This is a genomic window from Methylobacterium thuringiense, assembly GCF_022179645.1.
GTDB classification, from domain to species: domain Bacteria; phylum Pseudomonadota; class Alphaproteobacteria; order Rhizobiales; family Beijerinckiaceae; genus Methylobacterium; species Methylobacterium thuringiense.
In genome coordinates this window covers 228727-455666 of sequence record NZ_BPRA01000001.1, presented here as the reverse complement: position 1 = coordinate 455666, position 226940 = coordinate 228727, and the positions used below count along the sequence as shown (strand labels likewise).

General features: G+C 66.3%; 205 protein-coding genes, 2 tRNA genes, 3 pseudogenes and 1 riboswitch. Of the genes and pseudogenes, 100 read left to right on the top strand and 110 right to left on the bottom strand.

The annotated features are described in order from the left end of the window. Window positions 1-159 precede the first annotated feature (159 nt). Entirely contained in the window at window positions 160-1014 is an 855-nt protein-coding gene (locus tag MFF07_RS01975; RefSeq protein WP_238230512.1) for a DUF429 domain-containing protein, read from the bottom strand. 37 nt (window positions 1015-1051) lie between these two features. Then, window positions 1052-1933, bottom strand: a complete 882-nt coding sequence (locus MFF07_RS01970; RefSeq protein ID WP_238230510.1) for a DUF4357 domain-containing protein — start codon at window positions 1931-1933, stop codon at window positions 1052-1054. Window positions 1934-2034: 101 nt separating this feature from the next. Here MFF07_RS01970 and MFF07_RS22600 point away from each other — a divergent pair, with 101 nt between their 5' ends. Next, on the top strand, window positions 2035-2448 hold the full coding sequence (locus MFF07_RS22600) for a type I restriction-modification enzyme R subunit C-terminal domain-containing protein (RefSeq protein ID WP_306424619.1): 414 nt from the start codon (window positions 2035-2037) through the stop codon (window positions 2446-2448). Between the two features lie 587 nt (window positions 2449-3035). On the opposite strand, the gene MFF07_RS01960 is transcribed toward MFF07_RS22600, so the two are convergent. The 3 genes from MFF07_RS01960 to MFF07_RS01950 all read right to left on the bottom strand — a co-directional run bounded on the left by MFF07_RS01960 (window position 3036) and on the right by MFF07_RS01950 (window position 5454). Beyond that, window positions 3036-3647, bottom strand: a complete 612-nt coding sequence (locus MFF07_RS01960; protein WP_238230508.1) for a hypothetical protein — start codon at window positions 3645-3647, stop codon at window positions 3036-3038. A 206-nt stretch (window positions 3648-3853) separates the two neighbouring features. Next, on the bottom strand, window positions 3854-4237 hold the full coding sequence (locus tag MFF07_RS01955; protein ID WP_238230506.1) for a hypothetical protein: 384 nt from the start codon (window positions 4235-4237) through the stop codon (window positions 3854-3856). Window positions 4238-4527: 290 nt separating this feature from the next. Continuing rightward, complete coding sequence (locus MFF07_RS01950) at window positions 4528-5454, bottom strand: site-specific integrase (RefSeq protein WP_306424617.1); 927 nt, start codon at window positions 5452-5454, stop codon at window positions 4528-4530. An 818-nt stretch (window positions 5455-6272) separates the two neighbouring features. On the opposite strand from MFF07_RS01950, the gene MFF07_RS01945 reads away from it, so the two are divergent. Both MFF07_RS01945 and MFF07_RS01940 read left to right on the top strand, forming a co-directional pair. Further along, a complete protein-coding gene (locus MFF07_RS01945) occupies window positions 6273-6650 on the top strand; it encodes a restriction endonuclease (protein WP_238230502.1) in 378 nt (125 codons plus the stop codon). Window positions 6651-6799: 149 nt separating this feature from the next. Continuing rightward, a complete protein-coding gene (locus MFF07_RS01940; RefSeq protein WP_238230500.1) occupies window positions 6800-7498 on the top strand; it encodes a DUF3750 domain-containing protein in 699 nt (232 codons plus the stop codon). Window positions 7499-7576: 78 nt separating this feature from the next. Here MFF07_RS01940 and MFF07_RS01935 read toward each other — a convergent pair whose 3' ends face one another. Both MFF07_RS01935 and MFF07_RS01930 read right to left on the bottom strand, forming a co-directional pair. Continuing rightward, complete coding sequence (locus MFF07_RS01935) at window positions 7577-8956, bottom strand: MDR family MFS transporter (protein ID WP_505744259.1); 1380 nt, start codon at window positions 8954-8956, stop codon at window positions 7577-7579. A gap of 183 nt (window positions 8957-9139) precedes the next feature. Continuing rightward, window positions 9140-9424, bottom strand: coding sequence for a Rossmann-fold NAD(P)-binding domain-containing protein (locus MFF07_RS01930; protein ID WP_238230498.1), 285 nt, complete (start codon window positions 9422-9424; stop codon window positions 9140-9142). Window positions 9425-9617: 193 nt separating this feature from the next. Between MFF07_RS01930 and MFF07_RS01925 the strand changes: the two genes are divergently transcribed. Further along, entirely contained in the window at window positions 9618-10706 is a 1089-nt protein-coding gene (locus MFF07_RS01925; RefSeq protein ID WP_238230496.1) for a hypothetical protein, read from the top strand. Between the two features lie 121 nt (window positions 10707-10827). Here MFF07_RS01925 and recD2 read toward each other — a convergent pair whose 3' ends face one another. After that, window positions 10828-13032: an SF1B family DNA helicase RecD2 gene (gene recD2, locus MFF07_RS01920; protein WP_238230493.1), complete on the bottom strand. Its 2205-nt coding sequence runs from the start codon at window positions 13030-13032 to the stop codon at window positions 10828-10830. A gap of 240 nt (window positions 13033-13272) precedes the next feature. Between recD2 and MFF07_RS01915 the strand changes: the two genes are divergently transcribed. Then, window positions 13273-14619: an alpha-amylase family glycosyl hydrolase gene (locus MFF07_RS01915; protein WP_306424618.1), complete on the top strand. Its 1347-nt coding sequence runs from the start codon at window positions 13273-13275 to the stop codon at window positions 14617-14619. 548 nt (window positions 14620-15167) lie between these two features. Here the strand turns inward: MFF07_RS01915 and MFF07_RS01910 are convergent. The 3 genes from MFF07_RS01910 to MFF07_RS01900 all read right to left on the bottom strand — a co-directional run bounded on the left by MFF07_RS01910 (window position 15168) and on the right by MFF07_RS01900 (window position 17749). Beyond that, complete coding sequence (locus tag MFF07_RS01910; RefSeq protein WP_238230489.1) at window positions 15168-16790, bottom strand: pilus assembly protein TadG-related protein; 1623 nt, start codon at window positions 16788-16790, stop codon at window positions 15168-15170. Next, complete coding sequence (locus tag MFF07_RS01905; RefSeq protein WP_238230488.1) at window positions 16790-17224, bottom strand: TadE/TadG family type IV pilus assembly protein; 435 nt, start codon at window positions 17222-17224, stop codon at window positions 16790-16792. The genes MFF07_RS01910 and MFF07_RS01905 overlap by 1 nt, the downstream gene beginning before the upstream one ends. 114 nt (window positions 17225-17338) lie before the next feature. After that, on the bottom strand, window positions 17339-17749 hold the full coding sequence (locus tag MFF07_RS01900; RefSeq protein ID WP_238230533.1) for a thiol-disulfide oxidoreductase DCC family protein: 411 nt from the start codon (window positions 17747-17749) through the stop codon (window positions 17339-17341). A 534-nt stretch (window positions 17750-18283) separates the two neighbouring features. Between MFF07_RS01900 and MFF07_RS01895 the strand changes: the two genes are divergently transcribed. Beyond that, window positions 18284-23125, top strand: a complete 4842-nt coding sequence (locus MFF07_RS01895; protein ID WP_238230486.1) for an NAD-glutamate dehydrogenase — start codon at window positions 18284-18286, stop codon at window positions 23123-23125. A gap of 11 nt (window positions 23126-23136) precedes the next feature. On the opposite strand, the gene MFF07_RS01890 is transcribed toward MFF07_RS01895, so the two are convergent. Continuing rightward, the gene (locus MFF07_RS01890) at window positions 23137-24048 is read right to left on the bottom strand and encodes a collagen-like domain-containing protein (RefSeq protein WP_238230483.1); all 912 of its coding nucleotides are present in this window, start codon (window positions 24046-24048) and stop codon (window positions 23137-23139) included. A gap of 540 nt (window positions 24049-24588) precedes the next feature. Between MFF07_RS01890 and MFF07_RS01885 the strand changes: the two genes are divergently transcribed. Beyond that, entirely contained in the window at window positions 24589-24825 is a 237-nt protein-coding gene (locus MFF07_RS01885; RefSeq protein ID WP_147817972.1) for a DUF6894 family protein, read from the top strand. A 31-nt stretch (window positions 24826-24856) separates the two neighbouring features. Here MFF07_RS01885 and MFF07_RS01880 read toward each other — a convergent pair whose 3' ends face one another. Then, window positions 24857-24997, bottom strand: a complete 141-nt coding sequence (locus tag MFF07_RS01880; RefSeq protein WP_187272577.1) for a hypothetical protein — start codon at window positions 24995-24997, stop codon at window positions 24857-24859. Window positions 24998-25246: 249 nt separating this feature from the next. Here MFF07_RS01880 and MFF07_RS01875 point away from each other — a divergent pair, with 249 nt between their 5' ends. Then, entirely contained in the window at window positions 25247-25492 is a 246-nt protein-coding gene (locus MFF07_RS01875) for a hypothetical protein (RefSeq protein WP_147817973.1), read from the top strand. A 386-nt stretch (window positions 25493-25878) separates the two neighbouring features. On the opposite strand, the gene MFF07_RS01870 is transcribed toward MFF07_RS01875, so the two are convergent. The 3 genes from MFF07_RS01870 to MFF07_RS01860 all read right to left on the bottom strand — a co-directional run bounded on the left by MFF07_RS01870 (window position 25879) and on the right by MFF07_RS01860 (window position 27252). Beyond that, window positions 25879-26052, bottom strand: coding sequence for a hypothetical protein (locus MFF07_RS01870; RefSeq protein WP_238230481.1), 174 nt, complete (start codon window positions 26050-26052; stop codon window positions 25879-25881). A 151-nt stretch (window positions 26053-26203) separates the two neighbouring features. After that, on the bottom strand, window positions 26204-26596 hold the full coding sequence (locus MFF07_RS01865) for an acyl-CoA thioesterase (protein ID WP_147817974.1): 393 nt from the start codon (window positions 26594-26596) through the stop codon (window positions 26204-26206). A gap of 83 nt (window positions 26597-26679) precedes the next feature. Then, entirely contained in the window at window positions 26680-27252 is a 573-nt protein-coding gene (locus MFF07_RS01860) for a polysaccharide biosynthesis/export family protein (protein WP_147817975.1), read from the bottom strand. A 186-nt stretch (window positions 27253-27438) separates the two neighbouring features. Here MFF07_RS01860 and MFF07_RS01855 point away from each other — a divergent pair, with 186 nt between their 5' ends. Beyond that, a complete protein-coding gene (locus tag MFF07_RS01855; RefSeq protein ID WP_147817976.1) occupies window positions 27439-29748 on the top strand; it encodes a GumC family protein in 2310 nt (769 codons plus the stop codon). A 4-nt stretch (window positions 29749-29752) separates the two neighbouring features. On the opposite strand, the gene MFF07_RS01850 is transcribed toward MFF07_RS01855, so the two are convergent. Further along, window positions 29753-30961 carry a GNAT family N-acetyltransferase gene (locus MFF07_RS01850; protein WP_147817977.1) on the bottom strand — a complete coding sequence of 403 codons (1209 nt, stop codon included), beginning with the start codon at window positions 30959-30961 and terminating at the stop codon, window positions 29753-29755. Between the two features lie 193 nt (window positions 30962-31154). On the opposite strand from MFF07_RS01850, the gene MFF07_RS01845 reads away from it, so the two are divergent. Beyond that, window positions 31155-32225 (top strand): polysaccharide deacetylase family protein, encoded by a 1071-nt coding sequence (locus MFF07_RS01845; protein WP_147817978.1) that lies wholly within the window; start codon window positions 31155-31157, stop codon window positions 32223-32225. A 7-nt stretch (window positions 32226-32232) separates the two neighbouring features. Here MFF07_RS01845 and MFF07_RS01840 read toward each other — a convergent pair whose 3' ends face one another. Continuing rightward, entirely contained in the window at window positions 32233-32631 is a 399-nt protein-coding gene (locus MFF07_RS01840) for a hypothetical protein (protein ID WP_147817979.1), read from the bottom strand. A gap of 77 nt (window positions 32632-32708) precedes the next feature. Then, a complete protein-coding gene (locus MFF07_RS01835; RefSeq protein WP_147817980.1) occupies window positions 32709-32921 on the bottom strand; it encodes a DUF2842 domain-containing protein in 213 nt (70 codons plus the stop codon). Between the two features lie 194 nt (window positions 32922-33115). On the opposite strand from MFF07_RS01835, the gene MFF07_RS01830 reads away from it, so the two are divergent. From MFF07_RS01830 to trhA, 3 genes are all read left to right on the top strand, one after another. Further along, window positions 33116-34261, top strand: a complete 1146-nt coding sequence (locus MFF07_RS01830) for a COX15/CtaA family protein (protein ID WP_147817981.1) — start codon at window positions 33116-33118, stop codon at window positions 34259-34261. A 32-nt stretch (window positions 34262-34293) separates the two neighbouring features. Then, the gene (locus tag MFF07_RS01825) at window positions 34294-35316 is read left to right on the top strand and encodes a glycosyltransferase family 61 protein (RefSeq protein WP_147817982.1); all 1023 of its coding nucleotides are present in this window, start codon (window positions 34294-34296) and stop codon (window positions 35314-35316) included. Between the two features lie 252 nt (window positions 35317-35568). Next, entirely contained in the window at window positions 35569-36249 is a 681-nt protein-coding gene (gene trhA, locus MFF07_RS01820; RefSeq protein ID WP_147817983.1) for a PAQR family membrane homeostasis protein TrhA, read from the top strand. A gap of 5 nt (window positions 36250-36254) precedes the next feature. On the opposite strand, the gene MFF07_RS01815 is transcribed toward trhA, so the two are convergent. Continuing rightward, window positions 36255-36587 carry a hypothetical protein gene (locus MFF07_RS01815; RefSeq protein WP_147817984.1) on the bottom strand — a complete coding sequence of 111 codons (333 nt, stop codon included), beginning with the start codon at window positions 36585-36587 and terminating at the stop codon, window positions 36255-36257. Window positions 36588-36909: 322 nt separating this feature from the next. After that, a complete protein-coding gene (locus MFF07_RS01810) occupies window positions 36910-37158 on the bottom strand; it encodes a hypothetical protein (protein ID WP_147817985.1) in 249 nt (82 codons plus the stop codon). Window positions 37159-37467: 309 nt separating this feature from the next. On the opposite strand from MFF07_RS01810, the gene MFF07_RS01805 reads away from it, so the two are divergent. Then, complete coding sequence (locus MFF07_RS01805; protein WP_147817986.1) at window positions 37468-37689, top strand: hypothetical protein; 222 nt, start codon at window positions 37468-37470, stop codon at window positions 37687-37689. Between the two features lie 31 nt (window positions 37690-37720). After that, window positions 37721-38281 carry a hypothetical protein gene (locus tag MFF07_RS01800; protein WP_147817987.1) on the top strand — a complete coding sequence of 187 codons (561 nt, stop codon included), beginning with the start codon at window positions 37721-37723 and terminating at the stop codon, window positions 38279-38281. A gap of 34 nt (window positions 38282-38315) precedes the next feature. On the opposite strand, the gene MFF07_RS01795 is transcribed toward MFF07_RS01800, so the two are convergent. The 4 genes from MFF07_RS01795 to MFF07_RS01780 all read right to left on the bottom strand — a co-directional run bounded on the left by MFF07_RS01795 (window position 38316) and on the right by MFF07_RS01780 (window position 45304). After that, a complete protein-coding gene (locus MFF07_RS01795; RefSeq protein ID WP_373322218.1) occupies window positions 38316-39374 on the bottom strand; it encodes a hypothetical protein in 1059 nt (352 codons plus the stop codon). 43 nt (window positions 39375-39417) lie between these two features. After that, on the bottom strand, window positions 39418-42441 hold the full coding sequence (locus MFF07_RS01790; protein ID WP_147817988.1) for a penicillin-binding protein 1A: 3024 nt from the start codon (window positions 42439-42441) through the stop codon (window positions 39418-39420). A gap of 121 nt (window positions 42442-42562) precedes the next feature. Further along, window positions 42563-44866: a TonB-dependent receptor family protein gene (locus MFF07_RS01785; RefSeq protein ID WP_147817989.1), complete on the bottom strand. Its 2304-nt coding sequence runs from the start codon at window positions 44864-44866 to the stop codon at window positions 42563-42565. A 69-nt stretch (window positions 44867-44935) separates the two neighbouring features. Continuing rightward, complete coding sequence (locus tag MFF07_RS01780; RefSeq protein WP_187272579.1) at window positions 44936-45304, bottom strand: DUF2946 family protein; 369 nt, start codon at window positions 45302-45304, stop codon at window positions 44936-44938. A 237-nt stretch (window positions 45305-45541) separates the two neighbouring features. Here MFF07_RS01780 and MFF07_RS01775 point away from each other — a divergent pair, with 237 nt between their 5' ends. Together MFF07_RS01775 and gyrB are read left to right on the top strand one after the other, a co-directional pair. Continuing rightward, window positions 45542-46189 carry an MBL fold metallo-hydrolase gene (locus tag MFF07_RS01775; RefSeq protein WP_147817991.1) on the top strand — a complete coding sequence of 216 codons (648 nt, stop codon included), beginning with the start codon at window positions 45542-45544 and terminating at the stop codon, window positions 46187-46189. 311 nt (window positions 46190-46500) lie between these two features. Further along, window positions 46501-48948: a DNA topoisomerase (ATP-hydrolyzing) subunit B gene (gyrB, locus tag MFF07_RS01770; protein WP_147817992.1), complete on the top strand. Its 2448-nt coding sequence runs from the start codon at window positions 46501-46503 to the stop codon at window positions 48946-48948. A gap of 42 nt (window positions 48949-48990) precedes the next feature. Here gyrB and MFF07_RS01765 read toward each other — a convergent pair whose 3' ends face one another. From MFF07_RS01765 to tsaD, 3 genes are all read right to left on the bottom strand, one after another. Continuing rightward, window positions 48991-49995: an NAD(P)H-dependent glycerol-3-phosphate dehydrogenase gene (locus MFF07_RS01765; protein WP_147817993.1), complete on the bottom strand. Its 1005-nt coding sequence runs from the start codon at window positions 49993-49995 to the stop codon at window positions 48991-48993. 165 nt (window positions 49996-50160) lie between these two features. Beyond that, entirely contained in the window at window positions 50161-52398 is a 2238-nt protein-coding gene (locus tag MFF07_RS01760) for a mechanosensitive ion channel domain-containing protein (RefSeq protein WP_147817994.1), read from the bottom strand. Window positions 52399-52691: 293 nt separating this feature from the next. Then, a complete protein-coding gene (gene tsaD / locus MFF07_RS01755; protein ID WP_238230478.1) occupies window positions 52692-53741 on the bottom strand; it encodes a tRNA (adenosine(37)-N6)-threonylcarbamoyltransferase complex transferase subunit TsaD in 1050 nt (349 codons plus the stop codon). A gap of 157 nt (window positions 53742-53898) precedes the next feature. Here tsaD and MFF07_RS01750 point away from each other — a divergent pair, with 157 nt between their 5' ends. After that, a complete protein-coding gene (locus tag MFF07_RS01750; protein ID WP_238230476.1) occupies window positions 53899-54603 on the top strand; it encodes a uroporphyrinogen-III synthase in 705 nt (234 codons plus the stop codon). A gap of 74 nt (window positions 54604-54677) precedes the next feature. Here MFF07_RS01750 and MFF07_RS01745 read toward each other — a convergent pair whose 3' ends face one another. Beyond that, the gene (locus MFF07_RS01745) at window positions 54678-55364 is read right to left on the bottom strand and encodes a hypothetical protein (protein ID WP_147821781.1); all 687 of its coding nucleotides are present in this window, start codon (window positions 55362-55364) and stop codon (window positions 54678-54680) included. 22 nt (window positions 55365-55386) lie between these two features. On the opposite strand from MFF07_RS01745, the gene MFF07_RS01740 reads away from it, so the two are divergent. The 3 genes from MFF07_RS01740 (at window position 55387) to MFF07_RS01730 (ending at window position 59889) form a co-directional block, all read left to right on the top strand. Then, entirely contained in the window at window positions 55387-56988 is a 1602-nt protein-coding gene (locus MFF07_RS01740; RefSeq protein ID WP_238230475.1) for a hypothetical protein, read from the top strand. Between the two features lie 168 nt (window positions 56989-57156). After that, window positions 57157-58689, top strand: coding sequence for a heme biosynthesis protein HemY (locus tag MFF07_RS01735; RefSeq protein WP_238230473.1), 1533 nt, complete (start codon window positions 57157-57159; stop codon window positions 58687-58689). 96 nt (window positions 58690-58785) lie between these two features. Then, entirely contained in the window at window positions 58786-59889 is a 1104-nt protein-coding gene (locus MFF07_RS01730; protein WP_147814276.1) for a hypothetical protein, read from the top strand. 59 nt (window positions 59890-59948) lie between these two features. Here the strand turns inward: MFF07_RS01730 and MFF07_RS01725 are convergent, their stop codons facing one another. The 3 genes from MFF07_RS01725 to MFF07_RS01715 all read right to left on the bottom strand — a co-directional run bounded on the left by MFF07_RS01725 (window position 59949) and on the right by MFF07_RS01715 (window position 62989). Next, window positions 59949-60287: a DUF1491 family protein gene (locus tag MFF07_RS01725; protein WP_147814278.1), complete on the bottom strand. Its 339-nt coding sequence runs from the start codon at window positions 60285-60287 to the stop codon at window positions 59949-59951. Between the two features lie 49 nt (window positions 60288-60336). Continuing rightward, window positions 60337-61038, bottom strand: a complete 702-nt coding sequence (locus MFF07_RS01720; RefSeq protein ID WP_147814280.1) for a peptidoglycan-binding domain-containing protein — start codon at window positions 61036-61038, stop codon at window positions 60337-60339. Window positions 61039-61099: 61 nt separating this feature from the next. After that, entirely contained in the window at window positions 61100-62989 is a 1890-nt protein-coding gene (locus MFF07_RS01715; RefSeq protein WP_238230471.1) for a sensor histidine kinase, read from the bottom strand. Between the two features lie 364 nt (window positions 62990-63353). Between MFF07_RS01715 and MFF07_RS01710 the strand changes: the two genes are divergently transcribed. Then, window positions 63354-63638, top strand: a complete 285-nt coding sequence (locus MFF07_RS01710) for a hypothetical protein (protein WP_147814284.1) — start codon at window positions 63354-63356, stop codon at window positions 63636-63638. 19 nt (window positions 63639-63657) lie between these two features. On the opposite strand, the gene dgcA is transcribed toward MFF07_RS01710, so the two are convergent. Together dgcA and dgcN are read right to left on the bottom strand one after the other, a co-directional pair. Continuing rightward, on the bottom strand, window positions 63658-64641 hold the full coding sequence (gene dgcA, locus MFF07_RS01705) for an N-acetyl-D-Glu racemase DgcA (protein ID WP_238230469.1): 984 nt from the start codon (window positions 64639-64641) through the stop codon (window positions 63658-63660). 3 nt (window positions 64642-64644) lie between these two features. Then, window positions 64645-65661 carry an N-acetyltransferase DgcN gene (gene dgcN, locus MFF07_RS01700; RefSeq protein WP_147814288.1) on the bottom strand — a complete coding sequence of 339 codons (1017 nt, stop codon included), beginning with the start codon at window positions 65659-65661 and terminating at the stop codon, window positions 64645-64647. A 316-nt stretch (window positions 65662-65977) separates the two neighbouring features. Between dgcN and hslV the strand changes: the two genes are divergently transcribed. The 3 genes from hslV to hslU all read left to right on the top strand — a co-directional run bounded on the left by hslV (window position 65978) and on the right by hslU (window position 69376). Continuing rightward, on the top strand, window positions 65978-66508 hold the full coding sequence (hslV, locus tag MFF07_RS01695) for an ATP-dependent protease subunit HslV (RefSeq protein ID WP_147814290.1): 531 nt from the start codon (window positions 65978-65980) through the stop codon (window positions 66506-66508). 47 nt (window positions 66509-66555) lie between these two features. Further along, complete coding sequence (locus MFF07_RS01690; RefSeq protein WP_238230468.1) at window positions 66556-67614, top strand: hypothetical protein; 1059 nt, start codon at window positions 66556-66558, stop codon at window positions 67612-67614. A gap of 448 nt (window positions 67615-68062) precedes the next feature. Beyond that, on the top strand, window positions 68063-69376 hold the full coding sequence (gene hslU / locus MFF07_RS01685; protein WP_147814292.1) for an ATP-dependent protease ATPase subunit HslU: 1314 nt from the start codon (window positions 68063-68065) through the stop codon (window positions 69374-69376). 158 nt (window positions 69377-69534) lie between these two features. Here hslU and MFF07_RS01680 read toward each other — a convergent pair whose 3' ends face one another. The 4 genes from MFF07_RS01680 to MFF07_RS01665 all read right to left on the bottom strand — a co-directional run bounded on the left by MFF07_RS01680 (window position 69535) and on the right by MFF07_RS01665 (window position 72902). Continuing rightward, on the bottom strand, window positions 69535-70596 hold the full coding sequence (locus tag MFF07_RS01680) for an MBL fold metallo-hydrolase (RefSeq protein ID WP_238230465.1): 1062 nt from the start codon (window positions 70594-70596) through the stop codon (window positions 69535-69537). Between the two features lie 57 nt (window positions 70597-70653). After that, complete coding sequence (locus MFF07_RS01675; protein ID WP_238230464.1) at window positions 70654-70863, bottom strand: hypothetical protein; 210 nt, start codon at window positions 70861-70863, stop codon at window positions 70654-70656. A gap of 103 nt (window positions 70864-70966) precedes the next feature. After that, complete coding sequence (locus MFF07_RS01670) at window positions 70967-72061, bottom strand: Rieske 2Fe-2S domain-containing protein (protein ID WP_147814296.1); 1095 nt, start codon at window positions 72059-72061, stop codon at window positions 70967-70969. 382 nt (window positions 72062-72443) lie between these two features. Then, window positions 72444-72902, bottom strand: coding sequence for a hypothetical protein (locus MFF07_RS01665; protein WP_147814298.1), 459 nt, complete (start codon window positions 72900-72902; stop codon window positions 72444-72446). A gap of 274 nt (window positions 72903-73176) precedes the next feature. Here MFF07_RS01665 and MFF07_RS01660 point away from each other — a divergent pair, with 274 nt between their 5' ends. The 5 genes from MFF07_RS01660 (at window position 73177) to rimM (ending at window position 76486) form a co-directional block, all read left to right on the top strand. Beyond that, window positions 73177-73398, top strand: a complete 222-nt coding sequence (locus MFF07_RS01660) for a glutathione S-transferase (RefSeq protein ID WP_147814300.1) — start codon at window positions 73177-73179, stop codon at window positions 73396-73398. A 14-nt stretch (window positions 73399-73412) separates the two neighbouring features. Next, window positions 73413-74978 carry a signal recognition particle protein gene (gene ffh, locus MFF07_RS01655; protein ID WP_147814302.1) on the top strand — a complete coding sequence of 522 codons (1566 nt, stop codon included), beginning with the start codon at window positions 73413-73415 and terminating at the stop codon, window positions 74976-74978. After that, on the top strand, window positions 74975-75310 hold the full coding sequence (locus MFF07_RS01650; protein ID WP_147814304.1) for a chorismate mutase: 336 nt from the start codon (window positions 74975-74977) through the stop codon (window positions 75308-75310). Before ffh ends, MFF07_RS01650 begins: the two co-directional genes overlap by 4 nt. Beyond that, window positions 75310-75672 carry a 30S ribosomal protein S16 gene (gene rpsP / locus MFF07_RS01645; protein ID WP_238230462.1) on the top strand — a complete coding sequence of 121 codons (363 nt, stop codon included), beginning with the start codon at window positions 75310-75312 and terminating at the stop codon, window positions 75670-75672. Before MFF07_RS01650 ends, rpsP begins: the two co-directional genes overlap by 1 nt. Window positions 75673-75880: 208 nt before the next feature. After that, window positions 75881-76486, top strand: a complete 606-nt coding sequence (gene rimM, locus MFF07_RS01640) for a ribosome maturation factor RimM (protein ID WP_373322217.1) — start codon at window positions 75881-75883, stop codon at window positions 76484-76486. Window positions 76487-76498: 12 nt separating this feature from the next. On the opposite strand, the gene MFF07_RS01635 is transcribed toward rimM, so the two are convergent. Both MFF07_RS01635 and MFF07_RS01630 read right to left on the bottom strand, forming a co-directional pair. Further along, window positions 76499-77293, bottom strand: coding sequence for a bestrophin-like domain (locus tag MFF07_RS01635; protein WP_147814310.1), 795 nt, complete (start codon window positions 77291-77293; stop codon window positions 76499-76501). Between the two features lie 65 nt (window positions 77294-77358). Then, complete coding sequence (locus MFF07_RS01630; RefSeq protein ID WP_147814465.1) at window positions 77359-78114, bottom strand: class I SAM-dependent methyltransferase; 756 nt, start codon at window positions 78112-78114, stop codon at window positions 77359-77361. A gap of 86 nt (window positions 78115-78200) precedes the next feature. On the opposite strand from MFF07_RS01630, the gene trmD reads away from it, so the two are divergent. The 4 genes from trmD to MFF07_RS01610 all read left to right on the top strand — a co-directional run bounded on the left by trmD (window position 78201) and on the right by MFF07_RS01610 (window position 82721). Further along, a complete protein-coding gene (gene trmD, locus MFF07_RS01625) occupies window positions 78201-78908 on the top strand; it encodes a tRNA (guanosine(37)-N1)-methyltransferase TrmD (RefSeq protein WP_147814467.1) in 708 nt (235 codons plus the stop codon). 251 nt (window positions 78909-79159) lie between these two features. Next, on the top strand, window positions 79160-80332 hold the full coding sequence (locus MFF07_RS01620) for a phosphoserine transaminase (protein WP_147814312.1): 1173 nt from the start codon (window positions 79160-79162) through the stop codon (window positions 80330-80332). Between the two features lie 171 nt (window positions 80333-80503). Beyond that, the gene (serA, locus tag MFF07_RS01615; RefSeq protein WP_147814314.1) at window positions 80504-82096 is read left to right on the top strand and encodes a phosphoglycerate dehydrogenase; all 1593 of its coding nucleotides are present in this window, start codon (window positions 80504-80506) and stop codon (window positions 82094-82096) included. A 250-nt stretch (window positions 82097-82346) separates the two neighbouring features. Next, window positions 82347-82721, top strand: a complete 375-nt coding sequence (locus MFF07_RS01610; RefSeq protein ID WP_306424616.1) for a DUF1902 domain-containing protein — start codon at window positions 82347-82349, stop codon at window positions 82719-82721. A gap of 27 nt (window positions 82722-82748) precedes the next feature. On the opposite strand, the gene MFF07_RS01605 is transcribed toward MFF07_RS01610, so the two are convergent. Next, complete coding sequence (locus MFF07_RS01605; RefSeq protein ID WP_147814316.1) at window positions 82749-83063, bottom strand: DUF2853 family protein; 315 nt, start codon at window positions 83061-83063, stop codon at window positions 82749-82751. A 179-nt stretch (window positions 83064-83242) separates the two neighbouring features. Here MFF07_RS01605 and mtnA point away from each other — a divergent pair, with 179 nt between their 5' ends. The 9 genes from mtnA to flbD all read left to right on the top strand — a co-directional run bounded on the left by mtnA (window position 83243) and on the right by flbD (window position 92316). Then, the gene (gene mtnA / locus MFF07_RS01600; RefSeq protein ID WP_147814318.1) at window positions 83243-84340 is read left to right on the top strand and encodes an S-methyl-5-thioribose-1-phosphate isomerase; all 1098 of its coding nucleotides are present in this window, start codon (window positions 83243-83245) and stop codon (window positions 84338-84340) included. Window positions 84341-84686: 346 nt separating this feature from the next. After that, window positions 84687-85973 carry a flagellar hook-length control protein FliK gene (locus tag MFF07_RS01595; protein WP_147814320.1) on the top strand — a complete coding sequence of 429 codons (1287 nt, stop codon included), beginning with the start codon at window positions 84687-84689 and terminating at the stop codon, window positions 85971-85973. A 12-nt stretch (window positions 85974-85985) separates the two neighbouring features. Beyond that, on the top strand, window positions 85986-86651 hold the full coding sequence (locus MFF07_RS01590) for a flagellar hook assembly protein FlgD (RefSeq protein WP_147814322.1): 666 nt from the start codon (window positions 85986-85988) through the stop codon (window positions 86649-86651). A 118-nt stretch (window positions 86652-86769) separates the two neighbouring features. Next, window positions 86770-87045 (top strand): CtrA inhibitor SciP, encoded by a 276-nt coding sequence (gene sciP, locus MFF07_RS01585; protein ID WP_147045024.1) that lies wholly within the window; start codon window positions 86770-86772, stop codon window positions 87043-87045. 189 nt (window positions 87046-87234) lie between these two features. Next, a complete protein-coding gene (fliF, locus tag MFF07_RS01580; protein ID WP_147814324.1) occupies window positions 87235-88848 on the top strand; it encodes a flagellar basal-body MS-ring/collar protein FliF in 1614 nt (537 codons plus the stop codon). Between the two features lie 39 nt (window positions 88849-88887). Then, the gene (gene fliG / locus MFF07_RS01575; RefSeq protein WP_147814327.1) at window positions 88888-89940 is read left to right on the top strand and encodes a flagellar motor switch protein FliG; all 1053 of its coding nucleotides are present in this window, start codon (window positions 88888-88890) and stop codon (window positions 89938-89940) included. Then, window positions 89937-90545, top strand: coding sequence for a FliH/SctL family protein (locus MFF07_RS01570; protein WP_147814329.1), 609 nt, complete (start codon window positions 89937-89939; stop codon window positions 90543-90545). Before fliG ends, MFF07_RS01570 begins: the two co-directional genes overlap by 4 nt. A 12-nt stretch (window positions 90546-90557) precedes the next feature. Then, window positions 90558-90905: a flagellar motor switch protein FliN gene (gene fliN / locus MFF07_RS01565; protein WP_147814330.1), complete on the top strand. Its 348-nt coding sequence runs from the start codon at window positions 90558-90560 to the stop codon at window positions 90903-90905. A gap of 46 nt (window positions 90906-90951) precedes the next feature. After that, entirely contained in the window at window positions 90952-92316 is a 1365-nt protein-coding gene (gene flbD, locus MFF07_RS01560) for a sigma-54-dependent transcriptional regulator FlbD (RefSeq protein ID WP_147814332.1), read from the top strand. Between the two features lie 9 nt (window positions 92317-92325). Here flbD and MFF07_RS01555 read toward each other — a convergent pair whose 3' ends face one another. Beyond that, window positions 92326-92610: a hypothetical protein gene (locus tag MFF07_RS01555; protein ID WP_147814334.1), complete on the bottom strand. Its 285-nt coding sequence runs from the start codon at window positions 92608-92610 to the stop codon at window positions 92326-92328. A 134-nt stretch (window positions 92611-92744) separates the two neighbouring features. Continuing rightward, a complete protein-coding gene (locus tag MFF07_RS01550; protein ID WP_147814336.1) occupies window positions 92745-94082 on the bottom strand; it encodes a KpsE/RkpR family capsule polysaccharide export protein in 1338 nt (445 codons plus the stop codon). Between the two features lie 248 nt (window positions 94083-94330). Here MFF07_RS01550 and MFF07_RS01545 point away from each other — a divergent pair, with 248 nt between their 5' ends. Beyond that, a complete protein-coding gene (locus tag MFF07_RS01545; RefSeq protein WP_187272415.1) occupies window positions 94331-94699 on the top strand; it encodes a (2Fe-2S) ferredoxin domain-containing protein in 369 nt (122 codons plus the stop codon). An 11-nt stretch (window positions 94700-94710) separates the two neighbouring features. Then, complete coding sequence (locus MFF07_RS01540) at window positions 94711-95781, top strand: lysylphosphatidylglycerol synthase domain-containing protein (protein ID WP_147814470.1); 1071 nt, start codon at window positions 94711-94713, stop codon at window positions 95779-95781. A 22-nt stretch (window positions 95782-95803) separates the two neighbouring features. Here MFF07_RS01540 and MFF07_RS01535 read toward each other — a convergent pair whose 3' ends face one another. From MFF07_RS01535 to MFF07_RS01480, 12 genes are all read right to left on the bottom strand, one after another. Continuing rightward, window positions 95804-96385: a biliverdin-producing heme oxygenase gene (locus tag MFF07_RS01535; protein WP_147814338.1), complete on the bottom strand. Its 582-nt coding sequence runs from the start codon at window positions 96383-96385 to the stop codon at window positions 95804-95806. Then, window positions 96382-99000 carry a histidine kinase dimerization/phosphoacceptor domain -containing protein gene (locus MFF07_RS01530; protein ID WP_147814340.1) on the bottom strand — a complete coding sequence of 873 codons (2619 nt, stop codon included), beginning with the start codon at window positions 98998-99000 and terminating at the stop codon, window positions 96382-96384. The genes MFF07_RS01535 and MFF07_RS01530 overlap by 4 nt, the downstream gene beginning before the upstream one ends. A 96-nt stretch (window positions 99001-99096) precedes the next feature. Further along, window positions 99097-100479 carry a dihydrolipoyl dehydrogenase gene (locus MFF07_RS01525; RefSeq protein WP_238230531.1) on the bottom strand — a complete coding sequence of 461 codons (1383 nt, stop codon included), beginning with the start codon at window positions 100477-100479 and terminating at the stop codon, window positions 99097-99099. Between the two features lie 5 nt (window positions 100480-100484). Continuing rightward, on the bottom strand, window positions 100485-101291 hold the full coding sequence (locus MFF07_RS01520) for an SDR family NAD(P)-dependent oxidoreductase (protein ID WP_147814342.1): 807 nt from the start codon (window positions 101289-101291) through the stop codon (window positions 100485-100487). Between the two features lie 195 nt (window positions 101292-101486). After that, window positions 101487-102269: an ethanolamine ammonia-lyase subunit EutC gene (gene eutC, locus MFF07_RS01515; protein WP_147814344.1), complete on the bottom strand. Its 783-nt coding sequence runs from the start codon at window positions 102267-102269 to the stop codon at window positions 101487-101489. Continuing rightward, window positions 102266-103648, bottom strand: coding sequence for an ethanolamine ammonia-lyase subunit EutB (locus MFF07_RS01510; RefSeq protein ID WP_238230460.1), 1383 nt, complete (start codon window positions 103646-103648; stop codon window positions 102266-102268). Before MFF07_RS01510 ends, eutC begins: the two co-directional genes overlap by 4 nt. A gap of 59 nt (window positions 103649-103707) precedes the next feature. Further along, the gene (locus tag MFF07_RS01505; RefSeq protein ID WP_147814348.1) at window positions 103708-104568 is read right to left on the bottom strand and encodes a transglutaminase-like domain-containing protein; all 861 of its coding nucleotides are present in this window, start codon (window positions 104566-104568) and stop codon (window positions 103708-103710) included. Window positions 104569-104653: 85 nt separating this feature from the next. After that, on the bottom strand, window positions 104654-105256 hold the full coding sequence (locus tag MFF07_RS01500) for a LutC/YkgG family protein (protein ID WP_147814350.1): 603 nt from the start codon (window positions 105254-105256) through the stop codon (window positions 104654-104656). Further along, entirely contained in the window at window positions 105253-106818 is a 1566-nt protein-coding gene (locus MFF07_RS01495) for a lactate utilization protein B (RefSeq protein ID WP_147814352.1), read from the bottom strand. The genes MFF07_RS01500 and MFF07_RS01495 overlap by 4 nt, the downstream gene beginning before the upstream one ends. Then, a complete protein-coding gene (locus tag MFF07_RS01490; RefSeq protein WP_147814354.1) occupies window positions 106815-107558 on the bottom strand; it encodes a (Fe-S)-binding protein in 744 nt (247 codons plus the stop codon). The genes MFF07_RS01495 and MFF07_RS01490 overlap by 4 nt, the downstream gene beginning before the upstream one ends. A 126-nt stretch (window positions 107559-107684) precedes the next feature. Further along, window positions 107685-109445, bottom strand: a complete 1761-nt coding sequence (poxB, locus tag MFF07_RS01485; RefSeq protein ID WP_147814356.1) for a ubiquinone-dependent pyruvate dehydrogenase — start codon at window positions 109443-109445, stop codon at window positions 107685-107687. 82 nt (window positions 109446-109527) lie between these two features. Then, window positions 109528-110127 carry a cysteine hydrolase family protein gene (locus MFF07_RS01480; RefSeq protein ID WP_147814358.1) on the bottom strand — a complete coding sequence of 200 codons (600 nt, stop codon included), beginning with the start codon at window positions 110125-110127 and terminating at the stop codon, window positions 109528-109530. A 205-nt stretch (window positions 110128-110332) separates the two neighbouring features. On the opposite strand from MFF07_RS01480, the gene MFF07_RS01475 reads away from it, so the two are divergent. From MFF07_RS01475 to MFF07_RS01450, 6 genes are all read left to right on the top strand, one after another. Further along, window positions 110333-111226: a class I SAM-dependent methyltransferase gene (locus MFF07_RS01475; RefSeq protein WP_147814360.1), complete on the top strand. Its 894-nt coding sequence runs from the start codon at window positions 110333-110335 to the stop codon at window positions 111224-111226. A gap of 332 nt (window positions 111227-111558) precedes the next feature. Further along, window positions 111559-114882, top strand: a complete 3324-nt coding sequence (locus MFF07_RS01470; RefSeq protein ID WP_238230459.1) for a glycosyltransferase family 2 protein — start codon at window positions 111559-111561, stop codon at window positions 114880-114882. Beyond that, window positions 114882-116315: an O-antigen ligase family protein gene (locus MFF07_RS01465; protein ID WP_147814362.1), complete on the top strand. Its 1434-nt coding sequence runs from the start codon at window positions 114882-114884 to the stop codon at window positions 116313-116315. Before MFF07_RS01470 ends, MFF07_RS01465 begins: the two co-directional genes overlap by 1 nt. Further along, entirely contained in the window at window positions 116312-117100 is a 789-nt protein-coding gene (locus MFF07_RS01460; protein WP_147814364.1) for a polysaccharide deacetylase family protein, read from the top strand. The genes MFF07_RS01465 and MFF07_RS01460 overlap by 4 nt, the downstream gene beginning before the upstream one ends. Continuing rightward, window positions 117097-118383: a glycosyltransferase family 4 protein gene (locus tag MFF07_RS01455; protein ID WP_238230458.1), complete on the top strand. Its 1287-nt coding sequence runs from the start codon at window positions 117097-117099 to the stop codon at window positions 118381-118383. The genes MFF07_RS01460 and MFF07_RS01455 overlap by 4 nt, the downstream gene beginning before the upstream one ends. Window positions 118384-118492: 109 nt before the next feature. After that, a complete protein-coding gene (locus tag MFF07_RS01450; RefSeq protein WP_238230457.1) occupies window positions 118493-119710 on the top strand; it encodes a glycosyltransferase family 4 protein in 1218 nt (405 codons plus the stop codon). Window positions 119711-119813: 103 nt separating this feature from the next. Here MFF07_RS01450 and MFF07_RS01445 read toward each other — a convergent pair whose 3' ends face one another. Beyond that, window positions 119814-121037: a GNAT family N-acetyltransferase gene (locus MFF07_RS01445; RefSeq protein ID WP_238230456.1), complete on the bottom strand. Its 1224-nt coding sequence runs from the start codon at window positions 121035-121037 to the stop codon at window positions 119814-119816. Between the two features lie 342 nt (window positions 121038-121379). On the opposite strand from MFF07_RS01445, the gene MFF07_RS01440 reads away from it, so the two are divergent. Further along, window positions 121380-122756 (top strand): tyrosine-type recombinase/integrase, encoded by a 1377-nt coding sequence (locus MFF07_RS01440; protein WP_238230455.1) that lies wholly within the window; start codon window positions 121380-121382, stop codon window positions 122754-122756. A 40-nt stretch (window positions 122757-122796) separates the two neighbouring features. Here MFF07_RS01440 and MFF07_RS01435 read toward each other — a convergent pair whose 3' ends face one another. Continuing rightward, window positions 122797-123084 carry a hypothetical protein gene (locus MFF07_RS01435; protein WP_238230453.1) on the bottom strand — a complete coding sequence of 96 codons (288 nt, stop codon included), beginning with the start codon at window positions 123082-123084 and terminating at the stop codon, window positions 122797-122799. A gap of 506 nt (window positions 123085-123590) precedes the next feature. Between MFF07_RS01435 and MFF07_RS01430 the strand changes: the two genes are divergently transcribed. Then, window positions 123591-123752, top strand: a complete 162-nt coding sequence (locus tag MFF07_RS01430; protein WP_238230450.1) for a hypothetical protein — start codon at window positions 123591-123593, stop codon at window positions 123750-123752. A 227-nt stretch (window positions 123753-123979) separates the two neighbouring features. Here MFF07_RS01430 and MFF07_RS01425 read toward each other — a convergent pair whose 3' ends face one another. The 3 genes from MFF07_RS01425 to MFF07_RS01415 all read right to left on the bottom strand — a co-directional run bounded on the left by MFF07_RS01425 (window position 123980) and on the right by MFF07_RS01415 (window position 126541). Then, window positions 123980-124450, bottom strand: coding sequence for a HEPN domain-containing protein (locus MFF07_RS01425; protein WP_238230448.1), 471 nt, complete (start codon window positions 124448-124450; stop codon window positions 123980-123982). 1 nt (window position 124451) lies between these two features. Further along, a complete protein-coding gene (locus MFF07_RS01420; RefSeq protein ID WP_238230446.1) occupies window positions 124452-125639 on the bottom strand; it encodes a DUF262 domain-containing protein in 1188 nt (395 codons plus the stop codon). A gap of 497 nt (window positions 125640-126136) precedes the next feature. Next, window positions 126137-126541: a hypothetical protein gene (locus MFF07_RS01415; RefSeq protein WP_238230444.1), complete on the bottom strand. Its 405-nt coding sequence runs from the start codon at window positions 126539-126541 to the stop codon at window positions 126137-126139. 144 nt (window positions 126542-126685) lie between these two features. On the opposite strand from MFF07_RS01415, the gene MFF07_RS01410 reads away from it, so the two are divergent. After that, window positions 126686-127906: an MBL fold metallo-hydrolase gene (locus MFF07_RS01410; protein ID WP_238230442.1), complete on the top strand. Its 1221-nt coding sequence runs from the start codon at window positions 126686-126688 to the stop codon at window positions 127904-127906. Window positions 127907-128070: 164 nt separating this feature from the next. Continuing rightward, window positions 128071-128721: a hypothetical protein gene (locus MFF07_RS01405; RefSeq protein WP_238230440.1), complete on the top strand. Its 651-nt coding sequence runs from the start codon at window positions 128071-128073 to the stop codon at window positions 128719-128721. Between the two features lie 187 nt (window positions 128722-128908). Here MFF07_RS01405 and MFF07_RS01400 read toward each other — a convergent pair whose 3' ends face one another. Continuing rightward, complete coding sequence (locus tag MFF07_RS01400; RefSeq protein WP_238230438.1) at window positions 128909-130180, bottom strand: hypothetical protein; 1272 nt, start codon at window positions 130178-130180, stop codon at window positions 128909-128911. A gap of 87 nt (window positions 130181-130267) precedes the next feature. Here MFF07_RS01400 and MFF07_RS01395 point away from each other — a divergent pair, with 87 nt between their 5' ends. The 5 genes and pseudogenes from MFF07_RS01395 to tnpC (MFF07_RS01375) all read left to right on the top strand — a co-directional run bounded on the left by MFF07_RS01395 (window position 130268) and on the right by tnpC (MFF07_RS01375) (window position 135336). Then, window positions 130268-130813 (top strand): recombinase family protein, encoded by a 546-nt coding sequence (locus MFF07_RS01395; RefSeq protein ID WP_238230436.1) that lies wholly within the window; start codon window positions 130268-130270, stop codon window positions 130811-130813. Between the two features lie 199 nt (window positions 130814-131012). After that, window positions 131013-131666, top strand: coding sequence for a hypothetical protein (locus MFF07_RS01390; protein WP_238230434.1), 654 nt, complete (start codon window positions 131013-131015; stop codon window positions 131664-131666). Window positions 131667-131824: 158 nt separating this feature from the next. Further along, window positions 131825-133114: pseudogene (tnpC, locus tag MFF07_RS01385) on the top strand (IS66 family transposase). A 33-nt stretch (window positions 133115-133147) separates the two neighbouring features. Further along, window positions 133148-133960, top strand: coding sequence for an SRPBCC family protein (locus MFF07_RS01380; RefSeq protein ID WP_238230433.1), 813 nt, complete (start codon window positions 133148-133150; stop codon window positions 133958-133960). 48 nt (window positions 133961-134008) lie between these two features. Beyond that, window positions 134009-135336, top strand: a pseudogene (gene tnpC, locus MFF07_RS01375) (IS66 family transposase). 65 nt (window positions 135337-135401) lie between these two features. Here tnpC (MFF07_RS01375) and MFF07_RS01370 read toward each other — a convergent pair. Together MFF07_RS01370 and MFF07_RS01365 are read right to left on the bottom strand one after the other, a co-directional pair. Continuing rightward, window positions 135402-136004, bottom strand: a complete 603-nt coding sequence (locus MFF07_RS01370) for a hypothetical protein (RefSeq protein ID WP_238230431.1) — start codon at window positions 136002-136004, stop codon at window positions 135402-135404. A gap of 1489 nt (window positions 136005-137493) precedes the next feature. After that, a complete protein-coding gene (locus MFF07_RS01365; RefSeq protein ID WP_238230429.1) occupies window positions 137494-138126 on the bottom strand; it encodes a hypothetical protein in 633 nt (210 codons plus the stop codon). Between the two features lie 224 nt (window positions 138127-138350). On the opposite strand from MFF07_RS01365, the gene MFF07_RS01360 reads away from it, so the two are divergent. Beyond that, window positions 138351-138572, top strand: a complete 222-nt coding sequence (locus MFF07_RS01360; RefSeq protein WP_238230428.1) for a hypothetical protein — start codon at window positions 138351-138353, stop codon at window positions 138570-138572. A gap of 97 nt (window positions 138573-138669) precedes the next feature. On the opposite strand, the gene MFF07_RS01355 is transcribed toward MFF07_RS01360, so the two are convergent. From MFF07_RS01355 to MFF07_RS01325, 7 genes are all read right to left on the bottom strand, one after another. Continuing rightward, complete coding sequence (locus MFF07_RS01355) at window positions 138670-139797, bottom strand: SPL family radical SAM protein (RefSeq protein ID WP_373322215.1); 1128 nt, start codon at window positions 139795-139797, stop codon at window positions 138670-138672. A gap of 110 nt (window positions 139798-139907) precedes the next feature. Further along, window positions 139908-140957: a hypothetical protein gene (locus tag MFF07_RS01350; protein WP_238230427.1), complete on the bottom strand. Its 1050-nt coding sequence runs from the start codon at window positions 140955-140957 to the stop codon at window positions 139908-139910. 181 nt (window positions 140958-141138) lie between these two features. Beyond that, window positions 141139-142380, bottom strand: coding sequence for an alpha/beta fold hydrolase (locus MFF07_RS01345; protein ID WP_238230425.1), 1242 nt, complete (start codon window positions 142378-142380; stop codon window positions 141139-141141). Between the two features lie 516 nt (window positions 142381-142896). Beyond that, window positions 142897-143301, bottom strand: coding sequence for a carcinine hydrolase/isopenicillin-N N-acyltransferase family protein (locus MFF07_RS01340; protein ID WP_238230424.1), 405 nt, complete (start codon window positions 143299-143301; stop codon window positions 142897-142899). Window positions 143302-143664: 363 nt separating this feature from the next. Then, window positions 143665-144243: a hypothetical protein gene (locus MFF07_RS01335; RefSeq protein ID WP_238230422.1), complete on the bottom strand. Its 579-nt coding sequence runs from the start codon at window positions 144241-144243 to the stop codon at window positions 143665-143667. Between the two features lie 419 nt (window positions 144244-144662). Next, entirely contained in the window at window positions 144663-144917 is a 255-nt protein-coding gene (locus MFF07_RS01330; protein WP_238230420.1) for a hypothetical protein, read from the bottom strand. Window positions 144918-145560: 643 nt separating this feature from the next. Then, window positions 145561-146601, bottom strand: a complete 1041-nt coding sequence (locus tag MFF07_RS01325; RefSeq protein ID WP_238230418.1) for a hypothetical protein — start codon at window positions 146599-146601, stop codon at window positions 145561-145563. 295 nt (window positions 146602-146896) lie between these two features. Here MFF07_RS01325 and MFF07_RS01320 point away from each other — a divergent pair, with 295 nt between their 5' ends. Continuing rightward, on the top strand, window positions 146897-147196 hold the full coding sequence (locus MFF07_RS01320; RefSeq protein WP_238230416.1) for a helix-turn-helix transcriptional regulator: 300 nt from the start codon (window positions 146897-146899) through the stop codon (window positions 147194-147196). 266 nt (window positions 147197-147462) lie between these two features. Here MFF07_RS01320 and MFF07_RS01315 read toward each other — a convergent pair. After that, a tRNA-Thr gene (locus tag MFF07_RS01315) sits at window positions 147463-147537 on the bottom strand. A 263-nt stretch (window positions 147538-147800) separates the two neighbouring features. Between MFF07_RS01315 and rpsT the strand changes: the two genes are divergently transcribed. The 13 genes from rpsT to MFF07_RS01250 all read left to right on the top strand — a co-directional run bounded on the left by rpsT (window position 147801) and on the right by MFF07_RS01250 (window position 163360). Beyond that, window positions 147801-148067 carry a 30S ribosomal protein S20 gene (gene rpsT / locus MFF07_RS01310; RefSeq protein ID WP_147814370.1) on the top strand — a complete coding sequence of 89 codons (267 nt, stop codon included), beginning with the start codon at window positions 147801-147803 and terminating at the stop codon, window positions 148065-148067. A 591-nt stretch (window positions 148068-148658) separates the two neighbouring features. Then, complete coding sequence (gene dnaA / locus MFF07_RS01305) at window positions 148659-150173, top strand: chromosomal replication initiator protein DnaA (protein ID WP_147814372.1); 1515 nt, start codon at window positions 148659-148661, stop codon at window positions 150171-150173. A gap of 239 nt (window positions 150174-150412) precedes the next feature. Continuing rightward, window positions 150413-151438 carry a hypothetical protein gene (locus MFF07_RS01300; RefSeq protein ID WP_147814374.1) on the top strand — a complete coding sequence of 342 codons (1026 nt, stop codon included), beginning with the start codon at window positions 150413-150415 and terminating at the stop codon, window positions 151436-151438. A 165-nt stretch (window positions 151439-151603) separates the two neighbouring features. Continuing rightward, the gene (gene dnaN / locus MFF07_RS01295) at window positions 151604-152725 is read left to right on the top strand and encodes a DNA polymerase III subunit beta (RefSeq protein WP_147814376.1); all 1122 of its coding nucleotides are present in this window, start codon (window positions 151604-151606) and stop codon (window positions 152723-152725) included. A gap of 43 nt (window positions 152726-152768) precedes the next feature. Further along, window positions 152769-153902 carry a DNA replication/repair protein RecF gene (recF, locus tag MFF07_RS01290; protein WP_147814378.1) on the top strand — a complete coding sequence of 378 codons (1134 nt, stop codon included), beginning with the start codon at window positions 152769-152771 and terminating at the stop codon, window positions 153900-153902. A 138-nt stretch (window positions 153903-154040) separates the two neighbouring features. After that, window positions 154041-154784 (top strand): Stf0 family sulfotransferase, encoded by a 744-nt coding sequence (locus MFF07_RS01285; protein ID WP_147814380.1) that lies wholly within the window; start codon window positions 154041-154043, stop codon window positions 154782-154784. 13 nt (window positions 154785-154797) lie between these two features. After that, complete coding sequence (locus MFF07_RS01280) at window positions 154798-155574, top strand: Stf0 family sulfotransferase (RefSeq protein WP_187272416.1); 777 nt, start codon at window positions 154798-154800, stop codon at window positions 155572-155574. Window positions 155575-156044: 470 nt separating this feature from the next. Beyond that, entirely contained in the window at window positions 156045-157901 is a 1857-nt protein-coding gene (gene recQ, locus MFF07_RS01275) for a DNA helicase RecQ (RefSeq protein ID WP_147814384.1), read from the top strand. Between the two features lie 198 nt (window positions 157902-158099). Then, complete coding sequence (locus tag MFF07_RS01270) at window positions 158100-159290, top strand: hydrolase (RefSeq protein WP_147814386.1); 1191 nt, start codon at window positions 158100-158102, stop codon at window positions 159288-159290. 161 nt (window positions 159291-159451) lie between these two features. Next, window positions 159452-161677 carry a phosphoribosylformylglycinamidine synthase subunit PurL gene (purL, locus tag MFF07_RS01265; RefSeq protein WP_147814388.1) on the top strand — a complete coding sequence of 742 codons (2226 nt, stop codon included), beginning with the start codon at window positions 159452-159454 and terminating at the stop codon, window positions 161675-161677. Between the two features lie 32 nt (window positions 161678-161709). Next, window positions 161710-161946: a BolA family protein gene (locus MFF07_RS01260; RefSeq protein WP_147814390.1), complete on the top strand. Its 237-nt coding sequence runs from the start codon at window positions 161710-161712 to the stop codon at window positions 161944-161946. A 39-nt stretch (window positions 161947-161985) separates the two neighbouring features. Then, complete coding sequence (gene grxD, locus MFF07_RS01255; protein WP_147814392.1) at window positions 161986-162327, top strand: Grx4 family monothiol glutaredoxin; 342 nt, start codon at window positions 161986-161988, stop codon at window positions 162325-162327. 130 nt (window positions 162328-162457) lie between these two features. After that, window positions 162458-163360, top strand: a complete 903-nt coding sequence (locus tag MFF07_RS01250) for an NAD(P)/FAD-dependent oxidoreductase (protein WP_147814394.1) — start codon at window positions 162458-162460, stop codon at window positions 163358-163360. A gap of 4 nt (window positions 163361-163364) precedes the next feature. On the opposite strand, the gene MFF07_RS01245 is transcribed toward MFF07_RS01250, so the two are convergent. Continuing rightward, the gene (locus tag MFF07_RS01245; RefSeq protein ID WP_147814396.1) at window positions 163365-163739 is read right to left on the bottom strand and encodes a DUF2794 domain-containing protein; all 375 of its coding nucleotides are present in this window, start codon (window positions 163737-163739) and stop codon (window positions 163365-163367) included. A 427-nt stretch (window positions 163740-164166) separates the two neighbouring features. On the opposite strand from MFF07_RS01245, the gene bluB reads away from it, so the two are divergent. From bluB to MFF07_RS01230, 3 genes are all read left to right on the top strand, one after another. Continuing rightward, entirely contained in the window at window positions 164167-164802 is a 636-nt protein-coding gene (bluB, locus tag MFF07_RS01240; protein WP_147814398.1) for a 5,6-dimethylbenzimidazole synthase, read from the top strand. A gap of 178 nt (window positions 164803-164980) precedes the next feature. Next, window positions 164981-165496: a L,D-transpeptidase gene (locus MFF07_RS01235; protein ID WP_147814476.1), complete on the top strand. Its 516-nt coding sequence runs from the start codon at window positions 164981-164983 to the stop codon at window positions 165494-165496. A 273-nt stretch (window positions 165497-165769) separates the two neighbouring features. Next, the gene (locus MFF07_RS01230; RefSeq protein WP_147814400.1) at window positions 165770-166285 is read left to right on the top strand and encodes a L,D-transpeptidase; all 516 of its coding nucleotides are present in this window, start codon (window positions 165770-165772) and stop codon (window positions 166283-166285) included. Window positions 166286-166388: 103 nt separating this feature from the next. Here the strand turns inward: MFF07_RS01230 and MFF07_RS22650 are convergent. Both MFF07_RS22650 and MFF07_RS01225 read right to left on the bottom strand, forming a co-directional pair. Beyond that, window positions 166389-166661: pseudogene (locus tag MFF07_RS22650) on the bottom strand (cupin domain-containing protein); the annotation flags it as partial. Window positions 166662-166727: 66 nt separating this feature from the next. After that, on the bottom strand, window positions 166728-166982 hold the full coding sequence (locus MFF07_RS01225) for a DUF1674 domain-containing protein (protein WP_238230411.1): 255 nt from the start codon (window positions 166980-166982) through the stop codon (window positions 166728-166730). Window positions 166983-167064: 82 nt separating this feature from the next. Between MFF07_RS01225 and MFF07_RS01220 the strand changes: the two genes are divergently transcribed. The 4 genes from MFF07_RS01220 (at window position 167065) to MFF07_RS01205 (ending at window position 172936) form a co-directional block, all read left to right on the top strand. Continuing rightward, a complete protein-coding gene (locus MFF07_RS01220) occupies window positions 167065-168441 on the top strand; it encodes an RsmB/NOP family class I SAM-dependent RNA methyltransferase (RefSeq protein WP_238230409.1) in 1377 nt (458 codons plus the stop codon). A 146-nt stretch (window positions 168442-168587) separates the two neighbouring features. Next, window positions 168588-170324 (top strand): heparinase II/III family protein, encoded by a 1737-nt coding sequence (locus MFF07_RS01215; protein ID WP_238230408.1) that lies wholly within the window; start codon window positions 168588-168590, stop codon window positions 170322-170324. Window positions 170325-170421: 97 nt separating this feature from the next. Continuing rightward, window positions 170422-172020, top strand: a complete 1599-nt coding sequence (gene purH / locus MFF07_RS01210) for a bifunctional phosphoribosylaminoimidazolecarboxamide formyltransferase/IMP cyclohydrolase (RefSeq protein WP_147814406.1) — start codon at window positions 170422-170424, stop codon at window positions 172018-172020. A gap of 124 nt (window positions 172021-172144) precedes the next feature. Continuing rightward, window positions 172145-172936: a glycosyltransferase family 2 protein gene (locus tag MFF07_RS01205; protein ID WP_187272417.1), complete on the top strand. Its 792-nt coding sequence runs from the start codon at window positions 172145-172147 to the stop codon at window positions 172934-172936. 259 nt (window positions 172937-173195) lie between these two features. Here the strand turns inward: MFF07_RS01205 and MFF07_RS01200 are convergent, their stop codons facing one another. The 4 genes from MFF07_RS01200 to MFF07_RS01185 form a co-directional block, all read right to left on the bottom strand. Next, window positions 173196-174896, bottom strand: coding sequence for a cation acetate symporter (locus MFF07_RS01200; protein WP_147814410.1), 1701 nt, complete (start codon window positions 174894-174896; stop codon window positions 173196-173198). After that, window positions 174893-175264, bottom strand: coding sequence for a DUF485 domain-containing protein (locus MFF07_RS01195; protein ID WP_147814412.1), 372 nt, complete (start codon window positions 175262-175264; stop codon window positions 174893-174895). Before MFF07_RS01195 ends, MFF07_RS01200 begins: the two co-directional genes overlap by 4 nt. A gap of 162 nt (window positions 175265-175426) precedes the next feature. Then, complete coding sequence (acs, locus tag MFF07_RS01190) at window positions 175427-177376, bottom strand: acetate--CoA ligase (RefSeq protein ID WP_147814414.1); 1950 nt, start codon at window positions 177374-177376, stop codon at window positions 175427-175429. A 201-nt stretch (window positions 177377-177577) separates the two neighbouring features. Continuing rightward, window positions 177578-180280 carry a PAS domain-containing sensor histidine kinase gene (locus MFF07_RS01185; protein ID WP_238230407.1) on the bottom strand — a complete coding sequence of 901 codons (2703 nt, stop codon included), beginning with the start codon at window positions 180278-180280 and terminating at the stop codon, window positions 177578-177580. 215 nt (window positions 180281-180495) lie between these two features. On the opposite strand from MFF07_RS01185, the gene MFF07_RS01180 reads away from it, so the two are divergent. Together MFF07_RS01180 and MFF07_RS01175 are read left to right on the top strand one after the other, a co-directional pair. Continuing rightward, complete coding sequence (locus MFF07_RS01180; RefSeq protein WP_147814418.1) at window positions 180496-180984, top strand: phasin; 489 nt, start codon at window positions 180496-180498, stop codon at window positions 180982-180984. Between the two features lie 218 nt (window positions 180985-181202). Then, a complete protein-coding gene (locus MFF07_RS01175) occupies window positions 181203-181532 on the top strand; it encodes a hypothetical protein (RefSeq protein WP_238230406.1) in 330 nt (109 codons plus the stop codon). Between the two features lie 195 nt (window positions 181533-181727). Here the strand turns inward: MFF07_RS01175 and MFF07_RS01170 are convergent, their stop codons facing one another. The 11 genes from MFF07_RS01170 to hisB all read right to left on the bottom strand — a co-directional run bounded on the left by MFF07_RS01170 (window position 181728) and on the right by hisB (window position 190398). After that, window positions 181728-182402, bottom strand: a complete 675-nt coding sequence (locus tag MFF07_RS01170) for a L,D-transpeptidase (protein WP_238230405.1) — start codon at window positions 182400-182402, stop codon at window positions 181728-181730. 114 nt (window positions 182403-182516) lie between these two features. Then, a complete protein-coding gene (locus MFF07_RS01165) occupies window positions 182517-183338 on the bottom strand; it encodes a transglutaminase-like domain-containing protein (RefSeq protein WP_147814424.1) in 822 nt (273 codons plus the stop codon). 191 nt (window positions 183339-183529) lie between these two features. Beyond that, entirely contained in the window at window positions 183530-184039 is a 510-nt protein-coding gene (locus MFF07_RS01160; protein WP_147814426.1) for a response regulator, read from the bottom strand. A 198-nt stretch (window positions 184040-184237) separates the two neighbouring features. After that, a complete protein-coding gene (locus tag MFF07_RS01155; protein WP_147814428.1) occupies window positions 184238-185371 on the bottom strand; it encodes a transglycosylase SLT domain-containing protein in 1134 nt (377 codons plus the stop codon). A gap of 243 nt (window positions 185372-185614) precedes the next feature. Next, window positions 185615-186628, bottom strand: coding sequence for a type I pantothenate kinase (coaA, locus tag MFF07_RS01150; RefSeq protein WP_147814430.1), 1014 nt, complete (start codon window positions 186626-186628; stop codon window positions 185615-185617). Next, a complete protein-coding gene (locus tag MFF07_RS01145) occupies window positions 186625-186948 on the bottom strand; it encodes a phosphoribosyl-ATP diphosphatase (RefSeq protein WP_238230404.1) in 324 nt (107 codons plus the stop codon). The genes coaA and MFF07_RS01145 overlap by 4 nt, the downstream gene beginning before the upstream one ends. A gap of 108 nt (window positions 186949-187056) precedes the next feature. Further along, complete coding sequence (hisF, locus tag MFF07_RS01140; RefSeq protein WP_147814434.1) at window positions 187057-187833, bottom strand: imidazole glycerol phosphate synthase subunit HisF; 777 nt, start codon at window positions 187831-187833, stop codon at window positions 187057-187059. A gap of 24 nt (window positions 187834-187857) precedes the next feature. Further along, window positions 187858-188595, bottom strand: a complete 738-nt coding sequence (gene hisA / locus MFF07_RS01135) for a 1-(5-phosphoribosyl)-5-[(5-phosphoribosylamino)methylideneamino]imidazole-4-carboxamide isomerase (protein ID WP_147814436.1) — start codon at window positions 188593-188595, stop codon at window positions 187858-187860. A gap of 56 nt (window positions 188596-188651) precedes the next feature. Further along, a complete protein-coding gene (hisH, locus tag MFF07_RS01130) occupies window positions 188652-189314 on the bottom strand; it encodes an imidazole glycerol phosphate synthase subunit HisH (protein WP_147814438.1) in 663 nt (220 codons plus the stop codon). Then, window positions 189311-189787, bottom strand: coding sequence for a DUF2628 domain-containing protein (locus MFF07_RS01125; protein WP_238230528.1), 477 nt, complete (start codon window positions 189785-189787; stop codon window positions 189311-189313). Before MFF07_RS01125 ends, hisH begins: the two co-directional genes overlap by 4 nt. Before the next feature lie 23 nt (window positions 189788-189810). Then, window positions 189811-190398 (bottom strand): imidazoleglycerol-phosphate dehydratase HisB, encoded by a 588-nt coding sequence (hisB, locus tag MFF07_RS01120; protein ID WP_147814440.1) that lies wholly within the window; start codon window positions 190396-190398, stop codon window positions 189811-189813. Window positions 190399-190615: 217 nt separating this feature from the next. Between hisB and MFF07_RS01115 the strand changes: the two genes are divergently transcribed. Beyond that, window positions 190616-191533 (top strand): metallophosphoesterase, encoded by a 918-nt coding sequence (locus MFF07_RS01115; RefSeq protein WP_147814442.1) that lies wholly within the window; start codon window positions 190616-190618, stop codon window positions 191531-191533. Here MFF07_RS01115 and MFF07_RS01110 read toward each other — a convergent pair. The 6 genes from MFF07_RS01110 to MFF07_RS01085 form a co-directional block, all read right to left on the bottom strand. Continuing rightward, window positions 191530-192405 carry an S-methyl-5'-thioadenosine phosphorylase gene (locus MFF07_RS01110; protein WP_147814445.1) on the bottom strand — a complete coding sequence of 292 codons (876 nt, stop codon included), beginning with the start codon at window positions 192403-192405 and terminating at the stop codon, window positions 191530-191532. The genes MFF07_RS01115 and MFF07_RS01110 overlap by 4 nt on opposite strands. Window positions 192406-192527: 122 nt before the next feature. Continuing rightward, the gene (locus MFF07_RS01105) at window positions 192528-193421 is read right to left on the bottom strand and encodes a cytochrome c1 (protein WP_147814447.1); all 894 of its coding nucleotides are present in this window, start codon (window positions 193419-193421) and stop codon (window positions 192528-192530) included. A 16-nt stretch (window positions 193422-193437) separates the two neighbouring features. Further along, the gene (locus MFF07_RS01100) at window positions 193438-194760 is read right to left on the bottom strand and encodes a cytochrome b (protein ID WP_238230403.1); all 1323 of its coding nucleotides are present in this window, start codon (window positions 194758-194760) and stop codon (window positions 193438-193440) included. A gap of 46 nt (window positions 194761-194806) precedes the next feature. Beyond that, window positions 194807-195379, bottom strand: a complete 573-nt coding sequence (petA, locus tag MFF07_RS01095) for a ubiquinol-cytochrome c reductase iron-sulfur subunit (RefSeq protein ID WP_147814449.1) — start codon at window positions 195377-195379, stop codon at window positions 194807-194809. Between the two features lie 262 nt (window positions 195380-195641). Next, a complete protein-coding gene (locus MFF07_RS01090; protein WP_147814450.1) occupies window positions 195642-197048 on the bottom strand; it encodes a malonyl-CoA decarboxylase in 1407 nt (468 codons plus the stop codon). Window positions 197049-197184: 136 nt separating this feature from the next. Next, complete coding sequence (locus MFF07_RS01085; RefSeq protein ID WP_147814452.1) at window positions 197185-197391, bottom strand: hypothetical protein; 207 nt, start codon at window positions 197389-197391, stop codon at window positions 197185-197187. A 318-nt stretch (window positions 197392-197709) separates the two neighbouring features. Here MFF07_RS01085 and MFF07_RS01080 point away from each other — a divergent pair, with 318 nt between their 5' ends. After that, entirely contained in the window at window positions 197710-198891 is a 1182-nt protein-coding gene (locus MFF07_RS01080) for an MFS transporter (protein WP_238230402.1), read from the top strand. 51 nt (window positions 198892-198942) lie between these two features. Here the strand turns inward: MFF07_RS01080 and cobD are convergent, their stop codons facing one another. Continuing rightward, window positions 198943-199980 carry a threonine-phosphate decarboxylase CobD gene (gene cobD / locus MFF07_RS01075; RefSeq protein ID WP_147814456.1) on the bottom strand — a complete coding sequence of 346 codons (1038 nt, stop codon included), beginning with the start codon at window positions 199978-199980 and terminating at the stop codon, window positions 198943-198945. 4 nt (window positions 199981-199984) lie between these two features. Here cobD and cbiB point away from each other — a divergent pair, with 4 nt between their 5' ends. Continuing rightward, on the top strand, window positions 199985-200977 hold the full coding sequence (gene cbiB / locus MFF07_RS01070; protein ID WP_238230401.1) for an adenosylcobinamide-phosphate synthase CbiB: 993 nt from the start codon (window positions 199985-199987) through the stop codon (window positions 200975-200977). 12 nt (window positions 200978-200989) lie between these two features. On the opposite strand, the gene MFF07_RS01065 is transcribed toward cbiB, so the two are convergent. The 6 genes from MFF07_RS01065 to MFF07_RS01040 all read right to left on the bottom strand — a co-directional run bounded on the left by MFF07_RS01065 (window position 200990) and on the right by MFF07_RS01040 (window position 206148). Further along, window positions 200990-201460 (bottom strand): YfjT/YkfB family phage-associated protein, encoded by a 471-nt coding sequence (locus tag MFF07_RS01065; protein ID WP_238230400.1) that lies wholly within the window; start codon window positions 201458-201460, stop codon window positions 200990-200992. 131 nt (window positions 201461-201591) lie between these two features. After that, complete coding sequence (locus tag MFF07_RS01060) at window positions 201592-203082, bottom strand: cobyric acid synthase (protein ID WP_187272451.1); 1491 nt, start codon at window positions 203080-203082, stop codon at window positions 201592-201594. Between the two features lie 209 nt (window positions 203083-203291). Further along, window positions 203292-203717, bottom strand: a complete 426-nt coding sequence (locus MFF07_RS01055; RefSeq protein ID WP_238230398.1) for a hypothetical protein — start codon at window positions 203715-203717, stop codon at window positions 203292-203294. Window positions 203718-204127: 410 nt separating this feature from the next. Further along, window positions 204128-204730 carry a cob(I)yrinic acid a,c-diamide adenosyltransferase gene (gene cobO, locus MFF07_RS01050; RefSeq protein ID WP_147816151.1) on the bottom strand — a complete coding sequence of 201 codons (603 nt, stop codon included), beginning with the start codon at window positions 204728-204730 and terminating at the stop codon, window positions 204128-204130. Further along, window positions 204727-205269, bottom strand: a complete 543-nt coding sequence (gene cobU, locus MFF07_RS01045) for a bifunctional adenosylcobinamide kinase/adenosylcobinamide-phosphate guanylyltransferase (RefSeq protein ID WP_238230396.1) — start codon at window positions 205267-205269, stop codon at window positions 204727-204729. The genes cobO and cobU overlap by 4 nt, the downstream gene beginning before the upstream one ends. Before the next feature lie 60 nt (window positions 205270-205329). Next, entirely contained in the window at window positions 205330-206148 is an 819-nt protein-coding gene (locus MFF07_RS01040) for a transporter (RefSeq protein ID WP_238230394.1), read from the bottom strand. 359 nt (window positions 206149-206507) lie between these two features. Next, window positions 206508-206699: riboswitch (cobalamin riboswitch) on the top strand. A 32-nt stretch (window positions 206700-206731) separates the two neighbouring features. Here MFF07_RS01040 and MFF07_RS01035 point away from each other — a divergent pair. The 10 genes from MFF07_RS01035 to cobJ all read left to right on the top strand — a co-directional run bounded on the left by MFF07_RS01035 (window position 206732) and on the right by cobJ (window position 217191). Beyond that, on the top strand, window positions 206732-206911 hold the full coding sequence (locus tag MFF07_RS01035; RefSeq protein WP_187272448.1) for a CbtB domain-containing protein: 180 nt from the start codon (window positions 206732-206734) through the stop codon (window positions 206909-206911). Window positions 206912-207038: 127 nt separating this feature from the next. Then, on the top strand, window positions 207039-207791 hold the full coding sequence (locus MFF07_RS01030) for a CbtA family protein (RefSeq protein WP_147816149.1): 753 nt from the start codon (window positions 207039-207041) through the stop codon (window positions 207789-207791). After that, window positions 207784-208170 carry a DUF1636 family protein gene (locus tag MFF07_RS01025; protein WP_147816147.1) on the top strand — a complete coding sequence of 129 codons (387 nt, stop codon included), beginning with the start codon at window positions 207784-207786 and terminating at the stop codon, window positions 208168-208170. Before MFF07_RS01030 ends, MFF07_RS01025 begins: the two co-directional genes overlap by 8 nt. Next, window positions 208167-209201: a cobalamin biosynthesis protein CobW gene (cobW, locus tag MFF07_RS01020; RefSeq protein ID WP_147816146.1), complete on the top strand. Its 1035-nt coding sequence runs from the start codon at window positions 208167-208169 to the stop codon at window positions 209199-209201. Before MFF07_RS01025 ends, cobW begins: the two co-directional genes overlap by 4 nt. A 46-nt stretch (window positions 209202-209247) precedes the next feature. Beyond that, complete coding sequence (locus MFF07_RS01015) at window positions 209248-209859, top strand: Uma2 family endonuclease (RefSeq protein ID WP_147816144.1); 612 nt, start codon at window positions 209248-209250, stop codon at window positions 209857-209859. A 10-nt stretch (window positions 209860-209869) separates the two neighbouring features. Beyond that, complete coding sequence (gene cobN, locus MFF07_RS01010; RefSeq protein ID WP_238230392.1) at window positions 209870-213343, top strand: cobaltochelatase subunit CobN; 3474 nt, start codon at window positions 209870-209872, stop codon at window positions 213341-213343. Next, on the top strand, window positions 213340-214995 hold the full coding sequence (locus tag MFF07_RS01005) for a ferredoxin-like domain-containing protein (RefSeq protein ID WP_238230390.1): 1656 nt from the start codon (window positions 213340-213342) through the stop codon (window positions 214993-214995). The genes cobN and MFF07_RS01005 overlap by 4 nt, the downstream gene beginning before the upstream one ends. A 20-nt stretch (window positions 214996-215015) precedes the next feature. Next, a complete protein-coding gene (locus MFF07_RS01000) occupies window positions 215016-215648 on the top strand; it encodes a precorrin-8X methylmutase (protein ID WP_147816140.1) in 633 nt (210 codons plus the stop codon). After that, window positions 215648-216436: a precorrin-2 C(20)-methyltransferase gene (locus MFF07_RS00995; RefSeq protein ID WP_147816138.1), complete on the top strand. Its 789-nt coding sequence runs from the start codon at window positions 215648-215650 to the stop codon at window positions 216434-216436. Before MFF07_RS01000 ends, MFF07_RS00995 begins: the two co-directional genes overlap by 1 nt. After that, the gene (cobJ, locus tag MFF07_RS00990) at window positions 216433-217191 is read left to right on the top strand and encodes a precorrin-3B C(17)-methyltransferase (protein WP_147816137.1); all 759 of its coding nucleotides are present in this window, start codon (window positions 216433-216435) and stop codon (window positions 217189-217191) included. Before MFF07_RS00995 ends, cobJ begins: the two co-directional genes overlap by 4 nt. A 139-nt stretch (window positions 217192-217330) precedes the next feature. Here cobJ and MFF07_RS00985 read toward each other — a convergent pair whose 3' ends face one another. Further along, window positions 217331-218116, bottom strand: a complete 786-nt coding sequence (locus MFF07_RS00985; protein ID WP_238230388.1) for a cobalt-precorrin-6A reductase — start codon at window positions 218114-218116, stop codon at window positions 217331-217333. A gap of 528 nt (window positions 218117-218644) precedes the next feature. Further along, the gene (locus MFF07_RS00980) at window positions 218645-218833 is read right to left on the bottom strand and encodes a hypothetical protein (RefSeq protein ID WP_147816133.1); all 189 of its coding nucleotides are present in this window, start codon (window positions 218831-218833) and stop codon (window positions 218645-218647) included. Window positions 218834-218984: 151 nt separating this feature from the next. Here MFF07_RS00980 and MFF07_RS00975 point away from each other — a divergent pair, with 151 nt between their 5' ends. Both MFF07_RS00975 and MFF07_RS00970 read left to right on the top strand, forming a co-directional pair. Beyond that, window positions 218985-220148 (top strand): dimethylmenaquinone methyltransferase, encoded by a 1164-nt coding sequence (locus MFF07_RS00975; protein WP_147816131.1) that lies wholly within the window; start codon window positions 218985-218987, stop codon window positions 220146-220148. Window positions 220149-220352: 204 nt separating this feature from the next. Next, a tRNA-Sec gene (locus MFF07_RS00970) sits at window positions 220353-220445 on the top strand. Between the two features lie 50 nt (window positions 220446-220495). Here MFF07_RS00970 and MFF07_RS00965 read toward each other — a convergent pair. Next, window positions 220496-221371 (bottom strand): cell envelope integrity EipB family protein, encoded by an 876-nt coding sequence (locus tag MFF07_RS00965; RefSeq protein ID WP_147816129.1) that lies wholly within the window; start codon window positions 221369-221371, stop codon window positions 220496-220498. A gap of 579 nt (window positions 221372-221950) precedes the next feature. Here MFF07_RS00965 and MFF07_RS00960 point away from each other — a divergent pair. After that, a complete protein-coding gene (locus MFF07_RS00960) occupies window positions 221951-222493 on the top strand; it encodes a GcrA family cell cycle regulator (protein WP_147816127.1) in 543 nt (180 codons plus the stop codon). Between the two features lie 199 nt (window positions 222494-222692). Here the strand turns inward: MFF07_RS00960 and phoB are convergent, their stop codons facing one another. Genes phoB through pstC form a run of 5 tightly spaced genes read right to left on the bottom strand, consistent with a single transcriptional unit; the run spans window position 222693 to window position 226937 of the window. Beyond that, window positions 222693-223391 carry a phosphate regulon transcriptional regulator PhoB gene (gene phoB / locus MFF07_RS00955; RefSeq protein WP_147816125.1) on the bottom strand — a complete coding sequence of 233 codons (699 nt, stop codon included), beginning with the start codon at window positions 223389-223391 and terminating at the stop codon, window positions 222693-222695. Window positions 223392-223424: 33 nt separating this feature from the next. Then, the gene (gene phoU / locus MFF07_RS00950; RefSeq protein WP_147816123.1) at window positions 223425-224138 is read right to left on the bottom strand and encodes a phosphate signaling complex protein PhoU; all 714 of its coding nucleotides are present in this window, start codon (window positions 224136-224138) and stop codon (window positions 223425-223427) included. Between the two features lie 44 nt (window positions 224139-224182). Then, window positions 224183-224998, bottom strand: coding sequence for a phosphate ABC transporter ATP-binding protein PstB (gene pstB / locus MFF07_RS00945; protein ID WP_147816121.1), 816 nt, complete (start codon window positions 224996-224998; stop codon window positions 224183-224185). Between the two features lie 39 nt (window positions 224999-225037). Further along, window positions 225038-225943, bottom strand: a complete 906-nt coding sequence (gene pstA / locus MFF07_RS00940; protein ID WP_147816119.1) for a phosphate ABC transporter permease PstA — start codon at window positions 225941-225943, stop codon at window positions 225038-225040. A 19-nt stretch (window positions 225944-225962) separates the two neighbouring features. Further along, window positions 225963-226937, bottom strand: a complete 975-nt coding sequence (gene pstC / locus MFF07_RS00935) for a phosphate ABC transporter permease subunit PstC (RefSeq protein WP_147816117.1) — start codon at window positions 226935-226937, stop codon at window positions 225963-225965. Between the last annotated feature and the right edge of the window lie 3 nt (window positions 226938-226940).

Here is a 226940-nt window from a genome sequence, read left to right as displayed (position 1 = left end):
CCGTGCGGTCGAAGGTATGATGGCGAAGGCTCCGCAGGCAAAGGTCACGCGTTCGAATCGTGTCGGCTGCGCGAGGGCTGCTCGCGTGGAGCGGGATCAGGGGCGCGGCGTAGGGCCGGCGCGTGGTGTGTGCCGCTGCTGCGCCGGCATTTCGCGATCTCATTCCGGGGCAGTCTGTTCGAGGTCCACGTCGATGGGCACGCCAGATCTCTCCGCTGCGACCTCAAGCCGAACTCGAACGTCCGCGCTCGCGGGTGCGATCATGTAGCCGGCCGTTCGGTCGCCGATCATGATCGACGTCATGCGTGGCGCTGTGTGCCAGTGAAGGCCGATCAGGGCACAGAGAACAGCGTCGAGCCGATCTTGATCCGCCTTGCGCGGGGTGGCGATCGTCGAGACATTGTCGGCCCACGCCGTCAGCCCGATCACTTGCTCAGCTACCGCGATGCAGCGCACCGCGGCGATGACAGACTGCCAGCCTCCGATTGTAAAAGTTTTTCGCCGAGCCGGGTTGTAGCGCGGCCCGAGGAGGCGGCCGTAGAAGAGCGGATCGAGCGACGGCAGTGCCAAGGCTGGAAACACCTCCATGAGGAACAGCCCCTCCAAGGCGCCACGTGCCGCTTCGGGGTCTTCCGTAGCGCCCAGGCGTGCCTTGAAGCGCCAGACCGGAGCGGAGTCGTCGAACATCCCGATCTTGGACCGGTTGGCCGGCTGCACGCCGCCTCCGAGCCACGAGATCAGCGAGGCCGCCACACGATCTACCGGCCGCAGGCTGGTGAGATTGGGGACGATCGTGGGCTGATCGAGCGCAACGATCCGCAGTGTGCTGAAGGCCTCCTCGGCCGCGATGATAGTGAGCGCCGCGTCAAAGGAGACGAGGGTCGGCGGAACGAGCGTGCGCCGGCCGTCGGTGCTGATGCGAATCACGCAGATCGCGCCCGGCGCCTTCGGGCTGTCGGTCCAGGCCGAGTCGAAGCCGATAATGCTGGTCGGGACGGCTACTCGATCAATCATGACCCTGCCCGGTCGAGTCCCAGAAAACTCTTACCGCTCATCGCTCGCGAAGGACGTCGCCGAGCCGCTTCCGGTCCGTTGTCCGGCTCCAGTCCCCATGCCCAGTTGAACTGCGCCCCTTTACAAGCGCGGAAGCCGGCGACGGGCTCGTGAAGGCGATGTCCTTGATGAGCCGCAGGCAACCATCTTGCGGCACGAGCGCGCTCTCGGCGATCAGCTGGGCCCGTAGCTTGCCAACGTTCGCTGGCAGGCTGTCTGTAGCGGTCGCGCTGATTAGCGATCCAGCCCGTAACACGTAGCCGTCGCCGACCATGTCGAGGTGGGCTTTGTGAGTCTCGCTACGTGGCTGCGCACTCGTGGAGAAGGACTGCACTACCGGGTCGGCGGCGAGCGCGGGCAGCGGCTCCGGTGCTTCTATAGATACCGCACCCGGCTCCTCGAAGAACGCAAAACCGAGGGCCTCTAGAACGTAGATCATGTTCCCGAGGAACGTGCCCATGCTGGCGGTCTCGGCCTCGGGCAGCTTGGAGCCGGTCGGCGTCGAGCGGTTGGCGAGTTGCACTTTGCCTTCGTTCCGGCTCAGCAGCTCCCAGACCTCACGCTCCAGCCACTTCACGTGGGCGCGGGTCAGGTTGTCGTCTTTGTTGGTGAAGACGACGAAGCTGTCGAAGGGGATGGGGAACGGCGACGTGGCGTAGCGCTGGACGAAGTCGTCGCTCTCGCCGACGTAGACCTCCGGCAGGTCGTCGCTGGCTGCGCTTTGAATCAACAGGTAGATGCAGGAACGTGACAGCTCTTCACGGGCGAGAGCTTTCTTGAAATAGGAGCGTCGGCCCATCACCGCCATACCCCACCAGTTGTCGAGCTCGACCGTGCGCAGCGATCGTGGGTCGTCGCCGGTTATGAACAGCTTGATCAAGCGTCCAGTGACGCGAACTGCCGCCATTAATTTCCCCACCCGCCCAGTGCGCGATCCGATGTAGCGGAACGGCCGGACCGCCGGTGTCGCGTTAGAGCAACCTGAAGCGCAAATCGCCCGTCATTTCGCCTACGCCACGGCAAGGCGCTTACGGCAACCGATCTCGTCGAGCTGGAGAAGATGTTGGTCGAGGCCGGGATAGGGGATGCCGAGGCCATCGAGCAGGCACGCAAGGCCAGCGCTGGCTTCGGGCGCTTGTCGGACTGGACCGGCAGGCCGTCAATGACGCCTTCGCCGAGTTCCTCGGTGGTGGAACGGTAACGCGAGAGCAGATCGAGTTCATTGGCCTCGTCGTCGACCACCTGACCGCGCAGGGCGTGATGGAGCCGGGCCTGCTTTACGAGAGCCCGTTCACGGACGTGGCACCCCAGGGACCGGAGCAGGTCTTCGACGGCGTCAGGACGACGCGGCTCTTCGAGGTGATCGAGGAGATTAACTGGAGCGCGGTGGCGTAGGCGACCAAAATGGTCCGCTCCACAATTTGGCGATAGATACCTCCCTTGGGCCTACGCGTAAGGTGTTGGCCGACAGGGGCGGGGTAACGCCATCGTATATAGTCTCTAAAATCGACGAGGATCGCCGCTGGCGGCTTCTGAGTGCGAGCGTGAGGTTTGGGCGCCCGAGAAATCTATCGCCGCCGTAGGTCTTGTAAATGTATTTTTTAGGACAGAGCTGGTCTGCATCCGGCGAGAATTTGGGAGCCGGAATGAATTACAGGGAGAGCGACTTGTGGAACCGAACCTCCATCCACAAAAGACTCCCGTGCTTTCCCTGCCGATGCAGTAGTGAGTGTGCGAAGCCTACGAGCGATCTGAAGATCTTCGTTTCGCGGCCGCGTATCATCATCCGGTCCATCAGACGAAGGGCACTGGGGCGCGAAGCGGCCCATGTGCCACGAGCGGAGCGAGTTCTGCTGATATAAGTTCATACACTTATAGACACTTACATATTATGGAAAATCCCGGCGGCTCGCGAAGTCTGAAATCTGATATAGATCAGATCCTTAGCCCGCGAGGGTCACGAGTGGACCGCTTCGGCAGGGTCACGCGGTGGCTGCTGCTTGATAGCGGTCCCGCTTGTGGGCCAACCAGACGCCCGGATGTTCATCGAGGCGCTCGATGATCTTCCGCCGGCTGCGAGCCTGATCCTTATTGCAGGGCTTCCCCGTCAGCTGTGAGAACTCGGCTGCGCGCTCCGCATCGGTAGCAACACTCAGTTTTGCGTTGAGCGCCGCGAGGGCCGAAGCGATCCAGAAATTCGTCAATTCATCAGACCGCCCGACGAGTTGTTCAAGAAGCTTGTCACCGCGCCGATACTTTATCGCCCGATCAAGGGCCTTCAACCGCGTCCGGCCCTCAGCTTCGATAGCGGTTTGAGGTGCCACACGCTTGGCAGCCCTGAGTTCGCGTGCGCGCTCGTTTTCGGTTTCGCGTCTGATCGCCTTCTGACGCTGCAGCCACCGGTCGTAGCTGGCCACGAACATCAGCGAGCCCTGATGCTTACCTGTGCGTAAAAACGAAATTATCTGCTTCAGCGGCTTTCCCGACCAACGCTCCGAAATTTCCACCTCCCGTTCAGAGGGCCATAAGTGCATGTCAAGAAGATCAAGATCCTCGACATTTTCAATATTTTCGCCCATTGCCGCCTTAAGCATTTTGTTCTCTCCGATAAGCTGATTGCGCTCTATAAAGTTACATGTGGAATTAATATCAATAATATAACTTATAAAATAGCCTTCTCATATCGGGTAATAGCTATTAATACCGCCCTACACAGGGGGGTATACCAATAATATTTGCTTTCGGCACGGCGTCCGTTAGCCTCATTTCGATGACGCCGTGCCGAATATATTTTTATATTTCAAATATTCTGCTGAAAGGCGGCCGCTCCGGCACGAGAATTCTGAAAATACAGCGCAGTTGCCTGCCGCGATAATGGAGCCACTTCAATAGCCTTCGGCCAAATCTTGGCCTGCTTGCGGAAGCTGTTCTTATTCCGCAACCGATAGACAGCTAAAGTTCCGGTGCTATCTGCCAAATAAGCATAGTGAATCTTCTTATACTCAACAATGCGTGAGAGGTATGGGCAAGGAAACCTAGTTCCGCCCTGGCGATGATACGCAATGCGAGCGCGGCGCATCATCTCTAACTTCCAGGTTGCCTCGATGTCCTTGAGAACCTGAGCAAAATTGTTCTTTGCCTGCTCAAAATAGCCGACATCGGGGGTGTTGATCGTGGGTGACATGGTATCTCCAGCTGCCTGAATGTTCGTGGCTGGAGTCATATAGCGGTCAGCGAGCGGCATTTATGGAGAGAAACGCACGCCCATGTGGGCCGACTTCCGAACTGGCTCCGATCAGTGTGTGGCTGCGTCGAATTGGGGGAACATCGAAAGAGTTTGAGCGTCGCGCGGGCAGCCTTTGGAACCAACCGCCAAGGAGAGTCCTCAGCTGTTGGTGAGCCCATCAGGCAATCCCTACACGCTGCTCCGGTCCTTCTAGGACTTCCATGCTGTGGCGGGAGGGCCACATCGGCTCAGTCGAGACGCGCTGCGAGGTCGGCAGCCCTCAAGTGTGTGTATCGCTGAAGCATGCGTAGCTCCCGGTGGCCCGAGATCGACGCGACCTCGACGACGTTGAAGCCCTTCTCGAAGAGCCGAGACACTGCTTCGTGTCGAAGATCATGCAAGTGGAGATCAGATAGCCCCACACGTCGCGTCAGACGCTCCCAGGCGAGTCTGACGGCGTTCGGGGCAGTGGAAAACACGGTCGCGCTCTCGCCCGTCCTGAGGCTCCTGAGCGTGTCCACGGCGCGGGTGGACAGTGGCACGTCGCGGCATGTTCCGTTCTTCGTCAGGGGCAGGTGCGCGACGCGACGGTCGAGGTCCACATGCTCCCACTGAAGACTCAGCAGCTCGCCTCGGCGCATACCGGTCTCCACAGCAAGCACGATCAGCGGGCGCAGATAGGGGGTGCGCCCCTTGTCGGCGGCAGCGAGCAGTAGCTGCTCCTCGTCGCCCTCGAGGCGGCGGGTGCGGCCCTTCGGCGGCGATGGTCGGCGCACGAGCTTGCACGGGTTCGTCGTGAGGTGGATGTCCCATTCTCGCCGAGCGGTGTCGATGGCGTGGCTGATCGTGTTCAGCTCTCGGATGATGGTCGCGGGCGCTACCGTCTTGAGGCGTTCATCCCGGTAGGCTGCAAGATCCGAGGTGGACAACAGCGTCATCGTCCGGTGGCAGATCGGTCGACGCAAGATGGCGTTGATCCGTGCGATCTCCGTCACGGCACTGCGCTTCTTCGGGGAGACGTCATCGCGGTAGCGGGTCAGGATCTGCGCGAGGGTGGCTTTCTCAGCCGGGCGCATGTCGGGGAGCGCGCCGTTGCGGTCGAGCTCCGCCTCGAGGCTGCGCGCCCAGCGCTCGGCATCGCTCTTAGCGTCGAAGGACTTGCTTCTGGGCTGCATACCCTTGCGGCGGACGGCAGCCTGCCAGCGGCCCCGAAGTTTTCTAATTGTCGCCATTGAGGCTGCGCGTCCCGTGTGAGCGCTGCATCAAAGGACGCCGCATCAGGCCCATCAAGGACTTTTCCGGACGTTGCTGGGAGCGGTAAAAAAACCAGCGAGATGTGCATCTGATCGAGCGGACAAGGCTGAAGCTGCATGTTCAGCGACAGCACAAGAATTCAACGGCTCTGCGGACCAATTCCGAATTGATCTAACGTATCACCGCGCTGCCAAGACCTATGTCGGCCTAACGACATCACCCGCGCCGCAGGCATCGATTTGTTCAAGCGACGTTCGTTCGTGAGCGCGTTCCTCTCTGTGAGACGTCTGCTCTGACGCTCTGTCGATTCGATCGCTCTCTGTGACGCTCTAATGCAATTTCGATGATCTCGCTGCCGAAGACTCGTTTCGATCGGTGTCTCTTGAGGGTCTTTTTCGGGCTCGATCGCTCGGTTCGCATTGATGAGACATTTTCCGCAAAACGGATTCGCATTGGCTGGTCGTATGGACAACGGTGAGACATCCAGGTGACATCGGAGGACATCTGACCGTCCGGATGTCTCATCATCGATAGTTCGCATTACCGTTCATAGAGACATCCATAAGACATCGCTTGGCTTGGATCGTCGCCGATTTGGGGGTCGCTGGCATCGGGTCTTGCAGACCATCTCGCAGTTTGGCGGCTGTGATACTGAGGATCACGGGCAGCCAGCTTGGTTCGGGAGCTACTCTGGACGTTCGGGGTTGCCTCCGGAGCGGTTCGGGAGGCAAGAAACATCGTGGTGGGACGGCGGAGCCTGCGCTGGCGCGACGACGATCCGGACAGGCAGGGTCCCAAGCCTGAGAATGTGCCGGTATGCCCGCTCTGTGAGCGACCGATCCCGCGTCACGCCCGACAGAGCCTCCATCATCTCACGCCGAAGATGAAGGGAGGCACGCACGGCGCAACCGTGCAGCTCCATCAAATCTGCCACTCTGCGATCCACGCCCGCTACACCGAAGCTGAGATCGCCCGTAGGCTAGCCGATGTCGAAGCCCTGCGGGCCGATCCTGACATCGCTCGATTTCTTGAATGGGTGCGGGACAAGCCCGACGATTTTTACGTGCCGACACGGCGGACACGCGAGCGGCGCGGGAATGGGAAAGTCCGGCGTTGAGCCTGATCTGACGTGGCTCTCCATCGGGGAGGGGCATGACGACGTCGCAGGCATTGCCGAACCTCGGTCGGTGCACCCAAATCTGAACGTCTCGACCCGCCTCGCATAAGACCCACGTGATCCGAATCGTTCTCCTCGTTTTCGTCGTCGTGTTCCTCGCGCCGATCGCCGTATCGGCCGCCCTCTACTACCTCAGGAACGACATCGCCGATTGGCGCTCGGCCGATCGATCCAGTGCAGGCTTGCTGCCGCCCGCAGCGCGCCATCCCGAAGCCGTCGTTCGCGTGTTCTCGGCGCGAACGGTAAGCTGGCGCGGCATCGTCGCGAGCCACAGCTGGATCGTCGTGAAGGGTGCCGGGGATCGTGCCTACCGACGGTTCGACTATACGGCCTGGGGCATGCCGATCTGGGTCGACCGCTTCGTTCCGGACGGGCGCTGGTTCGGCAGTGTGCCGGAGGTCATCTTCTCGGCTGACGGGCCGGAAGCGGAACGGATGCTGCCTCGCATTCGGGCCACCATCGCCGGCTACCGCTACGCCAAGATCGGCGATTACCGCCTGTGGCCCGGGCCGAACTCCAACACCTTCGTGGCGGCGGTCATGAGCTCCGTTCCAGAGATGCGGGCGAACCTGCCGGCGACGGCGATTGGTAAGGACTTCCCCTACGACGGTCGTTGGATCGGGTCGACGCCGTCCGGCACCGGGTTTCAGATCAATCTTGGGGGATACCTGGGGCTTACAGCCGGCTGGGTGGAGGGATTCGAATTCAACGTCCTTGGCGCGGTCGCCGGGTTGGATATCCGCCGTCCCGGCCTCAAGCTTCCCGGGCTTGGTCGCATCGGCATCTGACAAGAAACGTCGAGCTTAAGGACATCCCGCAGATCCTGATTGGCTAAGGCGCGATTGCGCTACGCTGATCAGCTACGCTCAAAGTGAGGACTGCAGGGGACGCTCTTCCATCGCAGCGAGAAAGCCGAGGGCCAGAAGGAGGCCGACGCTCGCTGCCAGAAATACCCAGCGAAAGGCTCCGGCGAGGAGGGCGGCGTTCGTGCCGTGTATCAGGCTCCCGATGTCGTGCCCCGCCCCGACGTCGCCTCCCATTGTGCTGCCAAGCACGATCGTGCCGAAGACGGCGACGATCAGCGCGCCCCCCAGCGACCTGAAGAAGTTCATCGCTGCGGTGGCGATACCGAGCTGATGACGCTCCACGGTGTTCTGGATGGCGATGGTCGAGAGCGGCAGAACCGTGCCGATACCGATGGACAGGAGCACGAACAGCCCTTCCATGAGCCAGAGCGGCAGCCTGTCCCCTTGAGCCGCGATGATCATGCAGCAGGCGAGGCTCGTCGCCATCATCGCGAGGGGCGCGCGCTTGTAGTGCTTGAAATACATCATCGATCGACTCGACAGCGTGGCGCCGATCACCGTGCCGACCATGAGCGGCACCATCGCCAGGCCGGACCAGCTCGGGTTGAGCCCGATCACGCCCTCGAGGAAGATCGGCACGTAGATCGTGAGGCCGATCAGCGTCCCCATCGCAAAGCAGGCGCTGAGCGTGGCACTGTAGACCACCTGGTCCTTCAAGACGTCCAGGGGGATCAGCGGCTCCGAGACCGTGAGCAGGCGCACCACGAAGCCGGCGCTGATGAGCGCGGACACCACAAGCAATCCCAGGACGGGCGCCGAAACCCAGGGATAGCGCACGCCGCCCCAGTTCAAGGTTAGCATCAGACCGCTCGATCCCAGCACGAGCAGAATAGCTCCCAGGTAGTCCAGCCGGTGTTGACGTTCGTTGCGGGGCAGAAGCTTGAGCTTCGAATTGGTGAGAAGGTAGGCGATGACGCCGATCGGCAGGTTGATCCAGAAAATCACGGACCAATGCAGGTGCTGGGCAAGGAAGCCGCCAAGCAGGGGACCGGCGAGCGACGAGACCACGAAGACGCTCGCCACATAGACCTGATAGCGCGCCCGCTCCTTCGGCGAGAGAATGTCGGCCAGGATGGTCTGGGCCAGGGCGATCAGGCCACCGCCGCCGGCGCCCTGGAGGCCTCGAGCCAGCGCCAGAGTCACCATCGTCGGGGCAAGCGCGCAGGCTAGCGAACCGATGCTGAAGATCGCGATGGCGATCAGCAGCATGACGCGTCGCCCGTGGATGTCGCTCAGCTTGCCGTAGAGGGGCGTCACGGCCGTCGACGCCAGCAGATAGGCGGTCACGATCCAGGGCAGGTTCTCCGCATCGCCGAGTTCCCGCCCGATGGTCGGCATGGCCGTGGCGACGATCGTCTGGTCGAGGGCCGCGAGCAGCATCGCCGCGACGAGATCGAACAGGATCGAACGGATCTCGGCCGGGCTCAGGCTGACCCGCGGCGGTAGGCTTTAGGGGGGCGTTCAAACGCAATGAACCTCAAGCTGGGTCACAACACGGTTAGGAGCGCGGATGCCGCGTAGCAGTAGGTTCAGCTACTCCTCTATGTGAGCGTCATCACCTCATCACCACGGAACAGTCTGGCCCTCGTAGTCGAGGAAGATGCAGCCCGACTGACCGAGATGTCCTTCCAGGACCGCGACGACGCCGCGAGCGCTGGTCTCGACGTCGAGCGTCGCCCGTCGGCCACCGAGATCCGTGCGGACCCATCCGGGATGCATCAGCACGACACCCCACTGCGCTTTCGCGTGCTGGCCCACGAACGAGCGGGCAAGGGTGTTGAGAGCCGCCTTGCTCGCCCGGTAGCCGCCCCAACCGCCGCCGCGGTTCAGCGAGACCGAGCCGAGCATGGATGTTAGTGGAAGACCTCGCCGGTGCTTAACATTATGTTACATTCGAGCTAGGAATTCAGCAGCGAACAGCTAGAGTGAAGCGAGAGCGGCATGAAAAGAGCAAGCGTGCTATCTATCTAATTGCTCTTGATATGCCTTAAGATCTGGTAAAATAGTTTTTTGTAATAAAATACGGGGCGTGAGTCGATAAATGGCTTCCTCAGATATTATAGATATAGCTAAATCGCTTACACCAGTAATGATTGGTGATGATATTGGAAAGATTCTGATTTTAATCGGAATTGGACTCATTGTATTAGGAGGCTTTGCGGCATTTAAGGCTATCAACTCGCCACCAGTAGAAACAACTGTGCTTAAAAAGGTTTTACTTTTTTCTTCCTGCGCTTTTGGGTTTTTGTTTTTAATATCTGGATCAAGTTTGTCATTATTTCAAAATTACTTTGAACAAAAATACGTCAAGAAAGTTGTGCCTGCCGATATTGCATTTGATAGAATGAAAAAGAATGCGCGAGTGCGTTGGCTTATTCGCTTAATACCTCATAGAGAGACTGATACTAGTCTCTCTATTAAAAATTTGACCCACTTAGGTAAGCCAGAGCAAAAATTTGCATTCGTGGCAGATTACGACGAACTGAGAGGCAGGACAGCGGAAGAGGCAGTCAGAATGTCAGGCCTCACATTTAGAGCAAGAGATAATGTCTCCGCAGTAATATTTCCAATAGATGGGCGTGATATAATTCCAGTCAATGCACGCGGTCTATTACAAGCAATTTATGCTGTCGAGAAGGATCGACCAGATTTAGGAAACTTCAATATAAAAGATCGACTAAATGAAAGCGATTTTAATGCTCTAGGTTTAGATCGAGAAGCTCAGGATCCTGATACTTGGAGTTGGGATGCTTATGGTAAATACTATGGCTCTTACTGTGCAGTTGTGCAAAGATTCAGATGCTCTGATAGAACGAAGCGTCTTTCATATGTAGGTGAGATTAGTGAAGACTGGCATCCTCTTGGCTTTGCTAGAAAGCGTCCGTTTGATGTAGGATACTCATGTGAGAGAACATCAGAAATCTGTGGCATCAGTGATTGGGAGAAGGCGCATGAAAAACTCATAGGAAGCTTTGGTGCAAGAGTATTTCTTATCGAAAATCTTGAGATTGATAAAACAAGAAGTAGAATACTTATTGATTTTGACAACCCTGAGACGCAGAAAATACCATATCTGTATTTAGATGAAAATGAATCAACCTCTGACCGAAAACAAGCTACCGGCAACTAAAATCATGTTACTAGATAATCATTTATTCATACTATTATGTTTTAAGTTATAAATTAATATTATTTACTGATCTGATTAATTGAAATTGGAGATGACACTAATTAGGGTTGTGATTCAGCTATCAATGAATATTGGACAACCATTCTCGAAGCTTCGTCCAGCGGCGCTTCGCGCTGCTACTTCGAACGGCCATGCCGATCGCCTTGCGCTGGCCGATCAGCACGACAAGCTGCTTGCCGCGCGTGACGCCGGTGTAGAGCAGGTTCCTCGCCAGCATGTTGAAATGCTGCGTCACGATCGGGATCACCACGGCGGGATATTCCGATCCCTGGCTCTTATGGATCGTCGTAGCGAAGGCCGGCACTAGCGTATCGAGTTCACCGTAGGGGTAGACGACCTCTCGTCCATCGAAGGTGACGACCACGGCACCTTCCTCCTCGTCGATGCGTGCCACCATGCCGAGATCGCCGTTGAAGACGTCCCGGTCGTAGTCGTTCTGGGTCTCCATAACCCGGTCGCCAGGGGCGAAGCGCCAGCCGAAGCGTTCAATCTGTTGGGCCGGGTTCGGGTTCAGCACGCGCTGGAGCTCGTGGTTGAGGTTCCGCGAGCCGAGAGAACCACGCAGCATCGGTGTCAGCACCTGCACGTCACGGGTCGGATCGAGCCCGAAGGAGCGCGGGATGCGCTTGGTCACCACCTCGATCAACTTGGCGACGCCGACGTCCGGATCATCGATCTCGATTAGGTAGAAGTCGGCCTTCTCGCCAGGCTGCGGCCGCTCCGGCATCTGACCCTGGTTGATGCGATGGGCGTTGACGATGATCCGGCTCTCGGCCGCCTGCCGGAACACTTCGGTCAGCCGCGCCACCGGCACACGCCCTGAGGCGATGACATCGGCCAGGACCTGGCCTGGGCCCACCGAGGGGAGCTGATCGACATCGCCGACGAGCAGAAGCCCTGCGCCCTCCGGCACGGCCTTCAGCAGGGCGTTCATCAGCGGCACGTCGATCATCGAGCACTCGTCGAGCACGAGCAGGTCGCAATCGAGTGGGTTCTCCTCGTTGCGCGAGAACCCGCCGCGCTTCGGGTCGATCTCCAGCAGCCGGTGAATGGTCTTGGCTTCGAGCCGGGTTTGCTCCGTCATCCGCTTGGCAGCGCGACCCGTGGGGGCAGCGAGCAGAACCTTCACGCCTTTGGCTGTGAGAATGCGCAGGAGCGAGTCCAGAGTGCTGGTTTTGCCGACACCGGGTCCGCCGGTGATCACGCAGAGCTTCGAGGTCAGCATCAGGCGGATGGCCTCGCCCTGCGAAGGCGAGAGCGTCTTGCTCGTCTTGGCCTCGACCCACGGGCGGGCCCGCTCGAGGTCGATGCTGGGCCACGGTGGTGAACCGCGAGCCCGGGTGATGAGACGCTCGGCAATCGCCCGCTCGGCCGCGTGCAGGCCCTTCAGGAAGACGCATGGCTTATTGTCGACCGTGTCGGCGATGACCTCCTCGCCACGGGCAAGCTCGGCGGTGACGGCGGTGCGGACGAGACCGACATCAACCTCGAGGAGCTTTTGGGCGAGCACGACAAGTCGCTCGATCGGCAGGCCGCAATGCCCTTCGTCCATGGCCGTCTGGAGCGCGAACGAGACGCCGGCCCGGAGCCGCTGCGGCGCCTCCTTCACCAGTCCCAGACGCATCGCAATCGCGTCCGCCGTGCGAAACCCGATGCCGCGGATGTCGCGCGCGAGCCGGTAGGGGTCGTCGGTCATGACGGCGATCGAGTCATGGCCGTAGGTCTTGAAGATCCGAACCGCCCGCGCCGTGCCGACGCCGTGCGCATGCAGGAAAATCATGATCTCCCTGACTGCCTTCTGCTCGGCCCAACCGGAGACGATGCGGGCGGCGCGGGTCGGACCGATGCCGGAGACTTCCTTCAAGCGTTCGGGATCGGCCTCGATGATCTCGAAGGTGGCTTCGCCAAACAGCGCTACGATGCGCTTGGCCATGGCCGGCCCGATGCCGCGCATGTAGCCCGAGGCCAGGTAGCGCTCGATGCCCTCGACCCCGGTCGGCGGCGTGGCCTTGAGCGTGTCGGCCTTGAACTGAAGCCCATGTTGCCGGTCGGTGAACCAGATCCCTGTCGCCGTGATCCACTCGCCGGCGCCAATCGCTGGGGCATGGCCGATCACAGGCACGAGATCGCGTTTGCCGCGCGCCTGGACCTTGAGGACGCAGAAACCTGTCTCGGCGTTGTGGAACGTGACGCGCTCGATCGTGCCGGCGAGTGTTTCAAGAGGTGCGTTCCGGTCGTAAGACTTCGGCACCGTGCTGCTGCTCACATTCTGCGCTCGACCAGTTGGTCAAGATAACATGGCTGCAGGCGAAGTTCGCCCCGATCAGCCAGTAGCTCGCGAGCTTCGAGGACGAGTGCCTCCGGGCTTGTGCGTGGCAAAGATTTGCACTGGGTGCGAACCTCAATGCGTGTCCGAATGCCGTCCAAGCCCCTCAACGAACTCGTGAAGGGCGAACAACGGTAGGGTGGGCACTAGGAACCCGCGAGCTGGGTTCACTTGCAACTTGTGAAACAAGGCGATGCCGTGCCGGACTGGGTTGAACATACGATTTGGTGGCAGGTCTTCCCGCTCGGCTTCGTCGGGGCCGAGCCCGAGCTCGTAGATGGTGCGCCCGTCCTGCATCGTCTGGAGCACCTGCAGGCATGGCTCGACTACGCCCTCGAACTCGGCGCCACAGGTCTGGCGCTCGGGCCCGTCTTCGCTGCTTCGACCCATGGCTACGACACGATCGACCCCTTTCGGGTTGATCCCCGCCTCGGCGACGAGGCGGATCTCATCTCCTTGATCGAGGCCGCCCAAGCGCGAGGCCTGCGCGTGCTCCTCGACGGCGTCTTCAACCATGTCGGACGCGACCATCCCGCATTCCTGGAGGTTCTTCGGCAAGGGTCGCACGCCGCTAGAGCCTCTTGGTTCAAGCTGTCCTGGCCCCGTGGCAGCGACCCGGGTGCGGAGCCGGACTACGCCTGCTTCGAGGGACATCTGCAGCTCGTGACGCTCAATCACGACGAACCCGCCGTGGCAGACTACGTCGTCTCCGTCATGACGCATTGGCTCGCCCTGGGGGTGGATGGCTGGCGCCTCGATGCGGCCTACGCCGTGCCCCGGCACTTCTGGTGCAACGTCCTGGCGCGCGTGCGATCGGTGCACCCGGATGCCTACATCGTCGGCGAGGTCATCCACGGCGATTATGCCGCCATCGTGCGTGACACCGGCATGAATACGGTGACTCAGTATGAACTCTGGAAAGCGACCTGGAGCGCACTCAACGACCGCAACCTGTTCGAGCTGGCCCATGCGCTCGACCGCCACAACGGCTTCCTCGCCACCTTCGCGCCGCTCACCTTCGTGGGTAACCATGACGTCACGCGGATTGCGAGCCGCCTTACGGATGAGCGCCACCTCCCCCATGCCCTCGCGATCCTGCTCGTCTGCGGCGGGACGCCCTCGATCTATGCGGGCGATGAGCAGGCCTTCCGGGGATTGAAGGAGGATCGCATTGGCGGGGACGATGCGATCCGACCGATTTTTCCGGAAACGCCCGCCGGACTCGCACCCTACGGCTGGCCGGTCTACCGCCTGCACCAGTCGCTGATCGCCCTGCGTCGTCGTCATTCCTGGCTGCACCATGCTCGCACGCGGACGCTTCACCTGACGAACGAACAGCTCGTGCTCGCGGTGAGTGACGGATCGCGGCACCTTCTCCTCGCCCTGAACCTCGCTGAGGACGCTGTGCTCCTCCCAGTGCCAGATGCCCGCTCTGTCGAAGCCGGGGAGGCTGTTGTCGTGAAAGCAGAAATGCAGGATGCGGTGGTAAGTCTCGAACCACATAACTGGGTCGTCTTAAGCGTCTAAAGGCACAGGCATTCGTAGCGGCCCTTGACGCCGAGTGGGATTACGATCTCGTTGGTATCCGCCCGCAGGCCCACCGAGGAAAACTGATCAACGTCGCCAACAAGTGGAATTCCTCTCGGTTCTAGTAAGGTGATCAGCAAAGGCACAAATATCATCAAGCGCTAGTTGCCGCTGCAATGTATGTGAACGAAGGCCGCAGGCCGATCGCCTGTGTAGGGCTCCAGTTCGCCAAGGGTCGGTCGGATTAGCGCTCGGCAACAGAAGGCAAAGCCTAGGCGAACTTCACCTTTTTCTAGGACTTCGCGATTTCGCGAAGCGTAATCAGCGCGGTCGGACCATAGACTGAGAGCGAACTAGCAGTCGTGCCAGGGTTGGCCGAAGCCGAAGCCGAAGCCGAAGCCGAAGCGACAGCCGATGGGCGACCTCGGTTACAGGCAGAAGCGGCCTAAGCCCGATCATCTACACATCAATATTTGAAATGTTAGAGAAAATTCAATTTCAAGGGCGTAAGCCGGATTGTGGTCGACCCAGTTTTTAATGCGCTGGGTTTATTGCATGAGCACCGCTCGATCGCAGCGCATGCCGTCAACCGTTACGTCGGCACGCCCAAGGCGCAGACCAAGAGTCTGTAAGACAGCATCCAGTATGCTGTCCACCGCTGGCGCCACAGCCGAAAGTGTCGTGGTCAAAAGGGGTTTCAGAGCACCGCCGAGAAGATCCAGACCGTTCAGATCTATCTGCAAATTTTGGATCAAACTTCCTGTCAGACTACCCACAAACCCGGATGCAGATGCTGTTTGCGCACGGCCTTGAGAAATGTCTGCGTCGGTAAAGGTAAGCACCTGCTCAGAACTTTTTCCCAGACTGATTTGCGACACACCTGTGAGCGCCAGAAGTGGGAGGCGTGCGAGAACAGCAGGTAAGCTAAGATCAGGTGGTGAGCCGCCAGAAACGATGGCTGAGCGCGAAACGCTGGCTATGGCCGCCTGTCCCAACGCCGGCTGAACCGCAATGGTCGCACTTCGGCCGCCAAATCCCCCACAAGCCGCCTTGGTCAACCGCGCCGAGGCGGAGCCCAGGTCCAGGTAGAGTGGTAGGGTGACTTGGCCGAGACTGAGAGGCGCTTTGACCTGTGTTTCGATCAGTAGTCGCACTTGCGCAGAATAAACTATTACTCCCGAGCTGTTGATGCTGATCCAGCCAGAATGCTGGATACGCTCTCCAACACTGAGCGTCAGGGTTGTTTGAGCGATACCGGGAACACTTAGGCCGAGATCCACCGTAATCTGGTTCTTGCCGCCGCCGAGCCATGCGATACCACTCAAGAGGTTGGCTGCGTTCACACCTGGACCTTTTCCAGATGTGCCTACCGAGACCTGCCCGAGTTCGCCAAGTTGAACCAAATTGCCCAGATTTATTTTTGTTCGAGCCGCATCACTCGATGAGCCCAAAGCAGAGAGAGCCGGTCCCGCGACGGGGGTAACCGCGCCAAGAGCCTTTAAAAGATCTCTAACTGGAACTGACTGTTCCAGAATATCAGCATAAGTTTCCCCGCCCATGTCTAACTGAATTCGAAGCGCGTTAAGGAATTTAAAAGCGTCTATATTTACGCTAGCGAGGGATGTATAGTCTGCTGCCCGCAGCGCAACTTGTGCGCCGAGAAGCTTTCCTAAAATCGTATTGGCAATCCCTCCATCTAGAGAAGCTACGCCAGTTCCGAGATTGTAACTGACGAAGCTTGCCTGAGCAGCTGTGGCCTCAGCTTTCACATCGGCGGTGGGACGCCCAGTCAGGACACGTCCGAAAAACAGGTTGACTTGGCTTCCGACGGTAACCTGGACGCTGTTAACTGCAGTGGATGCTGCTATGAAGCGGTTGCCGGCATCAATCGTGCGGTCAGCCGTGTAACGTCCTAAGACGACACGGAGTCGATCAATAGGAAACCGATTATCTATCAAGGTCTGTTGGCTAATTTTAAAAGCGTTGCTGAGGTCTTGCGCTGCACTAAGCGCAGCGAGATCAGCAGCAGATTGGGCACGCCGTTTCTCATGATAGAGTAGGCTGAGATCAACCCCGAATGCTGCCGTGCCTAAGAGGACAGTGATGCTGAGTGCTGCGATGATACTAAATACTCCGCGATCGTCGTTCAGCCAGCGACCCAATAGGGCCATCAGTAGCCTCCATTCCGGTAGCTCGCAGATCGCTTCAGCATATCTGGTGTAACAACGAACGCGCGAGCCAGATTAGCAAGTCCGCTAGCCTGAATATTATAAGTTAAACTCACAGTCCAAAGAGATGAATCGGTTGAGCTCGATCCCGTAGCGATCGTAAGCGCATCGATACGTATAAGCTGCGAACCGCTTAACAAAGATTGAATACGACTACGGGCAAGACTATCTCGCTCAGTATCCGTCATGCCAGCAATAGACGCACGTGCTGCTTCCTGTGCGGTATGTTGTAAGCTGCTTCCAATGCCAATGATTAGTCCGTAGAAAATCACCCCAAAAAGTATGACGAAAAACACAGGCACAATCAAAGCAAACTCTACCGCAGTTGCGCCGGAGTTTTGCCTTTTTAGATTCGGCAATACATTAAATAACTTCATAGATTTTTCTTGAAGCTTAGATCGACTATATAATACTGCTCAATGATGATTTACGAGTGCTTAACGAATGAATGTGTTAAGTAGAAATGTCTTTTTCAGGAACGGCAAAAATCATTAGTTGCGTCGTCGATTGCGGACAAGAAGCCTTGTCAGAGTTGGCCGCAGCCGGAGTGACAAACGGTAAGCCACCTCGGCTACAGGGAGAAGTGGCCTCAGCCCGAACACTTTTATGTCGATGAAAGGACTGAGCCAACGCCAGCCCGGAAGAGCACGCCACAGTCTCGCAAAGGCAGCTGCACCGGAGACGAGTTGCCCATCTGGATCCCGCACATGGAAGCGCCGACGAGCTAGGTCCTGATCCAGATCAGGACCCAGCGAAACGGGCCTCGCTTCGTCTCCGACGTCCAAGAATGAGATATTTTCAGCCCCCGCGCATTGCTGGTAGTGGCCGATCTCAGCCCGGCAGAGCGGACAAGCCCCGTCGTAGTAGACGGTCAGTTCGGGCTGTAGCTCTGCTCGGCTCATGGGGATCGCTTCAGGTTGTTGGCGAACGTCAAATGGAAGCGCGACGCGGCGCGTGCTGCCATTCGAACAAGCGACCGGAGTCGACGAGAGTTCGACCTGTGACGCCATGAACCACAGTCCGCCCGGGCTGGGCTGATTCTTCGTGCGCCGCACGGTCAAGGCCGCGAGCGAGGATGCCTTTCCGCTGCCGGCCCCTGCATGACGATCAGGAAGACCGGCCCCAGCCCGATGCGGCCCAATTGCGCCGCGAACGCGCCTTTGACGGTGCGAGTGTGTCGGCGTTGCGCGTAAGATATTGAAGGATATGGAAGCACTTATGAGGCTGGAGAGCCTTGGCTGTCACCTTCGGAGGGCAACGCTCTATCCAGCTGAGCTACGGGTGCTGACCGTGTGCGTTGAGTAGCCCAAGCCGTCGGCGGGTGCAACGGCGTCGCGCGAAGCTCCTGCGGTACGCTGTCGTCGGGGCGTCGCATCCTGTTGATCGGGTGGCGGGACGCGCCGACGTTCGTGCGCGAGTCGGCGAGGACCTGCGAAATGACCCTGGACGCGGCAGCGGTGCTCACCTCCGCTGAGGATATCGCGGCGCGCGAGGCGCTGATCGCGAGCGCGGCAGCGCTCGCCGGTCGGGATCCGGAAGCCGGAGGCCTCGTGCGCGACCTGTTCGGGCGCGTGCCGGCCGAGGATCTCGTGCGCTACTCGGCCGAGGCGCTCGGTGCGCTGGCAGCCGCTGCCCACGAACATCTTGCCGCTCCTCGCCGGCCGGGCGCCGCGGCCGATGCGCGGCTCGTCGACGTGACGGTGGAGCGGGATGGCCGGGCGCGGGACCTCACCGTGCTCGAAGTCGTCAACGACAACCGCGCCTTCCTGCTCGATTCGACGCTGGCCGAGCTCAACGGCCAGGGATTCATGCCGCTGCTCGTGGCGCACCCGATCCTCGGGGTCGAGCGCGATGCCGGCGGCGCCCTCCTCCGGGTCGTCGGCGAGACGACGGCCGAGGCGCAGGGCGATGGGGCTCGCGAAAGCTTCATCCACATCCACCTCGATCGGCTCGACGATGCCGAGGCCCGAACGCGCCTCACCGCAGATCTCGACCGCGTCTACGCCGACGTGGCGGTGGTGACGGACGATCACGGCACCATGCTCGGCCTGCTCGACCGGCTGCTCGACGGATTTCGCGATGTGCAACCGCAGCTGCCCGAGGGCGAGGTGCGCGAGGCGGCCGCCTTTCTCGACTGGCTGCGCGACGGGCACTTCACGCCGCTCGGCATGCGCGCACATGTCCTCGACGGCGCAAGCGCGCCGGATTTCGCCGGCACCGCACTCGGCCTGCTGCGCGATCCGGAGGTGCAGGTCCTGCGCCTCGGGCGCAGCTTCGTCGATATGACGCCCGAGATTGCCGCCTTCCTCGACGAGCCGCAGGCGATCATCGTCACCAAGGCGAGCCGCCGCTCGCGGGTGCATCGGGCGGTCCATCTCGATTACATCGCGGTGAAGCTTTTCGCCGATCACGGCGAGCCTGTTGGTGAACTGCGCATCGTCGGCCTGTTTGCCGCCAGCGCCTACAGCAGCCCTGCCCGGACGATCCCCTATCTGCGCCGCAAGGTGGCGGAGGTCGCCGCCCGCGCCGGGCTCGATCCCACCAGCCATGCCGGCCGCACCCTGATCGACGTACTGGAGACCTATCCGCGCGACGACCTGTTCCAGATCGATGGAGAGCGGCTGCACCGCTTCGCCCTGGCGATCCTGAACCTCGCCGACCGGCCGCGTGTGCGCGTGCTGTCGCGGCCCGACCGGTTCGGGCGGTTCGTGTCGCTGCTCGTCTACGTGCCGAAGGACCGGTACGACGCCGGCGTGCGCGCCCGCATCGGCGCCTACCTCGCGGACAGCTTCGGCGGGCGGCTGTCGGCCTCCTATCCAGAATTTTCCGAGGGGCCGCTGGCGCGCATCCACGTCATCGTCGGCCTCGTCGAGAAGATTACGCAGGACCGAGAATCCGCGACCCTCGAAGAGGGCATCTCGGCCATCGTCCGGACCTGGGGCGACGGACTGCGCGAGGCCCTGGCGGAGGCGATGCCGGATCCCGGCGCCCGTTCGCTGGCCGGCCGCTACACCGAGGCCTTCTCCGTCGGCTACCGCGAAAACTTCGATCCGCGCGTCGCCGTCGCAGACGTCGCGGTGCTGGAGCGGCTCTCGGAGGCCGATCCCCGCGCGGCCGAACTCGGCCGGCGCGACACCGATCCGGCCTCCCAGGTCAGGTTGAAGGTGTTTTCGCGCGGAGCGGCGCTGCCGTTGTCCGACCGGGTGCCGGCGCTGGAACATCTCGGCTTCCGCGTGATCGACGAGCGCACCTATCGGGTGCTGCTGCCTGACGGGCAGATCCGGGTCTGGCTGCACGACATGCTGCTGGAGCGCGCCAGCGGCGCGGCGGTCGACCTCGAACGGCTGGAGAAGCCGCTGGAGGCCGCGCTGCTCGCCCTCTCGGAGCGCCGGGCGGAATCCGACGGCTACAATCGCCTCGTGCTCGAAGCGGGGCTCGATTGGCGCGAGGCCGCGCTGATGCGGGCGCTCGGGCACTACCTGCGCCAGCTCCGCATCCGCTACGGGCAGGACTATCTCGCCGCGACGCTGAGCCGGCACGCGGCCTTGTCCGCGAAGATCGTCGCGCTGTTCCGTGCCCGCTTCGACCCCGCCGTCGAAGGCGACCGCGAGGCGGCGCAAAGTACGATCCGCGAAGAGATCGAGGCGGGGCTGGCCGACGTCACCAGTCTCGACGACGACCGCATCCTGCGCCGGTTCGTCAACCTGATCGAGGCGGCCGTCCGCACCAACTTCTATCAGCGGACTGTTGCGGGCGGTCTGCGCGAGACGATTTCATTCAAGTTCGCCTGCGCCAAGGTCACGGCGATGCCGCTGCCGCGGCCGTTCTTCGAGATCTTCGTGTATTCGCCCCGCGTCGAGGGCGTGCATCTGCGCTTCGGCTACGTCGCCCGCGGCGGCCTGCGCTGGTCGGACCGGCCCGAGGACTTTCGGACGGAAATCCTCGGCCTGGTGAAGGCGCAGCAGGTCAAGAACGCGGTGATCGTGCCCGTCGGCGCCAAGGGCGGCTTCTTCCCGAAGCAGCTTCCGCCGGCCTCGGACCGTGCCGCCTGGCTCGTCGAGGGCACCGAGAGCTACCGCATCTTCATCCGCACGCTGCTCGAACTCACCGACAACATCGTCGAAGGCGGCATCGTGCCCCCGGCCGACACCGTGCGTCACGACGGCGACGACGCCTATCTCGTGGTGGCGGCCGACAAGAGCACCGCCACGTTCTCCGACATCGCCAACGCCCTGTCGCAGCAGCGCGGCCACTGGCTCGGCGACGCCTTCGCCTCGGGCGGCAGTCAGGGCTACGACCACAAGGTCATGGGCATCACCGCCCGTGGCGCCTGGGAGGCGGTGAAGCGCCACTTCCAGGAGATCGACGTCGACGTGCAACGCGACCCGGTGAGCGTCGTCGGCGTCGGCGACATGTCGGGTGACGTCTTCGGCAACGGCATGCTGCTCTCGACGAGCCTCAGACTCGTCGCCGCCTTCGATCACCGCGACATCTTCCTCGATCCGACCCCCGACGCCGCCCTGAGCCATGCCGAGCGCAAGCGCCTGTTCGCTCTGCCCCGCTCGTCCTGGGCGGATTACGACAAGTCTCTTATCTCGGCCGGCGGCGGCGTGTTTTCGCGATCCGCGAAAAGCATCGCGCTCTCGCCCGAGATCCGGGATGTCCTCGGCTTCGACAGGGTGGAAGCCGCCCCGGCCGAGGTGATCCAGGCGATCCTCAAGGCGCCCGTCGACCTCCTCTGGCTCGGCGGCATCGGTACCTATGTCCGCGCCGGGACCGAGACCGAGGAAGAGGCCGGCGACAAGGCCAACGATGCGGTGCGCATCGCCGGCACCATGCTGCGCGCCAAGGTGGTCGGCGAAGGCGCCAATCTCGGCCTGACCCAGCGCGGTCGCATCGAGGCGGCGCGGGCCGGCGTGCGGCTGAACACCGACGCCATCGACAACTCCGCCGGCGTCAACACCTCCGACGTCGAGGTGAACATCAAGATCGCGCTGATGACGCCCGAGCGCGACGGCCGCCTCGGGCCGGACGCACGCAATGCGTTGCTGGTCGCGATGACCGACGACGTCGCCGCGCTGGTGTTGCGCAACAATCAGCTCCAGACGCTCGCCCTTTCCCTGGCGCTGCGCAGGGGGGCCGGCGAGACCGGCTTCTCCATGCGGGTGATGCAGGCGCTGGAGGCTGACGGCCGGCTCGACCGGGCCGTGGAGTACTTGCCCGACGACGCCACGCTTAACGACCGCCTGCGCCGCGGCGAGGGTCTGACCCGGCCGGAATATGCGGTGCTGCTGGCCTACGCCAAGCTCGCGCTGCACGACGCGATCCTCGAGAGCGCGGTGCCCGACGACCCGTATTTCGACCGCGAACTGCAGCGCTACTTCCCCGCCGCGCTCAAGGCGCAGTTCCCCGACGCGGTGAGAGGCCACCGCCTGCGCCGCGAGATCGTCTCGACGGCGCTCGCCAACATCATCGTCAACCGCGGCGGCCCGGCCCTCGTCACCCGGCTGATCGACGAGACCGGCGCGGACGCCGCCACCATCGCCAAAGCCTACGCCGTCACCCGTGACGCCTTCGGACTGCTGGAGTTGAACCTCGCCATCGACCGGCTCTGCGGCGCCCTCCCCGGCCAGGACCAGCTCGGCCTCTACGCCGAGGTGCAGGATCTGCTCGCCAATCGCATCACCTGGTTCATCCGCAACCTCGATCTCTCGGGCGGCCTCTCGCCGATCGTCGCGCGCTACCGCGAGGGCGTCAGCGCCGTGCTGGAAGCCCTGCCCCGCGTGATCGATGCGGACGCCGCGCAGGAGATCGAGGCGAAGCGCGCCGACCTCGTCGCCCGCGGCATGGACGAGGAACCGGCGCGCCGGCTGGCCTCGCTCAAGGCGCTGATCTCGGCCCCCGACATCGTGCGGGTGGCCGAGACCGACGGCCATTCGGTGCCGGAGATCGCGGCCACGCATTTCGCCATCGAGCACGCCTTCCGCCTCGACGCCCTCGTCGCCGAGACCCGGCGGGTTCCTGTCGCCGACACCTTCGACCGTGTCGCCCTGGAGCGTGCCGTCGCCGGCATCTCCACAGCCCATCGCAGCCTGACGGCCGAGGTCATGGGCGGCATCGGCTCCGGCCCGGAGGCCCTGGACGCCTGGGTCGCCTCCCGTGGACCTGCGCTGACCCGGATCCGCGGCGCGATCGACGCCATCGCGTCGTCGGGCCTGACCGTGTCGAAGGCGGTGGTGGCCTCGAGCCTGCTCGCGGATCTCGCCCGCCGCCCGTGACGGTGGCTGCGCTACCGCACGATATCCGGGTCGGGATCCGGCTCGGGCGGGGGGCGGCGCGAACTGCGTGAGCCGGTCTCCGACTCGGCCTTCGGGGCGCGGGCCGGCGTTTTCGGCGGCGCGGTGGCACCGGCAGAGCCGGCAGGCCCGCGCGGCCCGGCAGGGCCGGCCTTGCCGGCGGGGCCTGCCGGCCCCGCAGGACCCGTGGAGCCCGGCCTGCCGGGCGGGCCGGGGGGGCCCGCCTCCCCGGCGGCCCCCGGTGGACCCGCCGGCCCTGCCGGCCCTTCGGGACCGACCGCTCCCGGCTCGCCTTTCTCGCCCGCCGGTCCTGCCGGACCGGCAAGCCCCGGCTCTCCCTTCTCGCCGGGCGCGCCATCGGCGCCCTTCATGCCATCGCTTCCGGGACGCCCATCCGCGCCCGGAGATCCGGCGGCGCCGGCATCGCCCCGCGCGCCCTGCGGTCCCGCCGGGCCGGCCTCCCCCGCCGGACCTGGTGTTCCCGGCTCTCCGGCAGGCCCCGGCGGACCCGCCTCCCCGCTCGGTCCTGGCATGCCGGGTGGCCCCGGTATGATCGAGGTGACCGTCGCGCCGATCGGCCCGGGCAGCCCCGGAGGGCCCTGCTGGCCGCATTCGGCGACGACGGCGCGGCGTTCCTGGCGCTCGGTGCGCAGGGTGACGATGCAGGTCGCGGGGTGATGGATGATCCGGAACTCGAACTGCCCCTTGCCGTCGGTGCGCCGCGCGAAACCGCCGTCGAGGGTGATCTCGATGTCGGGCTCGTCCGCCGACCCGAGCACCCAGAGTTCGCCTGCGGTGATCTTCGCAGCCTGGACCTGGATCTCGGCGCGTGCCGGCGTGCAGGCGAGCCCGATGGCCAGGAACAGACCCGAGGCGGCGGCCTTGAGCGATCGGTCGACCAGCATGGGGTTCTCGGTGGTTTTCGCGAAGGCCAGCTTGGCGCTTTCCCGCCGCGACCGGAAGCCACTTCGGGGCTCTGCGCACCGTTGCTTTCGGACCCCGTTCCGGGGCCGCAAGGTGGCGCGGATTTCATGCTCCCCGGCCTGATCACGGTATGCATCGTGCCGCATTCCAGGAAGCCTAGTCTTGCCCCATTGGGAACAGCGACATTCGCCCGGAGGTGTCGCGGAGTACGACGGTCGATGGCGTGGACTTTGTGCCCGCGATCGTGTTCCTGTTCTGCAACATGTAGTTGTTGCTACGTCTAGCCGGCCCGCGGCGCGTCCTTCGACAGACCGAGTTCCCGCTGTAGGGCGAATCCTGCTCGACGGAATGGTCCGACATCGTCCCGATCTGCTTCATGCGAGGCGGATCGACTGAAAAACCGCCAAAAACCGTCATGGCGAGGACTCGCGTTTTTCAGTGGGATGCGCGATCTTGTCACGTCCTCATCGATTACGTACGTAATATGATCGTGGGTACAATTCCCACATGAGCTCGAGCCAGTGCCGCGCTACTTCATCGACCTTCACACCGGAACCGAGCATGTGCGCGATACAGAGGGGTTCGACCTGCCCGATATCGACGCCGTGCGGCACAAGCTCCTGCGCATCATGACGACGATCGTCCGGGACCTTTCCGCCGATCTCGACCGCGAGGACTTCGTGGCCGCGGTGCGTGACGAGGCCGGCGCCTTCGTCATGCGCTCGCGCCTGACCCTGACGATGGAAGATGCCGAGTAGCGTCGTCGCGGCTCGCTGCGAGGTACCGCGCCTATTCGGCCTGCGTCCACGGCACGACGAGGGCCGCCACGATGATCGCGATCGCGGCAAAGCCCCAGGGGCCGGTCGTCGGAAGGCTTCCGATGATCGCGACCAACACCATCAGGAGCAGCACGGCGACGACAGGATACATGACGACAGAATCCTGGGCCGTTCTCGCCGGCCCGCTCCCGTTTGTCTCGAAACACTCGAGGCAGTCCGGCGGCGATACCGGCGGTTTGCGTCGAGTCCGTGGCGACGACAGCTGTCGGGGCCTACGGCCGCCCGCCATCACCCCATATCGACGCGACCGTTGCTTTGGGGGAACAGCCTTACCCCGTTGCGCATTTCGCCGGCATGGGCCACGGCAAACGCCGACGGGCGAGCGCGGGCGGGGAGGACGATGAAGCGACTTGAAGAGCTCAAGAGCGACGAGGCGTTTCGTCAATCGGTCATGGCGGTGAAGGGCGCGGCCAGCACCTTGAGCGGCCGGGCCATGACCCAGGCCGAGGCCGAATTCCTGGTGAGCATGGCGCTGGCCACCTTCGCCAATGCCGGCGGCCTCACCGAACAGAGCCTGAGCAAGCTCGCCCGCTTCGCCGGCAGGATCGGCCCGAACGAGAGCGTCGAAAGCCTCGTCAAGCACTGATGCCAGCGGCCTTGGACCGAGATCGGTCGAAGGCATCCGCCGCACGAGCAGCAGTGCGCGTTCGCGCGTGCCAACGGGTGAGTGCAGGATACTCGAAGCCAACCGGCCGTAGGTATGGGTCTGATACCGTTTTCGTTCGATCGGATCGGTATGCGGCAGGGCCCTCCCCCCCCCTTTGGGGGAGGTGGCCGTGAAGCGGACGGAGGGGGCGCGGTATTGCCGGCATAGGTCCGGTGCTGCCCACTCCACCGCGCTGCGCGCGGTCCCCCTCGTCCAGGGGGCGAGGACAGGGACGGCAACCGCTTCAATCAACCAGAAACGGTATGACCGACCCTCAACGGTCGACGGACCCTTGCCGATGGACAGGCGGACCGCCGGGGGCCGCCTCAATGCCGATCGCTGCCCGTCCCGTTCTTTGGCGTCGTCTTGCCGTACCGCGCGTTGTACGCGTCGAGCCGCTTCAGCCGATCCGCGTTTTGCCTTCCGAGCCTGTCGCTCGTGTCCGAGAGGCTGCCGCACAGCGCGGCATAGGCCTTCTTGATTGCCTGAAACGGATTCATGATGCTCTCGTGCCGTGAAGGCGCGACAGGGCCTCGGTCATGGGCCGAGCGTCAACCGCGTCGCGATGCGGCATCGTTACGATGAGCGGTCCGGCGCGTCTCTCGCGACGTCTTCAGGCCGCACACCTTTGCGCGCCGACGAGCAGTGGACCTACGTCGCGATCGGCCTCGGCCTGCCCTCGTCGTCTATGGAGACGAAGATGAAGGTGGCCGCGGTGACCTTTTCGCGGACCTGCGTGCGGAAGCGGCGGGCCCAGGCCTCGACCGCGATGGTCATGGAGGTGCGGCCGACGCGGCTGATCTGCGTGTAGACGCAGAGCACGTCGCCGACACGCACGGGGCGGATGAAGGTCATCGCGTCGACGGCGACCGTGACGACTCGGCCCTGGGCCCGGTCGACCCCGGCAATGCCGCCGGCCTGGTCCATCTGCGACATGACCCAGCCGCCGAAGATGTCGCCGTTGGCGTTCGTGTCGGCGGGCATGGCGATGGTCCGCACGGTCAGCTCGCCTTTCGGTTCGGCCTCCGCAACCGCCTCATCCATCTGAGCTTTCCCCCGATTCGCGATTGCGGACGACTATGCGCCGCGCGCTCGGTGGGGTCCAGTTCGAAGGCGGTCGTGCGCTCTTAGAAGAAGCGCTCCTTGATGACGATGGTGTCGCCGGGCCGCACGGCGTAGCTCATCGGCACGATGCCGTTGACGAGACCGCCCTGGCCCTCGCGCGTCAGCACCGCGTAGTCGCGCGCCGCCCGAGGCCCGAAGCCGGCGGCGATGGCCACGGCCGTCTCGACGGTCATGCCGTTGACGTACTGGTACTGGCCCGAGGTCGTGACCTCGCCGAGGATGTAGAACGGCCGGTAGGCGTCGATCTCCACCGTGACGTGCGGCTCGCGCAGGAATCCGTTGGAGAGCTTGCTTTCGATGGCCTTCGCCGCCTGCGCCGTGGTCTGCCCGCCCACCTGAATGGTGCCGATCAGCGGCATGGCCACGCGGCCCGCCCCGTCCACGGCGTAGATGTTCGAGAGGTTGTCCTGGCCGAACACGATGATGCGCAGCTTGTCGCCCGCCGACAACGTGTAGCGCGCCGCGATCGAGCCGGTGCCGGTGGCATCGAGCTCGTTCGTGCGGAAGTTCGGACGCAGGCAGCCCCCGAGCGCCAACGTCGACGAGAGTGCCAGGATGAGAGCACGCCGGTTCATGAAACACGCCGTCGTAATGAAGTGACCGACCTCGCTGTACGTCGATATGGTTAAGGAAAGCTGACGTCCTGCATCCGCACACAAGCGCGGAACCGTACTTTAACCGTCAATAAACCATGGCCGGTCTTACTGGTGGAGAAGGCCCATCAGCCTGCCGAAGTCTTGCTTCGCGTAAAGACGATTGCCATGCCTCGCCGCACCTCGACCATCGACCCCTCGCCGCAGCTGTCGTACCCGCCATCTGCGCGGGACGGGCTGACGCTGTCGCAGGTGTTTCCGCTTCTCCGGCGGGCGTGGGCCTGGATCCTGATTCCGACGCTGCTGGTCGCGGTCGGCGCCGGCGTGTTCGTGCAGGTGGTCGCGCCCCGCTACACGGCCGAGGCCAAGATCCTTCTCGAGAGCCGCGACCCGTCCTTCGCCCGCACCACGACCGAGCGCGGCGAGCCGGCGCAGCCGATCGACGAGCAGGCGGTGGCGAGCCAGGTCCAGGTCGTGATGTCCCGCGACCTCGCCCGCGAGGCGGTCCGCCGGCTGAACCTCGTCGGCAATCCCGAATTCGATACGACGGTCGGCGAGGCCGGCCTGGTCCGCAGCCTCCTGATGATGGCCGGCCTCGGCAGGTCCAGCCTCGACGCCAAGCCCGAGGACCGCGTCCTCGAGACCTATTTCGAGCGGCTGTTGGTCTATCCAGCCGGCAAGTCGCGCATCCTGCAGGTCGAGTTCCGAGCGGGCGATCCCGAACTCGCCGCCAAGGCTGCCAACACGATCTCCGAACTCTACATCGCCTCGCTGGAAGCCGCGAAGGTCGACACGGCCCGCTACGCCTCGACCTGGCTCGGCACCAACATCGACGGTCTGCGCGCCCGCGTCGCCGAGGCCGAGGCGAAGGTCGACGCCTACCGCGTCAAGCACGGACTGATCGGGTCCGGCGCCGCCGGCTCCTCCCTGGGCGGCCAGCAGCTCGGCGAGCTGTCGAGCCAGCTCAGTCAGGCCCGCACCGTCAAGGCCGACCTGTCCGGCCGGGTGAAGATCCTCAAGGAGATGATCAAGGAGGGCCGCGCCTTCGAGATCCCCGACGTCGCCAACAACGACCTGATCCGCCGCACGGTCGAGAGCCGCATGACTCTGCGTGCGCAGCTCGCGCTGGAGCTGCGCACGCTGCTGCCGGCACATCCGCGGATCAAGGAGCTGACGGCGCAGGTCGACGACCTCGACAAGCAGATCAAGGCTGCCGCCGAGCGCATCGTGCGCACCCTGGAGAACGACGCCAAGATCGCCAGCGCCCGCGTCGACAGCCTGCAGGCGACGGTCCAGGGCCAGAGCGACGTGGTCGCCAAGGACAATTCCAGCGAGATCCAGCTCCGCGCCATGGAACGCGAGGCCAAGGTCCAGCGCGAGCAGCTCGAATCCTATCTCTCGCGCTACCGCGAGGCCTCGGCGCGCGATGCCGAGAGCGCCACGCCCGCCGACGCGCGCATCGTCTCGCGGGCCATGGTGCCCGAGCTTCCCTCCTTCCCGAAGAAGGTCCCGGTCGTCGGGTTCAGTACGGCGCTGGCCTTCATGTTGTCCGTCGCCGCAATCCTCGGCCGCCATCTGCTGGCGACGCCGGAGCCGCTCGACCGCCGCGACGGCGCCGACCGGTCCGAGCCTGTACCCTCCGCGCGCATGGAGCCCCTGGCCGAGCGCATCGACTATCCGGAGCCGCTGCCGCCCGAGCAGCCGCCGCTGCGCGAGCCGCCCCACTTCGCGCCGGCTCATTTCGCGCCGGCCTATGCCGGCTTCGAGACGATGGTCACCGCGAATGCGACCCTGCCGCGGCTCGTTGCCGACAGCGGTAGCTCCCGCATGCCCGCCACGGCCGACGCCACGCCGAAGGCGGAACCCGGCCCCCTTGCTCACGAGGACGACCGCTTCGCGCTCCAGGCCCTGATCGACCGGCTCGGGACGGTGGCCGGCCAGGGCGGACGCTGCGTGCTCGTGGTCGAGACGACGGACCATGCCGCCGGGACCGACGGTCTCGCCGCCGGCCTCGTCCGCGTGCTCGCCGCCCAGGCGCCGACGCTCAGAGTCGACGTGAGCGGCAAGGCCACCGACCGCGGCGCTCCCGGCCTGACCGATCTCGTCGCTGGCGAGGCCGCGTTCCTCGACGTGATCCATCCGGTCGCCGGCTCGCGCCACCACGTCATCGGTGCGGGCCTCGCCGACCGCGCCGTCCTGCTCGACGAGCCGCATGGCCTCGCGATCGGCCTCAACGCCATGGCGCAGGCCTATGACTGGGTGATCTGCCGCCTCGCGATCACGGGCGAGCCGTCCGACGACCTGCTCACGGCGCTGTCGGCCTGCATGGATTCGGTGGTCATCGCCTCCGATGCCGAGCCGGACGATTCCGGGCTCGTTGCGCTCTACGCCCTCGCCACCGAGGCCGGCGCCGGTCAGGTGCTCGTCGCCCGCGATCCGGCGGCGGAGCCGGAGATGCAGCTTCGCCTCTCGGCCTGAACGATCAGGCCCGCCGCATCGCGCGCAGGCGGGTCGCCGCCCGCCACAGCCGCGGCGAGCGCTTGATCCGGCGCTTCAGGCCCGAGGCCGCATTCGCCGCGAGGGTGAAGAGGTGCCCGCGCAGGGTCACCGGGATCAGCACCTCCACGAGTTCGATCGTCTCGTCGCAGATGCTGGCCTTGTAGCGTGCCTCGCCCACGCCGAGGTCGAAGGCCCGGCGGCCGGCGCCGGTCTGCTGGCCGACCAGGTGATGCAGCAGCAGGTCGCCGGGGCTGAAGCGGCCGATCTCGGGATCGGAGTCGAACGAAGTCCACATCCCGCTGAAGCGGTCGCCGTTCACCGCGCCGCCGAAGGTCGCGAGAATCCGGCCGGTCTTCGTCGCGCTCAGGGCGTGAAGTTCGATGGCCGGACGGGCGTCGCCGCCGGCCGTGGCTTTAAGGCTCGTAGCATCGGCAATGAAGCGCCGCACGCCTTCGTCCGCGTAGGGGTCCGCGATGCCCATCGTGGCGAAGCGGGTGCGTTTCTGCGCGTGGAACGCCTTGAGAATCGCCGCGATGGAATCGGGCGTCGTGGCGGTGCCGTAAGCGACCGGCCCATGCGCTTCGACGAGCTTGCGCTCCTTGGCGCGCAGCTTCTTGCGGGCGTCGGCGCTGAAGGCGCGCTTCACGGTCGCCTCCGGGTCCGGGCCGAGCATCAGGCCGTAGGCGTCGCTGGCGCAGGGCCTGCCCCCGGCGCCGAGCGGGTTGGCGATGCCGTCCCAGAAGCGGGGCTGGTGATCGAGCGCGTAGGCGTCGATGCCCGCCGCGCGTCCGGCGCGCACGAGCGCGGCCTCAAGTTCCTCGGCCGACAGCCCCGCCGCCTGGCGCGAGGCGTAGAGCGGCATGTGGTAGTTCGCGTGCTTGGCCCCGATCACGCGGGCGACCGCGAGCCCGCGCATCCGCGAGACCTGCAGCGGCAGCAGCGCCAGCGGCCGGCCGGCCGCATCGCGCAGCACCATGATCCGCAGGGACTCCGCCGCCTGCGTCCCGGCGACGTAGGCCGCGACCCAGTCGAAGCGCTGATAGGGCGTCGCCACCGCGTCCGGCGCGGTTTCCAGGCCGCGCCAGAGGGTTTCGGCGCTCGCGAGATCGCGAAACACCTCGACCTTCAGCTGTCCGCGCATGCGGTCACGGATCATGTCCGCACCCGTGAGATCCTGTGCGAGACTCGCCATCGACCCGCCTCGAACCGCCGGCCAGACGCCGCTCCCGTTCGGATCGGGAATAGCCTGCGAGACCTGAACCGCCGATTGAGGAGACCCGGCCCGTGCTTCGCCGCCGCTGACGATCTCGGCGGATGGGTAACGAAAGCTTTTTCCCTCGGCCGCTATCCTCGCCTTCGGACGCATCCGTCTGCGGGGCTCATCGATGCTGTCGTCGTGCAACCGCCATCGGCTGTTCAGGGCGGCCTTCTCCGCCGTCGCCCTGACCGGGGCCGACCGTTGGCTCGCGCCGGCCGCCCGCGGCCGCGGCCTCATCCTGACCTTCCACCACGTCCGCCCGGAGCCGCCGGCGGCCTATGCGCCGAACGGGCTGCTCGCGATCACGCCGGACTTCCTCGACCGGACGCTCACGCTGCTGAAGGCGCGCGGCTTCGACCTGATCGGCCTCGACGCCGTGCCGGACCGTCTGAGCGCCCGCGATGCTAGGGCGCCGTTCGCCGTCCTGACCTTCGACGACGGCTATCGCGACAACGTCGAGTTCGCAGCGCCCGTGCTCGCCCGCCACCGCGCACCCTGGACGCTGTTCGTCACCAGCGATTTCGCGGAGGGACGCGGACGCCTGTGGTGGATCGAGCTGGAACGCGCCGTCGCGCGGCTCGACCGCGTGCGGCTGACGGCCGGCGACACGGGCGCAATCGCCCTCGACCTGCCGGCGCGGGACGCGGAGGAGAAGTCGGCGGCGTTCGAGGCCGTCTACCGCATCCTGCGTGCGGGGCCGGAGGCGCGGCTGCTCTCGGTGATCGCCGGGCTATGCACCGAAGCCGGATTCGCACCGGGCCGGATCGCCGAGGAGCTCTGCCTGTCCTGGCACGCGCTGCGCGCCCTCGCCGCCGACCCGGCGGTGACGATCGGCGCGCATACGCTGAGCCACCCGATGCTCGCGAAGCACGAACTGGACGTCGCCCGGCTTGAGATCGCCGGAAGCCGCACGCGGATCGCCACGGAACTCGGCCGCGAGATCCGCCACCTCTCCTATCCCGTCGGCGATCCGGCCTCCGCCGGCCGGCGCGAATTCGCCATCGCCGAAGGCCTCGGCTTCGCGACCGCCGTGACGACGCGGCCGGGCCATCTTTTCGCCGGGCATGCGGGGCATCTGCAGGCGCTGCCGCGGGTCTCGGTGAACGGCCTACACCAGACCGAAGCCGCGCTCGCGAGCCTGATCTCCGGCGTGCCGTTCCTGGCCTGGAACCGCGGCCGCCGCCTCAACGTCGCCTGACGTGGCTCTAGCGACGGCGGCGATGCCGCCGGCTGTGGCTCGATCCGCCCACGTCGAAGCTCGCGCTCTGGCGTCCGCCGGACCTCACGTAGCGGCCGCGCCGGCCGCGGCGCGGGCTCTCGTCGATCACGGGCTCCTCCAGCGCCGGCATGCCTGCGATGGCCGACGGCGTGGGCGGCGGCACGATCACGGGACTGCCGCCGCCGCCGGATCCATCGCCGCCGGCGACGTTCTTGGCCGCCGGGCCGAACATCGCGAGGCACTGGTTATAGGCGAGATCGTTCTTCAGCCGTTCGCATTCCCCGACCGAGCGGGGCGTGCCCTGGGCACAGGCGGCGGAAGCCAGCAGCGACAGAAGGCCGGCGGCGCTGAGAACGCGGATCGTCGATGTGGGCAGGCGTGGCATCGGGCGCAGTCGGCTCCGCGGCGTTGCGAGCGAGGATCGCGGCCTTCTGCGGGGGGAGTGCGGCGAAAAAAGGAGGATCAGGCAGGATCGTCCGGGCGCTCCATCCAGCGGATCAGCGGCATCAGCGGGAAGATCCAGGCGATGCCGAGGATCGAGTAGAGCAGCGTCTGCACCAGGGCCGGCGTCTCGGCGATGCGACTGTCGGCGAGCGCCATCGCCAGCGGCGCGTAGACGATCACGAAGGCCAGGATCGCGAAGGTCCCGACCAGGGAGCGGGTACGGCGGCGCATGAGGGTGTCCGAAGGCGAGGTCTCGAAGGCTCGATGTGGAGGCCACGCGTAAGCCGCCCATCCCCGGCTTGCAACGGACGCGATGTCCCTGCGGCGGCGACCGGCGTTGCCCGGTGGCCCCCGCCCGGCCTAAAGCACCGCGATGCGCCGGATCCTCCGGTGCGCCTCGATCCGAACGCCGCCGCCGAGCCCGCATGCCGTCCTCCCCTGCCCTGCCCGCCGGGACGCTTCCTCCGAAGGCCGCGGTTCGCCCGTACCGCCGCGCGGTACGGATCTGGCTCTACCTGCTGGCTTTCCTCGTCGTGGTGATGGTGGCGCTGGGTGGTGCGACCCGGCTGACGGGCTCGGGCCTGTCGATCACCGAATGGCGGCCGGTCACCGGCGCGGTCCCTCCGCTCTCGGCCGCCGACTGGGCGATGGAGTTCGAAAAATACCGCGGCACGCCGCAATACCGCATCCTCAACGAGGGCATGGGGATCGACTCCTTCAAGACGCTCTATTGGTGGGAATGGGGACACCGGCTGCTCGGACGGCTGCTCGGGCTCGCGTTCTTCCTGCCGCTGATCGTGTTCTGGGCGCGCGGCGCCCTCGACCGGCGCCTCGGTCTCGGCCTCGTGGCGCTCGGCGTCGTCGGCGCGTTCCAGGGGGCGATCGGCTGGATCATGGTCGCCTCGGGGCTGCAGCCCGGCATGACGGCGGTGGCGCCGCTGAAGCTCGCCCTGCACCTGACCACCGCGAGCGTGATCCTCGCCGGCCTGGTCTGGCTCGCGGCGGGCACCCGCGAGGGCGCGCTGACCCCCGCCCCGGCCCGCATCCGTGCGGGTGCCGTCGTCGTCATGCTGCTGGTACTCGTCCAGATCGGGCTCGGCGGTCTCGTCGCCGGCTCCCATGCGGGGCTCGCCTACAACACCTGGCCGACGATGAACGGCGATCTCGTGCCGCCGTTCGACGGCCTGTTCGCGGCGACGCCCTGGATCGAGAACTTCGTCGACAACGTCACGCTGGTGCAGTTCAACCATAGGCTCGTCGCGTATTGCTTGGTTCTCGTGGCGCTGCTCCATGCGCTCGACGCAAGGTTGAGCGATCCGGGGAGCGGCGCGGCGCGGCGCGCCACCGGCGTGGCCGTGCTGACGCTCGGCCAGATGGGGCTCGGCATCGCCACGCTGCTGCTGGCCGTCCCGCTCTGGGCGGCGCTGGCGCATCAGGTCTTCGCGATGGCGGTGCTGACCATGGCAACCGCCCATGCCCGGCTCAGCCGTGGCTCGGCCGGGGCGGCTACGACGATCCAGGCCCCGACGGTGCCGTTCGGCTTCGAGCAGCTGGCCGGCCGCGGTGCCTGAGGCGCGGCCGCCGGATCGGCCAAGCCGCTGCGATGGCTAGCAGATTCTTTCGCTGCAGCAGCCTCTGGGGTACGGCCGACTGGATCGCGGAGGATCCCGCCCGGCAGCATCTGCCCGAGGCGACCTATCGGCCGTGGTCGGCCGAGGCGCCGTGGGGCCTCTTTCCCGGCGCCGAGCCTGCTCCGCGAGAGGCGGCTGATGACGGTCCGTTCCTCTATGTCGGGCCGCTCGCGACGCATTACGGGCATTTCCTGATCAACACCCTGCCGCGGCTCTGGCCCCTGGTCTCCTGGCAGGGCCCCCTGCCCCGGATCCTCTGCCATGTCTCCGGCCCTCGGCAGGCCTTGGAGGAGCTGGCCTTCCTTCGTGCGATCCTGTGCCAGCTCGGGATAGACACGGCGGACGTCGTGTCGTTCGACAGGCCGCAGACCGTGCGCGACGTCGTGGTGCCCGAGCCGGCCCTGCGCGAACAGGCGGCGGTGCACGCGGTGTTCGCCGAGCTTTGCCGCACGATCGGCCGGCCGCTCTGGCGGGACGTGGCGGTCGATGCCGTGACGCGGCCGCTCTACCTGTCGAAGACGCGGCTGCGCGCGGGGGTGGCGCATGTGACTAACGAGGAGGCGATCGTCGCGGAACTGGAGCGCCGCGGCGTCGAGATCGCGTTTCCCGAGACGCTCGGCTTCGCCGAACAGGTGCGCCTGCTGAGCGGACGGCAGATCGTGATGGGAACGCTCGGCTCGGCCTTCCACACCTCGGCCTTCGCGGCGCCGGGCCGCCGCCTCGTCGGCCTGAACTGGCAGATCGCCGTCAACGCCAACTTCGCCCTGCTCGACCGCGTGAACGGGGCGCAGGCCCGGTATTACCACCCGCACGGCACCCTCTACGAGGAGGCCCCCGGCTGGCAGGTGGCCTGGACGGTGGCCGACCCGCGCGGCGTGGCCGAAGCGCTCCTGCGGCGGGCCGAGTGGCTCGATCGCGACGAACCGGACGACGCAGGCGTTCTCGCCGAGATGAGGCGCCGGGCGCTGAGACCGTTCCGTCGGCGCGGACCCTGACATCCCGCTTCGGGACATGCGGGCGGCACGGTCCATGCAGGATCGGCAACGATCGTGCTTCAGAAATGGACACTGATCAGGCTCAAGTCTCGCGGTGCACTAGACTGCATTGGTTCTTGCCGCGCCGCACAAATGTCTTGAGGTGACTACGCGTTCGAGTTTTGCCGGCCAAGAGTGGATCTCGGTATTTCCGCCATGGAACGACTTTGGCAGCCCAAGACTTATTGTCCAACGATCGATGAGGAGCCGCGGATGTTCCTGGCGGAAGATGGAAGGCCGCTCGCGCTGACCTGGCACTACACCCGCGAGGAGCTTCTCGCGGACGGGGCCGTGCATCTCATCGGGGTTGCGCTCGGCATCGCCGGGGCCGTCGCGCTCGTGGCGACGGCAACCTTCGCCCATCTCGGCTGGATGGAGCGGGCCTCGGTCCTGATCTACGCCGCGGCCCTCGTCTCGATGCTCGGTATTTCTGCCGCCTACAACATGTGGCCGGTCTCGCGCCGCAAGTGGATCCTGCGCCGGTTCGACCATGCCCTGATCTACCTGATGATCGCTGGCACCTACACGCCGCTCGTCGTCCTGGTCGGAAGCGGGCCCGTCGCCTGGGGCCTGCTGGCCGTGATCTGGACGATCGCCGCGATCGGCATCGCGCTCAAGCTGCTGATGCCGGGCCGCTGGGATCGCGTCTCGATCGCGCTCTACCTCATGCTCGGATGGAGCGGCGTGCTCGCCTACGAGTCGACCATCGCCGGCCTCTCGCCAGCGGCGATGTGGATGCTGGCCATCGGTGGCCTGCTCTATTCCTTCGGCGTGGTCTTCCACGTCTGGCGGAGCCTGCCCTTCCAGAACGCGATCTGGCACAGCTTCGTGCTGGCGGCCGCAGCCTGCCATTACGGCACGGTCATCACGAGCGTGATGGCTGCCGGCAACTGATCCGGTCAGGCCGATTCGAGGATCTGGCCGCCGGATACCCCCTCGGCGCCCGCTGCCCGGACGATGTCGCGGCAATATCGGCGCAGGGTCGGATCGCTGATCGCGAGAAACGCACGGGTCAGGTCGGCGATCTCCTCGGCGGATGCCGCGTCCGGCGGCGCGGAAGGGGAGCTCTCCTCGAAGAAGATCGCGACGGGCACGCCGAGTGTCAGCGCAAGACGTTCGAGAACCCGCATGGAGCGACCCACTTCACCTGAGTCGTCGCAAATGGGAAAGTGATTTTCAAGCAGATTTTGGTCCGTTTCGAAGGATTCGTTCGATACCGATGATGTCGTCATGGCCAGATGACTCCTGTCCCGGCGAGGTCGGCAGCATTTCATCCGCCGCTTACTTGCGATTCGTATTACGGATCGGCAAGATTGTTTGGCAAGCCGTCGGACTGCGTATGACCATTGCGGCAGGGTATGGACGAAACCAATCGCGGACACGTGCCGACGGTCTGCCGCGTATCCCCGCACGAGCCGGGGAGGATAAAAACAGCCGTCCGGACGAGCGCGTCGGCGTCAGAGCGTTTTCCGGCCAAGTAGGATACCGTTCGGTCGGACGGAAGCGCGGCAAGAAGAGACCTCGGATCGGATACCGTTCTGAGGGGCTAGAAGGTCAGGCCGGCGCGGCTTCGCTGCCCTCGCCGAGGCAGTCAAGTGCGCGTTCGAGAGCGCTGACGGCGTCGAGCAGATTCTGGACGGTCCGTTCCACCTCGACGGTCGGCCGGCCCATCAGCGCGGCGCGCTGGGCCAGATCCTCGACGCCGTCGAGGGCCGCGAACAGGTCGTCGGCGACCGAGACCACGTCGCAGCGGGCGCGCAGGGCGGTCGGCGCGGGACGGCGGAAGGGGACGACGTTGCTCATGGGCAGATTCTTCGCGAATTCGCCCCGGTTGCGCCATCCGTAGGCCGGCTTCCTCCACACGATTGCCGTGGTGTCATGGCCTCTGGGGCCGTCTTCCGTGCGGCGTGGTAATCCCGCAGTGTCCGCCCGACATCAGATCCAAGCGAAAGCGTTAGGGGATGATAGAGGGTTGCTTGACCGGAGCCGCTCGGGGCCGCACGTCAATGCCGGTGCAATCGGGTTCGCCGGACCGCAAATCCAAGGCTCACCCTTGCACGGCACCGGCATGACGGCCAGCGACCTGCAGAACTTGTTAACGGGAATCCACCGATGCGCCTGACCTTCCTCGCCGTTGCCGCCGCGCTCTCGGTCTGCACGCTCGCCGGCTGCAGCAGCTCGGGTTCCGGCCCCAGCGGCAGCGGCCTGGCCGAGAGCTTCAACATGGACAACTATCGCAGGTCGAGCGACACCAACGGCACCCAGACTCGCCCCGACGTGAACCGCCAGTTCACGCAGCCCTCAATCCCGTCGATCGTGAATCGCGGCAACTGAGCGCCGCGGCGCGGCTCGAACGGAGCACCGGATGAGCGTGTTTCCGATCGAGGAGGGCACGGGCGGTGCCGGGACCGGCTCCTATCTGCGCGGCCTGCTGACCCTGTCGAACGGCGAGATGCGCGGCGTCGAGGCCATCGCCCGGCTGACGCCGCGCGACGACGATGCGCCCAGGAGCGCGGCTTCGCAGCGCCTTCCGAGCTTTCTCGATACCGTGCGCAACGTCCTGCCGGCCGCCGCCCGTCTCCCGATGCCGGCCCGTCTCGCGGTCTCGACCGTGCGGGCCGGGCTCGGCGTGATCGAGGAAGGCTTCGCGCCGGCGGGGACCGCCCCGGTTTCCGTCGAGATCGCGTTCGGCGATGGAACCTCCCTCGTCGCGCGGATGGCGCCGGCCCTGATCGCCGCTCTTCGTCGCGACCGGGAGATCGCGCTCGGCGTCGTCGCCCGGGCCGGCCGCGCCGACATCGCCCCGCCGGCAGCGCCGCCGGACGACGGCGCGACGACCGAAGCGCTCACCTCGATCTTCCGCTACGAAAAGCGCAACGGCCGCCTGCGCCGTGTGGCCGAGCCGGATCCGTCCGCGAAGGATTGATCGACGGGGCTGCCGCGATCGTCCCCGTCACGGTTCAGTTCTTCGCCACCGCCTCGGCGAAGGCGCTCAGCCGGTTGCGCGCGTAGGTCGGCAGACCGGCGCTGATCGAGGTGCCGGTGTTGAACGACGAATTACCCATCAGCACCTGGACCGGCAGCAGGTTCTTCAGCACCGGCACGCGGGCATATTCCTGCTTGCGGTCGAGAACGTCCGCTTTCACCGCGAGCGCCATGTAGGTGGTGATCACCGACTTGCCCGGATCGTTCGGGGCCGGCTGCACCACGGCCAGGAACTTGCCGAAGCGCAGGATCTGGTTGACCCAGAAGATCGTCTGTTCGAGGCCGCCCGCCACCGGCGTGTCGATCCGCGTGAGCGTGCCAAGTCCCGCCGCCTCCCCGGGCGACAGCAGCCGCAGCTCGCTCTGGAACGAGACGAATTCGGCGACCTTCTTGGTTGAGCCGAGTTCGAGCTTGTTGGCGAGCTTCACCCCGAGCGGCAGCTTGCCTTCGAGGTCGTAGCGCGATTCCAGGCAGACCGTGTTCGCGGCCTCGCACCAGGGCCGGTCGGGGCGCTTGGCGAAGGCGGCGAGCGGGTCCTTGGTCGGCGTCACCTCCGCCGGGCTCAGCGCCTTGTGCCGGATCGCGCCGTCCATCTTCGAGACGAAATCGAGGGTCGCGTAGCGCGACAGGTCGATGGCGCCCGGGGGCTTGGGGACTACGAAACGGCCCTCGGCCACGTAGACCTTCAGGGTCTCGTGGCGCTGCTTCGTGACGCCGTTGAGGGTCACGCTGTAGTCGGGCTCGACATAACCGGGATAGGGCGAGAGCGCTGCCGCCTCGGCCGGCCGGGTCTTGAGCCAGTCGGCATAGGCGACGAGCCCGCTCTCGGGATTGGCCGAGGCCTTTTCCCGGTAGTCCGTGAACAGGATCGTGCCGGGCTTGAGCGTGGCGACGTCCGCCGGCTCCAGGCTCGCGACATCCTTCACGTTGGCGGCCGTCGCGGCAGGCGGCTGCAGCTTGACGCCGTCCTGGGCCGCGGCGGGCTCCGTCATCACGAGGGCGACGAGAAGGGTCGCCGAAAGCGGTTTCAGCACGTCGGATCCTCGAGCTGTGAAGAAGTACGGTTCGGCGTCGGCGTCAGTAGCGCGGGTCTTCGCCGAACAGATAGTCCGGGTCGCGACGGCGCGGGCGCTGGACGGCTTCGCCGTCATCCCCGAACGGCGAGGGCTGCGCCTGTCCGTAGCGGCTGCGGCCGGGCCAGTTCGGGTAGGGGTCGTAGCGCTGCGTGCGCCGCGCGGCGTAGGGGTCGCGCTCCTCGCCGCCGAACGGATCGAGCAGGTCGTCGCCGGCACGGCCGGCCCGGTTGCCGGCATCGTCGCCGGCCACGTCCGCGCCGTTCTCGGAATTGCCGAAGTCGCCATCCTCTGAATCGGGCCGCATGGCGTACATCGTCTCGCGCGGGACGAGGTTGAACTGGGTGTCCGCGACCTGGCCGTTCTTCCGGCGGAAATGTTCCAGAAAGCCGCCGCCGGCGATGCGCTGGCCGCTGCGCGGATCGATCGAGATGTCGGCGATCTGGCTCGCGGCCTCGGGGGACGGCGGGGCCAGGGCCGTGCGCGGCACCCCGTTGGCCCAGGCGGCCTGGAAGATCGCCTTGGCGACCGGCACCGAGACGTGGCCGCCGGTCTGGCCGCGGCCGAGCGTCTTGCGGATGCCGTCGGCGTTGTCGTAGCCGACCCAGACCACCACGGTGATCTCGTTGCTGAAGCCCGCGAACCAGGCGTCGTTCTCGTTCTCCGAGGTGCCGGTCTTGCCGGCGACGTAGGCCGAGATGCCCGAGAGCGCAGCCGCGGTGCCGTGCTGGGTCACGCCCTGCAGCATGGTCTTGAGCTGGTAGAAGGCGATGCGGTCGGCCGAGCCGATCCGCACCGGCGGCTTCTCCGGCCGGGTGAAGACCGCCTTGCCGTCCTGCTCCACCGATTCCAGCGCGTAGGCGCTCGGGCGGCCGCCCTCGTTGGCGATGGCCGCGTAGAAGCTCGCGAGGTCGATCATCCGCACCGGCTGCGCGCCGAGCACGAACGGGTAGTAGTTCTCGCACTCGGCGTAGAGCTGGGCTTCGAGCGCGATGTCGCAGACCCGCTTGAGGCTGGCCGGCGCCTTCTCCGCGATGCCGCCCTGCAGCAGGCGGGCGGTGACGAGGTTCTTGGAGAACTCGAGCCCGCGCCGCAGCGTCGTCGGGCCGGAGCCGCCGCCGTCGTAGTTCTTGGGTGACCAGGAATCCCCTGCCCCGCCGATCGGCGGCAGGGTGACGGGTGAGTCCATCACCAGGGTGTTGGGCTGAAGGCCGGCATTGAGCGCGGCGAGATAGGTCAACGGCTTCAGGGTCGAGCCGGGTTGGCGCACGGTCTGCGTCACCCGGTTGAGCTGGCTCAGCGGGTAGGAGAAGCCGCCGGTCATCGCCAGAATCTTGCCGGTACGGTTCTCCAGCACGATCGCGGCGCCCTGCACGGCCGGGCGGATGCGCAGCTGCGCGCGCGGCGTGCGGGAGGCGGGATCGGTCAGCTTCACCCGCACGGCGTCGTAGAGCTGCAGCCGCCCGCGGGCCGCACCGGCATCGAGGCTCGCGACGCGCCCGTCCGCGAGGCCGACCTTGGTGCCGGCTTTCCCTGTGGAGAGCACCACCGCCAGCGGCCAGTGCACGTCGTAGAGCATCGGCCGCGCCGCCTCGAGCGCACGCTGCCAGGCGGGCTTGGGACCGGCCGGTTTCGGGACCGGCGGCTGCTTGAGCGCGGCCCTCCTGCCGGGAGCCGGCTTCGCCTCGGGCACCGGCGCCGGTGCAGGCAGCAGGGCGGCTTCCGCGGTCGGCGGCGCGGCCTCGAGCTTCTTCACGGCCTCGGCGAGGCTCAGCTCCGGCCCGTCGTAGAACAGGCGGCCGGTGCCGCGCTCGTAGGCGGCGAGCCCGTCCTGAAGCGCGGCCTCGGTCGCGGTCTGCAGGCCGGCATTGACGGTGGAACGCACGGTGTAGGAGGCGCTGGTCAGGGATTCGAGGCCGGCGAAGGTCCGCGCCTCGCGGCCGAGATGCTCGACGAAGTAGAAGCCGGAATCGCGTCGCGCCGTCTCGACGGGCTTCGTGCCGAGATCGCTCTTCTGCGCCTCGGCCAGCTGCTCCTCGGTGATGACCCCGTCCTCCTTCATCCGGGAGAGGACGTAGCCGCGGCGCTCGCGGGCGCGGTCGGGGTATTTGTCGGGGCTGTAGTAGTTCGGGCCCTTGGGCAGGCCGGCGAGGAGGGCCGCCTCGGGCACCGTGAGCGTGCCGACCGATTTCCCGAACCAGCTGCGCGCCGCCATCTCGATGCCGTAAGCGCCGCGGCCGAGATAGATCCCGTTGAGGTAGAGTCCCAAGATCTGCGGCTTGGTCTGGATTTGCTCCAGCCGCGCCGCGACGATCATCTCGCGGATCTTGCGCTCGTAGGTGACGTCGTCGCCCACCGACAGGTTCTTGACCACCTGCTGCGTGATGGTCGAGCCGCCGGCCGGGCGGCCGGGCGAGGCGAGGTTGCCGATGAAGGCGCGGATCACGCCGCGCTCGTCGATGCCCTTGTGCTGGTAGAAGCGCTTGTCCTCCGCCGCGACGAAGGCCTTCTGCACCATCTCCGGCACCTCTGCGATCGGCACCACGCGCCGGCGCCCGTTCGCCTCGAAGGCCTCGGAATAGGGTTTGCCGGCGGCGTCGAGGATGATGCTCGCGCCGGGCAGCTTGGTGTCCCGCAGCGCTTCGGCCGTGGGCAGGTCCTTGACCGCGTTGTTGTAGAACTCGATCACCGCCCGCGCCTCGAACGGCGACTTGGCCGGGTTCTCGCCCTTGCAGAACTGCTTGTAGCTCGTGTTCAGCTCGGCCAGATCGAGCCCGTGCAGGATTTTGGGTGCGCTGTCTCCGGCGACGGTGGTCGGGTCCTCCATCGCCGTGCTGATGAGTTCGTCGAGGTTGATGTCCTCGATGTCGAAGCTTTTCCGCATGTGGGCGCAGCCGTCGCGCAGGATCTGCACGACCTGGTCGCCCTCGGTCGCGGGATCGAACTGCGTCTTGACCGCGTCCGGCCGCGTCGTGACCTGGCTGAGGGTCAGCGCGGTCGCGAACAGCTTGATCAGGATGGGGTTCATCGGGCGGCGGGCACCGGTGCAGGAACGCGACGACGGGCGAGGAACTTCCTACGCCCGGGCGTCTGAATACGCGCTGCACAACGCGGCTGATTTATGATGGAGGAGTTGTCCCCTCCCCCGCTCAGAAGCTCAGCTTCATCCCCGCCACGAAACTCCGCGGCGCGCCCGCATAGACCGAGCCCGTCGTCGCCGCGAGCACGGCGGCTCCATTCTGCAGGCCGGTCGCCGCGCCGATCGAGTTGGCCAGCGGGTTGGCCGAGGCGACGTAGGTCGTGTCGAAGACGTTGCGGACCTCGCCGTAGAGGTCGATCCTTTTTGCGTACCAGTCCGGCAGCAGGCTGGAATAGTGGACGTTGACGTTCACAATCGCGAAGCCCGGCACCTTCAGCAGGTTGGCGTTGTCGAGGAAGTAGCCGTCCTGCACCACCGTCTCGGCGAAGGCGCCGAGCCCGGCGAGCGGCCCGCTCGGGACGTCGTAGCCGATGCGGGCGAGGAGCTGGTGGGCGGGCACGCCGGGGATGGCGTTGCCGGCCCGGTCGAAGCGGGAGGTGCGGGTGCCGGCGCTGAGCTGCTCGACGTAGTCCGTGTAGATCTGATCGTCGAAAGTGTAGGCGAGCGTGCCGCGCCAGCCCTCGGCGAAGGCGTAGACCGCGCCCGCCTCGATGCCGCGATGCTCGGAGGCCGGGGCGTTGAAGGTGTAGCTGAGCAGCCCCGCGCCGGGGGATTGCGACAGTAGCTCGTTGCGGAAGAACTCGTAGAAGCCGGTGAGGCTGAAGCGCAGGCCCGCGACCGGGCTCCAGTCGGTGCCGAGGTCGAAGCCGAGATTCTCCTGGGTTTTCAGGTCGGTGTTGTTGCCCGGGATGCCGGCGGAGGTGACGAACAGGTTGCCGGCGCCGGGGGTGGTGTAGCCGGTGGCGACGCGTCCGCGGATGGCGAGGTCCGCGCTCGGCCGCCAGACCAGGGCGAGTTCCGGCGCGACGTTGAGGAAGCTGCGGTCCGCGGTCGACAGCGTGCGCGTCGTGCCCGCGGCCGAATAGGCGTAGGCGAGGTTTCGCCCGGTGATCCAGGTGTTCTCGGCACTGATGCCGACGACGCCGGTCCAGGCTTCCGAGAATGTCACCTCCGTGCGGGCGCGACCGCCGAGGTTCGATTGCTGCGAGAACTGGTCGCCGATGAGCGCGCCGAGGCGCGGGCCGGCGGCGGGGGCGAGGTTGAAGGTGGTGGCATGCGCGTCGAGGGCGTTGAAGCTGATCGCCGCATAGCTCAGCGCCGGGAGCCCGAAGACCTCGGAGCGGTGCGTGATGTCGCTCAGCATGTTGACCGACGGGATGCTGCCCCGGCCGGAACTGGTGAAGAACGGCTGATTGTAGTTGCGCTCGTCGTAGCCGACCTGCATGCGCCACGTCGTCTGAGCGTCGACATCGTGCTCCCAGCGCCCGGCGACGATGGTGCGCCGGTCCTTGCGCTCCAGCCCGACCTGGGCGGCGGTGACCGCCGCGGTGGGGCCGAAGGCTCCGTTGATCGGAAAATTGTAGGTCGTGCAGCCCGCGGCGGCCGTCGCCGCCGAAGCGCAGCCCCGCTGAAACGGATTGATGCGGTACTGGTCGAGGGACGAGCGCGCCGGAATGTCCGCGTGCAGCTCGTTGTCGATCACCTTCAGGGTGAAACGGTTGTCGGGCGTCGGCGTGTAGCTCGCCAACAGATTGATCGTCTGCGTGTCGTAGGAGCTGTGCTCCTGATAGCCGTTGCCGCGCACGTCGCTGGCGAACAGGCTGATCTCGACCGGCCCGCTGGCGGCGCCGACGGTGAAGTAGTTCGATAGGTAGCCGTAGCTGCCCGCATCCGTGCCGATCTCGTAGCCGTCGATCTCGCGCCCCGTGCGGGTCCGGAAAGCCAGTGCGCCGCCGGTGGCGTAATTGCCGAACAACGCCGATTGCGGGCCGCGGAAGACGTCGATGCGGGAATAGGCGCGCGGGTCGACCAGATCGAAGCGCGAGGCGCCGTCCGGCTGGGTCAGCACGAAGCCGTCCTCAAGCACCACGGTGTTCTTGGTCACGCCGGTGGAGCGGGCGTTGTTGCCGCGGATTGAAATCGTGACGTCGCGGCCGCCGTTGCCCTGGCGCACGGTGACGCCGGGGCTGTCGAGCAGAACCGAGCCGATGCTGGTGGCGGGGCGATTGGCGATGGCGCCGTCGCGGCCGACCGCCGTCACGATCTGGCCGACCGGGTTTTCGATGACGGGCGAGGCGGAGCCTGCCGGAGACGAGACGCCGAAGCCGCGGCCCTCGCCGGTGACGGAGACCTCTTCGAGGGTCACCTCGCCGGCCTCTTCAGCTTTAGCGGGCTGGCCGACAGCGAGACAGGCGAACGGAAGGGCGAGCGACAGCGCACGGGGCCAAGCCCTCGGCGAACGGGAAACACGCATGAAAAAGCTCGTCTGATCGGGAGGTGCGCAAGTGCGCAACGACCTCCGGGGCGTCGGGACAGGCGCGGATCAGGCGAGCGTGGGCGGGGCGCGCGGTTGCCCTGGGGGATGGTCGGGAGCGGAAAGCGGAGCCGGCGGCGGGATCGGCCAGGAGACGACGCGCCAGATCCCGGCCGGCAGCGCGACGGATGCGGGAACGGGCGGCAAGGGGATCGCGGCGAGGCCGGCGGTGCAGAGCGCGCACAGGCTGCAGCCCGCATGCTGCTCCGGTTCGGCCGGGCCGGCCTGATCGCCGGCCGGCATCCTGCTGCAGATCACGGTGCCGGCCAGGGGATCGGCCGAGGCGCCGAGCATGCGCAGGCCCACCACGGGCGCGAGCGCCTGGAGCCAGAGGGCGAAGAGGATCAGTCCCGCCCCGATGATGCCGCGATGCGTCACGGGCCTCTCTTCGACGATCCAGCGCGGATCGAACCCTTCCCGGATAGAAGCGCCGGTTTCCCTCCGCCAGGGCCGGCCGATGTCTCAGGTGGTTTCTGGTCGAGCGTGACCCCGGCGCCACAGGTCGTCACGTCGGGCGGAATTGTGTGGACCGGAACCCTCGCGGGTGCATCGCCAGGGCGATCCGGCTAAGGAGAGCCGTGGCGCCGGACGCGGCGCGAAATCGATCGGACGCCGATGACGGGAACGCTTCGCGCCGGGATCATCCCGGTCACGCCCTTCCAGCAGAACTGCACCCTGATCTGGGACGACGCGACCAAGGTCGGCGCGGTCGTCGATCCCGGCGGCGACCTCGACCGGATCGAGGCCGCGATCAAGGATCAGGGCATCACGATCGAAAAGATTCTTCTGACGCACGGCCATATCGACCATGCCGGCGGCGCGGCCGAACTCAAGGAGCGCCTGGGCGGCGTGCCGATCGAGGGGCCGCACCCGGCAGACCGGTTCCTGCTCGACAAGCTGCCGGAGACCGGCGCCGGTTACGGGATCGCGGGTGCCCGCGCGGTGACGCCGGATCGCTGGCTCGACGAGGGCGATCAGGTCACCGTCTCGGGCCTGACCTTCGACATCCTGCACGCGCCCGGCCACTCCCCCGGCAGCGTCGTGTTCATGAGCCGCGACGAACGGCTGGCGCTGGTCGGCGACGTGGTGTTCCAGGGCTCGGTCGGCCGCACGGATCTGCCCGGCGGCAACCACGAGCAGCTGATCCGGGCGATCCTCGAGAAGGTGCTGCCGCTCGGCGACGACGTCGCCTTCATTCCGGGTCACGGGCCGACGGGGACCCTCGGCCAGGAACGGCAGTCGAACCCGTTCCTTCAGGGTTGAGGGCGGCGACGACGCGGGGGGGCACGTTCCAATCCGTCATTGCGAGCGGCAGGCGAAGCAATCCAGGGCCAACTCACCGACCGTCGAGAGCGGGGCCCTGGATCGCTTCGCTACGCTCGCGATGACGGTGGCGGACCGCCAAAACCTATCCCCTGCCGGCCGCCGCGCGCAGTCGAAAATCGATGCATTCGCAAGGCGGAACGCTTATATCAGCCGGGCACAGAGATCGCAGGCGCGCGCCCGGCGCACCATCCTCACGTCGTCGGGCCGGAAGAACCCCAAACGAACGCCTCGCCTGCTAGAGGAAGTTCATGTCCGACAACGAGAATTTCGAAAGCGCCGACGCGTACGGCGCCGAGTCGATCCGGGTGCTCAAGGGCCTCGACGCCGTGCGCAAGCGGCCCGGCATGTATATCGGCGACACCGACGACGGCTCCGGCCTGCACCACATGGTCTACGAGGTCGTGGACAACGCCATCGACGAGGCGCTCGGCGGGCACGCCGACCTCGTCACCGTGACGCTGAACGCCGACGGTTCGGTGACGGTCTCGGATAACGGCCGCGGCATCCCGGTGGACATCCACAAGGAAGAGGGCGTGTCGGCGGCCGAGGTCATCATGACCCAGCTCCATGCCGGCGGTAAGTTCGACCAGAATTCCTACAAGGTCTCGGGCGGCCTGCACGGCGTCGGCGTCTCCGTCGTCAACGCCCTGTCGCAATGGCTGCGCCTGCGCATCTGGCGCAACGGCATGGAGCACGCGATGGAGTTCCGCCACGGCGACGCCGTGGCCCCCCTCGACGTGGTCGGGCCCGGCAACGGCCGGCGCGGCACCGAGGTCTCGTTCCTGGCCTCCACCGACACCTTCACCATGGTCGAGTTCGACTATGGCACCCTCGAGAAGCGGCTGCGCGAACTCGCCTTCCTGAACTCGGGCGTGCGCATCGTCCTCACCGATGCGCGCCATGCCGAGCACAAGCGCGAGGAGCTCTGCTACGAGGGCGGCGTCGAGGAGTTTGTCCGCTACCTCGATCGCTCGCGAAAGCCCATCGACGGCGTCACCCGGCCTCTGATGGTGCGCGGCGAGCGCGACGGCATCCGGGTCGAATGCGCGCTGTGGTGGAACGACTCGTTCAATGAGACGGTGCTGCCCTTCACCAACAACATCCCGCAGCGCGATGGGGGCACCCACATGGCGGGGTTCCGCGCCGCCCTGACGCGCCAGCTCACCGGCTATGCCGACTCGTCGGGCGTCTCCAAGCGCGAGAAGGTCGCGCTCACCGGCGAGGATTGCCGCGAGGGCCTGACCGCGATCGTCTCGGTGCAGGTGCCGGACCCGAAATTCTCGTCGCAGACCAAGGACAAGCTGGTCTCGTCCGAGGTGCGCCCGGCGGTGGAGAACATCCTCAACGCCGGCCTCTCGACCTGGCTGGAGGAGAACCCGTCGCAGGCGAAGTCCGTGATGGCCAAGGTCGTACTCGCGGCGGCGGCCCGCGAGGCGGCCCGCAAGGCGCGCGAGACCATCACCCGCAAAGGCGCGCTCGACATCGCCTCGCTGCCCGGAAAGCTCGCCGACTGCCAGGAGCGCGACCCGTCGAAATGCGAGATCCTGCTTGTGGAGGGCGATTCCGCCGGCGGCTCGGCCAAGCAGGGTCGCGACCGCACCTTCCAGGCGGTTCTGCCGCTGCGCGGCAAGATCCTGAACGTCGAGCGCGTGCGCGCCGACCGGATGCTGTCCTCGGCCGAGATCGGCACGCTGATCACGGCGCTCGGCGCCGGCATCGGCCGTTCGAGCACGGACCGCGAGGGCTTCAACCCAGAAAAGCTGCGTTACCACCGCATCATCATCATGACGGATGCCGACGTCGACGGCTCCCACATCCGCACGCTGCTGCTGACGTTCTTCTTCCGCCAGATGCCCGAGCTGATCGAGCGCGGCCACCTCTACATCGCCCAGCCGCCGCTCTATAAAGCCGAGCGCGGCCGCCGGATCATCTACCTTAAGGACGAGCGCGCCCTCGAAGACTACCTGATCGACCAGGGCGTCGAGGGGGCGATCCTCCGGCTCGCTTCAGGCACGGAGTTCGGCGGCGAACAGCTCAAGGTGCTCGTCGAGGAGGCGCGCGCCTTCCGCAGCGTCGTCCAGGGCCTGCATACCCGCTACGACCGCTCCGTGGTCGAGCAGACCGTACTCGCCGGCGCCCTCTCTCCGGAGATCGCCGACAACGTCGGCGAGGCGGAGGCCCTGGCCGACGTCGTCGCCAAGCGCCTGGACCAGATCGCCGAGGACATCGAACGCGGTTGGGTCGGCGAGGCGAGCGAAGGCGGCTACGCCTTCAGCCGGACCCTGCGCGGCGTGCGCCAGGTCTCTACCCTCGACGCCTCGCTGATCGCCTCGCAGGAGGCGCGACGGCTGCATGCGCGTTCGCCGAACCTGCGCGAGATCTACCACGAGCCGGTCGTGCTCGCGCGCAAGGGCGACGAGGAGATTCTGCACGGCCCCGTCGGCCTGTTCGAGACGATCATGGCCTTCGGCCGCAAGGGCTTGCAGCTCCAGCGCTACAAGGGCCTCGGCGAGATGAATCCCCACCAGCTCTTCGAGACGACGCTGGACCGCGAGACCCGCTCGCTGCTGCAGGTGAAGGTCAAGGACACCCAGGATGCCGACGACCTGTTCGTGAAGCTCATGGGCGATATCGTCGAGCCGCGCCGCGAGTTCATTCAGGAGAACGCCCTGAACGTGGCCAACCTCGACGTGTGAGGCGGGGTCGCCGTCACGCCGGGCATCGTTCCGCGGTCTCGTTCAATCCGTCTCGCCCCTGAGCGGGCGGGCCAGGAGCCGGGCCACGACGCCGTCGACGTCGGAGGTGCCCGACACCACGTCGGCCACCGCTTCCGCCACCGGCATCTCGACGCCCTTGGCGCGGGCGAGGTCGATCAAGGCAGCCGCGGTGAAGGCGCCTTCGGCGAGCTTGCCGCCGGATGCCTTTTCGGGGGAGGCGCCGCGTCCGAGGCGGTCGCCGAAGGCGAAGTTTCGCGATTGCGGCGAGGAGGCGGTCAGCACGAGGTCGCCGAGGCCGGACAGGCCCATCAGCGTCTCGGGCCGGCCGCCATAGGCTTTCGAGAACCGCATCAGCTCCGCGAAGGCGCGGGCGATGAGGGCGGCCCGCGCGCTCTCGCCGAGGCCGCGGCCGGCGACGATGCCCGAGGCGATGGCCAGCACGTTCTTGCCGGCTCCGCCGATCTCGACCCCGCGCACGTCGTCGGTGTGGTAGAGCCTGAAGGCTGGCCCCGAGATCAGGCCGGCGAGCCGGGCGGCTTTCGCGCCGTCGGCGCAGGCGAGCGTCACGGCGGTGGGCAGGCCGCGGGCGACGTCGGTGGCGAAGCTCGGGCCGGACAGCACCGCGACGGTCGCCCCCGGCAGGACCTCGGCGGCGACGCCGCTCATGAACGAATCCGTGCCGCGCTCGATGCCCTTGGCGCAGAGCACCAGGGCCGCGCCGCCGAGATGCGGCCCGAGCTGCCCCAACACCTCGCGCAGCGTCTGCGCCGGGGTCACCAGCAGCACCGTGCCGGCCTCGACGAGACTCGCCTCGTCGCTCGTCGCGCGCACCTGCTCGTGCAGGGGGATGCCGGGCAGGTAGCGGGTGTTGTCGCGGGTTTTCTGGAGCCGGTCGGCGCTGGCGGGATCGCGCAGCCACAGGGTGACGTCGCGTCCGGCGCAGGCCGCGGCATTCGCGAGCGCCGTGCCCCATGAGCCGCCGCCGACGACGGCGACGCGGTTGGCTCGTCCGTTCTCGACGCTCATGATGCCTCCCGGCTCAGCAGGTTTCGGAAAGGTGCCCCGCGGCTTTCCGATGAAAACCTGCGACGACAGAAAAAGCCAAGCAGATCAGTGTTGGCCTGCCAACGCGGGTCTGCCTGGTTCTCGCCGGCACCCTCGATCCTCCCGCCACCGCCGTCAACGCCGCGATCAGGCCGTGACGGGCTCGGAGCCCGCGCCGCGGATGCCGAGCCGCTCGCAGAGCCGCAGGATGTTCATCATCAGGCGGTTGACGATCTCGGTCTCGTTGCCGCCGTTGCGGACGTCGAGGCCGTATTTCAACGTCACCTCGATGCCGTCCTGGCCAAGCGCCGAGACCGCGACCGAAGTGCGCTCCGGCGTCGATTCGGGGATCTCGGCGACGAGGTCCCGCACGCCCGAGACCAGCGCCTCGATCTGCGGCACGCTGGTCTGGTAGGGGATCGGGAGCTTGGCCGAGTTCAGGTGGAAGCGGCGGGTGCCGAGGTTGTTCACGGTGGCGTCCGAGAGCTTGCCGTTCGGCACGATGATCAGGCTGTCGTCGGCGGTGCGCACGCGGGTCGATCGGATGCCGACATGCTCCACCGTGCCCTTGGTGTCGCCTGTGGCGATCCAGTCGCCGCGCCGGAACGGCCGGTCGATCGCCAGGATGCCGGCGCCGAACACGTTCGACAGGGTTTCTCGCGAGGCGAAGGCGACGGCGAGGCCGCCGATGGAGAGGCTGGCGATCACGCCCTCGTAGGGTAGCGAGAGCTGGATCGCGATATAGGTCAGCCCTGCCGCCACCAGCGCGATCTTGAGGGCGCCGAAGCCGAGGGAGACCAGGATGTTGTCCATGGTCATGCGGCCGCCCTCCCCACCGGTGAAGTAGCGCATGACGACGGCGTCCACGAGCCGCCAGCCGAGCCACATCACCGAGAGTGCCAGCATCACGCCGGTCACGCCCACCGAGACGCGGGTGGCGAGGTCCGGCAGGCCGAGTGCCGGAACGAGGGCGTTGTAGACGACGAAGGTCGCCGTGCCCCAGAGCGGCCAGCGGAAACCTTTTCGCGTGGCGGCCGGGTCGGCTTCACCCACCGCACGCACCAGGAAGGCCAAGAGAACGCGTGCAAAAATCCAGCCGAAGCCGATCGCGGCCATGATCACGACGGCCCAGCCGGCGATCTGCCAGGCCTCCAGCGGCCCGACTTCCGTCAGCATCGGCGCGGCGACGCCGCGCACCCATTTGCGCACCTTGAAGAACACCGAGGGCGGCGCCGGCAGGCCCTTGGCCTCGGCCGTCGGCATCTCCTCGACCGCCACATAGAGATCGCGCGCCTTGTGCACGGTGTCCGAGGTGAACTTCCAGCTCATGCCGTCGCCGGTACCCTTCGGCGCGATCACAATGCGCCCTTCCGGGTGGCTGAAGACGACGAAGGGCTCGCGGTTCTCGGGGTCGTCCGAGATCTCCTGGGGCGCCATCACCCCGATGCGGTTCACGACACCGTTGAGATATTGCAGCGCCAGCACGCCCTGGTCGTCGCGCACGGCCTCGCTGAGTTCGGAGGTGTCGAGGCTGGCGAGCGCCTGGGCGCGGCCGCCTGCGTTCCACTCCGAGAAGGCGCGGGTGAAGCTGCGCATGGCGTCGCGCGCGTTGCGGCGGAGCTTGTACGCCTCGGGGCTCGGCGGACGGCCGCCGGAGCGGGCGAACAGCGCCTTGCGGGCGGCGTCCAGCGTCGCCTCGTCGGGCATCGCCACGAACCATTTCTCGTTTTTTCGGACGAGTTTGAGCGGCAGGCTCGCTCCGGTGCCGGCCTGTTCGAGCTTGAGCTCGACCGTGTCGGATTCGGTCTTCCGGCCGGGCACGCCGTGCAGGCGGAACGTGGTCTGGTCGACGAGGTTGAACAGCGTCTGCGCCTGGCCGAGCTTCTGCTCCGGGTTGACCGATCCGGCGTCGTTGCCGAAGTCGATCACGGCGACCGCGCGCGTCATCTGGTCGGGCGCATCGTAGCGGGCGCTGTTGCCGGCCTCGACGAAGGTGCGGAGCGCCTGACGCGGGCCGCGCTGGTCGAGCCCGAGGGCCTCGGGGCTGCTGGGAATGCGTCCGCCGGTCCACCACTCGCCGGTATCGAAGCGGCCCATGAAGGACTGGCCGTCATTCGCCAGCACGAACTCGATGCCGCCGGAGCGCGTGCCTTGGATCCAGCGCCCCTTCAGCGTGCGCCCCTCGACCTCTCCCTCGATCGAGCCGTCGTAGGAGAGATAGCTGCCGTGGACGTGGCTGCCTTCTTGCTGCAGCGCCATCCGCGCACCGCCCTGCCGCCAGCGTGTGTTCCAGGTGCCGCTCCAGCTCGGATCGGCGGCGGAGGCCATGGCGGGCAGGAGGGCGACGCTGAGGAGGACGAGCAGAAGGCGGACGGCGACGTGCATTGCGTTCCGGAGACTATGGATGATCGCCGGAAACTAGTCGGCGATTTCGCAAGGTCAACCGCTCGGTCTGAGGCCACGTTTTGGCCTTATTTCATCGGGCGCTCCGACTTAATCAATCTAGACAGTGTATAAAATGTTTTTAGATTTCGAAAAATCCGAAGTGATTTAGGGGAAATCTTCGAGAGTGCCTTGATCTCAATAGCGATCGATCTGGCGCATGAGCCTCAGCCCCTTTCCCGGATCACCTTCTGCTGCCCTGCAGGTGTCCGGGAAAGGGGCGGAAATCTATGCGATTACGCCGCCACCGGCGGTAGCGCGAAAGGCCAGCGGGCGCGGGCGGGCGCGGTGAGGTCGTCGACGAGGCCGGCGCGGAGGCGCTCCAGGCCGGCCCAGGCGATCATCGCGCCGTTGTCGCCGCAGAGCGCGACGGGCGGTGCGACGAAGCTCAGGCCCACCTGCCCCGCTTGCGCGGCGAGGGCCCGGCGCATCGCGCCGTTGGCCGCGACGCCGCCGGCCGCGACGAGGGCGGTCGGGCGGCCGGCGACGGCGTCGAAGCCGCGCAAGGCCACCCGCACGCGGTCGGCGACCACGTCGACGACCGCCGCCTGAAAGCTCGCGCAGAGGTCGGCGACGTCGGTGCGGGCGAGCGGCGCGATTTTTTCGGCCTCGATCCGAACCGCCGTCTTGAGGCCGGACAGGGAGAAGTCGGCCTCGCGCCGGCCGAGCATCGGCCGCGGCAGGGCGAAGCGCTCGGGATTGCCGGTCTCGGCCATGCGCTCGACCTCGGGACCGCCCGGATAGCCGAGACCCAAAAGCTTCGCGACCTTGTCGAAGGCCTCGCCGATGGCGTCGTCGATGGTGGTGCCGAGACGGACGTAATCGCCCACGCCCTTCACCGCGACGAGCTGGGTGTGGCCGCCGGAGACGAGCAGCAGCAGGTAGGGGAAGGCGAGCCCGTCGGTCAGGCGCGGCGTCAGCGCGTGCGCCTCGAGGTGGTTCACGGCGAGGAGCGGCTTGCGCGCCACGAGCGCGAGGGCCTTTGCCGTCACCAGCCCGACCAGCACGCCGCCGATCAGGCCGGGGCCGGCCGCCACCGCGATGCCGTCGACCTCGGCCAGCGTCGTGCCGGCCTTGTCCAGGGCGCGAACGATCAGGCGGTCGAGCACCTCGACATGGGCGCGGGCCGCAATCTCCGGCACCACGCCGCCATAGGCCGCGTGCTCGGCGATCTGGCTCAGGATCTCGTTGGAGAGGATCCGGCCGCTCTGAGCGTCGCCGTCGGCAGTGGTCACGACCGCGGCGGCGGTCTCGTCGCAGGTGGTTTCGATGCCGAGGATCTTCATCGCATTCCGCGCGCTGGGCGGCGACCGATGAGCCGGTTTCGCCGAGGATGAGCCAAGTCTACCTGGCCAATGCAAGTCTACATGGCAAAGGATGGTCCAAGGGTTTACGGCAGAACGATCCGAGGGAACAGCGAGCCCGGCTTTGTCGAGGGGGGCCATGCGAATCTGGGTGGCCCGGCCCGAGCCGGGAGCCGCGCGTACGGCGGAGAGGCTGCGCGCACTCGGCCACGAACCGCTCCTCGCCCCCGTGCTCTTCGTGGTGCCGAGCGAAGGGCCGCGGCCCCGGGGCGCGTTCGACGGCGTTCTTCTCACCAGCGCCCAAGGCGCGGGATTGCTCGCAGCGGCCGGGCTTGCCTCCGACGTTCCCGTGTTTGCCGTCGGCAGGCGGACGGCCGAGGCCGCGCGGGCGGCCGGGCTCGCTCGCGTAGTCGCGGCAGAGGGCGACGCGGCCACCCTGGCGCGGCGCGTCGCGGCCAGCCTGCGGCCGGGCGCCTGCCTGCTCCATGTCGCGGGCGAGGACCGCAAGGCGGAGCCGGGAGCGAGCCTCGATGCCGCCGGCTACCGCGTGACGGTGTGGGAGGCCTACGCGGCGCGGGCCGTCGACGCCCTGCCCGCCCCCGTCACCGAGGCCTTGGGCGACGGAAGCCTCGCGGCGGTGCTGCATTATTCGCGGCGCAGCACCGCGACGGCGCTCCGACTCACACAAACCGCCGGACTCGACGGAGCGTTTCGCGGAGTCGAGCATTACTGCCTGTCGGCAGACGTGGCCGTACCCCTGGTCGAGGCCGGACTCGTGGCCCATTTCGTTGCGGCGCGGCCGAGCGAGGATGCGCTCCTGGCCGGTCTTCCGCATTCGGCCTGAGGGCAGCCCTCGTCCGCATGGGCTGTCGGTGCTAGGCCGACAACAGAAAACGGGGTCTTCGCGGGCCGGGCATCTCACGATGCCGCGTCCGACGGCAGGCCCGAGAAGAGGGATGATACGCCCGTGACTTCATCGGCAGACGAGCGCGGCAAGCCCACCGACCGACCGGGCGACACCTCCGGCAAGCCGGCTTCGGCCACGCCGGGCGGCGCACCTGCCAAGCCCGGCTCGACCGGCAGCAGCGCCATGCCGTCGAGCGCGACTCCCAAGCCTGCCGAAACTCCGAAGGTGGTCGAGCCTGCCAAGCCCGCTGCGGCGACCGGCACTGCGTCGAGCGGTGCCGGCGCGAAGCCGGGAGACGCGACACCGCCTGCCGCAACATCGGCTGCGCCCAAGCCGGGCGTCACGGAACCGGCCAAACCCACCGTGGCGAGCACGGAACCCGTCAAGCCAGGATCCAGCGGTGCCGGTGCGGCCGGCGTCATGGATGCGTCGGCGAAGCCGGTCAGTTCCGGCCCCAACACGGTCTGGTCTACCAGCCGTGGCCAGAGTGGCGCGACGTCCGGTTCCGCCGCCTCCCCCACGCAGCCGGCGAAATCGGGCGCGACCGGCAGCAGCGCGGTTCCGCCCGTCGCGCCGTCGCCCGCCTCCGGATCTGCCAAGCCCGAGGCGCCCGCCAAAGCCGGGGCGACCGGCAGCAGCGCCATCGGCCCCGACGCGGCCAAGGACGCATCGAAGGATACAACGAAGGACGGCAGCAAGCCCGCCTCCGGTGCCGGCACGGTGCCCCCGGCCGGTGCCACGCGGGTGAAACCCGAGGATGCGCTGACCGATGGTCCGATCCTCGACCTCAAGGCCAATCGCGGCGCCGATCCGGCCGGCGCCAAGACCGGAGGCAAGGATAGCGCTGCCAAGCCGGCCGCGTCGTCCGCTCCCTCGGTCGCGGCCGCCAAGTCCGGCGCGGGCCTCGGCGCCCTCGCCGCATCCGGATTGCTGGGCGGCGTGAGCGGTGCCGTCCTGCTGTTCCTGCTCGCCCAGACGGGCATGCTCACGCCGAAGGGCGATGCGGCTCGTTTCGACGCCCTCGACAAGCGCATCGCCGCGCTCGCACCGGCCGATGCCGTGGCGGCCCTCGACCGGCGTGTCGCCGCCAACGAGACGGCGCTGAAGCCCCTGCCCGAGGCCTTGACCAAGGCCCAGGCCGCGGCTTCGTCCGCGGGCGAGAAGGCGGATCAAGCGCTCCAGAAGGCGGGCGGAGCCCCCGCTGTTCCGGCGGCCGACGGATCGACGCCGGCTCCGGCCGCGCCGGCCGACCTCGTCGCCCGGCTCGACGCCCTCGACCAGCGTGTCTCCGCCCTCCAGGAGGAGCCGGCCCGCGAGCAGGGCTCGGAGGCCAGGCTCGGCGCAACGCAGAACGGTGACGCGACGGTCCGGCTCGCCGATCTCGACGAGCGTCTGAAGGCGCTGGAGACCAAGGGTCAGGCGCAGGGCGCGCCGTCCGTGCCGGAGGAAGATATTGCGCCGAAGCTCGCGGCCCTGCAGGGCGATGTCGAAACCCGCGCCAAGGCGAACGAGGCCGCCGACAAGGCGCTCGGCCAGCGCCTCGACCAGTTGCAGCAATCCCTCGACGGCCGGGTCGCGGCCGCGACGGAGGCGGTGCAGCAGGTGACGCAGGCCAGCCGACAGACGGCAGAGGCCAACAAGGCTCAGGCCGACGAGGCCGCCAAGGCGGTCGACCGCCGTCTGCAGGAGCAGGCCGACCGCATCGCCACCCTCGACAAGACGGTCGACGGCAGCGCCAAGGCGGCGACGGTGCAGGCGACGCTCCGCGTCGTCGCGGCGAACCGCATCTCCGACGCCCTCGCGACCGGCGCGCCCTATGCGGACGCCCTCGGCAGCCTGCGCGGCAGCGATGCCGGGGACGGGGCGGGCCTCGCACCGCTCTCGGCCTTCGCCGACACGGGCGCCCCGACCGCCGCGGCGCTCGCCGAGGCGTTCAAGCCGATCGCCGAGAAGATCGCGGCGGCCCGCCGCTCGGCCCGCGCAGCCTCGCTCGCCTCCAGCGGCAGCATCGGCGACCGCCTGATGAGCATGGCGGAATCGGTGGTGCAGGTGAAGCGCGTGGCCCCGGGCGGCGGCTCGGCCGGCGGAACGGGGGCAGCGCCGGCAGCCGACGACGAACCCGAGGCCCGGGTTCAGGATGCGCTGGATGCCGGCCGTCTCGGTGATGCCGCCAAGGCCTTCGAGGCGTTGCCCGACGACGTCCGGGCTCAGGCCAAGGATTTCGGCGCCCGGCTGAAATCCGCTGCGGACGCCCAAGCAGCGGCGCGGTCGCTTCAGGCCGACGCGTTCAAGGCGCTGTCGGCGCCGGCGGCCGCTCGTTGAGCGTGATCTTGCCAGTTCGCAGCAGCGCTCCGATCGCGGGGCGGTGCATCACGGCAGGGGCCGAGGGGGCAAAAGCCGCCCCGCTCCCTGCCCATCATCCCATTCAAAGCCTCGGCGCCGACGATCCCGCGGGATCCGGCTCCCGGACGCCCAGGAGTTCTTGACCGAATGTGGCGCGCTCTCGTCTTCCTCGCCCTCCTGGCGCTCGCCGCCTACGGCGCCGTCTGGGTTGCCGACCATCCCGGCACGGTCACGATCGTCTGGAGCGGCTATCAGATCGGCGTCAGCCTCGCGGTCGCCCTCGTCGTCGTTGTCGTGGCGGCCCTGGTCATCGGTCTGATCCTGGCGGTGGTGCGCGGGGTGATCGGCCTGCCGTCCTTCCTCAGCCGCTCGACGCGCGAACGCCGCCGCGCCAAGGGCATGTCGGCGCTCTCGCGCGGCATGATCGCGGTGGGCTCCGGTGATCCGCTCGCCGCCAAGCGCCACGCGGGCGATGCCGAACGCCTGCTCGGCGCGCAGCCGCTGACGCTCCTGCTCAAGGCGCAGGCGGCCCAGATCTCCGGTGATCGCGATGCGGCCGAGACGGCGTTCCGGAGCATGGCCGACGATCCCGAGACGCGGGTGCTCGGCCTGCGCGGCCTCTATGTCGAGGCCCGCCGCCGGGAGGACGAGCCGGCGGCCCGCGCCTACGCGACGGAAGCGGCGCGTCTCGCCCCGAGCGTGACCTGGGCGAACGAGGCCGTGCTCGAGGCGCAATGCGCCGACGGCGACTGGTCGGCCGCCACCGAGACGGTGGAGCGCCGCGCCTCCCTCGGCCTGCTGGACAAGCAATCCGCCCGCCGCCAGCGCGCGGTCCTGCTCACCGCCTCCGCGCAGATCCACGAGGCCGGCGAGCCGGATACGGCTTTGGCCCAGGCGCAGAAGGCGGTGAGCCTCGCGCCGGAACTGGTGCCGGCGGCCTGCATCGCCGGGCGGCTGCTCGCCCGGAAGGGCGATCTGCGCAAGGCGGCCAAGGTGGTGCAGACCGCCTGGAAGGCCGAGCCGCATCCCGATCTCTCCAAGGTCTATCTCGGCCTGCGCCCCGGCGACTCGACGCAGGACCGCCTCGCCCGCGCCGAGACCCTGGCGCGGCTCTCGACCTGGCATCCCGAGGGCCGCCTCGCCGTCGCCCAGGCGGCGAGCGAGGCGCGGGAATTCGCCAAGGCGCGCGAAGCTTTGGCTCCCCTCGTCGCCGACTGCCCGACGGTGCGCACCTGCATGATGATGGCGCGGATCGAGCAGGCGGAGCACGGCGCCGACACGGGCCGTGCCCGCGAGTGGCTGTCGCGTGCCGCCCGCGCCCCGCGCGATCCGGCCTGGATCGCCGACGGCATGACCTCCGAGCGCTGGGCGCCGGTCTCGCCGGTCTCGGGCCGCGTCGACGCCTTCGTCTGGAAGACCCCGCCTGAATTGCTGGCCGGTCCGGAGGACGGCGACGAGGAGCACCAGCCGTCGCCGGGCTACGCCTCCCACGACACCAAGGCACTCCCTTCGGCCTCGGGCGGCATCGCGAGCGCCAGCTGGACGCCGAAGCCGAAGGCCGATCCGGTCTCGGGGAGCGCCTATCTGACCGACCGCGGCACGCCGCCGGTGCTGCCCGTCTTCAAGCAGGGTGAGCCGGCAGGCAGCGGGGAGGCTCCGCCGCTGCGCGGCCTGTCGTGAGTGCTGCCGGGACAGTCTCGATTCGGCGGGCTTAAAGCTCGATTCACGTAAACTCGCCTAACGTGAGCTTAGCGAGTTCTGCGTAATCGAAAGCCCATGACCTCATCCGTCATCGACGCGCCGGACGTGACCGGCCTCATCGAACTCTCGCGCGATCCGGGACTCGATCTGAAGCCGGTCATCCTGCGCGTGCAGACCGACCTGTTTCTGGCCGCACCGATCCGCGACCGGGCGGTGCTGTCCTCCTTCGCCTCCCTCGCGGGCGGGCTGATCCCGATCGTCGACGACGAGACGGCCCTGACCGTCGCGACGAAGCTCGCGCCCTGCCCCGAGACGCCGCAATCCGTCCTGGCCGCACTCGCCGCCCGCGGCAGCCCCGTCTGCGAAATCGTGATCGACACGGCCGTCGTCATCGGTCCGACCGTCATCACCGCCGCGCTCTCCTCGGGTGCCGACATCGGCAAGGCCATCGCCGCCCGCGAAGAGCGTGACCGCCTGAACGCACCGGATCCCGAGATCGCCGATCTCGAGCGCGCCCGTGATCCCCACGCCCGCCTCGATCGCGCGACCCTGGACCGCCTGATGGTCCGCGCCCGACGCGAGGCGGACCTCGCCGCGCCCCTGCTCGGCCGCCACGATATCGCCGCCGCCGACCTCGCGCCGCTCTGGCTGCACGCCGAGCCGCCGCAGCGCGCGAAGATCCACGAGGCCGCTGCCGCCACCGCCGCCCTGCGTTCCCACCCGCAGGCTCCGCGCGACATCGGCGTCGTGCTGACCGGGCTCTCGCGCGGCGGCGACGTGAAGGGATTCCTGGCGGCGCTCGCCGAAGGCCTCGGCTTGCCCGGCGGCTTCCTCGGCTCGGCCCCGAACCCGTCCTCACGCTACGATCTGCTGACCCTGGCCCTGCGCGCCGCCGATCTCAGCGAGGCGGAGGCCGTCTACGTCTTCCTCACGCTCAACCCCACCGTCGCCCGTTCGGCCGACCGGGTGTTCGAGCTGGTCCAGCTCTTCCGGTCGCTGACGCGCCCGGCCGCCCGCGATCTCCTCGGCGCGATCCTCGACGTGAGGCTGCCGGAACGGGTCTCGGGCGCGGAGCACCGGCCCTACTACGCCCCGGATGCCGCCAAGCCACGCCAGGCTGCCGAGCGCATCTCGTCGCGCAACATCATCCTGCCCGGACGCCTACGCCAGTCGGTCTGAGCATCGGCTCGAAACGTGGCCGCCGGTTTTCGGGACACGTCGACGGGTCCAGCGAAAGATCAAGCCATCAGTTCGAGCCCGTGGCGGCCGTCCCGGTCGTCGATCTCGATGATCCAGAGGTCCTCGTCGAAGCGGACCTCCTTGGCGATGCGGGCTTCGACGTCGGGGCTGTCCGCGCCCGTCAGCATCACGGAGAAGCGCCGTTCGCCGTCATCCGCCGCGATCAGGGCCTGAGGGGCCGGCCCGTAGAGGTCGGCGGTCCCGTCCAAGCGGTCGACCTTGACGAAGATCGCCCCGGCTTCGGGCGATCCACGCCGTCGCTGGACGGCGGGAATGCCCTCGACGCCGAGACGGCGCAGATGTGCGGAGACCCAGAAATCGGCGCGGAGGCGAGGCATGGCACGGCGATAGCGCGTCGCCGGCTGCGTTGCACGCCCCCAGGCGGGCTCAGCCCTTGGCCGAGCCGGCCTTGGAGGCGAGTTCGCGGAGCGTGCGGCCGGAGGCCTCGCCGGTCACCGGGATCTTGCGGTCGCGCTCGAACTTCTCGATGGCGGCCTTGGTGGCCGGCCCCATGACGCCGTCCGCCTTGATTGTGCCGTAGCCGAGCTTCGACAGGGCGCGCTGCGCCTGTGCGACCTTGTCGACGGCCTTCGGCGTCACCGACGCCGTGGTGTCGCCGGCGGAACGCAGGATGTCGCCGATGGCGTCGCGTGCGGGCGCCTTCTCGGCATGTTTGGGCTCCGGCTTGTCCTTCGATGCAGGCTCGGCGGACGTCTGCGCGACCTGAACAGGCGCCGCGGGCGCCTTCGCCACGGGAGCCGGCTCGGCCCTGGCGTGCTGCGCGACCGGCTGCGGCAGGATCGGAGCCGGATGGCGGCCCGCCTGGAAGCCCAAGGCATTCACCGTCACGTACCCGACGGCCGCCAGGGCCGCCAGGGAGCCGAGCGTCTCGCCCGGACGGGTCGTGCACACCCGGCCCGTCCAGCGGCCGAGCGCGACGACCGTCGCCAGGAACTCACTGGGCGTGGAGCCGGTCGCCGCCGCGCGGGAGGCCCGGCGCGGCGCGGCCTTGGCCGCCGACTTGCCGGGACGCATGTCGCGGGGGACGACGATCTCGCGCTGATCCCGCTGCGTGGTTGGTTCGCGCATCAAAGCGCTCCCTCGATGGTTCGGACAGCCGGGGCGGTGGATCGCCGTCGGCGCAGAATGGTCAACCGGCCCGCCTGAGGGGCATCGCGCCCGACAGTGGATCGTCGTCGAACAGGCCGATCGGCAGCCGCACCACGGTCGGAGCCGGGCCGGAGGACGGCGCCGCACCGCGGAGGGTGGTCCGGATCGGCGCGGGCTCCGACGGCGTCGCGCCCCGCCGTGGACCGAGCGGCAGCGTCACCGAGACCGTCGTGCCCTGGCCTGGCGCGCTCTCGATCGAGATCGAGCCGCCATGCAGGCCGACGAGGCCGCGCACCACCGAGAGGCCGAGGCCGGTGCCTTCGTGCGCCCGCTCGTAGCCGCCATTCGCCTGGAAGAAGGGGTCGCCGATACGGGGCAGGTCCGCCTCGGCGATGCCGCTGCCGGTGTCGCTCACCACGAGGTCCAGATAGCTCGCGCCGCGCCGCACGCCGACGTGGATCCGCCCGCCCTTGGGCGTGAACTTCACGGCGTTCGAGATCAGGTTGATCAGAACCTGCCGGCAGGCGCGGGCGTCGGCGTTGATGGCGCTGCCGCGCGGGATCGCTCCACGCACCAGCCGGACGCCGGCATCGTCGATCTTCAGCTGCATCAGGTCGCAGCAGCCGCCGACCAGTTCGCTGACGTCGAGCGTCTCGGGCTCGAACTCGAAATGACCGCTCTGGATGCGCGACATGTCGAGCAGCGTGTTCACGACGCCGAGCAGGTGCCGGCCCGAGGAGGCGATGATGTCGGCGTATTCCTTCCCGCGGTCGGCCGTGATCGTGCAGGCGCCCTCGCCCCCGAGTACTTCGGAGAAACCGATGATGGCGTTGAGCGGCGTGCGCAGCTCATGGCTGACGGTAGCGAGGAAACGGCTCTTCACGGCGTCGGCGCGCTCGGCGTCGGCCCGGGCCTTGTCGAGCTCGGCGGCGTGGCGGTGATGCTCGGAGACGTCGCGGGTGACGGCGACGACGGTAGCCGCGTTGGCGCCGCCCTGGCCGGCCTCGATACGATGGGCGCGCATTTCCGCGAAGATCGAGCGGCTGCCGTCGGCACTCGGCGTGTCGAGATGCAGGCGGAAGGGCACCGTCGTGGGCTCGCCGCTCACCGCGACGTCGCTGATCGCCTTCAGCAGGGCCGGCCGGTCGCCGATATGGACGCGGTCGAGCAGGCCGAGACCGCGCAGGCGGCTGGGTTCGACGCCGACGAACTTCGCCGACGAGGCGCTTGCCTCCAGGACGCGGCCGTTGGCGTCGTGCCAGGTGACGAGGTCGTCGATGGCCGAGAGCAGCAGCCGGTCGCGCGCCTCGTTGTCGCGCATTCGTGAGCGCCACTCGCCTTCGCGGCGCAGGTGCTCGATCGCCTGGGCCGAGATGTGGCCGATCGCCGTGATGGCGAAGAGCGGCATGACGATCGCGCTCGGCCAGTCGATGGCCTGTGCCGTGAGATCGAACTGGCCCGAGAAGGCCACGGCGACGGCGCCGAGCGCCGCGATCACCGCTGCGGCGACGGTGGCGCGGATGGAGCCCGAGACCAGCGCTTCGAGCGGGATGGCCACGAGCCAGAGAGCCGCGGCCGAATTCGAGCCGCCCGTGAGTGCTGCAAGGCAGACCACGACGCCGGTGAGACCGGCCGAGGACAGGGCGTGGGCGATCCACAGGATGCCGGTTCGCGAGAGCACGGCGGCGGCCAGAACCGGTAGGAACAGCGAGGCGATCCCGAGCGCCTCGATGCCGCTCGGCACCCCGCGCCACAGCAGATACGGTGGCAGCGCCGCCATCATCACCGCGCCGGCCGCGAGCCGCGAGACGAGGAACCGCTCATGCCTGAAGCGCATGCCGGGCTCATCGAGAGCCGATTCATGGACGAGGCCCGCCAAGCGGGCATCGAACAATGATGCCAAGGTATTGTCGATACGCAAACTCGCCACGCGCAACGCTGTCGGCCGTGAACGACGACCGGACTCCGCGTCCCTCAAGCACATTGGTTCAACTGACGCAGACCGTCGCAGACCCGGTTTAAGTGACGATGAAGCGAAAGCGTCGGATCGAGTCGGCATGCCGCCGATGATGACTGCCGGAGGCTTCGGGACGATGTCGCCGCGGGACTTGTCCACAGCCACGCGCCTCGCTTTTCGGCGATTTCCGAAGGGCGATGCGATCCGGAGAAGGCTTCGTTCACCACGCCCGCGCTTTCCCGGCGGCGGATCGGATGGGCTTCACCGCCGGGTGAGATGGTGGCGCTCGAAACGGCCGTCGTCCGAGGGCGACACCCCGCATCCGGAAGGTGGCACCATGTCGTTCATCCTGCGCGCTGCCCTTGTGATCGGCGCGCTGTCCTACTTCGCGTTGCAGCGCGACGGCGGCGCGCGGCCGACCGAGGACCTCAAGGCGATGGCCGAGCGCCAGGGCGCGCAGCTCTCCGCGCTCGCGGGTTCGCTGCCGGCCGAGATGCGCGCCGCCGCGACCGAGGCCGTCACCGCCGAAGTGCTCAAGCGGCTTTCGTCCGAGACCGCCTCGCGCGACACGCTCCTCGCCGTCGACCGCCGCCCGGACTGGCGCGGGAGCGACCTGCGCTGACGCGGAGGGGCTCGACGCGCTACCCCCACAAGTCCGGCAGCGGCGGATGCACGAGGCTGCCCTCGTAGAGCAGGCCCGGCTCACGGTCGCGGGCCAGCAGCAGCGGGCCGTCGAGATCCACATAGGCGGCTTGGCCGGCGAGCAGAATCGCCGGGGCCATGGCGAGCGAGGTCCCGACCATGCAGCCGATCATCAGCGTCAAACCGCGCGTGCGCGCCTCCTCGGCCAGCAGCACCGCCTCGGTCAGACCGCCGGCCTTGTCGAGCTTGATGTTGATGGCGTCGTAGCGCCGGGCCAGCGCGTCGAGCCCTGCCCGGTCGTGCAGGCTCTCGTCGGCGCAGATCGGGATCGTGCGGTCGATGGACTCCAAGAGCGCGTCCTCGCCCGCCGGCAACGGCTGCTCGATCAGCCCGACGCCCGCCGCCGCGCAGGCCGCGAGGTTTTCGGTGATGGTCTCGGGCCGCCAGGCCTCGTTGGCGTCCACGATCAGACGTGACTCCGGCGCGCCGCGGCGGACGGCGGCGATGCGGGCCGGGTCGCCCTCCCCGCCGAGCTTCACTTTGAGGAGTGGGCGATGCGCGGCCTTGCGCGCAGCCGCCTCCATGGAGGCGGGCTCGCCGAGGCTCAGCGTGTAGGCCGTCGTCACGGGTGACGGCGCGCTCAAGCCCAGTGACTGCCAGACCGGAGTGCCCGTGCGCTTGGCTTCGAGATCCCAGAGCGCGCAATCGAGGGCGTTGCGTGCGGCGCCCGGCTTCATCCGCTCCAGCAGGTCGTGTGGCGACAAGCCTTCGGCGACGGCGCTCGCCTGTTCCTCGATCAGCGCGCCGACGCTCTCCACCGTCTCGCCGTAGCGGGCATAGGGCACGCATTCGCCGCGCCCGCGAATGCCGCCGTCCTCGATCGTCGCGACGACCACGACGGCCTCGGTGCGGCTGCCGCGGGCGATGGTGAAGGCGCCGGCGATCGGGAAGCGCTCGACGGTGACGGTGAGGCGGCGTGCCATGGCTCAGGCCTTCACTGGAAACTCGGCTGCGATCCGGTCGACGATGCCGGCGACGCCGAAGCGGACCGGGTCGGTCGCCGGGAGATCGTGCTCCTTGCCGAGCGCGTCGAGGAGGCGGCGCGCCTCGGCCTCGTCCAGCGCCTGCGTGTTCACGGCGATGCCCACCGGCCGGATCCCCGGATTGGTCAGCCGCCCGCAGGTGATCGTCAGAGCGATGACGTCGGCGATCGACGGCAGCGGGTGCTCCACGCCGCGCATGGTGGTGCGGGTCGGCTCGTGGCAGATCACGAAGGCGTCGGGCTGCGCCCCGTGCAGCAGGCCGAGGCTGACGCCAGCGAAGGATGGGTGGAACAGCGAGCCCTGGCCCTCGATCAGGTCCCAGTGCTCCGGATCGGCGGCGGGCGCGATCCACTCGACGGCGCCGGAGATGAAATCGGCCACCACGGCGTCGATGGCGACGCCGCGGCCGGAGATGAACACCCCGGTCTGGCCCGTCGCACGAAAATCCGCATCGAAGCCGCGCTCGCGCATGCCGCGCTCCAGCGCCAGCGCCGCGTATTTCTTCCCCGCCGAGCAATCCGTGCCGACGGTGAGCAGCCGGCGGCCCGGCCGCCTGGTGCCCTTGCCGGTGGCGAAGGTCTCGTCGCTGTGGCGGACGTCGTGGAGCTGGCGGCCGTTGGCGCGCGCCGCCTCGGCGATCTCGGGGATCGAGCCGAGGCGCACGTGCAACCCGCTCGCCACGTCGAGCCCGGCGTCCAGCGCCGCCACGATCCCGGAGACCCAGTGCTTCGGTAGCGTACCACCCGCGTTGACCACGCCGACCACCATGGTGCGGCAGCCCTTCTCGACGGCCTCCGCGAGGCTCAGGTCCGGGATGCCGAGATCGGCGGCGCAGCCCTCCATGCGGATCTGGCCGATGCACCATTCGGGACGCCAGTCGGCGATCCCGTAGGCGGTCTTGGCGGCCAGCCGGTCGGGCACGTCGCCCAGGAACATCAGGTAGGGCGTGGCGATCTGCATGGTTCACGTCCGTCGATGAGGAAGGCCCCGTCGTAGCGCGTGGGCTGCGACGGGCCGGTGTCGATCCGCTCGAGCATCGGACCGAAAGGTGGTGACCGGCTTTCGGAAAGTCGGATGCTGAAACAAGAACCAAGAGCATCGTCCCGGATACGATATCCGGGACGATGCTCTTGGCGCGAGCTATACGAGAGCCGGCGCGCCGGTCACAGGGGCTGCGTCTTGGATGCGCCGCCGCCAGCGCCTACCTCCCGCAGACAAACGCAGCCGATACGGACACCCTCCATTGCCTCACGCCGACGCAAGCGCCACGCCGTCCATGCATGCCACCACCATCCTGATGGTGCGCAAGAACGGCCGGGTCGTCATCGGCGGTGACGGTCAGGTCAGCCTCGGGCAGACGATCGTCAAGGGCAACGCCCGCAAGGTGCGCCGGCTCGCCAAGGGCGCGGTGATCGGTGGGTTTGCCGGCGCGACGGCGGACGCCTTCACGCTGTTCGAGCGGCTGGAGGCGAAGCTCGAACAGTATCCCGGCCAGCTCACCCGCGCCTGCGTCGAGCTCACCAAGGACTGGCGCACCGACCGCTACCTGCGCCGCCTCGAGGCGATGATGGTGGTGGCCGACAAGGATGTGAGCCTGCTGCTCTCGGGTGCCGGCGACGTGCTGGAACCCGAATACGGCGTCATGGCGATCGGCTCGGGCGGCAACTATGCGCTCGCCGCAGCGCGCGCGCTGGAGGACCAGGACCTCGACGCCGAGGCGATCGTGCGCAAGGCGATGGCGATCGCCGCCGAGATCTGCGTCTACACCAATGGCAATCTCGTGATCGAGAGCCTGGACGAGAGATGACATCCGCGCCGGGAGCCGAAACGGAGAGCGACCGGCCCGATGGCATAGTGCGCGCCCTGATCGCGCGTGGGGTCGCTGACGCGATCATCACACCGAATCAGGCGAAGCGGCTGTTCGCCCTGGCCCTGGAAGCGCGGGCCGATCCGGAGGTCGACTTTGCGGAGATACCGCAGGACGACGAGCGTCTGCGTTTCGTTACGGGGTTCGCGGACATCTTCGTCACGCTCGGGATCGCCCTTTTCCTCGGAGCGGCGGCCTATCTCGGTGCGGACCTGCTCGGTGCGACGCGCGCCATGCCGCTCGTCGCGCTGCTGTCCTGGATTCTGGGCGAATTCTTCTCGCTGCGGCGGCGGATGGCGCTTCCCAGCATCGCTCTGCTGGGCGCCTTCGCCTACGCGGTCTTTACGGCCGCCCGTTCGGGGCTCGGCAGCTTCGATGGGCTGATGGGGCCGTTCCTCGGCGAACGGTTCAGCGGCCTGCCCGTGACCGGTGCGGCGGCGGAAGTCACGCTCGTCTTCGTCTCACTGCATTATTGGCGCTTCGGCGTGCCGATCACCGTCGCCGCCGGTATGCTCGCGCTTCTCACGACGATCATAGCGCCGCTGCTCGCCTATCTCGGTGCGGAGCCGCCGGTGCTGTGGACGCTGCTCGTCCTGGCCGGGCTCGCGAGCTTTGCGGTTGCAATGCATTTCGACCTCTCGGATCGCGAGCGGCTTACGCGGCGCTCGGACATCGCGTTCTGGCTCCACCTGCTGGCGGCACCGCTGATCGTCCATCCCGTGCTGCAGACGGTGACCGCGGGAAACGCGGCCACGACCGGATCCGGTACGGCCTTCGCCGTGATCGCGATCGTCCTCGCACTGAGCCTTGTCGCCCTGGTCACGGACCGTCGCGCAATCCTGGTCTCGGGCCTGCTCTATGCCGGATACGCGATCGGCGGCCTGATCCAGGAATACGGTGGTGCCGGCCTCTCGCTGCCTCTTACGCTGCTCACCCTGGGTGCGTTCGTCCTGGTGCTCAGCGTGGGCTGGCAGAGCTTGCGCCGGACGCTGCTGCGACTGTTGCCGGAGGATCTGGCCCGACGGATGCCGCGTCCACGCGATTGACCGGGCCGTCAGGTCGTCGTCACGTCCTCCATCGTCCCGGTAACGATCCTGTGCCGGGCGCCTTCGTGCCCCTGCTGAATGCCGGCACATCACGATGAGGGTCGAAGGCCCCCGATTTCCTACAGGCTGCGGCTTGGGCTGGGAGGGATAAGGGGCCGACCAATCCGATCATCCTGGGCCGTCTCGTAGAACGGAACCTTGCTATCGAATAGGACAATAAGCATATCATCGTCACGGTGTCAAGACCGGCGAAAACGGTCGGCTCGCACGCGCGGCCAATCTCAGGCAATCCCGAGCGTGGGACGGCATGGGACATGCGGGACAGGTGGTCCTGTGTCCCACCCGTGAGGCCTCGGGGAGCGGGCGTCTGGAAACGCCGTGCCGGCCCGCTTAGATCTGGCGCGGGATCGACCGCTCCAGCGGCGCATCCAGGCCCTTCAGGAGTCCGATGACCACCTTCTCTCCCCGCGAGATCGTCTCCGAACTCGACCGCTTCATCGTCGGCCAGAACGACGCGAAGCGCGCGGTCGCCATCGCGCTCCGCAACCGCTGGCGCCGGCAGCAGCTCACCGGCCCGCTGAAGGAAGAGGTCGCGCCGAAGAACATCCTGATGATCGGCCCCACCGGCTGCGGCAAGACCGAGATCGCCCGGCGGCTGGCGAAGCTGGCGGGTGCGCCGTTCCTCAAGGTCGAGGCGACCAAGTTCACCGAGGTCGGCTATGTCGGCCGCGACGTCGAGCAGATCATCCGCGACCTCGTCGAGGTCGGCATCGGCCTGCGGCGCGAGGTGAAGCGCCAGGAGGTCAAGGCCAAGGCCGAGGCGGCCGCCGAAAACCGCATCCTCGACGCACTCGTCGGACCGACCGCGAGCGAAGCCACCCGCGCCTCGTTTCGCAAGAAGCTGCGCAACAGCGAACTCGACGACAAGGAGGTCGAGCTCGAACTGGCGCAGGGCGGTCCGCAGGGCATGCCGATGTTCGAGATCCCCGGCATGCCGGGCGCCTCGATGGGCGCGATCAACATCGGCGAGATGCTCGGCAAGGCCATGGGCGGCGCGCGGGCCAAGCCCAAGCGCATCGCGGTGAAGGACGCCTATGCGCCCCTGCTGGCGGAGGAATCCGACAAGCTGGTCGACGACGACGCGCTGACCCGCGAGGCGATCCGCGAGGTCGAGAACAACGGCATCGTCTTCCTCGACGAGATCGACAAGATCTGCGCCCGCGAGAGCCGCGGCGGTGCCGACGTCTCCCGCGAGGGCGTGCAGCGCGACCTGCTGCCGCTGATCGAGGGCACCACGGTGGCGACGAAACACGGTGCGGTGAAGACCGACCACGTGCTGTTCATCGCGAGCGGCGCCTTCCACGTCTCGAAGCCCTCCGACCTGCTGCCCGAATTGCAGGGCCGGCTGCCGATCCGGGTCGAGCTGCAGCCGCTGACGGTGGAGGATTTCAAGCAGATCCTCACCACGACGGAGGCGAGCCTGCTCAAGCAGACCGTCGCCCTGATGCTGACCGAGGGCGTCACCCTCGACTTCACGGACGACGCCGTCGATGCGCTCGCCCGTGTCGCTGTCGAGGTGAATTCATCGGTCGAGAACATCGGCGCGCGCCGGCTGCAGACCGTGCTGGAGCGGGTGATCGACGAGATATCCTTCAGCGCCACCGATCGCTCGGGGGAAACGCTCAGGATCGATGCAGCTTACGTGCGAGATAGTGTCGAGGATCTGGCTGCGAATGCCGATCTCAGCCGGTTTATTCTTTAAGTCTGAACCGGTCCGCCGAAACAGATGCATTTTCCGTCATTGCGAGCGACGCGAAGCAATCCAGGGCAAACTCATAAGCCGCATTGTAATGGCCCTGGATTGCTTCGCGTCGCTCGCAATGAAGAGGAACGCTCCAAGGCGATGACACGGAAACCGTATCACCCTTCCCAAACCTGTCCCGGCCGCAACGGCAGAAACACCTCCTGCCTCAGGCCCGCCGCGCCGAGCGCCGCAGTCAGCGCTTCTGCCGGACGCTCGATGCCCTCGTCGGTGAGCTTGAACGTGCCCCAGTGATGTCCGAGCGCCTGTTCGGCGTCAAGCAGCCTTAATGCCTCAACCGCATCGGCTGGGTTCATGTGCTGGGGCTGCATGAACCAGCGCGGCTCGTAGGCGCCGATCGGCAGCGTCGCGAGGCGCGGCGGGCCGAAGCGGGCACGGATGTCGCGAAAGATCGTGCCCTGACCGAGACCGGTATCGCCGACATGGTAGTGGACGCCGCGCGGCGTCGTCAGGACGAAGGCGCACCACAGGGCCATGCGGCGATCGTTGAGGCCGCGGGCCGACCAGTGGTTCGCTGGAGTGAGATGCACCGTCGTGCCGCCGCCGAGATCGACCGACTCGCCCCAGTCGCGGGTCTCGACGTTCATGGTCTCGTCGTAGCCGCGCAGGATCGCGTCGTTGCCGAGGGGGGCGACGATCAGCGGCTGGTGCTCCTGCCAGAGCCGCGCCATCGTCGGCCCGTCGAGGTGGTCGTAGTGGTTGTGGGTGATCAGAACCACGTCGATCGGCGGCAGCTTTTCGTAGGCGATGCCCGGCGGGTTCACGCGCTTGGGCCCCGCGAAGCGCACCGGGCTCGCGCGCTTGGCGAAAACCGGGTCGACCAGGATGTTGCGGCCCGCGACTTGGAACAGGTAGCTCGCATGGCCGATGAGCACGACTCGGAGACCGTCGACGCGCTCTGGCGGAATGTCGGCCGGGAACGGGCTCGGGGCGCTCGCGGGCCAGGGCTCGGTCTTGGCGGTCATGCGCCAGCGGGCGAGGTCCGAGAAATTCTTGTCCGGCGGCTGTTCCGGGGCGTGGAAGCGCACGCCGTCGAAATGGTCGCTGATAGGGCCGCGATAATAGGGGTTCGCGCTGCGCCGGTGCGCGGCATAGCCGACGCCGCCGAGGGTCATCACCGTGGCCGCGCTCGCGGCCGTGATCAGGCGTCGCCGTGTCATGTCACCCAAGATGGCGGCCAAGCGCGGCCGTTCAAGCGCTTCGACCCAGACGCCGCATCAGGATGGGAGCGCGGTGCGGTTTGCGACCGTGGCGAGGTCGTCAGCGAGGGCCCGGATCTTCTCGCGGGCGTGTTGGGCCACCTCTTCCTTCGAGCGGTTCTCCGTCGGCACCACCACGACGCCGTTGATGCGACCGTGCTCGGCCAGCAGCGTGAAGTTGAAGCGGCCCGATCGACTGCGGCGTATGACGTAATGCGGAGACGCCACGCAAAAATCCTCCCCGTCGTCCTGCGCAAGCGCTCATGGGGATACGGTAGCCGACCGGCGAAAGTTTCAGCGCTGCAAAGGCTTCACGCAACCTTGATGACGCTCAAGAGCGCCAGCGCAGCTCCTGCCGGCTGAGAGGGTTCTCGAAGCTGCGGCCGGCACGGGCCGCTTCCAGCGCCTCGCGCTTGAGGCGGAAATACCATTGCGACGGCAGGTCACCCTGGCCGAGCAGGACCATGGTGGGCTTGCGGTCGAGGCCGGCCTGGGCGTGCTGGAGCACCTGCTGGTCCTGCGTCAGGAACTGCCGCATCAGCGGCCGCGCGATGGGCTTAAGCAAATTCAGCGCCGGCATGCTCCAGTACATCGCGTTGGTGAGCATGGTGCGGTTGTTGGTGAGCGGCGTGGCGAAGGTGTAGTTCGCCATCCGCTTTTCGCCCGCCACGATCCGCTCAAGGCGAATGCCGGGCAAGCGGAACTCGATCTCGACTTCCGGCGCACCGCCGAGCAGCTTGTAGATCGGCGAACTCGTCGTGGTGGCATGGCTCGACATGACGAAGCCGTGCGGCACCGGCTGGAAGGTTTTTACTTTTTCCCGCAACTCCTTGGAGGGGCGGAACCACCAGGAATCGTGAACGAAGGCGACGTGTCCGGGATCGACGAGGCTCAGCGTCGTCAGGTCGAAACTTGCCTCGACTTCGAGCTCCACCACGAGGCTGCCGGCGGGCTCGAAGCCGAGCTCGGGTACGGCGGGCAGGTCTGTCGCGCTTGCCGGCCCCAGATAGGGGTTCACCCACAGGAATCCGGCGCTCTCCAAGATGGGGAAGCGCTGGACGGCAATCCGCGAAAAATCCGAAGCGTCCTTTTCGGAGAGTGTCGGCACGTCGCGGCAGCGTCCGTCGGTGCCGAAGCGCCAGCCGTGGAACGGGCACATCACGGTGTCGCCGTCGAAGCGGCCCTTCGAGAGGGCCATGCCGCGATGCGGGCAGCGGTCGCGCATGGCGAAGAGCGCGCCAGCGGCGTCGCGGCCGACGACGATCTGCTCGCCGTTCAGCTCTACCGGCCGCATGCCGCCGGGTTTCAGCGTAGGCGCCTGCCCGACGCAGTACCATGCATTCGGCAAAGGCTCGCGCATCGCCTTCGGGTCGAGGGCGGCGTCGGATACGGTTTCGTCTGCGGCGCGCGTCGTCGCGGCGAGCATGGAGCCTCGTCGTCCTCTCGGCGGCACCCCGTTCGGTGCGCTCGCGCCGTCATACGCCGCCGTCGAAAGGGTTGCCAGCAGACGCGATGTGCGGCGCGGCGAGAGAACGCAGCCGGGGGGCTTTACGAAGCCGGGCCGGAGTCCCTACCTTCGAATTCCCAGAAACGAACGAAAGGAGGTGATCCAGTGTCTCATTGTCATCAGCCGCTGTCATCGGCGACCAAGACCTGGACCGTTACCTCCGGCGAGAGCATCTAGCCCTCGCGGGACACGCGAACAGGTTTCGTCGGACCGCGGTTCGGCAATGGAAGGGCCGCCCTCACCGGGGCGGCCCTTCGTCGTTTTGAAGCCTTCGAGTCTAATTCGGTAGGAAACGGTTCTGTCAGCGGGTCTGGCCGCTGAACAGGGGCTGCATCAGCGCTTCGCAGCGAGCCTTCCAGAGGTCGCGCTCGCCGCGCAGATCTTCCATCTTGGCGATCTCGTCGCCGATATGGGCGCGCAATTCGCGGACTTCCTGGGCGAGGAGAAGCTGAAGTTCATCGCGCCGGTCGGCCTCGAGCCGGAGCTTGGCTTTCAGCATCATGTTTTCGGCGATGAGCTCGGCGACCTCGTCGTCCTGGGCCTCGGTCTTCTCATTCGGCACCACGAGACGGGGCGCCCAGCCCGAGGTCTTGCTCTCGAACGCCTGGGGGGCGACCGGCGGCGGAACCTCGGCCTCGGCTTGGCGGCCTTCGGGAGCGGTCGCACGCATGGCGGCCAGCCAGTCCCGCAAGGGACCGGATTGGGTCGACGGCCGGCTCACGGTGTCGTGGAAGGAAGCGTTACGAGCAGGTTCCGACATCGGCTGGATCCTCGATTTCCAGGCCATGTCATCCCAACATGCTTAAGGAACGGTAAAGGTCGAGACCGGCCCCACTGTTCCGGATCGGTACCTTGACTTGGCGGCGCTGCCGGCCTAACGCCGCCACCTATCCGACGCCATGTCGTCACTACGAGAAGCCGCCCGGCCCGAGAGGCCGGAGGTCAACGCCCGACAGCGCGTCTGCGCCCTCGGGCGAGCTTCGCGTTGGCGATACGGCGTCCCCGGCGATTTATCGAGGAGCATGCCGCCGCCCATGGCGCCTGCACAGGACACCAGCCTTCGCATCGAGGATGCGGTCAACGAGCATTGCCCCTGGTCGGGCGAGCCGATCGCGGCCGACTCGCTGACGCTCTACAACGGCGCCGTCGTCGGTTTCTGCAATCCCGATTGCCGTGACAAGTTCGCTCGCGCCGTGGCCGGCTTCGAGGATGCGCTTCAGGCGCGCCGCGCGGCCAATGCCGGCGTCTATCAGTAGGGCCTGAGATCAGCATGTTCGAAGGCCTGTCCGACCGCCTCTCCGGCATCCTCTCCGGGCTCACTCGCCGCGGTGCGCTGACGGAGGCCGACGTCACCGCCGCCATGCGCGAGGTGCGCCGCGCCCTGCTCGAAGCCGACGTCTCGCTGGAGGTGGTGCGCAGCTTCACCGAGGCGGTACGCGAGAAGGCGGTGGGCGCCGTCGTCGTGAAGTCGGTGACGCCCGGCCAGATGGTCGTGAAGATCGTCAACGACGAACTCGTGGCCATGCTCGGCACCGAGGCCGGCATCATCGACCTCAACGCCCCGGCTCCCGTCGCCATCCTGATGGTCGGCCTGCAGGGCTCGGGTAAGACCACCACGACGGCCAAGATCGCGCGACGTCTCTCCGGCCGCGAAAAGCGCCGCGTGCTGCTCGCCTCGCTCGACACCCGCCGACCAGCGGCGATGGAGCAGCTGGCCATCCTCGCCAAGCAGGTCGAGGTCGAGAGCCTGCCGATCGTTGCCGGCCAGTCGGCGGTGCAGATCGCGCGGCGCGCCATGGAGGCCGCTCGGCTGGGCGGCTTCGACGTCGTCATGCTCGACACCGCCGGCCGCACCACGGTCGACGACGCGCTGATGGCCGAGGCCGCCGAAGTCAAGGCGGTCACGAACCCGCACGAGGTGCTCCTCGTCGCCGACGCCCTCACCGGCCAAGATGCGGTGATCACTGCCCGCGCCTTCGATCAGCGTATCGGCATCACCGGCATCGTCCTGACCCGCATGGACGGCGACAGCCGCGGTGGCGCGGCGCTCTCGATGCGCGCCGTCACCGGCAAGCCGATCAAGCTCGTCGGTACCGGCGAGAAGGTCGACGCGCTCGAAGAGTTTCACCCGGCCCGCGTCGCCAATCGTATCCTCGGCATGGGCGACATCGTCTCCCTCGTCGAGAAGGCGGCCGAGACCATCGACCACGAGCAGGCGCTCCGCACCGCGGAGAAGATGCGCAAGGGCAAGTTCGACCTCGACGACCTGTCGATGCAGCTCGGACAGATGGAGAAGATGGGCGGCATCGGCGGCCTGATGGGCATGCTGCCCGGCATGGGCGCCATGAAGAAGCAGGTCGAGGGCGCCAACCTCGACGAGAACATGTTCAAGCGCCAGCGCGCCATCATCTCGTCGATGACCGCGCAGGAGCGTAAGAATCCCGACATCCTCAAGAACTCCCGCAAGAAGCGCATCGCCGCGGGGTCGGGCACCAAGGTAGAGGAGCTGAACAAGCTCCTGAAGATGCACCGGACCATGGCCGACATGATGAAGGCGATGGGCTCGGGCAAGCGCGGCATCGGCCAGGCTCTGGGATCGATGTTCGGCCTCGGCGGCGGTGGCATGCCGGGCGGGCTGCCGGGCGGCATGAAGATGCCCCCCGGCATGCCCGAGCCGACGCCGGAGCAGATCGAGCAGATGCAGAAGCAGTTCGGCGGCAAGCTTCCGCCGATGCCGCCGGGCCTCGGTGGCGGCGGCAAGATGCCTGGCCTGCCCGGACTCGGCGGTCCGAAACTTCCGGGCCTCGGCGGCTTCATGCCGGGCAAGAAGAAGTGAGCATCCTGTCTGCCCAGGGCGTCGACCCCGAACTCGTGCGCCTGCGCGACAGCATCGACAATTTCGATGCGGCGCTGATCCACCTGCTCGCCGAGCGCTTCCGCTGCACGCAGCGGGTCGGCGAACTGAAAGCTCGCAAGGGCATGCCGGCGTCCGATCCCGACCGGGAGTCGCGCCAAGTGACCCGGCTTAGAAAACTCGCGGTCGATGCCAAGCTCGACCCCGACTTCGCCGAAAAATTCCTGGCCTTCGTGGTCAAGGAAGTGATCCGGCACCACCACACGATCGCGCAGAACGCCGATCTGAAGACCGAAACCGAAAGGAACGACTGATGTCCCTCAAGATTCGCCTCACCCGCGGCGGCGCCAAGAAGCGCCCCTACTACCGCATCGTCGTCGCCGATGCCCGCGCGCCCCGCGACGGCCGCTTCATTGAGAAGGTCGGCGCCTACGACCCGATGAAGGCCAAGGACGATCCGGCCCGCATCGTTCTCGACAACGAGAAAATCGCGTCCTGGCTCGCCAAGGGCGCGCAGCCGACCGATCGCGTCCTGCGCTTCCTCGACGCCGCCGGCCTCGCCAAGCGTCCGGCCCGTAACAACCCGCAGAAGGCCGAGCCCGGCGAGAAGGCCAAGGAGCGCGCCACCAAGCGCGCCGAGAAGCTCGCCGCCCCGGCCGAAGACGCTGTGGCGTAACCTGCGCCGACCTACCCTCCCCCTATGCGGGGGAGGGTGACTGCGGAGCAGGCGAGAGAGGTGCAGCGCGACGTTGCCGGAAGGTGCGTCCTTGCAACCGCCTACTGCCTATCCGAAACCGTCGTTCCTCTCTCCCGACCCGCTACGCGGGCCACCCTCTCCTGTAGAGGGGAGAGGGTTTTGCACCCCACCACCGAGACCGACCCCCATGGCCCGTCGCCCCGGCTCACCATCGCGCGCCGCGAGCGAACAACGGGCAGTGCCCAAAGAGCTCGTGGCGTTGGGCGAGTTCGGCCGCGCGCAGGGCCTGCGCGGTGAGATCCGGCTGAAATCCTACACGAGCGATCCGCTCGCCATCGCCGGCTACGGCCCGCTGCTTGCGGCCGACGGGCGAACCTTCGTCCTCACCGACGCCAAGCCTGCCCCGGGCTCCTCCCCCGACCTCCTCGTCGTCCGCGTCCAGGGCGTGACAGACCGCACCGGAGCCGAGGCGCTGACGCGTGTCGTGCTCTACTGCTCGCGGGACAAGCTCGGGACGCCGGAGGACGAGGACGAAATCTTCGCCGCCGATCTCGTCGGCCTCGACGCGGTCGATGCCGCAGGCACGGTGATCGGCACCGTCCTTGGCGTGCCGAATTACGGCGGCGGCGATCTCCTGGAGATCCGCCCGGCGCTCGGCGGCGCCACTGCGCTCCTGCCTTTCACCAAGGCCTTCGTGCCGACCCTCGACATACCCAACCGGCGCATCGTCATCGATCCGCCGGAAGACCTGTTTGCGCTGCCAGGCCCGAAGCCCGCCGACGAGCCGGAGTGATCCGGAAGCCTGTTAAGGCGTCTTAACCTCCATGCTGGCCCGCGCCGCGCGCAACGCGTCCGGTCCGAGCGCCAGGGGTCCGTCGAAGGGCCGTTCGTGCAGGGCGACCAGCCCGAGCGTCGAGATCATCGCCGCTGCGAAGAGCAGCAGCACTGTCGCCTGCGCCCGCGGTTTCTCCAGGTGGATGAGTGCAAGGGCGACGAGTGTCAGCCCGGCGAGCACCAGCAGCGTGAGCCACTTGGTCTCGTCGTCCTTGGCCTCCGCCAGCGACAGCCGATCGCCGCGCGCCGAACGCAGGTTCATCACGGCGTCGAGCAGGGTCGATTGGGCGGCTGGTCCAGCCTCTGGGCCGACCCGCGGATCAGCCACGGCCTGAAGCAGGCGAGCCAGGGCCAAGCCCACACGCTGGGACGAGCCGCCACGCTCGGCCATCGCGGCCCATTCCTCCCCGATCACCGCGTCGAGATACTCGGCCAGCGAGGCGCGAATGCCGCTCATATCGGAGGCCGTCGCGATACTGAGGTCGTAGACGGCGCGCGCGTTCGCCCGCTCGGACTGCACCACGCGCGAGGCCTGCCGCTGCCGCTCCCAGGCATCGTTCGCGACGAAGCCCGTCAGCAGGGCGAGCATGACGGAGATCGCGCTGAAATACGGCGCCACGATCCCCGTGCCGCACGACTGCATCAGCGGTCGCGACCGCCGCCAGACCGTCAGCAGCCACAGCACGGCGCACAGGCCGAGGATCGGCACGGCAAGAAGGGTGAACATCAGCCAGACCGGCTGGTCGAGCCACAGACTGAGGATCATGGGAGCGTCCCGAGCACGAAGCCGGGCACGCTATCCGCGAAAAGCTCGCAAGCCGTGAACGGCGATCAGTGCTTCTTGCGAGCCCGCGTCGTCTCGTCCTTGCACGGCGTGATCGTCGCCGGGTCGGGCCGCGCCTCGGGGGCCGGTGCCTGGAAGATCGCGAGATAGCCGACGCCGCCCTTGAGCGTCTTCAGGCTCACCTCCTTGTAGCCGGCGGCGGCAAGTTCGCAGCGTAGCAGTTTTGGCGGCGTGCCGTGCTTCGAGGGGATGTCGTTTGCGTCGACGATGCCGACCCGACCGCCCGGCTTCATCGCGGCGGCGAGGTTGTGGAGCAGGCCGTAGGGCTGCGCGATCTCATGGTACATGTGCACCATGATCGCCGCATCGAGCGAGGCCGGCGGCAGGCGCGGGTCGTGCGCCTCACCGTGCACCACCGTGATGTTGCTCTGGCCGCTCGCCTGCACCCTCTTCTCGAGTTCGGCAAGGTAGTCCGGGGTGATGTCCTCCGCGAGTATCCGGCCCGTCGCACCGACGCGTTTCGCCAGCGGAAACACGTAGTAGCCGTTGCCGGCACCGACATCGGCGACGGTCTGGCCCTCGCGAATGTTCATCAGCGCCGCCACCTGCCCGACCTCGTCGGCCTTGTTGCGCTCCTTCTCCAGCGCCCATTGCGCCGAGACGATCTCGGCCACCGGGCGATCGGGCTTGGGGAACTTGTCCGCTGGCACACCGGGCGGCGCCATCGGCTGGATGTCCTGCGCGACGACGGCGCCCGTGGCGAGTGCAGCTGTCAGGGCGACGATGGCGAACGGGCGAAACATCATTGGTCGAACATAACGCAAAGGAGATGCAGATGGCGGGCTCGCGCGCATTTGACGCCCGCCCGCACGACGCGTCATGGGAGGCGATGACCACCGACACCGTGCCCTGGCGCGCCACGATCCTCACGCTCTATCCAGAGATGTTTCCCGGCCCCCTCGGGATCTCGCTCTCGGGCGACGCGCTCGGGCGCGGCACCTGGGCGCTCGAAACCCGCCAGATCCGCGAACACGGGATCGGCCGCCACCGCAGCGTCGACGACACCCCCGCCGGCGGGGGCGCCGGCATGGTGCTTCGCTGCGACGTCCTCGCCGCCGCGATCGACGCGGCCGCACCCGCCGACGATCCCCGCCCGCGCATCCTGATGTCGCCGCGCGGAAAACCGCTGACGCAGGCGCGGGTGCGTGCGCTCAGCGCCGGGCCGGGCGCGGTGATCGTCTGCGGCCGCTTCGAGGGCGTGGACGAGCGGGTGATCGCGGGACGCGGGCTCGAGGAGGTCTCGATCGGCGACTACGTGCTCTCGGGCGGCGAGATCGCGGCCCTGGTGCTGATCGATGCCTGCGTGCGCCTGCTGCCCGGCGTCATGGGCAAGCTAGCATCCGGCGACGAGGAGAGTTTCGAAGCGGGCCATCTCGAGTATCCGCACTATACGCGACCGCGTGAGTGGGAGGGGCGCGCCATTCCGGATGTGTTGAGCGGCGGAAACCATGGCGCCATCGCGAAATGGCGTGAGGCTGAGAGCGTGCGGCTGACGCGCGAGCGGCGGCCGGATCTGCTGGTGAGCTGCAAGATTTAAGCGTCGGCGCTGCCCACTCCGCCATGCTTCGCATGGTCCCCCTCGCGCACGGGGCGAGAAATACGCTCGGCGCCAACTCCTCCCCCAACGGGGGAGGTGGCCGCGAAGCGGACGGAGGGGGCGCGCGATGCCGAAGCCACGGCAAGCGAATGTCCAAAACCACACCTTGCATTCGCCCAAAACCTCCGCCATCCCCGTCGGCGGGACACCTCCCCCCAACGGGAGGCGCCCATCTGTAAGGATGGACTGACATGACAGACCGGCCCAACACGCGCCCGCGCGTGCCTAACTTCTCGTCCGGACCCACGGCCAAGCGCCCCGGCTGGACCCTCGATGCGCTCTCCGGTGCCGCCCTTGGGCGCTCTCACCGGTCGGCGCCCGGCAAGGCCAAGCTTCGCGAAGCCATCGACCTGACGCGCACGGTGCTGCGCGTGCCAGACGATTACCGCATCGGCATCGTGCCCGCCTCCGATACCGGCGCCGTCGAGATGGCGATGTGGTCGATGTTGGGCGAGCGCCGCGTCGAGGTGATGGCCTGGGATTCCTTCGGGGCCGAGTGGGTCACCGATGCGCTCAAGCAGCTCAGGATCGACCCGATCGTGCGGACCACCGAGCACGGCGTGCTGCCGGCGCTCGACGCGATCGACACCAAGAACAACGACGTCGTCTTCACCTGGAACGGCACCACCGCCGGCGTGCGCATCCCGCACGACGACTGGATCGCCGACGACCGCGACGGCGTCACCATCTGCGACGCCACCTCGGCGGCCTTCGCGATGCCGCTCCCGTGGCACAAGCTCGATGTCGTCACATATTCCTGGCAGAAGGTGATGGGCGGCGAGGCGGCGCACGGCATGCTGATCCTCTCCCCCCGCTCGGTCGCGCGGATCGAGAGCCACAAGCCGGCCTGGCCGCTCCCCAAGATCTTCCGGATGACCAAAGGCGGCAAGCTGATCGAGGGCATCTTCCAGGGCGACACGATCAACACGCCCTCCATGCTCGCGGTCGAGGATTATCTCGACACGCTGAAATGGGGCCAGTCGATCGGCGGCCTCGACGCTCTCCATGCGCGGGCCGACGCAAACGCCAAGGTCGTCCACGATTGGGTGTCGCGCACGCCCTGGATCGGCCACCTCGCCGTCGACCCGTCGACCTATACGAATACGGGTGTCTGCCTCGTGATCGCCGACCCCGACGTGCTCGCCCTCGGCGACGCGGTGGTGGCGCAAGTCGCCAAGGGCATGGTCGAGCGGCTCGACAGGGAGGGCGTCGCCTACGACCTCGGCGCCTACCGCGACGCCCCCCCCGGCCTGCGCATCTGGTGCGGCGCGACCGTCGAGGCCTCGGATCTCGAGGCGCTGACGCCGTGGCTCGACTGGGCGTTCTTCGAAGAGAAGAAGGCGCTGGCTGCCGCTGCGGCGTAGCTCGACGCGCTCAACCCTCTCCCCTCCGCGGGAGAGGGGGAACGCCCTCTCAGGAAACGACGCTCCCCCTCTCCCGACCCTCGCTGACGCGATGGCCACCCTCTCCCGCAGAGGGGAGAGGGTTTGTGCGCGGATGCGTATCGCTCCTTCCCTTTCGAGCCGGAGGCCACCATGCCCGCTCCCAAAATTCTCATCTCCGACGCCCTGTCCGAAGCCGCCGTCCAGATCTTCCGGGATCGGGGCATCGAGGTCGATTTCCAGCCGAACCTCGGCAAGGACAAGGAGGCGCTGGCCGCCATCATCGCGAATTACGACGGCCTCGCCATCCGCTCGAACACCAAGGCGACGGCGAAGCTCCTGGCCGAGGCCGCAAGGCTCAAGGTGATTGGCCGTGCCGGCATCGGCGTCGACAACGTCGACGTGCCGGCGGCCACCGCCAAGGGCATCATCGTGATGAACACCCCCTTCGGTAACTCGATCACGACGGCGGAGCACGCCATCGCGATGATGTTCGCGCTGGCCCGCCAGATCCCGCAGGCCGACGCCTCCACCCAGGCCGGCAAGTGGGAGAAGAACCGCTTCATGGGCGTCGAACTGACCGGCAAGACGCTCGGCGTCGTCGGCTGCGGCAACATCGGCGCGAACGTCGCCGACCGGGCGATCGGCCTGAAGCTGAAGGTGATCGCCTACGATCCGTTCCTGTCGCCGGAGCGCGCCGTGGCGCTCGGGGTCGAGAAGGTCGAGCTCGACCAGTTGCTGGCCCGCGCCGACATCATCACGCTGCACGTGCCGATGACGGACAAGACCCGCAACATCCTGTCGGAGGAGAACCTCGCCAAGACCAAGCGCGGCGTGCGCATCGTCAACTGCGCCCGCGGCGGACTGGTGGACGAGCAGGCTCTGCGCGCGGCACTCGATTCCGGCCACGTGGCGGGCGCGGCCTTCGATGTGTTCGTGACGGAGCCTGCGACCGAGAACGCCCTGTTCGGCCATCCGAACGTGATCTGCACGCCGCATCTCGGCGCCTCGACCGCGGAGGCGCAGGAGAACGTCGCCCTGCAGGTCGCCGAGCAGATGTCCGATTATCTGCTGTCGGGCGCGATCTCCAACGCGGTCAACTTCCCGTCGATCTCGGCCGAAGAGGCGCCGCGCCTCAAGCCCTTCGTCAATCTGGCGGAAAAACTCGGCTCGTTCCTCGGCCAGCTCACCGAGGCGCCGATCAAGGGTATCCGCATCACCTACGAGGGCGCGGTCGCAGGCATGAACACGCGCGCCCTGACCTCGGCCGCGGTGACCGGCGTGCTGCGCCCCTTCCTCGCCGACGTGAACATGGTCTCGGCGCCGGCGATCGCGAAGGAGCGCGGCATCGTCGTCGACGAGATCAAGCGCGAGGGCGGCGTCAGCGAGTTCGACTCGGTAATCCGCATCACGGTGGATGCCGAGGACATGCCGCGCGACGCCGCCGGCACGGTCTTCCACGACGGCAAGCCGCGCGTCATCGAGATCCGCGGCATCGAGATCGAGGCGGCGCTGACACCGCACATGCTCTACGTGCGCAACCACGACCGTCCGGGCTTCATCGGCAGTTTCGGCAGCGTGCTCGGCGAGGCTGGGGTCAACATCGGCACGTTCAACCTCGGCCGCGAATCCGAGGGCGGCAACGCCATCGCCTTCGTCGCCGTGGATGCACCGGTGCCGCCGGAGGTCTTGGCGAAGATACAGGACATCCCGCAGGTGAAGCGGGTGCGGCCGGTCAGTTTCTGAGTGACGCAGGCGCTTGTGCCGGGCCCGGTGAGAGACGCCGTGTCCGGTATCGCATGACGATGGAGTCCCCATACGCCCCCCTTTCGGCGGCGCTGAAATTTGCTAGCGTTCTCTTGCTCACGGGTGACCACGTGCCGAAGAGTCGGGATTGGAGGCGTGATCCCAACCGCGCCGGCTACTCAGTCGCCCTCCCTTGTGGCGCCCGTGGGTACTTTCCTGTGGTGTAGCGCCGCGCGCGCTATTGGGGCACATGCCCGCGATCGACGAAATGCGTCTACACGCTCGCCTAACCTGCACGTGGGACGACGAAGCCTGCGTCTGGTTCGTGAACCAATCCAACATACCAGGGCTCGCGGCCGAGGCCACGACCCTTCAGGCACTTCGTTTGAAGCTGCCGGGAATGATCCGAGATCTGTTGGATATTGATCCACTGGATCACGAAGTCGGTTTGATCTCGTACAATAAAAACTGTGAGCGGATAGTCCCGCGCGCAGCAGTTTCACCGCCCGCGTCTATCCCAATCGGTGAAGTATATCACTCACGTCTTCGCGAGTGCGGCGAAGCAACCCAGGGCCAAATCTCGAGACGTCGGGAGATTGCCCTCTGGCTGCTTCGCGGGGCTTGAAATGACGACGAGTTAGACCGTCACCCGTCATGCGAACATATCGAGCTTGCCGTAATGCTCGGCGAGCAAATAGTAAAACGTCAGGCGCGACTTGGTGCGGTCGGCCTTCATCTTCTTGCAGGTCGCCTCGATCGACGCATCGAGGTCGTCGCCCGAAAGCCCGAGCTTCTTCTCCAGAAAGTTCTTGCGGACGGTCTCGCGCTCGGCCTTGTCGGAGCAGGCGACGTATTTCGTGTCGGGCTTCGACAGGACGAGCCGGTAGGTCTTCGTCAGGCCGGCGACGGCCTTCTCGTTGACCGGCGCCTTGGCGTATTTCTTCACGTCCTCGAGATGGTCCGACATCGCGAAACTCTCCTCCGGCCGTGCGCGGCCACCAGCAGAATGCCGCAATTTGCGGTGATGCGGCAGGGGTAGGTGCGCCCGTCCACAATCAAGCGTTCGGACGAGCCGCACGATAACGTGAAACGTCAGGCCGGCCGCCGCTTTTCGTCCCGGTTCGACAGTCCAAGGTTCAGCGAGTCATGAAGATCGACGGCCGGCACTACCGCACCATCTTTCCCGATGCCGGCGGCACTTCCGTTCAGGTCATCGACCAGACCCGCCTGCCTTTCGCCTTCGAACTGCAGCGCCTCGCGACGATGGAGGATGCTGCGCGGGCGATCCGTACCATGGTTGTGCGCGGAGCGCCGCTGATCGGCGTCACTGCCGCCTACGGCTTGGCGCTCGCGATGCGCGAGGATTCCTCATCCGAGGGCATCGAGCAGGCGGTCGCGACGCTTGCCGCCACGCGCCCCACGGCGATCAACCTGCGCTGGGCTCTCGACCGGGCAGCCTCCGTCCTGCGCGGCGTGCCGGACAATGAGCGCGCGGCCCTGGCCTTCGAGGAGGCCGCGCGGATCGCCGACGAGGACGTGGCGAGTTGCCGGTCGATCGGCGAGCACGGCGCGCGCATCCTCTCCGACATCGCAGTCGCCAAGGGCGGCCGCATCGACGTCCTGACCCATTGCAACGCCGGCTGGCTCGCCACGGTGGATTGGGGCACGGCTCTGGCGCCGATCTACGTGGCGCACGATGCCGGCGTACCGGTCCACGTCTGGGTGGACGAGACCAGGCCGCGCAACCAGGGCGCGGCACTCACCGCCTTCGAGCTGAACGCCCACGGCGTGCCGCACACCGTGATCGCCGACAATGCCGGCGGTCACCTGATGCAGCATGGACAGGTCGACCTCTGCATCGTCGGTTCGGACCGCACGACGGCGAGCGGAGACGTCTGCAACAAGATCGGCACCTACCTGAAGGCGCTGGCCGCGCACGACACACGCGTGCCGTTCTACGCCGCCCTGCCCTTCTCGACGATCGACTGGACGTTGAACGACGGCGTCGCCGAAATCCCGATCGAGGAGCGCGATGCCCGCGAGGTCACGCATCTCACCGGCCTCACCGAGGATGGCGGATTCGCGACCGTGCAGGTGGTCTCCCCCGGCAGCCCTGTCGCCAACCCCGCCTTCGACGTCACCCCGGCCCGGCTCGTGACCGGCATCATCACCGAGCGTGGCGTGGCGCAGGCAAGCCCGGAGGGCTTGCTAGGGCTGTATCCGGAGCGTCGCAAGCCTGCGTAGCCTGCCGGCGGATCGCGTAGGTCTCCATTGCCGTTCCGCCGTCGGGTCGCCGGAACCGGCCCTGGCGGCGGCGAAACGACATCTCCGTCGTTTCAGCGAAAGCTTGCTGCCGGTTGTCTCCCAACCGAGGCACGCCGCACCCTTTCGATATCGACCTGACGTTCCAAGAACTGCACGGCTTCGCAGGTCTCAAACCGGCACGCTCGGAAGAATCTGCCGGCCTCCGGCAATCCCGTCCGGGCATGGTGACGAAGTGGTTTGAAATAAATCAATTATTGCAATGACTTGTTGGTAACTCGACCTGGCTCGGCCCTTGCTGCTCACTCGGTGAAGGAGTGCTTGACGCATGTCGCTGACGTTGAAGGATGTGGTGGAGAGCCGGGTGCAGCAGCGCGCATCGGGCGTGCAGCGCGACCTCGCCGAGACGCGCGATCCCGCGCAGACCCGGCGCGAACGCTTCTCGCTCGAAGAGTCCGACCGGCGCGCTGCCCGCGACAGTCAGATCCGCTCCTCCTCCGCAGGAATGAAAACGGCGGCGACGGACATGTCGAAGGCCGATGGGTCGAAGACGAGCGAAAGGCCGGCGCAGGCCGATCGCTCGGCAGCCGCGGGAGCGGATCGCGCGACGCGCGCCGAGACATCGACCAAGCCGGCGTCTCCCGGCCCGGCTGCACTCACTCCACCGGCCAAGCCGCAGGTCGATACGACGGCATCCGCACAATCGGAGGCCGAGGCGACCAAAAGCGCACCTGCAGAGCTGGACTCTTCGACTGGTGATGCCGAGAGCAAAACTGCGGCTACCGCCGAGACGGCCGTGACGTCGCCGATGATGGCGATCTTCGTAGCGCCACTCGCCGAGGCTCCACCGCCGTTGCCGACGGCCTCCAAAGCCACCGCCTTCGATCCGGACGAAGAGTCCGGGATCGAAGCGGCAGACGGTGCGGCCAAAGGTGCGGGATCCCTCGGTCCCGGCACCGGCAAGACCGTCGGCCCGGCGGTCGCGGTAAAACCCGAGTTCGAAGCGGCGCTAGCCGAGATCGCAGCCGGCGCACCCGGCGGCGACACGATGCCGTCGATCGCCGCGTCGGGCACGGATCCGGCGGCTGCGACTGCGCCCTCCTCCTCGCCCGACGTGAAGGCCGCGTCCGCGTCCAATGTGGCCGCTCATCTTCAGGCTTCGCCTTCGTCCGCGCCGATTCCGCTCGGCGCGGTGCCGATGACCATCGGGCTTCGGGCGCTCGGGGCATCCAGCCGCTTCGAGATCCGGCTCGACCCGAAGGAACTCGGTCGGGTCGACGTCTCGATCGACATCGACAAGGACCAGGGCACCGTCGGCGTACGCCTCGTCGTCGATCGGCCGGAAACTCTCGCTCTGCTCCAGCGCGACGCGTCCACCCTTCAGCAGGCCCTGTCCCAAACCGGATTCGATGCGAGCGCCGGTGTCAGCCTGTCGCTTCGTGGCGACGAGGCCGGGACCGGGCGCAACGGCCGTGAAACCGGCGACGACGCCCAGTCCCGCGGCGGCGCCCAGGCAGACCGACCCGGCCTTCAGGGCGGACCCGACCACATCCCGATCGACCTCGTGCCGCTCCGCGCCCTGCGCGGGATCGGCCGTGTCGATATCCGCATCTGAGGAGACACGATCATGGCATCGGGCATTTCAAATATCGCCGGCGCGGCCTCTTCGACGGCGAGCACGAGCTCAAAGGCGATCGCCGGCAACTTCCAGCAGTTCCTGACGCTGCTGACGACGCAGCTCAAGAATCAGAACCCGCTCGACCCGATGGACACCAACCAGTTCACGCAGCAACTGGTGCAGTTCGCAGGCGTCGAGCAGCAATTGAAGACGAACGACAGGCTCGACTCGATCCTGACCAATTCCAAGGCCTCGGCCTCGGCCACCGCGTCGAGCTTCATCGGCAAGACGGTCACGGCGGACGGAACCAAGACCACGCTTTCTGACGGCAAGGCGAGCTGGACGCTCACGCCGGCGCGCGCTGCGACGAAGGCCTTGATCACGATCAGCGATTCGGACGGCAACGTGGTCGCCACCAAATCGACGACGCTCGCGGCGGGCAGCCAGAGCTTCGCCTGGGACGGGCGCGGCTCGTCGGGCCTGACGCAGAAGGACGGCACCTATGCCATCAAGGTCGATGCCCTCGATGCGACGGGCTCCACCGTCGCGGTCGACACCTCAGTGACCGGTACGGTGACCAGCGTCGATCTCAGCGGCAGCGAGCCGGTCCTGGCCGTCGGTACTGCCAAGCTGTTGCTGTCGACCGTGAAAAACCTCGCGGCGGCGGGCGCTTAGCGTGTTGTCCACATGGTCCGGTCAAAAACGAATCAATTCTGAACGGTCCGCTTCAACATATTTTAAGCGGACGCAAGTAGGTTTGATCTCGACAGGTCAGTCGAGTGTAGAGCGTAGCATGACCGAGACACCCCGCCCGAGAGTTAAGTATGTCATCGGGCCCGACGGCTCTCCGCTGACCATCGCGGACCTGCCACCGGTATCGACCCGCCGATGGGTCATTCGCCGAAAGGCGGAGGTCGTGGCCGCCGTTCGCGGCGGGCTGTTGAGCCTCGAAGAGGCCTGCCAGCGTTACACGCTGACCACCGAAGAATTCCTGAGCTGGCAGTTCTCCATCGACCAGCACGGCCTTGCCGGCCTGCGCACCACGCGCATCCAGCATTATCGCCATTGAGGTCTCGGCTGCGGGCGCCGTTCTCGGTGCCACGGGCGACGAAGCGAGCCGCGTCCGCATCAGCTGGCGCGGTTCTTTTCGTTCCAGGGGGCGAATGAAGCTTTCTTAACCAGCCGCTAACCACGCACCCGGCAAATCTTGCCGGGCGGGGCGTTCGGCGCCGCGATCTGTCTCGCAGGCGTCCAGCGCGTGAAGTCGGTCCTCGAACTGGTGACGAAGCTCGGGCCGGCGCGGCTCGCCGCCATGGCCGCGGTGACGCTCACCCTCGTCGGCTTCTTCGCCTTCGTGATCCTGCGGATGTCGCGCCCCGACATGGGCGTGCTCTTCGCCGACCTGTCGATGCAGGATTCGGGCGCCGTGATCCGTGACCTCGATGCGCGCGGCATCACCTACGAGACCAAGGGCGATGCCGGCCAGACCATCATGGCGCCGCGCGCCGACCTCGCCCGTCTGCGCATGGACCTCGCCGGCAAGGGCCTGCCGGTGCAGGGCGGCGTCGGCTACGAGATCTTCGACAAGGGCGACGCGTTCTCCTCGACCAGCTTCGTCCAGAACGTGAACCACCTCAGGGCGCTCGAAGGCGAACTCGCCCGTTCGATCCGCGCCATCGGCCGCGTCCAGGCTGCCCGCGTCCACCTCGTCCTGCCCGAGCGCCGCCTGTTCGAGCGCGACCGCGACGCGCCGAGCGCCGCCATCGTGCTGAAACTCGTCGGCGACCTCGATACGTCGCAGGTGCGCGCCATCCGCCACCTCGCGGCCTCGGCCGTCGAGGGCCTGAAGCCCGAGCGCGTGTCGATCGTCGACGAGCGCGGCCGGCTGCTCGCCGACGGCGCCCGCGGCGCGGAGGCCGAGGGTGCGGTCGGCTACGAGGAGAAGCAGACCGGCATCGAGCGCCGCCTGCGTTCGCAGATCGAGGAGATCGTCGCCGGCATCGTCGGCCAGGGCCGTGCCCGCGTGCAGGTGTCCGCCGATCTCGACGTCAACCGGATCGAGAGCCGTTCGGAGACCTACGACCCTGAGAGCCGCGTCGTGCGCTCCAGCCAGACCCGCAGCGAGAATTCGCTCAGCGGCGGCGCCGAGGGGCAGGTCAGCGTCGGCAACGAGTTGCCGGGCGCCAACCAGCCTGCCGCGCAGCCGAACCAGAAGGACACGGCGCAGAAGAACGAGGAGACTACGAATTACGAGATCTCCCGCGTCACCAAGACCGAGGTGATCGAGGGCGGCCGCGTGAAACGACTCTCCGTGGCGGTCCTCGTCGATGGCGTCTACATGCCCGGCACCGACGGCAAGGCGACCTACCAACCGCGCCCGGCCGCAGAGATCGAGCGGATCTCTGCGCTGGTGCGCACCGCGATCGGTTTCGACAAGACCCGCGGCGATCAGGTCGAGGTGGTCAACCTGCGGTTTGCCGAGGCGCCCCCGGCACCGGATTTCGTCGAGCCGAGCTTGGTGCAGTCGCTGCTCAGCCCGTCCAAGGAAGACGTGATGCGCTGGGTCGAGCTTGCCGTGCTGTCGGCCCTGACCCTGCTCGTGCTGATGGCGGTTGTGCGTCCGCTTCTGAAGCGCGTCCTCGAATCGGAGGCCCCGACGGTGATGCTGGCTGGTCCGGCCGGTATGGCGCTCGCCGGTGGCGAAGTCCCCGTCGCGGCGATCGCCGACCAGGGACAGGCCGCCAAATTTCTCGAACACGCCAAGCTGAACGGAAAGATCCAGGCCGAGACCGTCGAGCGCGTGGTCGACATGGTTCGCGCCAACCCCAACGAGACCGCCGAGGTCCTGCGCAACTGGATCCACGACAACTGAGATGCGTGCTTTTCCGTCCAGCCTTGAAAGGAACCGGCGATGGCTGCCGGCATAGATTTCGGCGCGCTTGCCAATGCCGGGTCGGGCGGCGGCTTCGAGCAACTCACCGGTGCGCAGCGCGCCGCGACGCTCCTGCTGCTTCTCGGCGAGCAGGAAGGCGCCGCGATCTGGCGCCTGCTCGACGAGGAGGAGGTCAAGAAGGTCTCGCACGCCATGGTGCAGCTCGGCTCGCTCGAGGCCGAGACCATCGAGCGGCTGATCGTGGATTTCGTGTCCCGCCTTCCGTCCGGCGGCGGTATCACCTCGAACTACGAGCGTACCGAATCGCTCCTGCTCAAGATCTTCCCGCCCGAGCAGGTCTCCTCGATCATGGCGGAGATCAAGGGTGCCTCGGCCAAGCGGGTCTGGGGCAGCCTGACCCAGATCGACCCGGACATCCTCGCCGCCTTCCTGCGCAACGAGTACCCGCAGACCGTTGCCGTCGTGCTCTCGAAGGTCCGCCCGGACTATGCGGCCCGCGTCCTCACGATCCTGCCGGAGGAATTCGCCATCGACGTGCTCAACCGGATGCTGCGCATGGAGACGGTGCAAAAGGAGGCGTTGCGCCACATCGAAGAAACGCTGCGCGTCGAGTTCGTCTCGACCATCGCGCAGAGCACCCGCCGCGACGCGCACGAGCTCATGGCCGACGTCTTCAACGCCTTCGACCGGCAGACCGAGACGCGATTCCTGGCGGCGCTCGACCAGGGCAATCGCGGTTCGGCCAAGCGCATCCGCGAACTGATGTTCACCTTCGAGGACCTGCTCAAGCTCGACGCCGGCTCCGTGCAGACGCTGATGCGCACGGTCGACAACGACACCCTCTGCCGGGCCCTCAAGGGCGCCGAGGAGCGCGTGCGCGGCTTCTTCCTCGCCCAGATGTCGACCCGCGCCGCCAAGAACCTGGGTGACGAGATGAGTTCGATGGGGCCGATCCGGCTGAAAGAGGTCGACGAGGCCCAGGCCAAGATGACCGAGCTCGCCAAGGACCTCGCCGAGAAGGGTGAGATCATGATCGCCAAGAATGGCGGCGAAGAGGAGCTGGTCTATTGAACGCCAAGTCGTCGACCAAGCCGTTCCTGTTCGACACGGATTTCCGCCGCCCCAACGCGCAGGGTGCCGCCAAGGAGGCGGCCGCCGTCGCCGATGCCGAGGCGCGCGCCTATGCCCGCGGCCTGGAAGAGGGACGCGTCCGCGCCGAAGCGCAGGCCCAGGCTCGGCTCTCCGACGCGCTGAACAGGCTCGGTCTCGCTGCCGCCGGCCTCATCAACCAGTCCGACGCCCGCGATGCCGAGCGTGAGGACCAGGCGCTCACCTTCGCCACGGCGCTGGCGCGCAAGCTCGCGGGCGATGCCCTTGCCGCTAGCCCTTTGGCTGCGGTCGAGGAAGCGGCACGCGCCGCTCTCCAACATGTGCGCGGCGTGCCGCATCTCGTCGTTCGCGTGAACGAGGCGATCGTCGACGAGGCCGAGGCGCTGGTGAAGCGGCTTGCGCGCGAGCGCGGCTTCGAGGGCCGCCTCGTTGTCCTCGGCGAACCGGACATGCCCGAGGGCGACGCCCGCATCGAATGGGCCGATGGCGGCATCGTTCGCGAGCGCGCAAGGGTCGAAGCGGCGGCGCTCGACGCCGCCGGCATTCTCTCATCACGACACGGCTGAGGCAGCGCGATCATGGCAAGCGACAATTTCCATCTGCCGCAGCTCGGCGACCTGGACCCATCTTTCGACGGTGTGGGTCCGGAATCGGTGCTCGATGCGCCGACGACCCCGAAGACCGCCTCCGACCTCGAACAGGTCTTCGACGTACCCGTGGTCGTCTCCGCCGTGCTCGGCTCCTCGCGCATGCCGATCGGCGACCTGCTGCGCCTCGATGCCGGAGCCGTGCTCGAACTCGACCGCAAGGTCGGCGAGGCGATCGACATCTTCGTGAACAACCGTCTCGTCGCTCGTGGCGAAGTCGTGCTCGTCGAGGACCGCCTCGGCGTCACCATGACCGAAATCATCAAGAACGATCACTGAAACGACGCCCGCCTCGCAGGGCCCTCGTCAACTGGGAGATTGAGCCATGCGGCTCCTCATCGTCGGACGGCTCACGGGCGAGCTCGTCACCGCCTCCAAGATCGCCATGAACCGCGGTGCCGCCGTCACCCACGCGGACGGCATCGACCAGGGCCTCGCGACGCTGCGCGCCCGGGGCGCCGACCTCGTGATGGTCGAAGTCAGCCTCGACATCCGCCGGTTCGTGACCGCGCTCGCCGACGAGCGCATCCGGACGCCGGTGGTGGCCTGCGGCATCGCCTCCGACGCCAAGGCGGCGGTCGCGGCGATCCAGGCGGGTGCCAAGGAGTACATCCCGCTGCCGCCCGACCCCGAGATGATCGCCGCGGTTCTGGAAGCGGTCGCCGCCGACGGCCGCAGCTTCGTCTGGCGCGATCCCGCCATGGAGCGCGTGGTCAAGCTCGCCGAGCAGGTCTCCCGCTCCGACGCCTCCGTGCTGATCACCGGCGAGAGCGGCACCGGCAAGGAGGTCCTGGCGCGCCACGTCCACGCCCGCTCGAACCGGGCGAACAAGCCCTTCGTCTCGGTGAACTGCGCCGCGATTCCCGAGGCGCTGCTCGAATCCGAACTGTTCGGCCACGAGAAGGGCGCCTTCACGGGGGCGGTCGCCCGCCGGATCGGCCGTTTCGAAGAGGCCAACGGCGGCACGCTGCTTCTCGACGAGATCTCCGAGATGGACGTGCGCCTGCAGTCGAAGCTCCTGCGCGCGCTGCAGGAACGCGTGATCGACCGGGTCGGCGGCTCAGCGCCCGTGAAGGTCGACATCCGGGTGCTCGCCACCTCGAACCGTCACCTTGCCGAAGAGGTCAAGAAGGGCACCTTTCGCGAGGACCTGTACTACCGATTGAACGTCGTGCACCTGCGCATCCCGGCGCTGCGCGAGCGGCCGGCCGACATCCTCGAACTCGCCGGATTCTTCGCCAAGAAATATGCCGAGGCCAACGGCCTGGCGGTGCGCCCGCTCTCTCGCGACGCACTTGCACTGATTACGAAAAGCCCTTGGCGCGGCAACGTGCGCGAGCTGGAAAACACCCTTCACCGCGCCGTGCTGCTCGCCTCCGGGGCCGAGATCGGCCACGATGCGGTCCTGACGCCCGAGGGCGATTCCATCGGCGGTGCAGCCGGGCCGGCCGAGCGCGCCGCGCAGGTCGCCGAAGCAGCGACCCGTGGCCTTGTCGGCCGCACGGTGGCCGACGTCGAGCGCGACCTGATCCTCGACACCCTCGACCATTGTCTCGGGAATCGGACGCACGCAGCCAAGATTCTCGGCATTTCGATCCGGACACTGCGGAACAAGCTCAACGAATACGTTCAGTCCGGGATCGGCGTCGCGGAGCCGGGCAGCGTGCGGGCCGTGGCTGCCTACGGGTAGGCCGCTCGTTCAACGGCGCTTTCCGGCGCGAGCCTCGGCCTCGGCATCCTGCAGGGCGGCGGCTTCCCGCATCTTCTTCATGGTGAGGAAGCGGACGACGTCGGACTCGATGTCCCGGATCGTCTCCTCGACGAGGTGCAATTGTAGGCTGCGTTGCGGATGCCCGGGCTCGAGGTTCTCGCGCTCCTGCAGCCTCAGCACGGCCTGGCGCACGACGCTGTAGACCGACTCGCGCTCCTCCCGGCCCATCGACGGGTTGACGGCGCGCGCGACGAGGTCTGTGAAATCCGACATGGGTTTTACGGCAAGGACGCAGGGCGAACGGTTCGAGGCCCGAACCCGCTTCTAGTGCACCGGCCGGCCTCTCCGAAAGGCCGTGCCCGTCATTCCGGCGGGTACGGGGCGGGTGCCCCTGGCAGGGGTCTTGGTCAGATCCGCTGGTCCTTGACGCCGCTGAGCAGAAGCGACCCGGCGCTGCATAGCGCGAAGCAGCAGAAGAAGGTCACCATCAGCGTGTAGCCGCGCTCCGGATAGATCGACGAGGCCGGCAGCGAAGGCGGCACGAAGACCGCCAGATAGACCTGCTGCTTGTTGGCCGAGATCCGGGCCTTGTCCAGCATCAGGTGGAGCGACTCGTTGAGCTTTTCCGCGATCAGCTGCTCGATTTTCAGACCCTCGAATTCGAGCAGCGCCTGCGTGATGTTGTTCGGCGTGCCGGCCGCAAGCCCCTCGTTGGTGAGCTGGTCCTTCAGCCGCTTGATCTGGCCGTCGATCGCCGCGACCGTGGCCACAAGGGTCTGGACGCCGCGGGATTTCTCGTCGAGGCGCGAGTCGCGCAGAACCTGCAGGTCGTTCTCGGCCTTGAGCTTGTCCTTGTTCAGCATCCCGATGGTCTGAAGCGTTGATTCCGCGGTCTTGAGCGGATCGATGATGCCCCAGGTGTTGCGGAAGCTCTGGAGTGCGAGGCGCGATTTCTTCAGCCGCTCCTCTGCGGCGCGCGCATCCGTCTCCGCATGGGCGATGAGATCGGCGCGCGCACGCCGCGAGATCTCGTTCACCAGTTTCTCCGACCGGGCGATCACCAGCTCGGCGATCGCCACCGAATCCTCCGGCTTGAAGGTCCGCACGCTCAGGGTGATGACGCCCGAGACCGCCTCGATGTGGGCGTTGACGTGCTTGGTCCAGTATTTGGCGAATTCCTCGATCGGTTGTCCGTCGCGGTAGCGTGCCCAGAAATCCGCGTCCGATCCCGAGAACATCTTGGAGACCTGCAGCACGGACTGCGCGGCCTCCGCCATGGTGCGGCTGTGCACGAAATCGCGGACGATGAAGCTGTCCTGGCTGTTGTGCTTCTGGATGAGGCTGGCGAACTCGCCACCGCCCGAGGTCTCGCCCATGGGCTCGACGTCGCCGCGCACGGCGAATTTCGCCTGGGCGACGTATTGGTCCGAAGCGAACACGAACAGGTAGAGCGCCATGATCGCGGTCGGCAGGACGATGAAATAGGCAAACCGCTTCGCCAGCACCACCTGGAGCCGCTCGGCTGGTTTCGGCGCGCGCTGCCGCAGACCCGGCAGTTGCCGCCAGTTCACGCGCTCGCGGGCGCGGCGCAGCAATGCCAGGGCACCGCCTTCCTTGAGCGGTTCGAGGGTCTCGATGTTCCGGCGCAGTTCGGGCACGGAGCGGCGCGCCAGATCCATCAGGCCCTGCAGACCCTCGCTCGGTCGGACCTTGACCTCGCGCTCTTTGACCTCGTCGGCGTTCATAGAATTGGGTCCCTGCGGATCCACCGGCGGGCGCGAGCGGCGGCGACCCGTCGCAGGCCGCGACGCATCGCGGTGCTTTTGTCGGAAAGCCGTGGCCACATCTCTCTCAAGTCTCGTCTTTTTCGGCCCTTTTTGTGGCGCACGCGTCGCTGCTGCATTCCCGGCAGGATTGCGTGCGACTCGTGCTTTCGCGATAGGGCGCGGGAGTCTCCGCTACCGGAACCGCACGCCTTCCGAAGGATCGACGCTTGGGCAAGGACCACCAGGGAACCGCTGCCGCCGGTCTGGGCGCGACGCCGCGGGCTGCAAAGGCCGATTTCGACGACCTCGTCGTGGTCTGCTCGAAATGCGCCAAGCGTCAGGGACTGCCCAAGCGCGCGTTCGGGCGTTCGCTCAAGCGTGCGTTCAAGCGAGAGACGCAGGGGCGCAGGATGCGCGTCGTCGAGACCGGATGCCTCGGCCCCTGCCCGAAACGGCTGATCGCCGTGGCGACGCATGATTCGATCAGCCGCAGCCGCGTCCTGCTGCTCGATCCGGCCCTCCCCCCGGCAACGGTCCGGGGCCTTCTTCCGGAGACTGGCCGCACCGGACCGGAATCGAAAGACATCCCGTCGTGAGTACTGGTCCGATGGCCCGGATCGGCCGCGCGCTGCTGCGTCGCCTGCCGCTCGTCGGTACCGTGCTCGGTCTCGCGCTCGGCGTCTGGCTGATCGCGACGAACGACGTTGCCGCGATCGGAGCGGCGTTCGGCCGGATCGGGCTCGTCGGCCTCGCGGGCGTGGTGCTGGTGCGCGTCGGCGTGATCCTGCTCTGTGGGATCGCCTGGGCCCGAGTCCTCGACGGTCTGTCGAGCGTGGAGGATGCAGCCTTCCTGATCCTTCGGTTCGTGCGCGAGGGCATCAACGTGCTGCTGCCGGTGGCTTCGGTCGGCGGCGAGGTCGTCGGCGGGCGTCTCCTGACCTTCTGGGGCGTCACGGGGGGGCTCGCAGCCGCCTCGATCCTCGCCGACATGTTGCTTCAGGTCGCCACCGAGATCGCCTTCACCCTGACGGGCGTCCTCCTGCTCCAGCAGGTGGAGGGAGAGGCGGCGGCCTCGCTCGCGCTCTTCACGCTCGAGGCCCTCGGCGTAGCGATCGTCCTGCTCGGAGCCTTCTTCGCGTTCCAGCGGCTCGGCGCGGCCAAGCTCGTGGAACGCGGGCTTACCACTCTCGGACGTCAGGTCGCCGGCACGGCCACGCCTGGTCAGGTGCCGGAAGAATCCGGACTCGGCGTGCAGCCGGCGCTCGACGCGGTCTGGGCGCGGGGCCGGCGCGGCCGCCTCGCGCAGGGGTTTATGCTCCACCTCGCCGCCTGGGGGCTCGGAGCGGCGGAGATCTGGATCGCGCTGACCTGCATCGGCGTCGAGATCAATGCCACCGAGGTGATCGTGCTGGAATCACTGTCGCAGGCGATCAAGTCGGTAGCCTTTCCGGTTCCGAGCGGGCTCGGCGTTCAAGAGGGCGGCTTCGTCGTTGTCGGCGCCCTGTTCGGCATCGACGCCGGCACGGCCATCGCACTGTCGCTCGCCAAGCGGGTTCCCGACGTCGTACTGGGCCTGCCCTCGCTGGTCGCCTGGCAGATGCTGGAGGCTCGCCGCGCGACGATCCTGCCGCCGTCTCGCGCCGAGAACCCCGACGGCGTCTCGCCGGGGGGCTCGTAGCGCCCCGATTCAGGTGTCGGGCTTACGATGCCGTCACGGCTCGAACGGCTTCCGCGCGAGCCAGCCACGTCCTCAGCGCATCGAAGGTCGCGATCCCCGCTACCAGCGCATCGTCGCCGTCGAGCCCGTCGAGACGGGCGCGGAAGGCGTTCCACATCCGGCCGGTGGCGCGGCCGTGTCCGCGGTAGTAGCGGCAGGCGGCCTCGGCATCGGGGCCATGGCGCTCGGCGATCGAGCGGCCGATCACCTGTCCACCCAACGTCGAGCCTTCGAGCACGTAGAGCGCACCGTAGGCCGACGCGCGGCTCGTCAGGGCGATCGGCGAGACCGCCGGAAGTCCTGCGATATCCGTCGCGCCGAGCCCGAGCCGGTTCAGATCCGCATCGAGCGCCTGGAGTCTACGCCGCGGCCCGAAAAAATCCTCGTCGTCCAGCATGCGGCCGATCGCAGGTTCGAAACCGGCATGGAACCCACGCATCAGCGCGAGCAGGTCGCGATATCCCTGAAGTGTGGCGGTGCGCGCCTCCCAATCGAGGTCGCGTTCGAGGGCCTGATGCGCCCCTGCGGTCGCCGCCCGAAGCCGTGCGTGGAGCCCCTCGGTCACGCGTAGACGACGAAGCAGGCGCCGGGCACGTTCTCGACCTCGATCCGGGCGTTGATCTGGTCCAGCATGGCCCGCACCAGTTTCATCCCGAGGCCGGTACCCTTGGCCTTGCCGGTGTCCCAGTCGGGAGGAAGCCCCTCCCCGTCGTCGCAGACCTTGAGCTTGACGCCGCTCTCGACGGCCGAAACGCTTACGTTGACCCGCGCTCCCCGCTCCGGGCCGCCCGCATATTTGAAGGCGTTGGTGACGAGTTCCGTGGCGATCAGCGAGAGTGAGACCGCCTTCTGATAGGGCACCATCAGCCCGGGATCGGCAGTGAGCTCGACGACGTGCTGGTTACCGGCGAGGCCCGCGAGATCCTTGCACAAGTTGTCGATGGTCTGACCGAGATCGACCTCCTCGACGCTGCCGGCCTGATAGAGGCTGTCATGCACCCGCGCGACGCTCATCACGCGGCCGGAGGTCTCCGAGAAGGCCTGCCGTGCGGCCGGGTCGGTGATCTGGCGCCGCTGCATGTGCAGGAAAGCCGAGACGATCTGCAGCGAGTTCTTCACGCGGTGGTCGATCTCGCGCGTGAGCAGATCCTTCTGCGCGAGCAGCCGCTCCTTCTCGACGAGAAGATCGGTCAGTTCCTCGATCTTGCGCCGCTGGCGCAGGACGACGCCCTCGACCGCCTGGGCGAGCTGTTCGGCGAGCGAGACCTGCCAATCCGCGAACGGCGTCGCGACGCCGCGGCGTTCCTCGACCCAGCGCTCGAAAGAGCGGCGCGGCAGCACCGCCACCGACCCCGAACCGGCGATGACCGGCTTTCGCGGATCGCCGCCCCAAGTGACCGTGCTCGGCACCTCTGGGCGGAACCAGAGCAGGAGGTGCAGCCGTTCGGCATCGACGAAGGCCGCGAGCAGGCCGCTCGCCGTAGCCGCATAAGCGCCGCCACGGGCATGGGCGCTGCTCAGGGCATCGGTGGTGTAACTCGGCTGGCCTTGCGGCAGGGCCTCCCTCAACCAATCCGCGAGCGCCAAGACCTCCTTGTCGGTCGGGCAGGCCCCGATCAGGCTGACATGGCCCTCCGAGACGATGCCGGCGCCGCCGACATCGAACAGGTCGAGCAGCGTGGTCGAACCGACTGTTAGCGCCTGGACGAAGTCGTCCGTGCGCGTCAGCCCGCGCACGAGCCGCCCCTCGATGTCGAGATGGGTCTGCTGCTCGGCCCAGCGGCGATGCGCCTCGATCTCCTGCACGCGCATGGCGAAGGCGTCGGTGAGGACCGTCGAGGCGGCCCGCGTCTCGGGCGCGACGTAATGCGGCTGCCGGTGATGGCCGATCATCAGGCCCCAGAGCCGGCCCTCGACGAGGATCGAGATCGACATCGAACCGTTCACGCCGAGATTGCGCTGATATTCGAGATGGATCGGCGAAAGCGTGCGGTTCTGGGCGAAGGTGAGGTCGATCGGCCCGTTGCCGGCTGCCTTACCCGCCACCAGCGGCACCGGCACGCAGTCGCGGTCGATCACGAAGCGGCTCTTGGCCTTGTGATAGAGCGCGCGGGCCTGGGCCGGAATGTCCGAGGAGGGGAAGCGCAGTCCGATCAGTGGGCGCTGCCAGCCGGGGATCATATCCTCGGCGATGGCCTCGCCGTTCCAGTCCGCGTCGAAGCGGTAGACGAGGACGGATTCGAAGCCGGTGAGGATCCGGATCTCGCTCGCGACGATCCGCGCCGCCTCGTCCAGGCTTTCGGCCCCGCGCAGGCGGACGACCGCCAACTCGGTCTCCAACGGGGTGGCCGAACCGAAATCGTCAGGACGGTCGGGCGCGCGCTCCAACTCGACGATGACCCGGCCGCTCCGCACATGTGCGACGGCGTAGAAGCGGTCGTCCGGCCGACTGGCGAGGGTCACCGCCTGCCGGAGCAGCCGGCCGTCTTCCAGGCTTCCCGCTGCGACGCCGGCCTGGACCAGCGCCACGAAACCGGCCGGAAGGACCTCGCTCAGGTGCCGCCCATCGAGCGCCGTGCCGTCGTCATCGAAGACGTCGGAGATGTTGGCGCTGTGGACGAGGATCGCGAGCGTCTCGGCATCCGCCGCGAGCATGACGGCGTTGGGCTGGATCGAGCCCGGGATGTGGATCGGCTCGCGTTCGCACAGGCTCGGATCGACCGGCTCGGCCCGGACGCGCCGGCCAACGGCCGCCATCACCGCCTCGCGCGAGCGTCCCGCGCCGATGTTCTCGAGGGCGGCGATCACCAGCCAGTAGCGACCAGGCGTCGCCGACGCGCGAAGATGAATGCGTGCTCGCAGTGGTTGCGGCATTCGCCCGAACACGAACTCGAAGGTCTCGTCGAGGCGCCCGCGCCGAAGCCCGCTCAGGAAACGACCGTGAAAGCTCGGCACGTTCGTGCTCGGCACGATGTCGCGGAAGTAGTGACGGCCGACGACGGCGCTTGCCGAGAACCCCGAAAGGCTCGCGGCGCCCTCGCTGAATGACAGCACCCGGCCCGCCGCGTCCAGCGCGATCACGCCCTGGTCGAGACGGTCGAGCGCCTCGGGCGACAGGGCGTCGAGATCGACGGACTTCCCGAGGACGTCCTGGATCCTGTTGTGGGGCGGGTCGATCATTCCGGCCCCGGTATGACCGCGCCCGCCCTCTCGCGCAATCCTCAGAAGGTGACGGTTCCGGCGACACGACGAGGATGCTTCCGCACAACTTCGTGCTCAACCTGCAGTTTTCCGTATGATATCGGACAGAGCGGTCCGGAGGCCTTCTTCCAGGGTCAGGTGGTAGAACGGCCTGTCGAGCAGGTCTTGCGCCGTGTGTCCGTCCTGGATGGCAAAGGACAGGATGTGCGCGAGGTGCTCGACGTCGGGACCGAGCATCTCGGCGCCGAGCAGGCGGCCGCTCCGGTCCGCGTAGACCCGCATGCCGCCCTGGTTGCGGCCCATGACCTGGGCACGACCCTGGTCGCAGAAATCCACCTTGCCGACGAGGTCGCCGCCCAGGTCTCCGATCGCCGCGATCTGCGGCTCGGTAAAGACCATTGCGAGCTTCACCCAAGGCCTTGGGTTCTCGATCGATCCTTTGTCGGACCGTGCCAGCACAGCGGCGTTGCGGCCGGCGATGCGGCCCTGGCGGCTCGCCTCGTGCAGAACCGGACGGGCCGCGTTGGCGTCTCCGGCAATAAGGATCGAGTCACCCTCGCAGACGAGCGAGTGTGGATCGAAGGCGGGCATCCCGTCCTCGTCGAGGGACAGGCCGGTGCTGGCGAGCCCGATGCCGCGCACGTTCGGAGGGCGGCCCGTGGCGGCCAGGACCCGGGCGAACGACGCCGAGCCCTTTCCGCCATCCTTGTCAGACCAGTGCAGCGTAACGCCGCCCTCTGTCGCCTCGGCACGTTCGACGGTCGCCCCGAGATGGAGCGCGATATCCTTCCCGAAAATGTCGCGCGCCGCCTCGGCCAGATCGGGATCCGCGATCCCGCCCAACGCACCGGCGGGATCGAACAACGCGGTCTTCACGCCGAGCCGTGCCAGCGCCTGCGCCAGTTCGATCCCAACAGGCCCCCCACCGAGCACCGCGATCGATTCCGGCAGATCCTCGATCTCGAAGAGCGTGTCGGTGGTGAGCAGACGTTCGCCGAGGCCCTCCAGCGGCTTCGGCACGCTCGGGCTCGATCCCGTCGCGATCACGGCCGCCTTGAAGCGCAGGCGGATCGCGTCGTCGATGCGAAGGGTCGTCGCGTCCTCGAACACCGCGCGGCCGGTGATCCGGCTGCCTTCCGGAAGTTTCTCCAGCCCCTCGAACACGCTGTCGACGAAGCAGTCGCGCTGTTGGCGCACGCGCCGCATCACGTCTCGGCCGTCGACCCGCACGTGCTCGACATGAATACCGAAGCGGTGCGCCGCGCGGGCTTCATGGGCCGCATTCGCCGCCACGATCAGCAACTTCGAAGGCATGCAGCCGACTCGCGCGCAGGTGGTGCCGCCCGGCCCCTGCTCGATCAGAATCGAGGCCGCGCCCGCATCGAGGGCGGCGCGGTGCGCAGCGATGCCCGCGGTGCCGGCGCCGATGACCGCGACGTCGCAGGACAGCTCTCTCATCGGACTCACGACGCCATCGTGAGGACGGCGCCGCCATCGACGCGGAGGTTCTCGCCGGTGATGAAGCTCGCCTGCTCCGAGCACAGGAACGCGACCGCCGCCGCGACCTCCTCGACCCGTCCGCGGCGCTTGGCGACGATGCCGGGACGCTTCTCGTCCAGGAAGGTCTCGATCGCCCGGTCGAAGGACACGCCCATCTCCTCGGCGCGCTTCTCCATCATGGCGTCGGTCATCGGCGTGGCGATGTAAGCGGGGGCGACCGAGTTCACGAGCACGCCGTCCGGCCCGTAGGCCTTCGAGAGGCCCTTGGTGAGGTTCATCAGCCCGGCCTTGGCCGCGCAATAGGGCAGCTCCTCGACATAGGGCTGCACGGCGTCCTCCGAGGTGAACAGCACGATCCTGCCCCAACCGGCCTCGCGCATGCCGGGGATGAAGGCCCGAGCCATCCGCACCGCACCCATCAGGTCGGCCTGGATGGTCTCCAGCCAGCCCGCGTCGTCGATCTCCAGAAAGTCACCGGTGGCCCCGGTGACGCCGGCCGCATTCACGAGGATCGTCGGCTTCTGTCCAAACGCCGTGTCTGCGAACGCCCGTAGCGCGACCGCGCCGTCGTTCGAGGACAGATCGGCAGCGAAGGCACGGACTTCGCCCAATGCCGAGAGACGCTTGGCGGCGTCCTGCACCGCTTCATCCTTGATGTCGGACAGGACGATTTTGACGCCTTCGCGCAGCAGGTACTCCGCGCTGGTGTAGCCCATGCCGGAATCGCCGCCCGTGACGACGGCGACGCGGCCGCTGATGCCGAGATCCATTCGAAACTCCACTAGATCGTGAGAGGTACGGAGCCCGCGCCGATAAGGCGGCTTGCGGCTTCGTGACGGCCCGAAGCGCGCTTGGCGCACCGGCCTGACATTGCGTCGCCAACACCACGGCGATGCGAACGTTCCAGGCTTGCCGGCACTGCGGCACCGAGGACGGGATTACGCTTCGGGTACGCGCGGCCCTTGCTAAACCGAGGTGTCCGGCAATGACGCCCGCTCCGGCGGCGCATCGAGCGCGGCGTCGCTCTCGTCCTTCAGGTTCACGCCGCTGAGCCCCCGCGAAAAAGCCTGCGCGATCAGCCAATGCAGTTTGAATGCCGCCAGGTCGTGCGAGAGCCCCGCCGGGCGGACGTTGGAAATGCAGTTGCGCTCGGCATCCGAGCGGCCGGGTCTCGGGTCGAAGGTCAGGTAGAGGCCGAGGCTGTCGGGCGAGGAGAGCCCCGGACGTTCGCCGATCAATACGGCCACCGCCCGCGCCTTGAGGAGCGTTCCGATCTCGTCGCCCAGCGCCACGCGCGCCTGGACGGACACGATGACCGGCCCGAGGCTCCAGCCTGCCTTGTCGACGAGCGGTTTCAGTGCGGCGAGCATCGGCGCAGCCCCCTCGTGGACGGCGCGGGCGGAGAGGCCGTCGGCGACGACGATGGCGAGGTCGACGGGGCCGTCGGCGGCCGCGGTAAGACGGTCGCGGCTCTCGGAAGCGAGGCGGCGGCCGTAGTCGGGCCGGCGCAGATAAGTCGCGCGATCCTCGGCCTGGGAGGCGACGGCGAGGACGGGCAGGCCGAGCGCTTCGATCGCAGTGGTGATCGCCTCGGCGTCCATCGGCGTGTGCACGGCATCGCGAGCCTGGGCGTGGGCGAGGCCGAAACCGAGGACCTCTCGCGTCGGCAGCCCGGCCCCCGCGCGGCCGAGTCCGATCCGGGCCGGCGTCAGCCGTGCGAGTCTTTTCCAGAGATCGTCTTCGCTCACGCGGCGAGATCCGGTGCGGCCGTCAGCAAGGCGGTACCGGCATTGCCGGACAGCAGAGCACCCTCCCCGTCCGTCAGCCCGATCTCTTCGAGCCAAGCCGCGAATTCCGGTGCGCGCTTCAGGCCCAGCACCTCGCGGATGTAGAGCGCATCGTGGAACGAGGTGGACTGGTAGTTCAACATGACGTCGTCGGCGCCGGGCACGCCCATGACGTAGGTGCAGCCGGCCGCGCCGAGCAGGGTCAGGAGCGTGTCCATGTCGTCCTGATCGGCCTCGGCGTGGTTGGTGTAGCAGACGTCCACGCCGAGCGGCACGCCCATCAGCTTGCCGCAAAAATGATCCTCCAGCCCAGCCCGGATGATCTCCTTGCCGTCGTAGAGATATTCGGGGCCAATGAAGCCGACCACGGTGTTGACCAGCAGCGGCCGATAGACCCGTGCCACGGCGTAGGCCCGCGCCTCCAAGGTCTGCTGATCGATGCCGTGGTGGGCGTCGGCCGAAAGCGCCGAGCCCTGCCCGGTCTCGAAATACATGCAGTTGTCGCCAATGGGTCCGCGCTTCAGCGCCAGCGCCGCCTCGTGCGCCTCCTTCAGGATCGGTAGCGTGACGCCGAAGCTCGCATTGGCCTTCTGCGTGCCCGCGATCGACTGGAAGACGAGATCCACCGGCAGGCCGCGGTTCATCGCGTCCAGCGTCGTGGTGACATGGGTGAGCACGCAGGATTGCGTCGGGATCGCGAGGCGCTGGATCACGTCGTCGAGCAGGCCGAGCAGGCTCGACAGCGTGCGGATCGAGTCCGAGGCCGGGTTGATGCCGATCACCGCATCGCCGCAGCCATAGGACAGCCCGTCGAGGATCGAGGCGGTGATGCCCCTGGCGTCATCGGTCGGATGGTTCGGCTGCAGCCGCACCGCCAGCGTACCGGGCAGTCCGATGGTGTTGCGAAACTTCGTGACGACTTGGGCTTTGCGGGCCACCAGGATCAAATCCTGGTTACGCATGATTTTCGAGACCGCCGCCGCGATTTCCGGCGTCACCGCCGGGGCGATGCGCGCAAGCGTCTCGAAAGAGGCCGTCAGCAGAAACTCGCGAAAATCGCCGACGGTGAGGTGGGCGATCTCGGCGAAGGCGGCTTGATCGTGCGTGTCGAGGATCAACCGGGTGACGTCGTCGATTTCGTAGGGGATCAGCGGCTTGGCCAGGATCTCCGACAGCGGCACCTCGGCAAGGCACCAGCGCGCGGCCACGCTTTCTTCAGCCGATTCCGCTGCAATGCCTGCCAGGCGATCGCCGGATCGAACCGGCGTCGCCTTGGCCATCAGTATCGCAAGGTCGGCAAAGACGTGAGTGCGGGACCCGACGAGGTGGCGATAGGCCATCCGGTGTCTCCTGATGTCACGGGATCACAGGATGGCAGGATCGTGCTTCCTGTCGAGCCTCACACCGCGCCGGCATGCGGCGCGGGCTCTTCCGTCGAGATCGCGTCGACCGTGCGCTCGGTCGGCTCGGAGCCGCCGTCGGCACGGTCGATGCGGATCTGCATGTTCGTCGGCTCCATCTCGCCGTAGGGCGTGCAGAAGGCGATCTCGGCGGCGTCGCGGCCGACACCGATGCGCACCAGGCCGTCGAGATGGGCCTGCCGCGTCGCGTCGAACAGCCACCAGCGCCCGTCGAGATAGGCCTCGAACACTGCATGGAAGTCGGCCGGCACGAGGCCGTAGGCATAGACCGAGACGAAGCGAGCCGGGATGCCGAGCGCCCGGCAGAACGCCGTGCCGAGATGCGCGAAATCGCGGCAGACGCCGGCGCGCTTCAGCAGGGTCTCGTGGGCGGTGGTCTCGCCGTCGCTGGCGCCGCGCTGGTAGGCGATGTGCTCGTTAATCCAGGTGCAGATGTCGTTCACCCGCCGATGCCCCTTGGGCAGATGGCCGAATTCGGCCTGGGCGAAGGCGGCGAGGCGGTCCGAGGAAACGAAGCGGCTCGGCAGCAGAAAGGGCAGGATGTCGAGCGGCAGCTCGGAGACCGGCGTCTCGTTGACCGTCGCCGGATCGGCGCGGTGAACCGTCAGCTCGACCTCGGCATTGTATTCGAGGGACAGCGGGCCGGGAGCGACGTTGAGACCGATGTAGCGGTTCTTCATGTCCGGCGTGGCGTAGACGCGGCGCTCGATGTCCGGCGCGAAGGTCAGGATTTCGCTCTTGATCGCGAGGCTCTTCAGATGCGCGACCTCCACATTGAAGATGAACGTCGTGGGGGCCTTCACCTGATAGGCGAGGCTGCAGCCGAGTTTGAAGCGCACGTCGGTGTCCGGAAGTTTGGGAGTTATCGGGGGCATGGTGAAAACACCATACTCGCCAACGCCTTCGCCCTGTTTCGGCTCCCGCTCAAGCTGCCTTAATTTTGCGCTGCAACAGGACGACGGTCAGCGAGCGCACGCCCTGTGCCCCATGGATGAGCACACCCTCGATATCGGCCGTCGCGGAGGGCCCGGTGTGAAGCACGGCATAGGCCGAGTCGGCGAATTCCGGCCGGTGATAGGCGGCTTGAACGGTGTCGACGATCTCGGCGGGATCGAGCAGGACAATGAGGTGCTGTGCGAGATAGGCGACGGAATTCACGATCAGTTCGCGCTCGGTGAACAGCACCGAGCCGGACTCGGCGATACCGAAGGCGGCACGCACCACGGCGACGTCGACGTCTTCGAGGTCGGCGGGCTTGGCCACCGCCGCGAGATCGCGGTTTCCCATGATCTCCGGTACGGCCGAGGCGATGACATTGGCACAGTCGAGACGCTGGCGGACGGGGGCCAGCGGGTCCGGATCGCCGGCCTTCTCGATGCGGCCGCCCATGCGCTTCAGCCGCTCGCCGAACTCTTCGACGAGATCCGCACCGACCAGCGGCGCGAAGGCCGGGAGGGCCGGCAGCGGGAAATCGCCCTTCGGCCGGTTCGCGCGGATGGCGGCGAGCGTCGTCTCCCGGCTCGTCATTTCGCGCCGTCCTTCATGCGGTTCTGCTTGTACCAGCTGTGGAAGCTCTGTTTCGGGGTCTCGGGCATCTCGCGGCCCTTCCCCCAGGTGTTCAGCGGGTTGTAGACGGCGAACCGCGGCAGCGCCCGAAGCGCGGAATCGGCCGTGCCGATCGCGGCGCGATAGGCGGCCGGGCGGCTCAGTACGGCACCGGCGGCCTTCATCATGCCCTGCTTCAGGAGCGGGATCTGGTGCTCCTCGGCGAGCACCTTGCGCCAGGCAAAAATCTGCTCGTGGATGTTGATCTTGACCGGGCAGACGTTGGTGCACGACCCGTTCATCGTCGATGAGAACGGCAAGGTCGAATACTTCCGCTTGTTGAAGGTCGGGTCGATGATGAGCCCGATCGGCCCCGAATAGGTCGCGCCGTAGGAGAGGCCGCCCGAGCGCCGGTAGACCGGGCAGGTGTTCATGCAGGCGCCGCAGCGGATGCATTTCAGCGAAGTCCAGAACTCCTCCATCCCGAGCCGGGCCGAACGGCCGTTGTCCACCAGCACCATGTGCATTTCCGAGCCGGCCCGCGGCTTGCGGAAGTGCGAGGTGTACTGCGTGATGGTCGAACCGAGCGCCGAGCGGGCGAGCACGCGGATGAACACGCCGAGATGCTCGACCCGCGGGATCAGCTTCTCGATGCCGATCGAGTGGATCTGCAGCTTCGGCACGTTGCCGGAGAGGTCGGCATTGCCCTCGTTGGTGCAGGTGACGACCGTGCCGGTCTCGGCGATGGCGAAGTTGCAGCCGGTCATGCCGGCATCGGCCTGGAGGATGTGCGGACGCGTGGTCATCCGCTGGCTCTCGGCGAGGTAGTGGGCGTCGTCGTTGGTCGGATCGGTGCCCAGCGTCCGGGCAAAAACCTCGGCGACGTCGATCCGGGTCTTGTGGACCGCCGGCATCACGACGTGGCTCGGCTCCTCGTCGTCGAGCTGCTGGATGCGCTCGCCGAGATCGGTCTCGATGATGTCGATGCCGTTGGCCGCCATGTAGTGGCGAAACCCGCACTCCTCGGTGAGCATCGACTTCGACTTGATCAGCGTCTTGGCGCCGTGATCCTTCAGGATGCCGTGGACGATGCGGTTGTGCTCGGCTCCGTCCGCCGCCCAGTGGACATGCACGCCGTTGGCCTTCGCCGCCGCCTCGAACTGTTCGAGATATTCGTCGAGATGGCTCAGCGTGTGCGTCTTGATCTGCGAGGCGAGCTCGCGAAGCTCTTCCCATTCGGGAATGGCCTGGGTCGCGACGTCGCGCTTCTTGCGGACGTCCCAGAGGCGCTCGTCATGCGCCTTCTGGTGGAGCGGCGCGGCGAGGAAGCGCTCGGCCGCCTCGGCCTGATCAATCGGCCTGTCGCCGCGGATCTTCGCGCCGCGGGGCTGCGGCTCGCGGGTCGCCGGTGCGCGGATGGGCTTCGAGGCGGCCTCGGCGTGTTGCAGCCGCTGGCCGTCCTGGCCACGCGCGCTTTCGTCGCTTGCGGGCTGGACGTCCGGATGTAGCGCGTCCTCGTTCGGGCGCAGGTCGTCGGCGCTCATGCGACCGCTCCGTTCAGCACCTGGGCGATGTGGATGAACTTCTGCGGCAGGCCGAGCCGCTCGGCGCAGCCCTTCTGATGCATCAGGCAGGAGGAATCGGCCGAGACGACGTAATCGGCCCCCGCCCGCGCCTGATCGCCGACCTTGTCGTAGCCCATCTTGGCCGAGACGGCCGGTTCGAACACCGAGAAGGTGCCACCGAAGCCGCAGCACTCGTCGGGCCGCGTGAGGTCGACGATCTCGATGCCCCTGACCTTCTTCAGGAGGTCGAGCGGCTTCGAGAAGAACGGCGCATTCAGCTCGGAGGGCCGGGCGTGGTGGATGCCGCGCAAGGAGTTGCAGTTGTTGTGGTAGGCGACCTTGTGCGGAAATTCCGCCCAAGGCAGCTCCTCGATCTTCAGGACATCGTGCAGGAACTCGACGAGTTCGAAGGTCTTCGACCGCACGGCCTTCACCGCGTCCGTCTGCGGAATCGCGGTGAGGTGCTCGCGGACCTGATGCACGCAGGAGCCGGACGGCGCGACGACGTAGTCGAACTCCGTAAAATTCTTCACGAACAGGGCTTCGGTCGCGGCGGCCTCGGCGTGGCAGCCGGTGTTGGTCATCGGCTGGCCGCAGCAGGTCTGGTCGTAGGGGTATTCGACCTTGAGCCCGAAGCGCTCCAGCAGTTCGAGCGTCGCGATCCCGACCTCGGGCTCGAAGGCATCGACGTAGCAGGGCACGAACAGGCCGATGCGCATGATTGTCCGACCCGATGGCGGCTTGGTCGCCTTCTAACACCAAAGCCGTCATTCCTGGTTCCGCTGCGCGGCCTCTGAATGACGGCTTCGGATCCGATAGACTGGAACCTTTGTAAGCTACCCGTTCTACCGAAGCAGGTTCGTCTTGGCGAGGTCGAGCACCGAATCCCCGCGCCCGCTCATCACCGCCCGCATCACGTAGAGGCTGAAGCCCTTCACCTGCTGCCCGTCGATCTTGGGCGGCATCGAGAGTTCGTTGCGGGCGACCACCACGTCGAGGAGCGCCGGGCCGTCATGCGCGAAGACGTCGCGGGCGGCGCTCTCCAACTCGGCCGGATCCTCGACGCGCACGCCGTGAATGCCGGTGGCGCGGGCGACGGCGGCGAAGTCGGGGTTCTCCAGGGCAACGCCGGTCTCTATGTAGCCGGCGGCTTTCATCTCCATCTCGACGAAGCCGAGGGAGCCGTTGTTGAACACGACGATCTTGGCCGGCAGCCCTTCTTGGCGCAGCGTCAGCAGGTCGCCCATCAGCATGGCGAAACCGCCGTCGCCCGAGAGCGAGACCACCTGCCGACCGCGGTCGTTCGCCTGCGCGCCGATCGCCTGCGCCATGGCGTTGGCCATCGAGCCGTGCACCCAGGAGCCGAGCAGGCGGCGCCGGCCGTTCATCTTGAGGTAGCGCGCCGCCCAGACCGTCGGCGTGCCGACATCGGCGGTGAAGATCGCGTCGTCTGCGGCCGTCTCGCTCACCACCTTGGCGAGGTATTGCGGATGGATCACGGGCCTGTCGCGCTTGAGGCCGAACCAGCCGCGGGCGGGTTTTGGGGTTGCGAGTTCGTCGAGATCCTCGCGGGCCTTGGCGTAGTGCTTGAGGCTGTCGTCGAGGAAGGCCCGGTCGGTCTTGGCGCGGAGCTTCGGCAACAGCGCGTCGATGGTCGCGCCGACATCGCCGACAAGGCCGAGATCGAGCCGGCAGCGTCGGCCCAGATTCTCCGGCCGAAGGTCGACCTGCGCGATCTTGGCCTTGGTCGGGTAGAACTGCCGGTAGGGAAAGTCGGTGCCGAGCATCAGCAGGACATCGCAGCTCATCATCGCCGCGTAGCCCGAGGAAAAGCCGATCAGGCCGGTCATGCCGACATCGTAGGGGTTGTCGTACTCGACATGCTCCTTGCCGCCGAGCGCGTGGACGATCGGGCTTTTCAAATTTTCGGCGAGCCGCAAGAGATCAGCGTGTGCCCCGGCGCAGCCGCGGCCACAGAGAAGCGTCACGCGGGACGAGCCGTTTAGTAGTTCGGCGAGCGCGTCGAGATCGGGCTCGGCCGGGCGCACGATCGGCTTACGCGGTAGCAGCCCGGCGTTCGGCGCGATTCCGCGGGTCGGGGCCTCTTTCAAGGCGACATCGCCGGGGATGACGACGACGGCGACGCCGCCCTGGCCGATCGCGGCGCGCATGGCCGCCTCCAACACCTGCGGCAACTGCGACGGGTCGGAAACCAACTCGCAATAGTGGCTGCACTCGCGGAACAGGTTTTCCGGGTGCGTCTCCTGAAAATAGCCCGAGCCGATCTCTGCCGACGGAATATGCGCGGCGATGGCCAGCACCGGCGTGCGGGTGCGGTGGCAGTCGAACAGGCCGTTGATGAGGTGGAGGTTGCCGGGGCCGCAGCTGCCTGCGCAGACGGCGAGTTTGCCGGTGATCTGGCTCTCGGCCCCGGCGGCAAAGGCCGCGACCTCCTCGTGCCGGACATGGACCCAGTCGATGTCGTCGCGCGTGCGGATCGATTCCGTGATCGCGTTCAGGCTGTCGCCGACGAGGCCGTAGATGCGCCCGACGCCGGCCTGGGCGAGGGTTTCGACGATGAGGTCGGCGACGTTGGCGTTCGGCATGGGTCCGGCTCCTGTATCAACGAGCCGAACCGATGGAGGCCATGCCGTGTTCCGCGCCGCAGCATTGCGAGGCGCATCGACGTCAGTCCGGGATGTCGCTCTGCTTCCGCGCGACCACCGCGAAAAGGTCGCCGAGGGCGGCGAGGCTCGCGGCCTGCAGGGCGGAGGCCGACACGACCGAACCGTCGGTGCCCGGCAGGTCGCGTGTCGCCGTGGTACTCGCCACCACCGTCGGGCTGAAGCCGAGGCTGAAAGCGCTGCGGGCGGTCGAGTTCACGCACATGTGGGTCATGAAGCCGGCGACGATGACGTTCTTGACGCCGGCCTTCTCAAGGCGCGCCTGCAGATCGGTGCCGACGAAGGCGCTCGGATAGGCCTTGGTGATCACGGCCTCGTCGCCCTGCGGCGCAACCTCGTCGCTGATCTGGCCGATCGGCGCCGCGATGTCGTAGGGCGAACCGGCTCCGGCGTCGTGGCGCACATGGATGATCGGGATGCCGGCCTTGCGGGCGCGCTCCAGCAGCGCCTTCGCCTCGACGATCGCCGGTTCGACGCCCTCGAGTCGCATCAGGCCCTCGCGATAGGTGTTCTGCAGGTCGATCATCAGCAGCGCCGAGTCCCGCAGGGGCGCCGGGCTGGGGCTCAGTCCGGAGACGTCGCGAAGCGTCTTGAGATCCGACATCGGCTGGAGTCCTCGCGGATTTTCGGGGAGGCCGGGGGTAGCCCTGGTGCGGCGCAGTGAACCTCGCGCGGCGCGACGAACCTCTAACAGCCGCGTCTCGGCCCGTCATCCATTGCATCCGATTCCCACGTGGCGCAGGGCTTCACGAATTGGAAACGTCTCGTGTATCTGTCTGCAGGCGGGGGGCGTACAGCACGGGTAACTCGTGACACCGCTCAAGAACGGCCTGTTCTACGGGCTCGGACTCGCCGCACTCGTTGGCGCGAGCCTGCGCCACCGCATCGGCGGCTATCGCAATCCGACCGATTTTTCGCCGGACGATTGGCCCAAGGCGATCGCGCACGTGATCGACATCGTCGCCGACTGGCGTCGTCATCTCGACGCCGCCGATGGCCGTCTTCCGAGCCTCGCCGGTCTCGACGTTCTCGAACTCGGCCCGGGGGCGACCCTGGGCACCGGCGTTCTGCTGGTCGGCCTCGGTGCGCGCTCCTATCGCGCCGTCGATGCCTTCGCCTTGGCCGATCATACGCCTGCGGCGTTCTACCGTGTGCTGGCCGATGCCGAACTGCCAGACGAGGTCGATCGCGTCCGGCTGAGGGAAGCCGCCGACGCGCTGGATGGTGGCCTGACGGACCCGGTTGCCTACGTCATCGATCCCGATTTCGACATCGTGCGCGCCGCCCAGGGCAAGCGCTTCGACCTGATCGTCAGCAACGCCGCCTTCGAGCATTTCGACGACATCGACCGGGTCCTCGCCCACATCACGCAGGTCGCCCGACCGGGAGCGACTCTGGTCGCCGGAGTCGATTTCCAGACCCACACGCGCGGCGTCCGCGGCAGCGATCCCAACAGCATCTACCGGTTCTCGCCGGACCTCTACCGAAGCCTCGCGTTTCCCGGTCAACCGAACCGCTGCAGGCCGGCCGACTATCTGCGGAGTCTCGAACGTCTCGGCTGGATCGATGCCGAATGCCGTGCCGTCGCCGTTGCGGATGAGGAGTACCGCGACTGGAGTACGGACGGTCTCCATGAAGCCTATCGCGACGACGGGGCGAGCATGGACGTGCTGACCGGTATGGTGCTCGCCAGAATGCCCTGAAGTGATGTCCGGCTCGATTGCTTCGGGCCGGCACCTTCAAGTGTCTGTCTCAACGCGCGTCTTTTCGACCAACTGAGATCCGCCTGGCAGGAATGCGCTTCGATGGCATCGGTGTCGTCCACAGCGATTTCCAAGAGAGGCCAGAAAACGAGAGTACTGGTTAAGCCGCTGCATTTTCGTTCGCCCGCGGTCGAGCGTTCTCTGTTTATTTCGGTAAAATTTACTTAAGTACGAAGTTGCTTCCACCCGAGTTGTCGTCTTCGGGATAAACTTGGCCGTTGCGGAGTTATTCGCATTGTTGGCGGCACGGCGTCGGCCGCAGGATGAGGGGCATGGGTAGCAGACCGACAGACGGCGCGCCGAGCGGATGCGGAGCCGTATGCGTTGCCGGCGGCGGGGACGTCGCGGTCACGGTGGTGATCAAGGCGCTCAACGAGGAGGCGCATGTCGCGCGTGCCGTCGCGAGTGCCTGGACAGCCCTGGCGGTCGTGGCCGAGGCCGGCTTTGGCGCGGGCGAGGTGATCCTCGCCGACAGCCGCTCGACCGATCGCACCGCCGCCATCGCTGCGGCTGGCGGAGCACGCGTCGCGCGGCTCGCCGACGACGTGCCGCGCAGTTGCGGGATCGGGCCGCAGCTCGGCTACCAGCACGCCCGCGGCCGCTTCGTCTGCCTGATCGACGGGGACATGGTGCTCGACCCCGGCTTCCTCAGCGCCGGCCTGCGCTTCCTCGGCGAAAACCCGGAGGTGGCCGGCGTCGGCGGCGGCGTACGCGACGTCAACGTCGTCAATCTCGAATTCAAGCGCCGTGCCCTGCGCGGCGCGGTCGACCTTCAGCCCGGCTCCGTCGACCGTCTCAACGGCGGCGGCCTCTACCGGCGCGAGGCGATCGAGCAGGTCGGCCATTTCAGCGACCGGAACTTGCACGGCTACGAGGAATTCGATCTCGCCGTCCGTCTGCGTGCGGCAGGGTGGCGTCTGCACCGCCTCGCCGTCCCCTTCGTGGATCATTACGGTCACGTGATTGGCGGCTACGCGCTGCTCAGGAGACGGATCGAAAGCCGCTATCTCGACGGCATCGGCGAGATGCTGAGGGCCGCGATCGGCCGCCCGCATCTGCGCATGGCCCTGCGCGACCTTCCGGAAATCCGGCTCTGGCTCGGGGTCTATCTCGGCTGGCTCGTCGCCGCCGGCCTCGCCGTCGCGGTGCCCGGCCTCGCCAAGCTCGTTGCACTGGTGGCACTGATGGCGCTTCCGATCGCCGCCCTGGGCTTGCGCTACCGCTCGCTGCCGCTCGGCCTCTACGCCTTCGTTGCCTGGAACGCGCACGCCTTCGGCATGGCGCGCGGTTTTCTTGGGGGACGGGTCGCGCCGGGTGAGCGGATCGCCAGCACCGTCGCGGAACCGGCAACCCGGCACGACGCGGCATCGCCCGCACCCCGGGACGTAACCCCCGGCCGGGCGGCAAAAGCGCTGGCCATCTGCGCGGGGCTCGCCATCGCAGTGGCGGCCGCCGCCCCGATCGAGCGCGCCGATGCCCGGCCGGCAGAGCCGACATGGGTGGCCCTGCGTGATCGCAACCTCGCCATAGCCGAGGGCAGCCCGCTCGACTTTTCCGGCCTCGGACCCCTCGTCCCGGCCGGCACGCAAGGCCGGGTGATCGCCGGCCCCTCCGGCAACCTCGCGCTCGCGGACGATCCGGCCACGCGCGTCCCCTTCCTGTGCGCGTCGCTCGCCTGGAGTCCGGCCTCCGGCAGTTATCCCGACAAGCCGACCGCCGAGCGCTATGCGCGGCAACTCCGGATCCACGGTTACAACCTCGCCCGGCTGCACTTCGCCGACGCGATCCTGATGACCGGGCGGTCGCGCGATTTCGATCTCGACCCGGAGCAGTTCGACCGGCTCCGCTATCTGCTCGCCGCGCTGAAGCGCAACGGCATCTACTGGATGATCGACGGGCTGACGTCGCAATCCGGCGGCCTCGGCGGGATCGACGATCGTTGGGGCAATGCGGGCGGACTCAAGCTCGGCGTCCATGTCGATGGGGCCGCGCGCGCCCATTGGCGGCGCCTCGTCAGGACGATCTACGGCAGCGTGAACCCCTATACCGGGCTCAGCCCGCTGCACGATTCCGCGCTGGCCCTCGTGGTGCTCGCCAACGAGAACGGCGTCGAATTCGATACGATCCTGGCCGAGAAGGACTCGGGACAAGCCTATCCGGACATGCTCCGGGCTCCGTTCAACGCTTGGCTCAAGACGACCTATCGTGGCAGCGCCGCGCTGCGTTCGGCCTGGGGCGATCTCGGGGCCGGCGAGAGCCTCGAGGCGGGCACGGTCCGCCTGCCGACGGATCGCTACGTGCCCGGCCCGCGGATGCGCGATCTCAAGCGTTTCTTCGTCGCGCTGGAGACGGACACGGTCGGCTGGATGACCGGGGAACTCGCAACCCTCGGCTATTCGGGCCTCGTCAGCGCCTACAACAACGGGCTGTCGAGCCAGACCGATCTGAGCCGGGCCCCGCTGCCTGTCGTCAGCATGAACGCCTATTTCGACGAAGTGCTCTCGTTCGATCCCGGCACGACGATCTCGCAGAAGAGCTCACTCGACGACGCTGCCGGCTACCTGCGCGAATTGGTCGGCCGGCGCCGGTTCGGGACACCCTTCGTCGTCACCGAGTACGACCATCTGTTCTGGAACCGCTTCCGGCGCGAGGCGGGACTCGTGGTGCCGGCCTATGCCGCGCTTCAGGGCTGGGATGCGATCTGCCGCCACGCAGCCGGGCCGATCGACCTGACCGTCGATCAGCCCTGGCCGCATAAGCGCAGGCTGCTGCCCTTCGGCATCTCGCTCGATCCGGTCGCCCGGGCCGGCGAGACCCTGGCCGCCCTGCTGTTCCGGCGCGGCGACGTCGCCGCGGCGCAAAGTGGTGTGGCCCTTCCGTTCGGGACGACCGCCGACCTCGTCGACGACGGCTTCGGCGGCTTGCCGGATTCCGTGACCAAGCTCGGGCTGCTGACGCGCTTCGGTCTCGTCCCGCATTCGGGCGAGCGTGTCCCGGCCGGCGTCGCCACGCTGCCGGCGCTCTCGCAAGGGACGACCCCGTCCTTCGCCGCGGATCGCGCCGCGATTCGAGACGACGCTTCCGATGAGGCCGCTGGCCTCTACGGAAGCGTCGGCGGGCAGATCCTTCTCGATGCCAGGGCGCGCCGGCTGCAGGTCGTCACGCCGCGCACCGTGGCCGCGAGCTATGCCGCGGTGACCGAAAAGCTGCGGCTCGGGCCCCTGACGATCGAGGCCGGGAGCGGACCGGCTCTGCTCGCGGCAAGCGCCCTCGACGGTCGGGATCTCATCGCGTCCCGGCGGATGCTGCTGATCTTCGCGACCGACGCCAGGAACACCGGCATGCGCTTCCGCGACACCGAGGCGCGCACCATCGAAAACTTCGGCGAGATGCCGATTCTGATCGAGCGTCAGACCGCGCGCCTGCGGTTCGCCCTGGACGCGCCGCGGGAATGGCGTCTGCGCTCGCTGCATCTCGACGGAACGCCGGGCGATGCGATCGCGATGCGCACCGAGGCGAACACCCTGGTATTCGACCTGGACAACACCGCGACTAGCCATGGCCCGACGACCTTCTTCCTGATGGAGCGGTCGTGATGTCGGCCGACGCTTCCCCACCCCTCGACTACCGATACCGCGTCGGCCCTCGGGCCGACGTCGAAGTCGAGCCGATCCGGCTGGAGCGCGGCTCCGGGCGGATGACGGAGCCCGGCCCGTCGCCGAAGATCGTCGCGGCCCGGCCGGTCTCCTCCCGGTCGGCGCTGTCCGTGGCCGCCTCGGGCCTGCTGTTCCTGTTCGTCTTCCTGTTCTTCTGGATCTCGGTGAACCCGTTCATCGATCTCACCGATCCGACCTCCCAGACACCGAGCGAGTCGGCCGGCGCGCTCAACCAGGCCGCCGTCTTCCTTCTCGCCGGATTGTCGGCCGCAGGCCTCGCCCTCGGCGCTTGGCGTCATGCCGGCAGCCTCGCCGTGCCGCTCTTCCTGGCGCCGCTGGCCTGGTACCTCGTGACGGCCGGCCTATCCGTGGAGCCCTCGCTTTCGGCGCGCCGCTACGTGCTGACGCTCCTCATCATCGTGCAGGTGGTCAACGCGCTGCTGATGGCCGGCGATCGGCGGATCTTTTCCGCATATCTCGCGGTCTCGCTGCTCGCCGTCCTGGTGATCTGCTACGGCGGCGTCGCGCTCTGGCCGAGCCACGCCGTCCATTCCGCCGACGAGATCCTCGAGCCGATGCATGCCGGGCATTGGCGCGGCTCGTTCCTGCACAAGAACGCGGCGGGCGGCGCGATGGCGCTGGCGGTGATCGTGTCGATCTACGTGGCGCGAACCTTCAACGTGGCGGTCGGATGGCTGCTCGGCATCGCCTCCGCGATCTTCCTCGTCGCGACCGTATCGAAGACCGCGCTGGCGCTTCTGCCGGTCTCGCTGCTGCTGTCGGAAATCCTGCTGAGGGTGTCCTCCCCGCTCGTCCGCGGGGCGATCATCGCCTCGGTGCTGGGGCTGTTCGGGCTGTTCACGGTGGGCTCGGTGATCCTGCCCCCGGTCCACGCGATCCTGGAAGTGGTCTCGTCCGACCCGACCTTCACCAACCGCACCGAGATCTGGAGCTACGCCCTGTCGCAGTTGGGCGCGAGGCCGCTGATCGGACATGGATTCGAGGCGTTCTGGCGCTCGGGCTCGGTATTTTACAGCGCCTCCGAGACCTTCGCGAGCCAAGCCGCCAACGGCCATGACGGCTATGTCGACATCCTTCTGACGACCGGCCTGCCGGGGCTGATCATCAGCCTCGGCGCGTTCGTGGTCCAACCGCTACGGGATCTCAACCGCAGCCTCGCCAGCGGCAAGGATCCGGCGACGACGGCGTTCTTCACGCGGCTGTGGGTGTTCTGCCTGCTGACGAGCTTCCTCGAAAGCATCTTCCTCAACAACACGCCCGGTTGGTTCATGTTCTTGCTCGCCGTCATCGGCCTGCGCTTCCTCGCCTGCGCCCGCGTCATCGTCGCACCGTCCGCGGAGGCTGCGCGATGACCGGTCTGGCGCAAGCCCCGATGCGGGAGCCGCTGCAGCGGCGCCTCGCGCGGCTGGCCGCCCGCACCATCCGCACGCGGACGGTCCGGGCCCATCCGCACGCGCCGCTGGTGTCCTTCACCTTCGACGACATCCCGGACTCCGCTGCGGAGCGTGGTGCCGCGATCCTGGAAGGCGCCGGAGTGCGCGGCACGTTCTACATCGCCGGCAGCCTCGTCGGCGCGGTCGAACCGATCCGACGCCTCGCCGGCCGGGAGCAGTGCCGCGACCTGCATCGCCGCGGCCACGAGATCGGCTGCCACACCTTCTCGCACCAGGCTGTCTCGGACCTGGGCCGCACGGCGCTCGCGGAGGACATCGCGAGGAATGCGCGCTTTCTCGGAGAAATCGATCCCGGCATCGCGCCGGCCAACTTCGCCTACCCCTTCAATACGACCTCGCTGCGGGCCAAGCGGCAGCTCGAATCCCACTTCGCCACGTGCCGCGGCGGCGTCCCCGGGATCAATGCCGGCCGGATCGATCCCGGCTTCCTGCGCGCGGTCGAACTCGCCGATTGCTGCATCGACGCGGCGGCGGTGCGCTCCTGGATCGCCCGCGCCGTCGAGGCGCGCGGCTGGCTGGTGTTCTTCAGCCACGGCATCAGCGAGCGCCCCGAGCCGTGGGGCTGCCATCCGGATCTGCTCCGGGCCGCGGTCGCCGAGGCCCGGAGGCAGGGGGCATCCGTCGTCACCATGCGCGAGGCGTTGCGGCAGGTGCTCGGCGACGATCGGGCGACCGCATCATGATCGCAGTCGCGGAACGGATCGAGGCTCCGATCGTGCCGTCGGCCCTGCCGTCCGGCGGACGGCTGCTGTCGATCAACAACTATTATTATCGCCGCGGTGGCGCGGAGGTGGTCTTCCTCGAGCAGAACCGCCTCTTCGAAGAGATCGGCTGGGACGTGGTGCCCTTCGCGATGCGCCATCCGCGAAACCTCCCATCCCCGCACGAGCGTCATTTCGTCGAGGAGATCGAGTTCGGCCACGCCTACGGCCCGATGACTCGGCTCAAGCACGCTGCGAGCATCATCTACTCGCGCGAGGCCCGCGCACGGCTTCGTGACATCCTGGGCGAGGCGCGGCCGGATGTGGCCCACTTCCACAACATCTATCACCACCTCTCGCCCTCCTTCCTGCCGGTCCTGAGACAGGCCGGGGTTCCGGTGGTGATGACGGTCCACGATCTCAAGCTCGCCTGCCCGGCCTACACGATGCTGCGTGACGGCAAGGTCTGCGAGCGCTGCAGGGGTGGCCGGATCCACAACGTCGTCGTGAACCGCTGCATCAAGGGATCGCTGCCCTTGAGCGGCCTCGTCATGCTGGAGACGGCGGTGCATCGGGCGCTGGGACTCTACCGTGACACCGTCGACGCCTTCGCGGTGCCGAGCCGGTTCTACATCGACAAGCTGGTGGAATGGGGCTGGCCGCGCGAGCGCTTCGTCCACGTGCCGAACTTCGTCGATTCCACCGCGCTGCGGCCCGGTACGACCGTCGGCGAGGGCTTTCTCTATGTCGGCCGGCTCAGTCCGGAGAAGGGGCTCGATACGCTGGTGCGCGCAGCCGCCCTGTCCGCGCAGCCGGTCACGATCGTCGGCACCGGGCCGATGGAGGACGAACTCCGGGCGCTCGCGGCCGAGACCGGCGCCGACGCGCGCTTCCTCGGCTTCCGAACGGGCGAGGCGTTGCACGATGCGATCCGCGGCTGCCGTGCCGTCGTGCTGCCCTCGACCTGGTACGAGAACGCGCCGATCAGCGTGCTCGAAGCCTATGCGCTCGGTCGCCCGGTGATCGGTGCCCGCATCGGCGGGTTGCCGGAGATGGTCCGCGAGGGGGAAACCGGCGCCATCGTCCCGCCGGGGGATGTCGCGGCGCTCGCGGCCGAACTGACACGCTTCGGAACGCTGCCGGCCGAGACGCTGCTCGCCATGGGCCGGGCGGGGCGGCGCTGGGTCGAGACGGATTTCTCCCGGGACGCCTACCGGGATCGCCTGCTCGATCTCTACGCCTCACTTCGCGGAGGCCGGCGATGATACCAGCGGCGATAAACTTCGACGCGTTCGGCGATCGGCCGCCGGCAAGCGCGATTGCGCGCGGCCTCTCGGGCCGCGAACGGCCCTGGCGGCGTCGGCCGAAAGGGCCATGCGTATGAGACGTCTGATCAAGCCGGGTCAACGCAAGGCCCGCCGCCCGCTCAAGGTGATGATGCTCGGCCTGCGCGGCCTGCCGCGGGTGCAGGGTGGAGTCGAGCGCCATGTCGAGGAACTCGCCCTGAGGCTCGCCAGGTCCGGCTGTTCGGTCGAGATCCTGGCGCGCGGCCCTTATGTCGAGCGGAAAGACCCGCACCGCTGGCGCGGCCTCGTCGTCACACCGCTGCCGTCGCCACGTGCCCGCTCGCTGGAAGCCGTGGTCCACACCCTCTTGGGCGTCGTGCACGCGGCGCGGCGCGGGCCGGACATCTTGCATATCCACGCGGTCGGCCCCTCGCTGCTCGTCCCGCTGGCGCGGGCCCTCGGCCTTCGCGTCGTCGTGACCCACCATGGCTTCGACTACGACCGTGCGAAGTGGGGACGTTTCGCGAAAGTCGCGCTGAGGCTCGGGGAATGGGCCGGCATGCGTTTCGCCAACCGGCGCATCGCCGTGTCACGCGTGATCGCGCGGACCATGAACACGCGCTACGGCGTGCTCGTCGACGCCGTGCCGAACGGCGTCACGCCGCAGCCGCAGCCATCGAGCATGGCGGCCTTGCGGCAGTTCGGGCTGACGCGACGGCGCTACGTCATCACCGTGAGCCGTCTCGTTCCGGAGAAGCGCCATCTCGACCTGATCGAGGCCTTCGCCCGAGGCGCGCCGGAGGGGTGGAAGCTCGCCATCGTCGGCGCGGCCGACCACGAGGACAATTATTCCCGTATGGTGCTCGCGGCGGCGGAGGCGACGCCGGGTGTGGTCGCGACGGGCTTCCAGAGCGGTCTGGCGCTTCGCGAGCTCATGGCGCATGCGGGCCTGTTCGTGCTCCCTTCAAGCCACGAAGGGCTGCCGATCGCGCTTCTCGAAGCCCTGGCGGACGGTCTGCCGGTGATCGCCAGCGATATCCCCGCCAACCGCGAGATCGGGCTGTCGGACGCGTGCTATTTTCCCGTTGGGGACGTCCCGGCACTGACGGCGGCGATCGCCCAATCCTGCGCCAGCTTTCACACCGACGCCGAGCGCGACGCCAGCCGCGCGCGGGTCGGTCGCGAGTACGACTGGGACCTGATCGCCGTCGACACCCGCGCCGTCTACGAGACTTTGCGGGAGGACGAGGATCCCGCCGCCATCCTGGGTGAGCTCACACCGCTTCCCCGGCCATCCCCGCGATAGACTGCTCTCCGAGTAGGCCGATTCGGGTTGAAGCGAGAGCGCAGCAGATCGAGATCCTGCCGCCGCCACACGAAAATCTCGGAGCGAGCCTGCGAGATTTTACTCAATGAGTTGTTTTGGAAGCATCGGCGTCGTCCCCGCTGGGCGGTGCATCGGGCTTGGCGGATTTCAGGGACCGCAGCAGGATCCACTTGTAGGGCCGGAGCCGTTGCCAGAGCCGAGAGGCGCGAAGACGCGTTAGAAGAGCGCCGGTCAGGACGTAGAGACGTCCGCGCAGGCTTACGGGAATCACCGCGATGTGGAGAGGCACGACCACGTCGCAATATTCGTACTTGTAGACCTCGTCGCCGATGCCGAAATCGAACCAGCGATAGCCGTGCGTGTGGCACCAGCGGATCAACTCGTCGTTGAGGATCCGGCCGGGTGAGAATTTGCGCCACTCGCCACCGGCATAAGCCGTCATCAGAAAATAGAAGCGGTCTTCATACACCAGGCCCCAATGGCTCGCGACGACCGTATCGCCGGCCCGGACCGCGGACAGATGAATCGGAGAGAGGTTCGCGAGCCGCCGCGTCGCCTCGTCGTAGAAGGCGCGCTTGCCGGGGATCTCGAAGCCCGGAACGCGGGTCTCGTGGAATTTCCGGGTCTTGTTCTCGATCATGTCGTCGAGGAACTGCCGGCCCTGCTCGGGCGAGTCGGCCACCTCCAGCGCCACGGCCTGATCCTTGGCAAGCTGGCGCATGTAGCGGACATGGCGCTTCGAGACCGGGATCCGCTTTTCAAGGTCTTCCTGGCCGACGGGCAGGCTCATCACATGGCCCGATTCGGGCATCTGGACGACATCGAGATGCATCAGCGGGTTCGCCTGTCCGCCGACTTCGGTGGGCATCTTGTCGAACACCGCCACGTCGAAACCGGGCAAGGCCGCCCGGATATCTTGCCAGAGCCGCTTCATCGCGTCCGCATCGAGGTTCGATGCAGGCGCAAACAACACCGGCTGGCTGTAATCGACGACGGTACCGTCGAGGAAACCGAGCACCCGGACGCCACGGATGCGTTCGATCCCGAGGGGGAGCAGCATCACGGTCTGCCCGGCGGCATCGGAGACGCCGACGAACAGCGCCCGGATCCGCCGCGCCGCGCCGATGGTATCGAGCCAGACTTCGAGGATGTCGGCGCATTGAAAGACGTGGCAGCGCGCCGAGCCCTGACGGTCGCTCCGGGGCCAATCCGGGAAGGCCGAGGGCGTATCGGCGACGCGTATTCGAAACGTATCGGCCGGTCCGCCGGCCACCGGGTCTACACGAGATGCGTCCGTCAGGATCACGAACGTCCCCCTCAAACAATGGCTGTGATGGCGCGAGTGCTCCGGACGCGTTTCGATCGCAACCTCACCGGAACCACGGCCGAGCGATGCGCTGCCGGCCGGCCTCGAACGTGACCGAACCAACGCCGAAGGCTCCCAAGTTCAATGAACCTGAGAGCACTCACGATAACCGTACCCAAGTGCTTAAAATTGATGGTGCTGCGAGGGGGGATCGAACCCACGACCTCCTCATTACCAATTTCAAAATTGCTATTACCCTGGTTCACTCGTGAGCACCCGCTACTGCTCTAAGCCTTTGTTACCATTGATTGATCGCCGTGCTATGATCACTCCTGTGTCACCATGGTTTCCTTCCACGGTGGTCACCAGGTGGTCACTGGAAGCGATGCCGTGCCTGAACATGCCAAGAAGCTCACAAAGCGGTTAATCGATCTCGCTGGTCCCGGCGAACGGCGGTTCGAAATTTGGGATGCCGAGTTGAAGGGCTTCGGCCTGCGCGTCGAACCCTCCGGCATAAAGTCGTTCATCCTCCGCTACAGGCCAGGGGGGCGACGCAGCGCCAAGCGGTTCGTCAACCTGGGGCGGTACGGCGCTGTCACGCCAGACGAAGCACGGCGACAGGCTCGAGAGCATCTCGGGGCGGTGGCACGCGGGATCGACCCGGCGCAGGAACGTGCGCGAAAACGAGCGGCCGCCACGGTGGGTGAAGCGGCTCAACGCTTCATCGACGAGCATGTCGTCCCGAAGCGGAAGCCCTCGACCATCGCGGGCTACCGTCACGCTTTCGACGCTCACATTCTTCCAGAATTCCGATCACGCCAAGCGGAGGGGGTGACCCGAGCCGATGTCGCCCGCCTGCACCATCGCCTTGAAGCTCGACCAGCTACGGCGAACTACGTGATGGCGGTGTTGAGTTCGTTCTACTCCTGGTGCGACCGACAAGGGCTGGTGCCTGAAGGCTACAATCCGGTCACCCGGTTGGAACGCTACCGTGAGCAGGGCCGCGAACGTTACCTGACCTCTGCCGAACTGAACCGCCTGGGCGACGCTTTAAGGGAGGCGGAGACCACCGGTCTCTCGTGGCAGGCTAACGAGTCGGGACCGCGAGCGAAGCACCTTGCAAAGGTGGAGAACAGGCGGACGGTGCTGGACCCTGGTGCCGTCGCGGCAATCCGACTGCTGATCCTGACCGGCGCACGCCTGCGCGAAATCCTGCACCTGCGATGGAACGAGGTAGACTTCGAGCGGGGGCTCGCCTTTCTACCCGACAGCAAGACGGGTCGGAAGACGCTCGTACTTAGCCGAGCAGCAATTCGCGTCATGGAGGAGCTACCGCGTGTCGGCTCAACCTTTGTGATCGCCGGCAGCAACGATGAAAAACCACGCGCCGACCTAAACAAGCCCTGGAAGGCGGTGCGCCGCCGGGCTGGATTGGCCGACGTGCGCTTGCACGACCTCAGACATACCTTCGCGTCGATCGGCGCGGGCGCGAGCCTTGGGCTGCCGATCGTCGGCAAGCTCCTCGGTCATACCCAACCGCAAACGACGGCCCGCTACGCCCACCTCGACGCAAGCCCCTTACGCCAGGCCGCTGACCTGATCGCTGACAGGCTCGAGGGAGCGATGGGTCAAGATCCGACTAAATCGACGCACTATTGTGGCTTAAGCCCGTGCGAACAGTTCCAACACTCCAGAAATACCAGGCGGGATCACAGGTAAGGCAGAAATAATACAAAATTACGGCTGCCGCTATTGTAAATTATTGTTTGGTATCGTCCATATTCCGTCTAAACCCATCATCAGATTCTTCTTTAATCTCTGCATTTTCTAGAAACTTGATGAAGTTCTTTCGATCTATATCGCTTTTCAAACAAAGAGTTACTTCAGAACCATGCCCCGTCACAAGCACATCATCTTTCTGCTGCAAAATACTAAAACCGGGACTGCTACAAACACGCTCAAGACCTTCGATTAGCGCTTCTCGAATGCTTTCTCCCTCGATTTTTGTAGAATTTAACCAAACAGTAAAATCATTTGTAGTACTCATACTTATCTACCTTAACTTTTTGTTTCGTCGTTCTTCGAAGCTCTATTACGGTAACGAGGCCCTATGTCAAAATTGTAGCCGAGCTCTTGTGAGCGAGTAGTCTCACCAGAATTAGAATGATAAATGCTCGGTACTCGTTTTTTTAGGTCAAATTCTTACGCTCATGGAGTAACTCCTCGCCACGATAGACGAGCCACCAGCCAAAGTGCAACGCTTGATACGGCGTGCATCCGCCTTTCTGACGTCGCTGGTGACAGCAGCCTATGCCGCCGCGTTGGCGGTCCTCGTGCATGCGCTCTTCTAGGGTAAGGCGGGCAGTGGTGCGACCCTGCTCATCGACGCCCAAAATATCTGAGGCACCAACGTCATTCGCCCTATGGTTCTGGACGAAGGATCGTGGTCGCGCGGCTTTTCGTGGTCATCCGAGCGCCCAAGACCCAGACTTTCTGTTCTCACAGTTGACCCCTGGCTCGCCGGAAAGACAACAAGGCTTCGTGCCGGGCTCCATGGACTACCGTTTCCTCGCCTGCACCAATGCGATTGCCTTCTCGCCTACCGATATCCTTCCGCTGACGCCACGCGCTAAACTGCTGATGATGACAGAAACCCTAATCTCGCTACTCACCGTGGCCCTGGTGGCGGCCCGCGCTGTGAACTTCCTCGCCTAGGCTGCATAACGCGCCGTGTGGCCGCTGCTCTCGCAGATAGCGTCCGTCAAGCCAGTGGTAGACTTGGACAATAAGCAGTAACTGGGAAGTACAGATGCCGGTACGGCTGGCAGACAAGCGGATTAAGTACGTTTGATTTTGCCCGTCCCTTCTCCTCCCGATCCTAATTCACGCGCTGGACGTCAACGGTCTCCTGACTGATGACACGAAATCGGATAGCTATGCATCTAGATTTTCCTGACGATATGTTCCACTTCGGCTATTAAGGTAACCACATCATCGAAATACTGCTTTAGTACCCGGATACCAAGATTCTGGGCTCCTCCGTGTGAGACTGAATTGCGGACCGCGTAGCAGGACGACACGCTCTCCTTCACGCGCTGGTTCGCAGCAATGAACACCTCGAGAGCCGCGCCCCATGATGTGTCGAAGCGGTTGAGTAGGGCCACGATCCTGTCGCAGTCGTAGTTTGAGCCTGCCCCAAAGTACCGCCGCAGGAAGACTGACATCTGCGGGGGCATGGTCCCCTCGAATTTCTCGCACAAGATGAGCTCGAGGCAACGCTCTAGGTGCCCGCAGACCAGAACGCTGCCAAAGCGGCACAGGTAGGACGAAACTTCCGCGGCGTGGGACGTGTTTCCTGCCTCGGTGATGACCCTCTCGAGCGCAACCAACCTCTGGTCGATCGAAAAGGACACTTCAGCATCCCACGAAAGCGGCAATCGCCACCCGACTGCGTGTTTTTACTGCCTCCTCGTCGGCAGTCGCGCGCTCGCTGGCGGCAGTAAATTCTTTGTCGGCGAGCAGCGAATCATATGCTGTCCTGAGCTTGTCCTTGTCGATAGGCGTATCGTCTTTCTCAATCCTACTTGAAACTCCCAACATGACGGCCTCAAAGACTGCGGCGTTCAGGGTCCCCCGCGGCCGAAAGGCACTTTTACCCTTAACATCGTAGATCACTTGAATGGTGTCCGTGAATATTTTCGAATATCTTTCTAGTGCGATATGGTCCACATTCTTCAATTCATCAGCGAAATCGTTTAGAAAATCCCGCATCGGCCGAGAGTACTTGTCTAACCGCGCTCTCATTGCCAAGAAACGCAGCACTAACTCCTCGTCTTTCAACCTAGAATTTTTCTTTTCGCCAAAAATAGATCGCCATGCGTTATTGTTATTCAGAGCACGCACTGTTGACAGAAGCGTGCCTTCGTAGATGGCGTTTCGGATTTCCTGAGGCGACAATCGGATCCCGCCCGAGTTGATCCGCTCAAACACGAAATAGAGGCTCCGGTGAGCCTGCTTCGGTGTGTCCTGATGAAAGATCGTAGAGTGAATAATCGAATCTCCGAGTCTTAATTTATCTGCCGGAGTAAGCTGATCGTATGATAGATTATTCCATTGATCTGCAACTCCGGTCAGACGAAATTTCTTCTCCAAAAATACGCCGTCGTAAAAATACTGAAGTGATCTCAGTCTTTGTTGCCCGTCCACAACCATATGCCTGTTGGTCTCAGTCTCCCGGTATAGGAAGATCCCGGGTACCGGCAAGCCCATTAGAAGAGACTCTATGAACCGCGATGCATGGCGCTGGGACCATACGAACCTGCGCTGGAACGGAGGGATGAAGAACGCGCCCGACTTCAAGCGCGAGATCACGGTGTCGATGGGGTAGTCGGCTCCATAGCTGGTAATGACGAATTTAACGTCACCCGGCTGCTCGAGAAGCGTCTCGTCCTCAACGCCGGCCGTCTCCAACGCAAGCTCATACTCGTCCTCAATCTCCACAGGCTGGCCGGAAGGGATTTCGTCGTCTTCGGTCGGATCGGGCATTGTGAGCTCGCGCTGGCAGCGTGAATCGTCCTGATTACCAACAAGCTTGTCAACCATAGGGACAGGTCCGGGGTGCATCCGTTGCCGAGCCACGTTGGTTTTGCGAATCCAAAAGCCATGCGAGCAATAGGACCAGAGCCCAACAGATTGTGCCTCCCAAACAACTGATCCGATCTCCCGTATGACCGGGCGGCGGTTCGCAGACAGTGATGAGATTGTAACGTCAGCTTTTGTGCCAAGACCTAATGTCGGCAAGTGGAGCGATGCCGAGTCAGTCGTGACTTCTCCAACATCAGGGTATACCCCAGCGTTGCGTAACCTTACGATCCAGACATGTCGTCACTTTAGGGCGGAAATCTATCGAAGTGACACTTGTTCGCGCAACCCTACACCTTGATGTGACGATTGCTTGGCCAACGAGCTGAATGTCCCACCCCCTCGTCGCTCGACCCAGGCGGTAACGTGTAGATCGATGAGGCTGTGCCCGACCACTATCGCAAGGGGCACGAAGGGGGTGAGATACTCTTTCACATGCTGCCCGGTAACTGGGGCCATCAGCGGTAGTGCGGGTCACCCCGCACGACCGACACCGCATCGAGTAGCCCGCACGTCTCGCGCAACTGGGCGATGAACTCGGGACGTTGCAAGCGGCGATCCGCGTAAATCACAAAGCGCCCGGCCGGGCGTTCGTAAACTATGCGCCCGCGCGGCCAGTGGTCGTACTCGCTGCACGCGATCTCGCTTGGGTAGCCCTCGGCTCGCAACTGCTTCGCCCCCAGCGCCTGCCAGACGTCCCAGCGTTCGTAATGGCCTCCCGCGTGGGTGAGGCAGTCGCCGTAGGTCTCGGCCTGTGCCAAGGGCGTGCGCTCAACCAGGAGGTAGTCGCCGATCCGCCAGAAGATTCCGACCGACGGTTGTGCCAGCGTCGTGGCGGCGGTGGGGGCCAGGGCGAGCTTCATAGCCTCATCTTGCCGTGATAAAGCTTGGCCGTGTCAACTTATCCCGACCACACGAGGCCACCCGTTGGCACCGCCACAGCCTCAGGGGCCTTCCGCGCCTGCGTGCATCGCGGCACGCGCGAGATAGGCGGAACGTGCGTTGAGTTGGCTTTCGCCGGAGAGCGCTTACTCCTCGACCTCGGTCTGCCCCTCGACGCCGATCCGACGGCCGACCCGGCGCTGCTTCTGCCCCCAGTGGCAGGCTTGCGCGAACCTGAGCCGGGACTAAGGGGTATCGTCGTATCGCATGGCCACGCTGACCATTGGGGCCTGCTTCCTGCTGTAATTGCATCCGTGCCGGTCGTCGTGGGCGCTGCCACAACACGCATCCTACGTGCCGCTGCCCCCTTCGTGCCTCGCTTTTTGCCGGCAGCCTTCCGAGCGGAAAGCCATCCCGTGTTGGAGAACGGCGTTCCACTGCCGCTCGGGCCATTCCGGGTAACTCCCACCCTTGTCGATCATTCAGCCTACGATGCCTATGCCTTGCTGGTGGAAGCTGGCGGTCGGCGGCTATTCTATTCCGGCGATTTGCGAGCGCACGGTCGCAAAGGAGCGCTATTCGAACGCCTGCTGCGCTCGCCGCCGCGCGGCGTGAATACAATGCTGATGGAGGGATCGAGCCTCGGTCGGCTCGGCCCCGAACAACGCTTCCCGAGCGAGAGCGAGATCGAGACCGCTTTCGTTGTGCGCCTAAGGGCACCGGGCTTCGTGGCAGTTTGCGCCTCGGCGCAAAACATCGACCGCGTTGTTTCGCTCTACCGCGCCTGCAAAAAGACCGGGCGCACCCTCGTGCTCGACCTGTACGCTCTGGAGGTGCTGCGCGCGACGGAGAATCCTAACATTCCCGTGGCCGGGTGGCCCAACCTCGCGGTCTACGTGCCGCAATATCAGCGCCGGCACATCGCACGAACGAAACGCTTCGATTTGCTCGCCCCCTACAAGCCTTATCGCATCTACCCGGAGGGGCTAGCCGCGCTCGCGCCGCGCGCCGTCATGCTGTTTCGACAGGCGATGTTGCCCGACATCGACTCGCTTGGACCGGCGGTCTGGACCGGCGCACGGGCGATCTGGTCGCAGTGGGACGGCTACCTCAAGGATCAGACGGGGTCCGGGGCGAAGCTGCGCGCGGATATTGTGGCGCGCGGGGTCGACTTCGAGGTGGTCCATACCTCGGGACACGCCAGCATCTCGGACCTCAAGTGCCTCGTGGAAGCAGTCCGTCCTGATTCACTGGTACCGGTGCATACCTTCGCGGGCGACCGTTTTCCAGAGTACTTCGGGCCGAGCGTCGTGCGACGTGCCGATGGTGAGTGGTGGGATGTTTGAAGTCAGCATACAATCAATTTGAATAACTCAATTTTCGACCTGACACCTTAGAGGCATTTAAAAAATGCCGCCTGCGCGGCTGGCGGATTTAAAAGGCAAAGCCATATCGTTTGCTCCGATCTGCACTTCAGCAGCTACAAGACTGTGGCAAGGAAATATGAGCGATGGCAGATTCGTCGGTCGACCTCGAAGACCTCCTCGTCAATGTCTGTGACCCCGACGATCCAACGCCTCGTCAGCTACTAGTCATCTTCCAAGACATAGTGGCCCGTCTAAATGCCCAAGGTCTTTCCTACGCCGTGCTTGGCCGTATTGCACTCGCTAACTACGCCGAGCCACAGTATGTTAGTGAAATAGAGATTGTGGCGGCTCTGCATGAAATCGAGCCGGAGCATACCGCGACACTGGTGCATCAGACCAGAGCGCAATTCGCTATGCACATGGATCAACGCACCCGCACTAACGCGATTAGTTTATCGCTGAGGAACTGCACTGGCCTTGTCGAGACCAAATTACTGACGGAGGCGACGACTTGTACGTGGCTCGGGATTACAACTCGACTGGCTAGCCCCGAACACCTTTTGTGGCTTTGGTGTCTATCCCATGCGCCCGACCATGGTGCTGATGCAGTCGCGCTAATAAGAGGGAACGCGGTAAACCTGCAGCGCGTCCAAAGTCTCCTGCGTGAGGTGGACGACGTGGAGGAGATAGCCCAGGGGCGATTGCGTATGGCGATTGGCGAGGCCGTTCTGGCAACCGAGTTCTCATTTTCTCGCTATATGGAGGAACGACGTTCTTGTCTGAAGCCGGACTAGGTTTCGGTCTACCATTTGGTCAATCGAGTCAATGGGATGCAATTTGTCGCCAACTTTCATACTTTCTCGTCCGCGAACAACACGAGCTAAGTCAAACGACGGAAATTGCCGATCAAAGTTCCCGAATATGAAATGATCAGTATTGATCTTGATGCCCTGGACGCAGCGATTGATAGAGACTGAAAAATCATTCTTTCGATGCGATTAGCCGCAAGATTTCTGCGTGTTCTGTAGGCGATAGACGCTGAAGAGTATTGCGCAAGCTCTGGCAGAGTAAATCCCTGATGGGACGCCGCCCTTCCGCATACGACACTGGCTTACCGCCGTGACTTGCGAGCCGGTGTTCGTAGAAGAGGCAAAGCCAAAGTTCCAGCGGCGTCCCCGCCCAGGCACCGATTGCCTCAGCATTAGCGAGTTTGGCGTTAGCGAAGTTACCGAGCTCCGTGACACCGATGGTCCGGGCTGCCTCGTGACCGTTGATCAAGCGGGCGAACTCAATTGACTCGATCCATGCGAACGGGTTCGGGATCGCGTCGAACGCTCCCGCGCAGACCCGCGTGAGCCAATCGTCGCTCGCGGCAACCGAAAGCTCGACCCGGAAGGTGGAATTCGCCCTCCACAAACCGAAGCCCAGGTGGAATAGGTCGATCTGGTCGGCGAAGGGCAGCGCGCGAAGCGCGCCGAGGTCGAGCCGTCCGGCACGCGGATTGTAGTCCACGAGGACCACAACGGCGCGCATATCCTTGATGCGGTCCGACACGGGAAGCCGCTGGATCTTGGCCTGTGCCAAATCGCTCAGCCCGTTCAAAAGCCCGAGCCGCGCCTTCTGCCGGAGTTGACCCTGCAAATCGCGGGCGAAGGTCGGCAGGGTGCCTCGCAGATCCTCGAAGTAACGAGACAACTGGGCAGCCACACCCTCGACCCCGCCGCCAAGCCCGAACTTGACCTCAATCAGCGCAGGCGCGAGCGCGTTGTTCGTTATGCGACGGTCGCCGGGCCAGTATACGCCCACCACGTCGGTGCGGCCCTTGCCCTCCTCAGCGATGCCCTGGCGGTCAACCGCGATGTAGTCGGAGTTCAGGTTCTCGCGGTTGTTCACCCGTATGAGAAGCTGCTCGAACTCGATCTCTCTGCCGCGTGCAGCGTGCAGAGCGATGCTCTGTTTTATGTCCGGGACCTCAGTCTTGCAGAAGGCCGCGACCTGCTCGGCCACCCGCACGTCGAGACTTTGTGCGTCCCAGAACTTCTTGTGCGACAGAAGGCGGTAGCCTTCCCGTAGGCGCTTCACACTAACGAGGCGTTGACCTTTGCAGTAGACATCGAGGATGTCTGTTCTGATCTCGGCGATGAGGTCTCGATCTTGCTGGACCAAGGTGAGGAGCGGGGTGAGCGGCCCTGCGATGAGATCGCGCACGAAATCATCTTCGAGAATGCGGGGTAAGCGCAGGTTAGTGCTCACAGGCGAGTCCGACACAGAGGGGTGTTGACAGCGACTAGTCCGGCTGTGGTTCATGAGGTGGGCTATCACACCCTGAGGTGACATCCCATGGCCCGCATCGGTTACGCCCGCGTGTCGACCCTTGACCAGGATCTCGACGGACAGCTTGCCCGCCTGAAGGCCGAAGGCTGCGCCGTCATCCGGTCAGAGAAGGTATCAGGCGCGAGCCGTGATGGCCGCCCTGAACTCGCCACCGTTCTCCAGTTCCTCCGCCAGGGCGACGAGTTGGTCGTCACCCGCCTTGATCGGCTGGGACGCGACACACGGGATGTTCTGAACGTCGTTCACGAAGCTGAGCAGCGAGGCGCGAGCGTCACCGTGCTCGACCCTCACGTTTCGACCCGCGGGGAGATGGGTCACGTTGTGCTGACCGTTCTCGGCATGGTCGCGCAGATGGAGCGACGGTTCATCAAGGAGCGGCAGCGCGAGGGCATTGCCCAAGCGAAGGCGGCTGGCGTTTACACCGGCGGCAAGCGCCGCCTCGACCGTGAGGAGGTGCGGACGCTGCACGCTGCCGGAAATGGTCCAGCCGCGATCGCCGCTGCGCTTGGCTGCTCACGGATGCAGGTCTATCGGATCTTGCAGGCCAAATAGGTTCGATGCTGCCGCCGTGGCAGCCCAGCCGGGGAACTCAGCGGCGAAGCTGGAAACGTGAGCCCGAGCTGCTACGTGCAATGCACGTCGTTCAGTGGCACTCTTTCCCAGCTTCACAAAGAAGTGGACTGTCTTGAAGGGTGATCTGAATCTTGGTGACGGCATGCTGTAAAACGTTATATATGTGGCGAGAAAAAGTATGAAACGTGTTTTTCAAATTCTAATTTGCTTATTGATCGCATATGCATACAATTTGCGCAGTGCGAGCGCCAGCAATATTTTTTTATGCGATTCTAATCTTAGAAGTTTTAGGATTTATAGCGACGCATATGTATTAGAGGAATCCCAAGGGCCTAGCGAGCCAAAAGTAAAACTTCTGACTGAAACAATTTTACCAAATCAGCCTCCTCTCAAGAAGTCTGAGTCTGATTTGACGCCGGAGGAAATGGAACAAATCAAATCAAAGTTCGTTCCAATTGGGCTAAAATGTCCAGATAAACCGGGAGAAGGTCTTTTAGAACTGATAAAGAAAAATCAACACGGCATGATTTCTCGCGCGAGATTCTACACCAAAGTAAAAACAGTCTACCGTGTTACATTGGAGGCAGCAGTACCAAATGGTCGCTTTGAGATGGTTAAAGATGTCATTGCTGCCAATGATCCTTCAGGTGAAGACCTGGAATTTGCCATAAAAGCAACAAAGAACGTAGACCCAATTCGCGATAAGGTCTGCGAAGGACCGAATGATAATAAACAGAAGTTTAAAAGTTTAATGGAAAGTAATCTAAAATATCTCAAAAATGCTGGATCGATGGATAAAAATATCAATCAAGATCCAATGCAAATAAAATAGAAGCGTATTCGCCCGGCCCCTTATGCGGATTGGATTTCGCTAGAGCCGTACCCGACCCGATTGCATCGGGTCGGCGTCTCTAAGCCTTTGTTGTGACGCGCTTTCTTTCGACCAACCGGCAACCACTTGGTCGGAAAGCGCTCTAGCTCCCTCGTGGAATGGGCCAGAGTGACCTTGAGTGTTTAAGCCGCCAGAAGTTGATTGAGCTGGTGCTGCGGATCCAGCGCCCGGAAAAAACCTCGCGCGCCTCCCCGAAGCCGCCTGCGATGGACCGCAAGGAGCGGCGGGAGCATTGCCAGCCCGGAGGGGCGAAGCCCGGTCATGAGGGTCGTAGCCGCGTGATGAGAGACGAGCCCGATGCGGTTGACGACCATCGTCCCCATCGCTGCGCGTGCTGTGGCGGCGACCTGCACGCGGCGTTGTCGGCCGAGATCGTCAGCGTTTCCGAGCGGATCGAGTTGCTGGAGGTCGCACCGGCCGTCACCCAGCATCGACGGCTGGCGGTGCACTGCCTGACCTGCGGGACGCAGGTGGTTGCAGCCGTGCCGGAGGCGGCGAGGGGAACACCTTTCGGCCCGCGGCTGCATGCTGTGGGGAAGTATCTCAAACCCTTCCCGGCTATCCTACACGGTTGCAGGCGGCGCTCTCCCACCTGTTCGGCCTCATGCTCAGCCAGGGTGGGCTGATGAACCTGCTCCAGCGCGCGCAGAAGCCCTTGCGCTCCGGGCGCGGCGAAGCTGTCTTGACCCTGCGCCGGGCCACGGTGGTCGCCTCGGACGAGACCGGCGTGCGCATTGAGGGCAGCAACGCTTATCATTGGGTCTTCCACGCAGCCGACGCGGAGGTGCACACGGCTTCTTCGACGCGGTTGGGCTGTCGTCGTGCGGGAGATGATGGACGGTCACGGGCCCGCGGTGTGAATCTCGGACCGCTACACTGTACAGCAAGGACACGGGGCTGCGCATCAGACCTGCCTCGCCCATCTCGCCGGCGCTGTCGCCTGCGTCGGCGAGGCCAGCGACGAACCCGTGCCCTAACGTTTGCAGCTCTGGCTGCGATCCGTGTTCGCCGTGGCCGAGCTCATCACCGGTCTGGCCGCCTCGACGCTGGCTACCAAGCGCCGGGGCTTGGATCGGCAGATCGTCGCCATCTTCACCAAGCCGAGCCACTGCGACATAACCCGCGACTTGCAGGCCAAGATCCGCCGGGCTCGCCATCAGCTCCTCGTCGTCCTCGCCCATCCCGGCGCGGCCGAACCGACCAACAGCGGATCCGAGCAGCAACTGCGCCCGGCCGAGGTCCAACGGAAGATCACGAGCAGCTACCGCGCGATTTGGGCCGCCGAGGGCGAGGCCGCTATCCGCACCGTGGTTGATACCATACGCCTCGCAGGCAGCAGCCCCTTCGGCTCCATCCTAAAAACCATCGACGCCTGTACCCCGCCGTAACAGGGGTGAGTATTTACTCTTGCGGAATCATCGGTGTTTATTGGAGCGGTCACGAACATCGCCGCTCAGGCGACGTTGCACATTGTCGGCAGGGGCGGGCGTCAGATGAGCCAGACTATAATGAGATTGATTGGCGTCCTCGTGGCGCTCGCCGCGCAGACCAGTAGCAGTTCCGCCTTGGAAGTGTCCCGAAGCCTCTCTGTCAACGCGTCGCCGGCCGCGGTCTGGGCGATCATCGGCGACTTTTGCGCCATCGCCCGATGGCCCCCCCAGGTCGAACGATGCATTCTGTCTCATGACGGCGACGGTGAGGGTGAGACCGTCGTAATTCGTGGGCTGGCCGCCTCAGCCGGTTTGGGAGCGATCATTGTGGTCGAGGCAGAAAAGCAATCTTTGCCTGAAGCCGAAGTTTCACAGCGTGCTGATACGAATAGAAAAAATGAAATCGAAAATACTTCGGAAATTGAACGTTTCAAGCTCAAGTCCATGCCAATTGGTTTGAAATGTCCAACGATACCTGGGACAGGCGTGCTTGAGTTAATTAGAAAAAATCAGACCGGCATGTTGTATCGTGCTAGATTTTACATGAAGAATAGGACTGCATACCGCGTCACTTTAGAATCAGCGGCTGCAGAAGGACGTTTCGTTATTACAAGAGACGTGAATGCAAATGAAGATCCGTCAGCTGAAGATCTCGATTTTGCTGTTAAATTCGTTAAGGCAATGAATCCAGTTCGTGAAGTAGTTTGCGAAGGTTCTGATGACTCGAGGCAAAAATATATGTCGCTCATGAGGGATAATATTGAGCTTTTGAAAAAATATGAACAGCGCGCTAAACAAAAATAGTAGTACCCCCCCCTCATGCGGGTTGGGGTTCGCGGACTCCCTTGCGGGGTGGGCCGAAGCGATCTTGAGCGGCTGTGCCGCGAGGAGTTGATCAAGCTGGTCGTGTGGCTGCAGCCATACAGAAGTGTTCGTGCATGTCTTCGAAGCCGCCCGTGACCGATCGAAAGTGGCGGCGCGAGCAAGCCAAGCCCTGAGGGGCGAAGCCCGGTCATAATGGTCGTAGCCGCGTGATGAGCGACGAGCCCGATGCGGTTGTCGACCATCGTCCACATCGCTGTTCGTGCTGTGGCAGCGACCTACACGCGGCGTTGTCGGCTGAGATCGTCGGCGTATCCGAGCGGATCGATTTGCTGGAGGTCGCACCGGCCGTCACCCAGCATCGACGGCTGGCGGTGCACTGCCCAACCTGCGAGGTGCGGGTCGTCGGGCCGGTGCCGGAGGCGGCGCGCGGCACCCCGTTCGGCCCACGGCTGCATGCGGTGGCGACGTATCTCAAGACCTTCCAGGCGCTGTCCTACGAGCGGCTGCAGGCGGCTTTGTCGGACCTGTTCGGACTGACGCTCAGCCAGGGCGGGCTGATGAACCTGCTCCGCCGTGCGCAGGGACGCTTCCGCTGCGGTCGCGAGGTTGCCGTGTCGGCCCTGCGCCGGGCCACCGTCGTCGCGTCAGACGTAGCCGGCGTCCGGATCGAAGGCAGCAAAGCCTTCCATTGGGTCTTCCACACAGCCGATGCGGTGGTGCACACGGCCTCGCGGACGCGCGGCGCTATCGTCGTGCGGGAAATGATGGACGGCCACCGGCCGGCGGTGTGGATCTCGGACCGCTACACCGCTCGACAGGGCCATGCGAGCACGCATCAGACCTGCCTCGCCCATCTCGCCCATCTCGCCCATCTCGCCCGCGACGTCGCCTACGTCGTCGAGGTCAGCGACGACCCCGTGCCCTGGCGTCTACAGCTCTGGCTCCAATCCGTGTTCGCCCTGGCCGAGCGCGTCACTGACTTGGCCACCTCGACCTTGGCAGCCAAGCGCCGGACCTTGGATCGACAACTCGGCACCATCCTCGCCACGCCGAGCGGCTGCGATCGAACCCGCGCCCTACAGGCCAAGATCCGCCGGGCTCGCTATCAGCTCCTGGTCGTCCTCGCCCATCCCGGTACAGTCGAGTCGACCAACAGCGGATCCGAGCAGCAACTGCGCCCGGCCGAGCTCCAGCGGGAGGTCACGAGCAGCTACCGCGCGATTTGGGCCGCTGAGGGCGACGCCGTCATCCGCACCATGGTTGATACCATCCGCCTCACAGGCAGCAGCCCCTTCCGCTCCATCCTCAAAACCATCGACCCCTGTACTCAGTCGTCGCAGGGGGCGGGTAATTAAGTCGATCTGTTTCGGCAAGCATTATTATCTAAATACTAGATAGTAATGAGAAGTTTATTCGATAATTATGGAGGGCTACGCCATGCTGCAGCCAGATCGGGTTGAATTTCTAAACGTTCAAGTAGGGCAATTACAATGGCGCGCGCCGGAGTTACATTGCGAACCCAGCTGCCAACATAAGATGTATCTTCAATCTTTAACTTATAGCCCTCTTCGTTTTTGATCAATGTGTAGTCCGAACCTGGAAAAATGCTATTTAATAGAGACTCTGCATAGACCATATCATGGATATATCTGCTTATCCGAAATTCAGCAATTGTTACGTAATATCTTAGAAAATATCCGTCGCTTTCATCCCAACTGATAGGGCTTGCGCTCATCGGCGGCGAATCTCCGTTTTTATCAAGCAGCAGAGATTCATATCTATAGTATATTACTGAGCCAGAATTGCTAACGCTTTTGCCATAAAGCGCCTGCGCGATTTCTATATCGGCTTCACGCTCGCGCCATCTATAGCTATACGGAGAAGAAAGTCTTTCTTTAAGAGCGGAAATAACACTAACATCTATCTGTCTGGGGTCGTCGGGAATGCTGGTATAAACTTTCCCGCGATAGTTATGGAGCATCTCGTCCGAGATTACTTTATATTCATCAGATTGATCGGCCATAAATTGAAACCTCTCTATGTAATTCAGATTGACTTGATATGTACATCAAAATCATCCCCCATTCAGTCGAACTATGCTACATCTTGATTTAATTGCTCTTTTAAATGATACCTGCACCTTGAGAGCATATGATAGGAGAGCTGTCAGGCAGCGTTCGTGAAGTGCCGATAGAGGGCTTGTCCGTTGCCTTAGAATGACGAAAATGATGAGAACGGCTTGGGGTATTTGAAGGATTTTATGATGAAACGAAAGACGCAGGTTGCGCTCTTGCTGATGGCTTCTGCGTCGCCCGTCCTAGGTCAGAGTGGATTTCAGGTGATACAGGGAACTCGTGTATATACTTCGATCGATCAGGCTCGAGGTGTAGCAACTTTCAGCAATGATTGTGGGTCGCAAGTTCTTACGCAGCGGCAGTTGCAGGGCGGCGCAATACCGGATGACATCATACCATGCCCACGTCCAACCCCGAGCCCAAGCTCTGAACCGAATTCTAGTCCAGCCGACGATCCGTCACCACCTTTAAGAGAGGCCAATGTAATAAGTCAAAGAAGCTGCATTTCTCTCAGTGAAAATCTCATTCGCCGAATAAAATCGCCTACCGAAGAAATAAAGCAAAGTGAACTCAAGCAGTCCCTCGTTAAGCTCCGGTCGCTTTGCTCCGATGGAGGACGGTCAGACTTATATGATCAATTACAGGCGTTGGTAAAAATTTCACCTGTTGTGCGTGGGCCTACGAAGCGAGCTACGCCTTCTGACGAAGGTGGTAGCGACCTGGGTAAATGCGTGGAACTAATTGTTGGAGGCCGTAGCGCAGCTCAGTTTCCGTACAAAGTCAGAAATAGCTGTCCGGAATCGGCGGTTTATTATGTCTATGAATGCGATAGAGATTATAGCAGTGGAAAAAAAGAAGATATTTGCAAAGAAACGAAAGGTTTTATAGGCTCTAAGTCCGAAACATTCCTACAATACAGCTACGATCGTCCAAAGCTTACGAAGGTCTGTAATAAGGCTGGCCAATGTTTTAAGCCTGTTTTTGACGGGTCCTGAAAGCTTGAATGAGATATTAAAAGCTTATTATATAAGCCGATGATTTGGCGCATTTGATAGATGTGCGGTCCAATCTGATTTCAGGTTCACACTTGCGATGGCTTAAATGCAATTAGAAGTGCATGTTTATGAGCTGGCGTGTAAAACGAAGCTCATTATGGCCGCGGCTGAATCAGTCTGCGCGGTCCGGTTGCAACCAGCCTGAGCGATACCGAGTGGGCGCTCGTCGCATTCGTCCTGCCCACGCCTGCCGCGACGAGACGGCCACGGCGTTGGCCGATGCGGCGGCTGGGCAACGAAAGCAGCCGGCGATGCACCACCTTCGAAGCTAGGCCGCCGAATTGAGGCATGCCAACGCCCGAGGCAGGAAGCTTGCCCCGGGCGCGAATGGTGGCCTTCGACTGTCACCGCCCCGTGATTCGTGCGGTGCGCGGCGTACCGGTCAGTCAGGCGATGCCGGCGTCGTGGGCTCAGTCGGCGGTGCCGGTACATAGGCCGGGTGCATCAAGCCAAGCTGGTTGCGAGGCCGCTCGAACGGTAGCTCGTTCGGGAAATCGCAGTAACGCAGCTTGAAAGCATCCTCGGCGTTCACTGCGAGCACCAAGCACTCGTACCACTCGGTATATTTCGGCCCAGCTGTCGCGAGCACGATCGCGCCGACCCGAATGTTGCCCCAACCGCCGGGCTGCTTGACCGGAGCAACGGCGTCGTCCGCCGGTGCCTCGCCGAGCGACGTGCTGGTATCCCCAGCGTCAGCACCGCCGACGAGCTTCAAGGGTGTGATGCCGCTGTTAAGGGCTGCCGTTTGTAATTCGGTCAGCAGCGTAGCCTTGATGAACGGAACGAATGCCTTCCCGCTCGCGAACACCCGACCGCGTGGCAGCTTCGCCGCCAGGGCCTGCTCAGCATCGGTGTGGACTGGCAAGGCGCGCATGCCCATCAGTTCGGCGGCCTTGAAAGCGAGGTCGGCGTCGGTCGCAGTGAACGCCGAACCGTGTGCCTTGCCAGATTCGTCACGTCCGAACACAACGAGGGCCAACGGCTCGACGGCCGTGATCTGAGCTTCAGCGTTCATCGCGAGCCTCCTGAAACGAGAAAGGAGGCCGTTGGCCCCCTCGAAAGTCGTTCAGCGATGAATGAATTGGGGTGCGGCCGCGGCGGGCCGCCCATGGGTAATGAAGGCATCGAGGTCTCCTGCAATGGGCTCGCGGGCACAGGTGGCCCCGACCGAGCAGGCTCGATCATATAGGATTATAATCCTTTGTCAAGCTTTTCGATATATCAGCGAGATAGTGACCGTTGACGCCGCCGGACCGGCTTGAACCGGCGGTCGTCGGTTTGAGGCAAACCAGCCGACCGGCCGAGCTTCCAAGCTTACGAAGGCTGCTCTTCCGTTTCCTCGATTTCCGGATCGTCTTCCTGAGGCGAGTTCGAGGCCGGCTGCTGCTGCGGCTGCGGGTCAGCTTCGATGTCTTCGTCATGCGTGGGTTTGGCATTTCCGCCAGGCTGCTGAGTCGCTGAACCCGTCATGGTGCTGCACCCTTCCGATAGTGGCGGGGGACATGCCCTTGGATCGACATGGGTTCCATAGGTCGGCCGAAGCGCAAGCGGGTTCGGCTCAGGTCCAGTAGAGCAGGCGGGCGGCCGGCAGGTGTTCGGCGAGCAGCCCGGTCAGCGCCGCCTGCATCTCCCGCATCGTTTCGGCCGGATAGACGAATTTCACCGAGCCGAACTTCGTCAGCTTGCGTGACCGCGCCCCTTCGTCGAGGTCGAGGTCGCTGCCCGGATACCAGCCCTGAAGCACGCCCTTCGAGCCCGGGGTGAAGCGGTGTGTGATCAGTTCGGCCGTCAGATCGAGGTCGGGCACGCCGGCCAGGGCCTGACCGACCTGGGCGAACAGATCCGCATACCCCGAGCGCCAGCCTTCGAAGTGCTGGATCGGTGCGACCGTCAAGCCAACACGGTAGCCGTCGCGGGCAAGGCGCGACAGGGCCTCAATTCGTGCTGCGAGGGGGCTCGTGCCGCCCTCGTAACGGATCAGGGCCGGGGCATTGACCGACATCCGCACCCGTACCTGCCGACCATGCGGAAGACCGATCAACGGGCTGACGTCGGCGAACTTGCTGGTGAAGCGCAACTGCACCGCGGCATCCCACGAACCAAAGAACCGCACCGCTTTGGTGAGACCGCCGGTCAGATGCTCGATGCCGAGCGGGTCGGCGTAACAACTCGCCTCGAACGTCGTGCCCTCATGCGCGCGATCAGCCGAGGTCGAGGTCACGCCACCTTGGCCGAGATGGGCCGGCAAGGCTTCGAGGATCTCGTCGAGGTTGGCGTAGACCCGGGTGATGGGCGGCCCGGCAAGCGATCCGGCCAGGTAGCAGTACTGACAATGGGCATGGCAACCTTCAGCGAGATCGAATCGCCAGTCGGCTGAGGGTGGGATCGGCTGCAGGCGACGCTTGCTCGGCGGGGCGACGACGATCGCCATCGTCGATTTCGCCGCGCGATAGGCAGCGCGCGGGTCCTCGTGCTTGGGCAGGACAACGCGATCGCTCGACAGTTCGATGACCGCAGAGCCGAGGGCGGCAGCACGCTCTGCGATGGCGCGCCCATGCGGGAGGCCAGCGGCGCTTCGCGTGATCAGCACCTGGCGCGGAACCCACAAGCGGGGTGCGGTGCGAGCGGTTGGTTGCGGCTGAGGCGGCAGGCGGAGAAGCGTGGTCGTCATGAGGGCGAAACGCATGAGCCCCCAGCACGGCAACGCCATGCGGCATCGCGATCCTCAACCCGAATCAGCCAAGTTCGACGACTCGATCGCCGAATCCCTCGGCACATTGTCGTCTGCGGCGACAGTCACGCTTTGGGTGGCAGAGGCAGCCCCGACGGTTTCTGGTGCAGCACCACCCGGTCACAGTCCGAGAACGCCGGGCAGCCGATGTTTATACAGCGCCGTCGGTCATCGATCCGGTTGCCGTTGCACTGGTCGAGCTCCGAGGTCGAGCACAGCCGCCAGATCGCGAACTGAACGAAGCGCGGGAAGCTGGCCGGAAAGGCCGGGTTGAACGCGCGAGCATCGATCCGATCGGACAACCCGCGAATGATGCTGGCGCAACCACCGGGGCCGTAGCAGCGCGGGCCGTAAAGATGCTCGGCCCCGAAGCGTCGCAGGGTGCCGGTCCGGTGAAGGTGGTTGTGAAGAAGCGAATCGATGACCACCATCGCCGCGCCGGCCGTGACCCATCGCTCGCGATCCGAGTCGGCCGCGAGTAACAAATCGGCCAGGGCCATCGACCATACCTTTTCGCCTATGCCGGAAATCTCGCGCAAAGGCCCGAGAACGGCCGCGCCCATATTGACGGCACGATCGAGCGTGCCAGGGCCGCGATCGGCCTCAGCGAGCCGGAAATCAAGCCAAGCGACGAGGTCGCCGTCGCAGACATCCCGAAGGAAAAGCGCGAGTGAGTAGGCGGCGACGATCAGCGACCCTTTGCGGGTCGGATGGGTCGGGACCGGGCACCGGCCGAGGTGTCGCGGTTCGCTGCAGGTCCCGGCCGCCTTGCGATATCGGCAGTCGCTGAAATCCCAGTACGATCGAAGGCGCGGGCAATCCGGGTCGGCATCGAGTGCTGCAGCGACATCAGCGAAACTGACAATGCCATGCTTGGCCGTGAAGGCGGCTGCGTTCGCGTCGGAGATCCCCTGCATCTGAACCGCGCCGATCAGCCGATCGAACAGCCAGGGCGTGTCATGGTCGGCTACAGCGCCGGGGATGTCGGCGGCGACACAGCCCGCACGGATCTCGTCGAAGTAGTTTGTCGGGGCCAGCGTCAGTGCCGGCTGCGTGATAGCCTTGAGATGATCCCAAGCTCGGTGCTGTTGCAACTTGATGCTCGCTTTGCGCAAACGAACACACTCGCATTAACGCTATAGCCAGCGTCAATACAATAAAAAGATCTTTATTGCCCTAAAAGCCCTTAAACCGCCCCTCCACTTACGATTCACCCTCGGAGAAAGCACTGTCGGGCTTATACTGATTCTCACAGATACGATATTTAGATGGACTAATAATTCTGTAAATTATCGACTATTCGGATTTTTCTTTGGGCGGAAGTTGTTTTCCTAACTCCTCGACGTAGCTGAACAACCATTCTGAGAAGCGCCTATCCCAAATACCGTTGTGGCCCGAAAGTATCTCGGCATTTGTCCGCACCACCATGAACGGGTTGTGCTTAAAACTGTTTGTCCGTCGGAGGCAGATATCATCTTTCTGAAAACCCTCAGTAAGTGCCGTCACTTGACCTGTATTTTCGCATGACGTTTTGCTTTCGCTTGTAAGGGTATGGGTTTGGAAGTCCTTATAGTTTCCGAGTGTCCTCACCTCCTTCTCGGCTGTTTTCCAAGCAAGCCACTGCCCTAATGGGAAAGCATAACCAGTAGCCCAGTCATTTTCTGTAGAGATAGTCAGAATTATGGGCTTTTGCTGGGGCGAAAATTTCTCTGCTGGACGGCTAAAACTAGCGAGTGGTGTAAAATATGCGGCTTCAAGGGCGGGATTGAGTAGAATTGCTGTCTGAGATAAGCTTTCGATTTGCTTGTATGTACCTCCAGGCTGGCCAGGATGTGCCTTTTGGGTTGACACTAATGCACTTTGTGCCGAAGATGACATCAGTATTCGTGCGCCAAAGCTATGTCCAATAGTTATGAAACGCCCTCCCGGCTTGCTTTTTGCAATAATTTCACTTGCCGCGCTGATGAAGCTTGTGACATTTCCCGACGCCGCGATGCGGTCGGCAACCGCCGCTTTTTGCCAGAAATCTAAATAATGCCAGAGAGGAAGATCACTATTTGCGTTCCAACTCACATAGAGTCCAGTGACCTGCTGATCCGGGTAAACGCTCGCTAGATTGGTGATTAATTTTTGGAATTCAAGCAGATCTCCTGCGTTTGGATCAGCGCCGTGATGCCAGCCGTGGATATATAACACTACGAACTTAGGACGGGCCGTTTCCTTCGTGTTAGGTTTTACTGCGACGTTGAAATCAGACTGTGATTTGACTTCCCTTTCCCAATTTAACTCATAAAGGGCGTCAGTAACCTCGCATCGATCTGCAAATTCCCCGAGATCAGTCATCTTAACGGTTTTGACTACACCAGATGTTCCGTCACGAACAAGAATTTTCGGATCGCCGGGCTTACCTTCGCGTAAGCATTTGCTCTGTTCTTCCGTAGGACCACTTGTGGCATAAATATATGCAGGACGAACGAAGTAGACTGCTATCAGCAACAGGAGAGAAACTAACCAAAATCGTTTGCCCCAAAAGCGCATCTGTTATCCCTCCGGAATTTTAGATATGATAATATACGAGTTATTAGCGGTCAATCGGCTGACATTGCACGATAAACAGAGTGTCCGCATAGGTTTTTTGGGCCATTTTCCTTCAATCATCAGCGATCACTACATCAGTTCGCCGTAATCGTGGGTGTAGGCCCTCCTCTTCGAACCAATCGAAAGTCTGCCCCGACCGATAGCCAGGCCAAAGGTAATTCACCCGACCTTCTGCCGGCCGATAGATGGCGGTGTTTGCCGTGGTGAAGCTTGCACGGTGTGAGCAGAATGGTGACTCGAAGAACCGAGCGAGCAAAGTCACCAGGGTAGCGTTAGGCTCGGCAGGCCCGTCGTCAAGCACGCGCTGTCGTAGGGCCGAGCGAGAGGCCGCCGAGGCCCGTTCCTGCTGATTCGTTCAGGTTTGCAAGCGCGTCACGGCCGGCTCGCGGCGCGGCCCGAGAAAGACCGTGGCGTGATCACCGGTTTGATCGAGAAGCGTGACGTTGTGCAGTTGGCTTACCGGCAAACGGCAGAGCGCAGCGGTCGCCTCGCGAACGTTTCGAGCAGGTACCGCAGGGTCAGGATGATGGCGAAGCCCTCTCCGCGCCGACCGAAGCCGCCGAGGGTGCAACTCGCGGCCAAGCCCTCGTCGTTCATTCCGTCCAGGCATCCGCCCCAGGGCCGCTGCGCCTTGGCGATCACACGCCGCCCCGACCACCGGCTTGGTTCAATGCGCCCGGTGACCTTATGAAGGGGGAAGTCGTAGTTGCGCACGAGGGGCGGCCCGCCCTCGCCGAGCCAGACCGCCTGACTACACCCCAGGGCCGAGGCGGAACGGTAGTGGCTCAGGATGCGATGGTCGAGGTCGTCGTCACCGACCATCGCGCAGGCGTGATCGTAGTGCGGGACCAGTTCGGGCATGTGTTGCAAAAGAGCGTGGCGGCAATCGGTGGCTGTCGGCAGTTCGCCTTGCCCGTCTCTGACATACCACCGCGTCGCCTCCTCTCGGACCGCTGAAAGCGTTCGAGCTAGGCGAAGCCGGGGCGGTCCTCCCGCTCGGCGATGAACGTCTTTTCCATGGCCTCACCCGCGCACGACGAGCCCTTGCGCATGACGTTCCGCGGGGAGCGCCCGCCCGCGCCGCCTACCCCGTGCCGGCGTCGCCATCTGTGCGTCGCGATGCTTGGGTATGCTTCTTACCCTGGTATCTGGAAGCCGGGTCGCCGAGGAGGTCGGGCGATGCGGGATGTTCGCTCGCCTTTGGCCGCCTCGGCGATAACGACCTCAGTGAGCCTGACTAACGGCCCGGACAGCCGCGCGGTCGCTTATGAGTTCGCCAGCGTAGTAGTTCTCGAAGATTTCCTGCGGCACGTCGAACAGCCCCACGCAATTGGTGAGAGAGATTCGACCGTTGAGCCCGAGGGCACCAAGCGCGCGCGGGAGCATCCTCACGCTCCATCGTGTGCTGCGATCGCAGTCGAGTGCCACGACGCCGCCTTCGGCCTGACAAGCGATCAAGGCCATCAGAGCGATGTCGAGCGGCATTGTCGCCGGCCCGAAGCGCTGAATTGCTTCGCCCACGTGGCCCAGGAACTGGATCACGTCCGCGCCGCAGAAAGGTCCGTCCCCCGCATCGCTCGTCTCCCAGCGGATGCTTGTAAAAAGCTGGCCCCAAGTGCCGAAGGCGTGTTCCAAGATCTCGCCAGCGAGGATCTCGTCGCGCCAACCCGCAACAAGGTTTGCACCATCCGCGGTGATCGGAACGGGAGGCGTGTCGGCCACCATGTGTTCGAACAGCCGGCGGAAAAGGATTACCTGAGCTTCGGAGGGCGGAAAGTCTTTTAGATCGATGACGGTATGCATCGGAGGGCTCCTTGCTGACAGCCACTCGACCGAGGGGGCAAGTGACCGAACCCTTTACGTGCCGATGCTCTCCAAGCTCTGGCGGACCTTGGAGAGGACGAGACCGGCGGCCGAACCGTCACGCTGAAATCCTATAAACTCGTACAAATTACGCGGCCGCGATTGGTCGGTCGACCGACGTGAGGCGACATCAGTCTCGCGTTGCTTCGCTACGCCTTCCCCCTCTGACGTTCTGCGCACCCGATAGGCGTCTCGCCATCGAAATTGCAGACCGGATCCGCCGAGGTGGCACAGGAACTCGGTTTTTCCAATCCAACCAACCGCAGGCGGCGGGCGCGACTATTCCACAGACTGAAGCTTGAAGCGTCGCGTCGGCAGGGCCGTGGGCGGGCGCGAACCCGCCCACGGATATCATAAAATCAAGGCTTCCAGCTTTTGGCCTTCGCACCGAACACGCGGGTCACCTTGGCGGCGTAGCGCCGTGCAGCCTTGTGGCTCCTGAGCTCTTCGGCAAGGAGGCTTATGCCGCATTCGACGAGGGTCTCCAGAGCGTGTCTGTCGCTCACCCGTTCGCGGCTAGCGAGCTTTTGGATAAAGTCAGCGATAGCAAGGTCTAGCGTGCCCGTCGTGCAGCGACGCTCTGCTCCTCGTCGCAACGAATTCGTTTCGATCATTTTCCATATCCTTTTGCGGCGGATGGTTCGCCGCGAAAGGTGACGACTTCGCCACCCGCAGACCTTTACGTCGCTGGTTTTGAGTGTCAGCGAGAACAGTCAGAAGGCAGGGTTTCATATGAACCATGCCTCGAAGCCTCGCCGCGCACGAGCGCGACGCTTCGACCTCATCCGTGGTCAACATAAGCCCGGCAGGTCGAAGCCACGCTCAAGAACGTAGCCCACGTTTGCATCGCCTCGTATCAGTACGCGCTGCATGACCAGAGCGTCGATTTCGCTACTGGTCGGCGTTTGTCCGTTTTCATTTCGACATCGGAGGGCTGCGAGCGAGGCGGACGCACGGCACAGCACCTGCGCGCTTGTAAGGAGCGGTCGTTGCGGCGCATAGCCCGCACCGGTGACAGCCAACCCTACGACATCGCCATCGGATCATGCACGGGGTGTTTCACGGTTTATAGCAGGCGTTCCTGCAATCCTCCGAACCTTCAGACACTGTCGCGCAGCACCCCCAATCGGTCGTCGGCTGCATATGTAGTGTTATGACCCACCCCACCACCACCAACCGCGCCAGCACCGTCAACGCGCCCCCCGACCCCACCAACAGGTCCAACCACGGCATCGATCGACCCTTCGTCGCAACTCGCTACGCCGCGCCTGTCACGAATAAATATAACCGCCTCATCGCTGCCGTACCGCCGTTCCGGCGCGACCAGCAGTCGTTCATCACGACCATGTCGGAGAAGCGCTGGCGATCGAACCACAGCAGAACCTGGGTGTGGAAGGGTTCGGGGATACGACAAGGATCTCGACGGCGCTTCGGCTTGCCGTCGATTATAACGACCGGCCGGCTCGGCCAATATGCCTTCACGAGGTAGCTAAGTTGCCGAACACGATCGCGGACTGGCGAGCACCACACTGGCGATGCGCCGGTCGCAGTCGCCGTGTAGCCTTTAATCGTTTTCGAGGTCAGGCCGGCCTTTAGCGCCGCTGCCTTCGCCGCCGTCGTCACGATATGGAAGTGGATCTGGTAGCGACCGGTGCTCGGCTCGAACTCGCCATGCATGAAGGCGAACAGTGGACCGGGCACGCCGAGAACACCCGCGCGAAACAGATGCTGACGGAACTGCCCCTTGATCCGCGCCGCAGTCACACCTTCGAGTTCAGCGGGCGTGTAGGACCAACCGCGATAGATCACCGTCACCGTACAAAGCTCGGCGTCAGACAAAGGTGCGAAGGCGTCGAGAAGCGCTTCCCCAACCCCTAGCCGGATCGTGCGCATCCAAAGAGACGAGGCCAGGGTCGCGGACGGAATGCCGCCCGCGACACCGCTTTCCAGCCGCCTAGCAAGACGAGCAATGGCGGCGCGGTCGAGCACGGGTGCCGACACTTGCCGCGGCCGCTGAGCAATCAGCCAAAGGCGATCTTTGAAATTCAACCAGCCTGTAAGCCCTGGCCGGTTCAGCACCCGACGCATTTGCCGCGCCCGAAGCCGATCCTCCGCCGCCGCCATCTTCTCCGTTTCGAAGCCTGCGGGTGTCGTCGCGTGTGCTGCCGAGGTCACCGTAGCCATCGGAACTGGTGGTTGGTCACGGCGGATGCGCATCGGCGCACGGACGCGCGTCATTGGCTTGCTCACCGTCGTCGGTCGAAGGGAAATGCCGCGGGAAGCGGTGTTCGGGTTCATCGCAGATGTCCTCACCTCTTGGCGGCTTGAGTGCCGCGGAGGATGGCAACGTCGCCATCGGAGGTCCTTTACGCGCGTCGCGCGCGGCTGCCCGTCACGTGCGATAGGGCCCACCGCGCAGTACCTTTCAGCGCGTCTATCGACTGAATGAATTGGTCGGTGACCCGGGATCGAAGGAAGCGCGCTCATTCGAGCCGTCGGCACATTCAGCCGACGCAACAGCAAGCCGGCGCTTCGCAACCGCCGAATATCGCCGCGTAAAGGAGCTATCGCCATCACGAAAAGGAGCGTGGCGATGCCATACGCAGAGCACGTTGAATCATATAGAATCTATATGGAAAGCCGCTCGCAAGCCGCTGCGGTTCGCCATGAAGCAGCACGTGCGAAGACCGGCGACTCGCTCCTCAACGAGCACGATGTCGCGCTACGTCAGGCACGCTCGGTGCGGACCCTGCAGAACCAGCGCGTTCAAGGCGGCGGCATACCGTACCTGAAACTTGGGCGCGCCGTTCGCTACCGCCTCAGCGATGTGATTGCGTGGGAGGATGCTCGACGGTTCAGCAACACTAGCGAGGAGGGACAGCGGGATACGTGACGAATCCTCCCGCTCGCCGAACTTCGGAAAGCAAAAGGGTGCCTCACGGCCGTAAGCCCACGCTTGGCGGCCGAATCGGCTCGGCCAAACCGGTATCGACTTCAGTCCTGGGTCTGGCCGAGCAAGCCAAGCCGCAAGCGCTTTGGCTTCGGTTCGTCCAGTTGAACCTGCTCCGCCGCGTGGTCACTCGGTGGTCACCAAGCCAAAGCAAGGTTTTCAGCCACGAAGCTGAAAACGTGTAAATCGTTGTATAAACTGAGGAAAAATGGTGCTGCGAGGGGGGATCGAACCCACGACCTCCTCATTACCAATGAGGTGCTCTACCACTGAGCTACCGCAGCTTGCGGGGGCGGCCTGAAGAAGCGGCACCGTCCGGCAGGAGGCGGCTCTAACGGATCGGATCGGGCTTGGCAACGGCCCGAATGACAGGTTTATGGCTCTGCGTTGACGCGATCCGAACCCGTGTCTATAGAGCCGGCTCTGCCACCGTACGCGCTTCGCGGGCCGGCGGCGTCGCCTTTTGCCTGATCACACCTGATGCGTCGATCGAACGCCCGCCATCGCGAGGACGTTTCGGTGCCGCCCAAATAGACGAGGATGCCCCATGGCCAACACCGTGTCGGCCAAGAAGATGACCCGCAAGATCGCCAAGCGCACGGCGATCAACCGCTCGCGCCGCTCACGCATGCGCACCTTCGTCCGCAAGGTCGAGGAGGCGATCGCTGCCGGCGATCAGACCGTGGCCGCCGACGCCTTGCGCGTCGCCGAGCCGGAACTCATGAAGGCTGCTCAGAACGGCATCGTTCACAAGAACAACGCTTCGCGGAAGGTTTCGCGCCTCGCCGCCCGCGTGAAGGCCCTCGCTGCCTGATACGCTTCACACGGCATCATCGACGAAAAGAGCCCGGCCATCGCGCCGGGCTTTTTCGTGCGCGCTCTGCAAGATGAGCTGCCGTCCGCGATAGCCGCCAAGCGCCAGCGTCCCGCTTTTCCACGGCCTTGCGCGAGTTGTTCACAGATTCTTCGAACTTGTCCCAGCGCCGACCTTGCACCGCCGCGCCCGACGCCGGTTCAGACGGCGTTAACGCTAATCTGAATCGTTTCAGTTGCGTCTCCGGCGCCCCCGCCTGTAGCTTAACAAAACCTTGCTGCCGCGGATCGAGTGCGAAGTGTCAACGGCTTGCGCCGGAGTCGTCCCCAAGTTCCGCACCTCTGTCTCGACTCCGATGGGCTGCGCGAAGGCACCCCTGGTCCCGCAGATGCTATCCCCAGACTTCCCGGTGTTAGGAGAACGATAGAGGATTGTTGATAGACCCGTCCTGCCGGTCGATGATCCCGCGGGAGGGCTTGACACGGCAGGACCATTCCGAGGCCTCGCGACTCGCCGAGGTCTCCTTCAAGTAGCGTGAGCGTACGTGTCCCCGGCGGTGTCCCCGTCCCGGATACGAGGAGAAGTCAGGTTATGCAGCTCGACGGCAGCAGGACGGACGGCGCCGACAACGGCAGGAACGGCAACGGCGCGGGCGATGTCCAGGCGGCCTGGACGCGCGTGAAGCGCCGGCTGCGGGCCGAGCTCGGCGAGGACGTGTTCGCGAGCTGGTTCGCGCGGCTCGAGCTGGAGGATGTCGTCAACGGCGTCGCCCGGCTGACGGTGCCGACGCGCTTCCTCAAGAGCTGGATCGAATCGCACTACGTCGATCGGGTGCTGAACACCTTCAAATCGGAGGTCGAGGACGTCGTTCGACTCGACGTCAGCGTGCGTGGCGCCGCGTCCCCGCCGCGCCCGGTCGCCGGCGTGGCCAAGCCCGCGGCGCCTGCCGGCCCCCTCGCACGCTATCAGGCGTCCGGGGCTCCGGCTCCGACGCATGGCGCCGTCGCCAACGCGGTTTCCGAGGCCGCCGCCGGCGCCCGCGCCGACGCCTCCTCCTCGGGCGACATGAGCAGCGCGCCCCTCGACGCGCGTCTGACCTTCGCAAGCTTCGTCGTCGGCCGCTCCAACGCTCTGGCCCATGCCGCAGGCGAGCGCGTGTCCCGCCATGACGGCGAGGGCGCCCTCTACAACCCGCTCTACGTCCATGCCGGCGTGGGCCTGGGCAAGACCCACCTGCTGCACGGGATCGGCCATGCCGCCCGCGAGGCCGGCCGCCGCGTGATCTACCTCACCGCCGACCGCTTCATGTACGGCTTCGTCAACGCCCTGAAGACCCAGAACGCCCTGGCCTTCAAGGAGCGCCTGCGCGCCATCGACCTGCTGATCCTCGACGACGTCCAGTTCATCCAGGGCAAGTCGATCCAGGCCGAGTTCGGCCACACGCTCAACGCCCTGATCGACGCCGGCAAGCAGGTGGTCGTCGCCTCCGATCGTCCGCCGACCGAGCTCGAAGCCCTCGACGAGCGCGTGCGCTCGCGGCTCGCCGGCGGTCTCGTCGTCGAGATCGGCACCCTCGACGAGACGTTGCGCGCCTCGATCCTCCAGGCCCGGCTCACTGCCGTGCGTGTGACGCACCCGACCTTCGAAGTCGCACCCGCCGTCGCCGCCTACGTCGCCAAGGCGATCACCGCCAACGGCCGCGATCTCGAAGGCGCCGTGAACCGCCTCCTCGCTCACGCCACGCTGACCGGCGCCCCGGTGACGGTGGAGACGGCCGAGGCCGCGATCCGCGATCTCGTCAAGAACCGCGAGCCGAAGCGGATCAAGATCGAGGACATCCAGAAGCTTGTGGCCTCCCGCTACAACGTCTCGCGCTCGGACATCCTCTCGGAGCGCCGGACCGCCGCCGTCGTGAAGCCGCGCCAGATCGCGATGTACCTGTCGAAGGTGCTGACCCTGCGCTCGCTCCCCGAGATCGGCCGGCGCTTCGGCGGCCGCGACCACACCACCGTGCTCCACGCCGTCCGCAAGATCGAGAAGCTGATCGGCGACGATCCGGTGCTCGGCGACGAGGTCGAGCTGTTGAAGCGAATGCTGCAGGACTAAACACGACACTCGCAGAGCCAAGGTTGGGCCTGCTTGAGCGCACGGGATGGGTGTCTCGTGCGCTCAAGCTGTTTTCAGATCGTACTGCAGCGTGATGCGGCGTACCGCACGGAGAGTGTTAACAAGTAGTTTCCACGCCGACTTTCCGCCCGATTTTTCAATCACAGGTCGTGTCTGTGCATGCCGCCCGATTGTTTTCAGTCGCGGTTCCGTGCGCGTGCATTGGAGACTGCAGGGCGATGCGGAAACAGAGCAGCGACGCCGGTCGAGCACGTCACGACATCGGCGCCGGGGCGTCGCCACATGGGAAACGGCGCAAATCGAGTCGCGCCAAGCACGGGGCGACCTCGCAGCCGAATCTGCAGGGCAAACGCCGGCGGAATGCGACGCCGATCGCGATGACAGCCGCACCTCCGGTCGCCGATCTGCTCGAACCGACCTCGGCAGCGGGTTATGCCGTGAGCGCTGCCGTGCAGATTCCTGCCGCTGTCTCGATTGCAGGACCGGAGCGCGACCTGGAGACGGTGACCGCTGTGGTGGTTTCCGCACCTCCCGACGCCGATCCGTCGGACGATCTCGACGAGCCCTGCAAGGCCTCGACGCAGGCGATTGCCGCGCCTGCCGCTCCCGCGGAGTCGGAGCCCTTCCGTTTCGCCGAGCCGACAATGCCTCCGCAAGCCGACTCAACGCGGTCGCGATCCCGGCACGCCCGGCCGTCGTTCGTTCGCTGGGCGACCGCGGCTTCGGTCGTTGCGGCTGGGCTGCTGGCGCTCGGCCGCATCTCGCACACGGACGTCTCGGCTCATGCCGTGCCGGAGCCGGTCCACCTGGTTCGACATACCTTGCCGGTTGAAGCGGTGATCGGCGTCGCCTTGCCGCCGATCCAGATCGCGTCGTCGGCGTCGCCGCCGGCTTCCATACCGCTCCTTCCACCGCCCGAAGCTTTCGTCGCGCCGCCGTCTCCTGATCTCGCGGCGATGATCGGCCCGTCCGCGAGCGAGCGCGTCATGGCACGCGATGCTGCGCTTCGGCACCGCATCGCCAAACCTCGGCAGCCGTTTCCGAAAGCAATCGTGTCCGAGACGGCAGGCGTACCGCCCAGCCCCGCCCAGCCGCCCACCGACGATGCGCATACGAAGCTCGCAGGCCGCTCACACGCGCTCGGTCGCTACGAGATGCGCTGGGGAACCGCCCGGCTGCACGAGGATCCGAATTCCGAAAACGCCCAGGGGCCGAACTGGGATTTCCTGGTGAGCGCGCGGTAGCTCAAGCGTGGGCCTCGGTACTCGGCCCGCCGGCCGCCGCAGCCAATCCGGGCGGGAAGGTCGTCGCGTCTCTCTTGCCTTGAGCTTACGGCTTCGCCAAGCTGTTTGCCCTGATCCCGCATCTCCAGCGGCGGCAGGCGTTCTCCGAAGTTCAGAGTTTTCCCGATGAGAGTCACTGTCGAGCGCGCGGCCCTCCTTCGGTCGCTCGGCCACGTGCACCGCGTCGTCGAACGGCGCAACACGATTCCGATCCTGTCCAACGTGCTCCTGCGCGGCTCTGCAGATGGCCTCCAGCTCAAGGCCACCGACCTCGATATCGAGGTGACCGAGACCGTTCCGGCCGACGTCGCCGATGCCGGCGCGACCACGGTCCCTGCGCACGTGATCTATGACATCGTACGCAAGCTGCCCGACGGCTCCCAGGTCTCGCTTGAGACGAGCGAAGAGACCGGGCAGATGACGATCCGGTCCGGCCGCTCCCGCTTCGCCCTCGGCGCCCTTCCCGAGGGCGATTTCCCCGATCTCGCCGCGGGCGAGCTGCCGCACGCTTTCTCGATCGCCTCGCTCGATCTCAAGCGGTTGATCGACAAGACGCAGTTCGCGATCTCGACCGAGGAGACGCGCTACTACCTCAACGGCATCTACCTGCACACGATCGAGGTCGAGGGTGCCCTCAAGCTCCGGGCCGTCGCCACGGACGGGCACCGCCTCGCCCGCGTCGAGATGGACGCGCCCGAAGGCAGCCGCGGCATGCCCGGCATCATCGTGCCGCGTAAGGCCGTAGCGGAGATACAGAAGCTCGTCGACGACGGCGGCGAAAGCGTCTCCATCGAGATTTCGCCGGCCAAGATCCGGCTCTCCTTCGCGAGCGGCGTGACCCTGATTTCGAAGCTCATCGACGGGACTTTCCCCGATTATCAGCGGGTGATCCCGACCGGGAACGACAAGCGTCTGACGGTCCAGCGCGACGAATTCGCGCGCGCAGTGGACCGCGTCTCGACGATCTCGTCCGAGCGCGGCCGCGCGGTGAAGCTGGCGATGACGGACGGGCGTCTCGCCCTATCGGTCAACAACCCGGATTCCGGATCGGCCACCGAAGAACTCGACGTCGATTACGAGGCGGCCGGGCTCGATATCGGCTTCAACGCCCGGTACCTCCTCGACATCACCAGTCAGTTGGAAGGCGACACCGCCCTGTTCCGGCTCGCCGATCCGGGCTCGCCCACGGTGATCCAGGACCGCGAGGGCGCGCCTGCGCTCTACGTGTTGATGCCGATGCGGGTGTGAACCGGGCTATCCTCGGCACGCCTGAGGTCATAGATCCCGAGACATGCAAACGATGCCGGGCGATTCAGCTCGCCCCTCGCGGTTGATCGTCCGCGATTTCCGTAATCATACCGAGTTCGACCTTTCGATCGGCCGCCCCTTCGTCGCTCTGGTCGGCGAGAACGGTGCGGGCAAGACCAACCTGCTCGAGGCCCTGTCGCTATTCTCACCCGGCCGTGGCCTGCGCCGGGCCGATCTGACGGTGATGGCGCGTGCGGGCGGCCCGGGCGGCTTTGCCGTCTCGATGACCCTCGGCTCGCGCGAAGACGGACACAGGCTCGGCACCGGCTGCGAGCCGCCGGGCTTCGACGGGCGTCCGACACGGCTGTGCCGGATCGACGGCGCAGGCGTTTCGTCGCCGGTCGCCTTCGCGGAATTCCTGCGCATCGTCTGGCTGACGCCAGATCTCGATGGCTTGTTTCGCGGGCCTGCCGGTGATCGCCGGCGCTTCCTCGACAGGCTGGTTCTTGCAGTCGACGCGACCCATGGTGGACGGGTCGCAGCATTGGAGCGGGCCTTGCGCTCCCGAAACCGGCTTCTGGACGAACGCCCGGACGATGGTCGTTGGCTCGATGCCGTCGAGCGTGAGGTGGCCGAACTTGGGGTGGCTGTGGCCCTTGCCCGCCGTGAAACCGTCGAACGTCTCGACCGGCTGATTGGCGAGACGCGTGACGACGCACAGCCCTTCCCCTGGGCCAACGTGCGGCTCGAAGGGGACCTCGACGATCTCGTCGCAGTCTGGCCGGCTCTGGAGGCGGAGGACCGCTTCCGTGCGGCGCTCCGACAGAGCCGGCACCGCGACCGCGCGGCTGGCCGGACGCTTGTCGGTCCGCAGACCACGGATCTCGTGGTGCGACACGGACCCAAGGACATGCCGGCGGCTACGGCTTCCACCGGTGAGCAGAAAGCCCTGCTGATCGGACTCGTGCTGGCCCATGCCCGTCTCGTCCAGGCGATGAGCGGTATCGCTCCGCTGATACTCCTCGACGAAGTCGCCGCCCATCTCGACCCGCGCCGCCGCGCGGGCTTGTTCGAGGCGCTCGAAGCTCTGCCCGGCCAAGTCTGGATGACCGGTGCCGATCCTGCCGTATTCGCCGAAGTCGGGCACCGGACCGAGGTGGTGAGGATCGGCAACTAGTCGGGATTTTTGCGCAATTTTCTTGGGAGGATCGTCCATTGACCCTGTGCGTCGCCGAATCTACCCACCAGCGGCCATGAGCTTACAAAGAATATCGGCAGACCAGGTATCGCCGCCACCCGAACCGGTCGGGCGGTCATGAGCGGTCCCGTTCGTCAGCCGGGCTGCGAAAACCTGCGGGAACAGCCGCTTCGTGGCTATGCGGTCTGTACATTGCCACGCTCGGGAAGCAATTACTTCTGCGACGTGCTCGGGACGACCGGCGTGCTCGGATATCCGAAGGAATACTTCAACGGCGACGCGCGCCGCCTCTACGACGATCCCAGCTACCCCGATGGACGGCATCAGCAGGTCGAACGCATTCTGACGATGGGGCGTACGCCGAACGGGATCTACGGCCTGAAGACCTTTCCGGGCCTGCACGATCTGGTGGCACCGCATCTGCGTTGGACGAAGGTGCTGCCGCGCTTGAGTTTCGTGCGCTTCCGCCGTCGGGACGTGCTCGGGCAGGCGATTTCCTGGGTGCGCGCTGCGCAGACCCACCAGTTCCGCATGTCTGATCCTGTACGTGGCGAACCGGCCTATGACGCCGAAGCCATCGCGCTGCGGGTGCGCCAGATTTGCCAGCGCGGCGCTCGCTGGGACATGTTCTTCGCACGCACCGGCCTGCCGTTCATCGAGATCACTTACGAGGATTTTCTGGCAGATCCCAGTGCGGCTGCCGCGCGGGTTGGAGACCTTCTCGGTCTCGACGAGCGCCCGATGGTGCGGTTGGAGCGATCGATTTTCCGCGTTCAGCGGGATGGCAGCAATGCGCAATGGCGGGCGCGTTTCCTAGACGAACATGGCGATGCCGACCGCATGGATGCCTTTGCGGTATGAGCAGGGGGATGGCATGGCATTGATCGTCGAGCTCCTCGGCCGCCTGCGCCGGAAAGCTGCCCGACCTCCATCGGACCGCCCTCTACCTCGCGGTTACGCGGTCTGCGGAGCCCCACGTTCAGGCAGTAATTATTTCTGCGAGATCCTGAGCAGCACGGGTCGGCTTGGACACCCCCGCGAGTACTTCAACGCGAATGCACGCCGGGCCATCGACGATCCAAATTTTCCCGATGATCCGCATCTCCAGATCGAGCGTATCCTCACCAGTGGCGCGACCCAGAACGGGATCTATGCGCTGAAACTGTTTCCGGGTCTGTTCGACACCGTTTCTCAGCATTTGAAGCTGACGCAGGCCCTGCCGAACCTGCACTTCGTCCGCCTGCGCAGACGCGACCTTCTGGGCCAAGCAATTTCATGGGCGCGTTCGACCCAGACGCAGCAATTCCGTTCGACCCAGACGCCGAGTGGCGAGGGGCGCTATGATGCCGACCTGACCCGAGCCTACCTCGCCCAAGCCTGCCAGCGCTCTGCCCGTTGGGACATGTACTTCGCCAGGACCGGCATCGACCCGGTCGAGGTGACATACGAAGAACTCTCCAGTGATCCGCAAGGCGCGGTCGATAAGGTGGCGGACGCTTTGAATGTCGCCCGCCCGCGTGTCGCCCTCGACCGTGTGCGCCTTGAAGTTCAGCGTGACGAACTCAGTGGAGAGTGGCGCAGGCGGTTCATCGCCGAACACGGCGATCCGAGTCATATCGATCCGGTGGAGGCGATGGCTGCGACGCTCTGAGCTTTGTCAGGCCGCGGCGAGGGTCGCGAACACAGCGAGCGCAGAGTTTGCCAGCAACTTTGCCGTATCCGGACATTAAAGCGGCGCTATAAGCCCATCCTCTCCCGTCAAGGTCGCGACTATCGCGGAGGCATCAACGAACATCAGGTCTCGCCGCTGATGTTGTCGAAGAATGCTCCGTCGGCTACGAAACCGGTGTTGGGAATAGCAGAAATTTGGTCCGGCAACAGTAGAGCCGTGCGGCTGCCGACAGAGAATCGTCTGGTGGTTGAGGCTATCGACGAGTGCCCTCCAAACCGCCTCGGTCTCGTAGACACGCCCCACAGGGGCCGGCTGTCCGCAAGCGGATACATAGCGTCGCTACCGGAGGTCGAGCGGCATATCGCGCTCCCTACGTAGACAGTTCCATCGTATTGCCTACACACGCCCGCTTCAGCAGTGACATACTCTTCGTTAGCACCGAGACACCCATGACCCAGCGCCTCGATGAGGCTCGCGCCGCGCTCAAGAAGACCTTCGGCTACGACGATTTTCGGCCCGGGCAGGCGGAGGTGATCGGGGCCGTGCTCGACGGCACGGATGTCTTTGCCGTGATGCCGACGGGGTCGGGCAAGTCGATGACCTATCAGCTGCCCGCGCTCATGGGCGATGGGCTCACGGTGGTGATCTCGCCGCTGATCGCGCTGATGCACGACCAGGTGCAGCAGATGGTCGGGTTCGGCGTCGAGGCTGCCACGCTCAACTCGACGATTGCCGAGACTGCCGCGCGCGAGACGTGGCGCAAGATCCGCTCGGGCGAGCTGCGGTTGCTGTTCGTCTCGCCGGAACGCCTGCTGATGGACGGCTGCATGGAGGCGCTGCGCAGCGCCGGCGTGCAGCGCCTTGCGGTCGACGAGGCGCATTGCGTCTCGCAATGGGGCCACGATTTCCGGCCGGAGTACCGCGAGATCGCCCGCGCCCGCGAGGCCCTCGGCAACGTGCAGACCCTGGCTCTTACGGCCACGGCCGATGCGGCGACGCGCACCGACATCGCAGAGCGGCTGTTTCCGGCGGGACGCGAGGCCAAGACCTTCGTCCATTCGTTCGATCGGCCGAACATCCGGCTGACCTTCGCGGCTAAGGACAACCCGACCCGGCAGCTCGAACGCTTCCTGCGCAACCGCAAGGCGGAGAGCGGCATCATCTACTGCTCGTCGCGCAAGCGCGTGGAACAGCTTGCAGACACCCTGAAAGGCGACGGCTTCAACGCCCTCCCCTACCATGCCGGCCTCGACCAGGGCACGCGCATGCGGAACCAGGACACCTTCCTGCAGGAGGACGGCGTCGTCATGACGGCGACGGTGGCCTTCGGCATGGGCATCAACAAGCCGGACGTGCGCTTCGTCTGCCATGCCGACATGCCGACCAACGTCGAGGGCTACTATCAGGAGATCGGCCGCGCCGGCCGCGACGGGCTGCCGGCCGATACGCTGACGCTCTACGGTCTCGACGACATGTCGCTGCGCCGCCGCCAGATCGACGAGAAGGAGGTGCCGGACGAGCGCCGCCGTGTCGAGCGGCGCAAGCTCGAGGCGATGATCTCGCTCTGCGAGGGCGCGGCCTGTCGGCGCCAATCGCTGCTCTCGTATTTCGGCGAAACGAGCGAGGCCTGCGGTCGCTGCGATCTCTGCCGTGGCGGCGTCTCACTGATCGACGGAACCGTCGAAGCGCAGAAGCTGCTGTCGGCGATCGTGCGCACCGGCCAGCGCTTCGGCGCGGCCTATGTCTGCGACGTCGTGCACGGCAAGGAATCCGAGCCGATCCGGAAGAACGGCCACGCCCAGCTCAAGACCTTCGGCGTCGGCGCCGACAAGCCCGTCGCCGCGTGGCGCGCGCTGCTGCGCCAGCTCTTCGCCGCAGGCGCGGTCGCCGAGAACGGCGACGGCTATGGCGGGCTCACCATGACCGAGAAGGGCGAGGCGATCCTGTTCGGCCGCGAGACCGTCCAGGTCAGGCCCGATCCGGAGCCGCGCAAGGCCGAGCCGAGGAACCGTCGTACGGCCGTTCGCGACGATGAGGCGCTTCAGCTTGGCGAGGCGGACGAGGCGCTGTTCCAGCATCTGCGTGGCCTGCGAGCGACCATCGCCCGCGTCGAGAACGTGGCGGCCTTCATCGTGTTTCCGGACAAGACCCTGATCGAGATGGCCCGGGCCAAGCCGGTCGATCTTTGGGCGCTTCGCAGCGTACACGGGGTCGGCGAGCGCAAGCGCGAGGCGTATGGCCAGCGCTTCGTCGAGGCCATCGTAGAATTTCTAGCCGACTCGCCGTCCAAACGCGTGCCGGGTTGAAGATGATTCTTCAGCTGCCGACCAAGCTCCACCATGCCGTCTCCCGGCATGGACGCCAGTGCATCGCGGGCTGCGGAATAGCACGACTCTGCCGGCAGGAATGCTGCTAGACGGTCGCCTCTTCCGTCAGCCTGGCGAATTCCTCGCCCGCCCGTATCGAGCGCGTAAGCCATTTCCGATTCCGAAGACACGACCAAGCTGCGCCGGATCTTCTATCTGCCCGGGTTCGATCCTCGCGAGCCGGAAGCCTATTGGGGTCTGCTCCGCCGCGAAAGCAGGCTGACTGCGAGCCGGCGCGGTATGACGATCGAGGTCGGCAAGTCCGTCCGCTCGACCGACGGTCATAGCCTCGATTGGATCATCGACAGCGTCGAGCATGGCGCTCGTACTCGGACAGGCTACAGTCTGCTGAGATGGGACGACATCGTCCGTTCCCACTTCCCGCGATCGAACGTCGACCGGCTGATTGCGATCCCCGCGCTTTGGTGGCGTCTCTGGCGGACCGGCTATCTCAAGGCCTTCCGACGCGAGGCCTGGCAGTTCTCGACGGTGATCCTCGTCGTCCACCTGCTCTACGCCACGCTGGTTGGCGCGAGCGTGACCCTCGCTGCCTGGTTGACCGCGATCTCACCGCTCGGCGACGGGCCGCCAATTCTGCAACTCGCCCTGACTGTCCCCGCCGCCTACGGCATCCTCGGCCTGCTCACGCGTGCAACGAAAGGCCGGCCATTCTACGTGACACATCTCGTCGACGACACGGCGTTCACGCACGAACACGCGGCGAACCGGACCACGGCCATGAGCGAGCGCCTCGATGCCTGGGCGCTGCGCATCCACGCGGCCGAGTCCGAGGCGTCCGAACTGGTCGTGATCGGGCATTCCTCGTCGAGTTTTCTGGCCCTCGAAGCCCTCGATCGCGTACTCGCACGCGATCCGCTCTTTGGCCGACGCAGCACGCCCGTGACGCTGGTGACGCTGGGCAGCGTGATCCCGTGGATCGCCCTCGACGCGCGGGCAGAGGCCATTCGTGGTTCGCTGCAACGTGTCGCCGATGCCGACGCAATTGCCTGGCTCGACCTGCGCGCACCCTGGGACTGGCTCTCGATCCACCTGCGCAATCCACTGCAGGCTTCGGATATGTATGCGCCAAATCCGGACAGACCGACGATCTGCAGCGTCGACATCGAGGACCTGATCGAACCGAGTGCCGTCGCATTGGGGCGCTGGAACTTCTTCCGCATGCATTTCCAGCTGCTCATGTCGAGCCGCGACCGGAGCGCCTTCGACTACATCGCGCTGATAGCGGGGTCCGTGCCGGTGCATCGGGCGGTCGGCGAACTCCGGGATGTCCCTGCTGCGGACGTGCCGGTCACGGTCCCGGCGAGCTGAACTCTGAATGCGGGATAAGGATCGCTGCGGATATGAGCCCTGACGGGTTTGCAGTGGCGGCCCCGCCGATCTAATCCGTCGCACGACGCGTGGGAGCCCCGAGGATGGGACCTCCCCCAATGGCGACTTTTCCGCCACGCCAGTCCCAGGCGAGAGACCGAATGTTTCGCAATGACGTCCCGATCACGCCGGAGCTCGTCCGTCAGCACGGACTCACGCCGGACGAGTACGCTCGTTTCCGCGCCCTGATCGGCCGGGATCCGACGCTGACCGAGCTCGGGATCGTCTCGGCGATGTGGAACGAGCACTGCTCCTACAAATCCTCGCGCAAGCACCTGCGCGGGCTGCCGACGACGGCGCCCTGGGTGATCCAGGGGCCCGGCGAGAACGCGGGCGTCATCGACATCGGCGACGGGCTCGCCTGCGTTTTCAAGATGGAGAGCCACAACCACCCGAGCTTCATCGAGCCCTACCAGGGCGCGGCGACCGGCGTCGGCGGCATCCTTCGCGACGTGTTCACGATGGGCGCGCGGCCGATCGCGGCGCTGAACGCGCTCCGCTTCGGCTCGCCGGACCATCCGCGCACGCGCCATCTCGTCTCGGGCGTGGTCGCTGGCGTCGGCGGCTATGGCAATTCGTTCGGCGTGCCGACCGTGGGTGGCCTCGTCGGATTCCACTCGCGCTATGACGGCAACATCCTCGTCAACGCGATGGCGGTGGGCCTCGCGAAGACCGACGCGATCTTCTACGCGGCGGCCACCGGCGTCGGGAATCCGATCGTCTATCTCGGCTCCAAGACCGGCCGCGACGGCATCCACGGCGCGACCATGGCCTCTGCCGAGTTCGACGCGGAGACCGAGGCCAAGCGCCCGACCGTGCAGGTCGGCGACCCCTTTGCCGAGAAGCTGCTGCTGGAGGCCTGCCTGGAGCTGATGGCGTCCGGTGCCGTCATCGCGATCCAGGACATGGGCGCGGCGGGCCTGACCTGCTCGGCCGTCGAGATGGGCGCCAAGGGTGATCTCGGCGTGGAGCTCGACCTCGACGCCGTGCCGGTGCGTGAGGAGGGCATGACGCCCTACGAGATGATGCTGTCGGAGAGCCAGGAGCGCATGCTCGTGGTGCTCAAACCCGGCATGGAGGATGAGGCGAAGGCGATCTTCGTGAAGTGGGGCCTGGACTTCGCGATCATCGGGCACACCACCGACACGCTGCGCTTCGTCGTCAAATGGCACGGCGAGACCATGGCCGATCTGCCGATCAAGGAACTCGGCGACGAGGCCCCTCTCTATGACCGTCCGCATATCGCCAACACGCACCAGCCGGTGATCGCTGCCGCCGACGTGCCCGCGACGGTCCCGCATGCGGAGGCCCTCAAGCGGCTGATCGGCTCGCCCGAACTCGCCTCCAAGCGCTGGGTCTACGAGCAATACGACCACTTCATCCTGGGTAACACGATCCAGAAGCCGGGCGGCGACGCCGCCATCGTGCGCGTCGAGGACGGCCCCAAGGGGCTCGCCATCACCGCCGACGTCACGCCGCGCTATTGCGAGGCCGATCCGGTCCAGGGCGGCCGGCAGGCGGTGGCCGAGGCCTGGCGCAACATCACCGCCGTCGGTGGTCGTCCGCTCGCCATCACCGACAACCTCAACTTCGGCAACCCCGAAAAGCCCGAGGTGATGGGTCAGCTCGTCGGCTGCCTCAAGGGGATCGGCGAGGCCTGCCTCGCCCTCGACTTCCCCGTCGTCTCCGGCAACGTCTCGCTCTACAACGAGACCAACGGTGTCGGCATCCTGCCGACCCCGACCATCGGTGGTGTCGGCGTGCTCGACGACGTGGCGGTCCACGCGACGATCGCGCTGAAGCGCGCGGGCGATGTGCTGGTGCTGCTCGGCCGGACCGAGGGCTGGCTCGGCCAGTCGCAGTATCTCGCCGTGATCGCCGGCCGTGAGGAGGGCGCACCGCCGCCCGTCGATCTCGCCGGTGAGCGCAAGACCGGCGATTTCGTGCGCGGCCTGATCACGTCGGGCGCCGTCGACACGGTGCACGACCTGTCCGATGGCGGATTAGCCGTGGCACTCGCCGAGATGAGCATCGCGTCGGGCATCGGAGCCACCGTGCCGGAGGCGCCAGCGGGTATCGCGGCACATGCCTGGCTGTTCGGCGAGGATCAGGGCCGCTACCTGCTCGCCGTAAGCGAGACGGTAGCCTCTGAGATTTTGTCCGGCGCTTCGGCGCAAGGCATCGCGGCCGCGCGCATCGGCACGACAGGCGGCGATGGTTTGACCCTGCCGGACAGCGAGACCATATCGGTGGCTGATCTTCGTGCCGCGCATGAGGATTGGTTTCCGGCCTACATGGCGAGCCAGCCGGCTGCCCCTGCCGCCTGACACGACCTCACCGCAAGACTGGAGACACCCCGATGCCGATGGATGCGCGTGAGATCGAAGCGATGATCCGCGAGGCGCTGCCCGACGCCACGATCGACATCAAGGATCTGGCGGGCGACGGCGATCACTACGCCGCGACGGTCCTGTCCTCCGCCTTCAAGGGCAAGACCCGCGTGGCGCAACACCAGATGGTCTACGGCGCGCTGCAGGGGCGCATGGGCGGCGTGCTCCACGCCCTTGCGCTGACCACGGGCGTCCCCCAGGATTAGGGGAGCTGATTTCAACCGATCCGATAAGAGGACGACACGATGACCGACGCCAACACCACCATCGAGAACGAGATCAAGTCCCAGGATGTGGTCGTGTTCATGAAGGGCACGCCGCAGTTTCCGATGTGCGGCTTTTCCGGCCAGGTCGTGCAGATCCTCAACTACCTCGAAGTGCCGTTCAAGGGCGTGAACGTCCTCGACGACATGGCGATCCGCGACGGCATCAAGGCCTTCTCCAACTGGCCGACCATTCCGCAGATCTACGTGAAGGGCGAGTTCGTCGGCGGTTGCGACATCACCCGCGAGATGTTCCAGTCGGGCGAATTGCAGACCTTCCTGTCCGAGAAGGGCGTCCCGGTGAAGAACACCGCCGCCGCCTGATCGGCAGCCAGATCCCCGACCAGAAGGGCGCTGCGGCGCCCTTTTTCGTGCCCGAAACAGTTCGGTGGGCAACGAACACGGCGTTCCGCCAATTTCCCCTGTGTAGTCGACGCCAGGGAAGCGAGCTACGATGCGCGACGTCATCATCGTGGGCGGTGGTCCGGCCGGGCTCAATGCGGCGCTCATCCTCGGCCGCTGCCGCCGCGATGTCCTGCTCTGCGATGCCGGCAAGCCGCGCAATGCGGCGACGCCCCTGACTTGGGGCCTTTTCACCCGCGACGGCACGTCGCCCTTCGCCCTGCGCGAGCAGGCCCATGCCGATCTCGAACGCTACGGCACGGTCGAGCGCCGTGAGATCGAGGTCGTCGAAGCACGGCGTTGCGAGGACCGTTTCGAGATCAAGCTGGTTGACGGGACGCGCGAGACGGCCCGCCGCCTGATTCTGGCGACCGGTCTTCGGCAGGACCTCCCGAAGATCGAGGGCTTCGAGACCTATTGGGGCACCGGGGTCCATTCCTGCCCGTATTGCGACGGCTACGAGGCCCGCGACCGGCCGATCGTCGCCTATGGCCGCGGCCATGGCGGCTGCGGGTTGGCTCTGGAGCTAAGTTGCTGGAGCCGCGACGTCACCCTCTGCACGGATGCCAAGGATGGCGAGCTCTCCGAGAAGGATCGCGACAGGCTTGGCCTCAACGGCATTCGCATCGTCGAGACGCCGATCGACCGACTCGAGGGCAATGGAGAGCGGCCGGAGACTCTGGTGTTTCGCGACGGGCGGGCGATCCCCTGCTCCGCCATCTTCCTGATGCCGGTGGCGTGCCAGCCCTCGCATCTCGTCGGGCAACTCGGCTGCGATCTCTCCGAGACGGGAGTGGTGCCGACCAAGGGCGACTACGAAAAGACCAATGTGCCCGGCCTGTTCGTCGCCGGTGACGCCTCGCGGCGGGTGCAGTTCGCGATCGTCGCCGCGGCGGAGGGCGCCATGGCGGCCTTCGCCATCAACATGGAGCTGATCGCCGAGGATACGGCCTGATCGCTCACACCGCCCGCAGCGGCTTCTCGAGCACGGCGATGACGCGGGCGAGATCGTGGCCCCGCTTCATGACGAGGCCGCCGGCTGCGATCACGGCGTAGGCGCCCTGACGGCGGGCAAGCTTGGGGTCCTTTTCGATTCGGTATAGCGGCATCTCGGAGCTGCGCCGGTAGATCGAAAACACGGCCTTGTCCCGCCGGAAATCGAGGGCGTAGTCGCGCCACTCGCCCTCCGACACCCGACGGCCGTAAAGATTGAAGATGGTGCGCAGCTCGTCGCGGTTGAAGGCGATCTGGGGTGTGGAGGCTTCCGAAGGAAACGGAATGACCTTTGCGCCCGGATCGGCCCCCTGCGTATCGACGCTCTGGCGCTCGCTCATCGTTCCTCCCGCATGCGGCCGTCGATGCGTCCGAGACAGGATGATGGGCCGGGTATTTCGCCGCCGCAAGCCCGCCTCGGGTGCATCGGTTGCCGGCGCACGGACACTGCAGCGAAACAAAAGGCCATCGTCTCGCCACGGTTTCGCCGTGCCGGCGCCTCCGTAAAACGGTCGAGTGTGGCTTGAAACCTCGTCGGTCACGGGTCCCGAAGCGGCCCCGCACCCAAGCTCCCCAGCCCGCGGCGGCGGCTTTGGACCGGCCCGTGCTCGACACTCCGAGGTTTCAAGACCCAAGGACTTCAGGCGGCCTCTTCGGAGCGCCGCCCTTTTTTTGTCCGACGCATACCCGGCCGATCGGATAGACTGCGACGCCACGGCAATCCCGCCCAGCGCAGTTTTCTTTCCCGTCTCGTCGGATCCGTAGAGCGTGCCCCCTGATTTCGACGCCGCGTTCCGCGATCGCCTCGCCGACCTCTTTGCCTGGCGCCGCGACGTGCGCCGTTTCCGCGGGGATCCCGTCGACGAGACCGTTCTCTCGACCTGCCTGGCCCTGGCGTCCCTGGCGCCGTCCGTCGGCAACAGCCAGCCATGGCGGTTCGTTCGGGTGGCGGACCGCTCGCGCCGCGCGGCCGTGGTCGAAAGCTTTGCCCGCTGCAACATCGCCGCCTGCGCTTCCTACGCCGACGAGCGTCGGGACCTCTATGCGAGCCTCAAGCTCGAAGGGCTGCGCGAGGCTCCGGTTCATCTCGCTGTGTTCTGCGATGAGGCGACGGAGACCGGCTACGGTCTCGGACGCGAGACCATGCCGGAGATGCTGCGGTACTCGGCGGTGACGGCGGTCCACACGTTCTGGCTTGCGGCGCGAGCGCACGGGCTCGGCGTCGGCTGGGTCTCGATCCTCGAACCGGAGGAGGTGACGCGCCTCGTGGATGTGCCGGCCGCGTGGCGGCTCGTCGCCTATCTCTGCGTCGGTCATCCGGTGGAAGAGCATAGGGACCCCGAACTCGTCCGCCACGGCTGGCAGGGGCCGTCGCCGATCTCGGCGCGCCTCACGGAACGGTGAGTCTTACGAGACTTCGACTCGCGGGCCGGTCGAGTCGACTGTTTCCGGCAAGAGGCTGTTAGCCGTCAGCCTGGAATTACGTAATTCGCCATCGCGTAACCATGCCTTCTAACAGGAACGCCAAGCTTCTCTGCGAATTATCCTCTTGCGTAAGGTCACGCTTGAAGGACGAATTCCGATGTTCGGGAAATGGGGAATGGGCACAGGTGTCGCCGCGGCGCTGACCGCCGGCCTGCTCGCGGCAGCGCCCGTTCAGGCGCGCGAGGTGGTTCCGTTCAACGAGCCCGGACTGGCCGGCTCGCTCGTCGTGCGCACGTCCGAGCGCCGGCTCTACCTCGTCAATTGGGACGGCACGGCGATCCGTTATCCGGTGGCCGTCGGCAAGCCGGGCAAGCAATGGGCCGGCCAGACCGTCATCGACGGCAAGTACTTCCAGCCCGACTGGTCGCCGCCGTCGGATGTGAAACGCGATCACCCCCACCTGCCGAACCTGATCCGCGGCGGAACCCGCGGTAACCCGATGGGCGTTGCGGCGATGACGCTGCGGGGCGGTGAATACGCGATCCACGGCACCAACAAGCCGAGTTCGATCGGGACGTTCGCGTCCTACGGCTGCATTCGCATGTATAATCAAGATATCTCGGATCTATTTCAGCGTGTCTCGGTGGGGACGCAGGTCTACGTGACGCGCTGATCACGCACGGCGTTGATCCTCACGCCGCGGTCGAGGCAAGAGCCTCGGCCGCGGCTTCGTTATGTCCGCCATCCGGCACGGCGGGAGACACCCAGCGATCGACAGACGATCGACGATTTGTGCCTGGATCGATTGAAATCCCTCAATCTGTATTAATCATGGCGGTCGTCTGCGCGTTTCGTTTCTCCGTAAACCAACAAAATTACATAAAACATCAAGCTTAGACCCGCATCGTCGGTCCTGCGTGAAGACACGCTCGGAGGACGACAATCGATGTTCGGTAAAGTGGCGTTGGGCGCGGGCATGGCCGCCGCGCTGTGGTCCGGCCTGTTTGCGGCTACGCCGGTACAGGCCCGGGAGATCGTGCCGTTCGCGGGCGCCGGCATGGCCGGCTCGCTGGTGGTGCGGACCTCCGAGCGCCGGCTCTATCTCGTCAACGGCGACGGCACGGCCATCCGCTATCCGGTGGCGGTGGGCAAGCCGGGCAAGCAATGGGCCGGCCAGACCATGATCGACGGCAAGTACTACCAGCCCGACTGGTCGCCGCCCGCTGTGGTCAAGCGTGACCACCCGCGCCTGCCGAACCTGATCCGCGGCGGAACCGCGAGCAACCCGATGGGCGTCGCCGCCATGACCCTGCGCGGCGGCCAATACGCGATCCACGGCACCAACCGGCCGGAATCGATCGGTCACTTCGCATCGTATGGCTGTATCCGCATGCACAACCAAGACATCGCCGACCTGTTCGAGCGTGTCTCGGTCGGCACTCAGGTCCAGGTGGTGCGCTGAGCGTGACCAACGGAGACGCGAGCCGCGAGGATCGCGCTCTCGCGGCTCGGCGCGTTGGCGCAGAGATGGCCTCGACCGCCCTGAATGTCGCGATGATCCGGTAGGTGTGTGCCACGCCTACCGGTACGAGCCAGGCATCGCCGTGCTCGAGAGAGATCGTCTCGCCGGCCAGAACGAGGTTCGCGCGCCCGGCAAGCACGTGGCCAACGGTCTCATAGGGCCGGGCAGCGCTCTTCTCTGTCGTCGGTGGCTGGTTTGTTGCGCCGCATCTGCATAGCCACGCGCTCGGCTGCGGCAAGGCGAGTTCGCGGTGCGGACCCTCCGGTACGCCCCGGCCGGAAACCCTGGACGTCCCGTGGTGGACCCTCGTAGGCATGCGCCTGGGAGGCGGTAGCGCCGAATTCTGCGATTTACCCGGGTTGCGGTCCTGTCCCAACGATTTTCAGAAATCGACGGCGATGCCCTTCACCTCCCAGTCTGTGTAGCGGACGGGTTCGAGGCCGCCGCGGCCGCTCGTCTCGGGCTTGGCGGCGATTTCGGCGGCGCGGGCGTCGATCGCCGCGCGCCGTTCGGCTGCCTCGGCAAGCGCACGCTGCGCCGCGGGCGTCATGACGCGTTTCGCCTCGCCCTCGGATGGAGCCTGATCGGGTGTCGTCGGTGCATTCGTCGTGTCGTTCTGCATGACGGCCTTTGTCATCGTTCTCTTGCGTCGCGTCGCTGCGGATGGGACTGCGTCGTGCAGGACATCGCAGCACGCTCTTTTCCGGAAAGTGGCATTCATGACGGCACACCGCAACGCGGCCCCTCCCAGCGACGTGCCGGATGGCCCGGTCGCCGGCCTCGCGGCCCGGCGTACGGCGCATGAGGCCGTCGCGGGGCTTCTCGGCAAGGGACGGGCCTTCGCGCTGGAGGATGCGCTGGCACAGGCCGGCGCCGGGCTCGAACCGGGCGAGGCCGCACTCGCCCGCGCCATCGCCACCGCGACGTTTCGGAGATTCGGCTTGCTGCGCGGCGTGCTGGCCGAGCGCATGAGCCAGGGGCTGCCCGAGGACGACCCGCGCCTCCTCGCCCTGCTCGCCACCGGCGCGGCTCAGATCCTCGACCTAGCCGTGGCGGACCACGCCGCAGTCGACCTCTCCGTGCGGCTTGCCAAGGCAGACCCGGAACTGCGCTACCGGGCCGGTCTCGTGAACGCCGTGCTGCGGAGGGTGACGCGAGAGCGCGAGGCCATCCTCGCCAATGCCGGCGATCCCCTCGACGTGAACACGCCGGACTGGCTCGCCGTCCGCTGGCGCGCAGCCTACGGCGAGGACGCCGCCCGCCGGATCGCCGCCGCGCATCTCGACGGTGCGGCGGTCGATCTCACCATCCGCGAGGATGCCGAGACCTGGGCGACGACACTCGGCGGGGTCGCGCTCGGGCTCGGCAGCGTGCGGCTTGCCGAGGTCGACACGCCGGTGGCGTCGCTTCCGGGCTACGGTGAAGGGGCCTGGTGGGTGCAGGATGCCGCAGCCGCCCTCCCCGCGCGCCTGTTGCAGGCCAAGCCCGGCGAGCGCATCGCCGATCTCTGCGCCGCGCCGGGCGGAAAGACCGCGCAACTCGCGGCCGCCGGCGCAGCGGTGCTTGCCGTCGATCGTTCCGGTGTGCGCCTCGAACGCCTCCGCAAGAATCTCGATCGTCTTGGCCTGACGGCCGAAATCCGCGTCGGCGACGCGATCACGCTCGATTTGGGCGAACCATTCGACGGTGTGCTTCTCGACGCGCCCTGCTCGGCAACCGGCACGATCCGCCGCCATCCCGACGTCGCCTGGACCAAGACCGAGACCGATGTGGCCCGCCTTGCCGGCCTGCAGCGCCGGCTCCTCGAAAAGGCGGCGACGCTCGTTCGACCGGGTGGGCGATTAGTCTATTGCTCCTGCTCGCTGGAGCCGGAGGAAGGCGAGCGCCAGATCGCCGGCTTCCTTCAGCATCACCCGGAGTTCGAGCGAGTGCCGGTCACGCCGGACGAGGTGGCCGGACAGATCGAGATGATCGACCCGCAGGGCGATCTGCGCACGCTTCCCTGCCACCTCCCGCTCTCCTCCGGCGGCGAGGCCGGTCTGCGGCGGAGCGGACTCGACGGCTTCTTCGCGAGCCGTCTGCGGCGTAAAAGCTGATCGCCGTCGTCGCTGTGGCCATCCCGCCGCGCGACACAGCGTTAGCGGACGGTTAAGAGGCGACCGCTAATCTGACCGATGGACCGCGGGTCCATCCGCCGCCGTCCCGTCGGGATAGTCCGGACACACCAACGAGAGGGTACGACGTGGCGCGCGGCCATGAGCGCTGGGTGTTGTATCGGCTCGCCGTGCGCGAGGCGGTGCGCTCGGTGCGTAGTGCGTTCGCACGCGTCACCGCCCCGCCGGACCTGCTGGCGCGCGCGCGGGTGACGGCGCTGGTGATCGCGCCGCACGACCTGCGCACCAGCGACGCCACTTTTGCCGACGACATCTATTCCGGGCTGTTCGTCTTCGCCGGACGTTCGCTCTCGGTCAGCGGCCGCTCGCCCTTCGACTACGACCCGCCCTCGCCGGAATGGGCCGAGGTGCTCTACGGCTTCGGCTGGCTCCGGCACCTGCGCGCCGCCGACACGGCGCTCGCCCGCGCCAGCGCCCGCGCCTTCGTCTCCGACTTCCTCGCCAACCGCGGCGACCCGGCGCTGGCCCGTCCGGTACCGATCGCGGCCCGGCGGCTGATCGCGTTCCTGTGCCAGTCTCCGTTGGTGCTGGAGGGGGCGGATCACGCCTTCTACCAGGCTTTCCTCAAGGCGATCGGACGTGGCGCCCGCGATCTGGAGCGCGCGTTGCGGCGCGGTACGGAGCGGCCCTCGCGGCTGCTTGCCTCTGTGGCGCTCTGCTATGCCGGGCTCTGCTGCGACGGGCTGCAGCCGATCCTGCGGCGCGCGACGCGCGTACTGTCGCGGGAACTCGACCGCCAGATCCTGCCCGATGGCGGCCATCGCAGCCGCAACGCGCGCTTCGCGGTGGAATTGCTGCTCGACTTGCTGCCGCTCCGCCAGAGCTTCCTCAGCCGCAGCCTCGAGCCGCCCGAGGCGCTGCTGCGAGCAATCGACCGGATGCTGCCGATGCTGCGTCTGATGCGGCAGGGCGATGCCTCGCTCAGCCACTTCAACGGCATGGGCACCACGGAGGCCGACCACCTCACCACGCTGCTGATCTACGACGGCGCCATGGTCGAGACGCAGCGGCACGCACCGTTCTCCGGCTACGAGCGGCTGGAAGGCGGCAGGCTGGTGCTCGTCGCCGATGTGGGCGGTCCGCCGCGGCATTCGTACTCGAAGCTCGCGGGCGCCGGCTGCCTGTCCTTCGAAATGTCGAGCGGCCTGCAGCGGCTCGTCGTCAATTGCGGGGCGCCGGCCAGCGGCGGCGAGCAACGGCGCGTCTCGCGCAGTACCGCCGCCCACTCAACGGCCTGCGTCGCCGATACGTCGTCGTGCCGATTCCTGACGGGCGAGGACGGCTGGTGGGGGCGGCGGGTCATCGCCCGCTGGCTGTTGAAGCGCTGGGGGCCGATCGTGCTGCGCGGGCCCGGCCTGGTGACGATCGAGCGTCGCAACGAGCCGGACCGCTCCATCCTCGCCGGGCGCAACGATGGCTACCAGCACCCGTTCGGCGTGATCCACGAGCGTCGCTGGGACCTTTCCCTCGACGGCAACCGCCTCGACGGCGAAGACGCCTTCCTGCGCGAAGGTCGTACGAAGGGACGTCCGCGCGAGGTCGCCATCCGCTTCCATCTGCACCCCACGGTCAGCGCGCGGGGAGAGGACGACGGCCGGATCGTATTGACCACGCCGCTCGGAGGCATCTGGCACTTCTCATCTCAGGGTGCCGATCTGGCGATCGAGGACAGCGTGTTCTTCGCAGGCGTCGCGGGAGCGCGCCGAACGTCGCAGATCGTCCTGCACCTGACGGTCACCGAGGGCGCCAGGGTCCGCTGGCAGTTCACGCACGCCAGCATCGCGCCGGAGCCACGGTCCGCCTGACGATTCCGGACATTCGTGTGGTCCTGCTGGCTCGGCCGGCGGGTTCCGTGCTAGTCGCGGGCATCCCTGATCTGCCGACGACCGGACGCCACGCCTGATGCCGCGCGACACCACTCCCGTCACCCGCGCCCTCCTCTCTGTCTCCGACAAGACCGGGCTGATCGAATTCGCCCGCGCCCTGTCCAAGCGCGGCATCGCCCTCGTCTCCACCGGCGGAACGCACAAGGCGCTGACCGAGGCCGGGCTGCCGGTGACCGAAGTGTCGGAACTGACCCGCTTTCCCGAGATGATGGACGGGCGGGTCAAGACGCTTCATCCCGCCGTGCATGGCGGGCTGCTCGCCATCCGCGACAATCCCGAGCATCAGGCGGCGCTCGCCGCGCACGGCCTGCAGGCGATCGACCTGCTGGTGGTCAACCTCTATCCGTTCGAGGCGACGCTGGCGGCCGGCCGCCCATTCGACGACTGTGTCGAGAACATCGACGTCGGCGGTCCCGCCATGATCCGTGCTGCTGCCAAGAATCACGCCGACGTGACGGTCGTGGTCGACGTCGCCGACTATGCCGCCATCCTTGGCGAGCTCAAGACGCATGACGGAGGTATCGGTGCCGCCACGCGCCGCCGGCTCGCTCAAAAGGCGTTTTCGCGGACCGCCACGTACGACGCGGCGATCGCCAACTGGTTCGCTGGCGAGATCGACGCCGACGCGGCACCGGCCTTCCGTGCCTTCGGCGGCAGCCTCGGTCAGAGCCTCCGCTACGGCGAGAACCCGCACCAGGCGGCGGCCTTCTACCGCTCGCCCGGCATAGCCCGCCCTGGTGTTGCCACGGCACGACAGGTCCAAGGCAAGGCGCTCTCCTACAACAATCTCAACGACACCGACGCCGCCTATGAATGCGTCGCCGAGTTCGACGCCGCGCGCACGTCCGCGGTCGCAATCATCAAGCACGCCAACCCCTGCGGCGTCGCCGAGGCATCGAGCCTGATCGAAGCTTACGAGCGCGCCCTCGCCTGCGATCCGACCTCGGCCTTCGGCGGCATCGTCGCGCTCAATCGTACGCTCGACGCCGATGCCGCCAGAAAAATCGTCGAGATCTTCACGGAGGTCATCATCGCGCCGGATGCCTCTGAGGAGGCTATGGCGATCGTCGGCGCCAAGAAGAACCTGCGGCTGCTGCTGGCCGGCGCCCTCCCCGATCCGCGGGCTGCGGGCGAGACGGTGCGTACCCTGGCGGGCGGGCTGCTCGTGCAGGGGCGAGACAACCACAGCGTCGACGATATGGACCTGCGGGTCGTGACCCGGCGGCAGCCGACACCGGCCGAACTCGCCGACATGCGTTTCGCGTATCGGGTGGCCAAGCACGTGAAATCGAACGCCATCGTCTATGCCAGAAACGGTGCGACGGTCGGCATCGGCGCCGGCCAGATGTCACGCGTCGATTCCTCGATCACCGCCGCGCGAAAGGCAGCCGAAGCCGCGGAGCGCCTCGGTTTGGATGCAAGCCTCGCGAAGGGTTCGGTCGTCGCCTCGGACGCGTTCTTCCCGTTCGCTGACGGCCTGCTCGCGGCAGCCGAAGCCGGCGCGACGGGCGTGATCCAGCCTGGCGGATCGATGCGCGACGACGAGGTGATCCGCGCCGCCGACGAGGCCGGGCTGGCGATGGTCTTCACTGGCATCCGCCACTTCCGGCACTGATCGTCGAACACCCTACACGACAAGGCTTGCGATGTTTCGAGCGCAGTCACAACGCTGGAATCGAAGCCGAAACCCTAGACAGAGAGAGTTTTTTCTCTCAGCCTGCCTCATCGCAAAGAATGAGGTGGCCTACATTCTGGAATGGATCGCCTATCATCGGGTCGTCGGATTCGACTTCTTTTATATCTACGATAACGACAGCAACGATCGACTTTCCGATCTACTCGGTCCGCTAACGGCCAAAGGCATCTGTTGCGTCATCGATTGGCCGCGGTCGTCAAGTCCCGATAATCCACAAGTCAGCGCCTATCATCATACTCTGGCGTATTTCGGCCACGAAACCGAATGGCTGGCGACGATCGACGCAGACGAGTTCGTTGTCCCACTTACCTCCAATAATGTCGCATCGATCTTGGCCGATTCGTTTCGAAATAGAGATGCGGTCTTATGCAATTGGCGTATTTTCGGCTCCGCGGGTCACCGTGAGCCGAACGGCCAATTGTGCATGGAGCGCTTTCATCGTGCGAGCGGACCTGATTTTTCGGCAAACAACAATGTGAAATCCATATTCAGGCCCAACGCCGCTGAGTCGATCTTCGTCCATAATCATTATATGAAATCAAATAACGTCGCACTTTCGGACAATAGTGAATTTGCCACCCCGCGGGAGCAGGTTACCGCTTCGCCTGTCTATGGACACATGCAGATCAATCACTATTTCTGCAAATCACAATCGGAGTTTTTTATCAAAAGACTGAAAGGTCTAGCCGATCATCCGATCGATGCTCCATACGCCACGCGTGCTTTTCAAATGTTCGTAGACCACGATCGAAACGAATGCTTGGAGCAGACGATTTTCAGGTTCCTGTATGAGACGAAAGATGAGATTTCTCGTCTCAAGAGCCTGCTCCGATAATCCAACCGGCATAGCCATCGTAGTTTCTGCAGGCGCTGGAAACAGTCCGCGCGAGCTCGGCTACCGTTTTCAGTCGTCGCCAAGTCCCCTTTCAAGTGAAGCATGAAGACGCACGGCATTGTCTCCGCCGTGCTGATCGGACCCCTGGGTCGGGGGCATTCGATCGGATGCCTACGCCCCGCTCGGACACGGCTTCACGACGAAAAGAGGCGCAGCTTTCGCTGCGCCTCTTGGATGTCGCCAGTCGAATCTTCATCGTTCAATGAGCGTGTGCGCCGCTCGCACCGATTCCCGTCTCCGAGCGTACGAACTGCGCTTCGAAGGCGGCCCGCTCGCGTTGGGCGCGCTTCGTGTTGTCGAGCTTCGACACGACGTAGATCGTCAGGAAGGCCAGCGGCATCGAGAACAGCGCCGGATTGGCATAGGGGAACAGTGCTACAGGATGGCCGAAGGTCTTCACCCAGACCGCGTCCGACAACACCACCATCGTCACCGCAGCGACCAGCCCGACGAGACCGCCAAGCAGAGCCCCCCAGGTCGTCGTGTCGCGCCAGAGAATCGACATCAGCAGGACGGGGAAGTTGCAGCTTGCCGCCACCGAGAAGGCGAGCCCGACCATGAAGGCGACGTTCTGGTTCTCGAAGATGTAGCCGAGGACGATCGCCACGATGCCGATCCCGACCGCCGCGATCTTGGACAGCCGGACCTCGGCCGCCTCGGTCGTGCGCCCGCGAGCGATGACCATGGCGTAGAGATCGTGGCTCACCGCAGAGGCGCCGGCCAGGGTCAGCCCCGCCACAACCGCGAGGATGGTCGCGAAGGCCACCGCCGAGATGAAGCCGAGGAAGTATGGGCCACCGACGGCGTTGGCGAGATTGACGGCGACCATGTTGGTGCCGCCGACCATGTCCTTGAGCTTGTCGTAGGTCGTGCCGTCCGCCCCGAGCTTGAAGTAGCTCGCGTCCGACATCAGAAGCGCGATGCCGCCGAAGCCGATGATGAAGGTGAGGATGTAGAAGTAGCCGATCAGGCCGGTGGCGTAGAACACCGACTTGCGCGCGGCTTGCGCGTCCGAAACCGTGAAGAACCGCATCAGGATATGCGGCAGGCCGGCCGTACCGAACATCAGGCCGACGCCGAGCGAGATCGAGTCGATCGGATTGGTGACGAGGGCGCCCGGTCCCATGATCGCATCGCCCTTCGGGTGAGTTTGGACCGATGCGGCGAAGAGCTTCTCAAGACTGAAATCGTACAGGTACAGCACGGCGCCGGCCATGAACGTCGCACCGCCGAGCAGCAGGCAGGCCTTGATCACCTGCACCCAGGTCGTCGCCTTCATGCCGCCGAAGGCGACGTAGATGATCATCAGAGCACCGACGATCACCACCGCGTAGAGGTAGGGCAGCCCGAACAGGAGCTGGATCAATTTGCCCGCGCCGACCATCTGGGCAATCAGGTAGAAGGCCACGACGACGAGCGTGCCGGTTGCCGAGATGATGCGGATCGAGGTCTGATCGAGCCGGAAGGATGCGACGTCGGCGAAGGTGAACTTGCCGAGGTTGCGCAGCCGCTCTGCGATCAGGAACAGCACGATCGGCCATCCGACAAGGAAGCCGGTGGAGTAGATCAGCCCGTCGAACCCCGACGTATAGACGAGACCGGAAATGCCGAGGAACGACGCGGCGGACATGTAGTCGCCCGCGATCGCCAGGGAGTTGGTGCCGGCCGAGATGCCGCCGCCGGCGGCGTAGAAGTCGGAGGCCGACTTCGTCCCCTTTGCGGCCTTGTAGGTGATACCGAGGGTGAACAGCACGAAGAAGGCGAACATGCCGATCGCCGGCCAGTTCGTGGCCGATTTCGTGACGTTGCCGAGATCGGGTCCGGCGGCATAGGCCGCCGTCGCGGCGATGCCGAGAACGCCGATGGCGGCGAGCCCGCCGAGGGTATGCGAACGGCTCATCGGGCGAGGCTCCGGGTCAGATCGGCAGCCAGGGAGTCGAAGCGCGTGTTGGCGCGCACCACGTAGATACCCGTCAGAACGAACGCGAAGACGATGACACCGACGCCGAGCAGCAGACCGAGAGACGCTGTGCCGGCGACCTTGGTGGCGAGCAGCGGCTTGTCGAACGCGATGAGTCCGATGAAGCCGTAATAGACGACCAGCATCGCGAAGGTCAGGATCAGTCCGAAGCGTGTACGCTCACGGACCAGGGTCTGAAAGATCGGGTTGCTCGAGACCCGATCCAATCGGGCATCGGGAAGCTCGACTGTCGCCAGAGCATCGGCTCCGGGTGGTGCGGCGCGTCCCGCCGTCTGTACTGTGCTCATGAAATTCCCTCCCGCCTGCCCGGTCGACGCACTGCGTGCCGGTGGTCGGTATTTTGTTGTGCTGTGACGGGCGGTTATCGGCGTTCCGCGCCGTCATTGACGCGAAAGTCGTACGCCCGCCCCGGGCGCACGTCGAGTTTAATCCATCGACAATCCAGAACTTTACTTGGCCCGATTCTGCCGGTTCTCGATCAGGTCCTCGACGACAGCCGGTTCGGCGAGTGTCGAGGTATCGCCGAGCGAGCCGAAGTCGTCTTCGGCGATCTTGCGCAGGATGCGGCGCATGATCTTTCCCGAGCGGGTCTTGGGCAGCCCTGGCGAGAACTGGATCAGGTCCGGCGAGGCGATCGGGCCAATGTCCTTGCGGACCCAGGCGACCAGTTCCTTGCGGAGCGCGTCGTCGCCTTCTTCACCCTCGTTGAGGGTGACGTAGGCGTAGATGCCCTGTCCCTTGACGTTGTGCGGGTAGCCGACGACCGCGGCCTCCGAGACCTTCTTGTGGGCGACCAGCGAGGATTCGACCTCGGCCGTGCCCATGCGGTGGCCGGAGACGTTGATGACGTCGTCGACGCGGCCGGTGATCCAGTAATAGCCGTCCTCGTCGCGCCGGGCGCCGTCGCCGGTGAAGTAGAGGTTTTTGTAGGTCGCGAAGTAGGTCTGCTCGAAGCGCTCGTGGTCGCCGTACACGGTGCGCATCTGGCCCGGCCACGAATCCTTGATGCAGAGGTTGCCCTCGCACTTGCCGTCGAGTTCCTTGCCCTCGGCATCGACCATCACCGGTTGCACGCCGAAGAACGGACGCGTCGCCGAGCCGGGCTTGAGCTTCGTCGCGCCGGGTAGCGGCGTGATCAGGATGCCGCCGGTCTCTGTCTGCCACCAAGTGTCGACGATGGAGCAGCGCTCGTCGCCCACGACCTTGTAGTACCACTCCCAGGCTTCCGGGTTGATCGGCTCGCCGACGGAGCCGAGCACGCGCAAGGACTTGCGCGAGGTCTTCTTCACCGGGGCCTCGCCGCCGCCCATGAGCGAGCGGATCGCCGTCGGCGCGGTGTAGAAGATGTTGACCTTATGCTTGTCGACGACCTCCCAGAAGCGGCCGTTCGTCGGGTAGGTCGGGATACCCTCGAACATCAGCGTCGTCGCGCCGTTCGCGAGCGGGCCGTAGACGATGTAGCTGTGCCCGGTGACCCAGCCGACGTCGGCCGTGCACCAGTAGACGTCGCCCTCGTGGTAATCGAAAACGTATTCATGCGTCATCGCGGCGTAGACGAGATAGCCGCCGGTGGTGTGGACCACGCCCTTCGGCTGGCCGGTCGAACCCGAGGTGTAGAGGATGAAGAGCGGGTGCTCGGCCTCGACCGGCACGGCCGGGCAGTCGTCGGTGACTTCCTTGGCGGCCTCGTCGTAATAGACGTCGCGGCCCGCCTCCATCGTCACGTTGCCGCCGGTGCGGCGCACGACGACGACGTGATCGACCGAAGCATCGTCGAGACGCTTGATCGCCTCGTCGACATTGGCCTTGAGCGGCACCTTCCGCCCGCCACGAAGACCCTCGTCGGCCGTGATCACGAGCTTGGCCTCGCAGCCCTTGATGCGGCTGGCGAGCGAATCCGGCGAGAAGCCGCCGAAGACGATGGCGTGGATCGCGCCGAGCCGGGCGCAGGCGAGCATCGCGTAGGCGGCTTCCGGAATCATCGGCAGATAGAGGATGACCCGCGAGCCCTTCTCGACGCCGCGGTTCTTGAGGACGTTGGCCCAGCGGCAGACCTCGCCGTGCAGTTCCTTGTAGGTGATGTGCTTGTCGTCGTTCGGGTCGTCGCCTTCCCAGATGATCGCGACCTGATCGCCGCGCGTCTCGAGGTGACGGTCGATGCAGTTGTGGGCGACGTTGGTCTTGCCGTCCTCGAACCACTTGATCGAGACGTTGTCGGGCGCGAAGCTGGTGTCCTTGACCTTCGTGAACGGCGTCATCCAGTCGATGCGCTTGCCGTGCTCGCCCCAGAAGGTCTCGGGGTCCGACACGGACGCCTCGTACATCTCCCGGTACTTCGCATCGTCCACGAGCCCGCGCTCGCGCCATGCGTCCTGCACGTCGACGACCCGTTCAGTCATGCCGGTTCTTCCCTGTGAGGTGCCCGATCGTATCGCGACGGTCCGCGCAGCCGGGGCTTCCAACCTGTATGTAGTTGCATCGCCGAAACGGCGCGGCAAGCACCAAGAATGTAGAATTAAGTACGACTTTTGCCGCCCATCCGAGAAATGCCTACTGCGCCATCCCGGTCGTCCCGACGATCGGGATCGTCTCGAGCGGTCTCAGGCGCTCAGGGCCTGCGGCGGCGGAAACAGCATTTCGACGAGGGTGCCCTCGTTCTTGCGGCTGGTGATCAGGAAGCGGCCGCGATTGGCCTCGACGAGCGCCTTCGTCAGCGTCAGCCCCAGTCCCGTGCCGTTGCGCCCGCCCGCCACTTCGCTGCGGCTGAAGGGAGCGAGCGCGCGCTCGATCTCCTCAGGCGTCATGCCGACGCCGGTATCGCGCACCCGGAAAGCGATCTCCCCGCGCTCGGCGGTCGTCGTCGAGACGATGACCTGACCGCCGGCCTCCGTGAGCCGGATCGCGTTGGCGATGACGTTCAGGGTCGCCTGACGCATGGAGCGCTCGTCGGCGACGAGAGGCCTGAGGTCCGGCGACAGGCTGGTGCGGACCACGATCCGGTCGCGTGCAGCCTGCGGCTGCATCAGCGCGATGCAGCCCGACACGACCTCATTCAGCGCGATGTCGGTGAAGGTGAGCTCGCCGCGGCCGGCCTCGATCCGGGCGATATCGACGAGGTCGTCGACGACGCCGAGCAGGTGCTCTGCCGACTTATGGATCTCGCGCAGATCCTCGCGGTAGCGTTCGCTCCCGAGCGGCCCGTGCTCTTCAGCGAGGGCCGCGTCGGCATGCGCCAGCATTTCGGTCAGCGGCGTACGAATTTCATGGCGGACCTGGGAGAGGAAATCGGCTCGGCGTCCGTTTTCGGGTTCGACGCGGCGCGGGACAGGAAGCGGTTCCGCGTCCCGCTCGCGTAGCGTGACGCAGAACCGCGCGCTGTTCGCCGCGGAGAGCTGCACGATCCGCATCCGCAATGGTGCGGTACCCGTGCGCGGAGTGGCCTCGCACGGCTCGCTGGCGCCGCGCTCCCGTGCCTCGCGCAGGCCGGTCGCGACGGTGGGCTGACTGCAGGGCGCAAACAGGTCGGCGAGCGCGCCTCCGACGACCTCCCGGGCATCGCTCGCCAGGATCGCCGTGGCGCTGCCGTTCAGGGTCAGGATCCGGCCGCTCTCGTCGAGTGTCGCGACACCTTCCGCGATATGGTCGAGAAGGTCCTGGGCATCGCGCTCGCGAGTGTTGTCGCGCGCCTCGGCGAGGGCGCGCGCGATCTGCTCGCGCGCCTGATCGGCCTGGGCGGCCGCGCGGACCAGAAGCAGTTCGGCCGGTCCGCCGTCCCAATCGACCCTGGAGCGCTCGACGATGACGGCGAGCAGGGCGCCCCCACCAGTGGTCAGCGACACCGGCGCATCGGGTGCGACACCATCGTCCGGCGCCGGGAGCCGACCGAGCAGGTGCGTGAGGGTGTCCGCCGCATCCAACGCCGCGCGATCCGGATAGTCGGTCAATTCGAGGAAGCGGCGGTTGACATAGAGGGTCTCGGCGTCGCGGTGGACGAGAACCCCTGCGGGCAGGCGGTCCAGGGCGGACACGATCGCCGCTTCGATCGCCGCGCTCGTGTTGCGCGCCGCACTCACCGGGAATGCCATCACCGCGCCACGGCGCTCGGGATCTGGGATGGAGTCGGAGGGTAGCGGCGCATCGTCCCCGGCGAAGCGGGCCCCGAGGGCGCGTGCGATCTCGCGGAACGCCGCATGCTCGTTCGTCGAGAGGTCGGCGCCCGTGGTCGGTTCCGTAACGTCTCCGGAGTCCGGCCCAGGCGCGTCCGCGTGATTGCCGGTCGTGACGGCCACGTCGGCGACATCGAGGGTTGCGTCCGGTGTATCGGCCGGCTCCGGCGCGGATTCGTGTGGGGAGGCGTGCTGCTCCGAAGTTTCGACGAAGGCTGCCAATGCCTCGCCCCGATCGCCGGCTTCCGCTGGCAGGACCGAGTCGACGGCTATAGCCATGCGCTCCGACGCCGCGGTGGTTTGCACGTCGGCTAGCATGTCTGCCGGCGCGGCCGGCTCGACTACGGTCTGTCGGTCGAGCGCCCGTATCTCGCGAACCACGCCGAAGCCCGAAAAGCCAGCGAAAGGCTGCGCCGGACGGCCCGAGGGCGCACCGGACAGGTCGATGGCGATCACCCGATCAGCTCCCGGCGGCCGGAGACGAAGCGGTAGGGCTCGGAACGTCCGCCGCGCACCGAGCGCCGCGCCGAGGCTTGGCCCCGCATCGCTCTCGGAGAGCGCCTCCCACGACCGTCCGACGAGGTGAGTGGCGAGATCGGTCGCGATGCCGGTGACCTGTGTGAGAAGCCCGGCCTCGTCGCTGCGCCAAGTGAACCGGCCGCCCGAGACCGGAGGCGCGTCGGTGATCGGCTCCGAGACCGGCTCGCGTATCGGATCGACCTGCGGGCGGATTCCGGGTCGGCGCAGCGCAGGCAGAGGCTCGGTGGGCGCGAGCAGGAGTACGGTCTCGTCGGTGCCGCTTCTTGCCCGCCCGAGCAGGCAGGCGGTGGGCCGCGCGATACCACGCGTATCGAAGCGGATCCTGACCAAGCGCACACCGCGCTCCGACGGACTCGCGGATCGGATCTGCTCGGCGAGACGCTGCCCGAGGCCACCCGCCTCGTCTGTGATCGCAGTCCGCAGGCCAGCAGCGCTATCGGTCGCGTGGATCACGTGTTCGCTAAGCGCGTCGAGGACGACAACGATTCCCTCGCGTGTCGCGAAGACGGGGGCGATAACGGGATCGGTCGACCAGCGCGCGACGTCTGCGGCGAGCGTCGCGTCGCCGATGTCGGCCTGCGTTGCGCGGTCGGACATCAACAGCCTAATTGTGCGCCATGAGTTGGATTGGGCTCCAGTCTGGAACTTCCGGAGGCCCCGTCATAGACATGAAGGCGATCTGACACACGTTAATCAACGCTTAACCCTAACAGGCGGCTGGCCGTCGCAGGAAGGGGCTGGCGTCGTATGAACTATATGTTATTGTGCACCGCACAATGATGAAACGTTGGGCAACAGGAAGGGCTACAAGAATGAGCAACCCCCAGAACCCGAATTACGAAGTTCCCGCCGAGATGCGCGACTTCGCCGAGAAGAGCGTCGATCAGGCCCGCAAGGCGTTCGACTCGTTCCTCGGTGCTGCGCGCCGGACCGCGGATACGGTCCAGGGCTCCGCCGAACTGGCCCGCACCAACTCGACGACCCTGTCGTCGCGCAGCTTCGAGTTCGCCGAGCAGAACGTGAACGCCGCGTTCGATCTCGCGCAGAAGCTCGTGCGGTCCAAGGATGTCCAGGAGGCCATGCAGCATCAGGCCGAGTTCGTGCGATCGCAGTTCGCCAACATCCAGGCTCAGGCCAAGGAGTTCGGTGGCCTCGCGCAGAGTGCGCTCCAGCAGGGTGCCGAGAACGCGAAGACCGCGGTCCAGCAGGGCACCAACGAAGCCCGTCAGGCCTTCGATCAAAGTGCCGCTGCGGCCAAGGATGCCGCCGCCAAGGCGACCGAGAAGAAGTCCGGCGTCTGAGCCCAGCTTCGATACGAACGAGGTTTCGCTCTCGGGAGCGCGGCCTTCATGCCCAACGGAACGATCGGCTCTCTCTCGCGAGGGGGCCGATTTTTTTGATGCGGCTGGGGGCCGCTGTCCCGGCGCTTCGCCTTTTTTCGAACGATCCGCCCTCTTAGCGAGGCCCCTGCCGTTCCGCATTTCGAGACGGCACCCCGTCATCGAGAGAGGTCGATTCCATGCGTCCCGTCTATCGCTTCAGCATCGTGGCCGCGATCCTTCTCGGCGCGGTCGGGTCACATGGTGCCAGCGCCCAGTATTTCGACGACGGTTATGACGGCCCGCCTCCGCGCCGCGGCGGCTACGAGTATCGCTACGAGGAGCGCCGGCCTCCGCCGCGCCGCGTCAGCGGTCTGAACTGCGACGCGATCCAGCCCGGCATGTTCGGGCCGAAGCCGTTTTCCTGTCCCCTGCCCGGTCCGCGCCCGCTCGGTGCCCGCTGCTTCTGCGATACGCCCGTGGCGCCGCTCAGCGGCGGCGACACGGTCGCCGGCAGGGTCGTTCCTTAGATCAGGCTGTGTTTTAGATCGAATCGATCAAAACGCAGAAAACGTGATCGATTCGAAAGTTTAGGGCAGGCTTGGCGCGAAAAACCGTTGCCATCTTTTCGCAGTCTGCTCTCGAGCCGCATTCAACGAAAAAGCCCGCGCCGGAGAACCGGCGCGGGCTTTTCTTACGGGCGAAGGGGATACCAGTCGGATCTCTCAGTTCAGGACGACGACCTTCGCGCCGACGCGGACGCGCTCGTACAGGTCGGTGACATCGTCGTTGGTCATCCGGATGCAGCCCGAGGAAACGGCCTGGCCGATCGTATCCGGCTCGTTCGAGCCGTGGATGCGATACTCGGTGCCGCCGATATACATCGCGCGAGCGCCCAGCGGGTTCTCGACGCCGCCGGCCATGTAGCGCGGCAGGTCGGGACGGCGCTGGAGCATCGCCTGCGGCGGCACCCACGACGGCCATTCCTTCTTCGCGACGATCTTCTTCGTACCCGACCATTCGAAGCCGGGACGGCCGACGCCGACGCCGTAGCGGATGGCTTCGCCACGCGCCGTCACGAAATACAACCGCCGCTCGGAGGTCGAAACCACCATCGTGCCGGGGGTGTAGCTCGGATCGAACCGGACCATCTCGCGCGGGATCGGGGCAACCTGTGCCTGCGGTGCAGCCTGCGCACCCTGGCCGTAGCCGGCGGACGCACCGTACTGGCCGGCATAGGGGTCGTATTGCTGGGCGCCGGCGCGGGAATAGGTCTGGCCTGCGTAGTACTCATCCGCGTCGTTCGTGCCGAACGGATCGTACGGCGCAGAGATCGCGGGCGAGGCAGCAAGAACACAGACGCCGATGACGCCGGCTAGGGCAGTGGCCAGGGTCTTCATGGTGGGATGCCTACCTGTGCATGTATCTTGACTGTATAAGCGTGACCTTAGCCGTACGGTTCCACTCCTGTTGGACGATTTTGCAGCACCGCATCGTGCGTCGCCGCACGAACCCTAACCGGCGGTTTCTTCGATCACTTCGTCTGTATGGACATCGAAGCGGACGAGCTGCTGGGCACCGAAATTCGTCGAGATCGCGCAGTCGGCGGCATCGCGTCCCCGGGCCATCAGGATGCGTCCGACGCGCGGCGTGTTGTGGCGGGCATCGAAAGTGTACCAGCGGCCGTCGAGATAGACCTCGAACCACGCCGAGAAATCCATCGGGTCCGGCACCGGCGGAATGCAGATATCGCCGAGGTAGCCAGTACAGTAGCGCGCCGGGATGTTCATGCAGCGGCAGAGCGCCACCGCGAGATGCGCGAAGTCGCGGCAGACCCCCTCTCCGCCTTCGTGGCCGTCGAAGGCGGTCCGGGTCGCGTCGGCCCGTTGATAGTCGAAGCGGATGCGCTCATGCACGTAGTCGACGATGGCCTGCACGCGCGCCCAGCCGGGCTTTTTCGCTCCGAACAGCGCCCAGGCAATCGCCGACAACTTGTCGGTGTCGCAGTATCGGCTGCCGAGCAAGTAGATGAGAATGTCGTCGGGCAGGTCCTGCACGTCGTGTTGACGCGCGTCCGGCGCGACCACATCCGCCTCACCGGAGTCATGGATGAGAAAATCGGTGGAGACGGTGACCCGGCCCGGCGGCGCGACGATGCGGGTGCAGACGTTGTCGAAATCGTCGCGATAGACCCGGACGGACGTCGGCGGGTCGAAGGTCAAGATTTCGGGCGTGACCAGATCGGGGATGCGGGATGGATGCACGTTGAGCATCAGGATCATCGGAGTTGGCTGTACAGACTCAAAGGTGATTTCGAACCCGGTCCTGATTTTCATTTGCCGCATGCTTTCCGAGATGGGATCCGGCGACGCAAGCCGCCGCGCCGGTGTACTGATCCGTCATCTGAGAGACGACGAAGGCACGGTCCTGACTCGGCCGGCTTTGGCCCGTGAGGCTTGGCCAATGCTCGTCAGGCGACGCAGGACGTGCCCTGCAAAGTGCGGGCCTTGTTTCGGGAGAGCCGTCGTCAGGCGACCGCCGGAGGCGGCTCGTCCGATGCCCGACCCGCTTCGACGAGAACATCGAAGGCCCGCCATGGCTTTGCGATGAAAACGGCCCGTTCGGGTATTTCGTCGCAGCGTTCCGGCGCGACACCGGAGGTGACCACGAGGCGCGCCTTGGGCCAGAGGGTCGCGACGGCATTTGCGAGCTGGATTCCGTCCATCTGACCAGCGAGGCGGATATCGGCGAAGACCAGAGCCACGTCTCCACCGCATCTGCGCAGCACTGCCAGGGCCTGTTCGGCGCTGTCGCAGCCGACGACCGACAACTCGGTCTCTTCGAGCAGTGCCTCAGCCAGATCGCGAACGTCCGGGTCGTCTTCGACCACGAGCGCCAGCCGCGCAGCCTTGCGGGGCACGTCGAGGTCGGTGTGCTTCACCCGGCGAACGAGTGCGGCAAGATGCTCGGGGACGCCTTCCGAGACGAGGGCGTCGTAAGCCGAGGCGAGGGCCTGTCCGATCTGGTCGAGAGGCATACCCGGCAAGAGCGGATCGAACGTGCCACCCCGGCCGGCCTTCGCGCGCGATCCGTCGAGCGGTTCTGAATTCGGCTTTCGCACGCGATTCCCCAAACCACGCAGCTGCGACGCGCGCAACCACTTTGGTATGAATGTCGACAGCTGCTGGTCAGTTGCGTCGGCTTGGCCTTTTCGGGCGCGAAAAGCGTCCCGAAACTACTGGCTCGCCGCGTCGACATAGGCCATGACGCCGGCGACCGAGGTGACGTCGCGGTAGCGGTCGCCGCGGGTGCTCATCATCGCCTCGAACTTTTCGTGGACCTGCGCCACGGACAGGCTCGGCGCCTTCTTGGCACGGCGGCCGCGGCCGGAGGCGGCCCCGAAGAAGATCGAGCGGTTGGCGCGGGCCGGGCCGGGTAGCAGGGCGGCTGCGGCCGAGCCGGGCTTGTCGACGACCTTCGAGAGGAAGTTCTCCGCGTCGTTGGGGCCGAGGAAGTGGGCGAGGTAGACCTCGCCGAGGGAGAGATCGCGGCCGATGGTCTGGGAGATGCGGGCGGCGTCGCGCTTCAGCATCTCGCCGGCCATCAGCGCGGACAGGTAAGGATCGCGCCGCATTTCGAGGACGCGGACGCGATCGGCCGCATTGGTGATGACGGGACGGTCGTTACCGTCCGCCGTGATCAGCGCCGCTTCCTGAGCAAGCCCGTATTGCGGCCCGAAATCGCGTACCACACCCAGCCACGTACGTTCGATGAACTGGAACAGGCCCGTGGCCGAAGAGGTCTTGGCTTGAACGGCCGTGATGAAGCTCGACTCCTTGTCGGCCACCGCCATCAGCAGCACAGGATCTGTCTGTACGGCCTGGGCCGCCTTAACGATCGTCTGCACGATGTGCCGGCGGATCTTCATCGGGCCGAATTCGAGGATGTCGTTCGGGTCGCCGGTCGCGGTCTGCGAGAGCAGGAAGTCGTAGGAGACACGGTCGACGCTGTTGCCGCCGAGCTCGGTGTCGAGATCGTGGACCGCGGCGAAGCTCGATGCCGCCGTCAGGCTGATCTGCGGCTGGGGCGCCTCGGGCACCAGGGCTTGCACGCGGGGCTTCGGCATCGCGAGGTCGCTGACGACCTTGGTCGATGCCTCGGCGCGGCCGAGATCGGTGCCGGCATTGAGCAGAACGGCGCTGAGGCCGCCCGCGACCAGGGTCATCGAGAGGATCGAACGGACGAGCGCGGTACGGCTGCCGTGGTTGCGGCCGACTTCGTTGGACAGGGCGATGACGTCGTGCCGAGCGCCGGCGCCGAAGCGGCGGGCGGAGGTCGTGGTCTGCGAGCGGTTCGTGCGGCCCTGCATGTTCGGTCGCTTATCCCCTGAATCGCCGCTGTTCACGGCCTGTCGATGCCCCGAGTTTTTCTTGACCGGTGTGGCGACAACACGGCTGCGCTTGTGGCAGACCGAAGGCATTGCAGGCCAAATGCGGGGCTGCTGCCAGGGCGCGGCTACGCTTGAGGCGGGAGCACCGGGCGAAGCGTGGCAGTTTTCAGCCGATCGTTGCCGAACGGCCACGCTTTGTGACCGTTTTGAGAGCGTCTCCGCTCAGAGCCTGCGCAGGGCAACGCTCTCGATTCGGTGGCTCGCGCCCTTGGCGAGAATCAGGCTCGCGCGCTGGCGCGTCGGCAGGATGTTGTCGCGCAGGTTGGGCAGGTTGATCGTCGCCCAGAGGCCGTCGGCGATGTCGAGAGCTTCCGTCTCGCTCGCCTCGGCGTATTTCCGGAAATACGAGAGCGGATTGCGGAAGGCCGTCTGGCGCAGGCGCAGGAAGCGGTTGACGTACCAGCGGTGCAGGTCGTCCTCGTGGCCGTCGAGATAGATCGAGAAATCGAAGAAGTCGGAGACGAAGGGGATCGCGGTGCCGTCGCGGGGCAGGCGCGCCGGCTGCAGCACGTTCAGCCCCTCGACGATCAGGATGTCCGGCTGCTCGATCACCTGCTCCTCGCCCGGCACCACGTCGTAGACGAGGTGGGAATAGACCGGCGCGGCGACCCGCTTCTTGCCTGCCTTGATGTCGGTGAGGAAGCGCAGAAGGGCTGCCGTGTCGTAGCTCTCCGGAAAGCCTTTCCGCTCCATTGCCCCCATGCGCTTCAGCTCGGCATTGGGATGCAGGAAGCCGTCTGTGGTGATGAGGTCGACCTTGGGCGTATTCGGCCAACGTGCCAGCAGGGCCTTGAGCACCCGCGCCGTCGTCGACTTGCCCACCGCCACCGAGCCCGCGAGGCCGATGATGTAGGGTGCCTTGGCCTCGTGCTCGGCCATGAGAAAGCGCTGGGTCGCCTTGAACAGACCTTGCGTTGCCGCGACGTAGAGTGAGAGCAGGCGCGACAGAGGCAGATAGATCGCCACGACCTCCTCGATCGAGATCGGGTCGTTGATCGATTGCAGGCGGGCAACGTCCTCGACGTCGAGGGTCAGTGGGGTGTCGGCGCGCAGTTGAGCCCACTCGGCCCGCGTGAACAGCCGGTAGGGCGAGAGGCGGTCCGGGCCTTCGCCGGTCACCGGGTTCTGGCACTCGGCATCCGCGACGCCGATCGCAGGGATCGGCGCTCCGCTCACGTGTGCCTCCGCGAGGCCTTCTCGGCGATTCCGCTCTGCGCCGTGCGCCGCTCCAACTCCGCCATCACCTCATGGAGGGGAACGCCGCCGGCCTTGAGAAGCACGACGAGGTGATAGAGCACGTCTGCCGCTTCGCTCACGAGGCCGGATCGGTCGCCCTGGACGGCGGCGATCACCGCCTCGACGGCTTCCTCTCCCAGTTTCTTTGCCGGTTTGGCTGGGCCACCCGATAGCAACTTGGCAGTATAGGAGCTGTTCGGCGGCGCGTCCGCGCGCGCATCGACCAGATCGGCGAGATCCTGGAGCGTAAAAGTGGTCATTCGGTCCGTCGAGCGGCGTGGTCGGTCAGGAGTGCCGGCTTCGGACCCTGATCTGGCGTGAGGTTTCCGGTCAAGGGAGCCACTTGGACGAAATTGCAGGGTCGGAGCTCAACGGTCGAGGCGCATGGCGAGGCCGGCGGCCGCCATGTGAGCCTTGGCTTCGCCGACGGTATGCTGGCCGAAATGGAAGATCGACGCTGCGAGCACCGCGCTCGCACCACCGTCCCGGACACCGGCGACGAGGTCGTCGAGGCCGCCGACGCCGCCGGATGCGATCACCGGCACGTTCACCGCATCGGTGATAGCGCGGGTCAGCGCGATGTCGTAGCCGGACCGCGTGCCGTCCTTGTCCATCGAGGTCACGAGGAGTTCGCCGGCGCCGCGCCTGGCGACGGTCTGCGCGAATTCGATCGCGTCGATGCCCGTAGGCGTGCGTCCGCCGTGGGTGAAAATCTCCCAGCGTGGCGCTTCTCCCGGGCCGGAAACGCGTTTGGCATCGATCGCCACGACGATGCATTGATCGCCGAACTTTTCCGCCGCAGCCGAGACGACGTCGGGGTTCTTTACGGCCGCCGTATTGATTCCGACCTTGTCGGCACCGGCGAGCAAGAGCGTCCGGACATCCGCGACGGTGCGCACTCCCCCGCCGACGGTGAGCGGCATGAAACAGGCCTCGGCGGTTCGGCTGACCACGTCGAGCAGCGTGCCGCGGTTCTCGTGGCTGGCGGCAATATCGAGGAAGCAGAGTTCGTCGGCGCCCGCCGCGTCGTAGACCTTCGCGGATTCCACCGGGTCGCCGGCATCGCGCAGTTCGAGGAATTGCACGCCCTTGACGACGCGGCCGTCCTTAACGTCGAGGCAGGGGATGATGCGGGTCTTGAGCAAGGCTGGTCGCTTCCGAATTCTGGCTCAGACAGCCCGGGCCCGTCTGATCGCCTCGAGCGCTTCACGTGGATCGATCCGGCCATCGTAGAGCGCCCTGCCGGTGATGGCGCCGGCGAGCATCGCGCAATCGGGCTGCAGGATGCGGTGGACGTCGTCGATCGAGGCGAGGCCGCCCGACGCGATCACCGGGATGGTCACGGCCTGGGCGAGCGCCAGCGTCATCTCGATGTTGAGACCCTTCAGGATGCCGTCGCGGGCGATGTCGGTGTAGATGATCGCGGCGACGCCGGCATCTTCGAAGCGGCGGCCGAGTTCCTCCGCCGTCATGCTGGAAGTCTGCGCCCAGCCTTCGACCGCCACGCGGCCGTCCTTGGCATCGATTCCAACTGCGATCTTGCCCGGATGACGCCGCGCGGCCTCATGCACGAAGGCGGGATCGCGCACGGCGGCCGTGCCGATGATGACGCGGCTCACGCCCTTCTCGATCCAACCCTCAAGTGTGCGCATCTCACGGATGCCGCCGCCGAGTTGGACCGGCACCGACACCCGCTGCAGGATCTCTTCGACGGCCGAGGCATTCTGCGGCGCACCAGCAAAGGCACCGTCGAGGTCGACGACGTGGATCCAGTCAAAACCCTGGGTCTCGAACTCCGCCGCTTGGGCTGCCGGATCGTCGTTGAACACCTTGGCCTGTGCCATGTCGCCCTGGACAAGGCGAACGCAACGTCCGTCCTTGAGGTCGATTGCCGGAAAGAGAATCACGAAACAGCTCGTCCATGGGTTGCGGAGGCGAAGTCATGCACTGTCGTGCGCGGGTTTTACGGACGCCACCGCAAAAAGTTTGCGATCAACGCCAGACCGAGCCGCTGGCTTTTTTCGGGATGGAATTGCGTGCCCGCGAGGTTGTCGCGCGCCACCATTGCCGTGATGGAGCCGCCGTAGTCGCTGTGCGCGACGACGTCGGCGTGGTCGAGCGGCTTCAGCGCATAGCTATGCACGAAATAGGCGTGGAGGCCGTCGTCGCCCGTTGGGATCCCGTCGAGCAGCGGCAGGTGGCGATCCACCGTCAGGGTGTTCCAGCCCATATGCGGAATCTTGAGCGACGGGTCGGTCGGCGCGATCGGGGCGACGTCGCCGGAGATCCAGTCGAGGCCGGGCGTCGTCTCGTATTCGAGGCCGCGCGTCGCCATCAGCTGCATGCCGACGCAGATACCGAGGAACGGCCGGCCGCGCTCGCGTACCGCCAGGGTCATCGCCTCGACCATGCCGGGCACGGCATCGAGCCCGCGTCGGCAATCGGCATAAGCTCCCACGCCCGGCAGCACGATGCGCTCGGCCTTCGCTACCTCTTCGGGCCTGTCCGTCACGAGAATACGGGTCCCGTCGAGGGCGGAATCGCGTGCGGCGCGCTCGAACGCTTTCGCCGCCGAGTGCAGGTTGCCGGAGCCGTAATCGATGATCGCAACGGTCAACGGCGTCACCGACGGCCTTCGCTGGCGGGAAACAGGCCGATGACGGAATCGTCGACCCGGCGGTTCGAGGCCGACACAACAGTCCGCGGAGCAGCCGATGGGTCGAGCCAGCGCGTCACCGCCTTGGCTTCGGCCTCGTCGCGCGACGCGGCGACAACCGCGTCGCGCGCCGGACGACCAGTCCTGGCATAGGACCAGCGGCGCAGGCTCGACGCTTCGAGGCCGATCAGCAGGGAGGCCAGCAGCGAAATCACGATGCCTGCGACTGGCGAGATGCCCAGCATTCGCCCTCCGACGGCCAGCCCGGCCAGCAGGACGAACACGAAGAGCGCCGCCAGCCAGAGGCGATGAAACAGGAACCACAGGACCGAAAACGCGAAGGCCTGCGGCGAGAAGCCGTCGGGTACGATCGCAGCTCCGTCGAGCGCGCGTCCATCGCCGCGAAGGGCGCCCTCGGGCAGGTGAATGGTGTAGGTCCGCAAACGCATGCTGATTCCCTACCGCTCTAGAGCGAGCCCTTGGTCGACGGCACCCGCCCGTCCTCGCGCGGATCGACTGCGACGGCCTGCCGCAAGGCCCGGGCCAGCCCCTTGAAGCAGCTCTCAGCAATGTGGTGGGCGTTGTCGCCGTAGAGCGTCTCGACATGCAGCGTGATGCCGGCATTCATCGCGAAGGCCTGGAACCACTCACGCACCAGCTCGGTGTCGAACTGCCCGATCTTCTCGACGCGAAAGTCCGTCTTGAACACCAGGAACGGCCGACCGGAGATATCGACGGCGATACGGGTCAACGCCTCGTCCATGGGAAGATGCAGATCCGCATAGCGCCGGATGCCGCGTTTGTCGGCCAGCGCCTTGGCGAAGGCCTGCCCGAGGGCGATGCCGGCATCCTCCGTCGTATGATGCTGGTCGACCTGCAGGTCGCCCGTGACCTTGACCTCGAGATCGAACAGTCCGTGCCGGGCAAAAAGCTCGAGCATGTGATCGAGGAAGCCGACGCCGGTGGCGATCGTCGCCTTGCCGGTTCCGTCAAGCGCGATCGAAACGCTGACGTCGGTTTCCGCCGTACGGCGACTGATGCTCGCGGCGCGCATCTCTGGTGGGGGCCTTGATCAAAAAGGGCCGCTCCAGCAGCCGGGGCTGCCTTTTAGAGCGGTTCCGGCCGCGGGGGGAAGGGTTCTGCGCGTCGAAGCCCCGCGAAAACGCAGAACCGCTTCAGCTTTCCGGGTCACGTAAACGTCACGCTCTCACGCGGTGGCTCGACTATGTTCCGGTCCGATCGCTTATCGCCCCGTTCGCGCAGGAGTCACCATGCCGTCCCGACGGACCGTCCTCGCCGGAGGTGCCGCCATGCTCGCCGCTCCGCGCCCCGGTGCCTCGGCCGCCGGTTCGACAGCTTTGCGCTTCGGCGTCGTCGCCGACCCGCAATATGCGGATGCCGACCCACATCTCGGCCTTCAGCGCTATTATCGGAACAGCCTCGGCAAGCTGCGCGAGGCGGTCGCGGCGTTCAATGCCGAGGACCTCGATTTCGTCGTGACGCTCGGCGACGTCATCGATCGGCGCGCGGAGAGCTATGATGCGATCCTGCCGGTCTACGCGATGTTGCGGCATCGGCATGTCGTCCTGCTGGGCAACCACGACTACTCGCTCGCGCCGGAAGACCTGACGGCTCAGCCGGGCCTGCTCGGCCTCGCGAAAACCCATTACGACTATACGGTCGGCGGTATCCGCTTCGTCGTCCTCGACGGCAACGACGTCTCACTGTTCGCGCCACCGCCGGGCGACTTACGCTGGCAAATCGCAACCGATCGCCTTGGCCGGCTGGCCGCTCAGGGCGCGGATAACGCAAAACCTTGGAACGGCTCACTGAGCGACGCGCAGTTCACCTGGTTCGGCAGCGTGCTCGACGATGCACGGGCGAAGCGCCAACGGGTGATCGTGCTCAACCACTACCCGGTCTTCCCGGCGAACCCGCACAATATGTGGGATGCTGGCCGGATCGTCGAACTTCTCGCGAGTCAGCCGCACGTCGTCGCGTACTTTTGCGGGCACAATCATGCCGGTAACTACGCCGAGACCGCAGGCATCCACTACGTGAACTTTCACGGCATGGTCGATACGCCTGCGGAAAACGCCTACGCGATCGTCGAGATCGCTGGGGACCATCTCGACATCCGCGGCTTCGGCCGCGAGCCGAGCCGCGCGCTGCGCTTGCGGAGCGCTTAAGCCTTCAGCACCCGTCCCGCCACGGCGTCGAGCTTGGCAATCAAGTCCGGGTCGCGGTGGCTCTCGGCGGTCATGATGGCGCCGTCGAGGGCGCGGTGCGAACCGGCCGGGCAGTCTTCGCGCTCCGACGGGAAGTCGCGGGCGAGACGTGCGACGAGGCGCGCGGCCCGGTCGGCATTGGCGCGGGCGACGGCGACGACCGAGGCGACATCCACGTCATCGTGGTTCGGGTGCCAGCAATCGAAGTCGGTGACCATGGCGATGGTGGCGAACGTGATCTCGGCTTCGCGCGCCAGCTTCGCCTCGGGCAGGTTGGTCATGCCGATGACGTCGTAGCCGGCCGCCTTGTAGGTTTTCGATTCGGCGAGCGAGGAGAATTGCGGCCCTTCCATGCAGACGTAGGTGCCGCCCTTGTGGACCGTGATCTCTTCGGCCGCAGCAGCGTCGACGATACGCTTCTGCAGGTTCGGGCCGACGGGATGGGCGAAAGGCACATGCGCCACGCAGCCGTTGCCGAAGAACGACGAGGCCCGGCCATGCGTGCGGTCGACGAACTGGTCGACGAGCACGAAGAGGCCCGGATGCAGCTCGTTGCGAAACGAGCCGCAGGCGGAGATCGCGACGATGTCGGTCACGCCAGCGCGCTTCAGCACGTCGATGTTGGCGCGGTAGTTGATGCCGGACGGCGAGAGCCGGTGGCCGCGCCCGTGGCGGGCCAGGAAAACCACCTTGGTCTGGCCGATCCGTCCGATACGGACGGCATCGGACGGCTCGCCCCAGGGCGAGGCGATCGCCTCCTCGCGAATATCCTCAAGACCCGGCAGGTCGTAGACGCCCGAGCCGCCGATCACGCCGAGAACCGCTGCGGTCATGGCCAATCCCTATTCACTTCGTCGCTATGCGTCGGCGTATTGCCGCCCCGAGCGGTTCCGCGCAAGCAAACGGGCCCGCGCGGGGCCCGTCTGTCGATCGCTGAAAGCCAGGAATACCGGGTTCAGAACGTCTTGTGCAGTTCCGGCTGCAGGCCGTGGACCTCGCCGCCGAGCGGCTTCCAGATCTGCTTCTTCACGTAATAGAGCAGGCCCGAGAGCAGGATCAGGAACAGGATCACCTGGAAGCCCAGCGCCTTGCGGGCCATCATGTGCGGCTCGGCCGCCCAGGCCATGAAGGCCGCGACGTCCTTGGCGTACTGGTCCGTCGTCTCCGGCACGACCGGCTCGCCCTTGTCGTTCTTCGGGTAGGTCACGGCGCCGTCGCTGATCGGCGGCGGCATCGCGATCACCTGACCCTGCGGGTAGTACTTGTTGTAGTAGACCCCGTCCGGGACTTCCTTGCCTTCCGGCGCGTCGCCGTAGCCGTTCAGCAACGCGTGGATATAGTCGACGCCCTGCTCCGAATAACCGGTCAGCGGCAGCGCATCGAACACGAAGGCCGGGAAGCCGCGCTCGTAGGTGCGGGCCTTGGCGAGCACCGAGAAGTCCGGCGGTGCCTTGCCGCCGTGGGCAGCAGCTGCCGCCTTCTCGTTCGGATACATCGGCGGGAAGCCATCGGCGGCGCGGCCGGGACGGTCGACGACCTCGCCTTTGTCGTTCTCTTCCTTGACCTGATAGGTCTCGGCGAGCGCTTTGACCTGCGCGGCGCTGAAGCCGGGGCCGCCCTCCTCCGCGAGGTTGCGGAAGCGGACGAGCTTCATCGAATGGCAGTTCGAGCAGACTTCCTTGTAGACTTGGAAGCCGCGCTGAAGCTGCGCCTCGTCGAACTTGCCGAACACGCCGGCGAAGCTCCACTTCTGGCGCGGCGGGTTGGGCGCGTGCTCCTCGGCAGAGGCTTGGCCGATGCCGAGGATGGCGATCAGGCCCGCTGCAAGTGTGCTCGGGTAACGCATCATCTCGTGTCCCCGCCGCTCAGCTACGCTTGACCGCATCGGGCATGGCCCAATCCGGGATGCCCTTATCAGGATCCTGCGGCTGGCCGCCCTGGCGCCCGTCCCAACCCTGCTGCCCCGGTCCGGTGACGGTCTCGAGGATCGAGCCCGGCAGCGCCTTCGGCGTTTCGAACAGGCCGCAGAGCGGCATCACGAGCAGGAAGTGGGCGAAGTAGTAGACCGTGCAGATCCGGCCGACGATGACGTAGCCACCCTCCGGCGGCTTGGCACCGAGCCAGCCGAGCAGGATCGCGTTCACGACGAACACCCAGAAGAACACCTTGTAGACCGGGCGGTAGTTCGTCGAACGGACCCGCGAGGTGTCGAGCCAGGGCGCGAAGGCGAGGATGATCACCGCGCCGAACATCAGGATCACGCCGCCGAGCTTGTCCGGTACCGCGCGCAGGATCGCGTAGAATGGCAGGAAGTACCATTCGGGCACGATGTGCGCCGGGGTCACCGAGGCGTTGGCCGGCACGTAGTTGTCGGCGTGGCCGAGATAGTTCGGCTGGTAGAAGACGAACCACGCGAAGATGATCATGAACGCGACCGTCGCGAACGCGTCCTTCACGGTAGCGTAGGGCGTGAACGGAACCGCATCCTTGCTCGACTTGATCGGGATGCCGGCCGGGTTGTTCTGACCCGTGACGTGCAGCGCCCAGACATGCAGCACGACGACGCCGGCGATCATCCAGGGCAGCAGGTAGTGCAGCGAGAAGAAGCGGTTGATCGTCGGATTACCCACCGAGTAGCCGCCCCAGAGCAGGCTCTGGATCGAGTCGCCGACGATCGGGATCGCGGCGAGGATGTTGGTGATGACGGTGGCGCCCCAGAAGCTCATCTGGCCCCACGGCAGGGTGTAGCCGAGGAAGGCGGTGGCCATCATCAGCAGGTAGATGATGACGCCGAGCAGGTAGAGCACCTCCCGCGGGGCCTTGTAGGACCCATAATAGAGCGCCCGGAAGATGTGGACGTAGACCGCCAGGAAGAACATCGAGGCGCCGTTGGCGTGCATGTAGCGTAGCAGCCAGCCGTAGTTCACGTCGCGCATGATGTGCTCGACGCTCTCGAAGGCCGCTCCGGCCGACGGCTCGTAATGCATCGCCAGCCAGACGCCGGTCACGATCTGGATGCCGAGGAAGGCCGACAGGATCGCGCCGAAGGTCCAGAAGTAGTTGAGGTTTCGCGGAACCGGGTAGGCGATGAAGGAGGAGTGAACCAAGCCGACGAGCGGCAGGCGCGACTCGAACCACTTCGCGATGCGGCTCTTGGGAACGTAGATCGAGGTGGCGTGCGCGCTCATGAGGTGACCCGCTCAGCTCCGCTTATCATGTCCGCGTATTGTCGGTTCAGGCCGCGGCCTTGCCGCCCTCTTCGCCGATCCGGACCTTGGTGTCGGAGGCGAAGGTGTAGGGTGGGATCGGCAGGTTGATCGGCGCCGGGCCGCGGCGGACGCGGCCGACTGCATCGAACTGCGAGCCGTGGCAGGGGCAAGCCCAACCCTCGAAGTTGCCCTGGTGGCCGATCGGCACGCAGCCGAGATGGGTGCAGTTGCCGTAGACTACGAGCCACTGGTCGTGGCCCGACTTCACGCGGGCGTCGAAGGGGGCCGGATCGGAGAGCTCCGAGACCGGGATCGCCTTCATGTCCTTGACCTCTTTCTCCGTCAGCTTGCGGACGAAGATCAACTTGCCCCGCCAGAACACGTTGACGATCTGGCCGTCCGTGATCGGGGCGAGATCGACGTCGAGGGGCGCGCCGGCCGCGATCGTCGCCGCGTCGGGCCGCATCGACGAGACGAAGGGCCAAGCAGCGAAGGCGCCCCCCACGGCGACGGCCGCACCGGTCGCGAGAAACAGGAAGTCGCGACGGCTGCCATCCTGATCCTGCGCGCCTGCAGTGGTGGCCGAGGTGTTCGCCAAGACTCGTACTCCGAACGGAGAAGCGCAAACGTCTCGCCGAGAAGCACTCCGGTCTTCTGCCGGATCAGCGCCTTGCGAGCTTTGCGCGGGAGATCAGCCTAACGTGACGGCAGACACCATCGCGTCGCTGCGGACAATGCGACCAGGGGTCACCCGACCACATTCCCATAGCCGCGCTCTGTGACATGTCAGATGCGAACGTGTCTAGACTGTCGAGGCTAAGCGACATGCAGTTTGCTGCATGTTCGGCAGTGGCCTCCGCTCACGCCTCCGCCAGAACCAGCGCACGGGGCGGCGGCAGGTTCGCCCGCAGTTCGCGGCTGACGGCCGACGAGGCCGCGACCGTGCCGAGATTGGCGTAGGTCTCGTGGTTCTTCTCGATCGCGGAGAGGTCGTAGAGATAGTTCACCATCAGGCCGTAGGACTGTCCGACCCCCTTCGGCGAGGTGTCGCCGAGAAAATTCATGCGCTCCAGCCGCGCGCCGTTGCCAAGATGGAAGCGCGCCACCGGGTCGGCCGGGCGCCCCTTGGCATTTTTGGCGCGCAGGAAATAGGCCGCCGCCGCGGGCAGCATCGCTCGCCGCACAGCCTCGGTCTTCGCCTTGTCGCCCTGCCAATCGTCTGAATCGAGCAGGCGCAGGGTCTCGACATCCTCTGGGGTCAGCCCCTGCGGAGCATCCGAGCCGCGCTCGCGGTCGAGCCAGCTCCGGAAACCCGGAACCGGCGAGAGCGTGACGAAGGTCTTCAGCGTCGGGATCTCGCGGGCGAGGTCCTCGACCACCTGCTTGATCAGGAAGTTGCCGAAGGTGACGCCTGCAAGCCCAGGCTGGCAGTTCGAGATCGAATAGAAGATCGCAGTCGTCGCCGACCGCATCGGCAGCGGCTCGCGCTCGTCCGCTAGAATCGGCCCGATGGACGAGGCGATCCCGGAGGTCAGCGCCACCTCGACGAAGATCAGCGGCTCGTCGAGCAGCGCCGGATGGAAGAATGCGTAGCAGCGCCGGTCTTGCGGCTCGATCCTGCGGCGCAGGTCGTCCCAGTCCTCGATCTCGTGCACGGCCTCGTAGCGGATGATCTTTTCGAGGATGTCGGCCGGCGAACTCCAGCCGATATGCCGCAGCACCAGAAAACCGCGGTTGAACCACGACATGAACAGGTGCTCGAAATCACTGTCGAGGCTGCCGGCGGCATCGATCAGGTCGGGATCGGCACCTTCCTGCTTCAGGCGCTTGCGGAGCACGAACAAGTCTTGCCGCATGCGTACGAGCGCCAACGTACCGCCGCGCGCGAGATTGAGCCGTCGGATCAGCTCCTGAGCACGCGGCTCGGCCGACTCGTGCAACTGGCCGAGTTGAGCGCGGGTCGGGTTGGCCCTGTAGGCGGCGATGGCTTCATCGACCGCATCATGATCGGCATCGAATTCTGCTGCGACGAGCCTGAGGAAGGCGAGCCGCTCTTCCTGCGGCAGAGCTGCGTAGCGTTCGAGGATCAGGCGGGCGAGGGCGACGCCCGAGGCCTCGCCGCGCCGGGAGATCAGATCTTCGCAGAGTCGCAGCAGGTCGGCCGCGCTATCGGCGCGACCGAGTTCGCTACGTCCGAAATTGATCAGATCGCGTCCGCGATCGCCGATCGTCTGCAGGAGGTCGCCGAGAAATGAGATCGCCGCCATGGAACGCTATCCGACTCTCCGGCCCCGATCGCCAATCCGGGGAGCGGTAACAGCCTCCCCGCTCAGCTTGAGATTTTAGGGCCGTGGGCCGGTTTCGGCCAGCACGGACACCGCGTCGCTGCCATTCCCGAACGGGTCAGCCCCGTCTGCCGGCGGATGAGGTCGCGATGTCGGCCGTGTCCGCCCGCTCGCGCCAATCGACCAGGCCATGCTGGCGGGCGAACCGGATTTCTGCGGCACGCAACGCCCGCTCCGGATCCCGCGCCTTCGCGATCTCGACGGAACCGACAGTGAACGGAACGCCGAGTATCTCCTTGGCGAAGTGGATGAGGTAGTTTGACACGCACGACTCCATTCCTGCGAGCATTCGCTTGATGCGGTAGGACCCCCTGCGACGCAGGCTCGAACGACGCTGGCGCGGACGGATCCTTTTTCTCCGCAGCTGACTGGATATGGGGACGAACGAGCGATTCGACAAAGCTTTCTGCGAAGGGGCTTCTTCCGCAAACGTAACATCGATTGACCGCTCGAGGGGCAGGCGAGCGGACGCTTCCGGGTTGCAGCTTTTCGACGAGCCCGGTAGCCGAGCGGGGATGTCCAGCCTCGCCGCCACCCATCACGCCATTTCACAGCCCCAACCGACCCGTGCGATGGCGGTCACGTGAGCCGTACACCGCGCGACGACACGTATGGCTTCACGGTAAGGACGAGGCTCGGTCTCACCCTGATCGCCGGGGGCGCCGTCGCGAACATCTACTACAATCAGCCGCTGCTGGCGCTTCTGGTGGCCGAATTCGGTGATCGAGCCGCCCTCGTGGTGCCAACGGCGAGTCTCGTCGGCTACGGCCTCGGCATCCTCGGGCTGGTGCCGCTGGGCGACGCCCTACCGCGCCGCAGCCTGATCATCGGTCAGTTGCTCGGACTTGCTGTGGCGCTCGTTGTCGCGGCTCTCAGTGCGAATCTAGCCGTGCTCGGGTCGGCGAGCCTTGCGATCGGCATCCTTGCCTCCGCCGCGCAACAGGCCGTGCCCTTTGCCGCCGAACTCGCGCCGGATGCCACTCGCGGGCGCATGGTCGGCCAGGTCATGACCGGGCTGTTCTGCGGCATCCTGCTGGCTCGGACCGCCAGCGGCTTCGTCGGCGCGCATTTCGGATGGCGATCCGTCTTCGCTGCGGCGGCGATGGTGGCCGTCCTCATGGCCGGCATTGCGGCCGTGACCCTGCCCCACACTGCACCGAAGCGGCTTCGCTACCGAGCCCTGATGACGTCGCTTCTCCACCTCCTGCGCTCGCAGCCGGTGCTGCAGAACGCCAGCCTGTCGCAGGGGCTGCTCTTCGCGAGCTTCAACGCCTTTTGGGCAACCCTGGCATTGCTCGTCGAGGCGCCACCCTTCGATCTTTCCCCGGCGGGCGCGGGCCTATTCGGCGTCATCGGCGTGGCCGGTGCGATCATCGCGCCGCTCTCCGGCCGCTACAGCGATCGTCGCAGCGCGCGTCCGGTCGTCATCGCCGGAAGCCTCTGCGTCATCGCGGCTTTCGCGGTGTTGGCCGTCGGCGGATCGTGGTCGCTAGCCGCCATCGTCGTCGGCGTGCTGTTGATCGATCTCGGGATCAACGCCGCGCTGATCGCCAACCAGACCCGTGCCTACGCCCTCGTCGCCGGAGCGCGGGGACGCATCAACACCGTGCTGTTCACGTCGGTTTTCGTTGGTGGTGCCTTCGGGGCCTTTACCGGCACGCGCGCCTTCATGATGGCCGGCTGGTCGGGCGTCTGCCTGGTCGGCGGCGCTTTTGCCGTCGGTGCCCTCGCTGTGTCCTGGTTCGGAGGCCGGGCCAGAGCATGATGCGGGAAAGCGGATTCCGGTTTCCCGAAAACGTCATGCGACAGCAAAGATTTAGACCGATTTGAGCACCCGCGAGAGCCGGCACCAAGCCCCTTTATCGGGCGGCAGGCCGAAGCGGAGTTGGGATGGCGCCTCCGGAAACCGGCGGACATAGATCCCCGCCTCCCCGAGGAGACGGAACATCGATAGACCGTCCCGGAAGGTCGCGGTCCGAAAAAGGACCGTACCGCCAACGATTTGGCCGCCGCCGCGAACGATCATCCGGTCGAGCCGCGCCGCATCCTTCGCCCGCGCCGTCGCAGTTTCCTGCCGCCAGGCCGCATCCGGGAGCGCAACGAGCCCGGCTGCGATCGCCGGCCCCGACACGGCCCAGGGGCCGAGGGCGGTTTCGATGCGTTGGGCGAGGATCGGTTCGGCCAACGCGAAGCCGAGGCGGAGGCCGGCGAGCCCGTAGCTCTTGCCGAAGGAACGCAGACGCACTGCTCCCGCACCGAGGTCGGTTCCCACCGAGCCGTCGGCTTCGAGGTCGGCGAAAGCCTCGTCGGCGACGAGGAGGCCGCCCTTGCTCGATAGCGTTCGAGAGAGCTGCCGGAGAGCGTCGGGGGCATGAATCCGGCCGTCCGGATTGTTCGGGTTGACCGCGACGACGACGTCCAAACGGTCGGCCGACGGCAGCTCCGACACCGTTTCGACGGCATGGCCCGATCGCCGCCAAGCCATTGCATGTTCAGCATAAGTCGGCCCGACGACGGCCACGCGGGATGCGGGCCGGAGCCGCGGGATCGTCTCGATCAGGATCTGTGATCCGGGAGCGGTGGCGACGTGGTTCGAGTCCGGTGCGCCGTAGGCTTTCGCGGCGGCAAGCTTGAGCGTGAGGAGGTCGGCGGCCGAGGGGAGGCGCTGGAGGGTGCTGGCTTCGAAGGGCGGCAGCGGATAGGGGACCGGGTTGATCCCGGTGGACAGGTCGAGCCAGGGCTCCGGCGCGTTCGGAAACTGCCTCCGAGCGGCGTCGAGATCGCCGCCGTGGAAGACCGGGAGCGTGCCGCCCTCCGCTAGAGCCTCCGCCTCGTTTGCGGAAAACGCAGACACATCAATGCCTTGGACCAGCCTGACCCACCCGCCCGACGCGCTCGCGATCCTGTGCCTCGCGCTGGCGATCGAGGCGGCGGCCGGCTATCCGGATCGCCTCTACAGGGCGTTCGGCCACCCTGTCACCTGGATCGGCCGGCTGATCGCGGCCCTCGAAGCCGGGTTCAACCGCGGTGGCGAGGCCCGGCGCCGGGTATCCGGCATCGTGGCGTTGGTGATGCTCATCGCCATTTCCGGATCGACGGCGATCGTCCTGACGATGCTCGCCGCCTATGCCGGCCGAGCAGGATCACTCGTACTCGTAGCCCTGCTTGCTGCCAGCCTTCCGGCGCAGCGCAGCCTGTATAGCCACGTCGCATGCGTGGCGCACGACCTGGCCAATGACGGGTTAGCCGCTGGCCAGCATGCGGTATCCATGATCGTCGGCCGCAACACGGAGACGTTGGACGAAGCCGGCATCTGCCGCGCGGCGATCGAAAGCCTGTCCGAAAACTTTTCGGATGGAATCGTCGCGCCGGCCGTCTGGCTCGGTGTCGGCGGATTGCCGGGCGGCGTGCTCTACAAGGCTATCAATACCGCCGACAGCATGATCGGCCACCGTACCCCGCGGCATGAGGCCTTCGGCTGGGCCTCCGCCCGGCTCGACGACCTCGTGAACCTGCCGGCTTCCCGGCTGACGGCCCTGCTGCTGATCGCCGCCGCCGCGATCCACCGCGACGCCTCGGCCGGCGGGGCGTGGCGGGCCGTGCGGCGCGATGCGCGCCGGCACCGGTCGCCGAATGCCGGCTGGCCGGAGGCGGCGATGGCGGGGGCGCTCGGCTTGCGGCTTGCCGGACCGCGGGTCTACGGCGAGACGCGGGTCGAGGATGCCTGGATGGGCGACGGCCGGGCCGAAGCCGGCCCGGCGGATGTGAAGCTGGCGCTGCGGCTCTACCGGACGGCGTGCCTGCTGCTGTTCGGCCTCGCCTGCGCCGGTCTCCTCGTCATGGTGCTGTGACGGCCCGCGCCGTCACAGGCATGGTGTGACGATCGTCCCCTTCTTTTCCTTGAGTGCGTCGCGAACGTTCAGAAGCGAATAGCGCTCCGACTTGTCGAGGCTCGGATACTCGATCGTGAAGTCGGCCGCCCGGCTCGCGAGGAGGGCTTCGGCCAGATTCTGCAGCGTGAAACGGGCGCCACGCGCTTCGGTGGGACCGTAGCCGCCGGTCACGGAGAACGGGAAGCTCTTGCCGTCGACGACGACCTGCACGTCGAGCGGTTTTTGTTTGGGCGCGGTGTCGGCGACGCCTTCCAGGATGATCCCCGAGCGAAGCTCGTCGGTGCCGGATCCGCAGAAGATGATGAAGTTGCCGCCGCTCTTGTTGCGGATGCTCGCCTCGACGCTGCCCTGCCCGGTTCCGACGACCCAGCGGTAATCGACGGCCTCGGCGGGCGTCGCCGCCAGGATGGCGAGCAGGGCCACGACACGCTTCATCGGCATTCGCTCGAACTCCCGTTGCTCGCCACCAGAGCCGCGCCCGATCGCCTTGCAGGCGAGCTCGGCTGCAACACCGTGTTTCGTCGCGCACTCTGCCGAGCCGGCTCCCGCTTCGGCGATGTGCGCTCCGGCTTTTAGCGTGATCCGCCTCTGCCGGCGAGATCGCGGATACCGGCCAGCGCCAGCAACCCATCGCAATCGAGATGCGCTTCGAGGTGGTCCGCGAAGCCGTCGAGCACGGCTTCGATACCCGCCTCGTAGGATGCTCCTCCCGTTGCGGCGCCGAGCCGCGTCAGCCAGGCCGCGCGCTGCGCGTCGTCCGCGAACAGCCCGTGGACGTAGGTGCCGGACACCCGGCCGTCGGCTGAGACGGCCCCGTCGGCCCGGCCGTCGGCGAAGCGCAGCAGCGGGCGGGCGGCGTCCGGCCCGGTGGTGTCGCCGACATGCATCTCGTAGCCGCTGAACGGCACCCCGTCCGGCTCGCTCGTGCCGGTGACGGCGACGAGGCGCTTGGCGGCCGTCATCACCGTTTCGATGTCGAGGAGGCCGAGCCCGTCGATGCTGCGCGGCGCACCCTCGATGCCGTCCGGGTCGCCGATCCGCCGCCCGAGCATCTGGAAGCCGCCGCAGAGGCCGAGGACGCGGCCACCCCGGCGGACATGCGCGCGGATGTCGACGTCCCAGCCCTGGGCCTGAACGAACAGGAAATCGTCGATCGTCGTCTTCGAGCCCGGCAGCAGCACGAGGTCGACATTGGCGGGGATCGGCTCGCCGGGGCGCACCCAGACCACCTCGACGCCCGGCTCCTGCCGCAGCGGATCGAGATCGTCGAAATTCGCGATATGCGGCAGCACCGGCACGGCGACGATCGCGCCGGCGCCGGTCCGCGCGATCGGCGGCGCCAGACTCATCGCGTCCTCGGCGGGCAGGCGCGCGGCGGCGTGGAAGTGCGGCACCAGGCCGAACGGCGTCCAGCCGGTGGCCTCGGCGATCATCGCCATGCCATCGCTGAAGAGCGTCGGGTCGCCGCGAAACCGGTTGACGATGAAGCCGCGGATCATGGCGGCGTCGTCCGGATCGATCACCGTCTTGGTGCCGACGAGGCTCGCGATGACGCCGCCGCGGTCGATGTCGCCGACCAGCACCACCGGCGTGTCCGTTGCGCGGGCAAAGCCCATATTGGCGATGTCGCCACGGCGAAGGTTGATCTCGGCGGGCGAGCCGGCGCCCTCGACCAGTACGATGTCGGCCTCGCCCTCGAGATGCTCGAAGCTCTCGATCACCGAGGCGAGCAGGCGCGGCTTCCAGCCCTGGTACTCCCGCGCCTTGGCGGTGCCGACCATCCGGCCCTGCACGATCACCTGCGCGCCGACATCGCTCTGCGGCTTCAGCAGCACCGGATTCATGTGGACGGAGGGTGCGACCCGCGCGGCGCGCGCCTGCAGCGCCTGAGCCCGGCCGATCTCGCCGCCATCGGCGGTGACGGCGGCATTGTTCGACATGTTCTGCGGCTTGAACGGGCGAACCGCGAGACCACGGCGCGTAAACACGCGCGCCAGTCCCGCGACGATCAGCGATTTGCCGACGTCGGAGCCGGTGCCTTGGATCATCAGGGCGCGTGTCATCGATGCGGATCGCCCAGGGAGGGTGTGTTCAGGGGCGCCACATCATGCTCTTGGTCACGACCGCAGCACTCCACTCCAGCGCGACGGTGCAAGATGCCGCGGAGATTGCGCTGATGAATTCGCTTCCCGCCGTCATTCCGGGTTCCGCTGCGCGACCCGGGAATGACGTTGGAGGATTGCATGCTCGACGGCTCAGTCCCGTGGGCCTGCTAGAAGAACGGCCCCGGCCCATAGCCCCAACCGTAAGGACGCGGGCGGAACGGCGGGTACGGACCCGGTCCGAAGCCGGGACCGTAGGCGAAGACCGGGCGCGGACGGAACGGCGGCGGGCCGTAAAAGGGCGGCGGTCCATCGAAGCCATCATCGAAAACCTCGCGGTAGATTGGCCGCGGTCGCAGATAGACCGGGCGCTCGACCACGACCTCGCGCACGATGCGCCGGGTCCGGTAGACCGGACGCTCCACGACGACCCGGCGCACGATCGTGCGTGGCCGGTAGACGGTGCGGGTGCGGATCTCGGGCGGCGCCTGATAGGCCTGGACGACCGGCTCGTCGGCCTGGGCCGGGGCCGCGGCGCCGAGGACGCCGCCGGTCAGCAGCAGGGCGCCGGTCAAGGCGAAGGCGAAGCGTGTCATGGTCCACCTCGTCGATGCGCGAGGCTCCGGGAAGGCGCCGCGCTGTTACGGCGAAGGTTGTGCAACGGCGCGATGGTGGCATCAAGACTGCGGCCGGATGGCGCGTGTCGCACGCGGATCGGACCTAGGCCATGCGCCGCGGTGACGGCGCGTTCCGATATGGAGGCCGGGCTTCTGTCCCGCCCCGATGGACCCGCACCCGGCACATCGTGCACGCGCTCTACCCAGGGGCGCGCTCGACGCTATGCCGCTCGCCCAAAGTCCCGACTGGCAGGATCGATACCCTCCTGTCCGTCGCGGCCGGTAACGCGGACGGTCACCGGATATCGCCTTCAGGCTGAGGCACGACGCCATTCCGCCGGATCCGAAGGATCGAAGGCAGGCGGCGAGATATCCGGGCCCGCCTCGGCTCAGAACTCGATCCCCTCCTGCGCCTTCACGCCCGCCGCGAAATGGTGCTTCACGCTGCCCATCTCGGTGACGAGGTCGGCGGCTTCGATCAGGGCCGGCTTGGCGTTGCGGCCGGTGACGACGATGTGGAGGTCCGGCCGGCGGGCGCGGAAGGCGGCGACCACGGCGTCGAGATCGAGGTAGTCGTAGCGCAGCGCGATATTGAGCTCGTCGAGGATGACGAGGCGGATGCTCGTGTCGGCCATCAGGCGCTCGGCCTCGGCCCAGGCATGCTTGGCGGCGGCGAGGTCGCGGGCCTTGTCCTGGGTCTCCCATGTGAAGCCCTCGCCCAGCGTGTGCCAGTCGATCTGGTCCCCGAACGCCTTGATGGCGTGCTTCTCGCCCGTGTCCCAGGCGCCCTTGATGAACTGCACGACTCCGACGCGCCAGCCGCGGCCGAGGGCCCGCAGCATCAGGCCCCAGGCCGCCGTCGATTTGCCCTTGCCGGGGCCGGTATGGACGATGAGCAGGCCCTTCTCGATCGTTTTCTCCGCGACCTCGGCATCCTGCACGGCCTTGCGCTTCTCCATCTTTTCGCGATGGCGGGCTTCGTCGTCGCTCATGCGGGCGCTCCGGGATTGTCGGGGGAGGGTTTGACGGTCATCGGCAGCCCGGCGACCATGAAGACGACGCGGTCGGCTTGCTGCGCCAGCCGCTGGTGCAGCCGCCCGGCCTCGTCGCGAAAGCGGCGGGCGAGCGCGTTGTCCGGCACGATGCCGAGGCCGACTTCGTTGGAGACCAGCACCAGCGGGCCTCGGGCGGCAGCGCAGGCGTCGCGAAGCGCGTCGACGGCGGCAGGCAGGGCCGATTCGGCGAGCATCAGGTTGGTCAGCCAGAGCGTCAGGCAGTCGACGAGCACCGGGCCATGCGCGGCGGCGACCGCCTGAGCCAGATCCGTCGACACGTCCTGCGTGATCCAGCCTTCGGGCCGCCGCTCGCGATGCAGGGCGATCCGCGTCCTCATCTCGTCGTCCCAGGCCTGTGCCGTGGCGAGATAGCGCCACGGACCGGGGCCGGCCTCGATCAGCGCCTCCGCGTAGCGACTCTTGCCGGAACGGGCGCCGCCGAGCACCAGGGTCATGCGAGGGGCGGTTGCAGTCATCCGCCTCCCTTGCCGCGCACGGAGCCGAAGGTCAAAGCGGATCGTTCGTGGCGGGCGCGGTCACTGCGCGGCGCTGTTGCGCCTCACCGAGACGCGGTTCGGCACCTGATCCGGCTCCGGCCGCCAGAGCGGGACGAGGACACGCAGCCAGGCGCGGGTCTCCTCTCCGCCAAGGTTGCGCTGGGCGATGTCGCGGGTGACGAAGGCCTGGATTGTAAACTTGTCGAACGCGTAGCCGACGAGGCCGCCGACCGCGACCTGGCCGACATGCCGGTAGCCCAGCCGGCCGGTCGGCAGGTCGGTCGAGCCGAAGGCGACGGCGCCGGCCTGCCACTTGCCGAAGCGCTTGGTCGCGGTCAGGTCGAGGTTCATGTAGTCGGAATAGAACACGCCGGTCGGCGAGGTGTTGTCCAACATCGTGCCGTAATGGAGGTTGGCCGTCAGGTTCCAGCCATCGCCGACGTAGCTGATCGCGAAGCGTTGGGCGATCGAGGCCGACCGGAGCGCGAAGAGCGTATCGCTCGGCCAGAAGCCGCCGAGGAAGTAGCTGACGCCGAGGTTGTCGCCGATCTTCCAGGCGACCTGAGCCGTCGTCAGCGGCTGGGCCAGGCCCGCCTGCCACGGCCCCTCCTGCGGGCTGACCGCGTTGAACGGGAACGACTGGATGAACCGCAGCTGTCCCCCCAGCACGGTCCAGGGGGTCGCCCACAGAAAGACGGCCAGATTGTTGTTGCCCTGGTTGTCCCGCGGCAGCGTCCCGCGCTCGGCGAAGCTCGAAGTGACGTTCATCTGGACGCCGGTTGGAATCTGCCAGCCCGTCGGCAGGCCGACGGTGATGCCCGGCAGCGCAGCGGACCGGGCAAAGGCCGCGGACGGCACCAGAGCAACGCCCAATGCTGCGGCTCGAAGAAGTTTCAACCCGCTTCGCCGCACTGCGCCAGTCATTGCTTCTCTTTCAACTCAACTAAAAGTTATAGTTTTGCGGAGCACAATCGATTGAAGTTGGAGTAAATTTGAATTGTACCGTACTATGCTTGATTATCGGGTCTGAATTCCTGCGTAAATTATGCATGTGCGTCACACGTCGTGTCATTCACGCAAAAAGAATAGCCTGCATGGGATCAAATCATCGCCTCGAACGTAGGTGGGGCGTCGCGCCGATTCGTTGCCCGCCCACTGTTTGCCGGGCGGCATCGACGGGAACGGCGCGGCGCGTCGTTGTGCCCGGCCGCGACAGCGTTTATGGAGAACCGGACGGTGCCTCGGAGACGGGGTGAAAAGGGAATGCGGTGAGAGGTTCGCCTCGAACCCGCGGCTGCCCCCGCAACTGTGAGCGGCGAGTTTCTGTCGAGAGCCACCGGAGCGATCCGGGAAGGCGGCAGGCGCATCGACCCGCGAGCCAGGAGACCTGCCGTCCCCCGTGTTCTCGATGCCGCCGGCGGGGCGGCCGGAGTTTTTCAAGATGTCCACGACCACCGCTACCGTTCAGACCGCCGCCGCCGCCAGCGAGAGCACCCGCGCGATCGTCATCGCCGCGCTGCTCGGCCTCGGTCTCGTGTTCATGACGGGCTTCGCCCCAGCCATGGCCCTGCACAACGCCGCGCACGACTTCCGGCACACGCAGAACTTCCCCTGCCACTGACGGCGCTGGAAGCGTGTCCGATCCTTTTCGATCGAGACACGCCTTTCATCCCTTGTTCTGACGCGCTCAGTCTCGTCGAAGCGGCATCCGCTCCGGCGACGAGCGCTCTAGCGCCGGACAGCATCTCATGATCATCCGATTGGTGTCGGCGGCCCTGGTCGCCGGCTTCCTCGCGGCCGTCGTCGCGACTGGCCTGCAATTCGCCCTGACCTCGCCGCTGATCCTCAAGGCCGAGGTTTTCGAGGCGCAGGCCGGCAAGCAGGCCTCGCTGTCGTCGCCCTTCGCCCATCTCATCGTACCGGCCCATGGCGATGCGCATGGCCATGGCGAGGGCGGCGCTGCGGAGGCGTGGCAGCCCGCGCCCGGCCTCGAGCGCATGGCCTATACCGGCCTCGCGACTCTCGTTGGCGGCGTCGGCTACGCCCTGCTCCTCGGCGCGGTGATGTTGGCGCTGAAGCGGGTGCCCTCCCCCGAGACCGGCCTCGCCTTCGGCCTCGCCGGCTTCCTCACCGTCGCGCTCGCGCCGGCCATGGGCCTGCCCCCGGAACTGCCGGGCATGGCCTCGGCGGAACTCGGGGTGCGTCAGGCCTGGTGGGTGATGACCGTCGCGGCCACGGGCCTCGGCCTCTACCTCATCGCCGTGCGCCGCGTGCCGCTGACCATCGCGGGCGGCCTCGTGCTCATCGTCGCGCCGCATCTCGCCGGGGCACCGCTGGTGGTCGATTCGGACTCGAAGCTGCCGGCGGCCCTGGCGGCACAGTTCGCGGCGCGCTCGCTGGGCATCAGCCTCGTGTTCTGGGCGGTGATCGGGCTGGCCTATGGCTGGGCCTGGAACCTTTTCGCAGACAAAGCCGTGTCTGGCGGGCGCTCCCATGCCTGAAGAGACCGTTCTCTACGTCTGCACCACCTGCCGCGCCGAGGGCGACACCTCGGAGACCCGCGCCGGTGCTCGCCTGTTGGCCGCGCTTCGGGAGCGGCTGCCCGAGGATACGGCAGGCCTGCGCGTCGAGGGCGTCGAGTGCCTCTCGGTCTGCAAGCGACCCTGCAGCGTCGCGGTCGCCTCGCCCGGCCGCTGGACCTACGTCTACGGCGACCTCGACGCCGAGGCCTCCGCCCAGACCATCCTCGCCGGCATCGGTCTCTATGCCGGCACCGTGGACGGCATCGTGCCCTGGCGCGAACGTCCGGAAGCCTTCCGCAAGGGCGTCGTCGCCCGCATCCCGCCATCGCCCCCCGTAAAGGAGGCCGGACGCCCATGAGCATCGTCGAAAAGATTCCCTGCACCATCGTCACCGGCTTCCTCGGTGCCGGCAAGACCACGCTGGTGCGCCACGTCATGGAGCGCTCGGCCGGGCGGCGGCTGGCCATCATCGTCAACGAATTCGGCGATCTCGGCTTCGACGGTTCCTTCCTCGCGTCCTGCGGCATCGAGGGCTGCAACGAGGATTCGGTGGTGGAGCTGCCGAACGGCTGCATCTGCTGCACGGTCGCCGACGACTTCGTGCCGGCGCTGAACACGCTGCTCGACCGGGCCGACCCGCCCGAGCACATCCTGATCGAGACCTCCGGCCTCGCGCTCCCAAAACCCCTGGTCCAGGCCTTCCAGTGGCCGGCGATCCGCTCGCGCGTCACCGTCGACGGCGTCATCGCGGTGGTCGACGCGCCGGCCGTCGCCGCCGGCTTCTTCGCCGAGGACCCGACCGCGCTCGCCAACCAGCGCGCCGCCGACCAGGCGGTGGACCACGACAACCCGCTCGAAGAGGTGTTCGAGGATCAGATCCTCTGCGCCGACCTCGTGGTGATGAACAAGGCCGACCTGATCGACGCCGCCGCCCGCGAAAAGGTCCGCGCCGACATCCTCGCCCACCTGCCGCGCGCCGTGAAAATCGTCGAGACCGAGCACGGCCGGATCGATCCGCGCGTGCTCCTCGGCATCCAGGCCGCCGCCGAGGACGACCTCGACGCCCGCCCCTCGCATCACGGCGAAGGCGAGGACCACGATCACGACGACTTCGAATCTGTCGCGATGGACATCGCCGACACCAAGACCGCCGAAGACCTCGCCGCCCGTGTCACGGCGGCCGCCGAGATCCCCGGCGTGCTGCGCATCAAGGGGTTCGCCGAAGTCACCGGCAAGCCGATGCGCCTCGTCGTCCAGGGCGTCGGGCGCCGCATCGCGCATCACTACGACCGCCCGTGGAAGCCGAGCGAGCCGCGCGACGGCAAGCTGGTGGTGATCGGGCTGAAGGGTTTCGACCGAGCGGCCGTCGCGGCGGCGCTCAAGCCCTGATCGCTTCTGTCGGCAAGACCGGCCAATTCCTGTAGAAGCTGTTGTGATGTTGGAGCCTGCTCCCCAGCCGATGAGCGTCGCGGCCTTCTTCGCCTGGCAGGAGCGCCAGGCGGAGCGCTACGAACTCGTCGGCGGCGTGCCGGTCCGGATGATGGCGGGTGCCCGCAACGTCCACGACGACATCGTCGTCAATCTGGTGGCTGCGCTCCACACCGCGCTTCGCGGAAGCGGCTGCCGTCCCTTCACCGGTGACGGCAGCGTCGAGACGCTGCCCGGCCAGATCCGTCGGCCGGATGTCGGCGTCGATTGCGGCGCACGCGATCCGAGCGGGCTGAAAGCCGCCGCGCCCCGGCTCGTCGCCGAGGTCCTGAGCCCAAGCACCCGCGACTTCGATGCCTTCGAGAAGCTTGGCGAGTACAAGACGCTCGATTCCCTCGCCCACATCCTGCTGATCGAGCCGAACGCGGCCGAGGTCATGCTGTGGTCGCGCGACGACGAGCGCGCCTGGATCAAGCAGCGCATCGTCGGCCTCGGTGCTTCGGCCGAGCTTCCCGCTCTCCGCATCACCCTGGCTCTCGCCGATCTCTACGACGGCGTCGCCTTCCCCGCCCGGCCGCGCCTCGTCCAGGACGAGACGCCCGGCGGCGCGGCAGGCTGAGCGCCGCGCCATGCACCTCCTGCGCGTCGACACGGTCTCGCTCGACGAGGGCGAAGCGGCCATCGATCTCGGGCAGAGCCCGGGCGACGTCGTCGTGCTCTCCTTCACCGACAGCGACCTCGCCGGGATCGCGAGCGCCTATGCCGCCGAGCCCGAGCTGCCGTCGCTGCGCTTGGCCAAGATGGCGCAGCTGCGCCACCCGATGTCGGTGGATGTCTACGTCGATGCGGTGGTCGCGCGGGCGAAGGTCTGTGTGATCCGCTGCCTCGGCGGGCTCGATTACTGGCGCTACGGCATCGAGCGCGCCGCCGCCGCCGCCCGCGCCCATGGCGTCAAGCTCGCGGTGCTGCCCGGCGACGACCGGCCGGATTCGCGGCTCGACGCCTTCTCGACCGTGCCGCTGGCGCTTTCCGAGACCCTCGACGCGTATTTTCGCGCCGGCGGCGCCGACAACCTGCGCAACCTGCTGCGCCGCCTCGCGTCGGAGGCCGGCACGCCCGTTTCCTACGAGCCGCCGAAGGCGCTCCCGCGCGGCTTCCCCTGGTGCCCCGGCTGCGGACCGTTCGCCGTCGAGACCGCTTTGGCCTCGGCCGGGCCGGGGCCGACGGCGATGCTGCTGGTGTATCGCTCGGCCGTGCTGTCGGGCGAGAGCGGACCGGCCGTCGCGATCATCGCCGCGCTCAGGGAACGTGGCATCGGTTGCGTCACCCTCGCGGTGTCGAGCCTGAAGGATCCGGAGGCCGTCGCCGCCGTGCGCGCGGCCATCGCGGCCCGACGCCCCGACATGGTCATCGCCGCCACCGCCTTCTCGGCGCGTGAGGATGCCGGCTTCGTCCTCGACGCCGCCGATTGCCCTGTGCTCCAGGCCTACACGGTCGGCGCGCCGCGCGAGGCCTGGATGGCCTCGGCCCGCGGCATGAACGCGGCCGATCTCGCCATGCAGGTCGCCCTGCCGGAATTCGACGGGCGGCTCTCGGGCTTTCCGGTGTCCTTCAAGGAGGAGGCCGAGCCGATCGAAGGTTTTGCCGAGCGCCGCGCCGTGGCCGACCCGGAGGGAATCGCGGCGTTGGCCGACCGGGCGGCCGCCTGGGTTCGTCTCGCACGGACACCGCGTGAAGACCGGCGGATCGCGCTGGTGATGTCGGATTATCCTGCGCGCGGCGGCCGGGCCGGCTTCGCCGTCGGGCTCGATACGCCGGAGAGCGCGCGGGCGATCGCCGACGATCTGGCCGGTGCCGGGTATGCCGCCGGGGTCCTCGCGGATGAGGGCGCGCTGATGCGGGCGCTGACCGGGGGCGAGGCGACGTTTTCGGTATCGCTTGCGACGTATCGAGGCTGGTTCGGGCAGTTGCCGCCTGGGTCGCAGGATGAGCTGATCGAGCGTTGGGGCGAACCGGTAGCCGATCCAGTCTGCTGCGAGGGCGCGTTCCGTTTTCGCGCAGTCGCTGCAGCTGTATCCCACCCACACCCTCATCCCGAGGTGCCGCAGCGAAGCGGAGGCCTCGAAGGAGGGCTCCAGATACGAGAGCGATCCCTGGAGCCCTCCTTCGAGGCCGCTGACGCGGCACCTCAGGATGAGGGTTTTGGTAGGATGGGCCGTCCTGCTGAAACGGCAAATGGGGGCAACCTCACCGCCTTCCTCCAACCCGACCGCGGCCGCGCGAGCGACCGCAAGGCCGGCTATCACGACCCCGACGAGCCGCCGACGCACGCCTATCTCGCGTTCTACCTCGGTCTGCGAAACAACTTCGACGCCCTCGTCCATCTCGGCACGCACGGCACCACCGAGTGGCTGCCGGGCAAGGCCGTGGCGCTCTCGCCCGGCTGCTGGCCGGCGCGGGCGGTCGGGGCGCTGCCGGTGGTCTATCCCTTCATCGTCGACGATCCTGGCGAGGCCGCTCCGGCCAAGCGCCGCCTCGGCGGCATCGCGCTCGGTCACCTGACGCCGAGCGTCGAGGCCTCGGGGCTGACGCCGGAGGCGGCGGCGTTGCGCGAGCTGGTCGAGGAGTATTCGTCGGCGAGTGTGCTCGATCCGCGCCGCGCCGGGCTGATCGCCGCCGCGATCCTTGACGAGGCGACCGCCGCCGGGCTGCTGGCGGGCGCGGGCATCACGGCGAACACGCCGATGGCCGACGCGTTGACCGCGCTCGACGCCCATCTCTGCGATCTCGGCGAGACTCCGATCCGCGACGGCCTGCACGTCTTCGGCCGTGCCGCACCCGACGCGCCGGCAGCTATGCGGGCCTGCGCCGAAGCCGAGCGCGCCGGGCTTCTGGCGGCGCTCGACGGCCGCTTCGTGCCGCCCGGCCCCGCCGGCTCGCCCTCGCGCGGGCGCAGCGACGTCATGCCGACGGGCCGCAACCTCACGACCCTCGACCCGCGCAGCCTGCCGACGCGGGCGGCGACCATGCTCGGCGCCAAGGCCGCCGACGCGGTGGTGCGCCGCTACCTGCAGGACGAGGGCGATTATCCGGCCCGCATCGTCATGGACCTCTGGGCCTCGCCGACGCTCCGCACCGGCGGCGAGGACGTTGCGCACGCGCTCTCGCTGATGGGCGTACGCCCGGTCTGGGATAACGCCTCGACCCGCGTCACGGGCTTTGAGGTGCTGCCGCTCGCCGTGCTCGACCGCCCGCGCATCGACGTAACCTGCCGCGTCTCCGGCGCGTTTCGCGACACGTTTCCGGATACGCTGGCCCTCCTCGACCGCGCCGCCCGTGCCGTCGCCGAACGGGACGAAGAGGACGCGGAAAACCCCCTCGCCGCCTCGCGGCGCCGGGGTGAGTCGGCCGCCCGCGTCTATGGCGCCGCCCCCGGCCGTTACGGCGCGGGCGCGGCAGAGACCGCCCTCGACGGCGCTTGGTCCGAGCGGAAGGACTTGGGCCAAGCCTATCTCGACGCCACCACGCACGCCTTCGGCGGGCGCGAAGAAACCGGCGATGCCGGCTTCGCCGAGCGCGTCCGCCAAGCCGACGCCTATGTCCACGCCTTCGACGTCGCCGAGCGCGACCTGCTGGACGGCGATGCGGCTGCGGACGCCATGGGTGGATTCTTCGCTGTCGCGGCCGGACGCGAAACTGCGCCGCCAGCCCTCTACAGCCTCGACGTCTCGGACCCCGAGACACCGCGCACCCGCACGGCCCGCGAGGATGTCGACCGGCTGATCCGCGGCCGGCTCGCCCATCCGCGCTGGATCGACGGCCAGCTCCGACACGGCTGGCGCGGCGCGCAGGAACTGGCGCAGGGCGTCGACGCGGTCTTCGTGCTCGCAGCCACCACCGACGCCGTCTCAAGCGCCGACCTCGACCGGCTGCACGCGGCCTGGATCGGCGATCTCGACGTGTTCGAGCGCCTGCGCGCCGCCAACCCCGACGCCACCCGCGCCATCCTCGACCGCTTCGACGAGCTGCGCGACCGTGGCCTCTGGCAGAGCCGCCGCAACGCCGCGCCCACCGCCATTCTCATGCAGGACGCGGCGGAGTGAGCGGGGAGCGTCGTCGCCGCCCCGACGACCCGGCGCGGCGCGGCTGGTGCCCGAGCCTCGCCCGGCCGATGCCCACCGGCGACGGGCTGCTGGCGCGCGTGCATCCGCCGCTGGGGATCCTGAGCGCGACGCAGCTTCGCTCCATTGCCGAAGCGGCCCGCCGCTACGGCAACGGCCATGTCGATATCACCGCCCGCGGGAACCTGCAGATTCGCGGCGTGACCGAGGCGACGGCCTCGGCCCTTGCCGCCCGGCTCACGGAGGCCGGCCTCGCCGACATGCGCGCCGATGGCGGCCCGCAGCGGTTGACGCTGACGAGTGCCCTCGCCGGGTTCGATGCGGACGAGGCTATCGACGTTTTGGCGCTGGCGCGAGCCATCGAAGAGATTGGGCTCACGGTGCCGGGCTTGCCGGCGAAGACGCTGGTGGCGATCGACGGTGGCGGCCGTTGGGGGCTCGCCGCGGCGGAGGCCGACGTTTTCGTGAGTGCGACCAGAGCGGGGTGGGTCGCGATCGGATTGGCGTCCGAGACCGCAACCGACTGGTTCGCTGAGATTGCCATCGACGATGCACCAGCGGCCGTCGGCCGGGTGCTGAGCGCCTTCGTCGCCACAGGACGGCGGCGCGTGCGCGACCTCACCGAAACCGACAGAGCGCAACTCGTCGAGGCGCTCGCCGAACCGTCGCGCGCATCCCCCTCTCCCCTCTGCGGGAGAGGGTGGCCCCTGCGTCAGCAGGGGTCGGGAGAGGGGTGCGCCGGTCCCGGAGAGTTCGGAGCTGGCCGCTCTCCCGCCCGCTCCGCGGGCACCCTCCCCCATCCCAAGTCGGGCTTGGCCGACTTGGGCAGTAGAAGGACAGATCTCGGGCTTGCCCGAGATCTTTTGGGGGGGAGGGTTTTTGCCGGCGCGCCTGCACCCGGCCTGACGGCCCTGCCGTCCGGCCGCACGGCCATCGTCGTCGAAGCTCCGTTCGGCCGCTGCACGGCCGACAACCTCGATGCCGTCGTAGCCCTCGTGGTCGGTGCGCCATCACTCGATGAGGCTGAATTCCACCCCCGTCACTCCGGGGCCGCGCAGCGGAACCCGGAACCCACGACGGGGTACAGCGTGTCGGGTAGGTTCCGAGTTCTCGCTCGCAGCGAGCCAAGGAATGATGGGGATGCGCCCGAAGTTCGTCGCGCCGGTCCCGAGGCAGCGCTGGCCAGCGAGGACGCCATCCGCCTGACCCCCGACCGCGGCCTCGTCATCTTCGTTCCGCTAGCCCGAGCCGCATCCACCCTCGCCGGCCTCGCCACCGCCGGCTTCGTCACCGACCCGGCCGACCCCCGGCGCGCCGTCGCCGCCTGCCCCGGCGCGCCGGCCTGCGCTTCCGGCACGACGCCGGTGCCGGACCACGCCGCCCAGCTCGCCGACGCCTTCGCCCCCTTCGCGGCGCGCGGTCTCACCGCCCACGTCTCCGGCTGCGCCAAGGGCTGCGCGCATCCGCGCAAGGCCGGCCTTACGCTCGTGGCCGATGAGGAGCGTTATCGCGTCGTCGTCGACGGTGCGCCGGGGGATGGCGGGCACGCGCCGCGCCTGACTTTCGAGGCGGCGCTGGACCGCGTAAGGAGGGCCGATCCGGCCCGGTCCTTAGCCGGGATTTTCGGGCCATGAGTTCCAGGATTTCGAGTACGATGCGGCCCCGCTACGAGTATATTCGCGACGGCAGCGCGATCTATGCGCGCTCGTTCGCCATGATCCGCGCGGAGTCCGACCTCGCCCGGTTCTCGGGCATCGCCGAGCGCGTCGTGGTGCGGATGATCCATGCCTGCGGCATGACCGACCTGCCGAAGGACGTGGAACTGTCCGAAACCTTCGCCGAGGCCGGCGCGCGGGCGCTCGCGGGCGGTGCGCCGATCCTGTGCGACGTGCGCATGGTCGCCGACGGCGTCACCCGCAGCCGGCTCCCCGCGAAGAACCAGGTGATCTGCACCCTCGGCGACCCGCGCGTGCCCGATCTCGCATCGCAGTTGGACACCACCCGTTCGGCCGCCGCAATGGAGCTGTGGCGCGAGCATCTGCCGGGCAGCATCGTGGCCGTCGGCAACGCGCCGACCGCGCTGTTCCGCCTGCTCGAACTGCTGGACGAGGGCGTCGCGCCGCCGGCCGCCGTGATCGGCATTCCCGTCGGCTTCGTCGGCGCAGCCGAGTCGAAGGATGCGCTCGCTCGCGACGGCCGCGTGCCCTTCGTGGTCGTGCATGGCCGCCGCGGCGGCAGCGCCATGACGGCGGCCGCCGTCAACGCGCTCGCCTGCGAGGTCGAGTGATGGAGGCGAACGCGCAGGTCGACGCCAGCGCGCACGAGGCCGACGCCGCTCCGCGCCTCGCCACGACCGGCACGCTCTACGGCGTCGGCATGGGACCGGGCGACCCCGAGTTGCTGACCTTGAAGGCGTTGCGCGTGCTGGAGCGTGCGCCGGTGCTCGTCCACTTCTGCAAGAAGGGCCGGCGCGGCAATTCCCGCACGATCGCCGACGCGGTCGTGCAGGACGCCGCCCGCGAGTTTCCGCTGGTCTATCCCTACACCACCGAGATCGCCCCCGATCACGTGGACTACGTGACGGCGCTGGCCGCCTTCTACGACGATGCGGCCGCGCGCCTCGCCGACCATCTCGGCGCCGGGCGCGACGTGGCGATCCTGTCGGAGGGCGACCCGTTCTTCTACGGCTCGTTCATGCATCTCTGGCGGCGGCTGAAGGGCCGGTTCCCGATCGAGGTCATCCCCGGCGTCACCGGCATGTCCGGCTGCTGGACGCGGGCCGGCACGCCGATCACCTGGGGCGACGACGTGCTCACCGTGTTGCCGGCGACTCTGCCGGAAGACAAGCTGCTGGCCCGCCTCGCCGAGGCGGACGCCGCCGTCATCATGAAGCTCGGCCGGCACCTGCCGAAGGTGCGGGCCGTGCTCTCGGCGACGGGGCTGCTCGCCCGCGCCGTCTATGTCGAGCGTGGCACCATGGCGGGGGAGAGCATCCTGCCCCTCGCCGAGAAATCCGACGACACGGCGCCGTATTTCTCCATGGTCCTCGTCCCCGGAGAGGGCCGCCGCCCGTGAGCCGCGGCTCCGTCACCATCGTCGGCCTCGGCCCCGGAGACCCGCGCCTGCTGACCGCCGCGGCGAGCGAGGCGCTGGCGCAGGCCGAAGACCTGATCGGCTACTTCCCCTATGTCGCCCGCGTGCCGGAGCGGCCCGGACTGGTGCGCCATGCCAGCGACAACCGGGTCGAGGTCGACCGCGCCCGCCATGCCCTGCAGCTCGCGGCCTCCGGCCGGCGCGTCGCCGTGGTATCGGGCGGCGATCCCGGCGTCTTCGCCATGGCCGCGGCCGTCTTCGAGGCCGTGGAGAACGGCGAGCCTGGATGGCGCGAGCTCGACATCGTCGTCGAGCCCGGCATCACCGCGATGCTCGCGGCGGCGGCGCGGCTCGGCGCACCGCTCGGCGGCGATTTCTGCGCGCTCTCGCTCTCGGACAACCTCAAGCCGTGGGATGTGATCACGTCGCGGCTGGAGGCGGTGTTCCGGGCCGACTTCGTGGTCGCCCTCTACAACCCGATCTCGTCCGCACGGCCCTGGCAGCTCGGCAAGGCCCTCGGCCTCGCCGCCGAGGTTCGTGCCGGCAGCACGCCGGTGATCTTCGCCCGCGCGGTCTCCCGCCCGGACGAGGCGATCCGCGTCATGACGCTGGATGCGGCGCGCGAGGCCACCGCCGACATGGCGACGGTCGTCATCATCGGCGCGTCCGGAACGCGGCTGATCGAGCGCGCCGAAGGGCTGCCGTTTGTCTACACGCTGCGGAACGTTCCGGGCTAAGCTGCCGCCTGCTTGGTGCTTTTCTCGGATAGGCGTGGCGAGCCTGAAGCGATCCCGAGCTGGCCCTCGGCGGTCAGTGAATCGGCCCTGGATCGCTTCGCTGCGCTCGCGATGACGGCGGAGGGCCTGAAGGCCCTGTTCAGGAACGATCGGGCTCCGAGCTGCGATCGAGCAGCCACGCCACCGCGCCTTTCACATCGGACACGGACGGCACCTCGGGCATCTCGGGCTGGCGGACGATGACGACCGGAAGCCCGAGTTCGCGTGCCGCCGCGATCTTGGCATAGGTCGCCGACCCGCCGGAATTCTTGGTGACGAGTACCGCGATGCCGGCCTCGCGCAGGAATGCGATGTCGTCCTCCAGGGCAAACGGCCCCCGCGCGGACATTTCCGTAAGTCTCGGAACCGGCAGGAGATCACCGATCGGCTCGATGGTCCGGGCGACGTAGTCGTGTTGCGGGGCGGCTGCGAAGGCGCCGAGTTCCTGGCGGCCGATGGTGAGGAAGACGCGGCGTGGGGCGGGCCCAATCGCGGCTGCCGCCGCCGCCATGTCGTCCACCTCGATCCAGGTGTCGCCCGCAATCCGCGTCCAGGGCGGCCGGCGGATGGCAAGGAGCGGTACGCCGGCACGGGCGCAGGCCGCTGCGGCGTTTCGCGAAATGATGGCGGCGAAGGGATGCGTGGCGTCTACGACGTAGGCGATGCGGTTATCGGCGATCCAGGCCGCCAGACCGTCGGCACCGCCGAACCCGCCGATGCGCGACGGCACGTTGGTCGTGACCGGATTGAGGGTACGCCCTGCGAGCGACAGGATGGGCGCCACGTCATGCAGCGGCGCCAACGCGCGCACCAGGGCGGAGGCTTCCGTCGTTCCGCCGAGGATCAGGACAGGCTGGCGGCCCTCGGCATCCGGCCGCACGTGCATTCGTCTCTCCTGCCTCCGTCTCGAGCGTCATGATTTCGTAGGAGCGGAATATCAAGGTTCCGCCTCATGCCTCGGCGCACCGAGTGCGAACGGCTCGTGCCGCGGTTGGGCCCGAAAAGATAGGCGCGCGAGAGCATCGCCCGGAAGGCCGATCGAGGCCGACCGGCACTCTTTCGCCATAGCCTGGATGATCCAAGCGCCGGGATCGCCCTACGCATTCCTGTCGAAATTCGCGAGCTGGTCGCGGCGCAGCTGGGGCTCCGCGGGGCGACCGCGCTATCGGACGCGGATACGACGCCCTGCTTGAGCAGGGCAGGCGTGACCGTTAAAAGGCGGGCACCCAGACAGAAAAAAAGGCCGCCCCGGTGAGGGAGCGGCCCAAGTCTAGGGAGGAAACGCCCAAGAAGGGCTGCGAGACCGCGACGCCATCGCGATCTCACTCAGCAAAGCTAAGATGCTGCGGCGCAGCATGCAACTATGGCTTAACGCATGACTGCTGCGGCGCAGACGCAGGTGCATGCAGTCAGATTATGCCTTTCGATCACGATCGAGCTGTTGAAGCAGCTCGGCCAGGCGGGGATCCAGCGCTTCGTCGATCACGGGTTCGTACATCGCCTGCAACTGCCGGCCGAGGCGCTGGCGGGTCAAAGCGTTCAGCATCGGCTGGGCTTCGGCATCTGGCACGGATGACGGGACTGGTTGGGTGGCATCGGTCATAGCTGGCTAGATTGCCTCGGACCGGCGCACGACAACCGGGGCGGACGTATGATGTCCTGATGCGCCCTTGCATTCCGCAACGTGATCGACCCCTTGCCTCCGGCCCGACAGCACGTCATCCCCCGACCACGAAACGGCAAGGAGCCGCCCGGTGGACGTTACGCAGATCAGCCATCACGACCTCGACGGCTACGGAGCCTGCATCGTCGCGGGCAACTTCGCGGATGTGAAGCGCGTGGTGCACGTCCCGCGCTATTCCGATGTCGGCGCCGTCCTGCAGGCGGAAGGCGAACGGCTGGCGAAGGCATCCGCCGCCGAACTCCTGCTCGTCACCGACCTCAGCCTCGAAGGCGACGCGGTCCGGTTCATCAAGGGCTTCGCCGCGGCAAACCTAAAGCGCCCGGAGGAGCGCCGGCATCGCCTCGTGGTCCTCGATCACCATGCCTCGTCCGTCGAACACCTGACCGCCCAGGGGCTGGCCGCCCTTGCGTCCGAGGCGGAGGGTGGGCCGGCCGTCTACGATGCAGGCGATCCCCTGGTCCACGTCGCGATCGACACCGGCCGTTGCGCGACGCGCATGGTCTTCGAGAACCGCGATCTCATCTCCAGCCGCGAACTCGAGACTGGGCTGGAAGGGCGGCTGGCCGCGCTCGTCTCGGCGATCGACGCCTTCGACCTCTGGCGCAAGCCCGATCCGGCCTTCCGGCAGGGCATCCTCGCCAACGAGGTGCTGTGGGAAAGCACGGCCGCCTACGTTCCGGCCGGACATCCGTGGCACGACCGTTTCATCGGCGACCTGCTGATGGCGATCGCCGGCGAGTTGCAGGCGCGCGTGCCCCCGGCCGAGATCGAGCTCCAGGTGCCGGCCCTCCGCAAGCGGGTCGTGGACGCGCTGCTCGCCGGCGAGCCCGACGATGATGGCGCGCTCACCACGCGGGCGAGGCTCCACGCCGCGCTGTCCCGATCGCCCGTCCTGTTCAGGACCCTCTCCGACGGCACCAAGCTCTCGTTCGGCCTGGACGGCGGCGTCTTCCAGTCGGTGTCGGATCACATCATGGAGCGCGGGGACACCGACCGTGTGATCAACGCGGCGCGCGGCGGCGGCATGTCGTTCCGCTCGAGGAACGGGACCGCTCTCGAAGCCGCCCGAAAGTTCAGGGGCGGCGGCCACGCAGATTCCGCAGGCGGCAAGCTGCCCAACGGATCCGCATTCTCGCTCGCCGACGCGGCCGCGCAGATCGAACCCATCCTCTGCCCGCCGCTCCCGAAGGAGTCGGACAGTCCGTTCGCGGCCTTGAAGGGCTGGAAGAGCTGAGGCCGGCACGGCTCCCGTCGACGACGGGTCCGTGGGCGAAGCGGCGTCGGGAGGATGGTCCGGCCCCGCCCTCCCGGCCGTTCACGGCGCTCAGCGCCGAACCGATCCTGCGGCAACCCGCCGCCGCGTGGATCGACGACGATCGGGTTGCGCATAAGTCGAGGCGATTGCCGAAGGCCGGCTGCCGCTGCTATCGCGGTCGGCGGAGGCGAACGGGGTCTGGTGGCCCTCCTGGTCTTCAAAACCAGTGGTACGCCAACAGCGTACGGTGGGTTCGATTCCCATCCGCTTCCGCCAGGATTATCGTCCGGCCGCTTTCTTCCGTCACGGCCGGCAGGAGCCGGCCGTCATTTCCCGCACTCGCCCTCGGCCTTCGGGTCGGCCTTGGCCATGTCGAAGCGGGTCACGGTCCCGTCGATGGCGAAGTCGCCGTAATCGAGATGGAGGCCGCCGCTGACGCCGTTCTCGTAGAGATCGAAGCTCAGGGTGTAGATCGGCATGCGCTCGCCCTCCCCTTGCGTGAAGTAACTCAGCGTCACCGGCCAGCGCCGCATCGTGGCCATCTCGCCCTCGCGCAGGGGCTTGTCGCGGTCGCTGCCGGCGGCGGCCGGCGTGGCGGAGGCCCGGCCGATCACGGCCAGCGTGTCGTAGACCTTGCGGCCATCGTCCGAGCCGTCGAACACCTTCACGGCGACGGTGGTCTCACCCTTTCGGGCCGCCTCGATCAACCGCAGCATGTGATGGCTCGGAAACAGCACGAGGCCGTCGGCCGTATACTGGTCGCGTTTCGGCTCTTTCAGTTTGACCTTGAGCGCCTCAGCCGAGGCTTCGGCGGTACCGTCGATCGGTGGGGACGCGGTTCCGTTCAGGACAGCGCCGGTCTTGAAGCGCAGGCTCTTGCCGTCGCCGGTCTCGAAAGTGGTGTTGCGCAGATCCGAGGTGCGGTCGCCGGCTTCGCCCGAGCCGATCACCGTCACCTGCCGGGTCTGGATCGTGTAGCCCTTGCAGGCGTCGCCCGCGAAATCGATGACGATGCGCCCCTGCGCGCTCTCGACGGCGCGGGTACCCTGGCTCTTGGCCAGCGAGAGATCGTAGACCGCGCGGTGGTTGGCGAGGCGGATCGGCGCCGCCTCGGGCGTCGCAGGCGCACCCTGCGTCGCCGCCGCGGCGGCGGGCATCGCGGACGCGACGAGGAAGCAGGCGGTCGCGAGGCTGGGGCGCATGAGGTCTCCCGAAGCGGTCAGGGGGGCGATGACGGGACGGCCGCCGATCGTTGCGAGAACCCGCGGCCGAACCGGCATGCAGAAGGTTCCGAGGGCTTCACATAGGCGTTCGACGGCGCCCGGCAAACCGGGCCTGCCGCTTCCCGACAATACTATCCGACCGGCACTGACAGCCGCGAAAACGACCGTTCTGCAACAGAATACGAAAATTGTGTCGCGGACACCGACTTTGGCCGGACTATCCGGCTCTTTCGGATCGCTCGAAATCTGCATTGTTTCACATGTGAATCGTGCGTGATGCGGACTTGACGCTCGAAAACCGGGCCTGAGGTTTATTCTCCTCGCGCGATCCGCTTTTCGCGTCTCCCTTTGCCGTTGGAAACCATCACGCCCCCCAACGCGACGCTTGCACCGGGATCGAGCCGTCCTGTAGGTTCGCCTTGTCTGCGGGGCGACACCCGGCGGACCATTCGACAGGTCGCCGGAACGCGCGTGGCGGGCTTGTTTTGCGTATCGCCGTCCAACACCACCGCGCGGAGCACCGGGCCATCGATGAGCGCGACTGAATCGGAGGGGGCCATGGTGGAAGCTGTCCCGAGCTGGACCGACGAGCGCGTCGAGTCGCTGCGCCGCCTTTGGGAAGAGGGCTTGAGCGCGAGCCAGATCGCCGCGCAGCTCGGCGGCGTCACCCGCAACGCGGTCATCGGCAAGGTTCACCGGCTCGGCCTCGCCGGCCGCGTCAAGCCAAACGGCGCCGCCGGACAGGTGACGGGCCGCAAGAAGCCCGGCCTCGAGGCGGAGGCCGCCGTCGTTCTGGCCGAAGAGCCGACGCTGCCGGAACCGCCGGCCGTGATCTCGCACCGGCCTGCACCCAATTTTCCGCTGGTAGCCCCGGTGGCGGTGGCCGAGCCCAACGGTCTGGCCGTCTCGGAGCGGGTCACGATCATGGATCTGCGGGAGTCGATGTGCCGCTGGCCCCTCGGCGACCCGACCTCGCCGGATTTCCGCTTCTGCGGCGGTCGCGCGATCACCGGCCTGCCCTATTGCACGGCGCATGCCCAGATCGCCTACCAGCCCGCGGCAGAACGCAAGCGCGACAGGCGCGTGGCCGGAATCCGCTGATTTTTCGAGGATGCCCGGCTGAGCTGCGCCGGGTTCCGCTCCATTCCGTCCTTGCTTCGCTGCGCCCGCGATGACGGTGGAGAGGCCTCGATCAGGCTGCAAAAAAGTGGCAACGGTTTCTTGCGCGGAGCCTGTTCTAAACTTTTGAATCGATGACGTTTTCTGCGTTTTGATCGATTCGATCAACACGCCGCGTGATCTACGCCTCCGAAAACATCTCGTCGAACGAGTAACCCGAGCCGCGCACGGTGCGGATCGGATCGTTCTGCTTGGCGCGGTTGATGGCCTTGCGCAGCCGGCCGACATGGACGTCGACGGTGCGCTCGTCGATGTAGACGTCGTGGCCCCAGACACCGTCGAGCAGTTGCTCGCGGGAGAAGACGCGGCCGGGGCTGCGCATCAGGAATTCGAGCAGCTTGAACTCCGTCGGACCGAGATGGATCTCGCGGCCCGAGCGCCGGATGCGGTGGCTGAGGCGGTCGAGCTCGATGTCGCCGGCCGCAAGCGTGCTGGAAACGTGCGCGGGCTTGGTCCGCCGTAGCAGCGCGCGCACGCGGGCCAGCAACTCCGGCACCGAGAACGGCTTGACGATGTAGTCGTCGGCGCCGGTGGCGAGACCGCGGACCCGGTCGCCCTCCTCGCCGCGCGCGGTGAGCATGATGATAGGCAGGCGCTCCGTCTCGCGCCGGGCGCGGATGCGCCGGCACAGCTCGATCCCCGAGAGGCCCGGCACCATCCAGTCGAGCAGGATCAGGTCGGGCAGCTGCTCGCGCAGCAGCAGGTCGGCCTCGTCGCCGCGCGTGGCGCAGACGACCTCGAAGCCCTCGGCTTCGAGGTTGTAGCGCAGGAGGGTGGTGAGGGACTCTTCGTCCTCGACGATCAGGATACGCGCGTTCATGGGTCGCCCGGCGGGCTCGTTTCGCTCCAAACCTTAGACGCTCGGCTCGACGGTCGCATAGTTCGACGCATCGTTCTTCGGACGTTCTCCCGCCAGCGTTTCCCCGGTGACGAGGTAATGGATCGTCTCGGCGATGTTGGTGGTGTGGTCGCCGATGCGCTCGACGTTCTTGGCGCAGAACAGGAGGTGCGTGCAGAACGAGATGTTGCGCGGATCTTCCATCATGTAGGTCAGGAGCTCGCGGAACAGCGAGTTGTAGAGCGCGTCGATGGCGCCGTCGCGCTCCCAGACGTCGTGCGCGGCATCGAGGTTGCGGCTCGAATAGGCGTCGAGCACGTCCTTGAGCTGCTCCTGCACGAGGTCGCTCATGTGCTCCACGCCGAGCACGATCTTCTGCGGCTGGGGCTGGTCGGCGATGGCGACGACGCGCTTGGCGATGTTCTTGGCGAGATCGCCGATCCGCTCGAGGTCGCCCGAGACGCGGATGCCGGAGATGGTCTCGCGTAGGTCGATGGCGAGCGGCTGGCGGCGCGCGATCAGCAGCACCGAGCGCTCCTCGATCTCGCGCTGGAGGATGTCGAGGCGCTTGTCGGCGGCGATGACCGCCTGGGCCAGCGCCGTGTCGCGGCGGACCAGCGCCACGGTGGCATCGGTCACCATCTTCTCGGCGACGCCGCCCATCTCGGCGATCTGGCGGCGCAGGTCTTCGAGATCCTGATCGTAGGACGAGACGATGTGGTCGGGCATGTCGAGGCTCCGGCGCGGGCCAAATCGATGAAGGGAAACCAGGCTCAGCCGAAGCGGCCGGTGATGTAGTCCTGGGTCTGGCGCTGGTCCGGGTTCATGAAGATCTTCGTCGTCGGCGCGAACTCGACGAGTTCGCCGAGATACATGAAGGCCGTGAACTGCGAGATTCGCGCCGCCTGCTGCATGTTGTGCGTGACGATGACGATCGTGAACTCGGAGCGAAGCTGCTCGATCAGTTCTTCGATGCGGCCCGTGGAGATCGGATCGAGGGCCGAGGTCGGCTCGTCGAACAGGATCACCTCGGGGCGCTGGGCCACCGAGCGGGCAATGCAGAGGCGCTGCTGCTGGCCGCCGGAGAGCCCGGTGCCGGCCTGCTTCATCTTGTCCTTGACCTCGTCCCAGAGCGCGGCCTTACGGAGCGCGTCCTCGACGCGGCCGTCGAGCTCGGACTTGGGCAGGCGCTCGTAGAGGCGCAGGCCGAAGGCGACGTTGTCGTAGATCGACATCGGGAAGGGCGTGGGCTTCTGGAAGACCATGCCGACGCGGGCGCGCAGCTCGTTGAGGTCGACCTTGGGGTCCAGCACGTTCTGGCCGTCGAGCAGGATCTCGCCGGTGGCGCGCTGCTCCGGATAGAGCGAGTAGATCCGGTTGAAGGTGCGCAGCAGCGTCGACTTCCCGCAGCCGGACGGGCCGATCAGCGCCGTGACCTGACGGTCGTGGAAGTTGAGGTTGACGTTCTTCAGGCCGTGGAACTGGCCGTAGTAGAAGTTCAGGTCCTTGACGGCGATGCGGACCGGCGCGGATTCGTTGGCCGGGTTGCGGCCGGCGAGCTGGCCGCTCATCGAGGTGGTCGGGCTCATGAGGTCAGAGTCCTTGGGCTGTTGCGGAGCGGGGCGCGGTCAGCGCGCCCGCGTGTCCTTGATGACGAGGCGCGCGACGATCGACAGCGCCAGGATGGTGACGGTGATGAGCAGCGCGCCGGCCCAGGCGAGGCTCTGCCAGTTCTGGTAGGGCGAGAGCGCGAACTGGTAGATCATCACCGGCAGGTTCGGGATGCCGCCGAGCAGGTTGGCGTTGAACCAGCTGTTGTTGTTGAGCGCGGTGAAGAGCAGCGGCGCGGTCTCGCCGGCGATGCGGGCGAGCGCCAGCAGGATGCCGGTGACGATGCCGGCCGACGCCGCCCGCCAGGTCACGCTCTTGATCACGTGCGAGGGCGGTGCGCCCAGCGCCACGCCGGCCTCGCGCATCTGGCTCGGCACCAAGCGCAGCATGTCTTCGGTGGTGCGCACGATGACGGGTGTGGCGATGATGGCGAGCGCCACGCCGCCGGCCCAGCCCGAATAGGTCCCCATCGGCCGCACCATCAGGGTGTAGACGAACAGGCCGATCAGGATCGAAGGGGCCGAGAGCAGGATGTCGTTGAGGAAGCGGATCAGGTCGGCGAGCCGCGAGTTGCGGCCGTACTCGGCGAGATAGGTGCCGGCCATCACGCCGACCGGCGTCGCGATGACGATGCCGATGACGGTGAGTACGAGGCTGCCGAGGATCGCGTTGGCGATGCCGCCGCCTTCCGAGCCCGGCCCAGGGGTCGGCTGCGTGAAGATCATCGGCGAGAAGCCCTTGATGCCTTCCACGATCAGCATCAGCAGGATCGAGCCGAGCACGACGATCCCGATGATCGTCGCCAGGGTGCTCCCAGCGATCAGGATCTTGTCGGCGACGCGGCGGCCGGGACGCACACGGTTGGCGCGCGGCGGGTACGCGGCGGCCGGGGCGGTGGCGAGGATGGGGTTGCGGGCGTCCATGGGTCGAGGCTCCCGGTGCTCAGGCGAGCTTCGCGCGGCGCGTCAGCAGCCGGGCGATGATCAGGACGATGAAGGTGATGACGAAGAGCAGGCAGCCCAGCGCCATCAGCGCGTTGAGCTGCATCCCGTCGGCCTCGTTGAACTCGTTGGCGATGCGGGAGGCGATGGTCGAGCCCGGATCGAAGATCGAGGCCGAGAGCCGGTTCGCGTTGCCGATCACGAAGGTGACGGCCATGGTCTCGCCCAGCGCCCGGCCGAGGCCGAGCATGACGGCGCCGATGATCGAGACCGAGGCCTGGGGCACCAGCACGTGGCGCACGACCTCCCAGGTGGTGCAACCGATGCCGTAGGCGCTCTCGCGCAGCACGGTCGGGATCTGGTCGAGCATGTCGCGGGTGATCGAGGCGACGAAGGGCACGATCATGATCGCGAGGATGATGCCCGCGGTGAGGATGCCGACGCCCGAGGGTACGCGGGCATAGAGCAGCGAGCCGACGATCGGCAGGCCCTCGAAGACGTTGGAGACCGGGGTCTGCACGAACCGCGCGAAGAGCGGTGCGAAGATGAACAGGCCCCACATGCCGTAGATGATGCTCGGCACCGAGGCGAGCAGCTCGATGGTCATCGAGACAGGCTTACGGGCCCAGCCGGGGCAGAGCTGAGTCAGGTAGATCGCGATACCGAGCGAGATCGGCACGCCGATCAGCAGTGCCAGGAAGGCGGAGGCGAGCGTACCGATCACGGCGACGAGGGCGCCGTATTGCTCGGTGCCGATGTTCCAGGCGCTCGAGGTGATGAAGCCGAAGCCGAACTCGCGAAACGCCGGCCAGCCGCCGTAGATGATCGAGCCGAGGATGCCGGCGAGCACCAGGAGGACGAGCAGCGCGGAGCCGAGGGACGCCGCCTGAAAGGCGCGGTCGAGGCCCTTGCTGGGGCCCTTGCGGACCGACGCTGTCTCACGGGCCAAGGCGAGGGATTGGGTCAACGCGGTCATCCG

What these genes read in the sequence shown, in the direction of transcription:
- MFF07_RS01815 (WP_147817984.1), bottom strand. Translation starts at nt 36,587, where the DNA reads ATGACGACATCATCGGTATCGAACGAATCCTTCGAAACGGACCAAAAT.
- MFF07_RS01355 (WP_373322215.1), bottom strand. Translation starts at nt 139,797, where the DNA reads ATGCGTTTCGCCCTCATGACGACCACGCTTCTCCGCCTGCCGCCTCAG.
- MFF07_RS01195 (WP_147814412.1), bottom strand. Translation starts at nt 175,264, where the DNA reads ATGAGCACAGTACAGACGGCGGGACGCGCCGCACCACCCGGAGCCGAT.
- dgcN (WP_147814288.1), bottom strand. Translation starts at nt 65,661, where the DNA reads ATGCAGATCGCCACGCCCTACCTGATGTTCCTGGGCGACGTGCCCGAC.
- MFF07_RS01665 (WP_147814298.1), bottom strand. Translation starts at nt 72,902, where the DNA reads ATGTCGGAACCTGCTCGTAACGCTTCCTTCCACGACACCGTGAGCCGG.
- MFF07_RS01065 (WP_238230400.1), bottom strand. Translation starts at nt 201,460, where the DNA reads ATGCCGATGAAGCGTGTCGTGGCCCTGCTCGCCATCCTGGCGGCGACG.
- MFF07_RS01880 (WP_187272577.1), bottom strand. Translation starts at nt 24,997, where the DNA reads ATGTATCCTGTCGTCGCCGTGCTGCTCCTGATGGTGTTGGTCGCGATC.
- MFF07_RS01185 (WP_238230407.1), bottom strand. Translation starts at nt 180,280, where the DNA reads ATGTCCGACCGCGCAACGCAGGCCGACATCGGCGACGCGACGCTCGCC.
- MFF07_RS01145 (WP_238230404.1), bottom strand. Translation starts at nt 186,948, where the DNA reads ATGACCACTTTTACGCTCCAGGATCTCGCCGATCTGGTCGATGCGCGC.
- MFF07_RS01825 (WP_147817982.1), top strand. Translation starts at nt 34,294, where the DNA reads ATGGCTAGCAGATTCTTTCGCTGCAGCAGCCTCTGGGGTACGGCCGAC.
- cobN (WP_238230392.1), top strand. Translation starts at nt 209,870, where the DNA reads ATGCACCTCCTGCGCGTCGACACGGTCTCGCTCGACGAGGGCGAAGCG.
- MFF07_RS01320 (WP_238230416.1), top strand. Translation starts at nt 146,897, where the DNA reads ATGCCATACGCAGAGCACGTTGAATCATATAGAATCTATATGGAAAGC.
- MFF07_RS01805 (WP_147817986.1), top strand. Translation starts at nt 37,468, where the DNA reads ATGCGCCTGACCTTCCTCGCCGTTGCCGCCGCGCTCTCGGTCTGCACG.
- MFF07_RS01760 (WP_147817994.1), bottom strand. Translation starts at nt 52,398, where the DNA reads ATGCACGTCGCCGTCCGCCTTCTGCTCGTCCTCCTCAGCGTCGCCCTC.
- serA (WP_147814314.1), top strand. Translation starts at nt 80,504, where the DNA reads ATGCCCGCTCCCAAAATTCTCATCTCCGACGCCCTGTCCGAAGCCGCC.
- MFF07_RS01710 (WP_147814284.1), top strand. Translation starts at nt 63,354, where the DNA reads ATGTCGTTCATCCTGCGCGCTGCCCTTGTGATCGGCGCGCTGTCCTAC.
- MFF07_RS01025 (WP_147816147.1), top strand. Translation starts at nt 207,784, where the DNA reads ATGCCTGAAGAGACCGTTCTCTACGTCTGCACCACCTGCCGCGCCGAG.
- recQ (WP_147814384.1), top strand. Translation starts at nt 156,045, where the DNA reads ATGACCCAGCGCCTCGATGAGGCTCGCGCCGCGCTCAAGAAGACCTTC.
- MFF07_RS01175 (WP_238230406.1), top strand. Translation starts at nt 181,203, where the DNA reads ATGCGTCCCGTCTATCGCTTCAGCATCGTGGCCGCGATCCTTCTCGGC.
- MFF07_RS01790 (WP_147817988.1), bottom strand. Translation starts at nt 42,441, where the DNA reads ATGAACCCCATCCTGATCAAGCTGTTCGCGACCGCGCTGACCCTCAGC.
- MFF07_RS01220 (WP_238230409.1), top strand. Translation starts at nt 167,065, where the DNA reads ATGACGGCACACCGCAACGCGGCCCCTCCCAGCGACGTGCCGGATGGC.
- MFF07_RS01200 (WP_147814410.1), bottom strand. Translation starts at nt 174,896, where the DNA reads ATGAGCCGTTCGCATACCCTCGGCGGGCTCGCCGCCATCGGCGTTCTC.
- MFF07_RS01785 (WP_147817989.1), bottom strand. Translation starts at nt 44,866, where the DNA reads ATGCGTGTTTCCCGTTCGCCGAGGGCTTGGCCCCGTGCGCTGTCGCTC.
- MFF07_RS01925 (WP_238230496.1), top strand. Translation starts at nt 9,618, where the DNA reads ATGGCTTCCTCAGATATTATAGATATAGCTAAATCGCTTACACCAGTA.
- MFF07_RS01370 (WP_238230431.1), bottom strand. Translation starts at nt 136,004, where the DNA reads ATGGCCGATCAATCTGATGAATATAAAGTAATCTCGGACGAGATGCTC.
- MFF07_RS01250 (WP_147814394.1), top strand. Translation starts at nt 162,458, where the DNA reads ATGCGCGACGTCATCATCGTGGGCGGTGGTCCGGCCGGGCTCAATGCG.
- MFF07_RS01170 (WP_238230405.1), bottom strand. Translation starts at nt 182,402, where the DNA reads ATGAAGACCCTGGCCACTGCCCTAGCCGGCGTCATCGGCGTCTGTGTT.
- MFF07_RS01460 (WP_147814364.1), top strand. Translation starts at nt 116,312, where the DNA reads ATGACCGGTCTGGCGCAAGCCCCGATGCGGGAGCCGCTGCAGCGGCGC.
- MFF07_RS01905 (WP_238230488.1), bottom strand. Translation starts at nt 17,224, where the DNA reads ATGAAGTTATTTAATGTATTGCCGAATCTAAAAAGGCAAAACTCCGGC.
- MFF07_RS01620 (WP_147814312.1), top strand. Translation starts at nt 79,160, where the DNA reads ATGACAGACCGGCCCAACACGCGCCCGCGCGTGCCTAACTTCTCGTCC.
- MFF07_RS01090 (WP_147814450.1), bottom strand. Translation starts at nt 197,048, where the DNA reads ATGGCGGCGATCTCATTTCTCGGCGACCTCCTGCAGACGATCGGCGAT.
- MFF07_RS01735 (WP_238230473.1), top strand. Translation starts at nt 57,157, where the DNA reads ATGTGGCGCGCTCTCGTCTTCCTCGCCCTCCTGGCGCTCGCCGCCTAC.
- MFF07_RS01390 (WP_238230434.1), top strand. Translation starts at nt 131,013, where the DNA reads ATGAAACGTGTTTTTCAAATTCTAATTTGCTTATTGATCGCATATGCA.
- MFF07_RS01870 (WP_238230481.1), bottom strand. Translation starts at nt 26,052, where the DNA reads ATGAATCCGTTTCAGGCAATCAAGAAGGCCTATGCCGCGCTGTGCGGC.
- MFF07_RS01800 (WP_147817987.1), top strand. Translation starts at nt 37,721, where the DNA reads ATGAGCGTGTTTCCGATCGAGGAGGGCACGGGCGGTGCCGGGACCGGC.
- MFF07_RS01635 (WP_147814310.1), bottom strand. Translation starts at nt 77,293, where the DNA reads ATGATCCTCAGTCTGTGGCTCGACCAGCCGGTCTGGCTGATGTTCACC.
- MFF07_RS01910 (WP_238230489.1), bottom strand. Translation starts at nt 16,790, where the DNA reads ATGGCCCTATTGGGTCGCTGGCTGAACGACGATCGCGGAGTATTTAGT.
- MFF07_RS01235 (WP_147814476.1), top strand. Translation starts at nt 164,981, where the DNA reads ATGTTCGGGAAATGGGGAATGGGCACAGGTGTCGCCGCGGCGCTGACC.
- phoU (WP_147816123.1), bottom strand. Translation starts at nt 224,138, where the DNA reads ATGCCCGACCACATCGTCTCGTCCTACGATCAGGATCTCGAAGACCTG.
- purH (WP_147814406.1), top strand. Translation starts at nt 170,422, where the DNA reads ATGCCGCGCGACACCACTCCCGTCACCCGCGCCCTCCTCTCTGTCTCC.
- MFF07_RS01670 (WP_147814296.1), bottom strand. Translation starts at nt 72,061, where the DNA reads ATGCTCGCCGCGACGACGCGCGCCGCAGACGAAACCGTATCCGACGCC.
- MFF07_RS01845 (WP_147817978.1), top strand. Translation starts at nt 31,155, where the DNA reads ATGCTGTCGTCGTGCAACCGCCATCGGCTGTTCAGGGCGGCCTTCTCC.
- MFF07_RS01930 (WP_238230498.1), bottom strand. Translation starts at nt 9,424, where the DNA reads ATGCTCGGCTCGGTCTCGCTGAACCGCGGCGGCGGTTGGGGCGGCTAC.
- MFF07_RS01850 (WP_147817977.1), bottom strand. Translation starts at nt 30,961, where the DNA reads ATGGCGAGTCTCGCACAGGATCTCACGGGTGCGGACATGATCCGTGAC.
- recF (WP_147814378.1), top strand. Translation starts at nt 152,769, where the DNA reads ATGCAAACGATGCCGGGCGATTCAGCTCGCCCCTCGCGGTTGATCGTC.
- MFF07_RS01450 (WP_238230457.1), top strand. Translation starts at nt 118,493, where the DNA reads ATGCGTATGAGACGTCTGATCAAGCCGGGTCAACGCAAGGCCCGCCGC.
- MFF07_RS01260 (WP_147814390.1), top strand. Translation starts at nt 161,710, where the DNA reads ATGCCGATGGATGCGCGTGAGATCGAAGCGATGATCCGCGAGGCGCTG.
- MFF07_RS01720 (WP_147814280.1), bottom strand. Translation starts at nt 61,038, where the DNA reads ATGCGCGAACCAACCACGCAGCGGGATCAGCGCGAGATCGTCGTCCCC.
- MFF07_RS01935 (WP_505744259.1), bottom strand. Translation starts at nt 8,956, where the DNA reads ATGCTGCTCGCGGCCCTCGACCAGACGATCGTCGCCACGGCCATGCCG.
- MFF07_RS01490 (WP_147814354.1), bottom strand. Translation starts at nt 107,558, where the DNA reads ATGCGCATCGGCCTGTTCGTGCCCTGCTACGTCGATGCCTTCGAGCCC.
- pstB (WP_147816121.1), bottom strand. Translation starts at nt 224,998, where the DNA reads ATGAGCCCGACCACCTCGATGAGCGGCCAGCTCGCCGGCCGCAACCCG.
- MFF07_RS01395 (WP_238230436.1), top strand. Translation starts at nt 130,268, where the DNA reads ATGGCCCGCATCGGTTACGCCCGCGTGTCGACCCTTGACCAGGATCTC.
- MFF07_RS01855 (WP_147817976.1), top strand. Translation starts at nt 27,439, where the DNA reads ATGCCTCGCCGCACCTCGACCATCGACCCCTCGCCGCAGCTGTCGTAC.
- MFF07_RS01510 (WP_238230460.1), bottom strand. Translation starts at nt 103,648, where the DNA reads ATGGCCTATCGCCACCTCGTCGGGTCCCGCACTCACGTCTTTGCCGAC.
- MFF07_RS01765 (WP_147817993.1), bottom strand. Translation starts at nt 49,995, where the DNA reads ATGAGCGTCGAGAACGGACGAGCCAACCGCGTCGCCGTCGTCGGCGGC.
- phoB (WP_147816125.1), bottom strand. Translation starts at nt 223,391, where the DNA reads ATGAACGCGCGTATCCTGATCGTCGAGGACGAAGAGTCCCTCACCACC.
- MFF07_RS01030 (WP_147816149.1), top strand. Translation starts at nt 207,039, where the DNA reads ATGATCATCCGATTGGTGTCGGCGGCCCTGGTCGCCGGCTTCCTCGCG.
- fliN (WP_147814330.1), top strand. Translation starts at nt 90,558, where the DNA reads ATGGCAAGCGACAATTTCCATCTGCCGCAGCTCGGCGACCTGGACCCA.
- MFF07_RS01960 (WP_238230508.1), bottom strand. Translation starts at nt 3,647, where the DNA reads ATGCTTAAGGCGGCAATGGGCGAAAATATTGAAAATGTCGAGGATCTT.
- MFF07_RS01055 (WP_238230398.1), bottom strand. Translation starts at nt 203,717, where the DNA reads ATGACACGCTTCGCCTTCGCCTTGACCGGCGCCCTGCTGCTGACCGGC.
- MFF07_RS01365 (WP_238230429.1), bottom strand. Translation starts at nt 138,126, where the DNA reads ATGAACGCTGAAGCTCAGATCACGGCCGTCGAGCCGTTGGCCCTCGTT.
- MFF07_RS01160 (WP_147814426.1), bottom strand. Translation starts at nt 184,039, where the DNA reads ATGCCTCTCGACCAGATCGGACAGGCCCTCGCCTCGGCTTACGACGCC.
- ffh (WP_147814302.1), top strand. Translation starts at nt 73,413, where the DNA reads ATGTTCGAAGGCCTGTCCGACCGCCTCTCCGGCATCCTCTCCGGGCTC.
- MFF07_RS01955 (WP_238230506.1), bottom strand. Translation starts at nt 4,237, where the DNA reads ATGTCACCCACGATCAACACCCCCGATGTCGGCTATTTTGAGCAGGCA.
- MFF07_RS01495 (WP_147814352.1), bottom strand. Translation starts at nt 106,818, where the DNA reads ATGAGCGCCGACGACCTGCGCCCGAACGAGGACGCGCTACATCCGGAC.
- cobW (WP_147816146.1), top strand. Translation starts at nt 208,167, where the DNA reads ATGAGCATCGTCGAAAAGATTCCCTGCACCATCGTCACCGGCTTCCTC.
- MFF07_RS01405 (WP_238230440.1), top strand. Translation starts at nt 128,071, where the DNA reads ATGGCAGATTCGTCGGTCGACCTCGAAGACCTCCTCGTCAATGTCTGT.
- MFF07_RS01520 (WP_147814342.1), bottom strand. Translation starts at nt 101,291, where the DNA reads ATGGATCTCGGCATCAGCGGCCGCGTCGCCGTCGTCACGGGCGGCGAT.
- MFF07_RS01225 (WP_238230411.1), bottom strand. Translation starts at nt 166,982, where the DNA reads ATGACAAAGGCCGTCATGCAGAACGACACGACGAATGCACCGACGACA.
- cbiB (WP_238230401.1), top strand. Translation starts at nt 199,985, where the DNA reads ATGCCTTGGACCAGCCTGACCCACCCGCCCGACGCGCTCGCGATCCTG.
- MFF07_RS01730 (WP_147814276.1), top strand. Translation starts at nt 58,786, where the DNA reads ATGACCTCATCCGTCATCGACGCGCCGGACGTGACCGGCCTCATCGAA.
- MFF07_RS01775 (WP_147817991.1), top strand. Translation starts at nt 45,542, where the DNA reads ATGACGGGAACGCTTCGCGCCGGGATCATCCCGGTCACGCCCTTCCAG.
- MFF07_RS00985 (WP_238230388.1), bottom strand. Translation starts at nt 218,116, where the DNA reads ATGCACGTGCGGCCGGATGCCGAGGGCCGCCAGCCTGTCCTGATCCTC.
- rpsP (WP_238230462.1), top strand. Translation starts at nt 75,310, where the DNA reads ATGTCCCTCAAGATTCGCCTCACCCGCGGCGGCGCCAAGAAGCGCCCC.
- MFF07_RS01105 (WP_147814447.1), bottom strand. Translation starts at nt 193,421, where the DNA reads ATGATGCGTTACCCGAGCACACTTGCAGCGGGCCTGATCGCCATCCTC.
- MFF07_RS01230 (WP_147814400.1), top strand. Translation starts at nt 165,770, where the DNA reads ATGTTCGGTAAAGTGGCGTTGGGCGCGGGCATGGCCGCCGCGCTGTGG.
- MFF07_RS01480 (WP_147814358.1), bottom strand. Translation starts at nt 110,127, where the DNA reads ATGTCGGATCTCAAGACGCTTCGCGACGTCTCCGGACTGAGCCCCAGC.
- purL (WP_147814388.1), top strand. Translation starts at nt 159,452, where the DNA reads ATGTTTCGCAATGACGTCCCGATCACGCCGGAGCTCGTCCGTCAGCAC.
- MFF07_RS01000 (WP_147816140.1), top strand. Translation starts at nt 215,016, where the DNA reads ATGCGGCCCCGCTACGAGTATATTCGCGACGGCAGCGCGATCTATGCG.
- MFF07_RS01325 (WP_238230418.1), bottom strand. Translation starts at nt 146,601, where the DNA reads ATGAACCCGAACACCGCTTCCCGCGGCATTTCCCTTCGACCGACGACG.
- MFF07_RS01550 (WP_147814336.1), bottom strand. Translation starts at nt 94,082, where the DNA reads ATGAACGCCGACGAGGTCAAAGAGCGCGAGGTCAAGGTCCGACCGAGC.
- dgcA (WP_238230469.1), bottom strand. Translation starts at nt 64,641, where the DNA reads ATGGCACGCCGCCTCACCGTCACCGTCGAGCGCTTCCCGATCGCCGGC.
- MFF07_RS01900 (WP_238230533.1), bottom strand. Translation starts at nt 17,749, where the DNA reads ATGAGCCGAGCAGAGCTACAGCCCGAACTGACCGTCTACTACGACGGG.
- MFF07_RS01465 (WP_147814362.1), top strand. Translation starts at nt 114,882, where the DNA reads ATGTCGGCCGACGCTTCCCCACCCCTCGACTACCGATACCGCGTCGGC.
- rimM (WP_373322217.1), top strand. Translation starts at nt 75,881, where the DNA reads ATGGCCCGTCGCCCCGGCTCACCATCGCGCGCCGCGAGCGAACAACGG.
- acs (WP_147814414.1), bottom strand. Translation starts at nt 177,376, where the DNA reads ATGACTGAACGGGTCGTCGACGTGCAGGACGCATGGCGCGAGCGCGGG.
- MFF07_RS01840 (WP_147817979.1), bottom strand. Translation starts at nt 32,631, where the DNA reads ATGCCACGCCTGCCCACATCGACGATCCGCGTTCTCAGCGCCGCCGGC.
- MFF07_RS01455 (WP_238230458.1), top strand. Translation starts at nt 117,097, where the DNA reads ATGATCGCAGTCGCGGAACGGATCGAGGCTCCGATCGTGCCGTCGGCC.
- hslU (WP_147814292.1), top strand. Translation starts at nt 68,063, where the DNA reads ATGACCACCTTCTCTCCCCGCGAGATCGTCTCCGAACTCGACCGCTTC.
- MFF07_RS01115 (WP_147814442.1), top strand. Translation starts at nt 190,616, where the DNA reads ATGCCGTCCCGACGGACCGTCCTCGCCGGAGGTGCCGCCATGCTCGCC.
- MFF07_RS01875 (WP_147817973.1), top strand. Translation starts at nt 25,247, where the DNA reads ATGAAGCGACTTGAAGAGCTCAAGAGCGACGAGGCGTTTCGTCAATCG.
- MFF07_RS01100 (WP_238230403.1), bottom strand. Translation starts at nt 194,760, where the DNA reads ATGAGCGCGCACGCCACCTCGATCTACGTTCCCAAGAGCCGCATCGCG.
- grxD (WP_147814392.1), top strand. Translation starts at nt 161,986, where the DNA reads ATGACCGACGCCAACACCACCATCGAGAACGAGATCAAGTCCCAGGAT.
- tsaD (WP_238230478.1), bottom strand. Translation starts at nt 53,741, where the DNA reads ATGAAGATCCTCGGCATCGAAACCACCTGCGACGAGACCGCCGCCGCG.
- MFF07_RS01300 (WP_147814374.1), top strand. Translation starts at nt 150,413, where the DNA reads ATGCGGAAACAGAGCAGCGACGCCGGTCGAGCACGTCACGACATCGGC.
- MFF07_RS01285 (WP_147814380.1), top strand. Translation starts at nt 154,041, where the DNA reads ATGAGCGGTCCCGTTCGTCAGCCGGGCTGCGAAAACCTGCGGGAACAG.
- dnaA (WP_147814372.1), top strand. Translation starts at nt 148,659, where the DNA reads ATGCAGCTCGACGGCAGCAGGACGGACGGCGCCGACAACGGCAGGAAC.
- cobU (WP_238230396.1), bottom strand. Translation starts at nt 205,269, where the DNA reads ATGACTGCAACCGCCCCTCGCATGACCCTGGTGCTCGGCGGCGCCCGT.
- MFF07_RS01330 (WP_238230420.1), bottom strand. Translation starts at nt 144,917, where the DNA reads ATGATCGAAACGAATTCGTTGCGACGAGGAGCAGAGCGTCGCTGCACG.
- MFF07_RS01500 (WP_147814350.1), bottom strand. Translation starts at nt 105,256, where the DNA reads ATGACGAGCCGGGAGACGACGCTCGCCGCCATCCGCGCGAACCGGCCG.
- MFF07_RS01810 (WP_147817985.1), bottom strand. Translation starts at nt 37,158, where the DNA reads ATGAGCAACGTCGTCCCCTTCCGCCGTCCCGCGCCGACCGCCCTGCGC.
- MFF07_RS01420 (WP_238230446.1), bottom strand. Translation starts at nt 125,639, where the DNA reads ATGGTTGACAAGCTTGTTGGTAATCAGGACGATTCACGCTGCCAGCGC.
- MFF07_RS01725 (WP_147814278.1), bottom strand. Translation starts at nt 60,287, where the DNA reads ATGCCTCGCCTCCGCGCCGATTTCTGGGTCTCCGCACATCTGCGCCGT.
- MFF07_RS01035 (WP_187272448.1), top strand. Translation starts at nt 206,732, where the DNA reads ATGTCCACGACCACCGCTACCGTTCAGACCGCCGCCGCCGCCAGCGAG.
- MFF07_RS01340 (WP_238230424.1), bottom strand. Translation starts at nt 143,301, where the DNA reads ATGCCCGAACTGGTCCCGCACTACGATCACGCCTGCGCGATGGTCGGT.
- MFF07_RS01680 (WP_238230465.1), bottom strand. Translation starts at nt 70,596, where the DNA reads ATGACACGGCGACGCCTGATCACGGCCGCGAGCGCGGCCACGGTGATG.
- pstC (WP_147816117.1), bottom strand. Translation starts at nt 226,937, where the DNA reads ATGACCGCGTTGACCCAATCCCTCGCCTTGGCCCGTGAGACAGCGTCG.
- MFF07_RS01555 (WP_147814334.1), bottom strand. Translation starts at nt 92,610, where the DNA reads ATGTCGGATTTCACAGACCTCGTCGCGCGCGCCGTCAACCCGTCGATG.
- fliG (WP_147814327.1), top strand. Translation starts at nt 88,888, where the DNA reads ATGGCTGCCGGCATAGATTTCGGCGCGCTTGCCAATGCCGGGTCGGGC.
- MFF07_RS01530 (WP_147814340.1), bottom strand. Translation starts at nt 99,000, where the DNA reads ATGATCGACCCGCCCCACAACAGGATCCAGGACGTCCTCGGGAAGTCC.
- MFF07_RS01110 (WP_147814445.1), bottom strand. Translation starts at nt 192,405, where the DNA reads ATGACCGCAGCGGTTCTCGGCGTGATCGGCGGCTCGGGCGTCTACGAC.
- MFF07_RS01280 (WP_187272416.1), top strand. Translation starts at nt 154,798, where the DNA reads ATGGCATTGATCGTCGAGCTCCTCGGCCGCCTGCGCCGGAAAGCTGCC.
- MFF07_RS01155 (WP_147814428.1), bottom strand. Translation starts at nt 185,371, where the DNA reads ATGCAGGGCCGCACGAACCGCTCGCAGACCACGACCTCCGCCCGCCGC.
- trhA (WP_147817983.1), top strand. Translation starts at nt 35,569, where the DNA reads ATGTTCCTGGCGGAAGATGGAAGGCCGCTCGCGCTGACCTGGCACTAC.
- MFF07_RS01630 (WP_147814465.1), bottom strand. Translation starts at nt 78,114, where the DNA reads ATGTTTCGCCCGTTCGCCATCGTCGCCCTGACAGCTGCACTCGCCACG.
- MFF07_RS01180 (WP_147814418.1), top strand. Translation starts at nt 180,496, where the DNA reads ATGAGCAACCCCCAGAACCCGAATTACGAAGTTCCCGCCGAGATGCGC.
- MFF07_RS01835 (WP_147817980.1), bottom strand. Translation starts at nt 32,921, where the DNA reads ATGCGCCGCCGTACCCGCTCCCTGGTCGGGACCTTCGCGATCCTGGCC.
- MFF07_RS01470 (WP_238230459.1), top strand. Translation starts at nt 111,559, where the DNA reads ATGGGTAGCAGACCGACAGACGGCGCGCCGAGCGGATGCGGAGCCGTA.
- flbD (WP_147814332.1), top strand. Translation starts at nt 90,952, where the DNA reads ATGCGGCTCCTCATCGTCGGACGGCTCACGGGCGAGCTCGTCACCGCC.
- MFF07_RS01415 (WP_238230444.1), bottom strand. Translation starts at nt 126,541, where the DNA reads ATGAAGCTCGCCCTGGCCCCCACCGCCGCCACGACGCTGGCACAACCG.
- MFF07_RS01430 (WP_238230450.1), top strand. Translation starts at nt 123,591, where the DNA reads ATGGACTACCGTTTCCTCGCCTGCACCAATGCGATTGCCTTCTCGCCT.
- MFF07_RS01975 (WP_238230512.1), bottom strand. Translation starts at nt 1,014, where the DNA reads ATGATTGATCGAGTAGCCGTCCCGACCAGCATTATCGGCTTCGACTCG.
- MFF07_RS01590 (WP_147814322.1), top strand. Translation starts at nt 85,986, where the DNA reads ATGGCATCGGGCATTTCAAATATCGCCGGCGCGGCCTCTTCGACGGCG.
- MFF07_RS00980 (WP_147816133.1), bottom strand. Translation starts at nt 218,833, where the DNA reads ATGACCGATGCCACCCAACCAGTCCCGTCATCCGTGCCAGATGCCGAA.
- MFF07_RS01890 (WP_238230483.1), bottom strand. Translation starts at nt 24,048, where the DNA reads ATGCTGGTCGACCGATCGCTCAAGGCCGCCGCCTCGGGTCTGTTCCTG.
- MFF07_RS00995 (WP_147816138.1), top strand. Translation starts at nt 215,648, where the DNA reads ATGGAGGCGAACGCGCAGGTCGACGCCAGCGCGCACGAGGCCGACGCC.
- MFF07_RS01605 (WP_147814316.1), bottom strand. Translation starts at nt 83,063, where the DNA reads ATGTCGGACCATCTCGAGGACGTGAAGAAATACGCCAAGGCGCCGGTC.
- MFF07_RS01860 (WP_147817975.1), bottom strand. Translation starts at nt 27,252, where the DNA reads ATGAACCGGCGTGCTCTCATCCTGGCACTCTCGTCGACGTTGGCGCTC.
- MFF07_RS01540 (WP_147814470.1), top strand. Translation starts at nt 94,711, where the DNA reads ATGGCCCGGATCGGCCGCGCGCTGCTGCGTCGCCTGCCGCTCGTCGGT.
- MFF07_RS01335 (WP_238230422.1), bottom strand. Translation starts at nt 144,243, where the DNA reads ATGCATACCGTCATCGATCTAAAAGACTTTCCGCCCTCCGAAGCTCAG.
- MFF07_RS01865 (WP_147817974.1), bottom strand. Translation starts at nt 26,596, where the DNA reads ATGGATGAGGCGGTTGCGGAGGCCGAACCGAAAGGCGAGCTGACCGTG.
- rpsT (WP_147814370.1), top strand. Translation starts at nt 147,801, where the DNA reads ATGGCCAACACCGTGTCGGCCAAGAAGATGACCCGCAAGATCGCCAAG.
- MFF07_RS01165 (WP_147814424.1), bottom strand. Translation starts at nt 183,338, where the DNA reads ATGAAAATCAGGACCGGGTTCGAAATCACCTTTGAGTCTGTACAGCCA.
- MFF07_RS01345 (WP_238230425.1), bottom strand. Translation starts at nt 142,380, where the DNA reads ATGCGCTTTTGGGGCAAACGATTTTGGTTAGTTTCTCTCCTGTTGCTG.
- MFF07_RS01610 (WP_306424616.1), top strand. Translation starts at nt 82,347, where the DNA reads ATGCCCGCGATCGACGAAATGCGTCTACACGCTCGCCTAACCTGCACG.
- cobO (WP_147816151.1), bottom strand. Translation starts at nt 204,730, where the DNA reads ATGAGCGACGACGAAGCCCGCCATCGCGAAAAGATGGAGAAGCGCAAG.
- poxB (WP_147814356.1), bottom strand. Translation starts at nt 109,445, where the DNA reads ATGCCGAACGCCAACGTCGCCGACCTCATCGTCGAAACCCTCGCCCAG.
- MFF07_RS01950 (WP_306424617.1), bottom strand. Translation starts at nt 5,454, where the DNA reads ATGCAGCCCAGAAGCAAGTCCTTCGACGCTAAGAGCGATGCCGAGCGC.
- hslV (WP_147814290.1), top strand. Translation starts at nt 65,978, where the DNA reads ATGCATGCCACCACCATCCTGATGGTGCGCAAGAACGGCCGGGTCGTC.
- trmD (WP_147814467.1), top strand. Translation starts at nt 78,201, where the DNA reads ATGACCACCGACACCGTGCCCTGGCGCGCCACGATCCTCACGCTCTAT.
- MFF07_RS01595 (WP_147814320.1), top strand. Translation starts at nt 84,687, where the DNA reads ATGTCGCTGACGTTGAAGGATGTGGTGGAGAGCCGGGTGCAGCAGCGC.
- pstA (WP_147816119.1), bottom strand. Translation starts at nt 225,943, where the DNA reads ATGGACGCCCGCAACCCCATCCTCGCCACCGCCCCGGCCGCCGCGTAC.
- MFF07_RS01660 (WP_147814300.1), top strand. Translation starts at nt 73,177, where the DNA reads ATGGCGCCTGCACAGGACACCAGCCTTCGCATCGAGGATGCGGTCAAC.
- sciP (WP_147045024.1), top strand. Translation starts at nt 86,770, where the DNA reads ATGACCGAGACACCCCGCCCGAGAGTTAAGTATGTCATCGGGCCCGAC.
- MFF07_RS00960 (WP_147816127.1), top strand. Translation starts at nt 221,951, where the DNA reads ATGGTGGAAGCTGTCCCGAGCTGGACCGACGAGCGCGTCGAGTCGCTG.
- MFF07_RS01015 (WP_147816144.1), top strand. Translation starts at nt 209,248, where the DNA reads ATGTTGGAGCCTGCTCCCCAGCCGATGAGCGTCGCGGCCTTCTTCGCC.
- MFF07_RS01245 (WP_147814396.1), bottom strand. Translation starts at nt 163,739, where the DNA reads ATGAGCGAGCGCCAGAGCGTCGATACGCAGGGGGCCGATCCGGGCGCA.
- MFF07_RS01440 (WP_238230455.1), top strand. Translation starts at nt 121,380, where the DNA reads ATGGTTTCCTTCCACGGTGGTCACCAGGTGGTCACTGGAAGCGATGCC.
- MFF07_RS01830 (WP_147817981.1), top strand. Translation starts at nt 33,116, where the DNA reads ATGCCGTCCTCCCCTGCCCTGCCCGCCGGGACGCTTCCTCCGAAGGCC.
- hisB (WP_147814440.1), bottom strand. Translation starts at nt 190,398, where the DNA reads ATGCGCGCCGCGAGCATCAGTCGCCGTACGGCGGAAACCGACGTCAGC.
- MFF07_RS01525 (WP_238230531.1), bottom strand. Translation starts at nt 100,479, where the DNA reads ATGAGAGAGCTGTCCTGCGACGTCGCGGTCATCGGCGCCGGCACCGCG.
- gyrB (WP_147817992.1), top strand. Translation starts at nt 46,501, where the DNA reads ATGTCCGACAACGAGAATTTCGAAAGCGCCGACGCGTACGGCGCCGAG.
- MFF07_RS01895 (WP_238230486.1), top strand. Translation starts at nt 18,284, where the DNA reads ATGACCCTGGACGCGGCAGCGGTGCTCACCTCCGCTGAGGATATCGCG.
- dnaN (WP_147814376.1), top strand. Translation starts at nt 151,604, where the DNA reads ATGAGAGTCACTGTCGAGCGCGCGGCCCTCCTTCGGTCGCTCGGCCAC.
- MFF07_RS00965 (WP_147816129.1), bottom strand. Translation starts at nt 221,371, where the DNA reads ATGCGCCCCAGCCTCGCGACCGCCTGCTTCCTCGTCGCGTCCGCGATG.
- mtnA (WP_147814318.1), top strand. Translation starts at nt 83,243, where the DNA reads ATGAAGATCGACGGCCGGCACTACCGCACCATCTTTCCCGATGCCGGC.
- MFF07_RS01435 (WP_238230453.1), bottom strand. Translation starts at nt 123,084, where the DNA reads ATGAGTACTACAAATGATTTTACTGTTTGGTTAAATTCTACAAAAATC.
- MFF07_RS01750 (WP_238230476.1), top strand. Translation starts at nt 53,899, where the DNA reads ATGCGAATCTGGGTGGCCCGGCCCGAGCCGGGAGCCGCGCGTACGGCG.
- MFF07_RS01060 (WP_187272451.1), bottom strand. Translation starts at nt 203,082, where the DNA reads ATGACACGCGCCCTGATGATCCAAGGCACCGGCTCCGACGTCGGCAAA.